General features: G+C 71.6%; 199 protein-coding genes and 3 pseudogenes (2 of these 202 running past the window's edge). 97 read left to right on the plus strand and 105 right to left on the minus strand.

The features are described 5' to 3' along the window. Positions 1-276, minus strand: partial view of a MarR family winged helix-turn-helix transcriptional regulator gene (locus tag DI272_RS10080; protein ID WP_109495016.1) — the 5' portion only. Its footprint begins 231 nt before the window's first position; the window shows 276 of its 507 coding nt (coding positions 1-276); its start codon is at positions 274-276; its stop codon lies beyond the left edge, outside the window. 168 nt (positions 277-444) lie between these two features. Between DI272_RS10080 and lgt the strand changes: the two genes are divergently transcribed. Together lgt and DI272_RS10090 are read left to right on the plus strand one after the other, a co-directional pair. Beyond that, the gene (gene lgt / locus DI272_RS10085; RefSeq protein ID WP_109495017.1) at positions 445-1335 is read left to right on the plus strand and encodes a prolipoprotein diacylglyceryl transferase; all 891 of its coding nucleotides are present in this window, start codon (positions 445-447) and stop codon (positions 1333-1335) included. Further along, on the plus strand, positions 1332-2165 hold the full coding sequence (locus tag DI272_RS10090; RefSeq protein WP_109495018.1) for a phosphatase PAP2 family protein: 834 nt from the start codon (positions 1332-1334) through the stop codon (positions 2163-2165). The genes lgt and DI272_RS10090 overlap by 4 nt, the downstream gene beginning before the upstream one ends. A gap of 316 nt (positions 2166-2481) precedes the next feature. Here DI272_RS10090 and DI272_RS45205 read toward each other — a convergent pair whose 3' ends face one another. From DI272_RS45205 to DI272_RS10105, 3 genes are all read right to left on the minus strand, one after another. Continuing rightward, on the minus strand, positions 2482-2607 hold the full coding sequence (locus tag DI272_RS45205) for a hypothetical protein (protein WP_258314507.1): 126 nt from the start codon (positions 2605-2607) through the stop codon (positions 2482-2484). Positions 2608-2778: 171 nt separating this feature from the next. Then, on the minus strand, positions 2779-3222 hold the full coding sequence (locus tag DI272_RS10100; RefSeq protein WP_109495019.1) for a hypothetical protein: 444 nt from the start codon (positions 3220-3222) through the stop codon (positions 2779-2781). A gap of 194 nt (positions 3223-3416) precedes the next feature. Beyond that, positions 3417-3860, minus strand: coding sequence for a hypothetical protein (locus DI272_RS10105; RefSeq protein WP_146238319.1), 444 nt, complete (start codon positions 3858-3860; stop codon positions 3417-3419). Positions 3861-4233: 373 nt separating this feature from the next. On the opposite strand from DI272_RS10105, the gene DI272_RS45210 reads away from it, so the two are divergent. Continuing rightward, positions 4234-5070 carry a hypothetical protein gene (locus DI272_RS45210; RefSeq protein ID WP_258314508.1) on the plus strand — a complete coding sequence of 279 codons (837 nt, stop codon included), beginning with the start codon at positions 4234-4236 and terminating at the stop codon, positions 5068-5070. Positions 5071-5343: 273 nt separating this feature from the next. On the opposite strand, the gene DI272_RS10115 is transcribed toward DI272_RS45210, so the two are convergent. After that, positions 5344-5976, minus strand: a complete 633-nt coding sequence (locus DI272_RS10115) for a uracil-DNA glycosylase (RefSeq protein WP_181387141.1) — start codon at positions 5974-5976, stop codon at positions 5344-5346. 452 nt (positions 5977-6428) lie between these two features. On the opposite strand from DI272_RS10115, the gene DI272_RS45215 reads away from it, so the two are divergent. Beyond that, complete coding sequence (locus DI272_RS45215) at positions 6429-6677, plus strand: hypothetical protein (protein ID WP_258314509.1); 249 nt, start codon at positions 6429-6431, stop codon at positions 6675-6677. Positions 6678-6788: 111 nt separating this feature from the next. On the opposite strand, the gene DI272_RS10125 is transcribed toward DI272_RS45215, so the two are convergent. The 13 genes and pseudogenes from DI272_RS10125 to DI272_RS45220 form a co-directional block, all read right to left on the minus strand. Next, on the minus strand, positions 6789-7388 hold the full coding sequence (locus DI272_RS10125; RefSeq protein WP_109495022.1) for an SMI1/KNR4 family protein: 600 nt from the start codon (positions 7386-7388) through the stop codon (positions 6789-6791). A gap of 64 nt (positions 7389-7452) precedes the next feature. Continuing rightward, on the minus strand, positions 7453-7677 hold the full coding sequence (locus DI272_RS46190; protein ID WP_375138036.1) for a hypothetical protein: 225 nt from the start codon (positions 7675-7677) through the stop codon (positions 7453-7455). 54 nt (positions 7678-7731) lie between these two features. Then, the gene (locus tag DI272_RS10135; RefSeq protein WP_109495023.1) at positions 7732-8004 is read right to left on the minus strand and encodes a glutaredoxin domain-containing protein; all 273 of its coding nucleotides are present in this window, start codon (positions 8002-8004) and stop codon (positions 7732-7734) included. Between the two features lie 124 nt (positions 8005-8128). Then, complete coding sequence (locus DI272_RS10140) at positions 8129-9439, minus strand: hypothetical protein (protein WP_146238320.1); 1311 nt, start codon at positions 9437-9439, stop codon at positions 8129-8131. A gap of 332 nt (positions 9440-9771) precedes the next feature. After that, positions 9772-10119: a hypothetical protein gene (locus DI272_RS10145; RefSeq protein ID WP_109495025.1), complete on the minus strand. Its 348-nt coding sequence runs from the start codon at positions 10117-10119 to the stop codon at positions 9772-9774. A 475-nt stretch (positions 10120-10594) separates the two neighbouring features. Further along, on the minus strand, positions 10595-11185 hold the full coding sequence (locus DI272_RS10150; protein ID WP_109495026.1) for an SMI1/KNR4 family protein: 591 nt from the start codon (positions 11183-11185) through the stop codon (positions 10595-10597). A gap of 414 nt (positions 11186-11599) precedes the next feature. Continuing rightward, complete coding sequence (locus DI272_RS10155; RefSeq protein ID WP_109495027.1) at positions 11600-12124, minus strand: SMI1/KNR4 family protein; 525 nt, start codon at positions 12122-12124, stop codon at positions 11600-11602. Between the two features lie 806 nt (positions 12125-12930). Further along, the gene (locus tag DI272_RS10160; protein WP_109495028.1) at positions 12931-13545 is read right to left on the minus strand and encodes a hypothetical protein; all 615 of its coding nucleotides are present in this window, start codon (positions 13543-13545) and stop codon (positions 12931-12933) included. 17 nt (positions 13546-13562) lie between these two features. Next, positions 13563-14306: a DNA/RNA non-specific endonuclease gene (locus tag DI272_RS10165; RefSeq protein WP_109495029.1), complete on the minus strand. Its 744-nt coding sequence runs from the start codon at positions 14304-14306 to the stop codon at positions 13563-13565. 75 nt (positions 14307-14381) lie between these two features. Beyond that, on the minus strand, positions 14382-15146 hold the full coding sequence (locus tag DI272_RS10170) for an IS5 family transposase (protein WP_109495030.1): 765 nt from the start codon (positions 15144-15146) through the stop codon (positions 14382-14384). A 464-nt stretch (positions 15147-15610) separates the two neighbouring features. Continuing rightward, positions 15611-16138, minus strand: a complete 528-nt coding sequence (locus DI272_RS10175) for an SMI1/KNR4 family protein (protein WP_181387143.1) — start codon at positions 16136-16138, stop codon at positions 15611-15613. Further along, entirely contained in the window at positions 16116-17180 is a 1065-nt protein-coding gene (locus tag DI272_RS10180; protein ID WP_181387144.1) for a DNA/RNA non-specific endonuclease, read from the minus strand. Before DI272_RS10180 ends, DI272_RS10175 begins: the two co-directional genes overlap by 23 nt. 509 nt (positions 17181-17689) lie before the next feature. Beyond that, a pseudogene (locus DI272_RS45220) lies at positions 17690-17788 on the minus strand (3-oxoadipate enol-lactone hydrolase); the annotation flags it as partial. A gap of 338 nt (positions 17789-18126) precedes the next feature. Between DI272_RS45220 and DI272_RS10190 the strand changes: the two are divergent. Both DI272_RS10190 and DI272_RS10195 read left to right on the plus strand, forming a co-directional pair. Beyond that, positions 18127-18963: an alpha/beta fold hydrolase gene (locus tag DI272_RS10190; protein WP_109495033.1), complete on the plus strand. Its 837-nt coding sequence runs from the start codon at positions 18127-18129 to the stop codon at positions 18961-18963. A gap of 41 nt (positions 18964-19004) precedes the next feature. Further along, positions 19005-19856 (plus strand): NmrA/HSCARG family protein, encoded by an 852-nt coding sequence (locus DI272_RS10195; protein ID WP_109495034.1) that lies wholly within the window; start codon positions 19005-19007, stop codon positions 19854-19856. Between the two features lie 87 nt (positions 19857-19943). On the opposite strand, the gene DI272_RS10200 is transcribed toward DI272_RS10195, so the two are convergent. Together DI272_RS10200 and DI272_RS10205 are read right to left on the minus strand one after the other, a co-directional pair. Then, positions 19944-20393 carry a DUF5709 domain-containing protein gene (locus DI272_RS10200; RefSeq protein ID WP_109500771.1) on the minus strand — a complete coding sequence of 150 codons (450 nt, stop codon included), beginning with the start codon at positions 20391-20393 and terminating at the stop codon, positions 19944-19946. A 157-nt stretch (positions 20394-20550) separates the two neighbouring features. Then, positions 20551-22293 (minus strand): pyruvate dehydrogenase, encoded by a 1743-nt coding sequence (locus DI272_RS10205; protein WP_109495035.1) that lies wholly within the window; start codon positions 22291-22293, stop codon positions 20551-20553. Between the two features lie 281 nt (positions 22294-22574). Between DI272_RS10205 and DI272_RS10210 the strand changes: the two genes are divergently transcribed. The 6 genes and pseudogenes from DI272_RS10210 to DI272_RS45225 all read left to right on the plus strand — a co-directional run. Beyond that, positions 22575-23006, plus strand: a complete 432-nt coding sequence (locus DI272_RS10210) for an SsgA family sporulation/cell division regulator (protein WP_109495036.1) — start codon at positions 22575-22577, stop codon at positions 23004-23006. Positions 23007-23083: 77 nt separating this feature from the next. Beyond that, on the plus strand, positions 23084-24181 hold the full coding sequence (locus tag DI272_RS10215) for an LLM class flavin-dependent oxidoreductase (protein WP_109495037.1): 1098 nt from the start codon (positions 23084-23086) through the stop codon (positions 24179-24181). Then, positions 24178-24957, plus strand: a complete 780-nt coding sequence (locus DI272_RS10220) for a CE1759 family FMN reductase (protein ID WP_109495038.1) — start codon at positions 24178-24180, stop codon at positions 24955-24957. The genes DI272_RS10215 and DI272_RS10220 overlap by 4 nt, the downstream gene beginning before the upstream one ends. A gap of 41 nt (positions 24958-24998) precedes the next feature. Continuing rightward, positions 24999-25268, plus strand: a complete 270-nt coding sequence (locus tag DI272_RS10225) for a WhiB family transcriptional regulator (RefSeq protein WP_109495039.1) — start codon at positions 24999-25001, stop codon at positions 25266-25268. Positions 25269-25499: 231 nt separating this feature from the next. Continuing rightward, positions 25500-26294: a helix-turn-helix domain-containing protein gene (locus DI272_RS10230; RefSeq protein WP_109495040.1), complete on the plus strand. Its 795-nt coding sequence runs from the start codon at positions 25500-25502 to the stop codon at positions 26292-26294. Positions 26295-26308: 14 nt separating this feature from the next. After that, positions 26309-26648 (plus strand): annotated as a pseudogene (locus DI272_RS45225) (esterase); the annotation flags it as partial. 268 nt (positions 26649-26916) lie between these two features. On the opposite strand, the gene DI272_RS10235 reads toward DI272_RS45225, so the two are convergent. Continuing rightward, the gene (locus DI272_RS10235; RefSeq protein WP_109495041.1) at positions 26917-27495 is read right to left on the minus strand and encodes a Dps family protein; all 579 of its coding nucleotides are present in this window, start codon (positions 27493-27495) and stop codon (positions 26917-26919) included. A gap of 347 nt (positions 27496-27842) precedes the next feature. On the opposite strand from DI272_RS10235, the gene DI272_RS10240 reads away from it, so the two are divergent. From DI272_RS10240 to DI272_RS10260, 5 genes are all read left to right on the plus strand, one after another. After that, positions 27843-28973 carry a low temperature requirement protein A gene (locus DI272_RS10240; protein WP_181387145.1) on the plus strand — a complete coding sequence of 377 codons (1131 nt, stop codon included), beginning with the start codon at positions 27843-27845 and terminating at the stop codon, positions 28971-28973. A 376-nt stretch (positions 28974-29349) separates the two neighbouring features. Next, positions 29350-31230 (plus strand): amidohydrolase, encoded by a 1881-nt coding sequence (locus DI272_RS10245; RefSeq protein WP_258314877.1) that lies wholly within the window; start codon positions 29350-29352, stop codon positions 31228-31230. A gap of 101 nt (positions 31231-31331) precedes the next feature. Continuing rightward, positions 31332-31994 carry a hydrolase gene (locus DI272_RS10250; protein ID WP_109495044.1) on the plus strand — a complete coding sequence of 221 codons (663 nt, stop codon included), beginning with the start codon at positions 31332-31334 and terminating at the stop codon, positions 31992-31994. 48 nt (positions 31995-32042) lie between these two features. Beyond that, positions 32043-32576, plus strand: coding sequence for a DoxX family protein (locus DI272_RS10255; protein ID WP_109500772.1), 534 nt, complete (start codon positions 32043-32045; stop codon positions 32574-32576). Next, a complete protein-coding gene (locus tag DI272_RS10260; RefSeq protein ID WP_109495045.1) occupies positions 32557-33294 on the plus strand; it encodes a YoaK family protein in 738 nt (245 codons plus the stop codon). The genes DI272_RS10255 and DI272_RS10260 overlap by 20 nt, the downstream gene beginning before the upstream one ends. 129 nt (positions 33295-33423) lie before the next feature. Here DI272_RS10260 and DI272_RS10265 read toward each other — a convergent pair whose 3' ends face one another. The 8 genes from DI272_RS10265 to DI272_RS10300 form a co-directional block, all read right to left on the minus strand. Continuing rightward, positions 33424-34497, minus strand: a complete 1074-nt coding sequence (locus DI272_RS10265; RefSeq protein ID WP_109495046.1) for a helix-turn-helix domain-containing protein — start codon at positions 34495-34497, stop codon at positions 33424-33426. 104 nt (positions 34498-34601) lie between these two features. Then, entirely contained in the window at positions 34602-37424 is a 2823-nt protein-coding gene (locus tag DI272_RS10270) for an AAA family ATPase (protein WP_258314511.1), read from the minus strand. 233 nt (positions 37425-37657) lie between these two features. Beyond that, the gene (locus DI272_RS10275) at positions 37658-38683 is read right to left on the minus strand and encodes a hypothetical protein (protein WP_109495047.1); all 1026 of its coding nucleotides are present in this window, start codon (positions 38681-38683) and stop codon (positions 37658-37660) included. Between the two features lie 201 nt (positions 38684-38884). After that, the gene (locus DI272_RS10280) at positions 38885-40885 is read right to left on the minus strand and encodes an SWIM zinc finger family protein (protein WP_109495048.1); all 2001 of its coding nucleotides are present in this window, start codon (positions 40883-40885) and stop codon (positions 38885-38887) included. Next, entirely contained in the window at positions 40882-43707 is a 2826-nt protein-coding gene (locus DI272_RS10285; RefSeq protein ID WP_109495049.1) for a DEAD/DEAH box helicase, read from the minus strand. The genes DI272_RS10280 and DI272_RS10285 overlap by 4 nt, the downstream gene beginning before the upstream one ends. 166 nt (positions 43708-43873) lie before the next feature. Next, positions 43874-44461 carry a sugar kinase gene (locus DI272_RS10290; protein WP_109495050.1) on the minus strand — a complete coding sequence of 196 codons (588 nt, stop codon included), beginning with the start codon at positions 44459-44461 and terminating at the stop codon, positions 43874-43876. After that, on the minus strand, positions 44458-45606 hold the full coding sequence (locus DI272_RS10295; RefSeq protein WP_109495051.1) for an ROK family glucokinase: 1149 nt from the start codon (positions 45604-45606) through the stop codon (positions 44458-44460). The genes DI272_RS10290 and DI272_RS10295 overlap by 4 nt, the downstream gene beginning before the upstream one ends. Before the next feature lie 150 nt (positions 45607-45756). Next, positions 45757-46494: a GntR family transcriptional regulator gene (locus tag DI272_RS10300; protein WP_181387522.1), complete on the minus strand. Its 738-nt coding sequence runs from the start codon at positions 46492-46494 to the stop codon at positions 45757-45759. A 129-nt stretch (positions 46495-46623) separates the two neighbouring features. On the opposite strand from DI272_RS10300, the gene DI272_RS10305 reads away from it, so the two are divergent. Continuing rightward, the gene (locus DI272_RS10305) at positions 46624-47625 is read left to right on the plus strand and encodes a Gfo/Idh/MocA family oxidoreductase (protein ID WP_109495053.1); all 1002 of its coding nucleotides are present in this window, start codon (positions 46624-46626) and stop codon (positions 47623-47625) included. A gap of 263 nt (positions 47626-47888) precedes the next feature. Here the strand turns inward: DI272_RS10305 and DI272_RS10310 are convergent, their stop codons facing one another. The 3 genes from DI272_RS10310 to DI272_RS10320 all read right to left on the minus strand — a co-directional run bounded on the left by DI272_RS10310 (position 47889) and on the right by DI272_RS10320 (position 51357). After that, positions 47889-49073, minus strand: coding sequence for a cytochrome P450 (locus tag DI272_RS10310; RefSeq protein WP_109495054.1), 1185 nt, complete (start codon positions 49071-49073; stop codon positions 47889-47891). A 182-nt stretch (positions 49074-49255) separates the two neighbouring features. Beyond that, complete coding sequence (locus tag DI272_RS10315) at positions 49256-49936, minus strand: response regulator transcription factor (RefSeq protein ID WP_109495055.1); 681 nt, start codon at positions 49934-49936, stop codon at positions 49256-49258. Between the two features lie 170 nt (positions 49937-50106). Next, entirely contained in the window at positions 50107-51357 is a 1251-nt protein-coding gene (locus DI272_RS10320) for a sensor histidine kinase (RefSeq protein WP_109495056.1), read from the minus strand. 179 nt (positions 51358-51536) lie between these two features. Here DI272_RS10320 and DI272_RS10325 point away from each other — a divergent pair, with 179 nt between their 5' ends. Beyond that, positions 51537-51737: a hypothetical protein gene (locus tag DI272_RS10325; RefSeq protein WP_109495057.1), complete on the plus strand. Its 201-nt coding sequence runs from the start codon at positions 51537-51539 to the stop codon at positions 51735-51737. Positions 51738-51743: 6 nt separating this feature from the next. Here the strand turns inward: DI272_RS10325 and DI272_RS10330 are convergent, their stop codons facing one another. From DI272_RS10330 to DI272_RS10340, 3 genes are all read right to left on the minus strand, one after another. Continuing rightward, positions 51744-52133: a ribonuclease domain-containing protein gene (locus DI272_RS10330; RefSeq protein WP_109495058.1), complete on the minus strand. Its 390-nt coding sequence runs from the start codon at positions 52131-52133 to the stop codon at positions 51744-51746. Between the two features lie 85 nt (positions 52134-52218). Beyond that, a complete protein-coding gene (locus DI272_RS10335; protein ID WP_109495059.1) occupies positions 52219-53124 on the minus strand; it encodes a DMT family transporter in 906 nt (301 codons plus the stop codon). Between the two features lie 198 nt (positions 53125-53322). Next, a complete protein-coding gene (locus DI272_RS10340) occupies positions 53323-54141 on the minus strand; it encodes an AIM24 family protein (protein ID WP_109495060.1) in 819 nt (272 codons plus the stop codon). A 100-nt stretch (positions 54142-54241) separates the two neighbouring features. On the opposite strand from DI272_RS10340, the gene DI272_RS10345 reads away from it, so the two are divergent. Then, on the plus strand, positions 54242-54988 hold the full coding sequence (locus DI272_RS10345) for an SDR family oxidoreductase (RefSeq protein ID WP_109495061.1): 747 nt from the start codon (positions 54242-54244) through the stop codon (positions 54986-54988). Between the two features lie 159 nt (positions 54989-55147). Here the strand turns inward: DI272_RS10345 and alc are convergent, their stop codons facing one another. After that, entirely contained in the window at positions 55148-56263 is a 1116-nt protein-coding gene (gene alc / locus DI272_RS10355; protein WP_109495063.1) for an allantoicase, read from the minus strand. A gap of 45 nt (positions 56264-56308) precedes the next feature. Further along, positions 56309-57646 carry an allantoinase AllB gene (allB, locus tag DI272_RS10360; RefSeq protein WP_109495064.1) on the minus strand — a complete coding sequence of 446 codons (1338 nt, stop codon included), beginning with the start codon at positions 57644-57646 and terminating at the stop codon, positions 56309-56311. Between the two features lie 252 nt (positions 57647-57898). Here allB and DI272_RS10365 point away from each other — a divergent pair, with 252 nt between their 5' ends. Then, positions 57899-58693, plus strand: a complete 795-nt coding sequence (locus DI272_RS10365) for an IclR family transcriptional regulator (RefSeq protein WP_109495065.1) — start codon at positions 57899-57901, stop codon at positions 58691-58693. Positions 58694-59133: 440 nt separating this feature from the next. On the opposite strand, the gene DI272_RS10370 is transcribed toward DI272_RS10365, so the two are convergent. Continuing rightward, a complete protein-coding gene (locus tag DI272_RS10370) occupies positions 59134-59451 on the minus strand; it encodes a DUF5955 family protein (protein ID WP_109495066.1) in 318 nt (105 codons plus the stop codon). A 191-nt stretch (positions 59452-59642) separates the two neighbouring features. Here DI272_RS10370 and DI272_RS10375 point away from each other — a divergent pair, with 191 nt between their 5' ends. Then, positions 59643-60242, plus strand: a complete 600-nt coding sequence (locus DI272_RS10375) for an NTP transferase domain-containing protein (protein ID WP_109495067.1) — start codon at positions 59643-59645, stop codon at positions 60240-60242. A gap of 187 nt (positions 60243-60429) precedes the next feature. Beyond that, positions 60430-62055 (plus strand): malate synthase A, encoded by a 1626-nt coding sequence (gene aceB / locus DI272_RS10380; protein WP_109495068.1) that lies wholly within the window; start codon positions 60430-60432, stop codon positions 62053-62055. 1 nt (position 62056) lies between these two features. On the opposite strand, the gene DI272_RS10385 is transcribed toward aceB, so the two are convergent. The 3 genes from DI272_RS10385 to DI272_RS10395 are packed head-to-tail and all read right to left on the minus strand — an operon-like array spanning position 62057 to position 64897. Continuing rightward, a complete protein-coding gene (locus DI272_RS10385) occupies positions 62057-62338 on the minus strand; it encodes a SelT/SelW/SelH family protein (protein ID WP_109495069.1) in 282 nt (93 codons plus the stop codon). Beyond that, complete coding sequence (locus DI272_RS10390; RefSeq protein ID WP_109495070.1) at positions 62335-63240, minus strand: HipA family kinase; 906 nt, start codon at positions 63238-63240, stop codon at positions 62335-62337. The genes DI272_RS10385 and DI272_RS10390 overlap by 4 nt, the downstream gene beginning before the upstream one ends. Positions 63241-63262: 22 nt before the next feature. Beyond that, the gene (locus DI272_RS10395; protein WP_258314512.1) at positions 63263-64897 is read right to left on the minus strand and encodes an IucA/IucC family protein; all 1635 of its coding nucleotides are present in this window, start codon (positions 64895-64897) and stop codon (positions 63263-63265) included. A gap of 97 nt (positions 64898-64994) precedes the next feature. Here DI272_RS10395 and DI272_RS10400 point away from each other — a divergent pair, with 97 nt between their 5' ends. From DI272_RS10400 to DI272_RS10410, 3 genes are read left to right on the plus strand one after another with little or no spacing between them, the layout of a single operon-like run. Then, complete coding sequence (locus DI272_RS10400) at positions 64995-66494, plus strand: IucA/IucC family protein (protein ID WP_109495071.1); 1500 nt, start codon at positions 64995-64997, stop codon at positions 66492-66494. A 45-nt stretch (positions 66495-66539) separates the two neighbouring features. Continuing rightward, positions 66540-67805 (plus strand): VWA domain-containing protein, encoded by a 1266-nt coding sequence (locus DI272_RS10405; protein WP_109495072.1) that lies wholly within the window; start codon positions 66540-66542, stop codon positions 67803-67805. Then, complete coding sequence (locus DI272_RS10410) at positions 67805-68614, plus strand: hypothetical protein (RefSeq protein WP_109495073.1); 810 nt, start codon at positions 67805-67807, stop codon at positions 68612-68614. Before DI272_RS10405 ends, DI272_RS10410 begins: the two co-directional genes overlap by 1 nt. 44 nt (positions 68615-68658) lie before the next feature. On the opposite strand, the gene DI272_RS10415 is transcribed toward DI272_RS10410, so the two are convergent. Further along, complete coding sequence (locus DI272_RS10415) at positions 68659-69285, minus strand: winged helix-turn-helix transcriptional regulator (protein WP_109495074.1); 627 nt, start codon at positions 69283-69285, stop codon at positions 68659-68661. An 87-nt stretch (positions 69286-69372) separates the two neighbouring features. On the opposite strand from DI272_RS10415, the gene DI272_RS10420 reads away from it, so the two are divergent. The 4 genes from DI272_RS10420 to DI272_RS10435 all read left to right on the plus strand — a co-directional run bounded on the left by DI272_RS10420 (position 69373) and on the right by DI272_RS10435 (position 72519). Next, positions 69373-70581 carry a pyridoxal phosphate-dependent aminotransferase gene (locus DI272_RS10420; RefSeq protein ID WP_109495075.1) on the plus strand — a complete coding sequence of 403 codons (1209 nt, stop codon included), beginning with the start codon at positions 69373-69375 and terminating at the stop codon, positions 70579-70581. A gap of 184 nt (positions 70582-70765) precedes the next feature. Continuing rightward, complete coding sequence (locus tag DI272_RS10425; protein WP_109495076.1) at positions 70766-71365, plus strand: histidine phosphatase family protein; 600 nt, start codon at positions 70766-70768, stop codon at positions 71363-71365. Positions 71366-71414: 49 nt separating this feature from the next. After that, positions 71415-72041 carry a hypothetical protein gene (locus DI272_RS10430; RefSeq protein WP_109495077.1) on the plus strand — a complete coding sequence of 209 codons (627 nt, stop codon included), beginning with the start codon at positions 71415-71417 and terminating at the stop codon, positions 72039-72041. Positions 72042-72096: 55 nt separating this feature from the next. Next, positions 72097-72519, plus strand: coding sequence for a thioesterase family protein (locus DI272_RS10435; protein ID WP_109495078.1), 423 nt, complete (start codon positions 72097-72099; stop codon positions 72517-72519). Here DI272_RS10435 and DI272_RS10440 read toward each other — a convergent pair. After that, positions 72479-72775: pseudogene (locus DI272_RS10440) on the minus strand (winged helix-turn-helix transcriptional regulator); the annotation flags it as partial. The gene DI272_RS10435 and the pseudogene DI272_RS10440 overlap by 41 nt on opposite strands. Positions 72776-72946: 171 nt before the next feature. Further along, positions 72947-73801 carry an SDR family oxidoreductase gene (locus DI272_RS10445; protein ID WP_109495080.1) on the minus strand — a complete coding sequence of 285 codons (855 nt, stop codon included), beginning with the start codon at positions 73799-73801 and terminating at the stop codon, positions 72947-72949. A 97-nt stretch (positions 73802-73898) separates the two neighbouring features. Here DI272_RS10445 and DI272_RS10450 point away from each other — a divergent pair, with 97 nt between their 5' ends. Next, positions 73899-74699, plus strand: a complete 801-nt coding sequence (locus DI272_RS10450; protein WP_181387147.1) for an AraC family transcriptional regulator — start codon at positions 73899-73901, stop codon at positions 74697-74699. A gap of 78 nt (positions 74700-74777) precedes the next feature. Here DI272_RS10450 and DI272_RS10455 read toward each other — a convergent pair whose 3' ends face one another. The 7 genes from DI272_RS10455 to DI272_RS10485 all read right to left on the minus strand — a co-directional run bounded on the left by DI272_RS10455 (position 74778) and on the right by DI272_RS10485 (position 80580). Continuing rightward, positions 74778-76178, minus strand: coding sequence for a nucleobase:cation symporter-2 family protein (locus tag DI272_RS10455; RefSeq protein ID WP_258314513.1), 1401 nt, complete (start codon positions 76176-76178; stop codon positions 74778-74780). A gap of 246 nt (positions 76179-76424) precedes the next feature. Continuing rightward, the gene (locus DI272_RS10460; RefSeq protein ID WP_109495083.1) at positions 76425-77801 is read right to left on the minus strand and encodes an 8-oxoguanine deaminase; all 1377 of its coding nucleotides are present in this window, start codon (positions 77799-77801) and stop codon (positions 76425-76427) included. 113 nt (positions 77802-77914) lie between these two features. Beyond that, a complete protein-coding gene (gene pucL / locus DI272_RS10465; RefSeq protein WP_109495084.1) occupies positions 77915-78847 on the minus strand; it encodes a factor-independent urate hydroxylase in 933 nt (310 codons plus the stop codon). A 7-nt stretch (positions 78848-78854) separates the two neighbouring features. Then, on the minus strand, positions 78855-79250 hold the full coding sequence (uraH, locus tag DI272_RS10470; protein ID WP_109495085.1) for a hydroxyisourate hydrolase: 396 nt from the start codon (positions 79248-79250) through the stop codon (positions 78855-78857). A 7-nt stretch (positions 79251-79257) separates the two neighbouring features. After that, positions 79258-79767 (minus strand): 2-oxo-4-hydroxy-4-carboxy-5-ureidoimidazoline decarboxylase, encoded by a 510-nt coding sequence (gene uraD / locus DI272_RS10475; protein ID WP_109495086.1) that lies wholly within the window; start codon positions 79765-79767, stop codon positions 79258-79260. Positions 79768-79966: 199 nt separating this feature from the next. Then, positions 79967-80332 (minus strand): helix-turn-helix domain-containing protein, encoded by a 366-nt coding sequence (locus tag DI272_RS10480; RefSeq protein ID WP_109495087.1) that lies wholly within the window; start codon positions 80330-80332, stop codon positions 79967-79969. Continuing rightward, complete coding sequence (locus DI272_RS10485; protein WP_109500775.1) at positions 80329-80580, minus strand: hypothetical protein; 252 nt, start codon at positions 80578-80580, stop codon at positions 80329-80331. The genes DI272_RS10480 and DI272_RS10485 overlap by 4 nt, the downstream gene beginning before the upstream one ends. Positions 80581-81024: 444 nt before the next feature. Here DI272_RS10485 and DI272_RS10490 point away from each other — a divergent pair, with 444 nt between their 5' ends. The 4 genes from DI272_RS10490 (at position 81025) to DI272_RS10505 (ending at position 84969) form a co-directional block, all read left to right on the plus strand. Next, complete coding sequence (locus DI272_RS10490; protein WP_109495088.1) at positions 81025-81864, plus strand: TIM barrel protein; 840 nt, start codon at positions 81025-81027, stop codon at positions 81862-81864. Positions 81865-81893: 29 nt separating this feature from the next. Beyond that, positions 81894-82787 (plus strand): 2-hydroxy-3-oxopropionate reductase, encoded by an 894-nt coding sequence (locus tag DI272_RS10495; protein WP_109495089.1) that lies wholly within the window; start codon positions 81894-81896, stop codon positions 82785-82787. Between the two features lie 172 nt (positions 82788-82959). Beyond that, positions 82960-84417, plus strand: a complete 1458-nt coding sequence (locus tag DI272_RS10500; RefSeq protein WP_109495090.1) for a catalase — start codon at positions 82960-82962, stop codon at positions 84415-84417. Between the two features lie 312 nt (positions 84418-84729). Further along, complete coding sequence (locus DI272_RS10505; protein WP_109495091.1) at positions 84730-84969, plus strand: hypothetical protein; 240 nt, start codon at positions 84730-84732, stop codon at positions 84967-84969. A gap of 211 nt (positions 84970-85180) precedes the next feature. Here DI272_RS10505 and gcl read toward each other — a convergent pair whose 3' ends face one another. Continuing rightward, positions 85181-86968, minus strand: a complete 1788-nt coding sequence (gene gcl / locus DI272_RS10510) for a glyoxylate carboligase (protein ID WP_109495092.1) — start codon at positions 86966-86968, stop codon at positions 85181-85183. Positions 86969-87207: 239 nt separating this feature from the next. On the opposite strand from gcl, the gene DI272_RS10515 reads away from it, so the two are divergent. Further along, positions 87208-87906 carry a hypothetical protein gene (locus DI272_RS10515; protein WP_181387148.1) on the plus strand — a complete coding sequence of 233 codons (699 nt, stop codon included), beginning with the start codon at positions 87208-87210 and terminating at the stop codon, positions 87904-87906. Positions 87907-88347: 441 nt separating this feature from the next. Here the strand turns inward: DI272_RS10515 and DI272_RS10520 are convergent, their stop codons facing one another. Together DI272_RS10520 and DI272_RS10525 are read right to left on the minus strand one after the other, a co-directional pair. Beyond that, positions 88348-89931: an AMP-binding protein gene (locus DI272_RS10520; protein WP_109495093.1), complete on the minus strand. Its 1584-nt coding sequence runs from the start codon at positions 89929-89931 to the stop codon at positions 88348-88350. Beyond that, entirely contained in the window at positions 89928-91598 is a 1671-nt protein-coding gene (locus DI272_RS10525; protein ID WP_219933895.1) for an AMP-binding protein, read from the minus strand. The genes DI272_RS10520 and DI272_RS10525 overlap by 4 nt, the downstream gene beginning before the upstream one ends. Positions 91599-91656: 58 nt before the next feature. Between DI272_RS10525 and DI272_RS10530 the strand changes: the two genes are divergently transcribed. The 3 genes from DI272_RS10530 to DI272_RS10540 all read left to right on the plus strand — a co-directional run bounded on the left by DI272_RS10530 (position 91657) and on the right by DI272_RS10540 (position 96493). Then, positions 91657-92526 carry a response regulator transcription factor gene (locus DI272_RS10530; RefSeq protein ID WP_109500777.1) on the plus strand — a complete coding sequence of 290 codons (870 nt, stop codon included), beginning with the start codon at positions 91657-91659 and terminating at the stop codon, positions 92524-92526. Positions 92527-92671: 145 nt separating this feature from the next. Continuing rightward, positions 92672-95476, plus strand: a complete 2805-nt coding sequence (locus DI272_RS10535; protein WP_109495095.1) for an AAA family ATPase — start codon at positions 92672-92674, stop codon at positions 95474-95476. 225 nt (positions 95477-95701) lie between these two features. Further along, positions 95702-96493, plus strand: a complete 792-nt coding sequence (locus DI272_RS10540) for a trypsin-like serine protease (protein WP_109495096.1) — start codon at positions 95702-95704, stop codon at positions 96491-96493. A gap of 186 nt (positions 96494-96679) precedes the next feature. Here the strand turns inward: DI272_RS10540 and DI272_RS10545 are convergent, their stop codons facing one another. After that, positions 96680-97780 (minus strand): winged helix DNA-binding domain-containing protein, encoded by a 1101-nt coding sequence (locus DI272_RS10545; RefSeq protein WP_109495097.1) that lies wholly within the window; start codon positions 97778-97780, stop codon positions 96680-96682. Positions 97781-97926: 146 nt separating this feature from the next. Here DI272_RS10545 and DI272_RS10550 point away from each other — a divergent pair, with 146 nt between their 5' ends. Further along, entirely contained in the window at positions 97927-99090 is a 1164-nt protein-coding gene (locus tag DI272_RS10550; RefSeq protein ID WP_109495098.1) for a magnesium and cobalt transport protein CorA, read from the plus strand. A gap of 19 nt (positions 99091-99109) precedes the next feature. Here DI272_RS10550 and DI272_RS10555 read toward each other — a convergent pair whose 3' ends face one another. Next, positions 99110-99805 carry an SDR family NAD(P)-dependent oxidoreductase gene (locus DI272_RS10555; RefSeq protein WP_109495099.1) on the minus strand — a complete coding sequence of 232 codons (696 nt, stop codon included), beginning with the start codon at positions 99803-99805 and terminating at the stop codon, positions 99110-99112. Between the two features lie 102 nt (positions 99806-99907). On the opposite strand from DI272_RS10555, the gene DI272_RS10560 reads away from it, so the two are divergent. Both DI272_RS10560 and lpdA read left to right on the plus strand, forming a co-directional pair. After that, positions 99908-100786 (plus strand): helix-turn-helix transcriptional regulator, encoded by an 879-nt coding sequence (locus DI272_RS10560; protein WP_109495100.1) that lies wholly within the window; start codon positions 99908-99910, stop codon positions 100784-100786. A gap of 107 nt (positions 100787-100893) precedes the next feature. Continuing rightward, on the plus strand, positions 100894-102306 hold the full coding sequence (gene lpdA / locus DI272_RS10565) for a dihydrolipoyl dehydrogenase (protein WP_109495101.1): 1413 nt from the start codon (positions 100894-100896) through the stop codon (positions 102304-102306). A gap of 24 nt (positions 102307-102330) precedes the next feature. Here the strand turns inward: lpdA and DI272_RS10570 are convergent, their stop codons facing one another. Both DI272_RS10570 and DI272_RS10575 read right to left on the minus strand, forming a co-directional pair. Beyond that, positions 102331-103353, minus strand: a complete 1023-nt coding sequence (locus DI272_RS10570) for a hemolysin family protein (RefSeq protein WP_109495102.1) — start codon at positions 103351-103353, stop codon at positions 102331-102333. Next, positions 103350-104687: a hemolysin family protein gene (locus tag DI272_RS10575; RefSeq protein WP_109495103.1), complete on the minus strand. Its 1338-nt coding sequence runs from the start codon at positions 104685-104687 to the stop codon at positions 103350-103352. The genes DI272_RS10570 and DI272_RS10575 overlap by 4 nt, the downstream gene beginning before the upstream one ends. A gap of 226 nt (positions 104688-104913) precedes the next feature. Between DI272_RS10575 and DI272_RS10580 the strand changes: the two genes are divergently transcribed. The 5 genes from DI272_RS10580 to meaB all read left to right on the plus strand — a co-directional run bounded on the left by DI272_RS10580 (position 104914) and on the right by meaB (position 111444). Beyond that, positions 104914-105999, plus strand: a complete 1086-nt coding sequence (locus DI272_RS10580; protein WP_109495104.1) for an acyltransferase family protein — start codon at positions 104914-104916, stop codon at positions 105997-105999. A gap of 106 nt (positions 106000-106105) precedes the next feature. After that, positions 106106-106369: a GlsB/YeaQ/YmgE family stress response membrane protein gene (locus tag DI272_RS10585; protein ID WP_109495105.1), complete on the plus strand. Its 264-nt coding sequence runs from the start codon at positions 106106-106108 to the stop codon at positions 106367-106369. 112 nt (positions 106370-106481) lie between these two features. Then, the gene (locus tag DI272_RS10590; RefSeq protein ID WP_109495106.1) at positions 106482-108284 is read left to right on the plus strand and encodes a methylmalonyl-CoA mutase family protein; all 1803 of its coding nucleotides are present in this window, start codon (positions 106482-106484) and stop codon (positions 108282-108284) included. Continuing rightward, a complete protein-coding gene (gene scpA, locus DI272_RS10595; protein ID WP_109495107.1) occupies positions 108281-110455 on the plus strand; it encodes a methylmalonyl-CoA mutase in 2175 nt (724 codons plus the stop codon). The genes DI272_RS10590 and scpA overlap by 4 nt, the downstream gene beginning before the upstream one ends. Continuing rightward, complete coding sequence (meaB, locus tag DI272_RS10600; protein ID WP_109495108.1) at positions 110452-111444, plus strand: methylmalonyl Co-A mutase-associated GTPase MeaB; 993 nt, start codon at positions 110452-110454, stop codon at positions 111442-111444. The genes scpA and meaB overlap by 4 nt, the downstream gene beginning before the upstream one ends. Positions 111445-111511: 67 nt before the next feature. Here meaB and DI272_RS10605 read toward each other — a convergent pair whose 3' ends face one another. Next, entirely contained in the window at positions 111512-112291 is a 780-nt protein-coding gene (locus DI272_RS10605; protein ID WP_109495109.1) for an IclR family transcriptional regulator, read from the minus strand. Positions 112292-112345: 54 nt separating this feature from the next. On the opposite strand from DI272_RS10605, the gene DI272_RS10610 reads away from it, so the two are divergent. The 3 genes from DI272_RS10610 to DI272_RS10620 are packed head-to-tail and all read left to right on the plus strand — an operon-like array spanning position 112346 to position 115330. Then, positions 112346-113116: an SDR family oxidoreductase gene (locus DI272_RS10610; RefSeq protein WP_109495110.1), complete on the plus strand. Its 771-nt coding sequence runs from the start codon at positions 112346-112348 to the stop codon at positions 113114-113116. Between the two features lie 16 nt (positions 113117-113132). After that, complete coding sequence (locus tag DI272_RS10615) at positions 113133-114161, plus strand: L-idonate 5-dehydrogenase (protein ID WP_109495111.1); 1029 nt, start codon at positions 113133-113135, stop codon at positions 114159-114161. A 53-nt stretch (positions 114162-114214) separates the two neighbouring features. Then, positions 114215-115330: an FAD-dependent monooxygenase gene (locus DI272_RS10620; protein ID WP_109500778.1), complete on the plus strand. Its 1116-nt coding sequence runs from the start codon at positions 114215-114217 to the stop codon at positions 115328-115330. A gap of 9 nt (positions 115331-115339) precedes the next feature. Here DI272_RS10620 and DI272_RS10625 read toward each other — a convergent pair whose 3' ends face one another. Continuing rightward, a complete protein-coding gene (locus DI272_RS10625; RefSeq protein WP_109495112.1) occupies positions 115340-116032 on the minus strand; it encodes an alpha/beta fold hydrolase in 693 nt (230 codons plus the stop codon). A gap of 118 nt (positions 116033-116150) precedes the next feature. Continuing rightward, positions 116151-116570 carry a hypothetical protein gene (locus DI272_RS10630; RefSeq protein ID WP_109495113.1) on the minus strand — a complete coding sequence of 140 codons (420 nt, stop codon included), beginning with the start codon at positions 116568-116570 and terminating at the stop codon, positions 116151-116153. 246 nt (positions 116571-116816) lie between these two features. On the opposite strand from DI272_RS10630, the gene DI272_RS10635 reads away from it, so the two are divergent. Both DI272_RS10635 and DI272_RS10640 read left to right on the plus strand, forming a co-directional pair. Further along, entirely contained in the window at positions 116817-118259 is a 1443-nt protein-coding gene (locus tag DI272_RS10635; RefSeq protein ID WP_258314516.1) for a family 43 glycosylhydrolase, read from the plus strand. 84 nt (positions 118260-118343) lie between these two features. Beyond that, a complete protein-coding gene (locus tag DI272_RS10640; RefSeq protein WP_258314517.1) occupies positions 118344-119132 on the plus strand; it encodes a polysaccharide deacetylase family protein in 789 nt (262 codons plus the stop codon). A 64-nt stretch (positions 119133-119196) separates the two neighbouring features. On the opposite strand, the gene DI272_RS10645 is transcribed toward DI272_RS10640, so the two are convergent. Further along, positions 119197-120207, minus strand: a complete 1011-nt coding sequence (locus tag DI272_RS10645; RefSeq protein WP_109495116.1) for a DUF2278 family protein — start codon at positions 120205-120207, stop codon at positions 119197-119199. A gap of 185 nt (positions 120208-120392) precedes the next feature. Here DI272_RS10645 and DI272_RS10650 point away from each other — a divergent pair, with 185 nt between their 5' ends. Then, the gene (locus DI272_RS10650) at positions 120393-120833 is read left to right on the plus strand and encodes an Immediate-early protein 2 (RefSeq protein ID WP_109495117.1); all 441 of its coding nucleotides are present in this window, start codon (positions 120393-120395) and stop codon (positions 120831-120833) included. A 15-nt stretch (positions 120834-120848) separates the two neighbouring features. On the opposite strand, the gene DI272_RS10655 is transcribed toward DI272_RS10650, so the two are convergent. Further along, positions 120849-125732 carry a DNA/RNA helicase domain-containing protein gene (locus DI272_RS10655; RefSeq protein WP_109495118.1) on the minus strand — a complete coding sequence of 1628 codons (4884 nt, stop codon included), beginning with the start codon at positions 125730-125732 and terminating at the stop codon, positions 120849-120851. Between the two features lie 87 nt (positions 125733-125819). On the opposite strand from DI272_RS10655, the gene DI272_RS10660 reads away from it, so the two are divergent. The 3 genes from DI272_RS10660 to DI272_RS10670 are packed head-to-tail and all read left to right on the plus strand — an operon-like array spanning position 125820 to position 129039. After that, positions 125820-127103, plus strand: coding sequence for a toll/interleukin-1 receptor domain-containing protein (locus DI272_RS10660; RefSeq protein ID WP_181387149.1), 1284 nt, complete (start codon positions 125820-125822; stop codon positions 127101-127103). Beyond that, the gene (locus DI272_RS10665) at positions 127100-128062 is read left to right on the plus strand and encodes a MoxR family ATPase (protein ID WP_109495119.1); all 963 of its coding nucleotides are present in this window, start codon (positions 127100-127102) and stop codon (positions 128060-128062) included. Before DI272_RS10660 ends, DI272_RS10665 begins: the two co-directional genes overlap by 4 nt. Further along, positions 128059-129039 carry a hypothetical protein gene (locus tag DI272_RS10670; RefSeq protein ID WP_109495120.1) on the plus strand — a complete coding sequence of 327 codons (981 nt, stop codon included), beginning with the start codon at positions 128059-128061 and terminating at the stop codon, positions 129037-129039. The genes DI272_RS10665 and DI272_RS10670 overlap by 4 nt, the downstream gene beginning before the upstream one ends. Positions 129040-129056: 17 nt before the next feature. On the opposite strand, the gene DI272_RS10675 is transcribed toward DI272_RS10670, so the two are convergent. The 5 genes from DI272_RS10675 to DI272_RS10695 all read right to left on the minus strand — a co-directional run bounded on the left by DI272_RS10675 (position 129057) and on the right by DI272_RS10695 (position 135800). Beyond that, positions 129057-130214: an XdhC family protein gene (locus tag DI272_RS10675; protein WP_109495121.1), complete on the minus strand. Its 1158-nt coding sequence runs from the start codon at positions 130212-130214 to the stop codon at positions 129057-129059. Positions 130215-130251: 37 nt separating this feature from the next. After that, a complete protein-coding gene (locus DI272_RS10680; RefSeq protein WP_109495122.1) occupies positions 130252-131709 on the minus strand; it encodes an NCS2 family permease in 1458 nt (485 codons plus the stop codon). Positions 131710-131938: 229 nt separating this feature from the next. After that, positions 131939-134323 (minus strand): xanthine dehydrogenase family protein molybdopterin-binding subunit, encoded by a 2385-nt coding sequence (locus DI272_RS10685; protein ID WP_109495123.1) that lies wholly within the window; start codon positions 134321-134323, stop codon positions 131939-131941. Positions 134324-134325: 2 nt separating this feature from the next. Further along, entirely contained in the window at positions 134326-134910 is a 585-nt protein-coding gene (locus tag DI272_RS10690) for a (2Fe-2S)-binding protein (protein ID WP_109495124.1), read from the minus strand. Continuing rightward, positions 134910-135800 carry a xanthine dehydrogenase family protein subunit M gene (locus DI272_RS10695; protein ID WP_109495125.1) on the minus strand — a complete coding sequence of 297 codons (891 nt, stop codon included), beginning with the start codon at positions 135798-135800 and terminating at the stop codon, positions 134910-134912. Before DI272_RS10695 ends, DI272_RS10690 begins: the two co-directional genes overlap by 1 nt. A 366-nt stretch (positions 135801-136166) precedes the next feature. Here DI272_RS10695 and DI272_RS10700 point away from each other — a divergent pair, with 366 nt between their 5' ends. Together DI272_RS10700 and DI272_RS10705 are read left to right on the plus strand one after the other, a co-directional pair. Next, positions 136167-137840, plus strand: a complete 1674-nt coding sequence (locus tag DI272_RS10700) for a PucR family transcriptional regulator ligand-binding domain-containing protein (protein ID WP_109495126.1) — start codon at positions 136167-136169, stop codon at positions 137838-137840. 127 nt (positions 137841-137967) lie between these two features. After that, complete coding sequence (locus DI272_RS10705) at positions 137968-138744, plus strand: hypothetical protein (RefSeq protein WP_109495127.1); 777 nt, start codon at positions 137968-137970, stop codon at positions 138742-138744. Between the two features lie 96 nt (positions 138745-138840). On the opposite strand, the gene DI272_RS10710 is transcribed toward DI272_RS10705, so the two are convergent. Beyond that, a complete protein-coding gene (locus DI272_RS10710) occupies positions 138841-139737 on the minus strand; it encodes a GntR family transcriptional regulator (RefSeq protein WP_109495128.1) in 897 nt (298 codons plus the stop codon). Positions 139738-139919: 182 nt separating this feature from the next. Between DI272_RS10710 and DI272_RS10715 the strand changes: the two genes are divergently transcribed. Then, positions 139920-140765: a (2Fe-2S)-binding protein gene (locus tag DI272_RS10715; protein ID WP_109495129.1), complete on the plus strand. Its 846-nt coding sequence runs from the start codon at positions 139920-139922 to the stop codon at positions 140763-140765. Between the two features lie 302 nt (positions 140766-141067). After that, on the plus strand, positions 141068-142105 hold the full coding sequence (locus tag DI272_RS10720; RefSeq protein WP_109495130.1) for a DUF2637 domain-containing protein: 1038 nt from the start codon (positions 141068-141070) through the stop codon (positions 142103-142105). A 63-nt stretch (positions 142106-142168) separates the two neighbouring features. Here DI272_RS10720 and DI272_RS10725 read toward each other — a convergent pair whose 3' ends face one another. Both DI272_RS10725 and DI272_RS10730 read right to left on the minus strand, forming a co-directional pair. Beyond that, complete coding sequence (locus DI272_RS10725) at positions 142169-142621, minus strand: ATP-binding protein (RefSeq protein WP_258314518.1); 453 nt, start codon at positions 142619-142621, stop codon at positions 142169-142171. Between the two features lie 865 nt (positions 142622-143486). Beyond that, entirely contained in the window at positions 143487-144113 is a 627-nt protein-coding gene (locus tag DI272_RS10730) for a hypothetical protein (protein ID WP_109495131.1), read from the minus strand. A 215-nt stretch (positions 144114-144328) separates the two neighbouring features. Between DI272_RS10730 and DI272_RS10735 the strand changes: the two genes are divergently transcribed. Then, on the plus strand, positions 144329-145771 hold the full coding sequence (locus tag DI272_RS10735) for a helix-turn-helix transcriptional regulator (protein WP_109495132.1): 1443 nt from the start codon (positions 144329-144331) through the stop codon (positions 145769-145771). On the opposite strand, the gene DI272_RS10740 is transcribed toward DI272_RS10735, so the two are convergent. The 4 genes from DI272_RS10740 to DI272_RS44455 form a co-directional block, all read right to left on the minus strand. After that, entirely contained in the window at positions 145772-147514 is a 1743-nt protein-coding gene (locus DI272_RS10740) for a pyruvate dehydrogenase (RefSeq protein WP_109495133.1), read from the minus strand. Between the two features lie 27 nt (positions 147515-147541). Then, a complete protein-coding gene (locus DI272_RS10745) occupies positions 147542-149158 on the minus strand; it encodes a protein phosphatase 2C domain-containing protein (protein WP_109495134.1) in 1617 nt (538 codons plus the stop codon). 151 nt (positions 149159-149309) lie between these two features. Further along, positions 149310-150050, minus strand: a complete 741-nt coding sequence (locus tag DI272_RS44450) for a hypothetical protein (RefSeq protein ID WP_181387150.1) — start codon at positions 150048-150050, stop codon at positions 149310-149312. Further along, on the minus strand, positions 150047-150547 hold the full coding sequence (locus tag DI272_RS44455) for a hypothetical protein (RefSeq protein WP_181387151.1): 501 nt from the start codon (positions 150545-150547) through the stop codon (positions 150047-150049). The genes DI272_RS44450 and DI272_RS44455 overlap by 4 nt, the downstream gene beginning before the upstream one ends. Before the next feature lie 202 nt (positions 150548-150749). Here DI272_RS44455 and DI272_RS10755 point away from each other — a divergent pair, with 202 nt between their 5' ends. The 3 genes from DI272_RS10755 (at position 150750) to DI272_RS10765 (ending at position 152734) form a co-directional block, all read left to right on the plus strand. After that, positions 150750-151730: a LuxR family transcriptional regulator gene (locus tag DI272_RS10755; protein ID WP_109495135.1), complete on the plus strand. Its 981-nt coding sequence runs from the start codon at positions 150750-150752 to the stop codon at positions 151728-151730. 55 nt (positions 151731-151785) lie between these two features. After that, entirely contained in the window at positions 151786-152268 is a 483-nt protein-coding gene (locus DI272_RS10760; RefSeq protein ID WP_109495136.1) for a DUF456 domain-containing protein, read from the plus strand. A gap of 85 nt (positions 152269-152353) precedes the next feature. Then, positions 152354-152734, plus strand: coding sequence for a PPOX class F420-dependent oxidoreductase (locus DI272_RS10765; protein ID WP_109495137.1), 381 nt, complete (start codon positions 152354-152356; stop codon positions 152732-152734). Here the strand turns inward: DI272_RS10765 and DI272_RS10770 are convergent. The 7 genes from DI272_RS10770 to DI272_RS10800 all read right to left on the minus strand — a co-directional run bounded on the left by DI272_RS10770 (position 152731) and on the right by DI272_RS10800 (position 160970). Continuing rightward, on the minus strand, positions 152731-153213 hold the full coding sequence (locus tag DI272_RS10770) for a methylated-DNA--[protein]-cysteine S-methyltransferase (RefSeq protein ID WP_109495138.1): 483 nt from the start codon (positions 153211-153213) through the stop codon (positions 152731-152733). The two genes, DI272_RS10765 and DI272_RS10770, sit on opposite strands and share 4 nt — an antisense overlap. After that, entirely contained in the window at positions 153210-154568 is a 1359-nt protein-coding gene (locus DI272_RS10775; RefSeq protein WP_109495139.1) for a DNA-3-methyladenine glycosylase 2 family protein, read from the minus strand. Before DI272_RS10775 ends, DI272_RS10770 begins: the two co-directional genes overlap by 4 nt. Positions 154569-154719: 151 nt before the next feature. Next, positions 154720-155835 (minus strand): ribosome small subunit-dependent GTPase A, encoded by a 1116-nt coding sequence (rsgA, locus tag DI272_RS10780; protein WP_109495140.1) that lies wholly within the window; start codon positions 155833-155835, stop codon positions 154720-154722. A 215-nt stretch (positions 155836-156050) separates the two neighbouring features. Continuing rightward, entirely contained in the window at positions 156051-157535 is a 1485-nt protein-coding gene (locus DI272_RS10785; protein WP_109495141.1) for a cellulose binding domain-containing protein, read from the minus strand. 264 nt (positions 157536-157799) lie between these two features. Next, positions 157800-159119 (minus strand): radical SAM protein, encoded by a 1320-nt coding sequence (locus tag DI272_RS10790; RefSeq protein WP_109495142.1) that lies wholly within the window; start codon positions 159117-159119, stop codon positions 157800-157802. Between the two features lie 58 nt (positions 159120-159177). Continuing rightward, positions 159178-159870 carry a pyridoxamine 5'-phosphate oxidase family protein gene (locus DI272_RS10795; protein WP_109495143.1) on the minus strand — a complete coding sequence of 231 codons (693 nt, stop codon included), beginning with the start codon at positions 159868-159870 and terminating at the stop codon, positions 159178-159180. 92 nt (positions 159871-159962) lie between these two features. Then, a complete protein-coding gene (locus tag DI272_RS10800; protein ID WP_109495144.1) occupies positions 159963-160970 on the minus strand; it encodes a hydroxyacid dehydrogenase in 1008 nt (335 codons plus the stop codon). A gap of 107 nt (positions 160971-161077) precedes the next feature. Between DI272_RS10800 and DI272_RS10805 the strand changes: the two genes are divergently transcribed. The 7 genes from DI272_RS10805 to DI272_RS10835 all read left to right on the plus strand — a co-directional run bounded on the left by DI272_RS10805 (position 161078) and on the right by DI272_RS10835 (position 170548). Next, on the plus strand, positions 161078-162331 hold the full coding sequence (locus DI272_RS10805) for a D-arabinono-1,4-lactone oxidase (protein WP_109495145.1): 1254 nt from the start codon (positions 161078-161080) through the stop codon (positions 162329-162331). A 111-nt stretch (positions 162332-162442) separates the two neighbouring features. Beyond that, positions 162443-163687 carry an ROK family transcriptional regulator gene (locus DI272_RS10810; RefSeq protein WP_109495146.1) on the plus strand — a complete coding sequence of 415 codons (1245 nt, stop codon included), beginning with the start codon at positions 162443-162445 and terminating at the stop codon, positions 163685-163687. A gap of 207 nt (positions 163688-163894) precedes the next feature. Beyond that, positions 163895-165157: an ABC transporter substrate-binding protein gene (locus DI272_RS10815; protein ID WP_109495147.1), complete on the plus strand. Its 1263-nt coding sequence runs from the start codon at positions 163895-163897 to the stop codon at positions 165155-165157. A gap of 20 nt (positions 165158-165177) precedes the next feature. After that, entirely contained in the window at positions 165178-166143 is a 966-nt protein-coding gene (locus DI272_RS10820) for a carbohydrate ABC transporter permease (RefSeq protein ID WP_109495148.1), read from the plus strand. Next, positions 166140-167027 (plus strand): carbohydrate ABC transporter permease, encoded by an 888-nt coding sequence (locus tag DI272_RS10825; RefSeq protein ID WP_109495149.1) that lies wholly within the window; start codon positions 166140-166142, stop codon positions 167025-167027. Before DI272_RS10820 ends, DI272_RS10825 begins: the two co-directional genes overlap by 4 nt. A gap of 28 nt (positions 167028-167055) precedes the next feature. Then, on the plus strand, positions 167056-169920 hold the full coding sequence (locus DI272_RS10830) for a glycoside hydrolase family 2 TIM barrel-domain containing protein (protein WP_109495150.1): 2865 nt from the start codon (positions 167056-167058) through the stop codon (positions 169918-169920). 52 nt (positions 169921-169972) lie between these two features. Beyond that, complete coding sequence (locus DI272_RS10835) at positions 169973-170548, plus strand: hypothetical protein (RefSeq protein ID WP_109495151.1); 576 nt, start codon at positions 169973-169975, stop codon at positions 170546-170548. On the opposite strand, the gene DI272_RS10840 is transcribed toward DI272_RS10835, so the two are convergent. Both DI272_RS10840 and DI272_RS10845 read right to left on the minus strand, forming a co-directional pair. Further along, on the minus strand, positions 170493-171464 hold the full coding sequence (locus tag DI272_RS10840) for a helix-turn-helix domain-containing protein (RefSeq protein WP_181387152.1): 972 nt from the start codon (positions 171462-171464) through the stop codon (positions 170493-170495). The two genes, DI272_RS10835 and DI272_RS10840, sit on opposite strands and share 56 nt — an antisense overlap. Positions 171465-171614: 150 nt before the next feature. Further along, positions 171615-172706 carry a serine hydrolase domain-containing protein gene (locus tag DI272_RS10845; protein WP_375138111.1) on the minus strand — a complete coding sequence of 364 codons (1092 nt, stop codon included), beginning with the start codon at positions 172704-172706 and terminating at the stop codon, positions 171615-171617. Between the two features lie 247 nt (positions 172707-172953). Between DI272_RS10845 and DI272_RS10850 the strand changes: the two genes are divergently transcribed. Continuing rightward, the gene (locus DI272_RS10850; protein ID WP_109495154.1) at positions 172954-173613 is read left to right on the plus strand and encodes a TetR/AcrR family transcriptional regulator; all 660 of its coding nucleotides are present in this window, start codon (positions 172954-172956) and stop codon (positions 173611-173613) included. 294 nt (positions 173614-173907) lie between these two features. Here DI272_RS10850 and DI272_RS10855 read toward each other — a convergent pair whose 3' ends face one another. Further along, positions 173908-175197: an MFS transporter gene (locus DI272_RS10855; RefSeq protein WP_219933844.1), complete on the minus strand. Its 1290-nt coding sequence runs from the start codon at positions 175195-175197 to the stop codon at positions 173908-173910. 53 nt (positions 175198-175250) lie between these two features. Continuing rightward, positions 175251-175859 (minus strand): helix-turn-helix transcriptional regulator, encoded by a 609-nt coding sequence (locus tag DI272_RS44895; protein ID WP_109495156.1) that lies wholly within the window; start codon positions 175857-175859, stop codon positions 175251-175253. Between the two features lie 182 nt (positions 175860-176041). Between DI272_RS44895 and DI272_RS10865 the strand changes: the two genes are divergently transcribed. The 3 genes from DI272_RS10865 to DI272_RS10875 all read left to right on the plus strand — a co-directional run bounded on the left by DI272_RS10865 (position 176042) and on the right by DI272_RS10875 (position 179041). Further along, positions 176042-177583, plus strand: coding sequence for a hypothetical protein (locus DI272_RS10865; RefSeq protein ID WP_109495157.1), 1542 nt, complete (start codon positions 176042-176044; stop codon positions 177581-177583). A gap of 98 nt (positions 177584-177681) precedes the next feature. Beyond that, complete coding sequence (locus DI272_RS10870) at positions 177682-178266, plus strand: TetR/AcrR family transcriptional regulator (RefSeq protein ID WP_109495158.1); 585 nt, start codon at positions 177682-177684, stop codon at positions 178264-178266. Continuing rightward, positions 178259-179041 (plus strand): alpha/beta fold hydrolase, encoded by a 783-nt coding sequence (locus DI272_RS10875; protein WP_109495159.1) that lies wholly within the window; start codon positions 178259-178261, stop codon positions 179039-179041. The genes DI272_RS10870 and DI272_RS10875 overlap by 8 nt, the downstream gene beginning before the upstream one ends. On the opposite strand, the gene DI272_RS10880 is transcribed toward DI272_RS10875, so the two are convergent. Both DI272_RS10880 and DI272_RS10885 read right to left on the minus strand, forming a co-directional pair. Further along, complete coding sequence (locus DI272_RS10880; protein WP_258314519.1) at positions 179016-179777, minus strand: isocitrate lyase/phosphoenolpyruvate mutase family protein; 762 nt, start codon at positions 179775-179777, stop codon at positions 179016-179018. The genes DI272_RS10875 and DI272_RS10880 overlap by 26 nt on opposite strands. Next, entirely contained in the window at positions 179774-180232 is a 459-nt protein-coding gene (locus DI272_RS10885; RefSeq protein ID WP_109495161.1) for a hypothetical protein, read from the minus strand. Before DI272_RS10885 ends, DI272_RS10880 begins: the two co-directional genes overlap by 4 nt. An 83-nt stretch (positions 180233-180315) precedes the next feature. Between DI272_RS10885 and DI272_RS10890 the strand changes: the two genes are divergently transcribed. Beyond that, complete coding sequence (locus DI272_RS10890) at positions 180316-180639, plus strand: antibiotic biosynthesis monooxygenase (RefSeq protein WP_109495162.1); 324 nt, start codon at positions 180316-180318, stop codon at positions 180637-180639. Between the two features lie 70 nt (positions 180640-180709). Here the strand turns inward: DI272_RS10890 and DI272_RS10895 are convergent, their stop codons facing one another. Continuing rightward, positions 180710-181078 carry a VOC family protein gene (locus DI272_RS10895; RefSeq protein WP_109495163.1) on the minus strand — a complete coding sequence of 123 codons (369 nt, stop codon included), beginning with the start codon at positions 181076-181078 and terminating at the stop codon, positions 180710-180712. A gap of 79 nt (positions 181079-181157) precedes the next feature. On the opposite strand from DI272_RS10895, the gene DI272_RS10900 reads away from it, so the two are divergent. After that, a complete protein-coding gene (locus tag DI272_RS10900) occupies positions 181158-181469 on the plus strand; it encodes a hypothetical protein (RefSeq protein WP_109495164.1) in 312 nt (103 codons plus the stop codon). Positions 181470-181651: 182 nt separating this feature from the next. Here DI272_RS10900 and DI272_RS10905 read toward each other — a convergent pair whose 3' ends face one another. From DI272_RS10905 to DI272_RS10915, 3 genes are all read right to left on the minus strand, one after another. After that, complete coding sequence (locus DI272_RS10905) at positions 181652-183643, minus strand: PE-PGRS family protein (protein ID WP_109500781.1); 1992 nt, start codon at positions 183641-183643, stop codon at positions 181652-181654. Between the two features lie 24 nt (positions 183644-183667). Next, complete coding sequence (locus DI272_RS10910) at positions 183668-185359, minus strand: DUF2264 domain-containing protein (RefSeq protein ID WP_109495165.1); 1692 nt, start codon at positions 185357-185359, stop codon at positions 183668-183670. A 147-nt stretch (positions 185360-185506) separates the two neighbouring features. Beyond that, a complete protein-coding gene (locus DI272_RS10915; protein ID WP_109495166.1) occupies positions 185507-186550 on the minus strand; it encodes a rhamnogalacturonan acetylesterase in 1044 nt (347 codons plus the stop codon). Positions 186551-186743: 193 nt separating this feature from the next. On the opposite strand from DI272_RS10915, the gene DI272_RS10920 reads away from it, so the two are divergent. After that, positions 186744-188426 (plus strand): rhamnogalacturonan lyase B N-terminal domain-containing protein, encoded by a 1683-nt coding sequence (locus DI272_RS10920; protein ID WP_109495167.1) that lies wholly within the window; start codon positions 186744-186746, stop codon positions 188424-188426. A 7-nt stretch (positions 188427-188433) separates the two neighbouring features. Here the strand turns inward: DI272_RS10920 and DI272_RS10925 are convergent, their stop codons facing one another. Next, the gene (locus tag DI272_RS10925) at positions 188434-189846 is read right to left on the minus strand and encodes an RICIN domain-containing protein (protein ID WP_109495168.1); all 1413 of its coding nucleotides are present in this window, start codon (positions 189844-189846) and stop codon (positions 188434-188436) included. Next, complete coding sequence (locus DI272_RS10930) at positions 189843-190952, minus strand: family 43 glycosylhydrolase (RefSeq protein ID WP_109495169.1); 1110 nt, start codon at positions 190950-190952, stop codon at positions 189843-189845. The genes DI272_RS10925 and DI272_RS10930 overlap by 4 nt, the downstream gene beginning before the upstream one ends. Before the next feature lie 705 nt (positions 190953-191657). Here DI272_RS10930 and mmuM point away from each other — a divergent pair. The 3 genes from mmuM (at position 191658) to DI272_RS10950 (ending at position 195698) form a co-directional block, all read left to right on the plus strand. After that, positions 191658-192581, plus strand: a complete 924-nt coding sequence (mmuM, locus tag DI272_RS10940; RefSeq protein WP_109495171.1) for a homocysteine S-methyltransferase — start codon at positions 191658-191660, stop codon at positions 192579-192581. A 119-nt stretch (positions 192582-192700) separates the two neighbouring features. Continuing rightward, on the plus strand, positions 192701-193753 hold the full coding sequence (locus DI272_RS10945; protein WP_109495172.1) for a LacI family DNA-binding transcriptional regulator: 1053 nt from the start codon (positions 192701-192703) through the stop codon (positions 193751-193753). An 88-nt stretch (positions 193754-193841) separates the two neighbouring features. Next, the gene (locus DI272_RS10950; protein ID WP_146238322.1) at positions 193842-195698 is read left to right on the plus strand and encodes a glycoside hydrolase family 127 protein; all 1857 of its coding nucleotides are present in this window, start codon (positions 193842-193844) and stop codon (positions 195696-195698) included. Here the strand turns inward: DI272_RS10950 and DI272_RS10955 are convergent. The 7 genes from DI272_RS10955 to DI272_RS10985 all read right to left on the minus strand — a co-directional run bounded on the left by DI272_RS10955 (position 195580) and on the right by DI272_RS10985 (position 206975). Next, positions 195580-197160 (minus strand): carboxylesterase/lipase family protein, encoded by a 1581-nt coding sequence (locus DI272_RS10955; RefSeq protein WP_109495173.1) that lies wholly within the window; start codon positions 197158-197160, stop codon positions 195580-195582. The genes DI272_RS10950 and DI272_RS10955 overlap by 119 nt on opposite strands. Positions 197161-197252: 92 nt before the next feature. Next, complete coding sequence (locus DI272_RS10960; RefSeq protein ID WP_109495174.1) at positions 197253-198497, minus strand: alginate lyase family protein; 1245 nt, start codon at positions 198495-198497, stop codon at positions 197253-197255. Between the two features lie 30 nt (positions 198498-198527). Then, entirely contained in the window at positions 198528-201857 is a 3330-nt protein-coding gene (locus DI272_RS10965) for an alginate lyase family protein (protein ID WP_375138037.1), read from the minus strand. 39 nt (positions 201858-201896) lie between these two features. Continuing rightward, on the minus strand, positions 201897-203684 hold the full coding sequence (locus tag DI272_RS10970; RefSeq protein WP_109495176.1) for an Ig domain-containing protein: 1788 nt from the start codon (positions 203682-203684) through the stop codon (positions 201897-201899). Positions 203685-203728: 44 nt separating this feature from the next. After that, positions 203729-204619, minus strand: coding sequence for a carbohydrate ABC transporter permease (locus DI272_RS10975; protein WP_109495177.1), 891 nt, complete (start codon positions 204617-204619; stop codon positions 203729-203731). Next, positions 204616-205620 carry a carbohydrate ABC transporter permease gene (locus DI272_RS10980; RefSeq protein WP_109495178.1) on the minus strand — a complete coding sequence of 335 codons (1005 nt, stop codon included), beginning with the start codon at positions 205618-205620 and terminating at the stop codon, positions 204616-204618. The genes DI272_RS10975 and DI272_RS10980 overlap by 4 nt, the downstream gene beginning before the upstream one ends. Further along, entirely contained in the window at positions 205617-206975 is a 1359-nt protein-coding gene (locus tag DI272_RS10985; RefSeq protein ID WP_109495179.1) for an extracellular solute-binding protein, read from the minus strand. Before DI272_RS10985 ends, DI272_RS10980 begins: the two co-directional genes overlap by 4 nt. 547 nt (positions 206976-207522) lie before the next feature. Here DI272_RS10985 and DI272_RS10990 point away from each other — a divergent pair. From DI272_RS10990 to DI272_RS11020, 7 genes are all read left to right on the plus strand, one after another. After that, a complete protein-coding gene (locus DI272_RS10990; protein ID WP_181387153.1) occupies positions 207523-208536 on the plus strand; it encodes a hydroxyacid dehydrogenase in 1014 nt (337 codons plus the stop codon). A 242-nt stretch (positions 208537-208778) separates the two neighbouring features. Then, positions 208779-209867, plus strand: a complete 1089-nt coding sequence (locus tag DI272_RS10995) for a LacI family DNA-binding transcriptional regulator (RefSeq protein WP_109495180.1) — start codon at positions 208779-208781, stop codon at positions 209865-209867. A 382-nt stretch (positions 209868-210249) separates the two neighbouring features. Continuing rightward, a complete protein-coding gene (locus tag DI272_RS11000; protein ID WP_109495181.1) occupies positions 210250-211590 on the plus strand; it encodes an ABC transporter substrate-binding protein in 1341 nt (446 codons plus the stop codon). Positions 211591-211601: 11 nt separating this feature from the next. Next, complete coding sequence (locus DI272_RS11005; RefSeq protein ID WP_109495182.1) at positions 211602-212486, plus strand: carbohydrate ABC transporter permease; 885 nt, start codon at positions 211602-211604, stop codon at positions 212484-212486. Next, positions 212486-213397: a carbohydrate ABC transporter permease gene (locus DI272_RS11010; RefSeq protein ID WP_109495183.1), complete on the plus strand. Its 912-nt coding sequence runs from the start codon at positions 212486-212488 to the stop codon at positions 213395-213397. The genes DI272_RS11005 and DI272_RS11010 overlap by 1 nt, the downstream gene beginning before the upstream one ends. Next, positions 213394-215184 carry a glycoside hydrolase family 43 protein gene (locus DI272_RS11015; protein ID WP_109495184.1) on the plus strand — a complete coding sequence of 597 codons (1791 nt, stop codon included), beginning with the start codon at positions 213394-213396 and terminating at the stop codon, positions 215182-215184. Before DI272_RS11010 ends, DI272_RS11015 begins: the two co-directional genes overlap by 4 nt. Positions 215185-215342: 158 nt before the next feature. Next, on the plus strand, positions 215343-216386 hold the full coding sequence (locus DI272_RS11020; protein WP_109495185.1) for a LacI family DNA-binding transcriptional regulator: 1044 nt from the start codon (positions 215343-215345) through the stop codon (positions 216384-216386). A gap of 116 nt (positions 216387-216502) precedes the next feature. Here the strand turns inward: DI272_RS11020 and DI272_RS11025 are convergent, their stop codons facing one another. Continuing rightward, a complete protein-coding gene (locus tag DI272_RS11025) occupies positions 216503-218170 on the minus strand; it encodes a serine/threonine-protein kinase (RefSeq protein ID WP_181387154.1) in 1668 nt (555 codons plus the stop codon). 259 nt (positions 218171-218429) lie between these two features. Between DI272_RS11025 and DI272_RS11030 the strand changes: the two genes are divergently transcribed. Together DI272_RS11030 and DI272_RS11035 are read left to right on the plus strand one after the other, a co-directional pair. Next, entirely contained in the window at positions 218430-219062 is a 633-nt protein-coding gene (locus DI272_RS11030) for a VOC family protein (RefSeq protein ID WP_109495186.1), read from the plus strand. A gap of 152 nt (positions 219063-219214) precedes the next feature. Next, complete coding sequence (locus DI272_RS11035; protein WP_258314520.1) at positions 219215-219619, plus strand: VOC family protein; 405 nt, start codon at positions 219215-219217, stop codon at positions 219617-219619. Here the strand turns inward: DI272_RS11035 and DI272_RS11040 are convergent. Together DI272_RS11040 and DI272_RS11045 are read right to left on the minus strand one after the other, a co-directional pair. Continuing rightward, positions 219602-220288: a helix-turn-helix transcriptional regulator gene (locus tag DI272_RS11040; protein ID WP_109495187.1), complete on the minus strand. Its 687-nt coding sequence runs from the start codon at positions 220286-220288 to the stop codon at positions 219602-219604. The two genes, DI272_RS11035 and DI272_RS11040, sit on opposite strands and share 18 nt — an antisense overlap. A 5-nt stretch (positions 220289-220293) precedes the next feature. Then, on the minus strand, positions 220294-221268 hold the full coding sequence (locus tag DI272_RS11045) for an AraC family transcriptional regulator (RefSeq protein ID WP_109495188.1): 975 nt from the start codon (positions 221266-221268) through the stop codon (positions 220294-220296). Between the two features lie 23 nt (positions 221269-221291). Here DI272_RS11045 and DI272_RS46195 point away from each other — a divergent pair, with 23 nt between their 5' ends. Next, positions 221292-221486, plus strand: coding sequence for a hypothetical protein (locus DI272_RS46195; RefSeq protein ID WP_181387155.1), 195 nt, complete (start codon positions 221292-221294; stop codon positions 221484-221486). 81 nt (positions 221487-221567) lie between these two features. Here the strand turns inward: DI272_RS46195 and DI272_RS11055 are convergent, their stop codons facing one another. After that, positions 221568-222719: a YihY/virulence factor BrkB family protein gene (locus DI272_RS11055; RefSeq protein ID WP_109495189.1), complete on the minus strand. Its 1152-nt coding sequence runs from the start codon at positions 222717-222719 to the stop codon at positions 221568-221570. 386 nt (positions 222720-223105) lie between these two features. Between DI272_RS11055 and DI272_RS11060 the strand changes: the two genes are divergently transcribed. From DI272_RS11060 to DI272_RS46200, 6 genes are all read left to right on the plus strand, one after another. Beyond that, entirely contained in the window at positions 223106-224968 is a 1863-nt protein-coding gene (locus DI272_RS11060; RefSeq protein ID WP_109495190.1) for an amino acid adenylation domain-containing protein, read from the plus strand. A 151-nt stretch (positions 224969-225119) separates the two neighbouring features. Beyond that, on the plus strand, positions 225120-226754 hold the full coding sequence (locus DI272_RS11065) for an acyl-CoA dehydrogenase family protein (protein WP_109495191.1): 1635 nt from the start codon (positions 225120-225122) through the stop codon (positions 226752-226754). A 378-nt stretch (positions 226755-227132) separates the two neighbouring features. After that, entirely contained in the window at positions 227133-228422 is a 1290-nt protein-coding gene (locus tag DI272_RS11070; protein WP_109495192.1) for a GAF domain-containing protein, read from the plus strand. A gap of 170 nt (positions 228423-228592) precedes the next feature. Then, positions 228593-229849: a hypothetical protein gene (locus DI272_RS11075; RefSeq protein WP_109495193.1), complete on the plus strand. Its 1257-nt coding sequence runs from the start codon at positions 228593-228595 to the stop codon at positions 229847-229849. Between the two features lie 98 nt (positions 229850-229947). Next, positions 229948-230520 (plus strand): GNAT family N-acetyltransferase, encoded by a 573-nt coding sequence (locus DI272_RS11080; RefSeq protein WP_109495194.1) that lies wholly within the window; start codon positions 229948-229950, stop codon positions 230518-230520. A 127-nt stretch (positions 230521-230647) separates the two neighbouring features. Beyond that, positions 230648-230686 carry the 5' portion of a putative leader peptide gene (locus tag DI272_RS46200; RefSeq protein ID WP_310591794.1) on the plus strand. 45 nt of this gene lie beyond the right edge of the window, so only the first 39 of its 84 coding nucleotides appear in the window; the start codon lies at positions 230648-230650; its stop codon lies off the right edge, out of view.

The raw sequence follows: 230686 nt of genomic DNA on the forward strand, positions 1-230686 counted from the left end.
CCCGGCGTTGATCATCTGGCCGATCAGGCCGCTGACCGTACTCGGGGCCAGCCGACGGCGGGCGGCGAGGTCGCTGATCCGGGTGGGAGAGTGCTGGCCGAGTACCTGAAGCAGCTCGACCTGGGCCATGGGCAGGGTCTCCCATGGATAGTCGGTACGGATCGAGGAGCGCAGCGCGCGACGCAGCCGGGTGACGGCCTCGGCGAGGAGGGCGGCGTCCGGCGCCTCGCCGGTGGGTCGCGGCAGGGAGACCTCGGAGCGGGGCTGCGCAGACATGGAGCAAGGGTAGCCGCGCCACGCACCGGTCCGACCGCGCGCCCGTCGGGCGAGTGCCCGCCAACCCGGTCGACATCCGATTCCGAAAACTTCGGTGTCCGATGTATTGTCGGGCGGATCGTTCCGGCCCGCAGGCCGGATCCCGTGCACGTGAGAACGGTCGATCCGATGAACCTGGCTTACCTGCCCAGCCCCTCCCAGGGCGTGTGGCACCTCGGGCCGCTGCCGATCCGCGCGTACGCGCTGTGCATCCTGGCCGGCATCTTCACCGCCGTATGGCTGACCGGACGCCGCTGGGAGGCCCGGGGCGGACGGCGTGAGGACATCGCCGACATCGCGATCTGGGCGGTGCCGTTCGGTGTTCTCGGCGGCCGCCTCTACCACGTGATCACCGACCCCGAGCTGTACTTCGCCGCCGGCAAGCAGCCCCTGCACGCCCTGTTCATCTGGGACGGCGGCCTGGGCATCCCCGGCGCGGTCGCCCTCGGCGCGGTCGGCGCCTGGCTCGGCTGCCGCCGCCGCGGCATCAGGCTGGCCGACTTCGCCGACGCCGTCGCGCCGGGACTGGTGCTCGCCCAGGCGATCGGCCGCTGGGGCAACTACTTCAACCAGGAGCTGTACGGCAGCCCCACCCATCTGCCCTGGGCGCTGTACATCGACCCGGCCAACCGCCCCGCCGACAGCCCCAGCGTCGCCCTGTACCACCCGACCTTCCTGTACGAGTGCCTGTGGGACCTCGGCGTCATGGCGCTGCTGCTCTGGCTGGACGCCCGCCACCACCAACGCCTGCGCCGCGGGCGTCTGTTCGCCTGCTACGTGCTGGCCTACACCACCGGCCGGGCCTGGATCGAGGCGCTGCGCATCGACCACGCCAACCACTTCCTCGGCCTGCGCCTGAACGACTACGTCTCCCTCGTCCTGTTCACCGGCGCGCTGGCGTACCTGATCACCACTCGGCACTCACGCCCGGGCGACGACGCCCCGTACCCCAGCGCGAAGAACGGAGAGGAAGCACGGGCATCGGTTCCGGCCGGCGCTTCCGGCCAGGAGGGGGCGTGACGGCGGCTCCCGACACCGAAGCCTCGCAAGGCGCAGCCGCCCCCACGTCCCGGATCCGCCGCCTCGGCCCGCTACTGCCCGCCAGGCTGCGCCCCCTGCACCGGCCCCGGCTGTGGGCGGAGCTGCTCTGCACCGGCCTGCTCTACTGGGCCTACACCCTCACCCGCAACGCCGTCCCCGCCCACCGCGCCGCCGCCCTGCACCGCGCGCACGCCATCTGGCACGCCGAGCGGCTCCTGCACGTGGACATCGAACTCACCGTCAACCACGCGGCCGACCGGATCGGCTGGCTGATCGTGGGGATGAACTACTACTACGCCACCCTGCACTTCATCGTCACCATCGGCGTCCTGATCTGGCTGTACGTCCGCCACCCCGACCGCTATCGCGCGGTGCGCACCGCCCTGTACACGGCCACCCTGCTCGCCCTGATCGGCTTTGCGTTCTGCGCCACCGCCCCGCCCCGCTTCCTGTCCGGGCAGGGATTCATCGACACCGTCGTCGTGCACCACACGTGGGGATCCTGGGCCTCGGGCGATGTGGCGTCCCTGTCCAATCAGTACGCCGCCATGCCGTCGGTGCACATCATCTGGTCCGCCTGGTCCGGGCTGACCCTGGCTTTCCTGGCCCGCCGCACCTGGGTACGCGTCCTGGGCGTCTGCTATCCGGTGGCGACGTTCACCGTCATCCTGGCCACCGCCAACCACTTCGTCACCGACGCCGCCGCCGGGGCCGTCACTCTCGCGATAGCGTTTCTGCTGCAGGAGTCGTTCACCGGACGCGGGGCCTATCCAGGGCTGCGGCGGCCACAGGGCGTGGCCACGCGTTGACCGTCCCCGAGGTTCACTGCACCGTGTGTCCGGGCTCCGGTCCACATCTCAGGCACACCCAGCCAACGGAGGGCGCCAAGTAGTCCGGTGGCCGGCACAGCGTCCCGCATCCACCGCGCTGCGCTTCCGGGACCGGATCACCCCCTCATCACGGTCGCCGCCGTGCCGGGGCCCTGTCGGCTCTCCGACCGAACCGGCCGCCGCGGCGCCGACGGCCACGAGCACCCAGGGCAGCAGGACGGCAACGGCCCACCGCCAGCCAGGTGGAGGACGAGAGTGACGAGGGCGACGCCCAGCGCGGTGACCAGGCCGCAAATCATGTTGACCAGGCCAACGCCGGTCCCCGAAGTGCCGCCGGGACGGCACGCATGATGACCGCGTTGTTCACCGGGAGGAAGGTGCCCAGCCCCAGGGCGACCAGCAGGGGAACGAACGCGGTCACGGTGAGCGGCAGAGCACCATGATGCACAGGCCGCAGATCCCGCGCCGATAGCGCCTGGCTTCCTGCTCGTCGAAGCGCAGTGGTTTCGTGGTCGTGTGTCCCCCGGTGGGTGCCGGCCCGCTCAAGGGGCGGCCCCCGCGAGGAATGCTCCGGGAGGAACCGGAAGGGGCATCAGATCGCGAACTCGTGCGTGATCCCGACGCAGATGTCGCCTTCGAAGAGGAGCGCTACGTGGTAAACGTCGCTCTGCCATTGCAGAAGCACTTGGTTGGGCCCCGTCACGCTGAAGCTGGAGTGGGGGCCGACCACGGCGGTGATCTCGGCCTTGCTACGGCCGGCGAGATTGCCGAGGTTCGCAAATCCCTGAGCCAGCTTTCGCCCGCCGGGCAACACACCCGAATCCTCGCTCATGATGCCAGCGAACAGTCCCTCCTCGAAGAGGATCCCGATGTGGTAGCTGCCGCTCTGCCACTGGACCAAGACCTGGCCTGGTCCTGCCATGCTCTGACTGACTGGGCCGCCGACGGCGGCGACAATCTCGTCCAGCGTGCGGTTGGTGAGATCCCCCAGCTCTGCGAAGCCCTGCTGCAGCCTGTGTCCCGACAGCCCGAACATGTTGCCCCTCCCTCGTGCGACGACCGCCCGCACTCTACGTGCCCGGGAGCTGAGGATGCCGACAAGGGGAATCGCCAAGGTAAGCCCAAATGGGGTCTGCCACTGGCGACCTCGCGTAATCGGGAGTCGGACAACGACAAGATCGGACCCGTAACCCGAGCGGCGCCGCGATCACCCGGTCGGGTTCTGGTCGATCAGTTCCCCCGGTGGTCAGCATCCGGCCGCACCTCAGCGCGCGCCGCCTCAAGGAATCGATGCCGGACGCCACCGAGGTGCTGCCAAGGCTTACTGCCGTCCGGCGTTCCGTGCCAGTACGTATCGCCCAGAGCGTTAGCGAGGTCAGACGCCGCGTCGTGAAGCTCTTCGGAGGCGACCAGCATCAGATTGTTGCGCAGCGACCACATGCGATGGATCAGCTCACTCGGCCGATCACCGCCGTCGCTGATGACACGCTCGATCCTCTGATAGACCTCGACGAAATCCTGAATCGCAGCCTTCCGCTCAGCTCGGACCTGCTCAGCGCGCGCTCGGCGTGCGCTTCGTTCAACGGTACGGTTGGTCACGTACTGAGTGGTGATCGTTCCAGCCGAGCCGATCAACGTGCCAAGTAGAGTCCCCGCAACGGGCAGCCAGTCCATCTCGACAGCGTCCACCCGTTGGCACGACAGCAGCGGTGACATTGATCAGATCGTTAACTGCTGATCTGCGACGTCCCGCTACCCGCCCGGCCAACGCGGCGCAAGGTGACGCCAGTTCGCATCAGATGCGATTCGCGCCGGTTGCGAGATACGGGCCAAACAGGCAATGAGTTGATCTTGAAGGTCTGACGCGGCGGCCGTTGCCGGTATGCTGCCGGGGCAGGCGGCCGCGACCGCCGACCGCTGAAGGGGCCTTTCGCCACGCAGGAGTCCTCGTTGGTAGGCCAAGCCGTCCTTCGACGCATCGTGCACCTCAATCTGCCTGCCTTCAGAGCGGCGTCCGCGTGGGGTGCGCCGCTGTATGGAGTCAGACATGCCTACGAGCCGACCCCGGAAGTCGCGGAAGCGCACGCGGGAGATCCGTGAGCAGAGCCGCGCCACCGGTACGCGGTACACCGAGGCGATGCGGACGAACGACCGGGCCCGAGTCGGCGGCGAGCAGTCGGCGCCGCGCCTCACTCCCACCCGCACCTTGCTGTTGCCCCTCGTCCAGGATGGCCTGCCCGGCCTGTACGAACTGGCCGGCCTGCTCCTGAGGCTCCGAATGGAGATGGTCTTGGACCATGAGGGGGTGCTGGTGGGTTACCGGGACAGCGGAGGCGTGCCCATCCCGGGCGCGCCGATCGAGGACGTCGAAGAGGCGTACTACCGGGTGCGCGACGCGCTGCCCGAGGGGACGGAGGAGTTCGCGGACGGGGTGGTGGATGAGATCCTCCCGCCCACGCCCAACGTCCTGCTGCTGATCGGACCCGACGGTGGGAACGTGGTGCACCTGACCACCATCGAGGTGGCCGAAGCGGACCTCGCGCTGCTCACCGAGTTCGCCGACGCACTCGACCGCGCGGCCGGCCCGCGTCCCGGCCCGGAGTTCGAAGCGCTCAAGGAGGCGCTGGGCGAAATCGGGCGAGTGCCCTACTACTCGTGGACGCCCAAGGGGGACGAGGCCACCGTCGCCCGCTGGGTGCGGCAGGCGCTGTCAACGGTCCTGCACTCTCCCTTCGAGGGCCCGGGTGGCGGCGCCGACCGCGAGACGCTGTCCAACGTGCTGCGGTACGCCGAGGGCTGGGAGAGCGTCGAGGTGGACCAGGACGAGGAGGAGGCGGCCGAGCGCGCGTTGGTGAGCATGATGCGCGCGGCAGGGTGGACCTGACGGGTCGCCCGGGCCGGGGCAGCCGTGAGGTCTTCCCACAGAAGAACTGCTCAGCACCGCTGAGCTGCGGCTACGCCGGGCGCCGCCCGCTCGGCGTGATCCGGGAGTTGAGCCGGGCCCTGCCGGCCATCCCCATCAGCGGGCGGCGGGGCCCGGCTGCGCGACGTGCCGGGCGACTCCAAAGACGCCGGAGCAGAGGATACGGATGATCAACTCCTGCTGGCTTTGGCGCCCATCCCGGCGTCCCCTCGCCCGTCGGCAAACGGCCGAGCCCTACAGCTGCCCACCCAACCCACGGAGCATGTCACCGACGGTTTGGCAGGAGTCGACTCTGTGCTGTGCGCGGCGCGCACGTTCATCCGGGTCTCGTACGAAGAGAGCCTGCCGTCCCGGGTGGTAGGTGCTGACCACCTTCAGACTCCGGTCACGGACAACTCCGGGGTGCGTCTTGAGCAGGCGGCGCCAGGCGTCCTGGGCTTCGCCGCCCTGGAGAAGCACGACCTCGACCTTCGGCATCAGCCCCAACAACTGCTGCAGGACCTCGACACCGGCCTGAAGCTCGGCCGTCTTCGGCGAGCGGTTGATGTACCAGGGGTAGGCGTTCCACGGAGTGACGTCTCGCGGCGCGATCCCCGCCCCCTCGAAGAGCTGGACCTGAAGCTCTGCTGTCGGATCGTCGTTCTCCACGCACAGAAATCCGGAGCCGACACCCTCCTGCGTCTTGGGGCCCGGGTCCCGCAGGATCGACAGGGCGCGCGCATCAACTCCCCCATGCCAGGGGGCGACGTGCGGCATCCAGCCACGCCCGTCCTGATCGCGCAAGGAGTCGACCATCTCATTGATCGGACGTACGTGGGGGGCGTAGCGCCCCTGCTCCTGCTCTATCCGGAACGCCTCGTCACGCATTCGTCTCGCCATAGTTCCTCCAACACGGATCACACCATCTCGGGGACCCCACCGGGAACGTCTGACACTGCGGACTGCTCGATCGACCCTGCCCACAGATGCCGGAGGACGAGGAGCGAAGGACGCTGCGGGCAGTGTTGCTGTCGATGGGAAGTCCCGAACTTCACGGAGCCACACGCCACCTGGTCGTTAGCTATACGAGGGGGCCGAGGACTGTCAGATGCGCCCGGCACCTGAGCTGACGCAGAGGACCCTGATCGCACGCGGATTCCGCGGTTCGCGCCGTTCCTGCCCGACAGCAACGTCCCCACCGGACACGGAATCCACGTGGTGGTCCGCACGGACACCTCGCCCCGTCGTTCGTCCCCGCCATCCCTGCCGGACACCTCAAAGGTCGCGACCCATTCGTGAGCGCCGACAAGCTCGGCGATGCTTAGGGGGACGGGGCGAGGATGGTGCACATCGGCAAGGCCGCAGGGCAGGACGGACTCGATCAGCGGCTTGCCGATTACCGCCGCCACGGCACCCGTCTGTTGGCCGGCCATTGGGGCGGTCGCTCCATCTGGCAGCTGGTCGGCTCGGACGCAATGCTCGTCGCCTGGCGGCCGTTGACCGAAGACGACGCGGGTGAGGCCGAGCAGAACCTGAACGACAAGTTCAAAGAACTCCACGGAGGGGCTCTGCACTTCGCCAACCTCTGAAACAACCCTCCAAGGGCTCCGGAGGCGGCACTGACATCGTCTAAGAGATCGTCTCGCTTGGTTCTCCGGACAGCTTGGAGGGTGCCTGCGGCTGCCGTGGCTGATGCGGGGTTACATACCGCGGTCCGGCCCGCTCCACGGCTCTGGCCGTTCGTCAGCGGTCATCGGCAGTCGGCACAGCTGTACCGGGCCGGGGTAGAAGGCGGAGGTGTTGGGGCCGGCCATGTCTTCGCCGATGAGATAGCGGTAGAGCCATTCTGCGAAGCTCATTTCGAACCGAGCCCAGCCGCCTTCTCCGTCTTCAACCAGGAGCTCAGGGGACGCAGCGTCCACAGCCATGAGGAACAACGTCTCGCCTCGGTCGGTGCTCGCGATCGGCCACAGCCCGTTGCGGGTGCCGAAACTCAACTCCGTGAGGCCGAACAGCAGGCGAGGGTCCTCGTCCGGGTCGAGGTCTTCCCAGGACACCGCGGACCAAGCGCGGATCGCGTCCCGTATGTCCCGGCCCAGATTCCAGCGTTCGGTCGCGGGATGGTGCAGATACAGGTGGCCGTTGAGCTGGACGGGAGCGTATGCGTCCACGATAGTCCGGTAGTCGGTCGGCAGTCGGATGCCGAGTTCTGCGTGGAGCCGGTCCCAGGCGGCGGGGTCCGCGTAGCGGTTCTGGGCCGGGCCGAGCATCGCCATGGCGGCGGCCAGGTAGTCGGTCATGGCGGTCCTCGCTGGCTTGTGTCGTCTTTGCAGCAGGATCATCCCAGCTCGGAGGTCTCGCCGGTCACGCCGTCAGCCTGAGGTAGCAGATCAGGGCGGCGGCGATGCCGACGAAGGCCGGAAAGCGCTCGGCCTTGCGCTCGTAGCGACGCTGCAGACGGCGGCACGCGGACAGCCACTCAGAGGGATACGGCGAGTCGCCACCGCCACCGACACCTTCGGTGCGAACAACGACGCGAACGCCGGTTTCCTGGGGACCGAGGAGTACTGAACGCGGCGCTGCGCGCATGGCTCGGGGCCGTCCAGGGGCCATCGGTTCCGGCCCTCAGCTCTCAGTGCCAGGTCAGGACGCCAACAGATGCGGCGCGTACTCGCGGACCGCGTCCAGCAGTTGTCGCTTGGAGGGGTTGACCATGGCGTGCCCGGCGACGGTGACGGTCGGCACCGTCTCGTTCCCGTCCGCGACGGAGCGGACGAACGCCGCTGCGTCCTTGTCGTGCCGGATGTTCCGCTTGGTGTAGCGCAGGCGGCTGAAGAGCAGGCTCAACCGCAGGTTCATACAGAACGCGCAGCCGGGTCGCCAGTACATCACGACGCTGTCGTCTTCCTCGGACATGCCCTTCCCTCGTACGGAGTTGGCGTACCTGTGGCGGCTGGAACTTCCAGCGTAGTAGCACAGCAATTACAGAGTCTGGCCGATCTCGCGGGTCCTGTGATCGACCGCCTACCGCGGGAAGAGATCAAGAACCGTGGCCGCGCCCCGGCCCCGGGGTTCGAGAGAGCCAGAGGTCCCGGTTGCCCGCGATCAGCACGCGCCCGTCCGCGAGGGTGACCGCCGTGCTCGGGGGGTCCTCGCTGCAGCCGAGGCCGCCACGTTTCCAGCCCGTGGTCGTCCCGTTGCCGACCCAGACGGAACCGCACAGCACTGTGCGGGTGTTCGGCTTGGACTTGGGCCGTGGGGCCGAGCCGACCAGGACCGGGTGGCCCGCGGAATCGACGGTCGCTGCGGTGATCTCGCCGGTGCCCATGGCCGAGGTGTCCATTCGGGTCCAGTGGGTGCCGTCCTGGCTGGTGAGAACCAGCGGGAGGGAGTTGTAGAAGGCTCCGGACTTCGCATAGCCACCCAGGGCGAGCCAGTGGCCCGACGCGTACAGGACGCTGTGCACCTGTGTACCCGGCGGCATCCCGGTGATGTTGCCGGACGTCCAGTGCGCGCCGCCGTCCGCGCTGCGCCAGAACGGGATCGTGCCCGAGGAGTGGAAGTTGTAAGCGTTCGTCGCCGCCGCACCGAAGGCAACGACCTCTGTGCCGTGGACGCCGAAGTCGCCCACGGGTGTGGACGGTTGCCAGCCGTCGATCGTCGGCAGCGGCACGCGACGTATGGTCTTGCCCGCGTCGTCGGACGCGAACACGTACGGAGACTCCACCTGGTCGACGGTCTGGCCGCCGCCGATCAGCAGGACCGAGCCAACCTTTACCGCGGTGTTCACCGAAGCATCGTCCGCGGTCTCCTGTTCGGGGCGGGTGTTGAACGTCAGCGGCAGCGTGGCGAGCCGGAACTGCTCGCCGTTCGACGCCCGGCGGGTCAATGTGGCGCCGACACCGATCAGCGAACCGTCGTCCCACGGCACCACCACGTCGCCCGGCAGCCCGCCACCGGGCCAGCCGCTGCGCATGGAGTACGGCACGTCGGCTTCGTCGGCAGTGCCCGGCTTCGGAGTGATCGAGAACTTCGTACAGCCTTCGGAACCGGCCCAGTTGACGTTCACATAGCGGTACCCGTTGGCGAACGTTCCCTCTCCCAGGGCGCAGTTGCCCAGCGGCACGAGTTGGCGCAGACCCTCGCGGGGCGCCACGTACCCCTTGTTGTGCGGGCCGGTCACCGACGGGTAGTCCACGGCGCCCGCGTACTTCTTGAACCCGAGTTCTGCCGCACTCGCGCCGCCCGTGCCGGTGTCCCCTGCTCTGATCGTGCCGCAGCCGCCCATTACGAGGGCCGCACTGGCTGCCAGGCTCGCGACGACTGCGAGCCTCCCCCCGTGTGTTCTCATCCCCTCACGCTACTGAAATCGAACGCGTGATGCCGGGAGTTGGCGTGGTGGATGCTGCATGCGAGCCCCGACCTTTTCGCAGGGGCCGAGCGTAGCGGCGAGTGTGGTGATCGCCGGACAAGGCAGGGCCATAGACGTGTGTCGCCGCGGCGGGTCGGTGCCGAGGAGGCGGCACGGCACCGACTTGCCGCGCAGACGGCAGTCGGCCCGGCCTGGCCCGTGCCACTTCAGGCGACAGAATCCCGGGGCGAATAGGAATCAAAATCGATGAGGTACATGAGCAGCTCGGTGAAAGCGCTGAAGAACATGCTGCCCCCTTCGCCCACCCACCATTACCTCTCGGGGACAGATCCGGGGAGGTGAAACATGAAGATTCCCTGCAATGCATCCCCATCGATAGCAACGGGAAATAGTTCGACGTCTGCGGGCAGCTCGACATCCACCGGAGTTCCTGACTCCCGAAGGATCTCGAGGAACTGTTGCGACGCCGCTATCGACCCGTCGTGCACCCAGTCCCTGCACCCCAGGATCCGCATTCCGGGGAAACAGTCTTCCATTCCGTCCGCCAGGAGCAGGAAATCCCCGTATCCCTGCTCCAGTTCTTGCTCGGCCTGCCGACCGAGCTCGGCCACCTGCTGCTCAGATGCGGGCAGGTAGAGCCGTGGGACGACGCCGGACACCGAAGGCTCGGAAAGGTAATCGCGAATTCTTCGGCACGCAAGCTCGGCGAGTAGATTATGGACTTCCAAGACCCTCTTCGATCCCTAACCTAGACTCAACTCAGACGTGCATGACGGCACCGCGTCAGCCGAAGAGGGGCCTCGGAGGACGAGAGGTCGAATCCGTCACGTAAGCAATCAGGTCAAGACGGTGCAGCTGACCAGCAAGACTCTCCAGAGCCACAAGCTCGACAGAGTCTACCGGGGGACCTGAGCCCGGGCTTGTAATCTGATTCCAGTGGAGAAGTAGCGAGGTGCTCGCGCGTCCTCGCATGCATCAGCTCACCGATGAGCATCCGAAATTCCATGCCCGTCTTCCCGCCCCAATCACAGCAGCTGGTCCCTCAGATTCCGTACTGCCCGCACAATGCCGACCCAGGTGACCTTCTCAGTCGTGTACGTGCTGGGGTCATGAATCGCCACTGGATCATCGGCATCATTCCTTAGGGTCTGCTCCACCCTCACGCGCACGGCGACGCTCTGCGGAATTGGCGTACGACGCATGCCTGTCGCCCCACAGGGGAGTGTCAATCATGACCTCGAAGCCTGGTTGACCGCGGAGCACACGGACCAAGAACTCCGTCATGCCGACGTCGTACCGCGTCCAGGTGTCCTCGCCATGGCTGAAGACCACCACAGGCCACTCATCCGGTTCACCCCGGGCAAGCCAGCAGAAGAGATCGGCGCTGCTCGCGGCTCCCCACACCACCAAGTCCTGCGCTTCGGTCTCGACCCCCGTCGGCGCGGTGACCATCCATGTGTCGCGGGCGTCCGCCGTGATGAAACCCATGCCACCGCGAGGTGCACCGGGCTCGTCGCAGGTGTCCGGCGTGACAGTGCTCGGAGCAAGCACCTGAAGATAGTCCCCGAAGAGAACGTCACCGTAATGGGCGATGACCTGCTTGTAGTCCGAAGGGAACTCCAGCCCCCAGGCTTCCTCGACCGCCGCCCAGTCCATCCGCATGCCGCGGCCGGGACGCGGAGGCAACATCGCCGTCAGCGCCGCAGCACTGTGCGACGTCGACAAGATCGTTCTCCGTTCCAGTCGTTCATACGTGCGTCTCTGTCCCAGCTAGCGGACAGGTACGGGGGTTCCATTCTCGTCGTTCTGCAAGCCGAGATTTATGCCGGCGAGTGCGTTGTGCACCACACCGTTGCTGAACAGACGTGCTCATCCCTGCTCACATCGGACAGACCGAAGTTGTCGCCGAGCGGTCCGGGCCTCCCGGGTCGGCAGTGCCGACATCGCCAGCGCCCAAGCACCTGACCATACACAGAGCAATAGCCAGAGCCTTGGTCGACTCATCCGCAACCGCCCACTGGGCAACGACAACTCGTCCTTCAACGCCACTTCCGCAGAAGTCCCGCACCCACCAGGTCACCCGGCCGCTAGGCCATTGAGCCAGACGCGCTCGACAACGGCGTGAATGAATGCCCCGATTCAGCCGAAGAGACGCCTCGGAGTGCAGGAGGTCGAATCGGTGACGTAGGAAATCAGGTCACCGAAGGTACGGAAGAACATGTCGTCCCCCTCACTGCTCCACCAGAACCGTTCGGCGGCCTCGTCATGTGCGTGGACCATCAGGACACCCGAGGCTCCATCACTGTCGACGAACACCGGAAAAACATGCGCCTCCTCAGGCAAGCCGTACTCCGCCAAAGGACCCGTCTCCAGGACCGTGTCGCGGAACATGAAGGCCAACTCGCTCCGTGGTGAGTCGTTCCAGTCGCGGCACCCCAGCAGCGGCATCGTGGATTGAAATCCGTCCATCCCGTCCGTCAAGGTCAGAAATTTCCGGTAGTCCCGATCCAGTGGCTGACCAGCAAGGATCTCCAGAGCCTCCAACTGGGCGGAGTCCGCCGGGGGCCTGAGCCCAGGCATATGGTCCGGCTCCAGGGGTGAAGTAGCGAGGTACTCGCGCGTCCTCACACGCATCAGCTCGCCGATAAACATCCGCATTTCCATGCCCGTCTCCCCACTCCCGTCAAGGGCCACTGATCTCGCAGATTCGATATTGACCGCGCGATAGCGACCCCGTGACCTTCTCAGTCGTGACTGAGACGCCGTCGTAACGTTCTCTGAGTCCAGGCATCGTCACCGTGGCTGAAGTTCAGGCCAGGATGCGATCACAAGATCGCTCGAGGCGTCTTTGCCATGAGCGGCACGATGACGAGCGATAGCGGGGTCACTCACGGTCACAGCAAGGGACGAAGAGCCGGTGCCGGATCCCGCGGTGTCCTTCTGCGCTTCGGCCAGACTGTCGCCGGGACATGCGGCAGCAGGTGGAACGACAACCTCGACTTCCAAGGACGTAGCGTCAGCCGCCAACAGCTCCCCGCCCGCCCCGGAAACGATCTTCACGGGGAGTCCGTAGGCCGCGACCTCCACTCCGTCCGGCCCTTCAATCTCCACACTCGGCCCTTCGACCCCAAGAGGCGCGGACAGCGTCAGCGGCTGTTCGCTGCCAGCGGCGATGGACACGTGGATGGTGATCCGCCCGGGGTCAGAAGCCCCCGAACTGAAATAGCGAAAGCTCCTGATCACCATCTGTGGTGTCGACGAATCCGCGGGCGGACGGGGGCCGGAGAAATGACGCCCGTCGCGCTGACCACACAGGCTCAACGCGGCTGTGCCCCCTCCACTCAACGGGGCGTCCTGCGGAGTACCGCTCGCACCGGCCCCTACGGCTCCTGTCGTACGACCGCATCCGACGGCCGTGGCCAACAGCACGACCGAAAGCACCGCCAGTCCGACCCGCCGGACCTCCGGCCTCACAGGTCCGCAAAGGGGTCCGTGGACTCGCCGGTCCAGGGATCCACACCTGCACCGAGGAGCCTCACCTCGTCCCGGAAATTCAGGAAGCGGGCCGTCCTGGCACGCCACAAGGACTCATCGCTCACGGGGCATTCGCTAAAATCGCCCCGCAACAACCTCACGAGGAACTCCACCGCTCCGCAGTCGTAAGTCTTCCAACCTCCGCCCTGACGTTGCCACACCGCCACCGGCCAGCGCTGCGGATCCACGTCCGAAGTGATCCAGCACAGCGCGTCGGCGGCGTTGGTCTGCCCCCACACGAGCATGTCCGTGAGGGAGTGCCGGGAGCGGAGAGTGGGTTCCTGCCACTCACTCATGGACGTCACGGCGTCGTCGGGCAGTCGCCCCACCGTCAGTGGCGCACTCGGGCTCCCGGGGCGCGGAATCGAAATGAAGAGCGCGTCCTCGAACGATCCCGCGCCGTAGGCGTCGACGAGCCGCACATAATCCTCCGGGAACGACGCTACGCCCAGTTCGGCGGCCGCGGCCGGCCAATCGACCTCGTCCCCGGCAGCTCCCCCTTCGCGGAGAAGGGAGACGGCCGTTCTCAGCTGCGCCAGAGCATCGTTCACCCTGTGATCCTTCGTGCTTACCGTGTGTTCCCGGTCGGAAGGGGCTTCCCCTGGTGGGTGACCGTCCCGATGTTCGACCAGTTGCTGTCCTTGTTGCTGTACATCATGTTCGGCACGACGTCGTCCAACATCAGGCCGGGCTGACCGTTGAGCGTTCCGGTCGCCGACATCTCATAGGCAACCGGGACGGTCCTCGGCCCCATGCAGACGGGCTTCACCTGGTAGTGCACAACCTGCCCCTGGTCGACCGCAGCCTTCACCTGCTTCTCGTAGTAGTACATGTGCTCAGTGATGCCCGAGTCCGTCGGGGCGATCTGGTTGGCATTCGTCGAACGTGCACACGTGGACAGGTTCTCCAGCTTCTGACCATCGCCACCCAGGTCCTTGCCCAGAAGGTGGCAGGCATCGACCCACTGCCCCAAGGGGCCGTTGCCGAGATAGGCCGCGTACCGGCGAGCCCACTGGTACCCGGGGGGAGCCACCTTCTTGACGTTCGTGTCCGAACCCGGGTGAGCCTTGATGTAGGCGCTGTCCAAGCAGGCTTCCACACCGGTGGCTCGGTCACCATTGGCGCTGTCCAGGTCACCGTAGTCCAACCAGCCTTCGCCGCCGCGACGGCAGTCCTCGGCCGTCCGCCCGCGCGCGCCGCCCGGCTTGGAGACAAGCGACGTAACGTGCCCAACCCCCCTCCCTGCCTGCGACCTTGCAGGACTACGCCTCGATGACGGTAAGAAGATGTTCACCGTCCGACGGCTCGACACGCAGCCCTGTGTCGACGCGCCGTTCCATGGCCGCGTGTCCGTCGTGTCCGTGGTGGCAGTGAGCCTTTTCCATCCTCACTCTGATCTGGTCAGATGAAGGGTCAGGACGGCCTGGACGAGTTTGGTGGTCCGGGTGGTCGAGCACCGGAGTTTGCGGAGGAGCCGCCAGGACTTGAGGGTGGCGACGGCCTGTTCGACGAGGGCCCGGATCTTCGCGTGGGACCGGTTCACCGCCTTCCGGTCTGCGGAGAGGGTCTCCCACCGTCCCCGGCGCGGGGTGCGGACCGTGCCGCCGGCACCTCGGTAACCCTTGTCTGCCCAGCATGGGAAGTCGGCCTGGGCGAGGGCGTCGACGATGCCGTGTTCGCGGGCCGCGCGGATGTCGTGGACGGCGCCGGGCAGGGCCGGTGAGGCCCACAGCAGTCGGCCGAAAGGGGCGGCGATGACCTGCACGTTCATCCCGTGCTTCTTGTGTTTGCCGGAGTAGAACGGCCGGTCTGCAGCAATGCGGTCGATCGGCAGGAGTGTGCCGTCCAGGATCAGATACGCCTTCACCGAAGCGGTCCTCACCGCGTCGGCCAGGCCGGGGACGAGAGCGGCCAGGAGCTCGACAGCCTCGGTGACATAGCGGTAGGCCGTCGCGGTGCCGACGCCGAGCCCGGCCGCAAGCTGGGCATACGTGTGCCCTGTCCGCAGGTGGGCGAGTGTGAGCAGAGCCTGGCGGCCAGCGCTCAGGCGCTGCCAGCGGGAGCCGATCGTACGGCGATGTTGCCGCAACTGCTGCGTGAGGAAGCGGAGGGCGGAGCTGGACACGTCGACGACCGACGGGTAGACAAGCACGTGAAGCCTCTGGTGGCGACGGTTCTCTTGGTCGAAAACCCATCTACCAGGGGCTTCGCCACGTTGTCAGCCCAACAACCGGACCGGGGGTCAGGTTGGAAAGGGCTCAATGCCTGCAGTCGCCCTCCCGGCGAACGGGGCTCCTGCGGGTGGCGCCGAACCGTCAAGCTCCGACTGGGGGCCACCATCGGAGCGGCCGTATTGACCGGGTCCCCGGCTGCCAACGCCCGGAACTCCAATCCGGTGTGCGCGACGGCCGGTCAGGTGCCGGTGGTGGTGTCGAACCGCGATGGGGATTTCTGCGGCATGGTGTCGGAGTTGTCGCCACCCCGCCGTCGTCGTACCAATGCCGCTGGAACCAGCGCTCCACCGGTACCGCTTCGCAGTGCACGCCTTGTCCGTCCCGTACTTCGTCGGTAATTCGATTCTCGATCGTACTCATGGCGGGAACGTGCGCCGCCCGGTCATGGCTCGAGCGCGCCGACGGGCTCGAACGACGGCTCGCCTTCGATGATCGGGATCTCCAGGTCCTCCTGGAGCGCCGCCCAAAGGAAGTCCGTGAAGGACAAGGGCAATTCGCCCCAGCCACCCATGTCGATAACGACGGACCAGTCCTTTCCTTCGGCATTCGGAGGAGACAGGAAAACGTAGTTTCCAGATGACGAGCGCGCGATCGGGAGGCACCCGTCCGCCGCCGTCGGGTAGACGGCGTACGGATACATGTCCGGGGCGTTCCGAGAGAGCTCCGCGTACGCGTATCCCGCCTGCGTCCAGAGGGATTCGAGGCGCAACCCGTCGTCTCCTGCCACCCCTCTCGGGTGGAACAGGTAGAGCTGGTCGTTCACGCAACCGGAACCGTACGCCGAGACGAATCCCTTGTAGTCATCGGGGAATTCGATCCCGACACGGTCCTCCAGCGTTCGCCAATCGCGTTCAACGTCACCGTTCACCGAGGGCTCACCGAGGAGCTCACGGAACCGAGAGAGTTCCACCGGAAGACCTTTCGCTGCAGGAGTAGCCGCCGGACGCCCGATTGTAGACCGTGCAGTTCAGGCGGTATCCGCCGTCTCCGACCGCGTACATCTTGATCTCCGTCGGGATCGCCGGATCAGTGCCGTTGTACACGGGGAGCACACCGAGCGCGACACGCTGGCCTGACTTAACCGTGCTGGTGAGCTCGTCCTCCAGTGAGCGCATGTGCGGCGAGTTCGCGGGGTTCTGGTAACCGGCCACGAAGTTCCGCAGGGTGTCGTTTGCACCGCCCATCTGGTTGCCGATTAGGTGCAGGGCGGCCCGGTTACCGACCGGCAGCCTCTCGTACCCGGCGGGCTTCCACTTCGGGTCGAGACGCCAGGCCCGCAGATCGTAGGAGTCGATGTAGGCAACCGCTCCGGTAGCCCGGCAGTCGTCGGGGCCGGCGCCGAACCGGGTCATGGGGGCGTAGTAGAAGGCCGGGGCGCTGGAGGGGAAGTCCCGGGAGCACCGGTTCCTCGTCCGCTGGGCGCTTGGGTCCACGCCAGACTTGCCGAAGCCAAGGTCCGGGTCGATGTCCTGGTCCGGGAACAGGCTCTGGAGCATATCGAGGCTTGCAAGGTCCGCAGGCGTGTACTCCCCATCATCCAGGAGACCGCGCATGGTATCCGGATCGACCGTGGCGTCGACGCCCTTCTTGACGTTCCAGGTCCCGTCGGCCAACTCCGCCTTGGGCTGCGTACGGGTAGGCGCGGGCTCGGGGTTGGGCCCGTTGTTGGGGTTCTGGTCGATGGGCGGGGCGGGCGGGATGATCACGCAGTTGTACGAGCAGCTGCCGGAGCCGGCTCCCGCGCCGGTGCCGGCACCTGTCCTGGTTCCGGTGTAGACGAGCGCCGAAGAGCCGGGTGATTGGCTCGGGCCGGTGTAGACGAGTGCAGAGGAGCCCTGCGGCTGGGACGCCGCGGGGAAGGTGGTGAAGCCGTCGTTGTAGCGGGGGCTGTTCCAACCCCACACGTTCAGGAAGACCTCCGCCGCGAGACCGTAGCCGCGCCCGGTGAACATCCTGGCGTACCTGAAGAGGTTGCCGATGTTCCGGTCGAGCCAGTCGCTCTTGGGCTGGTACGGGAGGGTCGGCGCCCGCGCACAGCCGCGTGGACAGCGCTGAAGGCCGCTTCGCCAGGGGGCATTTGAAACGCCGTGCGAGCTGGTCGTGGCGACGACGGCATCCCCTGGATGAGCCCTGGGCAGTTCAGCCGTTGAGTTCAGCGCGGCACACCGCGCAGTACATGGCCGCATGGCGTCCGTGTCGGCACATCAGCTGATCGCACCCTGACTTCACCGTCCAGAACAGCAAGCCGGAGCCGAGCAAGGCTCTCCCGCCCCCTCCCACCGGGGTCGTACACCGAACGCGCAGGCCCCCGCCGACACCTGCCCGGCGGGGGCCTCACCTCTCACCACGTATCACACGCGTGTCACCAACAGCGTTGACGCACCTGGATCACGAGGAGCTGACCTGCGGAAAAGCCCCTCCATTGGACTGCCTGGACGCCACAGGACGGTTCCTACAACCTGTGCCAGGTGGTGCCCAGTGAGGGACCGAGGATCAGGACCGGTGCGTCTTCCGGCCCGTCGAAGCGGTATTGCAAGGTGTTCATCGGTGTCTCACTCACCCGCCCGACCCTCTCATCCGTCACGCGGTGTCACACCGCCGGGGTGCGCGTCGCAGCATCGAGTGTGCGGGGAGGGACAGCGGCAGGCGTGATCCGCCCGGGAAACCTTCCGGAACCCCGCCCAACAGCAGCGTGAACCCCCCACACGGTGAACGCCCGGTGGAGGTCCGGGCGGTGTCGGACGCGCTCCGCGCGCGGCTTCGGGGCGACGCGGCGGTGCGGGTCCGTTGCCTGGGCGCCGACGGACAAGACACGGTGCGTTCACGGACAAAAAGGGGCGGGATCCGCGCCCTAGCCTGCTGGTGGACGTCACTCGTTCACTACTTGAGGAGCACACCATGCCGTACATCACCGTTGGTCAGGAGAACTCCACCGACATCGATCTCTACTACGAGGACCACGGTTCCGGGCAGGCCGTCGTGCTCATCCACGGCTTTCCGCTGGACGGGCACTCCTGGGAGCGGCAGAGCGCCGCTCTGCTGGACGCCGGTTACCGGGTCATCACCTACGACCGTCGCGGTTTCGGGCAGTCGTCCCAGCCGACGAGCGGGTACGACTACGACACCTTCGCCGCCGACCTGAACACCGTCATGGAGACGCTCGACCTGCACGACGCCGTCCTGGTCGGGTTCTCGATGGGTACCGGTGAAGTCGCCCGCTACCTCTCCGCCTACGGTTCCGGCCGGGTGGCCAAGGCCGCCTTCCTCGCCTCGCTCGAGCCCTGCCTGCTCCAGACCGACGACAACCCGGAGGGCGTCGCTCCGCAGGAGTTCTTCGACGGTGTGGTCGCGGCGGTGAAGGCGGACCGCTACGCCTACTACACGGCCTTCTACAAGGACTTCTACAACCTGGACGAGAACCTGGGCACGCGCATCAGCGAAGAGGCGGTCCGTCACAGCTGGGACGTCGCCGCGGGCGGGGGCTTCTACGCCGCCGCAGCCGCGCCGCTCACGTGGGCGACCGACTTCAGGGCGGACATCCCCGCCATCGACGTACCGACCCTGATCCTGCACGGCACGGGCGACCGGATCCTGCCGGTCGAGGGAACGGCGAGGCTCTTCCACAAGGCGCTGCCGTCCGCGGACTACGTGGAGATCGAGGGCGCCCCGCACGGGCTGCTGTGGACCCACGCCGAGGAAGTGAACGCCGCGCTCGTCGCTTTCCTGAGCAAGTGAAGGACGTTGTCGAAGGGGTTCCCGAAGGGGGTTCTCCCGCCATGACCGACGCACCGATCCTGGTCCTGGCGGCGACAGGGGGCCAGGGCAGGGCCGTGACAGGTGCCCTGCTCGGGCGTCAGGCGCCCGTGCGCGTGCTGGTCCGTGCTCCACACCGGTGGGCCGCACGCGAACTCGCCGAGCAGGGAGTGGAGGTGGCGGCGGGGTCGTTGAGCGACGTCCGCTCGCTCTCCGCCGCCATGCACGGCGTGGCGGGCGTCTTCGCGTACACCACGCCCTTCGAGGCAGGCCCCGCGGCCGAGGTCGCACAGGGCCGGGCCATCGTCTCCGCCGCGGCCCGGCAGCGGGTGCCGCACCTGGTGTTCAGCTCCGTGGCGGGCGCCGACCGGAACAGTGGCGTACCGCATTTCGAGAGCAAGGCGCGCATCGAGGCCGACCTGGCCTCCGGTGACGTGCCGTACACGATCCTGGGGCCGGCCTACTTCTTCGACAACGTGCTCGGCGGGCACGAGCGGGTGCTCCGCGGTGTTCTGGACCTGCCGCTGCCCGCCGACCGGCCGCTGCAGCAGCTGGCGCGCGCCGACCTCGGCGCGTTCGCCGCGGAGGTGTTGCTCGACCCGGGTCCCTTCCTGGGACAGCGCATCGAGCTGGCCGGCGACGCTCCCACGCCGGTGGAGATGGCGGCGGCCTTGAGCAAGGTCCTGGGGCGGGACGTCCGCCATGAGCAGGTCCCCCTCGGTGCGATCGGCGATCCCGACATGCACGCGATGTGGGCCTTTCTCAACGGACCCGGCTACCGCGTCGACATCCGGGCCCTGCACGAAGCGCATCCGGAGGTTGCCTGGACCCGCTTCGGGGACTGGGCCGGCCGGGCCTGGGCCGGCGTGCGCTGACGCACCGCCCGGCGCCCGGTACCGAGTGCGGGTCTCCGTCCGTTCCGGAGACGGAAACCCGGACCCCACTCGGTACCGGGAACGGCGTCAGAGGAAATCGGACTGGGGGATCACGTGCATCGCGGCCTCCTCCGCCGACGCGCCCGCTCCGTCCAGTCCCGCGTCGGAGGCGAACAGAGCCGATTCGTCGGTCTCGTGACTGCCTTCGTCCAGTGCGACGAGCCGTCCCGCCCGGCTGTCGCCGACCTGGTCGTCGATCAGTTCCCCATCCGTGTCGCACACATCGCCGAGCCCGTCGTCGTCCGCGACCGTGAGGTCCGGCACCTCCTCCGCGAGGCGCTCGTCCAGGCTCTCGCCCCGCCACCGCTCCCCTGCCGTGACCCCGCTGTGTTCGGCACCCCACGGTCGCTCGGGGGGTGAGTAGCCCTCGTCCAGGGCTTCGTCGCCGGCCCGGTGGTCCAGGGTGTCCGCGGCGTCCAGGAGGCCGGTGCCGTCCGGCACCTCCGTCCCGTCCGGCTGGTAGACATCGTCGCCCATCTCGGCGTTCACGCTTGCTCCTTGTGCTTGTCGGTCCGTACGACTGCGAGGTTCGAACGGTCGGACCCGTACGTACGCTCGACTCCCACGGCTGCCCCGAGCCGCGAGGCGGGACGGCGACGGCCGTTCGCGGGCGTCGGTTCGGGACGGCCGCCGTTCACGGGTGAGGGACGTTGCGCAGGTTCGCGCGCGCCAGGTGGACCATGCGTCCGACGCCGCCGGTGAGGACCGTGCGGCTCGCGGACAGCGCGAATCCGGTGACCTGTTCGGCCGTGATCTTCGGTGGGATCGCGAGGGCGTCGGGGTCCGTGACCACGTCGACCAGTACGGGGCCGTCGTGGGCGAAGGCCTCGCGCAGGGCGTCGCGCACCTCGGCGGGCTTCTCCACACGGATACCCCGTGCACCGGCCGCGCGGGCGATGGCCGCGAAGTCGGTGTGCGGGTAGGCGGTGCCGTGCGGTGGCAGGCCGTCGACCATCATCTCCAGATCGACCATGCCCAGCGAGGAGTTGTTGAAGACCACGACCTTGACCGGCAGGCCGTGCTGGACCAGCGTCAGGAAGTCCCCCATCAGCATGGAGAAGCCCCCGTCGCCGGACAGGGAGACCACCTGGCGCGAACGGTCGAGGAACTGGGCCCCGATGGCCTGCGGCAGGGCGTTGGCCATGGAGCCGTGCACGAAGGAACCGAGAATGCGGCGGCGCCCGTTGGGCGTCAGGTAGCGGGCCGCCCATACGCAGCACATCCCGGTGTCCACGGTGAACACGGCGTCGTCGGCGGCCTCCTCGTCGAGGACGGACGCGACGTACTCGGGGTGGATCGGTGTGTGCCGGTCCACCTTCCGGGTGTAGGCACCGACAGCACCCTCCAAGGCGTGGACGTGGCGGCGCAGCATGCGGTCGAGGAAGCGGCGGGACGTCTTCTCCCGCACGGCCGGCGTCAGGCACCGGAGCGTCTCGCGGACGTCTCCCCACACCGCCAGGTCGAGCTGTGCGCGCCGCCCCAACCGTTCGGGCTGGACGTCGACTTGGACCGTTCGTACGTGGCGAGGCAGAAAGTCCGCGTACGGGAAGTCCGTGCCGAGGAGCAGCAGCAGATCGCACTCGTGCATGGCCTCGTGGGCCGCTCCGTACCCCAACAGGCCGGACATGCCCACGTCGTAGGGGTTGTCGTACTGGATGTGCTCCTTGCCCCGCAGCGCGTGGCCGACGGGGGCCTTGGTCTTCTCCGCGAACGCCATCACCTCGGCGTGGGCGCCGGCCACGCCCCGTCCGCAGAAGACCATGACCTTCTCGGCCGCGTCCACCAGCTCGACCAGGCGCGCCAGTTCGCCGTCGGCCGGACGGATCGCGGGCCGGTCCAGCGGCATCGCGAGCTCGGCGCCACCGGCCGGGGCGGCTTCGGCGGCCACGTCTCCGGGCAGCGCCACCACGGAGACGCCGCGCCGGCCGACCGCGTGCTGCATGGCGGTCTGCACGACCCGCGGCATCTGCCGGGGCGACGAGATGAGTTCCGAGTAGTGGCTGCACTCCGCGAACAGCCGGTCCGGATGCGTCTCCTGGAAGTATCCGGTGCCGATCTCGCCGCTGGGGATCTGCGCCGCCAGGGCCAGCACCGGAGCCATCGAACGATGTGCGTCGTACAGGCCGTTGACGAGGTGCAGGTTGCCCGGCCCGCACGATCCCGCGCAGGCGGCGAGACGGCCGGTCAGCTGGGCCTCGGCGCCGGCCGCGAAGGCCGCGGCCTCTTCGTGCCGGACCTGCACCCATTCCAGCGCGCCGTGGCGTCGGACCGCGTCGACAACGGGGTTGAGACTGTCGCCCACCACGCCGTACAGGCGTCGTACGCCGGCGCGCGCCAGGAGGGCGACGTACTGCTCGGCCACGGATTGTCCGGCCATGGTGCTCCTCAGGGTGGTCGCTCACGAGGTCGTGGCCAGGCTAGGGACGCGGCGGGCGAGCCGTTTGCCCCAGCGCGCACCGTGCGCAGCCCGTCAGTGCACCAGCCGCGTCGCCTCGACGCGGCCAGGGCGGCGAACACCGTGCGCCGGACCGGCACGGCATACGGCGACCGAAGTGCTTTCCCAGGCAACGGCTCGTGCGTTCCAGGACAAACCACCCGCGCGGCCCGCGCCTAGGGTGCCCGTGAAGCAATTGTTCTTCTCAGTTTTCGAGGGCCTCAATGGAACCGCATTTCGGCACGGTCACCCGCGTTGTCACGGCGCACGTCAGATCTCTCAACAGGCCGCCGCTTCCACTGCCCACGGAACTGCGGTACCGCGTCACCGATCCCTACGCCGTCCGTATGTCCCTCGGCCCCCTGATCGGCCCGCGGATTCCCTGGGTGTTCGCCCGCGACCTCCTGGCCGAGGGGCTGCGGCGCCCCACGGGCTCCGGCGATGTCCTGGTGCTGCCCGCGCACGGCCACCATCCGAACACCCTCCGCGTCATCCTCAAGAACGGGTCCGGTACGGCCCTGGCAGAGCTGCTGGCGACGGAGGTGGCGGAATTCCTCCAGCAGACGTTTTCTCTGGTGGCCGCCGGCTCGGAAAGCACGCATTTGGATCTGGACGGCGCCCTCACTTCGCTCCTGGGGAGAAGTGCCCGTCCCTGAATTCCGCCCCCGCACCCGTTGTTCGACAACCAGTAACGCATCCCAAGTACCCAGTACGTCATCGAAAGGACTCAGCAATGCAGTTCGGGATCTTCAGCGTCGGTGATGTCACCGTCGACCCGACGACCGGGCGTGCGCCCAGTGAGCACGAGCGCATCAAGGCCATGCTCGCCATCGCGCTCAAGGCCGAGGAGGTCGGCCTCGACGTCTTCGCGACCGGCGAGCACCACAACCCGCCGTTCGTGCCGTCCTCCCCGACGACGATGCTCGGCTACATCGCGGCCCGCACCGAGAACCTGATCCTGTCCACCTCGACGACGCTGATCACGACGAACGACCCCGTGAAGATCGCCGAGGACTTCGCAATGCTCCAGCACGTCGCGGACGGCCGCATGGACGTGATGATGGGCCGCGGCAACACCGGCCCGGTCTACCCGTGGTTCGGCAAGGACATCCGGGACGGCATCGACCTCGCCATCGAGAACTACGCACTGCTGCGCCGGCTGTGGGACGAGGACGTGGTGACCTGGGAGGGCAAGTTCCGTACGCCGCTGCAGTCGTTCACCTCCACCCCGCGCCCGCTCGACGGTGTCGCGCCGTTCGTCTGGCACGGCTCCATCCGCTCCCCGGAGATCGCCGAGCAGGCCGCGTACTACGGCGACGGCTTCTTCCACAACAACATCTTCTGGCCCGCCGACCACACCAAGCAGATGGTGAACCTCTACCGCAGGCGCTTCGCCCACTACGGGCACGGCACCCCCGAGGAGGCCGTCGTCGGCCTCGGCGGTCAGGTGTTCATGCGCAGGAACTCCCAGGACGCGGTCCGCGAGTTCCGCCCCTACTTCGACAACGCGCCGGTCTACGGGCACGGCCCGTCGCTGGAGGAGTTCACCCGCGACACCCCCCTGACCGTCGGTTCCCCGCAGCAGGTCATCGAGCGGACCCTGTCGTTCCGTGACTACGTGGGCGACTACCAGCGCCAGCTGTTCCTCATGGACCACGCCGGACTGCCGCTCAAGACCGTCCTGGAGCAGCTCGACATCCTCGGCGAGGAGGTCGTCCCGGTGCTGCGCAAGGAGTTCGCCGGTCTCAAGCCCGCCACCGTCCCCGACGCGCCCACCCACGCCGGCCGCGTCGCCGCCAAGACGGCCGCCCCCGAGGGGAGTTCCCGGTGAAGCTCGTCGTCGTCGCGGCGGGGCTTAGCTCTCCGTCGTCCACCCGGCTTCTGGCCGACCGCCTCGCCGCGGCCACGCTGGATCACGTGGACGCCGAGGCAGAAGTGTTCGAACTGCGCGACCTCGCCATCGAGATCGCCCAGCACTTCGTCACCGGCTTCCCGCCCACCCGGCTCGCCGCCGCGCTCGACGCGGTGGCCGCCGCGGACGGGCTGATCGCCGTCACGCCGGTCTTCTCCGCGTCCTGCAGCGGCCTGTTCAAGTCGTTCTTCGACCTCATCGACAAGGACGCCCTGACCGGCAAGCCCGTGCTCGCCGGCGCGACCGGCGGCACCGCGCGCCACTCCCTGGTCACCGAACACGCCCTGCGCCCCCTGTTCACCTACCTGCGCGCGCTCGTCGTGCCGACCGCGGTGTACGCGGCGTCCGAGGACTGGGGCGAGGAGGGCCTCGCCCATCGCGTCGCCCGCGCGGGCACCGAACTGGCCCGCTTCATGACCTCCACCGGAACCACCACCGGCGCCACGGACTCCGCCACGACCAGCCCCGGCGCCAGCTCCAGCCCCGTCCCCGTCCCCGGAACCGCGGCCGCCACCTCCACGGTCCCCGACGTCGACACCACCGCGGCGATCGCCCCCCGCTCCCTGCACGGCGCGATCACCTCGGTCGACCCCGCCGACGGCTTCGGCGCCGGCCTGATCCCGTTCGAACAGCGGCTCGCCGCGCTGAGCCGGTCCGCGGACGGTGCGCGGACGCGCCCGGCGGCAGACTCGTGAGTCCCCGTGGCCGGAACCGGAGCAGCAGCCGGACGGGTCGGATGAGGGCGCTGACGAAGCCCTTGCTGCACGTGTGGGAATGGCAGAGTGAGGCCGCGTGCCGAGGCATGGACAGCGCGGTCTTCTTCTCTCCCAGCGGTGAGCGGGGCGAGGCGCGCAGGCGTCGGGAGGAGGCGGCGCGCGCGATCTGCCGCGCCTGCCCGGTTAGCGGCCCGTGCGCCCGCTTCGCTGCGGCCTCGCGGCAGCAGTACGGCGTCTGGGGCGGGATCACCGAGGCCGAACGCCGCTCGGGGGACGCGGTCGCGGGCTGACGGTGCCCGACCTGCGCACGGCACAGTCACCACGACAGTCGACTGACGCATGTCCGCAGGACAGACGCTCGGCAGAGTAGAGGACATGAGGCCGCCCTCGGCGGCACGACCTCGCCCCTGGACGCGGCGCGGGAGACACCGGCGCGACACCTGCCACGGTGTGCGTACGTCGTCCCCGAGCACGGGCCGCGACGCGACAGGGCCGCTATCGCATCGAGCGGAGAACTCCTCATGTCCACACTGCCCGGGCGGACCCATACCCTCTCGCCACTGCCGCACGGTGGAGACGGCCAGTTCTTCCGGTTGGGACTGGCCGAGAAGGATTCCGTCGCGACGACCCAGGACGGTGGCCGTACCGTCATGAGACCGGGCGACCTCATCTTCTGCGATCCGGGACGACAACGCTCGCCGAGGCTTCCGGACGCCGGCGGTATGACGGTCTTCCGGCTGCCCCGCAGCTATCTGCAACTCTCGGAAGCGGACTGGGACCGGCTCACCGGGACGAAGGTCGCCGGCGATGCGGGACTGGGCGGCCTGGTCTCTAACTTTCTGTCGGCACTGTCCGCCGGGGCCGACGCGCACACCCCGCAGGTGATTCACCAGCTGACCCGCAACGCCGTCGATCTCCTGGTCGTCCTCGTCATGGAACTCCTGCAAGGGAGCCAGGGGAACGTTCCTGCACTGCCGCAGGCCCGGGACGAGATGCTCTCCCAGGTCCGCGCCCACATCGAGCAGCATCTGCCGGACCCCGGTATGACTCCGCAGTCGATCGCACGCGCCAACCACATTTCGGTGCGCTACCTGCACAAGCTCTTCCAGGGCGACGGCACCACGGTGGGGCAATGGGTGCGGCAGCGTCGGCTGGAGTGCTGCCGGCGTGATCTGAGCAGGGCGCCGCACCGCAGGATCACCGTGGCCGCGGTGGCGCACCGCTGGGGGTTCACCAGCGCGGCCCACTTCAGCCGCGTCTTCCGGGCCGCCTACGGCATGAGTCCGACCGACTGGCAGACGCTGGCCTCCTCATAGGTGCAGTCCGGGGGATCGACCTGTCGGCTGTGGACGAGGAGTGGGTGCCGGTGCCGGGCGGGCCCACGGGAACCGTCCGGGCGCGTGTCGCCCGGCCCGCCGGGGCCGCGGGCGCGCTGCCGGTGGCCCTCCGCGTCCACGGTGCGGGCCGGGTCTTCTGCAACGGTCACACGCATGACCACCGGCGGCGGCCGGTGACTCGGCGGCGCGAACACGCGTGCCGCGCAGACGCTGACGGCCTGGGAACGCGGGGATGTCCGCCTGGTGCAGCCGGTGTTGCTCCACCCGGCCACCGATGCCTTCTTCGACACCGGTTCCCACCATCAGTTGGCCACCGGTGATTGCCTGCGCCGGGGCGCCGTTCCGGAACGCGCCGCCGGGGCCGCAGCCGGCGACCGTGGCTCAGCCTCAACTGCGCCCGGCGGCATGGCCAGTTGACCAGCCGCCTGTCATCATCCATGGCCTGCCGGGACAGGTGTGCCGCCGCCTCCGGGATGACGAGCGGGCCCGTACGGACGGCCGCCTCGGGGGCGGTGCGGGGGCGTGGCGCAGTGGGGTCCTGTCACCACGCCCCCGCATGATCCGGACGACCGACGTGCGACGGTGGCCGATCCGTCGTGGGTCAGGAACGGACCAGCGGGGTGTCCACCAGGTGCTCCGCCAGGAACCAGGACTGGAGTTCACCGGTCCTGATCACCTGGGACACGAAGAGGTCGTTCGTGCCGTCGTCGCCCAGCTCTGCGGTGCGCTTGGCGGCGTCGTGGGCGTCGACGAGGATCGTCTCGTGGGCCTCCAGCAGGCGGGAGAGCATCGCGGGGACCTCTTCCACCCCGTCCGGGGGACGCGGGACGGAGGTGATCTCGGCGACGTGCCGGGGGTCGCCCACCGCGACTCCGCCGAGTGACTGGACGCGCTCGGCGAGGGTGTCGATGAGCTCCAGCTGTTCCCCCGCGTGCTTGTCCAGCACCAGGTGCAGCTGGTAGAAGGTCGCGCCGCGCATCAGCCAGTGGTGCTTCTTGTAGAGGCCGTAGAGGATCTGCGTGTCGGCCAGGGCCCTGTTCAGACGCTGGCACGAATACATCCGGGCCTCGTACGACAGGCCGAGCGGAAACTGCTTGACCGACCCGAACTCCTGGATGACCTCGCCCTTCTGGTGCAGCCACGGCTGGCTTCCACTGCCGGGGTGAGAGCTGGTGGTCATGATCCGCCTCCTGCGGTCCGTGCGATGTGTACGGCCGTGACGGTAGGCGGGGGCGACCGCGTGCGATTGCCCCTGAGCGCATGCCCCGGTGCCCGTCAGCGCACGGCATCGAGGGGGCCCGGAACCGTTCGCTGCCGGACAAGAGCCCGTGCGCCCGCGGACTCCTGTCGCGCTGCTGCCCGCCTAGCGTCGGCGGGCGGCTGCACCTGGCGACGAGGAAGGGGAGTGCGGATGAACGAGCAGGCGGATGTGGGGGGCTTCGGGGTCGGGGCCGCGCCGGGGAGCCTCCGCTGAGCCGCGTGCGGGCCCTCGGCCGGACGGTGCCCGTACCCCGCCGACGGCATGCCATGACGGGGCGCGACCCGGGCGAGGCCCACCGGACCGTCACGCCGCTGGAACTCTTCGTCGACCTGTGTTTCGTCGTCGCCGTGGCCCAGGCCTCGCACTACCTGCGCGACGCCCTGATCCACGGGCACGGCGCCACGGGCGTGCTGCGCTTCGCGCTGGTCTTCTTCACCGTCTGGTGGGCGTGGATGAACTTCACCTGGTTCGCCTCCGCCTACGACCCCGACGACACGCTCTACCGTCTGACCGTGCTGGTGCAGATCACGGGCTCTCTCGTGCTGGCCGCCGGCGTGGGGCGTGCCTTCGAGCACGGGGATCTGCTCGTCATCACGCTCGGGTACGTGGTGCTGCGCACGGCACTGGCCGCGCTGTGGCTGCGCGCCGGTCTCGCCGATCGCCCGCGGCGGGCGACCACGCTCCGCTTCGCCATCGGCGTGACGGCCTGTCAACTCGGTTGGGTGGGGCTGCTGTTCCTGCCCGCCGCGGGTCGGCTTCCCGGCATCGCCGTGATGATCCTCGCGGAGGTGCTGGTCCCCGTGTGGGCACAGTCCGCCGGTATGACCCCGTGGCATCCAGGTCATATCGCGGAACGCTACGAGCTGTTCACGCTCATCGTGCTGGGCGAGTCCGTGGCGGCCGCCACGATCGCCGTACAGGGCGCCTTCGAGCGGCAGCAGAACATCGCCGCCCTGTGTGCCCTGGCCGGGGGCGGGCTGCTGATGGCGTTCGCGATGTGGTGGCTGTACTTCACCCGGCCCGCGCACACGCTGCTCGCCACGACGCACCAGGCGCACGGCAGACGGTTCGCCTGGGCCTACGGGCACTACTTCGTGTTCGCGTCGGCCACCGCCGAGGGGGCGGGCCTGGCTGCCTACGCCGACCACCTCACGCGTCCCGACGGAACGACCGGGGCCCTGCCCGCCGCGCTGGGGGTCACGGTTCCGGCCGCCGTCTTCGTGTTCGCCGTCTGGGCGGTGCACCTTCGCCCGCACCGGCGCCGCAAGGCCGATGACGTGCCGTGCGCCGTCACCGTCGTCGCCCTGCTGCTCGCGACGTGGCTCCCGGCGCCCGCGCTGGTCGCCGGCGCGCTGCTGAGCGGGGTCGTCGTCGCGGTCACCCGGCAGGACCCCTGAGGCGGTGCCGCGCGGCCGGCGACCACCACCGCGCGCGAAGCACCCCGGCACACCCGGACCATCCGTGCGGCCAAGCGCCCCGGCACCCCCGCACCACCCGCCCGGCCAAACGCCCCGGCACCCCCGCACCACCCACCCGGCCAAACGCCCCGGCACCCCGCACTTCTCGTGCACTACGGGGCAACCAGCAGTGCACTGACCGGACATCGGGCCCGGCGGTTCCCCCGTAGCGTGCTCGGCGAAGCAGCCGCCGCACGGTCGTCCGTGCACCTCGCCGACGTGTCGTCGGCTAGAGCGCGCGGCCTGTCGCACATCCCACCCCGTACGCCCCGTACGCCCCGTACGCCCTTCAGGAGGTTGTCGAAAGGTGTCCACGATGCCGGTCGGCGGGCTGATTCCCCGCGCCACCGACGACGCGGCGGACCTCGTCGTCCGCAACGCCAAGATCCACACCGGTGATTCCCGGCTGCCCCGGGCCGAGGCGATCGCCATCCGCGACGGAGTCATCACGACCGTCGGCGGGGACAAGGACGTGGCCGGGCAGGTCGGCCCCGCGACCCGGGTGGTCGACGCGCTGGGCCGCCGGATGATCCCCGGCCTCAACGACTCTCACCTGCACGTCATCCGCGGCGGACTCAACTACGTGCTGGAGCTGCGCTGGGACGGCGTACGCTCCCTGCGCCAGGGCCTGGCCATGCTCCGGGAACAGGCCGCCCGCACCCCCAGAGGCCAGTGGGTACGGGTGGTCGGCGGCTGGTCCGCCGAGCAGTTCGCCGAACGGCGGCTGCCCACGGTCGCGGAACTCAACGCCGCCGCGCCGGACACCCCCGTCTTCGTCCTGCACCTGTACCAGTCCGCGATCCTCAACCGCGCGGCCGTCAAGGCCGCCGGCTACACCAAGGACACCCCGGACCCGCGGGGCGGGCAGATCATGCGGGGACGCGACGGCGCCCCCACGGGCATGCTGCTCGCGGCCCCGAGCGCGCTGATCCTCTACTCGACGCTGGCCAAGGCACCGGTGCTGGACGAGGAGCACCGCAAGACGTCCACCCGGCACTTCCTGCGTGAACTCAACCGGTTCGGTCTCACCTCCGCGATCGACGCGGCGGGCGGCTTCCAGAACTTCCCGGACAACTACGAGACCGTCACGGAGCTGGCCAGGGAAGGCGCGCTGTCCCTGCGGATCGCCTACCACCTCTTCCCGCAGACCGCGGGGCAGGAGATCGACGACCTCACCCGCTGGATCGGCATGGTCCGCCCCGAGGACGGCGACGAGTGGCTGCGCCTCAACGGCGCCGGCGAGAACCTCACCTGGGCGGCGGCGGACTTCGAGAACTTCGCCGAGCCGCGCCCCGAACACGCCCCCGACTACGAGGTGGAGTTCGAGAGAGCGGTGCGCCTCCTCATGGAGAACGGCTGGGGTTTCCGCCTGCACGCCACCTACGACGAGACCATCCGCCGTGACCTGGCCGTCTTCGAGAAGCTGGCCGCCGAGGGGTTGTTCCCCGGCGGCAACCGGTGGCTGTTCGACCACGCGGAGACGGTGTCCGCCGACAGCCTCGACCGTATCGTCGCGCTCGGCGGCGCCATGTCCGTGCAGAACCGGCTCTCCTTCCAGGGCGAGGCCTTCGTCCGCCGGTACGGGATCGGTGCCGCCGCGGACGCCCCGCCGGTCCGGGCGATGCTGGGCCGGGGGCTGACCGTGGGCGCCGGTACCGACGCCACGCGCGTCTCCTCGTACAACCCCTGGGTCGCCCTGCACTGGCTGGTCACCGGCCGGACCGTGGGCGATCTGACCATCCACCCGCCGCACAACCGGGTCGACCGGGAGACGGCGCTGGAGATGTTCACCACGGCCGGTGCCGCACTGACCGGTGAACAGGACCTCAAGGGCGTACTGCGCCCGGGGTTCCTCGGTGACCTGACCGTGCTGTCGGAGGACTACTTCACGGTGCCGGACCCGGAGATCGCCCACATCGAAGCCCTCCTGACGGTCGTCGGCGGCCGGATCGTGTACGCGGCCGGCGAGTACGAGGGCATCGACGAGGAGATGCCCGCCGTGACGCCCGAGTGGAGCCCGGTGGCCCACTTCGGCGGCTACCAGGCGACGTCCGCGCAGGCCCGGCCGGGAGTCCGTCAGGCGGAACTGCTGGGCGAGGCCGCCGCCGAGTCGGAGCTGCACCGCCAGTGGCGCGCCCGCCGCGGACTGGTCCCCGAGACCGACACCCCGGTCTTCGACCCCTGCTTCTCCCTGTGACCGGAGGTGCGCCCGCGCGCCTTCCGTCTCCCCACACCTCCCTTCCCGGATCGCGGACGACCGTCCGTGATCGTCATCTCTCGTCACCGAAAGGCACAATCATGGTCGACATCGCCGAGGTCACCGCTGCTCCCAGCCCCGACCTGCTGACCCCCGACAACTGCGCGGTCCTGTTCGTGGACCACCAGCCGCAGATGTTCTTCGGCACGGGCAGCGGCGACCGCACCGCGATCATCAACGCGACCGTGGGCCTGGCGAAGGCCGCCAAGGTCTTCGACGTGCCCACCGTGCTGAGCACCGTGGCCGCCGAGTCGTTCTCGGGCCCGCTGATGCCGCAGCTCGCGGACGTCTTCCCCGGTCAGAAGATCGTCGACCGCACCACGATGAACGCCTGGGAGGACGAGGCCTTCGTCGACGCGGTCAAGGCGACCGGGCGCAAGAAGCTCGTCATCGCGGGCCTGTGGACCGAGGTCTGTGTCGTGCTGCCCGCGCTGTCGGCGCTCGCCCAGGGCTACGAGGTCTACGTCGTCACCGACGCGTCGGGCGGCGTCAGCCCCCAGGCCCACGAGCACGCCGTGCAGCGGATGGTCCAGGCCGGTGTGGTGCCGGTGACGTGGGTGCAGGTGCTCCTGGAGCTCCAGCGTGACTGGGCGCGGGCGGAGACGTACCTGCCGGTCATGGACGTCGTGAAGGCGCACGGCGGTACCTACGGTCTCGGCGTCGTCTACGCCCAGGCGGTCATCGGCGAGCACGCCGCCGGCTGACCCTCCCCCACGGTTGCGACGGACGTCAGGAACAGGCAGACACACGCGATGGACAGCGGATTGCTGGTGCTCCGGCTGGTGGTGGGACTCCTCATCGCCGGGCACGGAGTGCAGAAGGTCAGTTTCCGGCTGGGCGGCAGCGGGCTGGCCGGAGGGACCGAGGAGTTCCGCCGGGACGGCTTCCGCGGCGGGCGACTCACCGCCCTCGCCGCGGGCGGCAGCCAGATCGGGGCCGGACTGTTCCTGGCGGCCGGCCTCCTCACTCCGCTGGCGGCGACGGCCGCCATGGGGGTGATGACGGTGGCCGGCACCGTCAAGTGGCACAACGGGCTGTGGGTCCAGCACGACGGCTACGAGTACCCGTCGGTCCTCGTGGCCGTCGCCGCGGCCCTCGCCCTCACCGGCCCGGGAAAGTGGTCGCTCGACCACGCCCTCGGGCCGGTCACCTGGCCCTTGTGGGTCTCCCTCGCGGCAATCGTGATCGGCCCTGGAACCGGGCTGGCCACCCGGGCGGTGCTGCGGCGGCCGACGGCCGGCGACCCGACGAACGGAAGGACACGGCATGCGCAAGCTGCTGACTGACACCGCGTGGACCCTCGTCCCGCCCCGGGGCGACCGGCACGGGCCGCTGCCGCCCCTGCTGCTCGTGCTGACGGTGGTGACGGGACTCATCGACGCCGTGAGTTATCTGGCGCTCGGCCGGGTGTTCGTCGCCAACATGACGGGCAACGTGGTCTTCCTGGGCTTCGCCCTGGCCGGCGCGCCGGGCCTGTCGGTGGCGGCCGCCGTCGTCTCACTGCTGTCGTTCCTCGCCGGCGCCCTGGCGGGCGGGCGGTTCGGCACCCGGCTCGCGGCCCATCGCGGGCGGCTGCTGAGCGCGACGACCGCTCTGCAGGCCCTGCTCGTCGCCGGGACGGTGATCGCGGTCGCGGTGGCGCACGGCGAGGTGTCCAGCCCGGTGCGCTACACCCTGATCGTGCTGCTCGGCCTCGCCATGGGGATGCAGAACGCGGTCGCGCGGCGTCTCGGGGTCCCGGATCTGACGACCACCGTCCTGACGCTCACCCTGACCGGTCTGGCGGCGGACTCCCCCTTGGCCGGCGGTGCGGCACCGCGGCCGGGTCGGCGGGTGCTCTCCGTGCTCGCCATGTTCCTGGGCGCGCTCGTCGGTGCGCTGTTGCTGGCACACGCCGAACTCGTGCACATCCTGCTGCTGGCGCTGGTGCTGCTCGTGGTGACGTCGGTGACCGCGTGGCGGCTGTCGGCCGGCGCACCCGCGTGGACCAGGCCGCCCGCGTGAGGGCCGCGGACGCACCGGCGTGGGCGCACCCCTCGCGGGGCGGCTCTTCCGCGACCTGTGGATCGCGCAGCCGGTGTCCGGCACCGCGCCGGCAGGGCCTGCCCGGCCCGCGGTGCGGGCCGGGCGGCGTCACGGCCGGCCCGCCTCGGCGTCCGCCGATCCCTGCGGCGGACGACCCTGTTCATCCGCGCAGTCACCCCGGCCTGGCCTTGACGACAGGGCCTGGGCCTGCGTGGCGCGCCATTCGCTGGGGGACACGCCGTAGAAGGCCCGGAACGACCTGCTGAAGTGCGCGGCGCTGGCGAATCCGTGCAGGTGTGCCACGGCGGCGATCGTCAGCCCCCGGTTCTGGCGGTGCAGCAGGTCGCGTCGGCAGGCTTCGAGCCGCCGGCGCAGGACCCATCGGCCGACCGTCGTGCCCTCGGCCTGGAAGAGCTTGTGCAGATACCGCAGCGAGATGTGGTGGGCGTGGGCGATGCGCGCGGGCGAGAGCTCGGGATCGGATAGTTGTTCGTCGATGAACCCCTGGATGCGCAGCAGGAGGGCCCGATTGGTGTCGGCCGCCTCGTCCCGGCCACGCCGCAGCCATTCGTCGGCCAGCACCCCCAGCAGGTCCACCGCGTTGCGGGCCATCAACTCGCCGGTGTACGCCGAGAACAGCTCCGCGTCGTCCACGAGTCGCGTGACCAGAGGGGGCAGCAGGGCACCGATGGACGTCTCGGGCCCGAACGGCACAGCCGTGATCCGGCACACGTCGTCCTCGTGCAGGCGCAGCGCCTCACGGGGCAGCACCAGGGACTTCACGCGGAACGGGCGCGTGAGGTCCAGACGGACGGGCCGGAACGTGTCGTAGAGGAAGACGTCGTGCGTCTCCAGGGACGCCGTCCGCCCGTCCTGCTCGATCCGGCCGGCCCCGGACTCCAGAAGACTGACGACCAGGCGGTCCCCGCGGTCGGTGTCCTCGGGCCGGGCGGAGCGCCGGACGGTCATTCCGTCGGCCTCCGCCCGCACCACCCGCAGCACGCCGAGCGCGGCGGTGCTGACGGAGCCCGAGGAAGAGGGGCCCTGCGAGGAGATGCCGACTCCCCCCAACGCGTGCGACAACGTGTGGCGCCAGTCCGTTCGCTGTTCGCGGGCGGACACCAGTGGTCCGGCGTGGATGGTGGTGCGGGAGCTGCCCCGGGCAGTGGTTCCAGTAGTCATTGAGAATGCGTCCCCTTCCTTCCTCACGAGCCTGTCGCGCTCCGCGCGCCCGCGCGTCGCACGTCCGCAGTGGATCTTGAGGAAGGGTGTGGGATACGGAGCGACTACTCTCCGTGCCGGCGTGCGGCTGCCAGTTCCGCCAGCTCGACGCGTGAGGTGATGCCGAGCTTGGTGAAGGCGCGCCGCAGGTGCGAGCTCACCGTGTGCGGCGAGAGCCCCAGGCGCTGAGCGGTCGCCCGGTTGGTCAGCCCCTGCACGACCAGGCGGATGACCGCCACCTCCGACTCCGTCAGTTCGGGCCAGACCGTGGAGGTCCGCTGCGCGGAGGTGCGGCGCCGCGGGGCGCCCAGGGCCCGCAGCCGGCGCCGGACACGGGCGGCGTCACGTTCCGCGCCCGCCTGCGTGTAGAGGTCCAGCGCGCGGTCGAGACGGGGCACGGCGTCGGCGGCGCTGCGCGTGGCCAGCCGGAGGCCGACGTCCTCGTGCGCGGAGGCCCTGGGGAGCAGCCGGGGGATGCCGTCGTACAGCTCGGCCGCCCTCAGCAGTTGTCCGAGATCGTTGTCGAGCAGGCCCCGGGCGTGCGCGGCGACGGCCGCGAGGACCGGGAAGCCGGGGTTGCGCTCCGCCCGTCGCTCCGCGATGGCGACGGCCGCGGCGGCCCGCTCCACCGCTCCCGCCCGCAGCGCCATGCGGACGAAGACGACCGCATCGGCCGGATCGTCCGGGCTGGCGAGGGACGGGCCGTCCAGGGCGAAGGTGCCGAAGGACTCGTCGAGGAGGGCCATGGCACGGTCCGGTCTGCCTGCGTCGTCCGCGACCAGGGCGAGGAGCCAGGAGCCCACGTTGCGGATGAGGATGGCGGGATCGCCGACCATGCGTTCGACCTGGGCGGCGCAGGCCGTGACCGCTTCCCGGTCGTTCGTGTGCAGGGCGACGCGCAGGAGCGTGTACAGGGCCGTCGCCTCGGCGAAGTTGCCCATGCCCATCTCGTCCGCCAGCGCCGTGGTGGCTTCGGCCTCCGCGCGTGCGTCGCCCAGGAGGCCGGCGTCGAAGAGCACCCGGGACCGGTTGCTCATCCACAGGCCCATGGCCGCGGCCTGCCCCTGCTTCTGGGTCTCCTGGATGCCCGCCTCGGACTCGGCGAGCGCTCGGTCGGTCCGGCCCTCGGCGTTGAGCAGAAATGCCTGCCACAGCGCCTCCGGCACCCACAGCGAGTGGATGAAACCGACGTCGGCCGCGAGGGAAGCCGCCTCGTCGGCCAGCTCGAACGCCTGCTGCCAGTCCATCCGGTAGAAGCGGACGACGGAGTCGACCGCGATCGCGGTGGCCCGGGCGGCGTCGTCATCGGCCTCGGCAGCCGCCGCGAGAGCTTCGGCGACGGCCCGAGAGGTGGCCTCGAAGTCACCGATCATCGACAGGTTGAGGCAGCGCAGCGCCAGCAACTGGGCCCGCACGCCCGCGGAGATGCCGGGGAGCGACGCCCCGAGCCGGGCCTGCTCGGCTGCCTCGGTGAAGTCGAACTGGCTGGAGACGCGGGCCAGCCCGAGCCGCAGCTGGGCCTCGGCCTCCGGCTGCATGCTCCCCGGCAGGACCGCGGCGGCCAGCGCCCGGGCCTGTGCCGTCTGTCCCGTCTGCCACAGCAGCAGCATTGTCTCCGCGACGATCGCGGGATGCTCCGGCGCGGTGTCACCGGTCAGCTCCAGCGCGCGCCGGCTGAGCTGTTCGGCCGATGACGGAGCCGACGCGGACAGCTCCGCGGCGGCGGCCCTCAGCAGCTCCACGGCTCGCTGGTCCCCGGCCTCGGCGGTGTCCACGAGCAGGGCGGCCGCTTCGGTCACCGGGGCTCCGCGTTCCAGCAGCGCGTCGGCGGCGTGCCGGCGCAGGGCTCGGTGCACGGCCACGGGGATGCTGCTCTCGACGGCCTCTCGGAACAGGTCGTGGCGGAACAGCAACCGCTCGTCGCGCTCTACGAACAGATGGGCGTCCAAGGCCTCCTGCACCGGCGCTATCAGCGAGGCCGTGGGCCGTCCCAGCAGTTCGGCGAGGAGCCCGATGGTGACGGTGCGGCCGACCGCCGACGCCGTCTGCACGACCTCCCGCGTCGCCGGGGCCAGGCGGTCGAGACCGAGCCGCACGGAGGCCTGGAAACGGGCCGGCACCTCTTCGCCGGCCAGTCGCGCGACATCGCCCTCGACGACCACGGAGTGCTCTTCGCGCATGCTGCGCAGCAGTTCGACCAGCAACAGCGGCATGCCTTCGGCCCGTCCCACCGCCTTCAGCGTCCCGGCGTCGGGTGTGGCCCCCAGGACGTCCTCGGTGATCGCGGCGACCGCCTCGTCGGTGAGGGGACCGAGCTGCAGGCGGTGTGCGCCGAGTTGCCCGAGGCGGTCCAGCGTCGCGCGGACGCCCGGCGCGGCGGCGTTGGTGCGGACCGCCAGCAGCCACAGGATGGCGTGCGACGAGAGTCGTGCGGACAGCGTGCGCAGGGCGAGGAGGGTGACGTCGTCGAGCCACTGGACGTCGTCCAGGACGATGATCAGCGGGGTGTCGAGCGCCGCCTGCTCCAAGCGGTCCTGCAACTCCTGGAGCAGCCAGAAGCGTTGCTCGGGGGCGCTCGCCAGGTCGCGCAGGCGGTCGACGTCGAACAGCGTGCCGCTGCCGGTGAGCAGTCCGTCCAGCAGCGGCCCCAGGGGCACGAACTGCCCGTCAGGGTCCGCGCCGCCCTGGAACACCCGCAGCTTGCGGCGCATCGCTTGGCCCTGCGCTTCCGCGAGCAGGCGGCTCTTGCCACTGCCGGGAGCCCCCTCGAGGCACACGATGCCGCCGCGGCCCCGCTCCAGCTCGGCAAAGCGCTTGTCCAGCAGGGCCAACTCCGCGTCCCGTCCCCGTACGGGCGGCTGGCTGCCACCGATCCGAGGTGATGTCACGGGCTGCCGAAAAACCTTCAACGTATTCCTCTGTGGCGCGATGAGCAATGATCGTGAGTGCACACTTGCACAGCCACAGCATGTCATGTCCAGAAAATCGCGATACAGCGGAATCCGCGATCGGGCATCAATCCTCGCGGGAACGAGCGGGCCTGCCCTGGCCTCCCCCTCCCCGCCCGGGGTCCCCGGCCTGCCGCGCTCGCGCCGGAGAAGGTCAGAACGTCACGGCCGTCCTACACCAGCGGCGTGGGGGCGGTGGCGGTGCCGCGAACGCTCACCCCGTAGCGGGTCCGCATGCGCCGCAGTTCCCACAGCGCGACGGCGGTCACCGAGACCGGGCCACCGAGCAGGGAGCAGAGCTGGACGGCGGGCGGGCCCTGGGCCGGCATACCGCTGTCGATCAGGTTGAAGAGCGCGAACACCCACACGAACACCATCGTCACCACGGGCGGCAGCATCGGATGGACGTGGCCGGTGTTGAAGGCGCTGCGGGCGGAGTAGAGCGAGGCCAGAACGAAGAAGGGAAGACCCCAGGCCAGCGCGACCAGTCCCGCCAGCCCCACGACGAACCCCTGCCAGCCGTGCAGATCGGTCTTGGCCAACTGTGCGATCCCGAAGAGGGTTCCGCCGAGGACGACCACGGTCGCCACGTACCAGCCGACCGCCTTCAACGGCACCCGGAGCCGGGAGCGGAGGTGGGGCCGCAGGTGCGGGGGCGCGTAGTAGATGAAGGCGAGGATGATCAGGGGGCCGCCGACGATCAGCAGGACCGGGGCGATGAGCGCCTGGGCGGCGCTGCCGGCCGCCGCGTCCTGCCAGCCGCCCCTGTCCGTGCCGTAGACGAGGAACAGGACGACGGTGGCGGCGGCGCCGAGGACGGTGCGGGCCACCTGGACGCGGTCCACCGTGCGGTCCTGGATGCGGTCCTCGCCCGCCTGCACGAAGAGCCGGGTGGCGACCCGGTGCGCGGAGCGGATGACGCCGCCGGTGAGGTAGGGCAGGGAGAAGAACCACAGCCGGCTGCGGCGGCGCGGCGCCCGGCCGGGCGTGGGCGCGGGCGGCACATAGGGGTACGGGTTCTGCGGCGGGTACGGGTGTGGCGGCGGCGGTCCGTAGGGGCCGCCCTGGGGCGGGAGCCCGTAGGGGTTGTTCGCCGGGGGGCCGGGCGGTGGGCCCCAGCCCTGGCCGCCGGTGGTGTTGCCGGGATGACCGGTCTGCCCGCCCGGGCCCGCGCCAGGGCCCCATCCGCCCGTTGCCATGTCTGTCCCCCGAGGTGCTGATCTGTCAGTTGGCTGTGCCGCGCGGCGACATCGCGGCAGTGTAACGACTCGTGGGTCGACGGCCGTCACGTGGTTCGTGGCGACATGGTGCAGAAATGTCTGTGGTCACCTCGTGCGGAGAAGTGGTCACCTCGTGCGGAGAAAGGGGCACCTCGTGCGGAGAAAGGGGCGTCGACCCTCTCAACTGTCCGGCGAGGCACCCAGACCCGTCAGGGCTCCGACCGGGTCGAGGTCGGGAGTGCCGCGGGGCCACCAGTCGTCGGCGCCGGGGTCGGACTCGTACGCGTACCACAACCCGTCGCGCCCCAGGCGGAGTTGGACATGGCCGCGGGGATGGGTGAGGCGGTTGCGCCAGGGGCGGAACGCCGGGAGGTCGGCGGCGAGAAGGAGCGGGCGGGCCCGGTCGAAGCGGCCGGCCGGCGGATCCCAGGGTTCCTCCAGTACGGCGAGCCCCTCGTACCCGCCCTGCCGCCAGGCGGCGACCGCGCGCGCCAGATCGGACGGGGTGCGGTCGGCGGCGGAGGCGAGCGAGGCGTACAGCGAGCGGGTGGCGGCGGTGAGGCCGGAGCCGGGGCGGGCCGCGGCGAGCCGCACCGCGTCCTGCCACAGCGTCAGATCGGCGACCGGGTCGCGGCCGGTGGTGAGCAGCGCGTGGGCGCGGGCGGCGGCGTCGGTCGCCAACTGGTCCAGCGCGAAGGGGTCCGGGCCGCCCGGCGCCGCCGGGTAGACCGGGGGCTGCTCGGGATGCGCGGGCGCGGGCAACGGTGCCGGGAGGGGCGGGAGTTGCCGGGGCGCGAGGGCCTCGGTGGCGCGTACGCCGGGCAGGGGCGCCGGTCCTTTCTCCTGGGCGGCGCGGGCCGCGCGGGCGGCGCTCAGCCGGGAGAGGGTGTCGAGCAGCTCGCGCTCGCCCCGGCCGCGCAGCAGGAGCAGGACGAAGGGGTCGGCGTCGAGCAGACGGGCGGTCTGGTAGCAGAGCGCGGCGGCGTGCTTGCAGGGGTGACCGCGGTCCGGGCAGCTGCAGTGCGGGGCGAGTTCACCGGGGCCGGGAAGCAGCCGCACCCCGCCCTCGGCGAGCGAATGCGGCATCTCCTTGTCCAGCAGCGCGGCGATGTGCCCGGGCCGCTCGGCCGCGGCGTCCAGGAACCACTGCCACTCCGTGTCGTCGAGCGTCCGCAGCCGCACCTGGACCCGGTAGGGGCGGGGGCGGCTCCCCTGCACGTAGGCGAGAACGAGGCCGGGCGTCACGGTGATGGCGTCGACATTCCCCTGCTCGGCATAACTGCGCCCACGCGCCAGCCGCTTGGCGTCCAGGGCGCCCTCTTCCAACGCCCTGACCCACGCGTTGCCCCACCACGTCTCGGCGAAGCCGTGCTCACCGTCCGCGGCACGGGGCGCGAACGCCGGGAAGGTGCGGCGAAGTTCACCGTCCCGGCCGGGGGCGGCCATGGAGCGGGGGTGGCGGGGGGCGGTGGCGTGAGGGGTGGTGGTGTGCGGGGCAGCGGTGAGCGGGGTGGTGGTGTGCGGGATAGCGGTGAGCGGGGTGGTGGTGAGCGGGATAGCGGCGTGCGGAGCAGCGGCGTGCGGGGTGGTGGTGAGCGGGGCAGCGGTGAGCGGGTGTGGTGGTGGGGTGGTCGCGGAGCTCGGGCAGTTGGTGCCGCTGGATGACGGGGGTGGGGTGGTGGATGGCGGCGCGGGGGATGCCGGCACGCCGGGCGGGGTGCCGCGCTCGGAACGGTCGCCCCCTTCCTCGTCGGGTGCACCCTGGCGGCAGCCCTCCCGTCCCCCGGGCTCCGTACCGCCCCCCGTAGCCGGGCCGTGGGGGGCCGCGCCCCGGCGCTCCGACATCGCACGCCGCAGCGCCGCCCGCGCGGCGTCACCCGGCCGGGCCCTCGGCCGCTCGTCCTGTTCCGCCGTGGGCTTCTCCGCCGCCCCGGCACCTTCCGCGGCTCCTCCAACCGCTCCGGACGCCGCTTCGTCGTCCACCGAGACACCCGGCGCGACCGACTCGCCCCGCGGACGAGAGCCTCCCGGAGCGATCCCGCGCCCCTCAGGTCCCTCGGGTCCGGGTGCCGCCTCCCCCACGGCCTTCCGCTCCTGAGCGCCCTGGGCCGCCTGAGCCTGCCGGGCTTCCCGCGCTTCCCGCAGCGCCCGCCGTGCCTCGTCCGCCGGGCCGGGGCTCATGACGTCCTCCGCAGCGAGACCAGGTCGGTCAGTTCGCGGTCCGTGAGTTCCGTCAGGGCCGATTCGCCGGAGCCCAGGATCGCGTCGGCCAGGGCCCGCTTCGCCTCCAGCATCTCGGCGATGCGGTCCTCCACGGTGCCCTCGGTGATGAGGCGGTGGACCTGGACCGGCTGGGTCTGGCCGATGCGGTAGGCGCGGTCGGTGGCCTGTTCCTCGACGGCCGGGTTCCACCAGCGGTCGAAGTGGACGACATGGCCCGCGCGGGTGAGGTTCAGACCGGTGCCCGCCGCCTTCAGGGACAGGACCAGGACCGGGGTCGAGCCGGCCTGGAAGCGGTCCACCATGCGCTCGCGTTCCGGCACCGGGGTGCCGCCGTGCAACAGGTCCACCGGGACCGCCCGGGCGGCGAGGTGGGCGGTGATCAGACGGGCCATCCCGACGTACTGCGTGAAGACGAGCGCCGAGCCGTCCTCCGCGAGGACGGTGTCCAACAGCTCGTCGAGCAGGGCGAGTTTGCCGGAGCGGAGCACCAGCCGCTCGGCGGCACCGGCCTCCTCCTTCAAGTACAGCGCCGGGTGGTCGCAGATCTGCTTCAGCGCGCCCAGCAGCTTGAGCACCAGGCCCCTGCGGGCGATGCCGTCCGCGGTCTCGATGGCGTACAGCGACTCGCGCACCACCGCCTCGTAGAGGGAGGCCTGTTCGCGGGTGAGCGGGACCGGGTGGTCCGTCTCCGTCTTGGGCGGCAGCTCGGGGACGATGCCGGGGTCGGACTTCTTGCGGCGCAGGAGGAACGGTCGGACGAGGCGGGCCAGCCGCTCCACCGCCTCGGTGTCCTCGCCGTTCTCCACGGCGCGCGCGTGGCGGGCGCGGAAGGACTTGAGGGGGCCGAGGAGTCCCGGTGTCGTCCAGTCGAGCAGGGCCCAGAGTTCGGAGAGGTTGTTCTCCACGGGCGTGCCGGTGAGGGCCACGCGCGCGGGCGACGGGATCGTGCGCAGGGCCTTCGCCGTCGCCGAGTACGGGTTCTTCACGTGCTGGGCCTCGTCCGCGACGACCATGCCCCAGTGCTGCTCGGCCAGCGCCGGCGCCGTCGACCGCATGGTGCCGTAGGTGGTCAGGACGAAGCCGCCGGCGAGGCCGTCCAGGGTGCGGTCGGGGCCGTGGAAGCGGCGGACGGGGACGCCGGGCGCGAAGCGGGCGATCTCCCGCTGCCAGTTGCCGAGGAGCGAGGCCGGGCAGACCACCAGGGTCGGTGCGGTGCGGGCGCGCTTGAGATGCAGCGCGATCACGGTGATCGTCTTGCCGAGGCCCATGTCGTCGGCGAGGCAGCCGCCGAGGCCGAGAGAGGTCATGAGGTCCAGCCAGGCCAGGCCCCGGAGTTGGTAGTCGCGCAGGGTGGCGTGCAGGCCCGGGGGCGGCTCCGCGGGCCGGACTCCCGTCGTCAGCCGGTCGCGCAGTGCGGCCAGCGCGCCGACCGGTACCGCCTCGACCGTCTCGCCGTCGATCTCCGCGCTGCCGGTGAGGGCGACGGAGAGCGCGTCGACCGGGTCGAGCAGGCCCAGTTCGCGCTTGCGGGCCTTGCGGACGAGCGCCGGGTCGACCAGCACCCACTGATCACGCAGCCGGACGACGGGCCGGTGGGCCTCGGCGAGCGCGTCCATCTCGGCCTCGGTCAGCGGGTCACCGCCGAGCGCCAACTGCCAGCGGAACTGGAGGAGTTCCTCGCTCTCGAAGAAGCCGGTGCCGTCGGTCGCGGAGCCCGGGGCGGGGCGTACGACGGCGGCGGCGCTGAGGTCCTGCGCCAGGTCCCGGGGCCAGTGCACGGCGACCCCGGCCGCCGCGAGCCGGGTGGCGCCGACGCCGAGCAGCTCGCCCAACTCGTGCTTGGACAGGGCCAGTACGTCGGGGACGTCCTGCTCGGTGAGCCGGTCCAGGGGCGGCCAGACCCGGGCCGCGCGCCGCACGGCGAGGGCCGCGTCCACGCGCGCGCGTGGCCCGAACACCGCGTCCGTCTCGCCCGCCCACAGGGCCGCCGCGTCGGCGACGAGGGTGGGGTCGGCGAGGCTGTGCACCTGGACGATCGCGGCGCCGGCGCTGCGGACCCGGTCGCCGGCGTCGAACACTTCGTAGGCGGACAGGTCCAGGCGGAGCGAGATCCGCACCCCCGCGTCCATGCCCGCGGCGACCTCCGCGGCCCAGTCGTGCGCCCCGGGCAGATGCTGGGGGCGGCGGTCGGCGAAGGGCCTGCCGGAGGCGTGGGGCGCGGCCGGGGTGCGCGGCAGGGTGTCGGCTACGGCGTCCAGGAAGGAGCGCATGAGTGCTTCCGGCTCGGGCAGCCGCAGCGGGCCGGGGCCCGGCAGCGGGACGGCATGGCCCTCGTACGGCAGGGCGGCGGCGATCGCGCGCAGGTGTGCGATGTCGTCGGGGTCGAGGGGGCCGGCCCGCCAGGCGTCGTGGCCCGCGGCGGTCAGGCCGGGCAGGAGCCGGCCGCGGGCGGCGAGCCGCAGCGCGTGCAGGGCGGCGGCGCCCCAGCAGGCGGTGGCGGGATGGGCGGCGGGGTCGCGGCGGGCGCGCGCGAGGAGGGGCAGGGCCTCGGCCAGGGGCAGGGTGAGCGCGGGGGTCGTACGACGGCGTGCCCCCGCGCCGTGGCGTCGTACGACGGTGAGGTCCGTCAGCCCGTCCGCATCCTCGGGCAGGGAGCTGTCCTCGGGGTCCCAGAAGGCCATGCGGCCCTCGCGCGGGAGGGGGGCGGGGAGGAAGACGGCGGCGAGCCGCGCGGAGGGCACGCCCTTCGCCCGGTCGGCCACCGCGAGCGTGTCACTCATACGTCCTGCCACCTCCCCACCCGCGTGTCGGATCAGACGTCTACGACTCTACGGGCGGGGTCTGACAATCGGCTCCGACGACGGGCCGCGCCCCGGTTGCGGGACGGCGGCCACGGCCCCACTGCTGGGGCTGCCACCGCTGCTGCCGCTGCCGCTGCCGCTGCCGCTAGGGGACCGTGCGGGAGACGACGTACACCATCGGGTTGGCCGGGTCTGCGGTGTTCACGACGATGTCCTGGGTCGGCGCCGGGTTCTTCTGCCGGTGCACCAGGCCCGACCAGGGGCCGGGGCCCGTGAAGGACCAGCCGGTGATCTTCTGGTCGCGGGCGCCGATGGTGATGTCGCCCGGTTTCAGGTCGTCGCGGCCGACGCCGACGCCCGCCAGGAAGGTGTCCAGGCCCGCGTTGGACGTGCGGAACTGGACGTAGAGGCGGCTGGTCTTCCAGTTGTTGGTCTCGTAGTAGGCGATCTGGTCCGCGGGGTGCGGGACCGGGACCTGGTACAGCCGGCGCTGGACCTTCGACGGGTACCCGGCCGTGAGGCCGGTCGCCGAGTACTTCGCCTCCTTGTCCTTGCCGCTGTTGCGGCTCTGGTTGGCGGAGATCACCAGATAGCCGGCCGGGACGCCGATGAGCAGCACGATGATGAGCAGCGTGAGCGCGCGGCGGCGGTTGCGGTGGCGCCGGTCCTCGGGCGGCCGGGGTGCCGGCTCGTCCGGGGACGCGGACGCCTGGCGTGGCAGCGAGGCCGTCACAGGGACTCCCGGGTGGTGCGGCGGGCCTCCGTGTACCGCGCGTAGCGCTCGTACCGCTCGACGCGGCGCCGGTTGGCGCGCCGGAAGCGGCGGGCGACCAGCCGGGCGAGGTCGGCGGCGCCGACCATGCCGGCCTCGGGGCCGAGCTGGGCGCGGACGATGCGGGCCTCGGGGCGGTAGCCGCGGCCGGTGAGCTGGCGCTTGAAGGCGTCCCGCGCGGGGCCGATCAGCAGTTCGTCGGCGGCCGAGACACCGCCGCCGATCACGAAGCAGGACGGGTCGAGGGCGGCGGCGAGGTTGGCGATGCCGACGCCGAGCCACTGGCCGATGTCCTGGAGCAGCTCGATGCACATCGCGTCGCCCTCGCGGGCCAGCTCCGTGATCATCGGGCCGGTGATGTCGCCGATCTGACCCTTGACGTGCTCGATGATCCCGTAGGCCACCGGCGAGTCGGCGGCGGCCAGCTCCTTGGCCTCGCGGACCAGCGCGTTGCCGGAGCTGTACTGCTCCCAGCAGCCGCGGTTGCCGCACGGGCAGCGGTGTCCGCCGGGGACGACCTGCATGTGTCCGAACTCGCCCGCGACGCCGAACTTGCCGCGCTTGACCTGGCCGTCCTCCAGGATCGCGCCGCCGATGCCGGTGCCCAGCGTGATCATGACCAGGTGGTCCTCGCCGCGACCCGCGCCGAAGCGCCACTCGGCCCACGCGGCGGCGTTGGCGTCGTTGTCGACCAGGACGGGCACCGCGAGGCGGCCCGCGAGGCGGTCGCGCAGCGGCTCGTTGCGCCAGGACAGGTGCGGGGCGAACAGGATGCGGTTGCGGTCGGCGTCGACCCAGCCGGCCGCGCCGATGCCGACCGCGTGCACGTCGTGCCGGTCGGAGAGGTCCAGGACCAGCTCGCAGATGGTGTCCTCGACCACCTTCGGGCTCTTGGACTTGTCCGGGGTCTCGGTGCGGACCTTCTCCAGGATGTTGCCGTCGGCGTCGACGACTCCCGCCATCACCTTGGTGCCGCCGATGTCGATGCCCACGGTGGGCACCCGGGGTGCGGTGAGGTGGGAGCGGCGCTCGCGGGTGCCGACCGTGCGCAGGGCCGGGGCGCGGCGGGAGCCGATCGGGGCGCTGAAGTTGCCGTAGGTGCTCATCGGCCTCGATTCTGCCTCACCGCCGGTATGGGTGCCGTACGGGGAAACACCAAGGCGGTTCAGGTCGGCCGCAATGTCCTGACATTGCGACCAAGTCGCCCGTCTTGGAGCGGATCTCCAGCGTCCCGCCGGGCCCGCTCGGGCGTTTCCCTACGGCCGCACGAGCAACTGGAACTCGAAGGAGTAGCGGCTCGGCCGGTACGTGTGCGTGCCGAACTCGACCGCGCGGCCGGTGTCGTCGAAGGTCACGCGCTGCATGGTGAGCAGCGGGGCGCCCGGCTCCTCGGCGAGCCGCTCGGCCTCGGGGGCGGTGGCGGCGCGGGCCCCGATGGACTGGCGGGCGCTGTGCAGGGTGATCCCGGCGGAGCGCATCAGCCGGTACAGGCCGGTGGCCTCCAGCTGGGCGGTGTCCAGGTCGAGCAGGCCCGGCGGGATGAAGTTGCACAGGTACGCCATCGGCTCGCCGTGCGCGAGGCGCAGCCGCTCGATGCGGTGCACGTCACTGTCCTCGGCCACGCCCAGGGCGGCGGCGACCTCGGCGGAGGCCGGGACCACGGTGTTGACGACGACCTTGGTGGCCGGACGCTGACCGGCCGTCTCCAGGTCGTCGTAGAGGCTGCTGAGTTCCAGCGGGCGCTTGACCTGGCTGTGCACGACCTGGGTGCCGACACCGCGGCGGCGCACCAGCAGGCCCTTGTCGACGAGCGACTGGATGGCCTGGCGGACGGTCGGCCGGGACAGTCCGAGGCGTGCGGCGAGCTCGATCTCGTTGCCCAGCAGGCTGCCGGGGGTGAGCGTTCCGTGCTCGATCGCGGCCTCCAGCTGCTGGGACAGCTGGAAGTACAACGGCACCGGGCTGCTCCGGTCCACGCTGAGGTCGAGTGTCACGGTCGGGTCCACATCTGGTTTCGGCACGGGCCGAGCGTAGCTCCGTGCCCGGTTGACGGGAAGTTGTGTAGTCCGATTGTCCGGACATATGCATTGACAGCGCGGGGTGTGCGACCACATTTTGTTCACATGCGCATCGGGGTCATCGGGACGGGCCGGATCGGCACCATTCACGCGAACACACTCAGCCGGCATCGCGATGTCGGATCCCTGATCCTGACGGACGCGGACGGCACGCGGGCGCAGGAGCTGGCGCTCCGGCTGGGTGAGACGGCCGCGCCCGGAGTGGACGAGATCTTCCGGTGGGGCGTGGACGCGGTGGTGATCACCACGGCCACCTCGGCGCACGCCGACCTCATCGGCCGGGCGGCGCGCTCCGGGCTCCCGGTGTTCTGCGAGAAGCCGATCGCCCTCGACCTGCCCGGCACCCTGCACGCGATCGGCGAGGTCGAGACGGCCGGGACGGTCCTTCAGATGGGCTTCCAGCGCCGGTTCGACGCGGGCTACGCGGGCGCGCGGGAGGCGGTGCGCGCGGGGCGGCTCGGGCGGCTGCACACCGTACGGGCGCTCACCTCCGACCAGGAGCCGCCGCCCGCCGCCTGGCTGCCGCTGTCGGGCGGGCTGTACCGGGACACGCTGATCCACGACTTCGACGCGCTGCGCTGGGTGACCGGGCACGAGGTGGTGGACGTGTACGCGGCCGGGTCCGACGCCGGGCCCGCGATGTTCCGCGAGGCGGGCGACGTCGACACCGCCGCGGCGGTCCTCACCCTCGACGACGGGACGCTGGCCACGGCGACGGCGACCCGGCTGAACGGGGCGGGCTACGACGTCCGCATGGAGCTCGCCGGGGAGCTGGACCAGATCGCGGTCGGCCTCGACGACCGCACCCCGATCGCGTCCACGGAGCCGACCGGCCCACCGGCCGCGGACAAGCCGTGGTCGGGCTTCCTGGAACGCTTCGGACCGGCCTACGAGGCCGAACTGAACGCGTTCGTCGAGGTGGTACGAGGTGAGCGCGCCAACCCCTGCGACGGGCGCGAGGCGTTGCAGGCGCTGCGGATCGCCGAGGCGTGCGAGGTGTCACGACGGGAGCGGCGTCCGGTGCGGTTGGCGGAGATCCCGGGTTGAGAGCCGCGGGGCGATCCTGCGCGTGAAAGACGCGCGGCGATCTTGGACTCAGGGGCACGCAGCAGTCCTGCGCCAAGAGACATGCGGCAATCCCGAGCTGGGAAGCGCGTCAATCCCGGACCGAGAGACATGCGGCAATGCCGGGCTGGGAACGCGCGTCAATCCCGGGCCGAGGGACGTGCGGCCATCCCAGGCGGCGAAACGCGCGTCGATCCCGGGCCGGGGGACGCCTGCCATCCTCGGCGGAGAGGCGTGCGGCCGGGTCACCACCGCAGCGGCAGGCTCCGCATCCCCCGCATCAGCATCCCCGGCAGCCACTCCCCGGCGGGGCCGTCGAGGGCCAGCCCGGGGGCTCGCTCCAGCAGCGTCCGGATGGCCGTCCGGCCCTCCAGGCGGGCCAGCGGTGCGCCCAGGCAGTAATGGATGCCGTGGCCGAAGGCGAGGTGGCCGCGGGCGTCGCGGTGGATGTCGAAGCGGTCGGGGGCCGGGTAGCGCACTCCGTCGCGGTCGGCCGCGGTGAGGCCGACCATCACCGCCTCGCCCCGCGCTATTCGCGTACCGCCGATCTCCAGAGGCTCGGCGGCGAATCGGAACGTGGCGTTCTCCACTGGACCCTCCCAGCGCAGCGTCTCCTCGATCGCCCCGTCGAGCAGGCTCATGTCGGCGCGCAGGGCGGCGAGTTGGTCCGGGTGGGTGAGCAGGGCGTGCACCCCGCTGGTGATGAGGTTGACGGTGGTCTCGTGGCCCGCGATCAGCAGGACGAAGGCCATGCCGCGCAGTTCCTGCGGCGAGAGGCGGTCGCCGTCCTCGGCGGTGGTGCGGATGAGATCGCCGAGGAGGTCGCCGCTCGGCCCGGCGGCCCTCTTGTCCTCGATGAGACCGGTGAGGTACTCGGCGAGCCGGACGAAGGCGTCGTACTCGCTCTCGGCGCTGGTGGGGGCGACGGCCTCGCCGGAGATCTTGCGGAACTCCGTGCGGTCCATCTCGGGGACGCCGAGGAGTTCGCAGATGACGGTCAGGGGCAGCGGGTAGGCGAGGGACTCCACCAGGTCGGCGCGGCCCTGCGGGAGCATCGCGTCGAGCAGGTCGTCGGTGATCTGCTGGATTCTGGGCCGGAGTTCCTCCACTCGGCGCATGGTGAAGGCGCGCGCGACCAGGGAGCGCAGCCGGGTGTGCTGCGGCGGATCGGCGACCAGGAGGTACCTGCCGATCAGCCCCTCGTCGAGGAACGTCATGCCGATCTTGCGGCCGTCCTTGCACAGGCGCGGGTCGCTGAGGGCCGCGCGCGCCTCCTCGTACCCCACGATCAGCCAGGTCTCGTGGTGGGCGTCGGGCGTCGGCAGCCGGACCCGGTGCACCGGGCCGCGGGCGCGCAGTCGCGCGTACACCGGATGCGGATCGGTGCGGAACGCGGCGCCGCACTCGCCCAGGTCGACCACTTCGCTCATCTCGGTCCCCTCCCCCTCGCACCGTCAACGCGCGGGGCCCCTCGACAGTGCCCGCCGACGGCACCCGAGCCCGAGGTTCCCGTCTCCGGTACCCGAGCCCCAAGCGCCCGTCACCGGTACCCAAGCCCCAAGTGCCCATCCCCGGTAGCCGAGCCCCAAGTGCCCGCCGCCGATGGACCTCGCTAGTGCCCGTCCTCCCCCGCTTCCTCCAGAAGCCCCGCGTCGTACGCCAGGAGGGCGATCTGCACACGGTTGTTGAGGTCGAGCTTGGCGAGGACGCGGGAGACATGCGTCTTGACCGTGGCGACGCTCATGTACAGCTCCGCGGCGATCTCGGCGTTGGACAGGCCGCGGCCGACGGCCACCGCCACCTCGCGCTCACGGTCGTTGAGGGCGGCGATGCGCGCACGCGCGCGTGCACGGCGTGTGTCGGCGGCCGCGCCGGCCGCGTGCTCCATCAACTGCCGGGTGACGCTGGGCGACAGGACGGGGTCGCCGGCCGCGACGCGGCGCACCGCGTCGACGATCTCGGCGGGCGGGGTGTCCTTGAGGACGAACCCGGCGGCGCCCGCGCGCAGGGCGCGCAGCACCTGGTCGTCGGCGTGGAAGGTGGTGAGGAGCACGACCTGCGGGGCGTCGGGCCGGGCGCGCAACCGCTCGGTGGCGGTGAGCCCGTCCACGGCCGGCATCCGGATGTCCATGAGGACCACGTCCGGGCGGGTGCGGTCGACGAGCGCCTCGACATCGCTTCCGTCGGCGGCCTCCCCGACGATCTCGATGCCGTCGGCACCACCGATCATCAGGGACAGGCCGGCCCGCACCAGCGGATCGTCGTCGACGAGGAGCAGTCTGATCGCGGTCATGTGGCTTACGTAATCACGGTTTCGGAGGATGCAGGGGCCATGCCGTCAGCCTCGCAGCACGGCTTCGTGCCGACCCGCAGCGGCCCGCTCTCCCGGCACGCGACGGGCGGCGCCGCTGTGGTCTCAAGTGCCGCGCCTCCCCGGAGGGAACCGGCTCCGGTCACCCATGCTCACCCCCACGGCAGCCACGCCCGCACCCCGAAGCCCCCGTCCGCCTCCGGCCCGTGCTCGAGGCGGCCGCCGGCCAGGGCCGCGCGCTCGGTGAGGCCGATCAGCCCCTGTCCGGACCCGGGTACGGGCGTCACCTCGCCGTCGGGTGCCGGGTTGCGGACGCTGATGGTGAGGCCCTCTCCGAGGGCGCCCTCGACCGAGACGGTGACCTCTGCGCCGGGGGCGTGTTTGCGGGCGTTGGTGAGGCCCTCCTGGGCGATGCGGTAGGCGGTGCGGCCGACGGAGGCGGGAACGGCGGCGGGGTCGGTGACGCGGGTGTCGAGGGCGACCTTCATGCCGGCCTCGCGGGACTCGGCGACCAGCGCGTCGAGGGCGGCGAGGGTGGGCTGCGGGCGGCCCGTGTCGTCCTGGTCGCCCGTCCGCAGGACGCCGATGATCTCCCGCAGGTCCTGCAACGCCTCGTGGGCGCTCTCCCGGATGACGCCAGCCGCTCGGGCGACCTCCTCCTGCGGGGCGTCGGGCCGGAACTCCAGCGCTCCCGCGTGGACGCTGAGCAGGGTCAGCCGGTGGGCGAGGACGTCGTGCATCTCGCGGGCGATGGCCTCGCGGGCCAGCCGCTGCGCCTGTTCCGCGCGGAGCCGGGCCTCGGTCTCGGCGCGCCGCGCGCGGTCCCTGAGGCTCAGCATGAGCTGCCGCTTGGAGCGCACGACCATGCCGCAGGCGACGACCACGGCGGTCAGCAGCACGACGATGATCACCACGGCGAGGTAGGGCAGATCCGGGTCGGGGCGCATCCAGAAGTAGAGCGGTACGAGCGCGAGATTGGCTCCGCCCACCCAGGCGACGTACCGGAAGGGCCGGTGCACGGCGAGGGTGAACAGGGCGATCAGACAGGCGCCGCCCGCGGTGTCGGAGACCAGCCCCACGGGGACCGTCGCGACGGCCAGCCCCAGCGGCCAGCGGCGGCGCAGCCAGACCGCGCCGCAGGCGACCGCGCCGATCAGCTGGTCGAGGTGGGCGAGGTTGTCCGGGACATCGGGGTTGTCGGCGAGGGACTCCGCGGCGAGCAGGCCGACGATCACGGCCAGCGCGAAGCAGCTGAAGTCGACGAGCCAATCGCGCGCGGTGCGCCGGGGCCGCCGGCCGGGGCGCCCGGCGTCCGGGTCGAGCTCGTTCAGGACGGCCGAGGGCAGCAGCCAGCGCCGCCCCGCGAAGAACCGGGGTACCGCCGGCTGTTTGTCACCGCTCACGGTCGACCAATCTACGCACGGAGGCCCGGCGTCACCTCCGCGCGGACGGGATCGCCTACCAAAGTCGCGGCAGGGGCGACTTTCGGCGCGGCGGGACCGAGCGGACCCGCTACTTCCGTCGGATGTGCCCCGCCCCGCGGCCGATGACTGTGGGGGGACCGCGGGGCGAGGGTCGTGCCATGAAGCAATTGCTGGAGCTGATCGGTTTTCTCGCCCTGGTGCAGGGCGTCGCCGGCCTCGTGAACGAGTTCACCGACTGGCACTGGGGTCTCGTGCAGAAGCTCGGCTTCCTCGACGGCTACGAGCTCTACGCGAGCATCGCGCTGGTCGTGCTGGCGATCGCGCTGTTCGCCGCCGCGGAGAGCCGCAAGGCCGGCTGAACGGGCTCAGCAGCCGTAGTTGATCAGGTCGAACGTGGCGTAGTGGTCCGCGGTGTAGTAGTCCTCCCGGTACTCCTCACCCGTCACGATGCGGCGCGCGCCGCGCGTGGAGGAGCCGGGCGTGATGACCGTGTACTCGTGGTAGTAGCCGGTCGACTGGCTGGGCAGGACGCCTTCCCGGTTCTGGAAGACGGTGCCGTCCTGGGAGTACGGGTAGGGGCCGCCCTGCTCGATCAGCTTCAGGGTGTCGTACGCCTGGGACGGCAGGTCGCTGTAACAGATGCTGCCGACGGCGGCGGCCGCCGGGGAGGCGGTGGCGACGGTGCCGCCGACGAGGAGGGCGGACAGGACGGCGGCTGCGGCGCCGATGCGGGTGATGCGTGGGGGGAATCTCATGCCCTCATGATGACGCGCGTAGACAGTGGCATGTCAATGACAACTCCGGAGATTTTCCCGTCAAGTCCGATGAGTTTTCCCGGAGTTAACCTGCCGACCGGCGCCCCCACGCGGTCCCCGCAAGCACCAGCGCCCCGCCCGCGAGACCGAGCGCGCCGAGGCGTTCGCCGCCGAGCGCGATGCCCGCCAGGGCGGCCCACAGCGGCTCGGTGCCGAGCAGCAGGCTGACCCGGGACGGGGAGGTCCGGCGCACCGCCCACATCTGCACGAAGAACGCGAAGAGCGTGCAGAACGCGGACAGGAACAGCAGCCCGGCCCACTCCCGCGCCCCGAAGTCCGCGGCCGTCCCCCACGGCGTGGCCTCGGCGCCGGTCGACAGCAGCGCGAACACCGCGACGGAGGCGCCGAGTTGGACGGTGGTCAGGGACAGCGCGTCGGCGCCTCGCACCGACTTGAGCCGGGACATGGCGAGGACGTGGACGGTACGGGCCAGGGCGGCGAGCAGCATCAGCAGGTCGCCGAGGGAGGGCCGGGTGAAGCCGCCGCCCTGGGTGAGCAGGACGACGCCGAGCACGGAGAGGGCGGCGGCGCCGAGGAAGGACCGCGAGGGGCGGGTGCGGGTGACGGCGGCCTCGGCGAGCGGCGTGAAGATCATGGTGAGGCTGATGATGAGGCCCGCGTTGGTGGCCGAGGTGTGGACGACGCCGTACGTCTCCAGGAGGAAGATCCCGCTGAGGATCAGGCCGAGCAGTCCGGCCCCGCGCCACTGGGCGGCGCTCAGGGTGCGCAGTGCGCGCCGTCCGGCGGTGACCAGGACCGGCAGGACGATCGCGAAGCGCAGCACCAGGACCGCGAGCACGGTCCGCGCGGTGGTGATGTCCTTGGCGGCGAGATAGCTCGCCCCCCACACGACCGCCACCAGCAGGACGGGCAGATCGGTCAGCCAGGTGCGGCGGGGCGCGAGGGCGCCCGGTACGGCGATCGAGGACATCGGTGCGGCTCTCCCGGTCTCCATCAACGGTGTGGAGACGTCGGTGGCTCGCACGTGGAGCGATCACCGTACCCGTGCGGCCGACCTGTGACCAGGCGTTTCCCGGGGGGTGAACTGGCCGTGCCCGGGGCGTGCCGGAGGTGCTGAGCCCGCTCCGGTGCCGGGAGGCGGCCGGCCTGCAGGCCGGCCTCGGCGGACTCAGCCCGCGTGTGTGGAGAACAGGCCTCCCGTCGGGCCCTGCTTGTCGCCGCCCTGGGCCTTCTTCAGGGCGTTGGCGAGGCTCTCGATGGTGAGGGACTGGAGGATGACGCGGCCGTTGCCCTCCAGGGTGGCCAGGGAGAGGCCCTCGCCGCCGAAGACCGCGTTCATCAGGCCCTGCCGGTTGAGGCCGCCGACGCGCTGGACGCCGTACTGGATGCCCTCCTCGAAGGCGACCACGCAGCCGGTGTCGACCTCGATGCGGCCGCCGAAGTCGGCGGGGTTGAGGTCGATGAAGTTTCCGGCGCCGGCGATGATCACGGTGCCGCGGCCGGTGAACTTCTCCAGGATGAAGCCCTCGCCGCCGCTGCGGCCGGTGCGACCGCCCTGGAAGGCGATGCCGAAGTCGACGGTGGACTCGGCGGCGACGAACGCGTCCTTCTCCGCGAACCACGCGCGCGTGCCGTCCAGCTCCAGGGCGCGCATCTCGCCCGGCAGGACGCCCGCGAAGCCGACGGTGCCCTCGCCGCCGGTGGACGTGAAGTACTGGAACGCCAGCGACTCGCCCGCGAGGGCGCGCTGGCCGACCTGCATGGCGGTGCCCATGGCCTGGCGGAGCATGCCGCCCATGCCGCCCGCGCCGCCTTGGGGCTGCTGGGCACCGCCGCTGCCGGACGGGCCGCTGAGCCGGGTCTCCATGGTCACGTTCGTGGTCTTGAACAGGAACTTTCCGGCCTCGCAGTACACGGTCTGGCCGGGCTGGAGGTTGACGACCGCCATCTGCATGGCGTTGCCGACGATTTCTTGCTGAAGGGTCACGTGGGGAGAACGCGGGAAACGGAGGAAAGAGTTCCAGGCCTGCGATCGTGATGTCCGTTCGCCGCCAGCACGCGCGTGTGCGGGCCGCTGGGATTGACCCATGACAACGACTCAGACAACTCTGCACGGCAAGATCGCTCTGGTCACCGGCGGCAGCCGCGGCATCGGTGCGGCGACCGTCCTGAAGCTCGCCCGGGAGGGCGCGGACGTGGCGCTGACGTATGTGAACGGCAAGGAGGCGGCCGAGGACGTCGTACGGCGCGTCGAGGCACTGGGGCGCCGTGCGGTGGCGCTGCGCGCGGACTCCGCGGACGCCGAGGAGGCGGCGGGGGCGGTGACCCGCACGGCGGAGGCGCTCGGCGGGCTCGACGTGCTGGTGAACAACGCGGGCGTGGGGGTGCTGGGTCCGATCGAGGGGCTGCCGGTCGCGGAGGTGGACCGGGTGCTGGCGGTGAACGTGCGCGGGGTGTTCCTGGCCTCGCAGGCGGCGGCAGCGCGGATGGGGGCGGGCGGGCGCATCATCACGATCGGCACCTGTATGACCCAGCGGGTCCCCGGGCCCGGCGGCACTCTCTACGCGATGAGCAAGGCGGCGCTGGTGGGGCTGACGAAGGCGCTGGCCAGGGAGCTGGGTGGGCGGGGGATCACGGCGAACATCGTGCATCCCGGCCCGACGGACACCGACATGAACCCGGCCGACGGGCCGTATGCGGCGGGGCAGGCCGCGATGACGGCGCTGGGGCGGTTCGGGACGGCCGAGGAGGTGGCGGGGACGGTCGCGTATCTGGCGGGGGCGGAGTATGTGACGGGGGCGGAGTTCTCGGTGGACGGGGGGCATGCGGCGTGAGGCAGGGCTTTTCCCGCCCCCGCCGCCCCCACCCGTCCCCTCACTGGAGGCCGCCGCCCCCCAGACCCCTGCTTCGGCCCTGAACGGGCCTCGTCCTCGAACGCCGGACGGGCTGAGTGCGTCAGACCGTCCGGCGTTCGCACAGGGACGAGCAGTGGGTCAGCCGCCCAGCTCCTGGTGCCTCGCCCTCAGCGTCGCCGCGCCCGTCTCCGTCAGCGAACCGAACAGTCGCAGCCGCGAGATGCCGCCGTCCGGGTAGATGTCCACGCGCGCGTGCGTCCCGATCGCCGGGGCCGGGAGGACGAAGCGGTGGTTGGTGTCGGGCTGGAGGCGGGTGCGCGGGAGGATCTCCTGCCAGTCGCCGGTCTCGCCGTCCTGGACCGACACCGACGCCCAGCCCGCGCTGTTGCCCTTCAGATACGCCGTGTCGATCTCGATCGCGCGGATCCGGGACTGGGACACCAGGCGGTAGCGGATCCAGTCGTTGCCCTGGTCGCGGCGGCGCCGGGTCTCCCAGCCGTCGTCCATCTTGCGGGAGCGGCCCGGCTGGATGGTGTTGGTGGCCGGGGAGTAGAAGAGGTTGGAGGCGTCCTCGGCCCGGCCGCCGTTCTCCAGGGCGACCACGTCGAAGGTGCCCAGGACCGACAGCCACTCGGGGTCGGGTACGACCTCGCCGTACACGCGCAGGCGGGCGATGCCGCCGTCGGGGTGCTGGTTGACCCGGAGGTGGGTGAAGCGCTGCTCCACCGAGACCTCGAAGCCGTTGGCCGCATGGCCGCCCACCGGGGTGCGCGGGACCAGCGTCGTCCACTTCACGTCGTCGCCGAGGAGTTCCTCGGGGGACGGGGCGCCCGCCACCGACGTGCCCTCGACCGACACCGCCTGCGGGTAGTTGCCGCGGAAGTGGGCCGTGTCGACGACGATCCCGCGGATCACGCCGGGCGCGCCGAGGCGGACCAGCGCCCAGTCGTGGTCCTCGGCCGTCGGCCACGGGTGCTCGGCGGAGACACCGCGGCGGCGGCGCGTCTCCCAGCCGTCCATGATCTTGCCCTTGTGCCCGAAGTGCTCGGGGTCGAACTCGGCGCGCTCGGGCAGCAGGAGGTTCTCGCGCTGGGCGAAGAACTCGTCGTTGGCGGCGATGACTCCGGCACCGAGCTGCCTCGCGGCGAGGTCGGCGTAGTGGGTGAAGGGGAAGTCGGCGGTGCGGTAGTCGGCGTACGGGTCACCGCCGCCGTACGGGTTCGCGTCGCCGGTGAAGCTCGAAATCGCCGTCAAAGGTCTGCCTTTCAGGAGTCGGCCGATGCGGGTGCGGTGGTGGGATCAGGGGGTGCGGGTGAGGAGACGGCCCTTCGGCTCGGTGAACTCGCCGTCCGCGACGATGCGTTCGCCGCGCAGCCAGGTCGACTTCACCACGCCGTACAGGGTCTTGCCCGCGTAGGCCGTCACGCGGTTGCGGTGCTGGAGCTCGGCCGGGTCGACGGTGAAGGTCTCGTCGGGGGCGAGGACCGCGAAGTCGGCGTCGCGGCCGGCCTCGACGGCGCCCTTCTGGCCGAGGCCGACCAACTCCGAGGTGCGCGTGGACATCCAGCGGACGACGTCCTCGAGCGAGTGGCCCCGCTTCCGCGCCTCCGTCCACACCGCCGCCAGGCTCAGCTGGAGGCCGGAGATGCCGCCCCATGCCGTGGCGAAGTCGTCGGTCTTCAGGTCGGCCGTGGACGGCGAGTGGTCGGTGACCACGCAGTCGATGGTGCCGTCGGCCAGCGCCTGCCAGAGCAGGTCCTGGTTGGCGGACTCGCGGATGGGCGGGCAGCACTTGAACTCGCTGGCGCCGTCCGGGACTTCCTCGGCGGTGAGCGTCAGGTAGTGGGGGCAGGTCTCGACCGTGATGCGGACGCCCTCGGCCCGGGCGGCGGCGATGAGCGGCAGGGCGTCGCTCGACGACAGGTGCAGGACGTGCACGCGCGCGTCCAGCCGCTTCGCCTGGGCGATGAGCTGGGCGATCGCGGTGTCCTCGGCGTCGCGCGGCCGGGAGGCCAGGAAGTCGGCGTACCTGGGGCCGCCCTGCTGGGGGGCCGCCGCCAGGTGGTGCGGGTCCTCGGCGTGCACGATCAGCAGGCCGCCGAAGGAGGCGATCTCGGCCAGGGACTGGGCGAGCCGGTCCTGGTCCAGGTGCGGGAACTCGTCGACGCCGGAGGGCGACAGGAAGGCCTTGAAGCCGAAGACGCCGGCCTCGTGCAGCGGGCGCAGGTCCTTGACGTTGTCGGGCAGGGCGCCGCCCCAGAAGCCGACGTCGATGTGGGCCTTGTCGGCGGCGACGTCCTTCTTGACGCGGAGGTTGTCGACGGTGGTGGTCGGCGGGAGGGAGTTGAGGGGCATGTCGACGAGGGTCGTGATGCCGCCGGCCGCCGCCGCGCGCGTGGCGGTCCAGAAGCCCTCCCACTCGGTGCGGCCGGGGTCGTTGACGTGCACGTGGGTGTCGACCAGGCCGGGCAGGACGACGTGGTCGCCGACGTCCTCCAGGCGGGCGCCGGAGGGGACTTCGGCGTCGTACGGCAGTACGGCCGTGATCTTTCCGGCGGCGACCGCGACCGAGGCGGCGCGCGTCCCTTCCGGAGTGATGACGCGCGTCGAGCGCAGCACCAGTTCAGCGTCGGACACCCGGACCCCTCTCTGTCACCGGTTTACTTCCACGTAACGGAATTCAACTTTCTGTTGAAGGAGTCTTCACTCCCGTTCTCACGCCGTCAAGGGCACACTGCCCTACGAGGGCGGTCGCGCCCACACTCTGGACGTTTCCATAAAGCGGAATTAGAATTCCGACAGGCAGAACGTAGCTACGCACAACAAGGGAGTCAACCGACTGCCGGGTAGGCTTCTGCCCTTCCTGCCAGGTCCCGAAAGGAACGCGCCGTGCCGACGTCCAGCGCCAGCACCACCGACTCCGCCAAGTCCGCCGGTGGCGGGGTCCAGTCCCTCGAGCGCGCCTTCGATCTGCTGGAGCGGATGGCGGACGCGGGCGGCGAGGTCGGCCTCAGCGAGCTCTCCGCGACCAGCGGGCTGCCGCTGCCCACCATCCACCGCCTCATGCGGACGCTGGTGGCCTGCGGTTACGTCCGCCAGCAGCCCAACCGCCGCTATGCGCTGGGCCCCCGCCTGATCCGCCTCGGCGAGTCCGCCTCCCGCCTGCTCGGCACCTGGGCCCGCCCCTACCTCGCCCGCCTGGTCGAGGAGACCGGCGAGACGGCGAACATGGCGCTGCTCGACGGCGACGAGATCGTCTACGTCGCCCAGGTGCCCTCCAAGCACTCGATGCGCATGTTCACCGAGGTCGGCCGTCGCGTCCTGCCGCACTCCACCGGTGTCGGCAAGGCCCTCCTCGCCGATGTCCCGGACGCCGAGGTGCGCGCGCTGCTCTCCCGTACCGGCATGCCGGCCGCCACGGAGAAGACGATCACCACGCCGGACGGCTTCCTCGCGGCCCTGGCCGACGTACGGCAGCTCGGGTACGCCGTCGACGACAACGAGCAGGAGATCGGCGTCCGGTGCCTCGCGGTGTCGGTGCCCAACTCCCCCACCGCCGCCGCCATTTCCATCTCCGGCCCGGCGGGACGGGTCACCGAGGCGGCGACGGACAAGATCGTGCCGGTGCTGCAGCAGGTGGCGACGGAACTCTCGGAGGCACTGGCCAGCCAGAGCCCCGCGTGAGAACCGTCCGACGGCCCTGAAGACGGCGCCGCCGGAGAGCCTGGCCGACCCCGGCCATCAGGTGCAGCCGGGGGCGGGACGGGGGTGGCGGCTGCCGGAGCCGTACTTGTTCGCGCTCGCCGAGTACGGGCTCCCGGAGGACATCCTCACAACGCCGTCGCTCCGGACCGCGGCCGAGCCGACGTGCGTACCCCGCCTGACGGGGCCGCGCGAGCGCGAACCGGCCACCGCGGACGACCGGTTCCACGACCTGGGGCTGTGGGGCAGCGACGGACTGACGCCGAGGATCGAGTCGGTACGGGACGACGGCGACGCCCCACTCGGCCGGTGCGACGGCTGTGAACGGATCGTGCTGCGGGGGGGGCGAGCGCATCAGCCTCCGCGGCGGCGGCCCGCGGAGTCCGTGGGGCGGGTCGGTCACGGACCGCGGGTGCCGACGCTCAGCCGCGTCCCGGCTCCCCGAACAGGTCCACCGCGTCCCGCACGTCCGACAACCCCCGCGACAGGGCGCTGACCGACCCGATCGCGCCCGCGATCAGCAGCAGCGAGCGGCGCAGCCGCGGGATCTCCGGAGCCCCGTCGCTCGTCATCGCGGCCAGCGCGGCGAGTTCGTCCTCGGCGATCACGCGGTCGGGGAACTCGGCCGGGTGCGCGGCGAGTTCGCGGCGCAGCCGGGACACCGCGGTCCGCAGTTCCGCCACCCTCGGATCGTCCTCGTCGCTGCCGGTCACTGGCCTCTGTCCCAAGCTCCGCAACACAGCTCTCCCCCCGCCGCACTCCGTCGTGCGCCGCACCTCGTGATCCCGCCCGAAACAGCCCCGTGGCGCTGGTCGGGCGCCGGGGGACGCGGGTCAGTAAACGCCACCCCGGGCGCGCCGCGCCACTCCACGGACCGAAATTCAGCCCCTCGAAACCGGCCACTTGCCCGGACGTCAGGTATGCAGGACGCATGACGGACAACGAGGACCAGGTGGCCGGGCTGCTGCTGGCCGCCGGCGGCGGACGGCGGCTCGGCGGGCGGCCCAAGGCGCTGCTGGATCATCGCGGCAGGCCACTGGTGGAGCACGCGGTGGGCGTCCTGCGCGCGGCGGGCTGCACGCGCGTGCACGTGGTGCTGGGGGCGGCCGCCGACGGCGTACGGCAGCGGGCCGCTCTCGACGGCTGTGTGGTCGTCGAGAACCCGGAGTGGGCCGACGGCATGGGCTCCTCGCTTCGAGCCGGTCTCGAGTCGCTCTCCGGGACGGGCGCGCGGGCGGCGCTGGTGTCACTCGTCGACCAGCCCGGCATCGGGGCGGAGGCGGTCGCGCGCGTGCGCGGTGCGTACGCGTCCCCGGACTCCCTGGCCGCCGCCGCCTATGACGGCGTGCGCGGGCATCCCGTGCTGTTCGGGTCGGCGCACTGGGCGGGGATCGCTGCCGCCGCCACCGGGGACCAGGGGGCCCGCGCCTACCTGAAGGAGCACGCCGCGCAGGTCGCGCTCATCGAGTGCGGCGACATCGCCCGGCCCTACGACATCGACACCGTCGCCGACCTGCACCACCTTGAGTGAACGAGGTGGCACCGAGCGCCACCTTTCCTCGACCCGGAGAATCTCGACATCAACAAACCATTGAACTTCCACGATGAGGAAACTAGTATCCACTGATCAGAAGCGCCCTACCGCTCCGGGGGCGTTGCCCGCCGTACCCGGTTCGACTGGCACCCGGTGCCACGCTCGCTGAAGGAAGTGACAGCTCATGTCCGCACCAGCGCCGTCCCCGCTGGCCATCGTCGACGCCGAGCCCCTGCCCCGGCAGGAAGAGGTCCTCACCGACGCGGCCCTCGCCTTCGTGGCCGAGCTGCACCGCCGGTTCACGCCCCGTCGTGACGAGCTCCTCGCCCGCCGTGCCGAGCGCCGCGCCGAGATCGCCCGCACCTCCACCCTCGACTTCCTCCCGGAGACCGCCGCGATCCGCGCGGACGACTCCTGGAAGGTCGCCCCCTCCCCCGCCGCCCTGAACGACCGCCGGGTCGAGATCACCGGCCCCACCGACCGCAAGATGACCATCAACGCCCTCAACTCGGGCGCCAAGGTCTGGCTCGCGGACTTCGAGGACGCCTCCGCACCCACCTGGGAGAACGTCGTCCTCGGCCAGGTCAACCTCGCCGACGCCTACACCCGGAACATCGACTTCACCGACGAGAAGTCCGGCAAGTCGTACGCCCTGCGCCCGAACGACGAGCTCGCGACGGTCGTCATGCGCCCGCGCGGCTGGCACCTCGACGAGCGCCACCTCGTCGACGCCGACGGCAAGCAGGTCCCCGGCGCCTTCGTCGACTTCGGCCTCTACTTCTTCCACAACGCCCAGCGCCTGCTCGACCTCGGCAAGGGCCCTTACTTCTACCTCCCGAAGACCGAGTCGCACCTCGAAGCCCGCCTGTGGAACGACGTGTTCGTCTTCGCGCAGGACTACGTCGGCATCCCGCAGGGCACCATCCGCGCCACCGTCCTGATCGAGACGATCACGGCGGCGTACGAGATGGAGGAGATCCTCTACGAACTCCGCGATCACGCCTCCGGGTTGAACGCCGGCCGCTGGGACTACCTGTTCTCCATCGTGAAGAACTTCCGTGACGGCGGCGCCAAGTTCGTCCTCCCGGACCGCAACGCGGTCACGATGACGGCCCCGTTCATGCGGGCGTACACCGAACTCCTCGTCCGCACCTGCCACAAGCGCGGCGCGCACGCGATCGGCGGCATGGCGGCGTTCATCCCGTCCCGCCGGGACGCCGAGGTCAACAAGGTGGCCTTCGAGAAGGTCCGCGCCGACAAGGACCGCGAGGCCGGCGACGGTTTCGACGGCTCCTGGGTCGCCCACCCCGACCTGGTCCCGATCGCCATGGAGTCCTTCGACAAGGTCCTCGGCGACAGGCCCAACCAGAAGGACCGCCTCCGCGAGGACGTCCACGTCGAGGCCGCCGACCTCATCGCGATCGACTCGCTGGAGGCCAGGCCGACGTACAACGGCCTCGTCAACGCCGTCCAGGTGGGCATCCGTTACATCGAGGCGTGGCTGCGCGGGCTCGGTGCGGTCGCCATCTTCAACCTCATGGAGGACGCGGCCACCGCCGAGATCTCCCGCTCGCAGATCTGGCAGTGGATCAACGCGGGCGTCGAGTTCGAGAACGGTGAGAAGGCCACCCCGGAGCTGGCCCGCAAGGTCGCCGCCGAGGAACTCGCCAGCATCCGCGCCGAGTCGGGCGAGGAGGCGTTCGCCGCCGGGCACTGGCAGCAGGCTCACGACCTGCTGCTGGAGGTGTCCCTCGACGACGACTACGCGGACTTCCTCACCCTGCCCGCGTATCAGCAGCTCAAGGGCTGACCTACTCCCGCACGGCCTTGTCCGAGTGGCCCAGGGACTTTCCCGGGGCCACTCGGTCGCGTACGGCCTGCTTCACGGCCGTCGGCTCCGGGAAGCCCTGTTCGCGCCGGTCCCAGACGACCTCGCCGTCGACCCGGACGACGAAGACGCCGCCGGTGCCGGGCTTGAGGGAGAGTTCGCCCAGCTCCTGCTCGAAGGTGGTGAGCAGCTCCTGGGCCAGCCAGGCCGCGCGGGGCAGCCAGCGGCACTGGGTGCAGTACTCGATCTGCACGACGGGACTCATCCGAGGTGTACCGACCAATCCTGTTCCGCGGCCGGCTTGCCGTGCAGGTCGGGCACCCGCTTCAGCCAGTCCGGCCTGCCCTGCTGTGTCCTGGCCGCCCGGAGGGCCTCCTCCGCGGCGAGTTCCTCCAGGGAGGGGAAGTCGGTGGGGAGCCAGGCCCCGGAGGCCCGCACGCGCGCGTACAGGTACTCGACGTAGGCCTCGCGTGCCTCGTCCGGCGTCGTGAAGTCGGTCAGCCAGGCGTCGGGGACCTCGGCGACGATCCGGCGCAGCAGTTCCTCGGTCACCTTCGGCGCCAGCTCCGCGTCGGCGGCCCGGACGTCGGGGGCGTAGTGGCCGAGGGCGTGGTGCCGGAAGTCGTAGCGCTTGGCGGGGTCCGAGCCGTCCCAGCGGTGGTGGAAGACGAGCGCCGCCCCGTGGTCGATCAGCCACAGGCGCGGCGGCGCGACGCCGAGCGTGGGCCACACCATGAGGTTGGAGCTGTGGACGGTGCGGTCCACGTTGACGGTCAGCGCGTCCAGCCAGACGATCCGGCCCGCCTCCAGCGGGTCGACCGGGAAGACCTTGGCGACCTCCGGGGTGAAGTCCCGGGCACCCGGCAGATGGTCCATGCCGAGGTTGAGACCCGCGCTGGCGCTGTGCAGCTCCCGCACCTCCTGGTGGGGCTCGCTGTCCGCGATCGCCGGGTCGAAGTGAACCAGGACCAGCTCCGGGAAGCGCAGCCCGAGGGCCCGTGCCAGCTCGCCGACGATCACCTCGGCGACCAGCGCCTTGCGGCCCTGCGCGGAACCGGTGAACTTCACGACGTACGTCCCCAGGTCGTCGGCCTCGACGACTCCGGGAACGGAGCCGCCGGACCGCAGCGGGGTCACGTATCGAACAGCAGTCACATCGCGCAGCACACCCGCCAGGGTATGTCAGCGCTCACCGGGACAGCGGGTTGGGCAGCGGCAGGTAGCGGGCGTCGGCGCCGTCCGCCTCGGTCCACCGCAGCAGCAGGTTCGTCTTGCCGGGGAGGGTGGGCGAGGCGAGCAGGGTCGCGATCTCCGGGAGGTCGTGACGGGCCAGCTCGCGGCGCAGTGCGGGCCAGGGGTCCAGGCCGGGGTGGCGTTCGGCGAGGACGGCGGCGACCTCGCACAGGTGGTTCACGACGAGGGTGTACACCAGCCGCTCCCACCCGGCCGCCCGTTCCACGTCCGCCAGCAGCTTCACGCCCTCGGCGTCCCGGAACAGCGCCTGCACGGGCAGCCCGTCGGCGTCCACGGCGACCAGCGTGTTCTGCAGGTGCGCCTCGAGTACGACGCCGTGGTCGGCGAAGGCCGTGAGGGCGGGCGGCACGACGGTGCGCAGGTACGCCTCCCACCAGGCCGCACCACCGGAAGGGCAGCCGGACGGGCTGCTGGACGGGCCTCCGGGCAGGCCGCCGGACGGACTGCCGGACGGGCAGCCCGCGAAGCCCTCCACCAGGCCCGCGGCGAGCAGCGGGGTGGTGCCGGGCCGGAGGTGGCCGTGGAAGCCGTCGCGGACCAGGACCGCCAGCTCCTCGAAGGCGAAGCCGGCGGTGCGGTAGCCGCGGTCGGAGAGCCAGGCCGCCGGGCCGCCGGCGAACGCCACTGCCGCCGCCCGGTCGGTCCTGCGGAGCTTGCGCAGGTCGTGGCGCCACAGGCGGCGGATGTCGTTGGTGATGCGCACGTCCAGACTGAACTTCAGGAACAGGTCGCGCTCGGGGGCGTACAGCGTGCGGATCGCGGCCGTGGGCCAGGCGTCGAAACCGGTGGTGCCCAGGCGGATCAGCCGGCCGTCGGCGAAGGCGTCCGTGAGGTCGACGAGGCCGAGCTGCCAGGGGTGGGCGGGCAGCAGCCGGTAGCCGGGCGGGGCCTCGCCGAGTGCGTCCAGCGCGGCGGTGTCGCCCTCTTCGACGACCGCGTCCTCGCGCACGCCGAGCAGGGTCAGCGGGAAGCGGGCGTACGCCTCGGGCGCGTAGGGCAGCCAGCCGGCGGCCGGACCGCCGCCGCGCGCCTTCGGGGCGGGGTGGTACGGATGGCCGGTGAGCAGGGATTGTTCGGAGAGCAGGTACGGGTCCGTGGGTGGCGTCGCACGCGCGCGTGCCGCCAGCAGGGCGGCCACCGCGTCCCGGCTGTCGATCATCTCGGCGGGCAGTTCGTGGTTGGACCGGCCGGTGTGGAGGGTCAGTTCCTCGGCGACGAGCTTGACGAGCTCGGTGTGGCCGATGTGGCGCCAATGGCCGTCGACCTCCACCTCGGGTTCCGCGGGCCGCCGCTCGCCCCGCACCCGCAGCAACCGGCCACTGGGCAGCCGGTGCACACGCGCCTCACCGGGGCCCGAAAGCCCCGCGCCGGAGCCCTGCAGCCCCGGGCCGGAGCCCTCAAGCCCCGCGCCGGAGTCCGGAAGCGCCCCGCCCGAGCCCGGAGACATCGCATCGGCGCCAGGAGGCGTCGCGCCGGCGCCCGGGAGTGCCTCGGCGACCTCGCGCAGCAGGCAGTTGAGCAGCGGCGCGGCAGCATAGGTGTCGGCGGCGGCCGGGGGGATGAGGTCCACGCGTTTCACTCGTTCTCTACGTGCGGGCGGAGACGATCAGTATCGCTGTCGCCGACGCCCCGCCGTGCCCCCGATCCGTACCCCGAGGAGCTCCTCCGTGCACCGTTCCCCCGCCGCCGAGGCCGAGGTCGCCCAGGACCTGGCCGCAGTGCGCCCCGACCTGGTGTCGCGGTACGCCGCCGAGCTGCCGGGCGCCCGGGCCGCCGTGCTGACCCGGCTGTGGCGGGCGCTGGCGTCCGAGCCGCTGCCCTGGATCGCCGGTCGCGGCAGCGGCGGCGACGGCCTCGCCCTGCGTCTTCGGGACGGGCGCCGCCTCGACGGCCCGGCGGCCGACCCGTACGCCACCGCCGCGTACGTCACCGTCGTACGGCTCGACGGCACGGCGTACGACGATCCGGCCCGGCTCGTGACCGACCTCGGCGTACCGCACGGCGACGGACTGGCGGCCGAACTCGGCCACAGTGTCGCCTCGTTGGCGCTGTCGCGGGCCGGGCAGCCGGCGGTCCCCCCGAAGGAGTGGCCCGCCACCGACTGGGAGTGGGAGCAGCGGGTCGTGGACGGGCATCCGTTCCACCCCAACTGCCGTTCCCGGCCCGGCTTCTCGGTGGCGGAGCAACTGGCGTACGGGCCCGAGCACCGGCCGCTGGTCGGGTTGCGGCTGCTGCCGGTACGGGCGGACGAGTGCCTGGTGAGCGGTGCGTGGCCGGACGGACTGCGGGACGGGGCGCGGCTGTTGATCCCGGTGCATCCGTGGCAGGCGGCCCATGTGCTGAAGCGGGCGGGCGAGCAGGGCCCCGACGCGCATCCGCTGATGTCGCTGCGCACCCTGGCCCTGGCCGGCGATGGCCCGCATGTGAAGACCGCGTTGAGCGCCCGGCTGACGTCGTCGGTGCGGGACATCTCGGTGTACTCGATCGGCATGTCGGCGACCCTCTCCGCCTTCGCGGAGTCGCTCGCCGCCCGCACGGACGGCCTCCTGCACTTCACCCGCACCCTGGGCGCGGCCACCGCCGGCTCGCCCGACCTGGCCGCGGTGGTGCGTGAGTCGCCGCAGGGGTACGCGGGGAGCGGCGAGCGGGTCGTGCCGGTGGCCGCGCTCGCCACCACCGGCCTGCCGTCGAACCCGGCCTGGCTCGCGGACTTCACGCGGCTGGCGCTCACCGTCGGGCTGAAGCTGCTGGATTTCGGGGTGGCGTTGGAGGCACACGGCCAGAACCTCCTCGTCGTGCTGTCGGCGACGGGAGCGCCGCTGCGGCTCGTCTACCGCGACCTCGCCGACATCCGGGTCAGCCCGGCACGGCTGGCCCGGCACGGCATCCCGGTACCGGAGTTGACCGGGCGGGTGGTCACCGACGACCCAACCGCCCTGCGGCGCAAGCTGTTCGGGGCGCTGGTGGCGGGTGCGCTGGCGGGAACGGCGGGTTCGGGGGCGGCGTTGGGCGCGGCGCTGGACACCGTCGTACGAGATCTTCCGCGCACGCCGGATCTCGTGGCGCTCCGTGAGGACCCGCTGCCCACGAAGGCGTTGACGTCGATGCGGCTGTCGCCGGGGGTGCCGGGGGACCAGTGGGCCGAGCTGCCCAACCCCCTGTCGTGACGCCTCGTTTTGGAGCGCGGCACCCCTGGTCAATAAGATCCGCCGATGATCACACGTAAACGGCTGGCGGTGGGAGTGTGCGCCCTGCTCGCCGCCCTCACGGCCGGGATCGCCCTCCCGACCGGGGCGGCCGCCGGCGAACCCACGGGCGAGGCCACGCCCCAGGTCGACCTCGTCCTCGACGTGAGCGGCTCCATGCGGACGGCGGACATCGACGGCGGCTCCCGCATGGCGGCGGCGAAGCGGGCCTTCAACGAGGTGCTGGACGCGACGCCGGAGGAGGTCCAGCTCGGCATCCGGACCCTCGGCGCCAACTACGCGGGCGACGACCAGAAGACGGGCTGCAAGGACACCGCGCAGCTCTACCCGGTCAGTACGCTGGACCGCACCGAGGCCAAGACGCAGGTGGCGACCCTCTCGCCCACCGGCTGGACGCCGATCGGCCCGGCGCTGCTGAAGGCCGCCGACGACTTCACCGACAGCGCCTCCTCCAAGCGGATCGTGCTGATCAGTGACGGCGAGGACACCTGCGCCCCGCTCGACCCGTGCGAGGTGGCCCGGGAGATCGCGGCCAAGGGCATCGGTCTGACCATCGACACCCTGGGCCTGGTCCCGAACACCAAGATGCGGCAGCAGCTGAGCTGCATCGCGGAGGCGACCGGCGGTACCTACACCTCGGTCGAGCACAGCGACGAACTCTCCGACAAGGTCAACCAGTTGGTGGACCGCGCGGCCGATCCGGTGGTGACGCCGGTGGCCACGGAGGGCGCCGCGCAGTGCGCGAAGGCGCCCACGCTGAAGTCCGGGCTGTTCACCGACCGCGAGGAGTTCGGGCAGCAGCGCTGGTACCGGGTGGACGTCGAGCCCGGCCAGGAGCTGCGCGCCTCGGTGAGCGTGGCGGCCGACCGGGCCGTGAACCCCTCCTACGGGGTGCTGCTGCGGGCGGTGACCGTGCACGGCCGCGAGATCGTGCGCGGTGAGGCGTCGGGCGACGGCCGTACGGATGTGATCTCGACGGGGCTGCGCTATCCGAAGGCGGACAGCGACGAGGACGACGCGGCAGCCGAGGCCGTGTGCCTCCAGGTGACCAACTCCTTCTCGGCCGCCTCCGGGGTGAAGACCACGCCGGGTCTGCCGCTGGAGCTGACCGTGGACGTCGTGGACGCGCCGTCCTCGTCCAGTGACGTGGCCTCGTTCGGTCTCGGGCGCGGCTGGTGGCTGCTGGGCGCGCTGATCCTCGCCGGCTTCCTCGCCGGTCTCGTCTGGGGCTGGCTGTCGCGCTGGCGGGTCGCGGTCTGGAGGACCAACTGATGCGGATCACACGAGTGCTGGGTGCGGCGCTGCTGATGCTGGGGCTCGCCGCGACACCCGCGGCGGCCGACGCGTCGCCTTCCCCGTCGGCCTCTTCCGACGGGGACGCCCCCACGACGGCCGGTACGTCGTTCCGTACCGCGACCGAGTTCGAGCAGGGGCAGCAGGCCACCGCGAGCGGCTCCACCGGTGACTACCTGTACTGGTCGTTCCCGGCGGACGCCGGGCAGCGCCCCACCGTCGAGGCGACGGTGAAGCTGCCCGAGACGCATGCCGGGCAGACCTGGCAGGTCGACGTGTACGACGGGCTGCGGCGCCGCCAGGCCTGCCAGTACGGGGCGCAGACGCGCACGGCCGCGGCCGACGCGACGACCGTGGAGCTGGCGTGCGTGCTGCGCACGGTCCGCGCCTGGTCGGAGCCGTGGGCGAACGACCCGCTGCCGGGCACGTACTACGTCCGCCTGACGGCGGTCGGCCTCACGACCGCCGACCTCGGTCAGCCGGTCCAGGCCTCGGTCGAGGTGCACTCCAAGGACATCGGCGGCGCGGCGGCGGTGGACGGCTCGCTGGCGAAGCCGCTGGTGCCGGGCATCGCGATGACGGCGCAGGACGAGTCCGCCGAGGACGACTCGTCGGCGTCCGCCGTGCTCTCCAGCATCGAGCCGGAGGACGGCTGGTCGGGCGGCTGGTGGTCCGACCGCTGGGTGTGGACCGCGGTGGGCGGCGTGCTGGCCGCGCTCGCGGGCGTCGGCGGGTACTCGCTGACGCGCGGGGCCGGGCGGCCTTCGCGGGTGCCGCCGAGCGCCTGACGTCCAGTCGAGGGGCCCGCTGCGCAACGGCAGCGGGCCCTTTTTCATGCGCTTCTGAGCCCCTTGGCCAGCGTCCCGTCGCCGTCCACCTCGATGCGGCCGGCCCGTACCGCGTCGGTGACGCTCACCTCCCCGCGTCCGATGGCCGTACAGGTGTCGCCGTCCATGGTGAGGCGGGCGTCCGGCTCGCCGGGGGTGCGGCCGTGGCCGTAGACCGGGCCGTCCTCGGCGCCGACGTACAGATGGAAGTCCCCTTCCTCCAGGCGGACTTCGACGATCCCTTCGCCCTCCAGGGCGCGCAGCAGCGGCAGCGCGAACCAGTGCGCCCGTACCGCGTCGGTGGGCCGCCGCTCCCGCAGTTCCGCCTCGCCCCACGCACCCAGCGCCTGGATGACGGGCAGCAACTCCCGCCCTCTGACGGTGAGTTCGTAGACGTAGGCGGCGCCGGGCGGGGGCAGCCTGCGCCGGGTGGCGAGCCCGTCCCGCTCCATGTCCTTGAGCCGGGAGGCGAGTACGTCGGTGCTGACTCCCGGCAGGTCGGCGTGCAGGTCCGTGTAGCGGCGCGGACCGCTGAGCAGCTCGCGGACGATCAGCAGGGTCCAGCGGTCACCGACGGTGTCCAGCGCACGGGCGGCGGAGCAGTACTGGTCGTAGCTTCGGCGAGGTGACATGCGACGCAGTCTAGACATGTCGTTGGACTTTCCAAGCCGCCACTTGGTAAAACCAAGCAACACACGAAACCGGAGAGGCAGCAGCGCATGGAGTTCCGGCAGTCCAGCAAGCTCAGCGACGTCTGTTACGAGATCCGCGGCCCGGTGATCGAGCACGCCAACGCGCTGGAGGAGGCGGGCCACAGCGTGCTGCGCCTGAACACCGGCAACCCGGCACTCTTCGGCTTCGAGGCGCCCGAGGAGATCGTCCAGGACATGATCCGGATGCTCCCGCAGGCCCACGGCTACACGGACTCCAAGGGCATCCTCTCCGCCCGCCGAGCCGTCGCCCAGCGCTACCAGACCCTCGGCCTGGAGGTCGGCGTCGACGACGTCTTCCTTGGCAACGGCGTCTCCGAACTGATCTCGATGGCCGTGCAGGCACTGATCGAGGACGGCGACGAGATCCTCATCCCCGCCCCCGACTTCCCGCTGTGGACGGCGGTGACAACCCTCGCGGGCGGCAAGGCCGTTCACTACGTCTGCGACGAACAGGCCGACTGGAACCCGGACCTGGCCGACATGGAGTCGAAGATCACGGACCGCACGAAGGCCGTCGTGATCATCAACCCCAACAACCCCACCGGCGCGGTCTACCCGAAGGAGATCGTCGAGGGCATCCTCGACCTCGCCCGCCGGCACGGCCTGATGGTCCTCGCCGACGAGATCTACGACCAGATCCTCTACGACGACGCCGTGCACCACTCGGCCGCCGCGCTCGGCCAGGACCTGGTCGTGCTGACCTTCTGCGGGCTGTCGAAGACGTACCGCGTGGCCGGCTTCCGCTCGGGCTGGATGGTGGTCACGGGTCCGAAGCAGCACGCCAAGGACTACCTGGAGGGCCTGACCATGCTGGCCTCCATGCGGCTGTGCGCCAACGCCCCCGCCCAGTACGCCATCCAGGCCGCGCTCGGCGGCCGCCAGTCCATCCGCGAACTGACCCTGCCGGGCGGCAGGCTGCACGAGCAGCGCAACGTGGCCTGGGAGAAGCTCAACGAGATCCCCGGCGTGTCGTGCGTGAAGCCCAAGGGCTCGCTGTACGCGTTCCCGCGCCTGGACCCGAAGGTCTACAAGATCCACGACGACGAGAAGTTCGTGCTGGACCTGCTGCTGCGGGAGAAGATCCAGGTCGTCCAGGGCACCGGCTTCAACTGGCCGACCCCCGACCACTTCCGCATCCTCACCCTCCCCCACGCCGACGACCTGGAGGCGGCGATCGGGCGCATCGGGCGGTTCCTGAGCGGATACCGGCAGTAGCGCGGCACCGCGTCGGCAGCCCGAGGGCGCGCGCCGGGAGCGCCGGGCTCTTAGACGCCGTTTCTTTTGGTACCTGCGGGTCGTTGAATGCTTCGTGGGAGACCTGGTCACTGCGGGATGGGCCGACGCATAGCCCCGGTAGCCCCAATCACACCAAAAGAAACGGCGTCTTAGCCTGTGAGCCATGGGTGATCTCTTCCTCGTCCGGCACGGTGAGACCGAGTGGTCCCGTTCCGGGCGGCACACCGGGCGGACCGACGTACCGCTGACCGAGCACGGGCGGGAGGAGGCGCGGCGGCTGGTGCCGCTGATCCGCTCGCACCGGATCGGCGCCGCCTTCGTCAGTCCGCTGCAACGCGCACGGGAGACCGCCGAGCTGATCGGGGTCCCGGACGCCCGGGTCGACATGGATCTGATGGAGTGGGACTACGGCGGCTACGAGGGGATCACCACCGTCGAGATCCAGCGCACCCGGCCCGGCTGGTTCCTGTTCACGGACGGCGTCGCGCCGGGGCCGCCGGACCGTCCCGGGGAGACCGCGGACGAGGTCGGCGAGCGGGCCGACCGGGTCCTCGCCAAGGTCGACGCGGCGCTCTGCAACACCGAAGGGGTCGTGCTGCTCGTCGCCCACGGCCACTTCCTGCGGGTGCTCACGGCACGGCGCCTGGGACTGCCCGCCGCGCGGGGCGCCCTGTTCCAACTGGCGACGGGGACGGTGTGCCGGCTGGGGACGGAGCACGGTCGGCCGGTGATCGCCGGGTGGAATGTCAGACCTCCGGCTTAGTCTTCGAATGAGCCGGAGCGGAGTGCCGTGAGCCGAAGGGGGGAACGCCGTGACTCGTCCGCCCACCGCCGCGCAGCGCCGCGTCATCGACGCCGCCGATCCCGTCACCGGGCGGCTGAAAGGCACGGAGGCCCAGCTCGCGTCCCTGGTCAGGCATGGTCTGGCGTTCCGGCACGCGCGCCCGCCGCACGACCACTTCCTCACCCCGGCCGGGCATCGGCTGCGGGAGGCCACGCCGGTGGCGCCCGCGCCGGAGACCCCCCGGGCGTCCGGCGTCTTCGCCGCGCGCATCGGTGGTGAGGAGAACCCGCCGACCGCGGATGCGACCCGGGTGCGCGAGGTGCACAGTGCCTGGCAGGGGCTGCTGGAGCTGCGCCGGATGACGAATCCGGACGGGGCCACGGACCGCCCGTGCGGCTGGGAGCGGGCGCATCTGGTGCAGGCCGCCGCGCTCGCCCTGGAGGCGGCCGGGCACCGGCCGGCGGAGGCCGGCGCGGAGGGCGGCTACCGGGTGCGTGCGACCCCGCAGCCCGAGGCGGTCGCCGTGCGCGAACCGGACGCCGCCGCACTCACGGCCTGCGCGGTCACGCTCCAGGCGGCGGGCTGGCAGGTCGGCGAGTACACCGAGCCGCGGACCAGAGCCCGCTACCTGCTGGCCTCACCGAGACGGGTGTAGGGCGCACGTGTCAGGATCTGGACCAGCAACTGCCGTGACACGAGAGGTGATTGACGTGACCGAGCCGTTCTCCGTTCCGGTGACCGTCCGCGGGTACGAGACGGACGTCCAGGGCCACCTGAACCAGAGCGTCTACATCAACTACGCGGAGCACGCCCGCTGGTCGCTGCTGCGGGCGGCCGGGATCACCCAGGCCGGTCTCATCGGCAGCGGCGTGGGCCCGGTGGCCCTGGAGACCACCATCCGGTACCGGCGGGAGCTGCTGGCCGGTGACGAGGTCGAGGTGAGCTGCGGCTTCGAGTGGGGTGAGGGGAAGACCTTCCGCATCCAGCAGACCATCCGCAAGAAGGACGGCACGGTCGCGGCGGAGGTCACGGCCGTCGGCGGCCTGATGGACCTCAAGGAGCGCCGACTGGTCCCGGAGCCGCAGAAGTACTTCAAGGAACTGGCCACCGACCCCGGCCTGTTCGGGTTCTGAGGCGCCCGCGAGCCAGGGGCCGGGCGTCGACCGGCTCCGGCCGGTGGTCGGTGTCGTAGGCCGCGCGTGACGCGGTGATGTGGACCCTGTTGCGCTCGGCCCAGTCGGTCCGGCGTCGCGGGGTCGCGTGCAACTCCATGGCGGGCGGGGTGAGTTCGTACTCGACCTTCGGCGGGACCGTCGGGTGGACCGTGCAGGTGACCGGACCGTCACGCTCCAGGTTGCGCAGGGTCAGGGTGAGCATGCGGCGGCTGAGCTGACCGGGCTGGCCATGTCGGGGGGCGCGGGGCTGTCGACTGGCGTTCCGGGCGGGCACCGGGACCGCGCTCGCGGCGCCGGCCCGGGCGGCGGCGGTCCTGCGGCCCCGCGGCAGGTGAGACGGCGGCACGGCGGCGGGACCCCGGTACCCGCCGCCGCGGCCGTGTGTTCACGCCCCGCCGAACACCCCCTTGTGGTCCTCGGCCCACTGCCGATAGGACCGCGCCGGACGTCCCAGCGCCTCCCGTACGTCGTCCGTGACGGTGGTGTTGCCGTCCCCTCGGGCGATCTCCAGGCCGCCCAGGACCCCTTCCACGGCCTGTTCGCTCAGTCCGGACGCGGACAACTGCTCCCGTAGCCGATCCCGGGACGGAGTGACCGTCCGCACCGGCCGGCCGAGCACCTCGGCGAGGACCGCGGCCTGGTCGGGGACGCTGATCGCCTCCGGTCCGGTCAGGGTGTACGTCCGTCCCGCGTGCCGGGTGCCGGTGAGGGCCGCCACCGCCACCTCGGCCACGTCACGCGGGTCGACCACCCCTTGCCGTCCGTCCCCCGTCATGTTCGGCACGGGCTCCCCCGCCGCCAACGCGTGCGCCCAGCCGAGGGTGTTGGAGGCGAACGACGAGGGCCGCAGGATCGTCCACTCCGGCCCGCCCGCCCGCAGGGCCTGTTCACCGGGCAGGTGCCAGGTGCCGAACGGGCCGAACCGGGGCTCACCGGTGCCGATGGCGGAGAGCTTCACGAGCCGCCGCACCCCCGTGGCCCGCGCCAGCTCGATCAGCCGCACGTCCCGCCCGCCGTCCTCCGGCCCGAGCACGCCCACGAGGAACGCGGCGTCGACGCCCGCCAACGCCGCCTCCAGGGACGGCTGGTCGAGGAAGTCCCCGCGCACCGCCTCCACGCCGCCGGGCAGCACCGCCCGCTCGGGGGCGCGGGTCAGGGCGCGGACCTTCTCGCCGCGCGCCGCGAGCTGTCGTACGACTTCGCTTCCGATGGTGCCGGTGGCACCCGTCACTAGGATCATGACCGCAACGCTGGCGTACCCACCGGCGGCGGCTCTTGGAAATTCCGGCACGGTTGGCGCCCCCCGCTAGGCCGTGCCGCCCGTTTACGGTGGACAGGTGACGACCACGACCGCAGCACCCGTCCCTCTTCCCGCCGTGTCCGTGCCCGATGACCTGCGCCCGTGGGTCGCCGAGATCGGCACGGTGACCGGGGGCGAGTCGGTGGCGCACGCTCCCGACACCGCGACGAAGCTGGTCGTGCGGGTGGAGGCGGGCGGCCGGCGCGACGCCCTGGTCGTCGGCCCGCGGACCCGTGCCTCGTACCACCGGGCGGACGGCGGGCAACTGGCGTCCTGTGTGCAACTGCACCTGAAGCCGGGAACGGCACGTCCGTTGCTCGGGGTGGCCGCGGCCGACCTGGTCGGCCGGGTCGTGCCGCTGCGGGAGCTTCCGGCCCGCTCGGCCCGGCAACTGGCGAACTCGATGGCGGACTTGGAGCTCGACGACCTGATCGCCCGGCTGGCACGGCTGTTTCCTCAGCTGCCGCCCCCGGAGTCCCGGAGCGAGCTGCTGCGGGCCGCCGTGGCCGCCCTGTCGCTCCGCGACGGACAGGTACCGGGGCAGGTGAAGGACGTGGCGCGGGAACTCGCCGTCAGCGAGCGGCAGTTGCGGAACCTCTTCGCGGAGGGGGTCGGCCTCTCCCCCAAGCACTACGCGCGCATCGACCGCGTCCGCGCGGTGCTGGCGCAGGCGCCGACCGCGAAGTGGGCCGACCTCGCCGCCAGGTCCGGCTACTACGACCAGGCGCACATGACGTCCGACTTCCGCAGCCTGATGGGCGTGCCGCCCCGCTCCTTCTTCACCGGCCGCCTCCCCGAGGCCCGGCCGTGCCAGGCCTTCGCGCGCACAGCGGCGTGAGCCGGGCCGGGACCGGCAGTCCCGACCTGGTGCACGCCGCTCAAGCGGGAGGCGTACGGGGGCCGGTCACCCCCGCGGTCAGTGCACGGCCGCGATCTCCTCGCCCGCCTCCATCGGGTGCGTCACGTCGTGGGCGTCGCGCTGCCTGCCGAGGTGGTTGAAGACCAGGTTCAGCACGACGGCCGCCACGCAGCCCGTCGAGATCCCGGAGTCGAGCACGATCTTCGCGGTCTCGGGGAAGGCGTGGTAGAACTCCGGTGCCGTGATGGGGATGATCCCGACGGCCAGTGACACGGCCACGATCAGGACGTTGTTGTCCTTGTCCAGGCCGGCCCGGACCAGGGTCTGGATGCCGCTCGCCGCGACCGAGCCGAAGAGGACGACTCCGGCGCCGCCGAGTACCGGGCGCGGTACGACGGCGATGAGCGAGGCGGCCATCGGGCACAGGCCCATCAGCACCAGGAAGGCGCCGCCGGTGGCGACGACGTACCGGCTGCGGATCTTCGTCATCGCGACCAGGCCGATGTTCTGGGCGAAGGCGCTGCACATGAAGCCGTTGAAGAGGGGGCTGATCGCGGAGCCGAGGGTGTCGGCGCGCAGTCCCGCCGCGATGGTCCTCTCGTCCGCCGGGCGTTCCACGATCTCGCCCAACGCCAGCATGTCCGCGGTCGATTCGGTCATCGAGACCACCATCACCACGACCATCGACACGATCGCGGCGACCTGGAACTGCGGGGCACCGAAGTGGAACGGCGTCGGGAAGCCCACCACGTCCGCGTCCGCGACCGGCCCGAAGTCGGTGACGCCGAAGGGGATCGCGACGAGCGTGCCGATGACCAGGCCGAGGAGGACGGCGATCTGCTTGACGAAGCCGCGGGTGAACCGGCGCAGCAGGAGCACGATCACGAGCGTCGTGCCCGCCAGGCCGAGATAGGTCGTCGAACCGTAGTCGTCCGCCGCGGGGTTGGGCCCTTGCGCCCAGCCGAAGGCGACCGGCAGCAGGGAGACGCCGATGAGGGTGATCACCGTGCCGGTGACGACCGGCGGGAAGAAGCGGACCGCCTTGCTGAAGAAGGGGGCGGCGAGGAAGCCGAGCAGGCCCGCGACGATGACCGCGCCGAAGATGATCGGCAGCGCGTCGGACTTGTCGTCGGTGGAGGCGACGATGGCGGTCATCGGGGCCACGCCCGCGAAGGTGACGCCGTTGACGAAGGGGAGCCGGGCGCCGATCTTCCAGACGCCGAGGGTCTGGAGGAAGGTGGCGAGGCCCGCGGTGAACAGGCAGGCGCCGGTCAGGAAGGTCAGTTCGGTGCCGGAGAGGCCGACGGCCGCCCCGACTATCAGGGGCGGGGCGACGACTCCCGCGTACATGGCGGCCACGTGTTGGAGGCCCGTGGTGGCCATTTTCAGTGCGGGGAGTTTTTCGTCGACGGGGTGGGGGTCGACGCGGTGTATGTCGTCGGCTGGTTGGGCGGTCACGGCGGTTTCCTCCGGGTCAGCTAACACGTCGGCTCTGACGTGGGTTTCTTGGAGGTGGTGCGCGGTCGTGCGGGACCGGAGGACGGGTGGGGTGCATGTGGGGGGCATGCACGGTGACCGTTCCGGGGCGCACGCGTGTGACGTACGCCCCGGAGACGGCCGCCATGGACCCCGCTCGGGTCCACGGCTGCCGGCCGGGAGCCGTCCCTCTCGGCCGGAGATCAGGTGCCGTGCAGGGACGACGAGTTACTGCGCGGCGATCTGGGCCAGCCGCTGCGCCTGTTCCCGCGTCGAGCGCGCGATCGCGTCCTCGTCCACGTGCAGCAGGCGGTTGTCCTCGACGATCTGACGGCCGTTCACGAAGGAGGCCGTGACCGGGGCCGCCGCGCCGAAGACCAGGGCGGTGACCGGGTCGGCGATGGAGGCGTGGGCGAGCGTGTCCAGCTTCCACAACACCAGGTCAGCGAGCTTGCCGGCCTCCAAGGAGCCGATCTCGGCGGCGCGGCCGAGGACTTGGGCGCCGCCGTAGGTGCCGAGGCGCAGCGCCTGGCGGGCGTTGAGCGCCGCTTCCCGGTGCGCGCCGAGGCGGTTGATGAGGAGCGCGTTGCGCAGTTCGGTGTGCAGTTCGCCGGACTCGTTGGAGGCGGTGCCGTCGACACCGAGGCCGACCGGGACGCCGGCGGCGAGCATGTCGGGGACGCGGGCGATGCCGGCGGCGAGGCGGGCGTTCGACGAGGGGCAGTGGGCGACACCGGTCTTCGTGCGGGCGAAGGCGGCGATGTCGGAGTCGTTCATGTGGACGCAGTGCGCCATCCAGACGTCCTCGCCCAGCCAGCCGGTGGACTCGAAGTAGTCGGTCGGGCCCATGCCGAACAGTTCCTTGCAGAACTGCTCCTCCTCGACGGTCTCCGAGCCGTGGGTGTGCAGCCGTACGCCCAGGCTGCGGGCCAACTCGGCTCCCTGTCGCAGGAGTTCGGTGGAGACGGAGAAGGGCGAGCAGGGGGCGACGGCCACCTGGGTCATGGCGTCGAAGGAGGCGTCGTGGTGCTCCTTGACGGTCGCCTCGGTCGCGGCGAGGGCGCCGTCGAGGGTCTCGACGGCGAAGTCCGGGGGCAGGCCGCCGTCCTTCTCGCTGCGGTCCATGGAGCCGCGGGCGAGGGTGAAGCGGACGCCCGTCTCGCGGGCCGCGCGGATGATCGAGCCGGACAGGTCGCCGGAGTTCCGCGGGAAGACGTAGTGGTGGTCCATGGCGGTGGTGACACCGCCGCGGGCCATCATGGCCAGCGAGCCCTGCGCGGCCGAGTAGGTCATCTGCTCGTCGATGCGCGCCCAGGTCGGGTACAGCGCGACGAGCCAGTTGAAGAGGTTGTGGTCGGTGGCCAGGCCCCGGGTGATCCACTGGTAGAAGTGGTGATGGGTGTTGACCAGGCCGGGGGTCACGAGGTGGCCGCCGGCGTCGATCCGGCGTACGACGTTCTCCAGGCCCTCGGGGGCCTTGCCCGGGCCGAGCGACTCGATGCGGTTGCCGGCGATGACGACGTGGCCGCTCGCGTACTCGGTGTCGTTGGCGTCGACGGTCGCGATCGCACAGTTCTCGATGACGATGCGCTGGGCTGCTGCCATGGTTTCGTCCTTTGCGCTTCGGTGGAGAGGGCACGGCAGGACCCCGGGGGATTTGAGTGCCGCGGCCGGTTCGGAGACCTCACCGGCCGCGGGTGCCGCAGAAGATGCAGTTGTCAGAGGTTGGTGAGGTCCACCGGGATCTTCGGCTCGCAGCCGTCCCGCAGGATGGTCGCCTCGATCAGGCCGTAGGGCCGGTCGGCGGCGAAGTACACCGCGCCTTCTTCGGTGGCGTTCTTCAGACCGAAGGGCTCCAGGTCCACCAGGAAGTGGTGCTTGTTCGGGAGGGAGAAGCGGACCTCGTCGATCTCACTGCGGTTGTTGATGATCCGCGAACCCATCTGGTAGAGGGTCTGCTGGAGCGAGAGCGAGTAGGTCTCGGCGAAGGCCTGGAGCATGTGCTTCCGGGTCTGCTCGTAGGACTTCTCCCAGTTGGGCATCCGCTGCTCGTCGTCGGTCCAGTTGAACCGCCAGCGGCCGGAGACCTGGGTGGCCAGGATGCGGTCGTACGCCTCCTGGAGCGTCGTGTACTTGTCCTTGACGTAGCCCCAGAACTCGGAGTTGGTCGAGTTCATCACGACGAGGTCCTTGAGACCGGAGATGACCTCCCACTTCTCTCCGTCGTAGGTGATCTGGGTGACCCGGGTCTCCTGGCCCTTGCGGACGAAGGAGTGCTTGACCTCGTCGGCGCCGATGAACTGGGAGTTGGCGTCGGAGGCGGCTATGCGCTCCCACGCGTACTCCTCGATCCGGATGCGGGCCGTCGTGATCGGCTCCTGCGAGGTCACGAAGTGCCGGGCGAGGTGGATGCCGAACTGCTCGGCCGACTCGATGCCGTGTTCCTTGGCGAACGCGTACACCGTGTTCTTGGTGGTGTCGGTCGGCAGGACGTTGGCGTTGGAGCCGGAGTAGTGGACCTCGTCCATGTCGCCGCTCAGCGCCACGGACACGTTCAGGTCCTTGATGTGGTGGGTGGCGCCGTCCCGCGTGATCTTTACGACTCGGTTCTCGGCCTTGCCGTACTGGTTCTGTCCCAGGATCGTGGGCATGTGTCTGCTAGCTCCCTCGGTAAACGGAGTAGCCGAACGGGTTGAGCAGCAACGGCACGTGGTAGTGCTCGCCCGGCACGACGGCGAACGTGATCGCCACCTCCGGGAAGAACACACCGGTACCGCTGTCCCGATTCGCGGGGGCGTCCTGCTGCGCATCGGCTTGCTTCTTCTCGAAGTACGGCTCGACGGCGAAGTCGAGCCGTACGTGTGTGGTGCCCTCCGGCAGCGCCGGCAGGTCCTTGCACCGCCCGTCCGCGTCGGTCGCGCTGCCGCCGAGCGCCTGCCAGTCCGCGTCCGCGCCGGCGCGGGCGGACAGGTGGACGGCGACTGCCTCGGCGGGACGGCCGACGCTGGTGTCCAGGATGTGGGTGGACACCGAGGCGGTGGTGCTGGTGCTCATGCTGGTCTCAGTCCTCTTCGACGAGTCGGGCGAGCCGGATACGGTTGATCTTGCCCAGCTCGGTGCGGACGATCTCCCGCTCCTGCTCCGGCGCGTTCCCGATCCGCTCCTTGACCGCGTCGCGCATCTGCTCGCCGGTCCGGCCGGTGGCGCAGATGAGGAAGACATGGCCGAACTTCTCCTGGTAAGCGAGGTTCAGCTCGAGCATCTCCGCCTTGAGCTCCTCCGTCGCGCCGGCCATGCCGCGCTGCTCGCGGGCGGAGGTCGGGTCGCCGGGCTTGGGGCGGCCGATGGGCGGGTGTCCTGCCATGGCCTCGGCGAGGTCCTCGGCGGTCAGCCCGGCCATGGCGGCGTCGCTCTCGGCGTAGAGGGCCTCGGCGTCCGGGTAGGGCCGGGCGGCGAGCAGTCGCTTCGCCCAGGCCGTGGAGGCGCACGCCTCGTGGAGCGCGGCGAAGGCCGCGTGCTCCTCCAAGGCGTTGAACCGGGCCAGGCCCGGGGACGTGGAAGTCGAAGTCACGGGAGCCTCCGTGGCCGCGAACGGCCGTCGTACGTGAGCGGGCTGCCGCTAGCTAACGCCCTCCGAAACACAACGTCAACACTTTGTTGAAAATTCGGGGTTACGAAACCGGGTGACGAAATCCGGCGCCGGAACCGGGTGGGGCGACCCCGGCGAACCCGTCCCGGTCAGGCCTTGTCCCGGTCGGGCCTTGCCCCGGTCAGGCCTTGTCCCGGTTGAGGTAGTTGTAGACCGTGAAGCGGCTGACGCCGAGCGCGCTCGCCACGGTCTCCACGCCGTGCCGCACGGAGAAGGCGCCGCGCGCCTCCAGTATGCGCACGACCTCCTGCTTGGCCTTGCGGTCCAGGTCGGCCAGCGGCTTGCCCTGCTTGCGCTCCATGGCGGCCAGGATGTGATCGAGGGAGTCCGCGAGCTGCGGCAGCCGTACGGCGACGACGTCGGCGCCCGCCCAGGCCAGCACGACGTCGTCGGGCCCGGCCTCGTCCGGCGGGACCATCTCCCCGCCCATGGCGTCGACCAGCGGCTTCACCGCCGTGATGAAGGGCTCGTCCCCGGTTCCGGTCACTTCTCGCCCTCCCCGATCACGTTGACCTGGAGCGAGATGCGGGTGGCACCGGCCTTGAGCGACTCGCGCAGCAGCGCGTTCACGGCGGTGAGCACGGCGTCGGCGCCCCCCTCGGCGGTGTTGCCGAACGGGCCGACGTCCACCGCGTCCAGCGCCGCCGCCTCGACCACCTCACGGGCCGCGACCGCGTGCGCGGGCGCCTCGTCGAGGTCGAAGGGTTCGGTGGTGAACTCCACTCTCAAACGCATCGCGCCCATGCCTCCCTGACCTGCGCGTTCCTGGGCCACCCTCCGCCGGGGAGGGCTCGTCCGGGGCACATCATGCCGTCGCGGACGGACCCGGACCCCGACCTTAACGGACCGTGAGGGGTTTCAGCGGGGCTCCGGCGTTCCCGCTTCCACCGGCAGCAGCAGCTCGCGCGGCGGTTCCTCTCCGCGGGAGAGGTGGGCTACCGGCACCGGAGCACCACCTGCCGGGCGGGGGTGGTCCCGGCGCGGGTGGGATCAGCCGCCGCTCCCGTCGGGAGACAGGACACCGTACGGCCCGGTGCACCGGCTCCCACCAGCGCGGCGTCCGGCTCTCGCGTTTCGGGCCCCTTGACAAGCCGCACCCGCCGACGGCAATCTTCCATTAAGCAGAAAGCAACTTCCGCAATACGGAATCACTCGACACGGAAGGGAGCGCGGCGGCCCATGGGATTCGCAGACCAGCGCTTCAACGTCAACCTGTCGATCCTCTTCACGGAACTCCCGCTCCTGGAGCGCCCCGCGGCCGCCGCCGCGGCGGGCTTCACCGCGGTCGAGCTGTGGTGGCCCTGGGTCGACTCCCCCACCCCCGAGCGGTCCGAGCTCGACGCCCTGAAGAAGGCGATCGAGGACGCGGGCGTCCAGCTCACCGGGCTGAACTTCTACGCCGGCCGGCTGCCCGGCCCCGACCGCGGCGCCCTGTCGATCCCGGGCGCGGAGTCGGAGAAGTTCCGCGCCAACATCGACGTGGCCGCGGACTTCGCGCAGTCGCTGGGCTGCAAGGCCCTCAACGCCCTTTACGGCAACCGCGTCGACGGCGTCGACCCGGCCGAGCAGGACGCGCTCGCGCTGGAGAACCTGGTCCTCGCGGCCCGGGCGGCCGACCGGATCGGCGCGATCCTCCTCGTGGAGACGCTGAACAGGCCCGAGTCGCCGCGGTACCCGCTGGTGACCGCCCCGGCCGGGGCCGGGATCGTCGACAAGGTCAACGAGGCGACGGGGCTCGGCAACGCGCGCTTCCTCATGGACCTCTACCACCTGTCCATGAACGGCGAGGACCTGCCGGCGGTGATCGAGGAGTACGCCGCACGGACCGGCCACGTGCAGATCGCCGACAACCCGGGCCGTGGCGCCCCGGGCACCGGTTCGCTGCCCCTCGAAGACCTCCTCGACCAGCTGAGGAAGGCGGGTTACGACGGCTGGGTCGGCCTCGAGTACAAGCCGGGCGACCGCCCGAGCGCCGAGGCCTTCGACTGGCTCCCGCGCGAAGCGCGCGCCGCCCGCTGACCCCTTCTCACGCGAAAGGCACCCCCATCATGAGCAACACGCTTCCGAAGATCGCCTGGATCGGCCTCGGCATCATGGGCTCCCCCATGTCCGAGAACCTGATCAAGGCGGGTTACGACGTCACCGGCTTCACGCTGGAGCAGGACAAGCTGGACCGCCTCGCCGCCGCCGGCGGCAAGGCCGCCGCCTCGATCGCCGAGGCCGTCGGGGACGCCGACGTGGTCATCACGATGGTGCCCGCCTCCCCGCAGGTCGAGGCCATCTCGTACGGCCCCGACGGCATCCTGGAGAACGCCAGGCCCGGCGCCCTGCTGATCGACATGTCCTCGATCACCCCGCAGACCTCCGTCGACCTCGCGAAGGCCGCCGCGGACAAGGGCATCCGCGTCCTGGACGCCCCGGTGTCCGGCGGCGAGGCCGGCGCGATCGAGGCCGTGCTGTCCATCATGGTCGGCGGCGAGCAGGCCGACTTCGACGCCGCCAAGCCGATCCTGGAGGCGCTCGGCAAGACCATCGTGCTGTGCGGTCCGCACGGCTCGGGCCAGACCGTGAAGGCCGCCAACCAGCTGATCGTCGCCGTGAACATCCAGGCGTGCGCCGAGGCCGTGGTCTTCCTGGAGAAGTCCGGCGTGGACCTGAAGGCCGCGCTCGACGTCCTCAACGGCGGCCTCGCGGGCTCCACCGTGCTGACCCGGAAGAAGGACAACTTCCTCCAGCGCGACTTCAAGCCGGGCTTCCGCATCGACCTCCACCACAAGGACATGGGCATCGTCACCGACGCCGCCCGCAACGTCGGCGCGGCCCTGCCCGTCGGTGCCGTGGTGGCCCAGCTGGTCGCGTCGCTGCGCGCCCAGGGCGACGGCGGCCTCGACCACTCCGCGCTGCTGCGGGCCGTGGAGCGCCTCTCCGGCGCCCAGGTCTGACGCCTCGCCCCCAGACTCCGGGCGGTGCCGCCGCTGACACCTGTCCTGTCGCGCCCAGGCGGCGGCACCGCCCGGAATCCACTTCAACAAAGTGTTGACGCCCAGATGGCCCACTTCTAGGCTCCACAAAGCGGAAACAGGTTTCCGCTGTCACCCGCACGGAAGGTCCCCGATGTCGAAGCGCGTGCTCACGACCGAGTCCGGCGCCCCGGTCGCCGACAACCAGAATTCCGCCTCCGCCGGTGTCGGCGGCCCGCTCCTCCTCCAGGACCAGCACCTGCTGGAGAAGCTCGCCCGCTTCAACCGCGAGCGCATCCCGGAGCGCGTGGTGCACGCCCGCGGCAGCGGCGCCTACGGCTACTTCGAGGTGACCGACGACGTCACCGGGTTCACGCACGCCGACTTCCTGGACTCGGTCGGCAAGCGCACCGAGGTCTTCCTGCGCTTCTCCACCGTGGCGGACTCGCTCGGCGGCGCCGACGCGGTGCGCGACCCGCGCGGCTTCGCCGTGAAGTTCTACACCGAGGAGGGCAACTACGACCTCGTCGGCAACAACACCCCGGTGTTCTTCATCAAGGACCCGATCAAGTTCCCCGACTTCATCCACTCGCAGAAGCGCGACCCCTTCACGGGCCGTCAGGAGCCGGACAACGTCTGGGACTTCTGGGCGCACGCCCCCGAGGCCACGCACCAGGTGACCTGGCTGATGGGCGACCGCGGCATCCCGGCGTCGTACCGCCACATGAACGGCTACGGCTCGCACACCTACCAGTGGACGAACGCCGAGGGCGAGGCCTTCTTCGTCAAGTACCACTTCAAGACCAACCAGGGCATCCGCTGCCTGTCCGCCGAGCAGGGCGCCGAGCTCGCGGGCAAGGACCCCAACTCGCACCAGACGGACCTGCTCCAGGCCATCGAGCGAGGGGTGAACCCCTCCTGGACCCTCTACGTCCAGGTCATGCCGGCGGGCGAGGCCGCGGACTACCGCTTCAACCCGTTCGACCTCACCAAGGTGTGGCCGCACAAGGACTACCCGCTGCGGCGCGTCGGCCGGCTGGTCCTCGACCGCAACCCGGACAACGTCTTCGCCGAGGTCGAGCAGGCCGCGTTCTCCCCGAACAACTTCGTGCCGGGCATCGGTCCCTCGCCGGACAAGATGCTCCAGGGCCGCCTGTTCGCCTACGCGGACGCGCACCGCTACCGCCTGGGCGTCAACCACACCCAGCTCGCGGTGAACGCCCCGAAGGCCACGGTCGCGAACAACTACGGGCGGGACGGCCTGATGGCCACCAACTCCCAGGGCCGCGGCGCGAAGAACTACGAGCCGAACTCCTACGACGGCCCGGTGGAGACCGGCCGCCCGCTCTCCGCCCCGCTGGCGGTCAGCGGCTGGACCGGCACCCACGAGGCCGCGCAGCACACCAAGGACGACGACTTCTTCCAGGCCGGCGAGCTGTACCGGCTGATGTCCGAGGACGAGAAGGCGCGGCTGGTCGCGAACATCGCCGGCGGCCTGTCCCAGGTCTCCCGCGACGACGTGATCGAGAAGAACCTCGCCCACTTCCACGCCGCCGACCCGGAGTACGGCAAGCGCGTGGAGGAGGCGGTCCGCGCCCTGCGCGAGGACTGAGCCGAGCAGCCGGCTTCCGGCGAAGACTCCCTGTTCGCGCCCGGACACTGAGCGACCCGGATGAGGGGTGGTCCCTCGGTACGGGGCACGGGCAGGGTGATGGACCGCGGCGGCGTGCGAGCCAGTGCGGTGGTGAAGGACCGGAGACCCCCTTCTCGACCTGAGGGAAGGCGTCTCGGGCTCCGTCGCCGCCGCCGCGGTCCCAGCAGGACGGCAAGAACACGAAGAGCACCGGATACGGACGGTCCCGTATCCGGTGCTCTTCGCCGTGCCCGGGGTGCGCGGACGGCTGCCGCGCAGGACGCTGAAGGCATGGCACACGCACCGCATCACCACCCGCATGTCGTGGTCCACTCGCCCGGCCTGGACGGTTCTCGGCGGGTCACCGCGGACGACCACGCACTCGGCGTCGCCTCCCACCTGGACGACGTCGTGGAACTGCTGCGCCTCGCCGACCTCGACCGGATCGAGGTGGAGGACGAGGACATCGTCGAATGGCAGGGCGGCGGCCCGGACGACTGGCCGGGCCTGTCCGAGCACCATCAGGGCTGAGCCGCCTACACCGGGTGACGTAGACGGACTACGGAACCCTCAAATCAACCTCTGAACCCGCCCCCAAAGGCTTCAACCGCCCCCGTAGGCGGGCACATTGTCGTCACGCGGTGCCCGCCGACACGGGGGCGGCGGGCACCGCGTGACGGGGGGCATGCCGAAGGGGCGGCCCATCCACCCGGATGGACCGCCCCTCGGCAGTGCGGCCGCGTCAGACCTTCAGCGTCCTGATCGCCGTCGGGGCGTGGCCCGGCTCGGTCGCGAGTTCCTCGAACTCGGTGACGTCGCTGATGTCGGCGGTCTTGCTCATCGCGATGTTGGTGACCCGCTCCAGGATCGCCTCGACCACGACCGGCACCCGGTACTCGGCGGCCAGCTTCTTGGCCTCCTCGAAGGCGGGCAGCAGCTGGTCGGGCTCGGTGACCCGGATGGCCTTGCAGCCGAGGCCCTCGACGACCTTGACGTGGTCGACGCCGTAGACACCCAGCTCCGGCGAGTTGATGTTCTCGAACTCCAGGTTGACCTGGAAGTTGATGTCGAGACCGATCTGCGCCTGCCGGATCAGGCCCAGGTAGGCGTTGTTGACGAGGACATGGACGTACGGGATCTTGTGCTGCGCGCCGACGGCCAGCTCCTCCAGCATGAACTGGAAGTCGTAGTCGCCGGAGAGCGCGACGACCTGGGCCTCCGGGTCGGCCTTGGAGACGCCGAGCGCGGCCGGGATGGTCCAGCCGAGGGGGCCGGCCTGACCGCAGTTGATCCAGTGCCGCGGCTTGTAGACGTGCAGCATCTGGGCGCCCGCGATCTGCGAGAGGCCGATCGTGGTGACGTACCGGGTCTCGGGGCCGAAGGCCTTGTTCATCTCCTCGTAGACGCGCTGCGGTTTCATGGGCACGTTGTCGAAGTGCGTACGGCGCAGCAGTGTGGACTTGCGCTCCAGGTGGGAGGCGATCCACGCGGAGCGGTCGGGCAGCCGGCCCGCGGCCTTCAGCTCCTTCGCCACCTCGACGAACAGCTCCAGGGCGGCCTTGGCGTCGGAGGTGATGCCGTAGTCCGGCGGGAAGATCTTGCCGATCTGGGTGGGCTCGATGTCGACGTGGACGAACGTGCGGCCCCGGCGGTAGACGTCGAGCTTGTAGCCGGTGTGCCGGTTGGCCCAGCGGTTGCCGATACCGAGGACGAAGTCGGACTCCAGGAAGGTCGCGTTGCCGTAGCGGTGCGAGGTCTGGAGGCCGACCATGCCGGCGTTCAGCTCGTGGTCGTCGGGGATGGCGCCCCAGCCCATCAGGGTCGGGACGACCGGGGTGCCGGTCAGCTCGGCGAACTCCACGAGGAGGTCGGAGGCGTCGGCGTTGATGATGCCGCCGCCCGCGACGATCAGCGGACGCTCGGAGGCGAGCAGGAACTCGATCGCCTTCTCGATCTGGGCGCGGGTCGCGGCCGGCTTGTAGACCGGGAGCGGCTCGTAGGTCTCCGGGTCGAACTCGATCTCGGTGAGCTGGACGTCGATGGGCAGGTCGATGAGGACCGGGCCGGGACGGCCGGAGCGCATCAGGTGGAACGCCTGCTGGAAGACGCCGGGGACCTGGGCCGCCTCCAGGACGGTGGTCGCCGCCTTGGTGACGGGTTTGGCGATGGACGCGATGTCGACCGCCTGGAAGTCCTCCTTGTGGATCACGCTGACCGGCGCCTGGCCGGTGATGCACAGGATCGGGATCGAGTCGCCGATCGCCGAGTACAGGCCGGTGATCATGTCGGTGCCGGCCGGGCCCGAGGTGCCGATGCAGACGCCGATGTTGCCCGGGTGGGCGCGGGTGTAGCCCTCGGCCATGTGGGAGGCGCCCTCGACGTGCCGGGCGAGCGTGTGGTCGATGCCGCCGCCCTCCTTGAGGGCGCGGTAGAAGGGGTTGATCGCCGCGCCGGGCACCCCGAACGCGTTGGTGACGCCCTCGCGCTTGAGGATCTCAACTGCCGCGCGGGCAGCGGTCATACGTGCCATCGAGTACTCCCTGCTTCGGCTGCCGGATTCGCACTCCCGTCGCGCCCCGCGGTGAGCACTTCCGTACTGGCTTCCGTCTGATGTGTTCCGAGCCTGCAATATTCCGCATTACGGAAACTAACTTCTACTATCTGGAATCAATGTAAGTGGAGGGGTGAAGGCCGTCAAGAGACGGACAAGTGGGGGTCGGCTGGAGGACGATGGGAGCGCTGTCCCGACGTGACGTCCTGGGGTGGGCCATGTCCGAGAACGTGTCGGTGCGCTGCCCGGTCTGCCGGCGTGAGCACTTCTATGCGGCACCGTCCTATCCGTGCGCCTGCGGAGCGCCCGTCGCCCCGCGGCTGGACCGGCGCGCGCGGGCGACGGCGGTCACCCACCGCTCCTGGGAGGACGACTGGGTGACGGTCCCGTGCGCCCGCTGCGGTCGCACCGGCGAGTGGCCGCACCCCGAGGTGGGCTGCCCGTGCGGGACGGTGCTGCGGGTGCCGGTCGCCCCGGAAGGGGTCGGCGTCGCCTCCGCGCAGTGCGCCGAGCCGTCCCGGCGGCGCGTCTTCCAGCCGGTGACGATCCGCACCGCGCGCGACGCGGTCACGGCCGCGGCCCTGTATCTGCGCTGGCTCGGCTACCAGGACATCCGCCGCGCCGACCAACGCCCCCCGAACGGCATCGGCCTCGCCGCCCGTGGCCTGCTGGCCCAGGTCGACCCGACGGTCCGCCCCGCGTCGCTGCGGGACGTCGAATGCCTGTGGCTGACGGCGATGACGGAGTCGGCGGACTGCGTCTACTTCTCCCTGGCCGGCTACGCCACGGAGGCCCGCACGGTCGCCGACTCACTGGCGGTCCCCTTGTTCGTCCTCGACCTGACGGGCACCCCGCAACCGGTCAACAGCAGAGCAGACAAACTGAACACGACCGGCGCGCAGGCCTCCGGCGGTTGAGCGGGGCGGGGCTCTGCGGGTGGAGGCCTCCGAGCGGGTCTCCCTGGGGGGATTCAGGGTGGGGCTCTCCGGGTGGGCCTTCCCCAGGTGGGGGGCGCAGGGTGGAGGCGGGTGGGTCGGCTCGGGACGGGCCCGGCGGGTTGTCGGGACGGGGGGCAGGGCAGAGCCGCTCAAGGCGAGGGCCACCTCGACCCGTGGTCGGGCGGGTGCATGCGCCGCGGCTGGGCGGCTCGCCCTGGGGGGCTGTCCGGCGGATCATGCCGCGGACGTGGGGTCCGGCGTGCCGGTCTGCGGCGTTGTCGTCGTATCCGATGCTCCGCGTCGCCGCGCTCGTCCGCCTCGCAGCCCGGCGCCCCGGGCCCCGCCCCCGGCACCGCATCAGAGCCGCGGTCTTCCGCGACCCGATGCGCCGGACTCCGGGCGCCGGACGCCGGACGTGTGCTAATCCGCCGCGTACGTCTCCCTCAGCTCCACCTTCCGCACCTTTCCCGACACCGTCATCGGGAACGACTCCAGCACCTGGAGCCTGCTCGGCACCTTGTAGTGGGCCAGCCTCCCCTCGCAGAAGGCGCGCACCTCCTCCAGGGTCGGCGGGTCGGCCGGGTCGCGGGCGATGACGCAGGCGAGGACCTCCTCGCCGTACCGCTCGTGGGGGACACCGACGACCTGGACGTCCGCGATCTTCGGATGGGCGTAGAGGAACTCCTCGATCTCGCGCGGGTAGATGTTCTCGCCACCCCGGATGATCATGTCCTTGATGCGGCCGACGATCTCGACGTAACCGTCCTCGCGCATCACGGCCAGGTCACCGGTGTGCATCCAGCGGCCGGCGTCGATGGCCTCGGCGGTCTTCTCCGGCTCGTTCCAGTAGCCGAGCATCACGCTGTAGCCGCGGGTGCACAACTCCCCCGCCGTTCCCCGGGGTTGCGTCACCCCGGTGGCCGGGTCGACGACCTTGACCTCGATGTGCGGCAGGACCCGGCCGACCGTGCCGGTGCGGTGTTCCAGGTCGTCGTCGCGCCGCGTCTGCAAGGACACCGGGGACGTCTCCGTCATGCCGTAGCAGATGGAGACCTCCGCCATGTGCATCTCGGCGACCACCCGCTTCATGACCTCCACCGGACAGGGCGAGCCCGCCATGATGCCGGTGCGGAGGGAGGACAGGTCGAACGTCGCGAAGTCCGGGAGGTTCAACTCCGCGATGAACATGGTCGGTACGCCGTACAGCGAGGTGCAGTGCTCCTGCTGCACCGCCTCCAGGGTGGCCCTCGGGTCGAAGGACGGGGCCGGGATCACCATGCAGGCACCGTGCGAGGTGGCTGCCAGGTTCCCCATCACCATGCCGAAGCAGTGGTAGAAGGGCACCGGGATGCAGATCCGGTCCTGTTCGGTGTAGGCGATCATCTCCCCGACGAAATAACCGTTGTTGAGGATGTTGTGGTGGGAGAGGGTCGCCCCCTTGGGGAAGCCCGTGGTGCCCGACGTGTACTGGATGTTGATCGGGTCGTCGCAGGACAGCTCCGGGTACGGCGCCGGGGTCGCGCGGTCGAGCAGCGCGTCCCAGCTCGGGTCGCCGATGTAGACCGTCTGCCGCAACTGCGGGCATTTCCCCCGCACTTCGTCGACCATCGCCCGGTAGTCGCTCGTCTTGTGGCTGAGGGAGGCGAACAACAGCGAGATCCCGGCCTGCTTGAGGACGTACTCGACCTCGTGGGTGCGGTAGGCGGGGTTGATGTTCACCATGATCGCGCCGATGCGGGCGGTGGCGTACTGGACCAGCACCCACTCGGGGCAGTTGACCGCCCAGATGCCCACCCGGTCGCCCTTGGCGACCCCGCTCGCGAGCAGCGCGTACGCCAACTCGTCGACGTCCGCGGCGAACTGCGCGTACGTCCAGCGCCGCCCCGAGGGCACGTCGACCAGTGCCTCACGGTCCGGCCAGTTCGCCACCGCCCGGTCCAGGTCGGCGCCGATCGTGTCGCCGAGCAGCGGGGTGTCGCTCACCCCGTGGCTGTAGGAGCTCATCGGAAGTCCTCCTCGCGGTACTCGGCGTCCGAGCCCTGGGCCGTGGCCTCGCGCAGCTCGATCCGGCGGATCTTGCCGGAGACGGTCTTGGGCAGCGGCGCGAACTCCAGGCGGCGGATGCGCTTGTAGGGCGCCAGCACGTCCCGCGAGTGCTCGAAGAGGACCTTCGCGGTGTCGGGTCCCGGCTCCCAGCCCTCCGCGAGCACCACGTACGCCTTCGGCACCGCGAGCCGCAGCTCGTCCGGCGCGGGCACGACGGCCGCCTCGGCCACCGCCTCGTGCTCCAGCAGGGCGCTCTCCAGCTCGAAGGGGCTGATCTTGTAGTCGCTGGCCTTGAAGACGTCGTCGGCCCGGCCGACGTACGTGATGTACCCGTCCGCGTCCCGCGATCCGATGTCGCCCGTGCGGTAGTAGCCGCCGGCCATCGCCTCCGCCGTGCGGTCCGCGTCGCCGTGGTAGCCGGTCATCAGGCCGGCCGGCCGGGCGGACAGGTCGAGCGCGATCTCGCCCTCCGCCGCGCCCGGCGCTCCCGTCACCGGATCGAGCAGCTCCACCCGGTAGCCGGGGCTCGGCCGTCCCATGGAGCCGGTCTTCAGGGGCTGGCCGGGGCTGTTGGAGACCTGCACGGCGGTCTCCGTCTGCCCGAAGCCGTCCCGGATGGTGACGCCCCAGGCCCGCCGCACCTGCTCGATGACCTCGGGGTTCAGCGGCTCGCCGGCCGCCACCACCTCCCTGGGCGGGGTCCGCAGCTGGGTCAGGTCGGCCTGGATGAGCATCCGCCACACGGTCGGCGGGGCGCAGAAGGTCGTCACCCGCGCACGGTCCATCTCGGCCATCAGACGGGCCGGGTCGAAGCGCGTGTAGTTGTGGATGAAGACGGTGGCTTCCGCGTTCCAGGGCGCGAACAGGTTCGACCAGGCGTGCTTGGCCCAGCCGGGCGAGGAGATGTTGAGGTGCACGTCACCGGGTTTGAGGCCGATCCAGTACATGGTCGCCAGGTGCCCGATCGGGTACGACGTGTGGGTGTGCTCGACCAGCTTGGGGCGGGCGGTGGTGCCGGAGGTGAAGTAGAGCATCAGCGGGTCGTCGGCGCGGGTGGGGCCGTCGGGTGTGAACGTGGCGTCGGCCTCGTACAGGTCGTCCAGCGCCAGCCAGCCCTCGACCGGGTCGCCCGCCGCGATCCGCGTGTACCGGCCGGGCACCTCCGCGAACTTGCCGGTGTCCTCGGAGCGCGTGATGACATGCCGTACGCGTCCGCGGTCGACGCGGTCCCGCAGGTCCGCCGGGCCGAGCAGCGGGGTGGCCGGGATGACGACGGCACGCAGCTTCATCGCGGCCAGCGCCGTGATCCACAGTTCGGCCTGGTTGCCCAGCATCACCAGGATGCGGTCCTCGGCGGTCACCCCCTGGGCCCGCAGCCAGTTGGCGGCCTGGCCGGAACGGACCGAGAGCTCCGCGAAGGACAGCCTGGTCTCCCGGCCGTCCTCCTCGACGATGTGCAGCGCGGTCGCCGCGTTGCCGTGGGCGATGACGTCGAACCAGTCGAGCGCCCAGTTGAAGCGCTCCGGACGGGGCCAGGCGAATCCCTCGTAGGCCGTCGCGTAGTCCTCGCGGTGGGCGAGCAGGAAGTCCCGCGCTCCGCGGAACAGCTCCGTCGTCATCTCTATCCGTCCTCCTCGTGACCGGACCATTGCCGGGCGGCTCTCTGTCATCGTTTACTCCGTGATGCAGGTCTCACTACCCCCGAACGGGGGTGTGCGCCGGCGAAAGGACGAACAGGTGGCAGCGGACGCGGCGGAGATCCGGAACGCGCTGGTGCGGCTGCGACGCACGACCGGGCTGCCGGTCGCCTTCGGCGGGCTCGTGGAGTCGGGCCGCCCGCAGATGCGCATCAGCGAACTGAGCGGCACGTCGACCGTCGCGCTGCGCGCGCTCGCGGTGACCTCGGGCAGCGGTCTGGGCGGCAAGGCCGTCGCCCTCGCCCGCCCCTGCGCGGTGGCGGACTACTCCTCCTCACGGCAGATCAGCCACGAGTACGACGCCCCGGTCGCCGCCGAGGGCCTGCGCTCGATCGTGGCGGTGCCCGTCGTCGTACGGCGCCGGGTGCGGGGCGTGCTGTACGGCGCGCTGCGCACCGTGCAGCCGCTCGGGGACCGGGTGCTGAGCGCGGCGGTGGAGGCGGCGCGGGACGTGGAGCAGGCGCTGGTGGTGCGGGAGGAGGCGCGGGAGCTGGTGGCGGCGGCCGGGCCGGTCGGGGCGGACCCCGACCCCGTCTCCCGGGAACAGGTGCGGGAGGCGCACGCGGCCCTGCGCGCGCTGGCGCCCCGGATCGCCGACGCGGCACTGCGGGCGGAACTCCTCGACGCGTGCGGTCTGCTCACGCCTCGGCAGCCGGCCCGGGTGACGCTCGCCCCGCGTGAGCTGGACGTCCTGGCCTGCGTGGCCGCGGGGGCGACGAACGCGGCGACCGCCGATCGGCTCGGGCTGCGGCCGGAGACGGTCAAGGGTTACCTGCGCTCGGCCATGCGCAGGCTCGGCGCGCACACCCGCGGGGAGGCGGTGGCGGCGGCCCGCCGGGCGGGTCTGCTGCCGTAGCACGTTGTCCAATCATTCATTCAGCCGTGCTTTGAATTTCCCTATGCTGTGAGGTTGTTATTTGCCTCACCACGTCCGCCCTCCGGATTTCAAAGAATCGTTGCCTAGAATTTGGCCCGGACACGACACGAGGGGAGCGGCGACCGTGCGACGGGACTTCCAGGAGCCTGCGAGATGCCGCCCCGACCTGGTCATCGGCCGGGATGAGGTGTTCGGCCAGGCCCGCGAGCAGCTCGCCCGGGGCGGCAGTGTGCTGCTGCACGGCCCCGCCGGAATAGGAAAGTCCACCGTGCTGCGGGCATTGGCCGCGGATAACGCCGGGACGGCCCGCACGGTGTTGCGCTGCTCCGCCACCGAGTCCGAATCCCACCTCCCCTTCCTCGCCCTCGCCGACCTGCTCGGCCTGGTCCTCGACGACGTCGCCGGCAAGCTGCCCGCCGCCCAGCGCACCGCCCTGGAGTCGGCGCTCACCGGCCGCGGCGAGTCGACCCTCCAGCGCGACGGCCTCGCCCTGCGCCTCGCGGTGCTCTCGGCGCTGCGCGCGCTCGCCGCCGAGGGGCCGGTGCTGGTCGTCGCCGACGACGTGCAATGGCTGGACTCGGCCAGCGCCGAACTCCTCGGCTTCGCCGCCCGCCGCCTCGGCGACACCCCGGTGCGGATGCTGTGCGCGGTGCGGACCGAGGGCCAGGAGTACGACCGCCATCTGCGCGTGTCCCCGCCGGACACCCTCGCCCTGCGCGTCAACCCGCTCTCCCGCGCCCAGGTCTCCGACCTGCTCGGCCACCGCGGCTACACCGGCCTGCCCCGCTCCACGGTCCGGGACATCCACCGCACCAGCGGCGGCAACCCGCTCTTCGCCCTGGAACTCGGCCGCGCCCTCGACGAGAACCCCACCCCGCCCCGCCCCGGCGAGCCGCTCCCGGTGCCCACCTCGCTGCGCACCCTCGTGCTGAACCGCCTGGAGATGCTCTCCGACGAGGCCCGCCGCACCCTCCTGGTGGCGAGTGCCGGCGCCCGCCCCACCCTCGCCCTGCTGCGCGCGGCCGGCCGGGAGAACGCCGAGGCGGAGACCGCTCAGGCCGCGGCGCTGGGTCTGCTGGCCACCGAGCCCGAGGGGCCCGCCGTACGGTTCGCGCATCCGCTGATCTCGGCCGCGCTGTACGCGGAGGCACCCGCGCACGAGCGGCGGGCCGCGCACGCCGCGCTGTCGAAGGCCGCCTCCGACCCCATCGAACGGGCCCGGCACCTGGCGCTGGCCACCACCGGCACCGACCCGGACACCGCGGACAGCCTCGCCGAGGCGGCCGCGCTCGCCCGGGACCGCGGGGCCCCCTCGGTCGCCGCCGCCCTCGGCCTGCTCGCCGCCCGCCACACCCCCGCGGAGGGCAACCCCGACGCACGGCGTCTCCAGGCCGCCGAGGATGCGATCACCGCCGGTGAGCTGGATCTCGCCCGGGACGTCGCCCGGGACGTGCTGACCCGGGCGACCGTGCCCGCGGACCGGGTGCGAGCCTGGATCATGGTGATCGACACCGCGGGCCACGCCATGTCGGAGGTCGACTCGGTCTTCCCGCAGGCCCTGGCCGACGCGGGCGACGACCCCCAGCTGCTCGCCCTGATCCACTACCAGCTGACCTGGCGCGCCGTGCTGGTGGACGGCGACTTCGACCGGGCCCGGGAGGAGGCCGCGCACTCGGCGGCGCTCGCCGCCCGGGCCGGCGACCGCTACAACGAGCTGATGGCCCTGGCCTTCCAGGCCCAGATCGAGACCCTCATGGGCCACCCGGACGCCCCCGCGACCATCAAGCGCGCCCTGAAGGAGCCCCAGGACCCGAGGGTGTCGTGCCATCACAACGGCGCCGGGTACTCCCGGTTCCGCTGGCTGATCATGAGCGACCAGCTGGCCGAGGCGCGGGCGACGGTCACCGCGCTGCTGCGCGAGGTCCAGCGCACCGGGGCGGTGGAGAGCGAGGTGCACTTCCTGCGCGGGGTGGCCGAGACCGAACTGCGCTCCGGGCACTGCGGACGCGCCCTCGACCTCGCCCGGGAGAGCCTGATGATGGCCCGGGACACCGGCATCGGCGAGGTCGCCTCCGCGGTCCTCACCTCGCTCGGGGAGGCCTCGGGCGGCGATGTGGAGCGGGCCCTGGAGCTGGCCCGGGAAGCGGTCGGGCACGCCGAGGAGGACGGCGACCAGATGTACGTCTCCCGCGCGCTGACCGCCCTCGGCTACGCCCAGCTGGTCGCCGGGGACGCCGAGGGAGCCGTCCGTTCGCTGCGCCGGGTGCGCGAGCTGGAGCACGGGCTCGGCATCACCGACCCCGCCCGTGGCCGCTGGCAGGGCGATCTCGCCGAGGCACTGGTCAGGACCGGCGAGCTCGGCGAGGCCCAGGCCGTCATCGACGGCACCCGGGAGCAGGCGCTGCGGCTCGGCCGGGAGAGCGTGCTGGCGGTGCTGGACCGTGCCGAGGGCCTGCTGCGGGCCGCGCGCGGTGAACACGAGGCCGCGCTCGCCCAGTTGACCTCGGTGCAGGACCGGCTCGCCAAACTGGGCTACGGCCTGGAGGAGGCCCGCACCGCCTTCGCGCTGGCCCAGCTGCGCACCCGGCGGCCGGGCCCGACGTCGTACGACGAGGCGGCACGCCTCTTCCGGCGCTGCCGGGCGCTGCCCTGGCTGCGGCAGGTCGACGCGGCCGGCGCCGCTCCGGCGGCCGAGCCGGCGCCGCAGGCCGCCCCCGCTCCGGCCGCGGACGCGCTGGAGGGGCTCGCGGCGATGGAGCGTCAGGTGGCCGCGCTGGTCATGGAGGGCGCCACCAACCGGGAGATCGCCGCCCGGCTCTTCATCAGCGTCAAGACGGTCGAGGCGACCCTGACCCGGGTCTACCGCAAGCTCGGCATCCGCTCGCGGGTGGACATCGTCCGGCTGGCGGCGGGGCGCCGTACGAAGTGAGGCCCCGCGGGCTTTACTGACCGGCGTGGTGTCTGTCCGCGGCCGACCGAGGGTTTTCCCTGCCCAACTCCCCTAGGGGGTTCCCTCATTGGGAAGGGGAACTTCCGGGTTCTAGGTTGTGAACGTGCCGCTCGCCCGGGCATACGGGGGTCGGTCCCGCGGCCCCCGTGCTCAACCCCCCACACCCGCGCGTCCCCCCACCGGCAACCCCCACTGAGGAGACTCATGTTCGGGCTCCACCGCGCCAAGAGAACCGCGGCCGTCGTCGCGGCCACCGCTGCCGCCGCAGCGACCGCCCTGCTCGGCGCCCCCTCCGCCGCAGCCGCTCCCCAGCCCATCGTCGGCGGTACGACCACCACGACGACCGCGTACCCGTTCATGATGCAGATCACGGACGCCTCCCAGAACCAGTTCTGCGGCGGCACCCTGGTCTCCTCGACCAAGGTCGTGACGGCGGCGCACTGCATGGTCGGCGAGACCACGAGCAGCGTGCGGGTCGTCGGCGGGCGCACCTACCTCAACGGCACCAACGGCACGGTCAGCCGGGTCAGCAAGATCTGGATCAACCCGGACTACACGGACGCCACCAACGGCGACGACGTGGCCGTCCTCACCCTCTCGACGGCGATGTCGTACACCCCGGCGTCGTACGTCTCCTCGTCCCAGACCGGTGTGTACGCGGCCGGCACCACGGCCCGCGTCCTCGGCTGGGGCACCACCTCGGAGAACGGCAGCTCCTCCAACCAGCTGCGGACGGCGACCGTGCCGATCGTGTCCGACTCCAGCTGTGCGAGCTCCTACGGTTCGGACTTCGTCCAGTCCGACATGGTGTGCGCCGGATACACCTCCGGCGGCGTAGACACCTGCCAGGGCGACAGCGGCGGTCCCCTGCTCATCGGGGGCGTCCTGGCAGGGATCACTTCTTGGGGCGAGGGCTGCGCGGAGGCCGGTTACCCGGGTGTCTACACCCGGCTGACCACCTTCTCCAGCCTGGTGACCGCACAGGTCAACTCGTAGATCCCAGAAGTTCTCCTGAGCACCCCTCAGGTGAAGTACCAGGGGGCGTTGCGGGCCTCCACGAGCGGCCCGCAGCGCCCCCTATCCACGTGGCGGAAGGGGCCGGCGGTCGTTCTCGTGATCGCCGCAGTTCCCCGCAGTTCCCCGCAGTTCTCCGCAGTTCTCCGCGGTTCCACGAGGCGGACCCTAGGACGGTCGTACGACGGTCCCGAACCGGATGTCGTACGACGTCCCGGGGTGCATGGCGGTGAGCATGCGCGCGCCCTCCGTCCGGACCTCGTCCCGCTGCGCCCCGGTGAGCCTGCCGAAGGGCTCGATGACGAGCGCGTCCTCCTCCAGCTTCCACACGCCCGCGAGGAAGCCGTCGACGAGGAAGGTGCAGTGGACCAGGTTGCCGACCCAGCTGCGGCCCCAGTACTCGGGCGGGATCACGCGGGTGCGGTCGGCGTGGGAGAGGAGGAGGTTGTCGAACTCGGGCAGGAAGCGGGGCGGGGCCGGGGTGTCGGCGGCGGGGCGCGGGGCGTCGGGGAGGTCGAAGAGTTCGACGCCCCGCTCGTCGCGGAAGGTCAGGAGCTGCGGCCGCAGGCGTTCGAAGACTTCGCGCAGGCGGGTCAGACCGGCCCAGGTCTGCATGTCCTTGACGGAGGCGGGGCCGAAGGCGGCGAGGTAGCGCAGCACGGTGGCGTCCGGCGCGGGGGCGGGTTCGGCGGGGCGGCCGAGCCAGTGCTCGGCGGTGGTGAGGGCGACCTGGCCGCTGCGCCCCCACAGCCCGCGCGGGGTGACCTGGACGAGGGGCAGGCGGCAGCGGGCGGCGATCGCCAGGGACTGCGGGTCGGCGTCCGGCCACTCGGCGAGCAGCGCCTCGCGCAGCTGCTTCATGGTGCGCGGCTCGGTCTCGACGAGGTCGCGGGCCAGGGCGGCCAGGCGGTCCAGGTCGACGCCGGCAAGTCCCTTGCGGAAGTTGGCGAGTTCGCGGTCGCGGGCGGCCTGGACGAGCGGGCGCAGGGTGAGGGCGTCGGCGGCGGTGTGGGTGTGGATGGTCGAGCGCATGGTGACGATCCGGACGGTCTCCCGGTCGGCCATCAGCCCGGACAGCTCCTCGGGGCGGAAGCCGTCGAGGCGGGCGGCGAGCGCGTAGTACGGCGGTTTGACGTTCTGCGCCTGGAGGCCGAGCAGATGCTCCACGGCCGCCTTCGCCGGCAGGGGCGAGCGCCTGAGCAGCAGCTGCCGGTCGAGGGTGGCGCGGTTGAGGGCGCGGGTGCCGAGCACGGGGGCCGTCTTCGTCATGCTTCGCACGCTAGCGGCCGTTGCGGACACCTTCTGTCCGCAACGCTCACCGATGCCGTCACCGCCCGGCCCGGCCGCGGTCGTGTGCCGCGTATATCCTGCTCGGTGATCACGCAGCCGGAAACTCCACCCGAGAGGCAGCCGTGATGTCCGAGCGACGCGCCCGTCCGACCGCGCAGGGCCGACGGAAGGCGGCCTGGCTCCGCGCCCTGGCCCCGGCCACCACTCCCCCGCCCGCCGGTAGGCAACCCGCGCGGCGGACCGAACCGGCGCCGCCGGAAGCGGAGCCGCCGAGCATCGTCCAGGCGGCCCTGTACCGCGAGGGCGTCCGCGTCTCCGCCCCGGCGACCCTCGCCGAGACCTTCCGTGAGCTGCGCGAGCAGCCGTCCGGCATGGCGTGGATCGGTCTGGCCCGCCCGACCGAGGCGGAACTCCTGTCCCTGGCAGCCGAGTTCGACCTGCACCCGCTGGCGGTCGAGGACGCGATGGAGGCCCACCAGCGGCCCAAGCTGGAGCGCTACGGCGAGACGCTCTTCGTCGTCCTGCGGGCGGCCCGCTATCTGGACGCCCCCGAGGAGGTCGACTTCGGCGAGCTGCACGTCTTCGTCGGCCCCGACTTCGTGATCACGGTCCGGCACGGCGCCGCCCCCGACCTGTCGGCGGTCCGCAGCCGCATGGAGGCGACGCCGGACCTGCTGAAACTGGGCCCGGAGGCGGTGCTGTACGCGATCCTGGACGCGGTGGTCGACGGCTACGCGCCGGTCGTGGCGGGCGTGCAGAACGACATCGACGAGATCGAGACGGAGGTCTTCCGCGGCGACCCCGCGGTGTCCCGCCGTATCTACGAACTCTCCCGCGAGATGGTCGAGTTCCAGCGCGCCACCCGCCCCCTGGTCGGCATGCTGCACGGCCTGATGGCCGGCTTCTCCAAGTACGGCACGGACGAGGAGTTGCAGCGGTACCTGCGGGACGTCGCCGACCACGTCACCCACACCAGCGAGCGCGTCGACGGCTTCCGCCAGGCCCTCACCGAGATCCTCACGGTGAACGCGACGCTGGTCACCCAGCAACAGAACGCGGAGATGCGGGCGCTGGCGGAAGCCGGGTTCGAGCAGAACGAGGAGATCAAGAAGATCTCGTCGTGGGCGGCGATCCTGTTCGCGCCCACGCTGGTCGGGACGATCTACGGGATGAACTTCAGGCACATGCCGGAGCTGAGCTGGAGGTTCGGATACCCGTTCGCGATCGGCCTGATGGGGGTCGTCTGCGTCAGTCTGTACCTGATCTTCAAGCGGCGGGACTGGCTCTGAGCCCCGCCTCCGGGGCGGTTCACCAGGGCATCTCGCCGTGCCGGTCGCGGAAGGTTCCGGTCGGTCCGTCCGGGCCGATGGTGGCGAGTGCGACGATCGCGTCGGTGCCCTCGGTGACGGTCTGCGGGCCGCTGTGCCCGTTGAAGTCGGTCGCGGTGTAGCCCGGGTCGGCCGCGTTGACCTTCACGTCCGGCAGGGCCTTCGCGTACTGCGTGGTCAGCATGGTCACGGCGGCCTTCGACGCCGTGTAGAGCGGCGCGAGGTACCGGCCTTCGACGCGCTCGGGGTCGTGGGTCAGTGCGAACGACCCCATGCCGCTGGAGACGTTGACGACGACCGGGTGCTCGGACTTGCGCAGCAGGGGCAGGAACGCGTGCGTCACCCGGACGATTCCCACCACGTTGACGTCGAACACCGCGGCGGCGTCGGCGGCCGTGAGCTGGTCGGCGGGGTTGTGCGAGCCGAGGACGCCGGCGTTGTTGATCAGGACGTCGATGCCGCCCTCGTGAGCGGCGACGTCCGCGGCGGCAGCGGCCACCGACGCGTCGTCGGTCACGTCGATCCGGACGAAGCGGGCGCCGAGCGCGTCGGCGGCGGCCCGACCTCGTTCCGGGTCGCGCGCGCCGAGGAGGACGGTGTGGCCGGCCTCGATCAGGCGGCGGGCGGTCTCGTGGCCGAGGGACCGGTTGGCCCCGGTGATGAAGGTGGTGGTCATGCGTTCACCCTCGCCCGGTGGCGAGCGGACAACCAGTGCCCTCCGCGACGGTAGGACCGCCAGTACCAGGCACACCGGCCGCCCGCCGGACACAATGGCCCGGTGGACGAGACCCTTGGCACCGCACTGCGCCGCTGGCGCGACCGGCTCTCCCCCCTGGACGTCGGACGGCCCGCGCACCAGGGACGGCGTGCGGTGGGGCTGCGGCGCGAGGAACTGGCCGAGCTCGCGGGGCTGTCGGTCGACTATGTCGTGCGGCTGGAGCAGGGCCGCGCCACCAGCCCTTCGGCGCAGGTCGTGGCGAGCCTGGCCAGGGCCCTGCAGCTGCAACCCGTGGAACGCGACCACGCCTACCGGCTGGCCGGTCTCCTCCCGCCCCAGGAGGGGACCGTCTCCACGCACGTCCCGGCGGGGGTCCAGCGGATGCTGGCCCGGCTCGGGGAGTTCCCCGTGGGTGTGTTCAGCGCCGACTGGACCTTGCTGTCCTGGACCCCGGCATGGACGGTCCTGCTGGGCGACCCCGGCGGACGCACCCCCGCCGAGCGGAGCCTGCTGCGGGCGGTCTTCACCAAGGGGCCGTCGGGTCTCGCGTCCTGGCCGGTGCTCCCGGACGGCGACGCTCTGGGCCCCGCCCTCGTCGCCGATCTGCGCACGGCTCTCGTCAACTACCCCGGTGACCCCGCACTGGCCGACCTCGTCGAGGAGCTGCGCAGCACCAGCGCGGAGTTCGCGCGGCTGTGGAACGAGGGCGCGGTCGGACCGCACGTCTCGGCCCGCAAGACCGTCCTGCACCCCCAGGTCGGCGAGGTGACCTGCGACTGCGACGTGCTCACCGTCCCGGGCTGCGACCTCCGCCTCGTCGTCTACACGGTGGCCGCGGGGTCCGCCGACGCGGAGAAGCTGGAGTTCCTGCGGGTCACGGGTGGCGTCCGTGCCGACGGCCCCGCGGCCTCGGGGCCCGGCCTGTTCTCCACGCCCTGACCGTCCGGGGTCGCCTCTCCGCTGCCAGACCGCTGTGGCGCCCGCCGGGGCGGGGCCGCAGAATCTGTCGGGGAACGGCAGTTGATGAGAGGGAAGAGGGACGACCCATGGTCGAGCAGGACGAGCGATTCGACGTTGTCGTACTCGGCGCCGGGCCCGGGGGCTATGTCGCCGCCGTGCGCGCCGCCCAGCTGGGCAAGCGTGTCGCGGTCGTGGAGGAGAAGTACTGGGGCGGCGTCTGCCTGAACGTCGGCTGCATCCCCACCAAGGCCCTGCTGCGCAACGCCGAGCTGGCGCACATCTTCACGCATGAGGCGAAGACCTTCGGCATCAAGGTCGACGGCCAGGTCTCCTTCGACTACGGCGAGGCCTTCCGCCGCAGCCGCAAGGTCGCCGACGGCCGGGTCAAGGGCGTCCACTACCTGATGAAGAAGAACAAGATCACCGAGATCGACGGCCGCGGCACCTTCCTCGACCCGCACACCCTCCAGGTCACCGACTACGACGGCAACACCCGCACCGTCGGCTTCGAGCACTGCATCATCGCCACCGGCGCCACCCCGAGGCTGCTGCCCGGCACCAAGCGCAGCGCCCGGGTGGTCACCTACGAGGAGCAGATCCTCGCCGACGACCTCCCGCAGTCGATCGTCATCGCGGGCGCCGGCGCCATCGGCATCGAGTTCGCCTACGTGCTCCACCACTACGGCGTGAAGGTCACCATCGTCGAGTTCCTCGACCGCATGGCGCCCCTGGAGGACGCCGAGGTCTCCGCCGAACTCGCCCGGCAGTACCGCAAGCTGGGCATCGACGTCCTCACCTCCACCCGTGTCGACGCCATCGACGAGTCCGGCCCCCAGGTCCGCGTCACCGTCACCGCCAAGGACGGCTCGCAGAAGGTCCTGGAGGCCGACAAGGTCCTCCAGGCCATCGGCTTCGCCCCGAACGTGACCGGATACGGCCTGGAGAACACCGGCGTGCGGGTCACCGAGCGCGGCGCGATCGACGTCGACGGCCGCTGCCGCACCTCGGTGCCGCATCTTTACGCCATCGGCGACGTGACCGCGAAGCTGATGCTCGCGCACGCCGCCGAGTCCATGGGGATCATCGCCGCCGAGACCCTCGCGGACGCCGAGACGATGGAGCTCGACTACGCGATGATCCCGCGGGCCACCTTCTGCCAGCCCCAGATCGCCAGCTTCGGCTACACCGAGGCCCAGGCCCGCGAGCTCGGGTACGACGTGAAGGTCGCCAAGTTCCCGTTCACCGCGAACGGCAAGTCCCACGGCCTCGGTGACACCACCGGCTTCGTGAAGCTGATCAGCGACGCCAAGTACGGCGAGCTCATCGGCGGCCACCTCATCGGTCCGGACGTCACCGAGCTGCTGCCGGAGCTGACGCTCGCCCAGCAGTGGGACCTCACCGTCCATGAGGTGGCCCGCAATGTGCACGCCCACCCGACCCTGAGCGAGGCCGTCAAGGAGGCCGTGCACGGCCTGGCCGGCCACATGATCAACATGTGACACGGGTGACGGCCGGGCCGGGCGTCACAGGGCGGCCGGCGCCGGCCCCACCAGCTCGGACAGCACGTCCTCCATGGTCACGAACCCCAGGACGGCACCCGCCTGCCCCGTCACCGCCGCCAGATGGCTGCCGTCGGCGCGCAGGGCGGTGAGGGTGTCGTCCAGCGGGGTGTCGATGCGGACCCGGGTCACCGGGTGCAGGGCGGTGCGCGGGAAGGGCCGGTCGCGGTCGGCGACGCCGAGGGTGTCCTTGATGTGCAGATAGCCCAGGAGCGCGCCCTGCGGGCCGGTGACCGGGAAGCGGGAGTAGCCCGCCTCGGCCGCCACCCGCTCCAGCCGCGCCGGGGTGACGGAGGCGTCGACGGTGCGCATCCGCCGGGTCGGGACGAGGATCTCGCCGACCGGGCGGGTGCCCAGCTCCAGGGCGTCCCGGAGCCGTTCGCCGTCGGCGGGCGAGAGCAGCCCGGCCTCGCTCGCGTCGAGGACCATCCGGGCCAGCTGGTCGTCGGTGAAGACCGACTCCACCTCGTCCTTCGGCTCGACGCGCAGCAGCCTCAGCAGGGTGTTGGCGAAGGCGTTGATGCCGAACACGAGCGGCCGCAGCAGCCGGGTGAGCGCCACCAGCGGCGGCCCGAGCAGCAGCGCGGTCGGCACGGGGGCCGCGAGCGCGATGTTCTTCGGGACCATCTCGCCGATCAGCATGTGCAGATAGGTCGCCACGGCGAGGGCGATGACGAAGGCGATCGGGTGCACCAGGCCGTGCGGGATGTGCGCCGCCTCGAAGCCGGGCTCCAGCAGATGCGCGATGGCCGGTTCGGCGACCGCGCCGAGCACCAGCGAGGAGACGGTGATGCCGAGCTGGGCGGTCGCCATCATCGCGGAGAGGTGTTCCAGGCCCCACAGGGTCATCCGGGCCCGCTTGTCGCCCTCCTTGGCGCGCGGTTCGATCTGGCTGCGGCGCACGGAGATCAGGGCGAACTCGCCGCCCACGAAGAACGCGTTGGTCAGCAGCGTCAGGGCGCCGATGACGAGTTGCAGGACGGTCACCGGGACTCCTCCCCCGCCTGGACCGGCACCTTGACCCGGGTCGGTTCCGGTGCCGGTGCGGTGATGCGGACACGGTCGGCGCGATGGTGCTCGACCTCCAGGACGTCGAGCTCCCAGCCGTCGAGTGCGACGACGTCGCCCTTGGCGGGGATACGCGCGAGGCGGGTGGCGACCAGCCCGGCGACGGTCTCGTAGGGGCCGTCCGGGGCCGCGAGTCCTATCCCCTCCAGTTCGTCGAGGCGGACGGAGCCCTCCGCCTCCCACGCTCCGGGGCCGACGGGTGCCAGGTCGGGGGCCTCGACGGGGTCGTGCTCGTCACGGACCTCGCCGACGACCTCCTCGACGATGTCCTCCATCGTGGCCACTCCGGCCGTACCGCCGTACTCGTCGATGATCACGGCCATCGTGCGGGTCGTGCGCAGCCGCTCCAGCAGCCGGTCCGCCGGGAGGCTGTCCGGCACCAGCAGGGGTTCGGTGGCCAGTGCGGTGACCGGGGTGACGGCCCGCTCCGCCGGCTCCAGGGCCAGTACGTCGCGGATGTGGACGGTGCCGACGACCTCGTCCAGGCTGTCGCGGTAGACCGGGAAGCGGGACAGGCCGGTGGCGTACGTCAGGTTGGCCGCGTCGGCGGCCGTGGCGTGCGCCTCCAGGGCCTGGACGTCGACGCGCGGGGTCATCACGTTCTGCGCGGTCAGCTCGCCCAGGTGCAGGGTGCGCACGAACAGCTCGGCGGAGTCCGCCTCCAGGGCGCCCTCGGCCGCCGAGTGCTCGGCCAGCGCGACCAGTTCCTCGGGTCCGCGCGCGGAGGCCAGCTCCTCGGCGGGCTCCAGGCCGAAGCGTCGTACGGCGCGGTTCGCGGTGTCGTTGAGGTGGCGGATGAACGGGCCGAAGGCGGCCGTGAAGCCGCGCTGCGGTCCGGCCACCACCTTCGCGACCGCCAGCGGCCGGGAGATCGCCCAGTTCTTCGGGACCAGTTCGCCGATCACCATCAGCACGACCGTGGACAGGGCCACGCCCAGCACGGTCGCCACCGTCGGGGCGGCGCCGCCCAGGCCGGCGGCCTCCAGCGGGCCCCGCAGCAGCGCGGCCAGCGACGGCTCGGCGAGCATGCCGATCACCAGGGAGGTGACGGTGATGCCGAGCTGGGCACCGGAGAGCTGGACGGTCAGCCGGCGTACGGCCTCCAGGGCACCCTGCGCCCCGCGCTCGCCGGCCTCGGCGGCGCGCTCCAGCTCACCGCGCTCGACGGTGGTCAGGGAGAACTCGGCCGCGACGAACACCGCGCAGGCCAGGGTCAGCAGGAGGGCCGCCAGGAGCAGCAGGACCTCGGTCACCGCGCCACCCCCGTTCCCTCGCAGGGGCGGGTGTCGGCACGGCTGGTACTGGGAGGCTCACCCATGGCGGGTTCATGTCTCCTTCACGGATCGGCGGATCGGGCTGCTGCACACCCCATGGTAAAGGGCGCGCAAAGCAGGCTGGTCAAGAGCACAACGCCCGGGACTCCGCGGTTGTTCCGCCGATGGGGGGTTTACGTCGCCCGGAGTCGGCAAGGCGGACAGGATGCCGCGCTTCGCCACCACACCTGCAACTCCCGTAAGACGCGCCCCGCACTCCGCGGGTTCCACAGCGGTGGCGGCAGAGCGGCCCCCGCGGCGGGACGCCTTCTTCGACAACGCCAAGTACCTGGCGATCGTGCTCGTCGCGATGGGACACGCCTGGGAGCCGCTGCGCTCCGACAGCCGCGCGGTCACCGCGCTCTACACGATCGTCTACGCCTTCCACATGCCGGCGTTCATCATCATCTCCGGCTACTTCTCCCGGACCTTCGACGCGAGTCCGGCGAAGATCAGGCGCCTGGTCACCGGGGTCGTCGTCCCCTACATCGTGTTCGAGACGGCGTACACCCTGTTCACCCGCTGGTCCGACGGGGAACCGGACCGCGCGATCAGCCTGCTCGACCCGCTGTATCTGACCTGGTTCCTGGCCGCGCTGTTCATCTGGCGGCTGACCACGCCGATCTGGCGGACCGTGCGGTGGCCGCTGCCCGTCGCCCTCGCCGTCGCGGCCCTCGCCACCCTCACCCCGTCCATCGGCAAGGACCTCGACCTCCAGCGCACCCTCCAGTTCCTGCCGTACTTCGTGCTCGGTCTGTGCCTGCGGCCGAAGCACTTCAGCCTGGTGCGCCAGTGGCGGGTGCGGCTCGCCGCCGCGCCGGTCTTCCTGGCCGCGCTCGCCTTCGCCTACTGGTCCGTGCCGCGGATGGACTACGCGTGGTTCTTCCACAAGGACGCCGCCGCGGACTTCGCCGTGCCCGACTGGTACGGGCCGCTGATGACGTTCGCCCTGTTCGGCTGCTCCCTCGTGCTGGTCACCTGCTTCCTGTCCTGGGTGCCCGGGCGCCGGACCTGGTTCACCGCCCTGGGCGCGGGCACGCTCTACGGCTATCTGCTGCACGGGTTCGTCATCCAGGCCGCCAACCACTGGCACTGGTCCCACGTCGACTTCTTCCACCGGCCGCTCGGCAAGATCGCCGTCTCGCTCGTCGCCGGAGCGCTGGTGACCGCGCTGTGCACGGCGCCGGTGCGGCGGGTCTTCCGGTGCGTGATGGAGCCGAGGATGAACTGGGCCTTCCGCAGGGAGGCCTGAGCGGGCGGCGGCACCCGGCCTTCACCGTTCGGGCACAACGGCGGACTGACATGTGGGCGAGCGGGCACCTGTATGTCACCAACGAGTGAGGGGTGACAGACCGCCCATGGAGATTTCAGGCGTCATCAGCGCGATCGTCATCGGCATCGTGATCGGTGTTCTCGGCCGGCTCGTCGTCCCGGGCCGCCAGCGCATCGGCATCCTGTGGACGATCGCGATCGGCATCGTCGCCGCGTTCATCGGAACCGGCATCGCCTCCGGCCTGGACGTCGCCGACACCAAGGGTGTCGACTGGGTCGAGTGGCTCATCCAGATCGCCCTCGCCGCCCTCGGCGTCGCCGCGATCAGCAAGGTGAAGGTGCGTCACTGAGCGGCCGGGCCCGTCGCGGGCGGACCAGTGCGCCAGGTCACATTCCGAGCGAGAACAAGGTCACAGCCTTGCGCTCTGCTGGAACTTCAGTGATCTGCCCTAGCATCCGAGCATGACGGTCCTGCCTGACGACGGGCTCGCGCTGGCCGCCGAGTTCCCTGACGCGACACACGAACAATGGCAACACCTGGTGGCCGGGGTGCTGCGCAAGTCGGGCAAGGAGGTCTCGGACGGCGCGGCGGAGGATGCCCTGGCCACCGCGCTGGAGGACGGACTCGGCGCCCGCCCCCTGTACACCGCCCGCGATGCCGCACCCGACCCCGGCCTGCCCGGCTTCGCCCCGTTCGTACGCGGCGGACGGGCGCAGGGCAACACGGTCGGCGGCTGGGACGTACGGCAGCGCCACGCGGCGGCGGACAACCAGGCCGTCCTGACCGACCTGGAGAACGGCGTCACCTCCGTGTGGCTGCCGATCGGCGAGGGCAGCGGCATCCAGGTGTCCGGCCTCGGCCGGGTGCTCGACGGCGTCTACCTCGATCTCGCGCCCGTCGTCCTGGACGCGGGTGCCGAGACCGAGGCCGCCGCCCAGGAGCTGCTGAAGCTGTACGAGGAGCGCGGCATCGCCCCCGACGCGGCCCGCGGCAACCTCGGCGCCGACCCGCTGGGGTACGAGGCGCGCACCGGACGGTCCTACGACCTCGCCCCCGTGCTGAAGCTCGCCCGGCGGTACCCCGGGGTGCGCGCGCTCACGGTGGACGCGCTGCCGTACCACGAGGCCGGCGGCTCGGCGGCGCAGGAGCTGGGGGCCTCGCTGGCGACCGGCGTGGCCTATCTGCGGGCCCTGACCGAGGCCGGGCTGAGCGCCGAACAGGCCTGCGCCCAGCTGGAGTTCCGGTACGCGGCGACCGCCGACCAGTTCCTGACCATCGCCAAGCTGCGGGCCGCGCGCCGGCTGTGGGCGCGGGTGGCCGAGGTGTGCGGGGTGCCGAAGGCGGGCGCCCAGGTGCAGCACGCGGTGACGTCGCCGGTGATGATGACCCGCCGCGACCCGTGGGTGAACATGCTGCGCACGACCATCGCGACGCTGGCCGCCGGGGCCGGTGGCGCCGACGCCGTGACCGTGCTCCCCTTCGACCAGGAGCTGGGGCTGCCGGACGCGTTCGCGCGCCGTATCGCCCGCAACACCTCCACGATCCTCATCGAGGAGTCGCATCTGTCCCGGGTGATCGACCCGGCGGGCGGCTCCTGGTACGTGGAGCGGCTGACCGACGAACTCGCCCACGCGGGCTGGGAGTTCTTCCGGACCATCGAGCGGGACGGCGGGCAGGCGGCCGTGCTGCGCTCGGGCCGCCTGCGTACCGACCTGGCGACGACCTGGGCGGCGCGCTCCAAGAAGCTCGCCAAGCGGCGCGAACCGGTCACCGGCGTCAGCGAGTTCCCGCACCTGGCCGAGAAGCCGGTCGTCCGTGAGCCCGCCCCGGAGCCGCTGTCCGGCGGTCTGCCGCGGGTCCGCCGCGACGAGGCCTTCGAGGAACTGCGCGCCCGCTCCGACGCCCACCTGGCCGCCACCGGGACCCGCCCCCGCGTCCACCTGGCCGCGCTCGGCCCGGCCGCCGCGCACACCGCGCGGCTGACCTTCGCCGCGAACCTCTTCCAGGCGGGCGGCATCGAAGCCGTCACCGAGGGCACGTTCGAGGAGAGCGGTGCCACCGAGGTGTGCCTGTGCTCCAGCGACGCGCTGTACGCGGAACAGGCCGAGGACACCGCCCGTGAACTGCGCGAGGCGGGTGCCACGCACGTCTTCCTCGCCGGCCGTCCGGCGGAGTACGCGGGCGTGGACTCCTACGTCTTCGCCGGATGCGACGCCGTCTCCGTACTGTCCGCCGCTCTCGACCGCTTGGGGGTCGCCCGATGACCGTCCCCGACTTCTCCGGGATCGATCTCGGAACTCCGGCCGCCACCGGCCACGCCGACGACTGGCAGGCGGCCGTCAAGAAGGCCGCCGACGGCGCCGACCTGCTCTGGGAGACCCCGGAGGGCATCCCGGTCAAGCCGCTCTACACCGGGCAGGACCTGGAGGGCCTGGACTTCCTGGACACCCGCCCGGGTGTGGCGCCGTATCTGCGCGGCCCGTACCCGACGATGTACGTCAACCAGCCCTGGACCATCCGCCAGTACGCGGGGTTCTCCACGGCCGAGGAGTCCAACGCCTTCTACCGCCGCAATCTCGCGGCCGGCCAGAAGGGCCTGTCGGTCGCCTTCGACCTGCCCACGCACCGGGGTTACGACAGCGACCACCCGCGCGTGACCGGTGACGTCGGCATGGCCGGCGTGGCCATCGACTCCCTCTACGACATGCGGCAGCTCTTCGACGGCATCCCGCTGGACCGGATGACCGTGTCGATGACGATGAACGGCGCCGTCCTGCCGGTGCTGGCGCTGTACATCGTCGCCGCCGAGGAACAGGGCGTGCCGCCCGAGAAGTTGGCCGGGACCATCCAGAACGACATCCTCAAGGAGTTCATGGTCCGCAACACCTACATCTATCCGCCGAAGCCGTCGATGCGGATCATCTCCGACATCTTCGCCTTCACCTCGCAGCGGATGCCGCGGTACAACTCCATCTCCATCTCCGGCTATCACATCCAGGAGGCCGGTGCGACGGCCGACCTGGAGCTGGCGTACACGCTCGCCGACGGTGTGGAGTACATCCGCGCGGGGCGGGAAGCGGGCCTGGACGTCGACGCGTTCGCGCCGCGGCTGTCGTTCTTCTGGGCGATCGGCATGAACTTCTTCATGGAGGTCGCCAAGCTGCGCGCGGCGCGCCTGCTGTGGGCGAAGCTGGTCAGGCAGTTCGACCCGAAGAACACCAAGTCCCTTTCCCTGCGCACCCATTCGCAGACCTCCGGCTGGTCGCTGACCGCGCAGGACGTCTTCAACAACGTCACGCGCACCTGCGTGGAGGCGATGGCGGCGACGCAGGGCCACACGCAGTCACTGCACACCAACGCCCTCGACGAGGCGCTCGCGCTGCCCACCGACTTCTCGGCGCGCATCGCCCGCAACACCCAGCTGCTGCTCCAGCAGGAGTCGGGCACCACCAGGGTCATCGACCCGTGGGGCGGCAGCGCGTACGTGGAGAAGCTGACGTACGACCTCGCGCGCAAGGCCTGGCAGCACATCCAGGAGGTCGAGGCGGCGGGCGGCATGGCCAAGGCCATCGACGCCGGCATCCCGAAGCTGCGCATCGAGGAGGCCGCGGCCCGCACCCAGGCCCGCATCGACTCCGGCCGGCAGCCGGTGATCGGCGTCAACAAGTACCGGGTGGAGAGCGACGAGGCGATCGAGGTCCTCAAGGTCGACAACTCCTCGGTGCGCGCCCAGCAGATCGAGAAGCTGCGCCGGCTGCGCGCCGAGCGGGACGAGCGGGCCTGCCAGGACGCGCTCGACGCACTGACCCGGGCCGCGGGCGGCGAGGGCAACTTGCTGGAGCTGGCCGTGCACGCGGCCCGCGCCAAGGCGACCGTCGGTGAGATCTCCGACGCCCTGGAGAAGGTGTACGGCCGGCACGCGAGCCAGATCCGTACGATCTCCGGCGTGTACCGCAACGAAGCAGGGGAGTCCCCGTCCGTGGACCGCACCCGCGCCCTGGTCGACGCCTTCGAGGAGGCGGAGGGCCGGCGCCCGCGCATCCTGGTCGCCAAGATGGGCCAGGACGGCCACGACCGCGGCCAGAAGGTCATCGCGACCGCCTTCGCCGACCTCGGCTTCGACGTCGACGTCGGCCCGCTGTTCCAGACCCCGGCCGAGGTGGCCCGGCAGGCCGTCGAGGCGGACGTGCACATCGTCGGGGTGTCGTCGCTGGCGGCCGGTCACCTCACCCTCGTACCGGCGCTCAAGGAGCAGCTGGCCGAGGAGGGGCGCGAGGACATCATGATCGTGGTCGGCGGGGTGATCCCGCCGCAGGACGTGCCGACGCTCCTCGAGATGGGCGCCGCGGCCGTGTTCCCGCCCGGGACGGTGATCCCGGACGCGGCCCACGATCTGGTGCAGCGGCTGTCGTCGGACCTCGGGCACGACCTGTGATCGATGTCGACGCGTATGTGAAGGGCGTGCTCGACGGGAAGCGGGCGATCATCGCGCGCGCCATCACGCTCGTCGAGTCCACCCGGCCGCAACACCGGGTGCTGGCGCAGGAGTTGCTCACCGCGCTGCTCCCGCACAGCGGCCGGTCGCGGCGGATCGGGATCAGCGGGGTGCCCGGCGTCGGCAAGTCCACCTTCATCGACGCCTTCGGCACCCTGCTCACCGGCCTCGGTCACCGGGTGGCGGTGCTGGCGGTGGACCCGTCCTCCACCCGCACCGGCGGTTCGATCCTCGGCGACAAGACCCGCATGGAGCGCCTGGCCGTCGACCCGGCGGCCTTCGTGCGCCCCTCCCCCACCGCGGGCACGCTGGGCGGGGTGGCCAAGGCGACGCGTGAGTCGATCGTGGTGATGGAGGCCGCGGGCTACGACGTGATCCTGGTGGAGACCGTCGGCGTCGGCCAGTCCGAGACCACGGTCGCGAACATGGTCGACACGTTCCTGCTGCTGACCCTGGCCCGCACCGGCGACCAGCTCCAGGGCATCAAGAAGGGCGTCCTGGAGCTGGCCGACGTGATCGCCGTGAACAAGGCGGACGGCCCGCACGAACGCGACGCCAGGGCCGCGGCCCGTGAACTGGCGGGCGCGCTGAGGCTGATGCACGGGCCGGACCCGGCCTGGACCCCGCCCGTGCTGAGTTGCAGCGCCCGGGAGTCCACCGGCCTGGACACGGTCTGGGAGCGGATCGAACAGCACCGCACCCTGCTGGACTCCACCGGCCGCCTCACCGCCAAGCGCCGCGACCAGCAGATCGACTGGACCTGGAGCATGGTCCGCGACGAACTCCTGGACCGGCTGCACGCCGACCCGGCGGTACGCGCGCTCGCCCCCGAGCTCGAACAGCAGGTCAGGGAAGGCGAGTTGACGGCCACGCTGGCGGCCGAGCGCATCCTGAAGGCGTTCGGGGCGTCCGGCACCGAGGGCCGCTGAGGGCCCTCGCTCATGGGAGTTCCGCTGCACACCGGGGCTCTGTCGCACCTGGCGGAGCGGTCCGCCGTCACCGCGCCGGCAGCCTGACCCCCAGTTCGTCGGCCGCCGCCCGCAGCACCGGCACCATCGCGACCATGTCGGCCATGCTGCGGCGGAAGGCCGGCGCGGCGGTGGACAGGGCGGCGAAGACGGTGCCGTCGGGGCGCAGGACGGGCACGGCGACGGCGCGCAGGCCCGCGTGGTGCTCCTCGTCGGCGGTGGCCCAGCCGCGTCCGGCGGCGCGGGCGACCTCCTCGCGCAGGACGTCCCGGTCGGTGATGCTGCGCGGGCCGTGCGGGGTGAGCTCGACGCGGTCGAGGAGATCCTCGCGGACGTCGTCGGGCGCGAAGGCCATCAGGACCTTGCCCATGGAGGTGCAGTGCAGCGGCCCGTGGTGACCGGGGTCGCTGCGGACGCCGACCGGCAGGGGGCCGTCCACGTAGTGCACGTACAGATGGCGGGTGCCGTCGAGGACGGACATCAGGGTGGCTTCCTCGGTCTGCCGCGTCACGCGCTGCATGACGGGGAGGGCGGTGCCGGCGAAGCCGTAGACCTGGCCCGCCTGCTGGCCGAGCCGGAACAGCCGGAGCCCCGGCTTGTAGCGCTTGCCCGCGGTCTCGAACTCCACCAGGCCCTCCCGGCACAGGGAGTTGACCAGTCGGTGCGCGGTGCTGACGGCGACCCCGCTGGCCCGGGCCAGCTCGGACAGCGTGATGCCGTGCGGGTGTTCGCCGACCAGGACGAGCAGTCGGATGGCCCGGCCCACGACGTCGGACGGGACCTCACGCACCTCACTGGTGTCACTCATGGCCCACAGATTACCATTGAGTGGATAGGTTTTCCACTGAATGGAAAAACAGCGATGAGTCATCCTCTCTTCGACGTCACCGGCAAGGTGGCCCTGGTCACCGGCTCCAGCCGCGGGATCGGCCGGGCGCTGGCCACCGGGCTGCTGGAGGCGGGCTGCACGGTCGTCCTGAACGGCCGTGACGCCGACGCCCTGGAGACCGCCCGCGAGGAACTGGCCGGCGCCTTCGGCGACCGGGTCCGCGCCGAGGCCTTCGACGTCACCGACTCCGCCGCGGTCGCGGAAGCCGTCGCCCGCGTCGAGGACCGCGCCGGACCGATCGGCATCCTGGTGAACAACACCGGCGCCCAACGTCGCGCCCCACTCCTGGACTTCACCGACGAGGACTGGCACGGCCTGCTGGACACCAACCTCACCAGCGCCTTCCTCGTGGGCCGCGAGGTGGCCCGGCGCATGGTGCCGCGCGGCCACGGCAAGATCGTCAACATCTGCTCGCTGCAGAGCGAGGCCGTCCGCCCCGGCATCGCGCCCTACTCCGCCACCAAGGGCGGCCTGAAGATGCTCACCAAGGGCATGTGCGCCGACCTCGGCCCGCACGGCATCCAGGTCAACGGCATCGGCCCCGGCTACTTCGACACCGAACTGACCTCCGCCCTGGTCGCCGACGAGGAGTTCAGCGCCTGGGTGCGCGGGCGGACCCCGGCGGGCCGCTGGGGCAGGGTCGAGGACCTGGTCGGCGCCCTGCTCTTCCTGTCCTCCCCCGCCTCCGACTTCGTCAACGGCCAACTGCTGTACGTCGACGGCGGCATGCTCTCCGTCCTGTAGCCCTCAAGGAGCCTTCATGCACGCGTGTGTCGTCCACGGAGCCGGTGATCTCCGGGTCGAGGAGCGGCCGTACGACGGCCCCGGCGCCGGTGAGATCGCCGTCACCGTCGCCCTCGGCGGGATCTGCGGCAGCGACCTGCACTACTACCACCGGGGCCGGGTGGGGGACTTCGCCCTGCGCGAGCCCATGGTGCTGGGCCACGAGGTGGTCGGCCACGTCGCCGCCCTCGGCCCCGGCGCCGACGGCCCGGCGCCCGGCACGGCCGTCGCGGTCCACCCCGCCACGCCCTGCGGCAGCTGTTCCGAGTGCACCGGCGGGCGCCGCAACATCTGCGCCCGAACCCGCTATCTGGGCAGCGCCGCCCACACCCCGCACGTCCAGGGCGGGTTCGCCCGGACCATCACCGTGCCCGCCGAGCAGATCCGGGCGCTGCCCCCGGGCCTCGCACTGCGGCGCGCGGTCCTCGCCGAGCCGCTGTCGGTGGCGCTGCACGCCGTCGGCCGGGCGGGCGAGGTGCGCGGCAGGCGGGTCCTCGTGACCGGCGCCGGGCCGATCGGCTGCCTGGTCGTCGCCGCGCTGCGGCGACGGGGTGCCGCCGAGGTCGTCGTCAGCGACCTCTTCGACGAGCCGCTGCGGATCGCGACCGCCGTCGGCGCCACGGCGACCGCGCGGGCGGACCGCCCCGAAGACCCCGCCTGGACGCGCGAGTTCGACCTCGCGATCGAGGCGTCGGGCGCCCCGGCGGGCCTGCGCACCTGTGTGGAACGGGTCCGCCGCGGCGGCACCGTCGTCCTCCTCGGCCTGCTCCCGCCGGGCGAGATCGGGCTGTTGGGCAATGCCGTGGTCACCCGTGAGCTCGAACTGCGCGGCGCCTTCCGCTTCGACACCGAGTTCGACGAGGCGCTCGCGCTGCTCGCGGAGGGCCTGCCCGTGGACCCGGTCGTGACGCACACCTTCCCGCTGGAGCAGTCCGTCGCCGCGTTCACCGCGGCCCAGGACCGCACGGTGGCCTCCAAGGTGCTGCTGGACCTGTCGGGCGCCTGACCGTCCGAACATCTGCTCACCGCCAGGCAGTTGTGGCGGGTACGTTCGATCACATGCGCATACGGACGATGGTCATCGGCGGCGGAATCGGCGGTACGGCAACGGCGTTGGCCCTGCACAAGGCGGGCGCCGACGTCGTGGTGTGCGAGGCGCATCCCGACTCGGCCGAGGATCTGGGCGCGTTCCTCACGCTGGCGAGCAACGGCATGCGGGCCCTCGCCCAGATCGACGCCGGTGCCGCCGTCCGCGCGGTCGGGTTCCCGCTGCGGGAGATGCGGGTGCTCGGCGCGAGGGGCGAGGAGCTGGGGCGGGGGCCGTTGGGCGAGGCCGACGATCCGCGGCTGCGGTTCCGGTGCCTGCGCCGCGGCGACCTCAACGCGGCGCTCCAGGCGGAGGCGGTGCGCCGGGGCATCGACATCCGGCACGGGGTGCGGCTCACCGCCGTCGAGGAGGGCCCGGGCGGCGTCACCGCCCGCTTCTCGGACGGCGGCGGCATCACGGCCGACCTGCTCGTCGGCGCCGACGGCCTGAACTCCACCGTCCGGCGCACGATCGCCCCGCAGGTCCGTCCGCGCTACGCCGGGCAGCGTGTCTTCTACGGCTACACCCGCACCGCCCGCCCGTCCGGCGCCGCCGAGCAGATCACCATGGTGCGCGGCAGCAGGACCGCGTTCGGGTACGCGGTGTCACCCGACGGGGAGACGTACTGGTTCGCGCGGGTGGCGGACGTACCGCCGAAGTCGCCCGGCGGCTGGCGGGAGCCGCTGGTGGAGCTGCTGAGCGAGGACGCCGGGCCCGCCGCGGACATCGTCGCCGCCACCCGCGACGACGTCCTGGTCACCGACGCCGCCGAGATACCCGTCGGCACCCCGTGGCGCTCCGCGCGGACCGTGCTCGTCGGCGACGCGGCCCACGCGGCGTCCCCCGCGACCGGCCAGGGCGCCTCGATGGCGCTGGAGGACGCGGTCGTCCTCGCCAAGTCGCTGCGGGACGCGCCGGACACCGGCGCGGCGCTCGCCCGCTACGAGGCGCTGCGCCGCCCGCGCGTGGAGCACAACGTCACCGTCAGCGGGGCCATCTCCCGCGGCGACCGCCCCACCGGCGCGCCCCGCCCCGGTGAGGACGACCTCGTCCAAGTGCTGGACTGGGAGAGCAGGTTGGCCGCCTGAGCGGGCCGGTCAGATCCAGCCGTCCAGTGACTTCATGAACCCCGCGAAGTCGTCGCGGTGGATGGTGTGCCCCGCCCCGGTGACCGAGCGCACCTCGAACCCGCTCGCCCGCAGCCGCTCCACCTCGGCGGCGTACTCCAGGAGGCTGGACTCGGCGAGCTGCACCAGGGAGGGAACGGACGGGCGGTCGGGGACGAAGGCGAGCGGCCGGCCGTCGAGGAAGTACGAGGTGTCCGCGTCCCAGTCGGCCAGTGTGGCCACCTCGACGTCGACGTCCTGGTCCTCCCAGAGCGGGTTGGACTGCGCTATGTGCTCGCGGGTGATGTTCTTGGCGGACGCGAACGCCTCGGGGTCCAGGGGCGATTCGTCGTCGCCGGACGACCAGGCCGGCTCCGAGTAGACCGCCCGCAGCGGGCGCAGCCGTTCCACGGCCAGGGACAGGGCGAGTCCGCCGAGGGAGTGCCCGACGGCCACGTCGGCGCCGGCCGGCAGGGTGTCGACGAGGTCGTCGGCGAAGTGCCGCGGGGTGTACTCGCCGCGCGGGGACCGGCCGTGGCCGCGCAGGTCGACCGCGATCACCCGGTAGCCGCGCTCCGCGAGGGCCGGTCCGACGCGGCGCCAGGTGCGGGAGTCGGACATGATGCCGTGGACGAGCAGGGCCGTCCGGTCACCGGTACCCCATTCACGGGTGTGGAGTTGCACGGAATTCCTTTCGCTCCGGTGGGTGTGCTGCAGTCAGTGTGCGGGGTGCCTCCCGGACGGGGACATGGCGGGCGCCGCAGTGGGTGACGGGCTTCCGGGCCGGCGGTCCGCGGCACGTTCAGCGGCGGGCGCGGCGCAGCTCCGGGCGGGGCGGGCGGATGAACTGGAGGGTGAGGGTGGCCGGGGGTTCGGCCAGGCCGGGGCCGCCGGCCGCCACCCACTCCAGCACGTCGTCCGTGCAGGCGTCGTCGCCGGACCAGCCCACCCAGGTCGCCCGGCCGCCGCGCCGCCGGCCCTCGCCGGAGGGCTGCACGACCAGCACGTTCGCCTGGTCGCAGGGGCCGAGACAGTCGGTCGTACGGACCGCGAGACGCCCCGCGGACTCCGCGGCGGCGGCCCGCAGCCGGTCCAGCTGCCACTGGTGGTCGACGCCGGGGTGCTTGCGCGCGTCGCCGCAGCAGCAGCCCCGGCACAGCACGAGGGTGCACGGCCGGGCTCCGGCGGCCCCGAACACGACCCGGCTTCTCGGCACGCTCACGCCGTTCCCTCCCCGCGACACCATCGACTTCCAAGATCGTACGTACTTGTACGGCACACCCGGAGCTCGGTCGGCCAAACCGTTGACGGGAACATGCCCCATCCCTATCTTCTGACCGGCATCACGAACTGTGTTCGACATTACGGACAGGGGTGGTCTCGTATGCCTCGGACATGCCTCGGGAAGCACCGCCCCGTGATGCCCGCACTCCGACCTCCGCGCCCCGATCCCCTCTGGAGAACTCCCTTGAGACGCACCGCCGTTCGGCTGCTGCTGGCTCTGCTGGTGGCACTCACCGCAAGCCTGGGCACCGCCCCCGCCCAGGCCGCCGTGCCCGACTCCCCCGCGGTCACGTACACCAACCCGATCGCCGAGAAGCGGGCCGACCCGCACATCTTCAAACACACCGACGGCTACTACTACTTCACCGCCACCGTCCCCGAGTACGACCGCATCGTGCTGCGCCGGGCGACCACCGTCCAGGGGCTGTCCACGGCCTCCGAGGTCACCATCTGGACCAAGCACAGCAGCGGCGTGATGGGCGCGCACATCTGGGCGCCGGAGATCCACTACATCGACGGCAAGTGGTACGTCTACTTCGCCGCGGGCTCGACCAGTGACGTGTGGGCGATCCGCATGTACGTCCTCGAAGGCACCGGCGCCAACCCGCTGACGGCGGCCTGGACCGAGAAGGGCCAGATCACCACCACGTGGGAGAGCTTCTCGCTGGACGCGACGACGTTCACGGTGAACGGGGTGCGGTATCTGGCGTGGGCGCAGCGCAACCCTGCGGAGAACAACAACACCAGCCTCTTCATCGCGAGGATGGCCAACCCCTGGACGATTCAGGGGACTCCGGCCGAGCTGTCGCAGCCGACACTGTCCTGGGAGACGGTCGGCTACAAGGTCAACGAGGGCCCGGCCGTGATCCAGCACGGCGGCAAGGTCTTCATGACCTACTCGGCCTCGGCGACCGACGCCAACTACTGCCTGGGGATGCTGACCGCGTCGGCGACGGCCGACCTCACCAACCCGGCCTCCTGGACGAAGAGTTCGACGCCGGTGTTCCAGAGCAACGCCTCGACCTCGCAGTACGGTCCGGGCCACAACTCCTTCACCACGTCCGAGGACGGCAAGTCGGACATCCTCGTCTACCACGACCGCAGCTACAAGGACATCAGCGGCGACCCGCTGAACGACCCCAACCGCCGCACCCGCGTGCAGAAGGTGTACTGGAAGGCGGACGGCACCCCGGACTTCGGCATCCCGGTCGCCGACGGCGTCACCCCGCAGCGCCTCTCCTCCTACAACTACGCGGACCGTTTCATCCGGCACTGGGAGTACCGGGCGAAGATCGAGGCGAACGTCTCGCCGCTCGCCGACTCGCAGTTCCGGGTGGTCACCGGCCTCGCGGGCACCGGCACGGTCTCCCTGGAGTCGGCCAACTTCCCCGGCTACTACCTGCGGCACAAGAACTTCGAGGTGTGGGTGGAGAAGAACGACGGCACGACGGCCTTCGCCGCCGACGCGAGCTTCTACCGGCGGTCCGGGCTGGCCGACTCGGCGGGCGTCTCGTACGAGTCCTACAACTACGCGGGGCGCTACATACGGCACTACGACTACCTGCTGTACGTACAGACGCCCGGCACGGCGACGGACCGGGGGGACGCCACGTTCTACGCCCAGTGAGCAGCCCGGAGGCAGCAGGACAGGCGTGAGGGCATGGCCAGTGGACTATAAACCGCGAGTATAATCGCTGTGTATAGTCCCGGCATGCCATCTCTGACCAACCAGATGCACAAAACGGGGGCCGGGTTCCGAGCGGCGCTGATGTCGGCGGCGGCAGCGTGTCTCGCGCTGTCGCTGACCGGCTGCGCGAAGGTCGACACGACCGCGCCCAGCGCCGCCCGGGCCCAGGCCGCGTCGGCCACCGCCCAGGCCCGCTTCGGGACCGTCGACTGCCGCCACGCCAAGTGCATCGCCCTCACCTTCGACGCCGGGCCCAGCGAGCACTCCGCGCGGCTCCTCGACATCCTCAAGGAGAAGCAGGTCCCGGCGACCTTCTTCCTCCTCGGCAAGCGGCACATCGAGAAGTACCCGGAGCTCGTCAAGCGCATGGCGGACGAGGGCCACGAAGTGGCCAGCCACACCTGGGACCACAAGATCCTGACCCAGCTGAAGCCGGACGAGATACGCGAGGAGCTGGAGCGCCCGAACAGGGAGATAGAGCGCCTCACCGGCAAGCGCCCGACGCTCATGCGTCCGCCGCAGGGCCGCACGGACACCGACGTCCACGACATCTGCGAGGAGCTGGGGATGTCGGAGGTGCTGTGGACGGTGACCGCCAAGGACTACAAGACGAACGACTCGGCCCTCATCCAGAAGCGCGTCCTCGCGCAGGCGTCCCGCGACGGGATCATCCTGCTGCACGACCTCTACGACGGGACGGTGCCGGCCGTGCCCGGAATCATCGACGCGCTCAAGGCCCGCGGGTACGTGTTCGTGACGGTGCCGCAGTTGCTGGCTCCGGGGAAGGCGGAGCCGGGGAAGGTGTACCGCTGAGGCGTGCGGCGGCCGACCGGCCGATCGGCCGCCGTTCGGGTGCGGGGCGCTGGTGCGAGAGGGGTCAGAAGACCACGGTCCATCCCTCCCGCGCGGCCTGCTCCCCGGTGTACGAAACCCCGTGCGCCTTCAGCCCCTTGGCGTCGAAGAGGGTGATCTCGCCGCCGTGGTTGCCGAGTTGGGCGCCACCGGCGAGCGGGACGAGCCGACAGGCCCCGGCGGCGAGCGTTCCGGCGGGCACCGGGGACTTCTGCCCGAGGCGGTCCCCGATGCGCCACCCGGTGAGGTCGACGGGGTCCGGTGAGGCGTTGAGCAGCGTGACGGTCTCGGCCTCGGGGGCCGGTCCGGGCGGGTTGACGAGCGCGGCGACGATCCGCACCGGGAGGGCGCCCGGCTCGGGGCGGCTCCCGTCGACGTCCTCCAGGGCGTGCCCGGTGACGTCGTCGGTGTGCCAGGACTGGCTCTGGAAGGCGAGGAAGATCCCGACCCAGCGGTCCTGGCCCGGGAAGCGGATGAGGATGCCCCCGTCCTGCCACACTCCGTCGTCACCGCGAAAGCGGCGGCCGTTGCCCTGGTTCATGTGGATGTCGTGGATGCCGTTGCCGGGGAGGAAGCCGAACACCTTGTCCCTGACGCCTGGTTCGGGCCCGAAGCGCTCGCCGAAGAGGTACAGCCGGGCGTCGGGATCGGCGACGGCCCGGCGTACGTAGTGGTCGAGGATGTCGGCGAGGTCGTTGCCGTCGCCCGGGAGGTCCGGGGGCAGGGTGCGCAGCTTCGCCGGGTCGAAGAGGTTGCCCCGCACGAAGTCGAGGTTGGGCCCGCCGGGGCCGGGCGGCAGGGTGTTCCACCCGCCGGCCAGTCCCGCCAGCCGGGCGGTGACCGGGTGCCGGAAGTCCTCATCGACGAGGTAGAGCAGCTCGGAAGGGCGCTCCTGGGACAGCACGTTGACAGCGGCGCGGTAGTGGACGCCCTGGTCGTCGGTCAGATGGATCTGGTAGTGCGGGGTGTCGACGGCGCCCTCGCGCCGGGTGTCGACCGCCCGGGTGATCAGTACGCCGTAGGCCTTCAGTGGCATGACGATCAACTCCCCCCGTTGATGGGCGGAATGCCCATCCGTGGGGGAAATCGTAGGGCGCGCGTGCGGTACCGGGTGGCGCGATCCGACCGGCGTACGCCGGTCGGCCGACGGGCGGGTGGACCAACTCTGTGAGCCGACCGTGAATACGCCGCTGAACAGCCTGGATTACCTAAGATCGTCGCGTGGTCACCTTCCTCCTCGAACGCACGGCCCCGCTCCCCCTGGCCGAGACCTGGCGCCGCCTCACGGACTGGCCCCGCCACGGGGACGTGGTGCCGCTGACCCGGGTCACCGTCGAGACGCCGGGCCCGACGGCCGTGGGCACCGTGTTCGTGGCGCGTACGGGCGTCGGGCCGCTGGCCTTCGACGACCGTATGGAGGTCACGGTGTGGCGTCCGCCGGTGGACGGGGCGCCCGGATTCTGCCGACTGGAGAAGCGCGGGCGGGTCGTCACCGGGTGGGCGGAGATCGAGGTGACGCCGGGGCCGGGCGGGCGCAGCCGGGTGGTGTGGCAGGAGCAGCTGGGGATCCGGCTTCTGCCGGGGGTGGTGGATCCGGTGGTGCGGGGAGCTTCTCGGTATGTGTTCGGGCGGGCGGTGAACGGACTGCTCAGGAAGGCGTGAGGGGGCCTCCCCGCGTCACCGGTGGTCGGAGACGCGCCCCGGCACGAGGCGGCGCAGGGCCTCCTGGGTTTCCGGATCGGTGGAGAAGAGGACCACGCCGGTCGCGGCTCGGGTGAGCAGGACACGGTAGGCGTTCCTGATCGACGGGTCGGCGCTCTCGTCGGTCAGCCCGATCGCCCGGAGCCTGGGTTCGGCGTTCGCCCGCGGCACGGTGATCCACCGCCCGTCGCGGTGCAGCAGGTCCGGGCCCAGGATCACTCCGCACCAGTCGTACTCGTAGCCCTGTACGGTCTGCGGGCTGCCGATCCGGTCGAGCCTCGCGGTCGGGTGCGCCGGCGCCTGCCAGGGGCGGTGCCACTCCCCCACGCGTACGCCCGAGTCCTCGCCGCCTCCCGGTTGCCAGCACACCCCGGCCGTCATCCGTACCGTGGAGCCCTCCTCTCCGCGGGCCTTCAGAAACGCCTCCATCTCGGCGGGGCCGTCGGCCGTGAGGACGGTGTGACGGTCGTCGGGGATCCAGGGCGCGGCGTCCTCGCCGGGGGCGAGCAAGGTCGAGACCCAGCGCGGGTAGGCGGTGCTTCCGCCGAACCGCAGTGGTTCGTCCAGAGTCACCGTTTCGAAGGGCAGGCCACGCTCCTCCACGGCCGCGAGGATCACGTCGGCGCTCGGCGTCCCCTCGGGGCGCAGGGTCGCGCGCTCGTCCACGAGGAAGACGCACACATCGGCGGCGTCGAGCAGTTCGTCGACCTGCCGGTCCGCGGACCATGGGGCGCCCCAGACGTTCTTCGTGGTCTGCCCGACCTGTCCGCCGTCGAAGACCAGCAGGTCGAACCGATGGCTCGGGGGCGGGCCGATCGTCGCGCCGCCCAGGCCGTTGTCCGCGGGCGCGCCCCTGTGGCCGGTCACCCGCAGGGCGATGCCGTTCAGCGCGTCCCGCACGCTCTCCCGGAAGGGGGACCAGGCGGAGACGTAGACCGCGGATCCGCCCATCTGCCACACCTCCAGGAAGAGCCTCAGCGCCGCGCTCGTCTTTCCCGTGCCCGCGGCGCCGTCCACCACGACGACCCGTTTCTCCCGCCTGCGCAGCGCGGCCATGGCCAGGCCCACCACGAGTGTCTGGCCGCCGCGGGGAGGGAAGGGCAGGGTCGGCCCGTAGCTGCTGCCGAGGGCCGTCAGCACGTTCGGCAGGGGCCGTTGGGTTGCCGCCAGGAGCAGGTCGGCCGCGTCCGTGCCGGGCCTGACGGCGACGCGGTCGCGCAGCCAGTTCACGAGCAGTGCCCGCTCGTCGGCGAGGAAGATCCGCTCGGAGGCCCCCCGGCTCCTGCCGGCTGCCCTCCACAGGAAGGCCGCCACGTCGACCGTCGTGGAGCGGCGCCGGAACGGCACGTTCATGGCGTGCAGGTGGTCCCGGCGGGCGCGCGCTCGCTCCAAGGGGTGGACCACAAAGCCTTCGTCCGCCGAGAACCGGACCAGACGGGGCTCGTCAGGGTCCTCGATGAGCTGCGGCCAGCCTCTCAACTCGACGCACACATAGGCCGGTTCGCCGTTGGCGGGGTCCCAGCCCGCCAGCGTCACGTCCGCGGGCCCGTCGGCCGGGCCGCCGAGTTCGCCCACCAGCACCGTCACCGCTTCGAGTCCGGCATCGCGGAGGACCGAGGCCAGCACGGCGAAGTCGTCGCGCAGCTCTTCCAGCCGGGTGGTGTCGGGCACGGCCCACTCACGTTTCCGGACCTCCGCCCGCCACACGTCCGACGCGACCTCGGCCACGGTCGCGCCCAGGGCTCGGGCGGAAGTGCGCAGCAGGAAGGAGCCGTTGCGCGGATGCCGCGCTCCAGGCTCTTCCGGGTCCGGCCCACCGGACTGTCCCGGCCCACCGGACTGTCCCGTGTCACCCGGCTGCCCCGTTCCACCGGGCGCGCCCGGCCCACCGGAGCCGCGGGTCGCCGCCCCTGCCGCCGGTCCCACCTCGTAGACGTCCCCCCGAGGTGTCCGCAGGCGTACCGGCCCGTCTCCCACCGGCACGGACCGGGTTTCGCCCGGCGGGATCGTCACCGTGCGGAACGCGGCCCCGTCACCCAGCACTTCCACGACCCGGGGATGCGTGTCCGGCACGAGGATCGCCGTGTCGTGGGCGGTGGCCGGCTCGGCTCCCAGAACGAGCGAGCCGGCGGGCCGGGACACCGTCAGCAAGGCGTCGCCCACCGCGTCCACGATGACGGCCACGTCGTCCGCGGTGACCCCGGGCGGGCCGGGACGGCGGTCCAGGGCGACGTCCGGTACGCGGTGCACAGCCGCCGTGACCAACTGCCAGGCGCCGGTGCTCGCGCGCACCGCCTCGGGGAGCCGGGGCCAGGCACCGGCCAGCCAGTCGGCGATGCCCTCACGGTCCTCCTCCACCAGCGCGCGGAGGGCGGGGAGCAGCAGGGCGTCGACGGTCGCCGCACCGTTCTCGGCGCTCAACGCCCCGGTCACATCCAGCCAGTTGAGTCGTTCCTCGACGCGCAGCGCGGGTGAGATGTGGGCGTGGACGCGTTCCACGACGGAGCCGAGCCGCCAGAGCGGGTCGTCCGGGGGGCTCGTCGCCAGCAGGCCGGCCAGTTCGGCCCGCAGCATCGGCAGCAGTCCGGTGCGCAGCGCCATCGCCTGCGGCGTTCGGGTCGCCGTCCAGGCGCTGAACCAGAGGTCCGCCTCGTCGCCCGCGTCCAGAAGGGGAAACACCCGCAGCCGGACGGCCCGGATCAACTCCGGTTCGATACGGGTGGCGACGCTGAGGGCGACGGCCAGGGCGCGGGCGCCGGGAGCGGGTGGGGGCAGGCCCCTGAGCGCCGTCGGGAGGGCGGCCCGGCCGGACGGCGGTGTGAGGCGGCGTGCGGCCGCCTCGGCTGCCGGTCCCGGGATGCGACGGAGCAGGTCCAGGAGGGCACCGGTCTCCTCCGGGGGGACCTGCGCCGGGTGCGGGAGCGCTTCGAGGACCGTCGTGCCGAGCAGGGCGAACGCGGTCGCCTCCGCGTCGGTCCGGGGTGGCAGGTGGCTCGCGATGCGCTCCCTGACGGCTCGGGCCAGCCGCGGTTCGAGCACCGGGGCCTCCGCGAGGCCGAGGGCGGCCAGGTGATGGAGGTGCAGGGCGGAGTCCCGTCGGCCCGCCGCGTCACCGCGGTCGAGGACGAGTTGCAGCAGCATCACGCGTTCGCCGGGCCTCGCCAGCCCTACGGCACAGAGGAAGATGTCCCGCCACTGGTCGTCGTGCGCACGCTCGGCCAGCAGCCCGAAGTCACCGCTCTCGACCAGGGAACGGGCCGTCAGGTAGTCGCGGAACGGGCGGTGGAGGAAGTCGATGTCTCCGTCGGGCAGCGACCGCAGCACACCCGAGCGGTTGAGGAGATGGGCCAGGGCCTCCTCCGCGGCGGGCACGTCGGCCATGCGTGCCCTGCTGTCGTCGATCACGAGGCAGGCCCGGCGGTACGACACGGCGTTCTGCCAGTTGCGCACCATCCAGTACGCGAGGTCGCCGAGCAGCGTCACCTGCACTGCCTCCGGGAGCGGGCCCCGGACGTCCGGGGCGATGCCCCGCTCGGCGTCCCGCCTGCCCAGCAGCATTCCGAGAAGGCCCGCGTACAGGTCGGCGCGTGTCATCGGCAGCTGTCCGCCGTGCTCGTCGTGCAGGGCGCACAGGACGGTGCACATCAAGGGCGTGGTGGCGATCTCCGCCAGGTCGGCACGCTCGCGCAGCAGCGTCAGAAGCCCCTCCGCCCGTGCGTCGGCCACCGTCCGTCCACGCCGCGCCCCGTACCAGCGCCGTACGGCACGGCGCACATCGGCCGCGGAGAAGGGGGCGAGCTGCACGTCGACGAAGTGGAGGCCGGAGAGCCAGCTCGTTCCCACGCCCCTGGTACGGCAGCTGACGACCCAGCGGTTCAGCGGGTAGGCCTCGCACATCTCTCCCACCCACTGGCGCACGTGGGCACGCTCGGCCTCCGGGACCTCGTCCACGCCGTCGACCAGGAGGACGCCGCGGCCCTCTGCCAGCACCCGCCGTGCCCAGGCCGGGGGCGGGGAGAACGGGCAGCCCGCCGCCGACAGGAGGTCGGAGGCCCCCGGCAGGAGGCCCTGCCGCACCATGGCGCGCACCGGCAGGAAGAACGGCACGAGGGCAGGCTGGTGGGGCGGTCTCGCTCCGCCGTCCCTCGCGGTCCGTAGCGCGATCCACTGCAGCACCGTCGTCTTGCCCGCGCCCGCCGTGCCGCGCAGCACGAGCCGGGAGTTCTCGGCGAGGACCTCGTCGAACGACTGCGGCCGCGCCTCGCGGTCCGAGGCGCGGCGGACCACGACCGGCGAGACGTAGGTCGCGTCGAGTCCGACCGCGGAGCCGGCACCGGCGGGTGCGCCGAAGAGGCGTGTGCTGCCGTACTCCGCGGTGACGTACTCCAGGTACCGGCGTTCGAACCCGGCGTCGAGGGCGTCGCCGCTCCGTACGAAGTCGAGCACGAGACGGCAGGCGTCCGTCAGCAGGCGCCGCGCCTCCTGTTTCTGCCGCGCGGACAGCCCTTGATGCTGCACTTCGGCCAACAACCGCTCGGCCAGGCCGACATGTGCCGCCGCCCAGTCCCGGATGTCGGCAGGTGCCCAGCGGGCCAGGGCGCGCACGGCCCCGTCCACCACGTCGAGCACGGCGGGCACCTGCTCGTCGGACAGGGCGACGGCGCCGGGGTGCCCCGCCGTTCGCCGCCTCACCAGACGCACGAACTCCTGTGCTACGGAAGCCAGTTCCTCGCTGCCGACAGGCATCGGCTCGTTTTCGAACAGCCGCCCCAGCAGCGGCAGCGCGGCCTCGAAGAGCCCGGGTTCGACGAAATCCCCCTCCACGGTGCCGAGTATCTCCGACTCCTTGGCCCACGACACGGGCGTCCGTCAGAATCGGCGTGTGAACACGCTCGGGGGACGCACGCCGATACGCCGCCACAGGGGCGACACGGGTGCCGGACGCCCATGACCAACGTGTTCGTCAGCCACAGCTTCGGGGGCGATCCACTGGCCGAGGAGATCACCCTGCGCGTCTTCGAGGGCCTCAGGACCGCGACCCGGAACTACGACGTGAAGCTGGACAAGGCCAGACTGCGGCCCGGTCGTGAGTGGTACCCGCAGTTGATGCAGTGGATCGCCGAGTGCGATGTCGCCGTCGTGTTCCTCAACGCAGCCGCTCTGGAGTCGACTTGGGTGCGCCGCGAGGTCAACGTCCTGATGTGGCGGCGGTCCCTGTGCCCCTCGTTGCGCGTCCTGCCGGTGCTGATCGGTGAGGTGACCGCGGAACAGGTGGAGAAGAGCGGCTTCGAAGAGCTTCTGCCCGTGCAGTACGAGCGGGTCCCCTACGACCCGGCCGACGGCTCGTACGCCGACCGCCTCGTCGAGGAGGTCCTCCGCCAGTTCGCCGAGTTGCCCGACGTACGGCACGAGACCGATCACATGCGGTGCTGGATCGAGGACGTGGCACGGCTGCTGAACACGGTCCACGACACCAAGGCGTTGATGGACACGGGCCGTGCGCTCGGCATCCGGGAGGAGGACCTGCCGCAGACCGCGGCGTTCGCCGGTGGCGGTGAGTTCCTCGCTCATCACATGCTCGCGGCGGCGACGCCCGAGGAGGTCAGGGACGCCGTCCACGAGGTCGCGCGGAGCATGGGCGGCAGCTCGCTGGCGGACCTCATCGCCCTGCTCACCCCGGTCTGGGTCGATGCGGTGGCGGCCCGCCGGGTGCTCCCGCCGGAGGGGCTCGTCGCGAAGCGCCTCGTGGCCCTGCACGCCCGGGAGACCAAGACCGCCGGACAGTACGTGGACCGTGCCATGTGCCGACGGATCAGGTTCTACCGGTACGAGATGGCGGGCGGGCTCCCGGCGGGAGAGGACCTGCTCGACGACGCCGTGGAGCAATGCGTGGAGGCGGTGCGCAGGCTGCTGTACCTCCCGCCCCGGAAGCAGGCCCGGGACTTCCGTCCGCGCAAGGACTATCTGCACTGCCTGATCCTCGACATCTACCGCATCAGGCCCCGGCTGGTCCACCGGATCGTGACCCGGGTGCACGAGCTGTTCCCGTGGCTGCTCATCGTGCTCGTCGCCGACGAGTCCGACCCGGCGCACCTGCGGCTGTCGCCCCCGCTGGCGGACCTCGTGATCCTGCCGGCCCTCACCGAGGAGGACGAGGACCTCGGCTACCAGTTCACCCATGAACTCAGGGACCTGCCCCGCCAACGCAACGGCCAGGAGGTAAGCGCATGACCGGTGAAGGTCTTCCCGAGCCGGCCCCGGCGCTGTCGCACTGGGACGCCCCGGACCGCCGCGACGGTCGCGGCTACCTCATGCATCCGCGGATCGAACTGGCCGTCGACGTCGCTCTCGCCACCGGCCGTCCCCTGCTGCTGCGCGGCGAGCCGGGTTCGGGCAAGTCGTCGCTCGCCGCTCACATCGCCCTCACCAAGGAGTGGCGGTACTACGAGCAGGTGGTGACCTCGCGCACCCAGGGCAGGGACCTGCTGTGGACGTACGACCATGTGCGCCGCCTCGGTGACGCGCAGGTGCGCCGGCCCGGTTCCGAACTCGACGACGACCTGTACGTGACTCCTGGGCCCTTGTGGTGGGCGTTCGACCCGGTATCGGCGGCGGGCAGGAGCGGGCAGCCGAGGGTCGACCCCTGGGCCGAGGTGAACGAGACCCGCAGACAGCACAGTGCCGTGGTGCTCATCGACGAGATCGACAAGGCCGACCCCGACATGCCCAACAGCCTGCTGGTACCGCTGGGTTCGAACCGGTTCACGGTGCAGGAGACGGGCGAGGAGGTCACCCGGCAGGTGTCGGCCGGCGGTGCGGAGCCCGGCCGGCATCTGGTGATCATCACGACCAACGAGGAACGGGAGCTGCCGCAGGCGTTCCTGCGCCGCTGTGTCGTGCTGAAGCTGGACGATCCGGGCCGGGACCGTCTGGTCGAGATCGCGGCGAAGCACTTCACGACCGCCGTCGGCACCTTCACCTCCGCCGACCGGGCGCTGGCCGAGGAACTGGCCGACGCCCTCCTCGAAACCCGGACGCACGCCAGGGAGAAGGGGCTGCGGCCGCCGAGCACCGCGGAGTTCCTCGACGCGCTGCGCGCCTGCAAGGAGCTGGCGATCGACACCGGGCATCCCGACTGGGCCGAGTTGAAGAAGCTCACCCTGCTCAAGCCGCAGCAGCCGGAGGCGTGATCGTGAAGTCGTCCGGCGTCTGGCTCGGCGATGTGGCCCGCGCCGTCGCCGCCCTGGGCAGGAGCGACCCGGAAACCGTGCGGACGGTCATGGAGTTGCTCGGGGTCGAGTCGAGCGCGGGCACCGCCGCCGTACGCCCTCCGGCGGCATCGGACGATGGCCTTCTCGCCCACATCGTCCCTCCCGCGACGGAGTTCCGCGAGAGGGACGACGACCTGGAGCCGCCCCCGCCGCGGCCCGTGCCCATGCCCATGGCCGCCCCTGCTCCGCTCCCCGGCGAGGGACCGACCCTGCTCACGCCCGTCGTCCGGGCGAGCCGGCCGCCCGTCGCCTGGACGGCCCCCGCTCTGGCCCCGGCGTCACGCACGACCCGTCCCCCGCTGCGCGAGCCCCTGCTCGCCCCCAGGTCGGCGTCCGCCATCGTCCAGGCCGCGGTCTCGCGCCGGGAACCCGACGGCGAGGTGGACATCCCCGGCGCGGTCGGCCGACTGGCGCAGGGGCTGCCGCTGGGCACGCTGCCGCGCCGCCCCTCACCGACCCTGCGGTTCGGCGTCCAGGTACTGGTGGACCGGGGCACGGGCATGCAGCCCTTCCACCGGGATCAGGACGAACTGGTCGCGCGCATCCGCAGGACGGTCGGTCAGGAAACGACCGAGGTGCTCTACTTCGAGGACGCCCCCCTCCACGGGACGGGCACGGCGGAGCAATGGCCGTGGCACCCCTACGCGCCGCCCGCTCCCGGTACCCGGGTGCTCCTCCTCACCGACCTGGGTCTCGGCGGGCCGCCGCGCGCCCGGCAGTCGGGACGAACCGACTGGGAACGCTTCTTCGACCGGCTCGCACACTCCGGTTGCACACCGGTCGTCTTCCTCCCCTACCCCCGCCACCGCTGGCCCGCCTGGGCCCGCGACCGCGTCCGCATGGTCCCCTGGGACCGCAGGACCACGGTCGGCTGGGTCCGTATGCACCAGGGCTGAGGCCCGGGGGCGGGCCCTCAGGCCACCGAGCCGATCCGCCCGGACGGCACGGAGCGCGACGCCACGTCATGGTGGATGGGCGTGTGCGCCCCGGTGAGTGACACCCCGCTCCCGCCCCGCCGGTTCGCCACGATCTCCGCCCCGATCGACAGCGCCGTCTCCTCCGGCGTACGCGCCCCGAGGTCCAGGCCGATCGGTGACCGCAGCCGCGCCAACTCCAGCTCGGTCACGCCGACTTCGCGCAGACGCTCGTTCCGGTCCAGGTGGGTGCGGCGCGACCCCATCGCGCCCACGTACGCCACCGGGAGCCGCAGCGCCAGCCGCAGCAGCGGTATGTCGAACTTCGCGTCGTGGGTCAGGACGCACAGGACCGTGCGGGCGTCCACCGACGTCCGCTCCAGGTACTTGTGCGGCCACTCCACGACGATCTCGTCCGCCTCCGGGAAGCGGGCCCTCGTCGCGAACACCGGCCGCGCGTCGCACACCGTGACGTGGTGGCCGAGGAACTTGCCGACCCGTACCAGCGCCGACGCGAAGTCGATCGCGCCGAAGACGATCATCCGGGGAGCCGGGACCGATGATTCCACCAGGACCGTGAGCGGTGCTCCGCAACGTGAGCCCTGCTCTCCGATCTCCAGGGTGCCCGTGCGGCCGGCGTCCAGGAACGCGCCCGCCTCCGCCGCGACCGTGCGGTCCAGCTCGGGGTGGGCGCCGTAGCCGCCGTCGCAGGAGCCGTCGGGGCGGACCAGCAACGCGCGGCCCATCAGGTCCGTCGGGCCCGACACCACGCGGGCCAGCGCCGCCGCCCCGCCGGTTGCCGCGATGGCGAGGGCCGCGACGGCCACCTCCCGTACGGGGTCGCCCACGCGTACCGGCGTCACCAGGATGTCGATGATGCCGCCGCAGGTCAGGCCGACCGCGAAGGCGTCGTCGTCGCTGTAGCCGAAGCGTTCCAGGACCGTCTCGCCGTCCTGCAGCGCCTGTTGGCACAGCTCGTACACCGCGCCCTCCACACAACCGCCGGAGACCGAGCCGATCGCCGTGCCGTCGGCGTCGACCGCAAGGGCGGCGCCGGGCCGGCGAGGGGCGCTGCCGCCGACGGCCACCACGGTGGCCACGGCGAAGTCGCGTCCCTGCTCGACCCACCGGTGCAGTTCTTCGGCGATGTCCAGCATCTCTCGGTCTCCTGACGGAAGTCGTGGGGAGGGGCTGCTAGTGCACGCCCATCCAGCTCTCGATGGGATTGAGGGCGAAATAGACGAAGAAGATCACTGTCAGGGCCCACATGAACGCCCCGATCTCCCGCGCCTTGCCCTGGGCGGTCTTGATCGCCACGTACGAGATGACGCCGGCCGCGACTCCCGCCGTGATCGAGTACGTGAACGGCATGATCACGACCGTGAGGAACACCGGGATCGCCGTCGCGCGGTCCGCCCAGTCCACGTGCCTCGCGTTCATCATCATCATCGCGCCGATCACGATCAGGGCAGCCGCTGCCACCTCGCCCGGGACGATCGCCGTCAGCGGGGTGAAGAACAGGCACGCCGCGAAGAACAGGCCGGTGACGACGGAGGACAGGCCCGTGCGGGCTCCCTCGCCCACGCCCGTCGCCGACTCCACGAACACCGTCTGGCCCGAGGCTCCCGCCACGCCGCCGATCGCGCCGCCCGCGCCGTCGATGAAGAGGGCCTTCGACAGGCCCGGCATCCGGCCCTGCTCGTCGGCCAGCTCGGCCTCCGTGCCGACGCCGATGATCGTCGCCATCGCGTCGAAGAAGCCTGCCAGGACGAGCGTGAAGACGATCATTCCCACCGTCATCGCGCCCACCTCGCCCCAGCCGCCGAACTCCACGTCGCCGAAGATCGAGAAGTCCGGCATCGAGACGGCGCTGCCGTGGAGTTCGGGGGCGCCGCTCGCCCACTGCTTCGGGTCGATGACGTCGAGGGCGTTCAGGACGACGGCCAGTACGGTGCCGCCGACGATGCCGATCAGGATCGCGCCGGGGACGCCGCGGGCCTGGAGCATGAAGATGGCCAGGAGGGTCGCGGCGAAGAGCAGGACCGGCCAGCCGGCCAGTTCGCCCGCCGGGCCCAGGGTCACCGGGGTCGCCTTGCCCTGGTGGACGAAACCGGCCTTGTAGAACCCGATCAGGGCGACGAAGAGGCCGATGCCCATGGTGATCGCGTGCTTCAGGGCCAGCGGGATCGCGTTCATGATCATCTCACGCAGGCCGGTGACGACCAGCAGCATGATGACCACGCCGTACATCACACACATGCCCATGGCCTGCGGCCAGGTCATCTGCGGGGCGACCTGCGAGGACAGCACGCCGGAGACGGAGAGGCCGGCGGCGAGGGCGAGGGGGACCTTGCCCACGAAACCCATCAGCAGCGTGGTGAAGGCCGCCGCGAACGCGGTCGCGGTGATGAGGGCCTTCTGGCCGAGCGTGTCCCCCGCCGCGTCCTTGCCGGACAGGATCAGGGGGTTGAGCAGAAGGATGTACGCCATCGCCATGAAGGTGGTGACGCCGCCGCGCACCTCTCGCGCGACCGTCGATCCTCGCTTGGATATGTGAAAGTACCGGTCGAGCCAGGACCTGCCGGCGGGGACGCGGGTTCCGTCTCCCGCGTCGTCGGCGGTGGTCCTCGGCTCCAGTGACTGCTGGGTCATGTGGGCCTACTCCCAAGGTTCACAGGGGCACCCGTGTCAACCGCCTTGGCGGCAACGGGATTTGGGAAGGTGCTTCGGCCGCACGACCCGGGGGACGGCCCGAGACGAACGAACGGATCGGGTACTGAAGGTGCTGCACAACTGCTTCAAGTGCCGCGAGCGGTGCGGTACTCGATACTCCGGGCGGCGCGGCGAAGTGTGACGTTCCGTGCGCCGCCCGGAGGGTCTGTCACGCGGTTCCGGTGAGGTGTTCCGGCCGGACCGGCGTCCTGTTCAGCTCCAGACCCGTGGCGTTGCGGATCGCCGCGAGCACGGCCGGAGTCGAGGACAGGGTGGGCGCCTCACCGATGCCACGGAGCCCGTACGGGGCGTGGTCGTCGGCGAGTTCGAGCACGTCGACGGGGATGGTCGGCGTGTCGAGGATGGTGGGGATCAGGTAGTCCGTGAAGGAGGGGTTCCTGACCTTGGCCGTCTTGGGGTCGACGATGATCTCTTCCATCACCGCGACGCCGAGACCCTGGGTGGTGCCGCCCTGGATCTGGCCGACGACCGACAGCGGGTTGAGCGCCTTGCCGACGTCCTGGGCGCAGGCCAGCTCGATGACCTTCACCAGGCCGAGTTCGGTGTCCACCTCGACGACCGCTCGGTGCGCGGCGAAGGAGTACTGGACATGGCCGAAGCCCTGGCCGGTGCGGAGGTCGAAGGCCTCGGTCGGGCGGTGCCGCCACTCGGCCTCCACCTCGACGGTCTCGCCCTCCAGCACGTCGGCCAGGTCCGCGAGGACCTCGCCGCCGTCGGTGACGACCTTGCCGCCCTCCAGCAGCAACTCGGCGGTGGCCCAAGCCGGGTGGTACGAGCCGAACTTGCGGCGGCCGATCTCCAGGACCTTCTCCCGGACCAGCTCGCAGGAGTTCTTGACCGCGCCGCCGGTGACGTACGTCTGCCGGGAGGCCGAGGTCGAACCCGCCGAGCCCACCTGCGTGTCCGCCGGGTGGATGGTCACCTGCGTGACGCCCAGCTCGGTGCGGGCGATCTGCGCGTGGACGGTGACGCCGCCCTGGCCGACCTCCGCCATGGCGGTGTGCACGGTGGCCACCGGCTGGCCGCCGACGACCTCCATGCGGACCTTGGCGGTGGAGTAGTCGTCGAACCCCTCGGAGAAGCCGACGTTCTTGATGCCGACCGCGTAGCCGACGCCGCGGACGACGCCTTCGCCGTGCGTGGTGTTGGACAGACCGCCGGGCAGCTGGCGTACGTCCGCGCCCTCGCTGGACTCCCACTGGCGCTCCGGCGGCATGGGCATCGCCTTGACGCGGCGCAGGAGTTCGGCGACCGGGGCCGGCGAGTCGACCGGCTGGCCGGTCGGCATGATCGTGCCCTGCTCCATCGCGTTGAGCTGGCGGAAGGCGACCCGGTCCATGCCCACCTCGTCGGCGAGCTTGTCCATCTGGGCCTCGTAGGCGAAGCACGCCTGGACCGCGCCGAAGCCGCGCATCGCGCCGCAGGGCGGGTTGTTGGTGTAGAGGGCGATGGCCTCGATGTCGACGTCGTCGACCACGTACGGGCCGATCGAGAGGGAGGAGGCGTTGCCGACGACCGCGGGGGACGCGGAGGCGTACGCGCCGCCGTCCAGGACGATCCGGCACTTGACGTGCGTCAACTTGCCCTCGGCAGTGGCCCCGTGCTCGTAGTAGAGCTTCGCCGGGTGGCGGTGGACGTGGCCGAAGAAGGACTCGAAGCGGTTGTAGACGATCTTGACCGGCTTGCCGGTGCGCAGCGCCAGCAGGCAGGCGTGGATCTGCATCGAGATGTCCTCGCGACCGCCGAAGGCACCGCCGACGCCGGACAGCGTCATACGGACCTTGCTCTCGGGCAGGCCGAGGACCGGGGCGATCTGCTTGAGGTCGCTGTGCAGCCACTGGGTGGCGATGTAGAGGTGGACGCCGCCGTCCTCGTCCGGCACCGCGAGGCCCGACTCGGGGCCGAGGAAGGCCTGGTCCTGCATGCCGAAGGTGTACTCGCCCTTGACGACGAAGTCGGCCTTCTTGGCGGCCTCTTCGGCGTTGCCGCGGGTGATCGGCTGGCGGTGCACGATGTTGGGGTGCGGGACGTGGCCGATGTGGTGGTCGTCGCGGTTCTCGTGGACGAGGATCGCATCGGGGGCGGTCGCGCTCGCCTCGTCGGTGATGACGGGCAGTTCGCGGTAGTCGACCTTGATCTTGGCGGCGGCGCGGCGGGCGGTCTCCGGGTGGTCGGCGGCGACGATGGCGACCGGTTCACCGTGGTGGCGGACCTTGCCGTGGGCCAGGACCGGGGTGTCCTGGATCTCCAGGCCGTAGTTCTTCACGTCCGTGGGCAGGTCGTCGTACGTCATGACGGCATAGACGCCCGGCATGGCGAGGGCTTCGCTGGTGTCGATGGACACGATCTCGGCGTGTGCGACCGTGGAGCGCAGGATCTGGCCCCAGAGCATGTCCTCGTGCCACATGTCGGACGAGTACGCGAACTCGCCGGTGACCTTCAGGGTGCCGTCGGGGCGGAGCGTGGACTCGCCGATGCCGCCCTTGGTCTGGGAACCCTGGGTGATTTTGGTGGGAGCGCCGGTGGTGGGCATGCTCAGACCCCCTCGGACTGCCGGGCGGCCGCGAGGCGGACCGCGTCCATGATCTTCTCGTAGCCGGTGCAGCGGCACAGGTTGCCCGACAGCGCCTCGCGGATGTCCGCGTCGGTCGGGTTGGGGTTGCGCTCCAGCATCTCGTCGGCGGCGACCAGCAGACCGGGGGTGCAGAAGCCGCACTGAACGGCGCCGGCGTCGATGAACGCCTGCTGGATCGGGGAGAGTTCGGTGCCCTCGCCGGTCTGCGAGTCCTGGCCCTTGGCCGCCCACTGCTGAGCGTCCTGGAGCGAGGTACCGCAGGCTCCGGAGGCGCAACCGCCGTGCTCCGCACGCTGCTTGGCGAAGTCCGCGAGGCCCTCGACGGTCACGACGTCCCGGCCTTCCACCTGGCCCGCCGCGACCAGACACGAGCACACCGGCACGCCGTCCAGGCGGACCGTGCAGGAGCCGCACTCGCCCTGCTCGCAGGCGTTCTTGGAGCCGGGCAGGCCCAGGCGCTCACGCAGCACGTACAGAAGGCTCTCGCCCTCCCAGACGTCGTCGGCCTCCTGCGGGCGGCCGTTGACCGTGAAATTGACGCGCATTACGCGACTCCCTCCGTGCGGGCGGCGGTGCCGCGGTACGACTCCCAGGTCCAGGTCAGCGTGCGGCGGGCCATGATGCCGACCGCGTGGCGGCGGTAGCTCGCCGTGCCCCGGACGTCGTCGATCGGGTTGCAGGCGGCGGAGCACAGGTCCGCGAACTGCTTGGCGACCGACGGGGTGATGATCTTCCCGTTGTCCCAGAAGCCGCCCTCTTCGAGCGCCGCGTTCAGGAACTCCTCCGCGGCCTTCGCCCGCACCGGGGTGGGGGCGGCCGAGCCGATGCCGGTGCGGACCGTGCGGGTCTCCGGGTGCAGGGCCAGGCCGAAGGCGCAGACCGCGATGACCATCGCGTTGCGCGTACCGACCTTGGAGTACTGCTGCGGGCCGTCGGCCTTCTTGATGTGGACGGCGCGGATCAGCTCGTCGGGCGCGAGCGCGTTGCGCTTCACGCCGGTGTAGAACTCGTCGATGGGGATCAGGCGCGAGCCGCGCACCGACTCGGCCTCGACCTCGGCGCCGGCCGCGAGCAGCGCGGGGTGGGCGTCGCCGGCCGGGGAGGCGGTGCCGAGGTTGCCGCCGACGCCGCCGCGGTTGCGGATCTGCGGGGAGGCGACCGTGTGCGAGGCCAGAGCGAGGCCCGGCAGCTCGGCACGGAGGTTCTCCATGATCCGGGTGTACGGGACGGAGGCGCCGAGCCGCACCGAGTCCTGGCCGGCCTCCCACTCCGTGAGGTCGATGATGCGGTTGAGGTCGAGCAGGTACTCGGGCCGCCGGTGGTCGAAGTTGATCTCGACCATCACATCGGTGCCGCCCGCAATGGGCACAGCGGTGGGGTGCTCAGCCTTGGCGGCGAGCGCCTCCTCCCAGCTGGCGGGGCGAAGGAAGTCCATGACCGGCTCTCTTCTTCGTCTCGTGGGTGGTACGGATTGAGCCAGATACGGTGCGGCGGGCCCGGCTCGTTCATGTGTTGTTCACGCGGAGTGGGGCCAGTACACAGCGACGTGCTCCGACGGGGTCAGTCACGGAAACTCTGAAGGAGTTGGCTGGTCGGCGCGGGCATCTTGTAGATTCGTATGAACGGAGGTTCTCAGTAACCTCCATGTTTTCCTGTGGAAACGCGCGACACACCGGGCGTGACCTGGGACACAGCCGGCAGGCGGTGAGCGGAGCGCACCAGGCCCACCGGACGGGCGCCTCCCGCACAGGGGCCTCACAGTTCATCGTAGATTTCGAGACAAAGATCGGCGGCGACGAGAATGCGGCTGCGCGCACTGCTGGACACCGACGCGCTGGGCCTGCGGCTGCTCGGCGGCGAGGACGAGCTGGACCGCACCGTGCGCGGTGTGATGACCACGGACCTGCGGGACCCGAGCCGCTATCTGTCGGGCGGGGAACTGGTGCTCACCGGGCTGGCGTGGCGCCGGGACGCCGCGGACTCCGACGCTTTCGTGCGCATTCTGGTGCAGGCCGGGGTGGCGGCGCTGGCGGCGGGTGAGGCGGAGCTCGGCGATGTCCCGGACGACCTGGTGCTGGCCTGCGCGCGCAACCGGCTGCCGCTGTTCGCGGTGCACGAGTCGGTGGCGTTCGCGACGATCACCGAGCATGTCGTGCGTCAGGTCAGCGGCGAACGGGCCGGGGACCTGGCGGCCGTGGTGGACCGGCACCGCCGCATGATGACCTCGGGCCCGGCGGGCGGCGGACCGGACGTGGTCCTGGATCTGCTCGGCTCCGACCTGGACCTGCGCGCCTGGGTGCTGTCGCCGACCGGACGGCTGATCGCGGGCTCGAAGACCTCGGGACCGGCGCTGCCCGCCGACGTGTGCGCGAAGCTCGCGGCGGAGCACCTGGCGGCGGCCCGCACGGGCCGGCGCGGGCCGCACCGGCTGACGCTCGGCTCGGCGACGTACTCCCTGTTCCCGGTGCGCAGCAGCGGGCGCTCCCCGCAGGCCTCGCGGGACGTGCGGGAGACGGTGCTGTCGGACTGGCTGCTGGCGGTGGAGGCGGACGCCGGGGACTGGCCGGAGGAGCGCCTGGACCTGCTCCAGGGCGTCACCCAGCTGATCGCGGTCGAGCGGGACCGCAGAGACGCGGCCCGCACGGTGCGGCGGCGGCTGGCCCAGGAGGTCCTGGAGCTGGTGCAGACGGGCGCCGCACCCGCCGAGATCGCCGCGCGCCTCAGGGTCGCCGCGCCCGTGCTGCTGCCCGGCCTCGGGGCGGCGCCGCACTGGCAGGTCGTCGTGGCCCGCGTCGAGTGGGACGGCGGGGACGTCGAGGGCGGCCCGGTCGCCCAGTCGCTGCTGGAGGAGATCCTCGTCGACCCGCTGTCCACCGGCCCCGAGCCGTCCGACCGGATCGCCGTGGCCCACACCGGCGACGAGGCGATCGCACTCGTACCGCTGCCCGCGGTGTCGACCGAGCACGACGGTTCCGAGGCCGGCGTCCTCGCCGACGTCCTGCTGGAGTCCGTACGGGACCCCCTCGCCGCCGGTCTCGACGACGACGGGCGGGTCACGCTGGGCGTCAGCGCGGCCGTGCACTCGGCGGAGGGGCTGCGCGGCGCGCTGGAGGAGGCGCGGCACGCCCGCCGGGTGGCCGCGGCGCGGCCGGGCCGGGTGTGCGCGGCGGGCCACCAGGAGCTGGCCTCGCACGTCCTGCTGCTGCCGTTCGTCCCGGACGACGTGCGCCGGGCGTTCACGGCCCGCCTGCTGGACCCGCTGCGCGACTACGACCGCCGGCACCGCGCGGAGCTGATCCCGACGCTGGAGGCGTTCCTCGACTGCGACGGCTCGTGGACCCGCTGCGCGACCCGGCTCCACCTGCACGTCAACACGCTGCGCTACCGGGTGGGGCGAATCGAGCAGTTGACGAGTCGTGACCTCTCCCGGCTGGAGGACAAGCTGGATTTCTTCCTGGCGCTGCGGATGAGCTGAGACGCCGGGCGTCCGAAGATCCCACGACTTTGTGAAATCCTTCACCCACCCTCTTGGCCGGGCCCCGGAATTCGTGCTGAGATGCGGCCACCACTCAACAGCTCAATGGTGTGCCGGGGAGGGCGAGGTGGCGTATACCGCCATGTCTGGTAACGGAACGACCCCTGACGATCCACTCCAGACCGCGGTATGGCGGCTGCGCTCACGCGCCTGCTGGGCCGACGCCGCGGCCCTGCTCCGACCGGACGGCGCGGACGCGGCGTTGCAGCGGGCCGCGCTGCTGGTCGAGCGGTGTCTCTACACCGAGCAGGGCTGGGAGGAGGCCGAGGACGCGCTGCGCACGGCCGAGGCGCTGGCCCACACCGACGACGAGCGGGGGGCCGCCGCTTGTGAAAGAGGGCAACTTGCGTACGCGGCCACGCTGCACCAGGTGCGGGACCGCGCCGACGAGGCGCGGGCCGCGCTCGGGAGGGCGGCGGCGCTGATCCATCCGGGGGCGCCGGGGCGGGCGTTGCTGGACTTCCGGCGCGGACTGCTCGCGGAGAACCTGACACGGTCGCCGCAGGCCGCGCGGGCGGCGTACCGGCGGGCGCACGCGGGTGCGGTGGCCCACGCCGATCCCCTGCTGCTGTCCTTCACCTGGCGCCACCTCGCCGGACTGGCCCTGCGGGAAGGGGAGTTGGCGGAGGCACGGCACGGGTTCAGCGAGTCGCTGCGCATCCGGGAGGAGTTGGGCTATCTCGTCGGAACGGCTCCGGCGCTGGCCTCGCTGGCCGACGCGGAGGCGGAGCCGGAGGCGTCGCGGCTGCGGGAGGAGGCGCGGCGGCTGTTCCGGCTGCTGGGGGGCGTACCGACGTGGCTGTCACGGCAGTTGACGCCGTCGCCGCCGGCGGCCACGGCTTAGGGCCTGTCGTGAAGGTCGCGTCGTCCGCCCGAAGGGCGGGGCAGGCGGGACTTTCACCGCCGGCCCCAGGACCACGCGGCCGGTCGCTCGTGCGCCTCAGCTCGTGCCGGTGAAGTGCTCTCCCACCAGTGTCCGCACCACGTCCAGGTCCCCGGTGATCAACGCGTCCAGCAGCGCGGTGTGTTCGGCCGCGTCCGCGACCAGATCCGCCCGGCCGCGCGCGGCCGGGCCGCCGGTCAGGGGCCACTGGGCCCGGCGGTGGAGGTCGTCGGCGACCTGGACCAGCTGTTCATTGCCGGCGAGGGTGAGGACGGCGCGGTGGAAGGTGCGGTCCGACTCGGCGTACGTCGCGCGGCAGCCGGTGGACGCCGCCCGCACCGTCGCCTCGGCGACCGGCCGCAGCTCCGCCCATCGCTCGGCCGGCACCGTGCGCGCCAGCCGCAGCATCACCGGCACCTCGATCAGGGCCCGGACCTCGGCGAGCTCCGCGAGCTCCCGCGCACCCCGCTCCACGACCCGGAAGCCCCGGTTGGGGACGACCTCGACGGCGCCCTCCAGCGCCAGCTGCTGCATCGCCTCGCGGACGGGCGTCGCGGAGACTCCGAAGCGCTCCCCGAGGACGGGCGCCGAATAGACCTCGCCGGGCGTCAGCTCGCCGGTGACCAGCGCGGTGCGCAGCGCGTCGAGGATCTGACCGCGCACAGAGGCCCGCTGGACGACGGGCCGGGCGCGGTGCCCGGCGGGAGGCGCGGGCAACGGCTGCTCGGCGGGCGGGCGTCCGCCCCGCGCCTTGGGCACGGCGTCGGCGGCGCGGGTGCGCTCGACCTGGGGCTCGGGCAGCCCCAGCGGGGCGGGCGCGTGCTCACCCCTGGCGGCTCCGGTACCCGGGGCCGTGTTCCGTCCCCGGTCCGCGTCCGCCGCCCGCACCTGCGGCGGCACCCGCACCGGCCCGGTGGTCCCCGTCCCGGCGGTGCCCTGTGTGCCTTGTTTCACAAGGAGCCTCCTCCGGACGTGTCAGTACTTGGGGTCATTACGGCGGGTTGTTACTCGCCCGTCAAGCACCTTAGGCGCAGAAGCCGATGGTTCAAAGCGCGATGATCTTGGGTAAGGTTAGCCTTACCTTTAGAACGTCCGTGCAGCGCGGTCGCACAACTGTCCTGGATTGGTGGCCCCGTATGCCCGCTCCCGCCTCGGCCCTCACGGACGCCTACAGCCGTCTGACCGAGGTCCTTCCGGCGATGGCCGTGCGGGAACTGGGACCCGGCGAGACCCCGCCCCGGGGCGGCGGCTGGGTCGGCGCCCAGGCCCTCGCGGCGGGCGGGGACGGCCTCGACGCCTTCCTGATGTGGGACGACGCACAGGTCCGGCGCGACCACGGACGCCCCGGCCGGCCGGACGTCATAGCGAGCTTCGGACTGCACCGGTACGCCTGGCCCGCCTGCCTCCTGATCACGCTGCCCTGGTTCCTCCAGCGCCGGGTGCCGCGCTTCCCCGTGGCGCAGGTGTCGTACGACCGGAGCCGGGGCCCGATGGACTTCGCCGTACGGACCGGCGCCTTCGCCTGCCTGCCGGGCGATCCGGCCGCGGCACTGCCCGGTGCCCGGGTGGTCCCGGACGAGGAGGCGCTGCGCGCCGAGGTGCGGGAGGCCGTCGCCGAGCACATGGAACCGCTGCTGGCCGGGTTCGGGCCGCGGATGCGGCGGCGCGGGCGGGCCCTGTGGGGCATGGTGACCGACGAGATCGTCGAGGGGCTCTGGTACGTCGCGGGGCTGCTCGGCGAGCACGAGCAGCGGCGGGCCGCGCGGGAGCTGGAGCTGCTGCTGCCGGGCACCACCAAGCCGTACGTCGGCTCCGCGGCGTTCCGCGAGCTGACCGGGCCGGGCGGCGAGGCGCTGCCCACCCGGGACCGGGTCAGCTGCTGCATGTACTACACGCTGGAACCGCAGGACACCTGCGCTACCTGCCCGCGCACCTGCGACGCCGACCGGGTCGCCAAGCTGCTGGCGCAAGCGGCCAGTTGAGACCCCCGCGGAACGATCCCGTCCGTCGGTCCCGTAAGATCATCCGCGAACAGGACTCCCGTTCGGTCACAGGCGATTCACAATTTCCTCACCTGCCGCAGGAACTTTCCGAGGAACCACCCGTACGGGTAGTCTTATTCGAACTCAACTCCCGCCCCTCACGCGGCAGTTCGAGCAGAACGCCGCCCTGGGCAATCCCTTGCACCTCCTTGGCGGCCTCTTGCCCCGAAACCCCCTGAGGGCCGGTGGGATTGGGCCACTATGGCGGGCGTTACGCCCTATCCCAATGCAAGGGACCCCAGATGAGACTGACCGACATATCGCTGAACTGGTTGCTTCCGGGCGCCGTACTGCTCCTGGGCATGCTGGCGGCGGTGGCGGTGCTGGCGCGGAGCAAGCGGTCCAGCGGGGAGCACGCTAAGGACGACTCGTGGGAGCGCAGTGAGGAGCGCCGCAGGCGCAAGGAGGCCATATACGGCACCGCCTCCTATGTTCTGCTGTTCTGCTGTGCGGCGGTCGCCGCCGCCCTCTCCTTCCACGGTCTGGTCGGCTTCGGCCAGCAGAACCTGAACCTGTCCGGCGGCTGGGAGTACCTGGTTCCGTTCGGCCTGGACGGCGCGGCGATGTTCTGCTCGGTGCTCGCGGTGCGTGAGGCAAGCCACGGTGACGCGGCGCTCGGCTCCCGGATACTCGTGTGGACGTTCGCGGGTGCCGCGGCCTGGTTCAACTGGGTGCACGCGCCCAGGGGTCTGAACCACGCGGGCGCCCCGCACTTCTTCGCGGGCATGTCCCTGTCGGCGGCCGTCCTGTTCGACCGCGCACTGAAGCAGACCCGCCGGGCGGCGCTGCGCGAGCAGGGCCTGGTGCCCCGCCCGCTGCCGCAGATCCGCGTGGTGCGCTGGCTGCGGGCGCCCCGGGAGACCTACAAGGCCTGGTCGCTCATGCTGCTGGAGAACGTCCGCAGCCTGGACGAGGCGGTCGAGGAGGTCCGCGAGGACAAGCGGCAGAAGGAGGACAACCGGCTGCGCCGCCGCGAGGCGGACCGCCTGGAGCGCGCCCAGCTCAAGGCCATCAGCCGGGGCCACCGCGGGTTCATCGGCCGCGGCGGCGGCCGGCAGGTCGAGGCCCTGGAGCGGGGCGACGACCGAGCCACCGCGGAGCCTGCCATATCGACGACGCCGGAACAGCTGCCCGTGCGCTCGCGTCCGTCCCTCCAGCCGGTTCGTCAAGGTACTGACCCGATCACCGTCGACCTCACCGCGGAGGACGACACCATGGCCCTGCCGCGGCTCGACTCCCTGGAGCGCAAGCTCAAGGACCTGGAGCAGCAGTTCGGTTAGGTCCTACGAGGACCGTGCGAGGGGGGTACGGCCGGTCGGCCGTACCCCCCTCGCGTGCGCCGATCACGCGGCGCCGGCGTCGAGTTCGAACCAGACCGCCTTCCCCACACCGTGCGCCCGTACGCCCCACGCGTCGGCCAGGGACTGTACGAGGAACAGGCCCCGGCCGTGCGTACCGTCGTCGGCGTTCGGTACGCGCAGTCTGGGCCTGCGGGCCACGAAGTCCCTTACCTCCACCCGCAGTCCACGAGGTCCGACGGTGGCCGTCAGGACCGCGTCGTGGTCGGTGTGGACGAGCGCGTTGGTGACGAGCTCGCTGGTGAGCAGTTCGGCTATCTCCGATCGTCCGGGCCTCCCCCAGTGCCGCAGCAACTCGCGCAGTGCGCGGCGTACTTCGGGCACCGCCCGCAGGTCCGCCCGTCCGAGTCTGCGCCGTAGCGATACGGCCGGTGCCGGTTCCCCGGCGTGCGCGGCCCTGTCCTCCACTGTCTCCGCCGAGAAGGCCCCGATCGCCATGGGACCGCCTCCTCGTGCCTGCCTCTTCATGACCCCCGCCCGCGTGCCGATGTCGGTTCCCCTCCTGCTCGAACACGTTCACGGGAATCCATGCCCCATCGCACCCGCCGCAGTCATGTCGAATCGTCAACGACCAGGTGTTCGGCCACGTTTCGGGGGTGTCGGGCCGGGAGCGCACAGCCCGCTCCACCGCTCTCCGAGCGCTCGTCGAGGCGCCGTGGAGCGCGGCCGGACCGCGGGGACGACGAGGCCCGGGCACTCTCCGGGACGGGCCGTCCGGGCGGTCCGGGGCGGAGCGGGCGTGCCCCTGGTGCCGTCGATCGGCATGTGCCAAGCGGACGGCGGGCCGGGGCGAAGGCCGTCGCGGTCGGCGGGAGGCACGGAAAGCGCTGGTCGACGGGGGCGTTCCGGTTGACGGCGGCACGGGCCGCGGCGACCGCCGCGCGCTGCGGCAGGCAGCGGGCCGGCCCGGGTCACGAGCCGGGAGATCGTTCCACGACACCATGGGCGCCCGCCTCGCCGGCGGGTCCGTGGGCATCGCCTCCCGGCGGCGAGCGGAGCCGGAGGCCTGCGTCCGGCCCTCGCCGAGGGGGGCGGCCCGACGGTCCGGCAGGGGCCGCGGGCCCGTCCGCCCGGCAGACACCCTGACCGACGGGCATGGGACGAACTGTCTAGGCGCGTCTGTCCGGACAGCCGTATCCGACCGCCGGACGCGGCGGTCGGCCGGGCACGTCACAGCGCGTCGACCGGGTGTGCACACACTGTCGAAAGTGGCCTGAAATCGCCTGCCCGGTACCGCGTTTGCGGTGGGAGCCGCCCTCCCGACCCCCGTGGCGGGAGGGCGGCTCCGCTTCTTCGGCCGGCCTCAGTAGAGCTTGTCGACGGCGATGGCCGTCGTCTTGCGGAACGCCTTCACCGGCGCATCGTCGAAGTCGCCCATCTGCCCCCACTCCACGAGCGTGACGGTGCCGCCGTCCCGGCCGACGGAGAGCAGCCGGATGTCGGTGGCACCCCACGCCGTCCCGATGTGCAGGCCGTGGACACGGGCCCCCTCCTCGACCGGCAGCCTGCCGTAGTCCCGGTGCTCGGCGTCGACCTCCGGGTCGGCCTGCTCCAGCCGGGTCGCGCAGGTCCGGATGTCCTTGTTCAGGCGGGTGGCCAGGGCCTTGGCCTTGCTGGTGTCACCTACGACGACGGTGAGCTGGTGGGCGCCGGTCTCCAGCTCGGTGCGGAACTCGCGGTACCGGGAGTCGTACCCGGGCAGCGTGTCCCGTAGACAGGACAGCAGACCGTCCGGGACGCCGTCGGTGACCTTGCCGGCCGTCCAGGCGGACGAGGGGTGCGGCGGCAGTTCGGCGGCCGACAGGAACTTCGGCGCGGTCCGGGCGGCCGGCTCCGGGGCGGCGTCCGCGGGTGCGGCGAGCGTCGCGCCGAGGGCGAGTCCGGTGACCGCGACGGCGAGGAGCGCGCCTGCTCGGGTGCGCATGGGCATGGGTGTCCCCCGTGTACGAGTGAGTGCGAGAACGTAGCCTGTCGCCCGGGGTGGTTGGTCGGTCCGGCCCGCTCGGTGCGACACCAAGAGAATCAGCGGTCACAGGCTTCCGGCGCAACAACTGAAGGCCGTTGCGTGCCGGTGGAACCATCCCAGGCCATGTGACGTGCAGGTATGTGAGTGCCTGGGATACGCGGCGGGGGGACGGGACAACGGTGTCGGAACGGGATGACGCGAACCAGGTGGCGGAGTTCGCGGCGCTGCTCACGCGGCTGAAGGGGCAGACGGACCGCAGCTACGGCCAGCTGGCCCGCCGCCTGAACATGAACACCTCGACCCTGCACCGCTACTGCGCCGGGGAGACGGTCCCCGTGGACTTCGCCCCCGTGGAACGGTTCGCGGCGCTGTGCGGGGCGACACCGGAGGAACGGCACGAACTCCACCGGGTCTGGCTGCGAGCGGTGGCGGCACGCCGGCGGTCACGCCCGCAGGAGCCCACGGCGGCCGGACCGACCCTCTCGCCGACATCCGCCACCCAGCCGTCGCCGCCCCCGGCACCTGGACCTGAACCTGCACCTGCACCGGAGCCCTCGCCGTCACCGACGCCGGAGCGCACGGCGACCTCCACACCTGAGCCCGGGCCGGCGCCCGCACCGGCCCCGGTCGAGGAGGGCGAGACCGACCCGGTCACCGAACTGTCGGTGGCGCCCGGTGGTCCCCGTCCCTGGTACCGGCGTCGCCGGGCCCTGGTGGGGTCGGCCGTCGCCGTCGCGCTGGTCGCCACGCTCGGCAGCCTGTCCGCCCTGTCGGACGAGGGCTCGTCGTCCGCCGATTCCGTACGCCCCACCGATCCGCCGCTCACCACCCCGGCCGCCCCCGCCTCACCGGGCCCCACCTCGTCGAAGAGACCGCCGGGTTCCTCCGCCTCCCCCGACCGGACCGCGTCCCCGTCCGCCTCCGGATCGGGCCGGTCGCGCCCCGCCCCCTCCGCCGAGGGCGACGGCAGCCCCACCGGCGGAGCCGCGCCGGGTGCCGCCGTACCCCTCTCCTGGACGGTCGACTCCCACGTCTGGAACGCCGGCTGCGGTCACCACTACGTCATCGACAAGCCACCGGCGCAGGTCCCGCCGCCCCCGGTCGCCCAGGACGCGGCGACGTGGGCCGGGGCGCAGGGTGCGCTGCACGGCGGCGACACCATGGTGCAGATCTCCGTGCAGGGGCGGAGCTCCACGGCCGTGGTGCTGGAGGCGCTGCGCGTGCGGGTCGCCCGGCGGGCCGCTCCGGCCGACGGCAACTCGTACGCCATGGACAACGGTTGCGGCGGCGCGCTCACGCCGCGCAGCTTCTCCGTCGACCTCGACGCGGACCGGCCGATCGCCCGCTCGGAGGCCGGCTACGACGGGGTGACGGAGAAAGAGATCCCCGCGATGCGGATGCCCTACCGCGTGTCCGCCACGGACCCGGAGATCCTGCTGGTGACCGCGCGCACCGTCACCTGCGACTGCGACTGGTACCTCGAACTGGACTGGTCCTCGCAGGGCCGCACCGGCACCGCCCGCATCGACGACCACGGCACCCCGTTCCGCACGACCGGCGACAAGAAGCTGCCGCAGTACGCTTACGACACGTCCGGCCGGAAGTGGGTGTCCGGGAGTTAGTCACGGCCGCGGCACGTTCCGCAGGTTCGAGCGGGCCATCTGGAGCATGCGGCCCACGCCTCCGTCGAGAACCATCTTCGAGGCGGAGAGGGCGAAACCGGTCACCATCTCGGTGCGGATCTTCGGTGGGATGGACAGGGCGTTGGGGTCGGTGACGACGTCGACGAGCGCGGGGCCCTTGTGCCTGAAGGCGTCCTTCAACGCCCCGGCGAGCTGCTTGGGCTTCTCGACACGGACACCGTGGGCGCCGCAGGCGCGGGCGACGGCGGCGAAGTCGGGGTTCTTGTTCGTGGTGCCGTACGACGGGAGTCCGGCGACCAGCATCTCCAACTCGACCATGGACAGGGCGGAGTTGTTGAAGAGGACGACCTTCACGGGGAGGTCGTACTGCACCAGGGTCAGGAAGTCGCCCATCAGCATGGAGAATCCGCCGTCGCCGGACATCGACACGACCTGGCGCCTGCGGTCGGTGAACTGGGCGCCGATCGCCATCGGCAGCGCGTTGGCCATCGAGCCGTGCGAGAAGGAGCCGATGACGCGACGGCGGCCGTTGGGCGAGATGTAGCGGGCGGCCCAGACGTTGCACATGCCGGTGTCGACCGTGAACACGGCGTCGTCATCGGCGAGTTCGTCGAGGACGGAGGCCACGTACTCGGGGTGGATCGGGACGTGCCTGTCGACCTTGCGGGTGTAGGCCTTCACCACGCCTTCCAGGGCGTCGGCGTGCTTCTTGAGCATCTTGTCGAGGAAGCGCCGGTTCTGCTTCTCCCGCACCCGCGGGGTCAGACACCGCAGGGTCTCCTTCACATCACCCCACACCGCGAGGTCGAGTCTCGAGCGGCGGCCCAGGTTCTCGGGGCGGACGTCGACCTGGGCGATCTTGACGTTGTCGGGCAGGAACGCGTTGTACGGGAAGTCGGTGCCGAGCAGGATCAGCAGGTCGCACTCGTGGGTGGCCTCGTAGGCGGCGCCGTAGCCGAGGAGTCCGCTCATGCCGACGTCGTAGGGGTTGTCGTACTGGATCCATTCCTTGCCCCGGAGCGCGTGTCCGACCGGGGACTTGATCTTTCCGGCGAACTCCATGACCTCGGCGTGCGCGCCGGCCGTGCCGCTGCCGCAGAAGAGGGTGACCTTGTCCGCCTTGTCGATCAGCCGGACGAGGGCGTCGATCTCGGCGTCGCCGGGGCGGACGGTGGGCCGGGTGGTGACGAGGGCGGTCTCCAGCGGCTTGTCCGGCGCGGGGTCGTCGGCGATGTCGCCGGGGAGGGAGACGACCGCGACGCCGGAGCGGCCGACCGCGTGCTGGATCGCGGTCTGCAGCAGCCTCGGCATCTGCTTCGGGCTGGAGATCAGCTCGCTGTAGTGGCTGCACTCGCGGAACAGCTGGTCGGGGTGGGTCTCCTGGAAGTAGCCCAGGCCGATCTCGCTGGACGGGATGTGCGAGGCGAGGGCGAGGACCGGCGCCATGGAGCGGTGGGCGTCGTAGAGGCCGTTGATGAGGTGCAGGTTGCCGGGGCCGCAGGAGCCGGCGCAGGCGGTCAGCTTGCCGGTGATCTGCGCCTCGGCGCCCGCGGCGAAGGCGGCGGTCTCCTCGTGCCGTACGTGCACCCAGTCGATGGCGCTGTTGCGGCGTACGGCGTCGACGACCGGGTTGAGGCTGTCGCCGACGACGCCGTAGAGGCGCTCGACGCCGGCGCGGACGAGGATGTCGACGAACTGTTCGGCGACGTTCTGCTTGGCCATGAGTCCATCAATCCACAACCCCCGCCGTCACGCCTCCCACACGGCGGCCGCCGTACGGTCGTCGGCGTAGCCCTTCACCCGGACCTGGGTGTCGGCGAGGAACGCGGCGAGGCCCGGTGGGGTGGGGCCGGACCAGCGTCCGGTGAGGTACTCGCACAGCTCCGGCTCACCGCGCAGCGGCTCCGCGAGACCGCCGCTGCACATCAGGAGCGTGTCACCCGGGCGGGCTACCGAGGCGCGGAAGCGGAAGGGTTCGCGGGGTGGCTCGGGGGCGGGTTCGTAGGGGCTCGGCGGGGTGGGGATGCCGAGGTCCATGGTGAGCCGGTCGCCCTCGGGGGTCTCGGCGGGGAGCGAGCCGAAGCCGACGACCGGTTCGCCGGTGGTGTCGGTGACGCGGGGCTCGATGTCCTGCCACTCGCCGTCGCGGAGACGGAACAGGCCGCCGGCGCCGACGCCGAAGAAGACGCGGGTACGGCAGTCGGTGTCGGCGGGCAGAAGCAGGCAGCGCAGGGTGGCGGAGTACTCCTCCGGATCGATGCCCTGTTCGGCGGCGCTGGCGCGGAGTTTGCCGAGGCTGCGGTCGGTGAGGCGGTGCAGGCCGGACTTGAGGTCGCCGCGGCGGGCGGCCCTTATGTCCTCGGCGAGGCGGGCGTGACTGCGGCCGACCGCGCGGCCGATCCAGTGACAGGCCTCGGCGGCGGCGCGGTGGGCGCCGGGGGTGGCGCGGGCGCCGGTGGCCATCGCGACGAGGACCAGGGCGTGGTCGCCGGTGCCGAAGCGGGCGGTGAGGAGGGAGTCGCGGCGGGGTTCGCCGCGGAAGCGGGCGGAGTCGCCGCGGACGGAGGCGGCGCGGAGGGTGCAGGAGCCGTAGTGGGCGCCGTCGAGGACGGTGTCGGCGACGAGGTCGTCGAGGTCGTCGGGGTCGGCGGGCGGGAGGGCGGTGGGTTCGGCCTCGTAGGTGGGCGGGCCGGAGCCTACGTAGGTGACGGGGGGTGGGGGGAGGGTGGGGAGGTCGAGGCGGGTCGCGGTGCGGGTGGGTTGCGGTGGTGCGGGGGGCGTTTCGGTGGGCGGGGGTTCGGGGTCGGCCGGGGCCGCTGCCGGGGGGTGGGTTTCGCTTGCCCGCGCTTGCGGGGTGCCGCCGCGCCCACCCGTGCCGCCCTGCGGCACGACTGCCCGCAGCGACGGCGGTGGCGGCGGGGACGGTGGTGATGGCGGCGGGGACGGCAACGGCGGCGACGAGGATGCGGTCGCGTCCGCACGCGGCGACGGAGGCGAGGGCGCCGTCTCGTCTGCCCGCGGCGACGACGGGTACGCAGTCTCGCCTGCCCGCGGCGACGGCGAGGACGCCGTTGCGTCCGCCCGCGACGGAGAGGAGGCCGTCTCGCCCGCCCGCAGCGGCGGCGACGGGAATGCGGTCTCGTCTGCCCGCCGCGGTGGCGAGGTGTCCTCGTTGCCCTCCCTCGGTGCCGGAACGCCCGTGTCACGGGGTTCCGTGGGCCCGTTCACCGCTCCCGCCGCCGACTCGTAACGGTCGTCCAGCGTGTCGGGGGCCGAGGTCGGGCCCGCGTCCTCGGTCTTGTCGTCGTACAGCTGTCCCCACCAGTCGTCCTCGCGGCCGGTGGGCCTTCCCCCCTGATGGCTCATGCCCCTAATTGTCCACCGCGCGGGCCGGATGAAAACGGGGCAACCGGAAAATCAGCAGGTCGTGCGAAACAGGCCGCCGGGCGGTCCCACCCCCCACGGGAGAACCGCCCGGCGACGTCCGGGTGACCCGGGCCCGCGATCCCCTGGTGTGCTAGCGCACGTCGTAGGCCCGGGTCACGATCTGGGTGACCGCATTGCCGTCGGCGTCGGTCAGGTCGGCCCTGAGTGTGACCTGCCTCCCTGTCGCGGAGCTGTGGTCGACGACCGCCTGCCAGCCGCCGTTCCGCTGTTCCGTGCGCGCCTCGGTCCAGGTCCGGCCGCCGTCGTAGGACCAGGCGAGCTTCACCGCGGTCAACGGGCCCGGGTGGTAGCCCGCGTGGCCCGTCGCCGTGAGTGTGATGCGCTGGCCGTCCTGCGCCGGGAGGGTCTTGCGGCCGTCCTCGGGGAGGGCGTAGTGCGGGAAGAGCAGCGGGATGCCCTGGGAGTGGGCGTTCTCGTCGAGGGCGGAGCGGAACGGCCAGGTGGTGGTCGTCTGCGTCGTCCTGTTCCAGAAGCGGGCCGGCTGCCCGAACTTCGCGGTGTTCAGGGTGAGTTCGTACGACGCCTCCGCCGCCGGGACCGTGAACACCCCGAACGGGTACGGGCTGTCGCCGATGGTCTCGCCGTTCCGCTTCAGGATCATGTTGCCGAGGTCGCCGAACCCGCCCTGGACACCCATGTGCTGTCCGTCGCCGTAGAAGGCCGGGGCGACGCCGATGAGGTTGCCCTGGCGCTCGGCGGCCGGCGCCTCCGTGCCGGTGTCGTCGAGGGGGCCGGTCGGCGCGAGGACACCGCCGTACCACTCCTCCTGACGGCGCTCGCCCTTCTCGTACGTCCGGACGGGGTCGGTCATGAACTCGCCCCACGGGAAGCTGCTGGACACCTGGTGGCCCAGCCGGTCGTGCCCGGCGTGAGGTACTCGGTGCGCTCGAAGGGCGCGGGCACGGTCTCGATGTCGCCGAAGTAGCCGATGAGTCCGTTCGGCCGGGTCATCGACGGGAGGTCGACGTGGTCGGTGGCAGCGCCCGACATCGACGTGTACGTCGCCGCCGTAGCCGCCAGTTCCTTGTCGCGGGCGCGGTAGACGCGGTCGCTGCGGATCTGGCCCGCCTCCGGATAGGCGAGCTGGTAGACGTACGCGCTGCCGCTGTCCGGCAGCTCGACGAGCGCGATCTTGCCCGCGGCCCTCGAAAGGTCGGCCTCGGTACCGGACTTGGCGTCGTAGAGCGGGGCCTGTCCCTTGCCGTCGAGGTTGACCGAGCTGGTGGACGCGGTCACCGGGTGGAGCTTCTGCCCGCCCACCACGGCGGTCGCCGCCCCCATGGCCGTACGGCGTATCGCTCTCGCCAAGATCGCTCTCCTGCCGTGTCGTTGCCTGCCCGCGTACGCGAGACGCGCAGGCCGAAGAGGCCCGGTACGGGCATGGCGGACGGTGGGTGGTGCTGCGGTGGCGTCACCATGGCAGAGCGGCGGGTGGTGCGGCGATGATGTGCCGAGGCGGGTTTGCGCCGTGGCCGATTCCCGCCACGGGGCCACTGGGGAGGGGGCGTTGATGCTGGGTGTGCTGGGGCTGGACGAGACGCACGAGTCGGCGTACCGGACGCTGGTGTCCGTGGGTGCGGCCGATGTGCCCGAGCTGGCACGGCGGTTGACACTCGGTGAGCACGACACCGAGCGTGCCCTGCGCCGCCTGGAACGGCACGGGCTCGCGGCCCAGTCCTCCGCCCGGCCCGGCCGCTGGGTCGCCGCGCCTCCGGGGGTGGCGCTGGGCGCCCTGCTCACCCAGCAGCGGCACGAGCTGGAGAAGGCGGAGCTGGCGGCGGCGCTGCTCGCCGAGGAGTACCGGGCGGCGGCGGCCGAACCGGCCGTGCACGACCTGGTCGAGGTGGTGATCGGCGCGGCGGCGGTGGCGCAGCGGTTCCTCCAGTTGCAGCTGGGGGCGACCGACGAGGTGTGCGCGCTGGTCACCGGCAACCCCGCCGTGGTCTCCGGGGGCGACAACGATGCCGAGGAGCAGGCGGCCGGGCGCGGGGTGCGCTACCGGGTGGTGGTCGAGCGGTCGGTCCTGGATCTGCCGGACGGCATCACCGAGCTGTCGGCCGCGCTGGGCCGGGACGAGGAGGTGCGGGTGGTGGACCGGGTGCCGACCAAGCTGGTCGTCGCCGACCGCGCCCAGGCCCTCGTACCGCTGACCTCGCGCTCGGCGGAACCGGCCGCGCTGGTCGTGCACGCGAGCGGGCTGCTGGAGCTGCTGACGGGACTGTTCGAGTCGGTGTGGCGGGAGGCGCTGCCGCTGCGCCTCGGGGAGTCGGGGGTCAGCGAGGAGTCGGCGGACGGTCCCGACGCCGCCGATCTGGAGGTGCTGTCCCTGCTGCTGGCCGGGCTGACCGACGCGAGCGTGGCCAAACAGCTGGACCTGGGGCTGCGGACCGTGCAGCGCCGGGTGAAGCGGCTGATGGAGCTGGCGGGGGTGACGACACGGCTGCAACTGGGGTGGCATGCGCGCGAACGGGGCTGGGTGGCCCGTAAGTGACCGGAGTGAACCTTTCTGACCTGCGGTTTCTCCCGCCGTCGGGCACTCTGGAGCCATGGGAGTGTGGGACCTCCTGCTGGTCGGCCTGGTCCTCCTGCTCGGCCTGTGCGGAGTGCTGGTGCCCGGAGTGCCGGGATCGTGGCTCGTGTGGGCCGCGGTCTTGTGGTGGGCGCTGAAGGATCCGCGCCCCGTCGCGTGGTGGGTGCTGGTCGGGGCCACCGTCGTGCTGTTCCTGTCCCAGGTGGTGCGCTGGGCGCTGCCCCCGCGCCGGCTGCGCACGAGCGGCGCGACTCCCCGGATGGGCGTGTACGCCGGTGTCGGCGCGTTCCTCGGCTTCCTCCTGGTTCCCGTGCTGGGCGCGATCCCCGGCTTCATGGGCGGCGTCTACCTGCATGAACGCCTCCGCCTCGGCCGGCACGGGGAGGCGGTCGCGGCCCTGCGCACGGTGATGCGCGCGGGCGGCTCCAGCGTGCTGGCGGAGCTGTTCACCTGCCTGCTGATCGCGGGGGTGTGGCTGGGGGCGGTGATCTGGGGGTGACGGGGCGTGTGCCGTCCCGGGGGGACCGAGGCCCTGGGTCGAGGGGCCGATGTGCGGGCCGGGTGGGCTGTGTTCGAGTGGGCGTATGACCGAATTCAGCGAGGCCGAACGCGCGTGTCTGAAGTCGCAGCGGCTGGGGAGGTTCGCCACGGTGGACCCCCAGGGGCAGCCGCAGGCGAATCCGGTCGGCTTCTTCCCGCAGGACGACGGCACGATCCTGATCGGCGGCTACCAGATGGGCCGCAGCAACAAGTGGCGCAACCTCCAGAAGAACCCGAAGGTCGCTCTGGTCGTCGATGACGTCGTCAGTCTCCGGCCCTGGAAGGTGCGGGGCATCGACATCCGCGGGGAGGCTGAGCTGCTGGTGGGTCCGCACGGACTGGGGCCGCACCTCAGCGAGGAGGTCATCCGTATCCGTCCGCGGCGGATTCGCAGCTGGGGCCTGGCGGAGGCGCCCGAGGGCTAGAGGGCCCCCTCCAGGGTCAGCAGCGCGGTCTTGCGCTGCAGCCCGCCCGCGTACCCGGTCATCGCCCCGTCCGCGCCGATCACCCGGTGGCAGGGCCGGAGGATCAGCAGGGGGTTGGCGCCGATCGCGCCGCCGACGGCTTGGACGGCGGCCCTCGCGGCCCCGATACGGGCCGCGATCTCTCCGTAGGTGACCGTCGCCCCGTAGGGGACGTCGTCGAGGGCGGCCCAGACCCGCTCCCGGAAGGCGGTGCCCTCGGCCCGCAACTCCAGCCGGAACTCCTTGAGTTCTCCGGCGAAGTAGGCGGCGAGCTGCTCCTCGGCGTCCCGGAAGGGGCCGGGGTCGTGCTGCCAGCCCTCCTGCACGACGCGCCCGTTCTTCTGTCCGGGCACGGACAGGGACGTCAGGGCGCCGTTCGGGTCGGCGGTGAGGAGGAGAGGACCGACGGGGCTTTCGACGGTCGTCCAGCGGGTGCTCATCGGTACTCCAACTCCCCTGCGGTGCGCAGGTGTTGCAGGGCGTACGAGCGCCAGGGGCGCCAGCTGTCGGGGAGATCGGGGCCGGGAGGGGCCACGTCCGGGTCGCCCAGGGCGCGGGTGCGGATGACGGCGACCGTGCGGGCGTCCATGCCGGGCAGGGCGAGCAGCGCGGCCTGCGCTTCGTCGCGGTCGGCGCCCGGGTCGAGAGGTACGGCGCCGTCGGCGAGGGCGGCGGCGAGTGTGCCCACCGGGCCGTCGGCCTGGGCGAGGGCGGCGGCCTCGGGGAAAAGGTGTGTGAGGCTGCCGCAGGGCGCGTCGAGGGCCTTGCCGTACCGCCGGACCAGGTGCCCGGCCGCTTCCGTGCCGACCAGTGCCCGCACCGCGAGCTCCTCGGGGTCGACCGCCCCGGGTGACCGCAGTCCCGGCCGGGCGGCGACCAGCGGGGCGAGCCTCGGGTCTGCGCCGAGCCGCTCGTCGACGGCGTACGGATCGGCGTCGAGGTCGAACAGCCGCCGCAGCCGGCCGACGGCGGTCGTCAGATCGCGCAGGTCGGTGAGGTGGAGCCGGGCGTCGAGCCAGCCCCGGGGCCGCTCGTCGACGGCGACGATGGCGGTGCCGTGGGGCAGCCGGAGGGTCCGCCGGTAGACGCGTCTCCCGGGAGGCCCGCCGACCTCCTCGACGCCCGGTACGGCCTCGGCGGCCAGGACGTCGAAGAGCGCGGAGGACTGGTGGACGCCCCGGTAGGCGAGCCGCAGCGGGACGCCGGCCGCCGGGGTGGCCGTCCGCCGGGAGCGGGGGCCGGGGGCGGCGGCGCGCAGCTCGCTCGGGGTGGTGGCGTACACGGTCCGGATGGTGTCGTTGAACTGCCGCACGCTGGCGAAACCGGCGGCGAACGCGATCTGGGTGACCGGCAGCTCGGTGGTCTGGAGCAGGACGCGTGCGGTGTGCGAGCGCTGCGCCCGGGCGAGGGCCACGGGGCCGGCCCCCAGCTCGGCGGTGAGCTGCCGCTGGACCTGCCGGGCGCTGTACCCGAGCCGCCCGGCGAGCCCCGCGACGCCCTCCCGGTCGACGACCCCGTCGCCGATCAGGCGCATCGCCCGCCCCACCACGTCGGCCCGCGTGTTCCACTCCGCCGACCCCGGTACCGCGTCCGGCCGGCAGCGCCGGCAGGCCCGGAACCCCGAGCCCTGAGCGGCGGCGGCGGTCGCGAAGAACCGCACGTTCCGCCGCTTCGGCGTGACGGCCGGACAGCTGGGCCGGCAGTAGATGCCGGTGGTGGAGACGGCGAAGAAGAACTCTCCGTCGAACCGCGCATCCCGGCTGCGTACGGCTTCGTACCTGGTGTCCTCGTCCATCACGCTGTCCAGTGTGCGTCCTGGACGGCGAGCCGGCTGGCGGATTTCGGACACGGCATCGACCACGCCCTGGAGGGGTGCGGGGAACCGCGCGGCCGGCCACAACGTGCCCGCGGCCGCCACCGGGCGCGCCCCGGCACCCCCACGAGGGCTACTGCCACCTACCGCCCCGCTTCGCCTCCATCGCCGCCTTCCCCTCGGCGCCCCGCTTCTTCCACTCCCGGCGCAGCTCCGCGCGGACCCGGGCATCGGTCTTGGCGACGATCCGCTGGTTCTCCCGGATCAGCTTGCGGTAGCTCTCCAGCCGCCGCTCGGGCAGCCGCCCGTCCTCGATGGCGTCGAGCACCGCGCACCCCGGCTCGCTCTCGTGGGCGCAGTCATGGAACCGGCACTCCCCGGCGAGTTCCTCGATCTCGGAGAACACCTGCCCGACCCCGGTCTCGGCGTCGAATAGCCCGACGCCTCGCAGCCCGGGTGTGTCGATGAGGACACCGCCGCCCGGCAGCGCGAGCAGATTGCGGGTGGTGGTCGTGTGCCGTCCCTTGCCGTCGACGTCGCGCGCGGCCTGGACCTCCATGACCTCCGCGCCGACCAGAGCGTTGGCCAGGGTCGACTTGCCCGCGCCGGACTGCCCGAGCAGCACGGACGTGCCGCCGGACACCACCGCGGTGAGGACGTCGAGCCCGTCCCCGTCGAGCGCGCTGACGGTCAGCACCGGCACGCCCGGCGCCGTCGTCTCCACGTCCTGGACGAGGTGCCCGAGCGTCGCGTCGTCCGGGACGAGGTCGGCCTTGGTGAGGACGACGACGGGCTGCGCCCCGCTCTCCCAGGCGAGGGCGAGGAACCGCTCGATGCGGCCGAGGTCGAGTTCGACGGCCAGCGAGACGGCGACGATCGCGTGGTCGACGTTGGCGGCGAGGATCTGCCCCTCGGACCGCTTGGAGGAGGTGGAGCGCACGAAGGCGGTGCGGCGCGGCAGATACGTGCGTACGTAGCGCGGGGTGCCGCCGGGTTCGACGGCGACCCAGTCGCCGGTGCAGACGACGCGCAGCGGGTCGTGCGGGGTGACGAAGGCGGTGTCGGCGCGCAGCATCCCGGCGGCGGTGACGACGTCGCACTGCCCGCGGTCGACACGGACGACCCGCCCGGCGAGCAGTCCTTCGGCGTCATAGGAGGCGAACGCGTCCGCCCATGCCTCGTCCCAGCCGTAGGGAGCGAGTGCGGAGAAAACAGAAGAGGTGGAGCTGGTAGAGCTGGAGGAAGTCAAGGGTGACCCTTCACAAGGGCGGCCCCGGCGCGGTTTCTCTGCTGGTGGTCAGCCGGCGGCCACGGAGGTGGACGTGATGATCTGGATGCGGGCAACGCTCATCGCAATGACAGCCATCGGTCGACACCTCCTTCGCACAGCTCACGCGGCCGGTCCGTCCGGCTGCGACATGCACACCGTAGCCGGAGCCCCCTCGGCCCCGTCAACCGAATTAATCAGGCCTTGGCGCAGCTCTCCCCGTTGAGTGTGAAGGCGTATCCCGGCCCGTTCGCCCCCTGCCAGGAGGCGAGGAAGCCGAATGCGAGGCTGTCGCCGGCCGCGACGGTCCTGTTGTAGTCGGCGGCGGAGGCGGTGACGCGGGAGCCGTTCTGGGAGAAGTCCGCGTCCCACATCTGCCCGACCTCCTGGCCGTCCTTGAAGGACCAGGCGACCCGCCAGTCGTCGAGGGCCTGTGTGGTGGTCACGGTGACGGTGGCCTGGAAGCCGTCGGGCCACTGGTTGACGAGGCTGTAGTCGTAGGTGCAGGCGGCCGGGCGGGGTGTGCCGGGGGCCGGTCCGCCGTCGTCCTGTGCGGCGGAGGAGGTCGTGCCCTGGGGTTCGGGGTCGGGGTTCTCCCGGGTCGGCGAGGCGTGGGTGGCGCTCGCGGTGGGGGTCGGGGAGCCCGGCGGGCGGGTGCTCGCGGAGGGCCCGGTGGTGCCGGGGTCGGCCGCGACCGGCTGGCGGTCGGCGGAGTCGCCGGGGCTCGCGGAGCCGTCGTCCATGGTGCCGCTGCCGAACGGCATCATCGAGACGCCGAGCGCCAGCAGCGAGACGAGTACGGCGGTGACGAGGAGGCCGTTGCGCACGACCCGCGCCTTGTGCGCGCCGGGGTTGGGCGGGCCGGTCTCGGCCGGTTCCGGGCGTCCGGCGCCCAGCCGCACCTCGGCGGCCCGGCGCCTGCGCTCCAGGTAGGCGAGGCCGCCCCAGCCGATGACGCCGCCCGCGAGCGCGGCGGGCAGGCCGCCGCCGTGCAGCCGCAGACAGGCGGCGGCCTCGGCGCACTGCACGCAGGTGGCGAGGTGCCGGGAGAGGTCCTCGGGGGTGTCGGCGCCGGCGGACCGCGTGACCGCGTCGAGGAGGCGGGCGTAGCTGCGGCACTGCGCGTCCATCGGGGTGTCGAGGTGGTTGCGATGGCTGCGGTCCCTGAACAGGCCGCGCACCTGGGCGAGTTCCTCGGACACCTGCGCCAGGTCGAGGCCGAGCCGGCGGGCCACCACGGGCAGCGGCAGCGCCTCGACCTCGGCCAGCCAGAGCAGATCGGCGTCGTGTTCCTGCATGTCGCGCAACCCGCGCAGGGCGAGCGGGCGTTGCAGGGGCGGGCCGGTGTAGCGGTCGGCCTTCTCCGAGTTGAGCCACAGCCGCAGGTCGGGGTCGAGCTTGTGCCCCTGACCGCCGTTCTCCCAGGCGGCCGCCGTGGTGCGTACGGCGGTCAGCAGCAGCGGGAGCATGGGCAGCCGCGGCGCACGCCGGCCGGCGCTGCGGGCCGGGCCGGTGCCGGCGGCCCGGGCCTCGCGCATACCGAGGGTGAACGCCTCCGTGGCCAGTTGGTGGGCGGCGGTGGACCCGGACGTGCACAGGTCGGCATAGGAGAGCACCGCGTCCCAGCACTCCGAGAACAACGCGGCCTCGGTGGCGTCCTGAGGGGTCGGCAGGTCGGGCATCGGACTCCTGCATCCAGAGCGAGGTCAACTCACCTTATTGGCAACGGAGTTGTGGGGAACCTCGCGACAGTGCACGAGCTTTTCACGGGTCCCACACAACTGACAAGCGGGCTATTCATATCCGGTTACCGGGAGTTGGGGAGTTCCCACGTCGCGTTGCCCCTGTTACGCCTGTTGCGTCTGCTACTTCTGGTGCTGCTTCTGGATACATACGCGAAGAAGGCCCGGACGTCTCGATCCGGGCCTTCTCTCTCTGGAATGGGGCTACACCTGCGCCGGCTCCTCCGCCGGCAGGCTGTCCATGAAGGAGCTGACGGAGAAGACCGCGCGGCCGGGGCCGGGCTCGCCGTAACCGGGGGGCGAGGAGAGGCCGAACTCCTCCATCGTCTGCCGGTAGGCCTGGAGCAGCCGGATGTGGTACTCCAGCGGCGCGCCCTGCGGGTTGGCCTTGCCGAGCGGGGTGGTCGGCTCCGGGCACCAGGTGGTGAAGCGGGGGGTGATGCCCTGCGACATGAAGAAGCGCAGCCCCTCCGTGGTCGACGCGATCGCCTCGTCGACCGTCTTGAAGCCGAAGGGCTCGGCCATCTCCACACCGGCCACGAAGTTGGGGATCACGTTGCGCGCGCCGAAGATCTCCGCCGAGTCCAGGATGCGCTTGTGCCACTCGTCGCGGCCGACGTAGCGCTCCTTGCCCGGGCAGTACATCTTGAACAGGTACTCGTCCCACACCTCGTAGTTGGGGTGGTAGATCTGCACGCCGTAGTCCTTGAACCGCTGCACGTCGTCCTTGGGCAGCGCCTGGGCGACGACCTTGCCGATCCAGCGGCCCGGGAAGCGCTCCTCGATGGCCTTGGCGTAGTGGCCGTAGAAGTCGGCCTCGTCGCGCCCGGAGACGGTCTTGGTGATCGCGCCGCCGGTCAGCGTGTACGCGGTCGACGCCTTCTGGGTGTCGTACCGGTCGATGATCTCCAGGGCTTCGAGGACCTCCTCGACGTCCTTCACGCCCGTGTACGGCCGGCCCGCCGCCTTGTGCTGGCGCCAGTTGTGGTTGATGTCGCAGTACTGGCACTCCTCCTTGGCGCCGAAGTACTGGCAGACCCGGAAGACGGTCAGATAGATGAGGTAGCCCCACTGGATGGTCGGGGCGACCTCCATCACGGACTTCCCGTTGGCGAGCTTGTGCCGGTAGTACTCCGGCATCGGGGGCACGCCGACGTCGGCGATCCGCTTGCCGTCGAGGTAGAGGCCGAGCATCCCCTCGTCGTCGGCGGCGACGCGGTACGGCGAGGCCGGGTTCACGCGCACGGAGACGACGGTGCGGCGCAGGTCGTACGGTCCGCCGGTGAGGATGATCTCCTCCGGCGGGCGGCGCAGCGCCGCTTCGCCGAGCTCGGGGAGGGTGCCGTGGTCGAAGGAGAAGATGAAGTACGACTTCGGCTTGACCTCACCGCCCTCGTTGTCGCTGAGCGCGGACGGGTCGAAGGCCACCCCGCCGCGGAGCAGATCCTCCTTGAAGACGGCTTCCCGCGGCACGTGCGGGAACCTCTCCATCAGATCTTCGACCAGCGCGGTACGGCTGCCCATCCGTCATCTCCTCCCGGCTAAGGCGTTCGACTCCTCACGGTATGCCCCCGCCCGTCCGTCACGCGTACCGGGTCCCCTCGCGGCGAGCGATATGTTCCGGTACGAGGGTTTCGGCGGCCAGCGTGGGGTCGGCGACCGGCGCTCCCCAGAGCGGAGTGAGCGGGAGCACACCGGCCCACAGGCCCAGCGCGGCGTCGGGACCGTCGCCGTCCTCGGGCGGGCCGGTGCGGATCTTGACGGACGCCTCGTCGAGGGGAAGGGCGAGGAGGGTGGTGGCGGCGAGTTCCTTGCGGTTGGGCTGCCGGGCGTACGACCACTGCCCCGGCGTCGCGTGTTCGGTGAGCCGGCGCAGGCCTTCGAGCTTCTCCTCGGGGTCGGTGACCTTGCGGGCCTCGCCGTGGATCATCGCGCTGCGGTAGTTCACGCCGTGCTCGAAGACGGACCGGGCGAGGACCAGGCCGTCCACGTGCGTGACGGTGACACAGACCGGCGCCCCGCCGGCGAGGCTGCGGCTCGCCACGGACCCGTGGACGTAGAGCTGCCGCTCGTCACACCCGTAGACGGTCGGGACGACCAGGGGCCGCCCCTCGATCACGACACCCAGGTGACAGACGAACCCGGCGTCGAGGATCGCGTTCAGGTCGGCCCGGTCCAGGCTGCCCTGCCCGCGCAGGCGGCGGTGCCGGGTGAGGTCGGTCTCGGGGAGCGGGCCGAGGGGGGCGGGATCGACGAGGGCCGGATCAAGGGTCATGACGCCAGAAGCTACTGATATCGCGGCACAATCACCAGACCTTCATGGATATCAACAGTCGGACACTGAATCGCCGACGAAAACCGCAAGCGTCATGCCTCGTGCTCCAGCGCCGCCGGGTCCACCGGGTACGCCGCCCCCTCCCCCGCCCCCAGCCGCGCCGCCTCTTCCGCCACGGTCGCGCCCAGCCTGGCCAGCTCGTTGCCCTGGGAGCCCGCGAGGTGCGGGGTGACGAACGCGTTGGGCAGGTCGTACAGCGGGGAGTCCGCCGGGAGCGGCTCGGGGTCGGTGACGTCGAGGATCGCGTTCAGGCGGCCGGCGCGCAGTTCGGCGATCAGGGCGTCGTGGTCGACCAGGCCGCCGCGCGCGGTGTTGATCAGGGTCGCGCCGTCGGGCATCAGGGCCAGCTCGCGGCGGCCGAGGAGGCGGTGGGTCTCCGGCGTGTCGGGGGCGTGGACCGTGACGATGTCCGAGCCGCGCAGGAGATCGTCCAGCTCCAGCAGGGGGACGCCGAGTTCGGCCGCCCGGGCCGCGTCGACGTACGGGTCGGTGAGGGCGGGCCGCAGCTCGAAGGGGCGCAGCAGCTCGATGACCCGGCGGCCGATGCGGGAGGCGCCGATGATCCCGACGCGGCGGCCCAGGTTGCCGATGCCGGGGACGACGCCCCAGCCGGGGTGGGCGCGGGTGCCGCGCAGCCGTTCGCGGGCGCCGACGACGTCCTTCCCGGCGAGCAGGATCATGGCGAGGGTGTACTCGGCGACCGGCAGCGCGTTGGCGGCGGCGGCCGAGGAGACGGTGATGCCGCGCCGCCAGACCTCCGGGGTCGCGAAGCCCTTCACCGAGCCGGCGGAGTGCAGCACGGCCCGGAGCTTCGGGGCGGCGTCGAGGACGGCCGCGTCCAGTCGGGGGCAGCCCCAGCCGGTGACGAGGATCTCGGTGCGGGCGAGGGCCTGCCGGACGCGCGGGTCGCTGAAGTCCTCCGCCACCAGACCCGCGTCGATGTCCACCGACTCCCGCAGGCGCGCCAGCACCTCGGGCGGGAAGACCAGCGGAGCGTTGGCGGCGGTCATGGCGAACAGGGCCTGGGGTCGCTCGGGCAACAAAGGGGCCTTCCCGCTGGGCGTCTTGGACAGCAAACGGTTTCCAACGTAGGCGGCGGCGGATGAGAGGGTCAATGCACACGCACTCATGTGGAGGGACGACAGGCATGACGGAGACGGTCACCAACTGGGCGGGCAACATCACCTACACCGCGAAGGAGCTGCACCGGCCGTACTCGGTGGACGCGCTCGCCGCGCTCGTGGCCGGGAGCGCGAAGGTGCGGGTGCTGGGCAGCGGGCACTCCTTCAACGAGATCGCGGAGCCGGGCGCCGAGGGGGTGCTGCTGTCGATCGCGGGGTTCCCGCCGGCGATCGACGTGGACTCGGCGGCGCGGACCGTGCGGGTGGGGGGCGGGGTGCGGTACGCGGAACTGGCGCGCACGGTCGACGCCCACGGGCTCGCGCTGCCCAACATGGCGTCCCTGCCGCACATTTCGGTGGCCGGGTCGGTCGCGACCGGGACGCACGGTTCGGGGGTGGGCAACGGGCCGCTGGCGAGCGCGGTGCGGGAGGTGGAGCTGGTGGTCGCCGACGGGTCGGCGGTCACGATCGGGCGGGGCGACCCGCGGTTCGGCGGTGCGGTCACCTCGCTCGGCGCGCTCGGGGTCGTCACCGCGCTCACCCTGGACCTGGAGCCGTCGTACGACGTCGAACAGCGTGTGTTCACCGAACTGCCGCTGGCCGGGCTGGACTTCGAGGGCTTCTCGGAGATCATGTCAGCGGCGTACAGCGTCAGCCTGTTCACCGACTGGCGGGAGCCGGGGTTCCGGCAGGTGTGGCTCAAGCGGCGGGTGGACCAGCCGCTCGCGGGCTTCCCCTGGGCCGCTCCCGCCACCGAGAAGCTGCACCCGGTGCCGGGCATGCCCGCGGTCAACTGCACCGAGCAGTTCGGGGTGCCGGGGCCCTGGCACGAGCGACTGCCGCATTTCCGCGCCGAGTTCACGCCGAGCAGCGGGGCGGAGCTCCAGTCGGAGTACCTGCTGCCGCGCGGGCACGCCGTCGAGGCGCTGCACGCGGTCGACGGCATCCGGGAGACGGTCGCCGGGGTGCTCCAGACCTGCGAGGTGCGCACGGTCGCCGCGGACGAGCAGTGGCTGAGTCCGGCGTACGGGCGGGACAGCGTGGCCCTGCACTTCACCTGGATCGAGGACACCGCGGCCGTCATGCCCGTCGTGCGGCGGCTGGAGGAGGTGCTCGACGGGCTCGGGGCCCGGCCGCACTGGGGGAAGGTGTTCACCACGCCGGGCGCGGCGCTGCGTGAGCGGTACCCGCGGCTCGACGACTTCCGGGCGCTGGCACGCGACCTCGACCCGAGCGGTAAATTCGTCAACGGATTCGTTCGGGACGTACTGGCCGCCTGACTTTATAAAGCCCCTTTCCTAACCCCTTGTAGAAAGGTCCCGGCGGTCATAGCCTTGCGGCGCGCCGGTGCCGACGTCGCCCCGGCAGGAGCGAAGGGACGGAGCTACCCGGTGAAGCGCACCTCACGTGACATCCGCACCGCGAACCGCTACGAGGTACTGCGCCAGATCATCGCCGAGTCGCCCACGTCCCGGCAGGAGCTGGCGGCCGCGACCGGGCTGAGTCTCGCCACGGTCGCCACGCTCGTCGGTGAGCTGCTCGACCTGCGGATGATCACCGAGGTCGGGTTCGAGGACTCGGCGGGCGGCCGTCCCCGGGGGCTCGTGGCGGTCAACGCGTCGGGGGGCGCGTTGATCGGTGTCGACATCGCGGAGACGTACGTCCATGCCGAGCTGTTCGACCTGGGGTTGAACGTGCTGGCCCGCGCCGAGGAGGACGTCCGGTCCAGCGAGAGCCGGCCCGAGCAGGTGGTCGGGCACGTGGCCGCGGCCGTCGGTTCGGTGGTCGCGCAGGCCGGTGTCGAGGGGGCCCGGGTGCTCGGCGTCGGGGTGAGCGTGCCCGGCCAGGTGGACCGGGCCACCGGCATCTCTGAGTACGCGCCCAACTGGGACTGGCACGACGTGCCGTTGCTCGATCTGCTGACCGAGCACATCGCCTACCCCCTGTATCTGGACAACCCGTTGCGCGCCTCGGCGGTCGCCGAGCTGTGGTTCGGGGCGGCGCGCGGGCACGGGGACGCCGTGGTAGTCAACCTCGGGACCGGTGTGGGTGCCGGGCTCATTCTCGGCGGCGGGCTGCACCGGGGGGTCAGCAACAGCGCAGGCGAGTGGGGCCACACCACGATCGTGCTGGACGGCCGGCTGTGCCGGTGCGGCAAGAACGGGTGCGTGGAGGCGTACGTCGGGGCGTCCGGGATCATGCTGACGCTGCGCGAGACCAGCGCCGGCAGTCCGCTGCTGCACCCGGAGGACCAGACGGCGACGATCGCCGCGCTGGCCCGGGGGCTGGCCGAGCGGGACCCGGTGGCGGTCAAGGTGGTCCGCGACACCGTCCGCTACCTCGGTGCCGGTGTGGCCGACCTGGTCAATCTGTTCAACCCCGAGGTGGTCGTGCTCAGCAGCTGGGTCGCGGCCGCCCTCGGCGAGCCCCTGGTCGCGGAGGTGCGCGAGGCCGTCGCCCGGCACGCGCTGCCGCGCCCGAACGCCGCCACCGAGATCGTCCTCTCCCCGATTCCCACCGACCCGGTGTGCCTGGGCGCGGCGACGTTCGCGCTCGAAGGGGCCCTGCAGTCGGTCGGGCAGAGGCAGCCCAAACGCACCACGCCGACCCGGCCGAAGGCCCGCCACCCGCAGTAACTCCCGCCCCGCGCAAGGGGGTTGCGGGCCGCCCGACCGGCGGTCCGCACCCCGTGACGTCCGGTATCCCGAACGCTACGCAACGCTTCGAACAGACTTCGTCCAACCCCTTGCCGAAGCCTTAGCCGAAGGTTAACGTCCCGCACCGCAACTCCTTTTGAGCCATGGGCGCTGAGCCGCAGCCGTACTCGAGACAAGGACGTCAGCATGTCGGCATCGAGCAACAACAACTGGTCCCGCCGATCCCTCTTCCGGGCCGCAGCCGGCATGGCCGCCGCCGGCACGCTGGCGGCCTGCGGCAGCAACAACGGCCGCAGCGGCGGGGGTTCGGGCGACAGCCTCACCCAGTACTTCCACGCGTACGGCGAGGCGGGCACCGAGCAGGCCATCAAGCGCTACGCCAAGGCCTACAAGGGTGCCGACGTCACCACCCAGTGGATCACCGGCAGCAACTTCGAGAACAAGCTGTTCCCGGCCCTGCTCACCAAGAACGCGCCCGACGTCTTCGAGTTCCACCCGCAGCTTCAGCTGGTCACGAGCGGGCAGGTGGCCGACCTGTCCGACATCATCAACCCGGTCAAGGACGACTTCAACCCGGCCGACATCGCCTCGCACACGGTCGACGGGAAGATATACGGCGTCCGGATGATCGACGACCCGCAGTTCTTCTACTACCGGCCCTCGCTCTTCGAGAAGGCCAAGGTCGAGGTCCCCCAGACGCTGGAGGAGCTGATCGAGGCCGTCGACAAGCTCACCACCGACAAGGTCAAGGGCGCCTTCCTCGGCAACGACATCACCCCCGTCCAGAACCCGCTGATCTGGTCGGCCGGCGCGGACACCCTGAACGAGAAGAACGAGATCGCGTACCACACGGACGCCGTGGCCGACGGCCTCGGCCAGCTCCGCAAGCTGTTCACCAGCGGCAACCTGCTGCTCGACGCCCCCGCCGACTGGTGGGACCCCTCCGCCTTCACGCAGGGCCTGACCGCGATCCAGTGGTGCGGCATGTGGGCCATGCCGGTCATCCAGAAGGCGCTCGGCGACGACGTCGGCATCTTCCCCTTCCCGAAGGTGGGCTCCGCCGGCAGGTTCTCGGTCACCAACGGCGGCTGGTCGATGTTCGTCAACGCCAAGGGCGACAACGTCGACGCGGCCAAGGAATACGTCAAGTGGCTGTGGATCGACCAGAAGGAGTACCAGGAGGACTGGGCGCTCTCCTACGGCTTCCACATCCCGCCGCGCACCTCCATCGCGCAGTCCGCCACCAAGCTGAAGTCGGGTCTGCCGGCCGAGGGCGTCAAGCTCTTCACCGACTACGGCCACTTCGACAACATCGGCTGGACGCAGGCCATGATCGCCGCGATCAACGACGTGATCGCCAACTCCGTGCGCAAGGGCGGCAGCCCGGACGCCGCGCTCAGCGCCGCCGACAAGAAGATCAACGCCGAGCTCAAGAAGCTCTTCGGATAGGCCGGCGGACGGACCCCGACATGTCGACCACCACCGAGATCGACCTCGCGAACCCCGCCCCGGCCACGCCTGCCAAGGCCCGGCCGCGGCGGGGCCTGCGGGCCAACGCCACGCTCAACTTCTGGCTGTTCACCGGCCCCTTCCTCATCGGCCTGATCGTCTTCGTGTTCGTGCCGATGGGCTGGAGCATCTACCTCAGCTTCTTCGAGGCCCGCTTCACCGTCTCGCCGAGCCAGTTCATCGGCTTCGACAACTACCGGGCGATCCTCGACAACCCCGACTTCACCGGGGCGCTGGTCACCTTCACCGTCTTCGCCGCGTTCATCGTGCCCACCACCTGGGCGCTGTCGCTGGGGCTGGCGCTGCTGGTGCACCGCATCCGGTTCATGAAGGCGTTCTTCCGGTCGGTGTTCTTCCTGCCGACCGCGGTGTCGTACGTCGCCGCCGCGCTGATCTGGAAGATGTCCATCTTCAACGGTGTGCGCTTCGGCATGGCGAACACCATCCTGAGCTGGTTCGGCGTCGACAACGTCGCCTGGCTCGCCAACCCCGACCCGCCCTGGTACTGGCTGGTCATCGTGACGCTGCGGCTGTGGCTCCAGGCCGGCTTCTACATGATCCTGTTCCTGGCGGCGCTCCAGAACATCCCCGCCGAGCTGTACGAGGCCGCCGCGATCGACGGCGCCAAGCCGGGCTGGCAGACCTTCCGCCACATCACGCTCCCCCAGCTGCGGGCCACCTCCACCGCGGTGATCCTGCTCCTGCTGATCGCCGCCTACCAGGCATTCGACGAGTTCTGGAACCTGCTCAGCAAGGCCACCTGGGGCCAGCCGCCGCTCGTCGAGCTGTACAAGACGGCGCTCGGCGAGAACCAGGACTACGGCCAGGGCAGCGCGGGCGCGGTCATCCTGACCCTGCTCATCCTGGTCATCACGCTCTTCCAGGGCAGGATCATGGGCTTCGGAAGGGGTGAGGAGTCCAAGTGACCACCACCGCACCTGACCTCGGGAAGACTCCGGCGAAGAACGCCAAGAAGAAGCGCGGCGGCGGAGTCATCGGCAACACCGGCCTCTACATCGCCACCGGCGTCGCCGCCCTGCTCTTCCTGATCCCCTTCTATCTGATCGTCCGCAACGCCCTGATGACGGACCCGGAGATCACGGGCGAGAACTGGAAGTGGTTCCCCACCGACATCCAGTGGGGCAACATCACCGAGCCGTTCCAGGACGAGACCGTCGACTTCGGCCGGGCCCTGTGGAACTCCTGGGTCGTGGCGATCCTGCACACCAGCGGCATCCTGCTGATCTGCTCGCTGGCCGGTTACGGCCTGGCCCGCATCCCGTACAAACACGCCAACAAGGTCTTCTACGGCGTCCTGGTCACCCTGATGATCCCGACCGCCGTGACCTTCGTGCCCAGCTTCGTGCTGGTGTCCTCGCTCGGCTGGGTGGACACCTACCGCGGTCTGATCATCCCGGGCCTGTTCAGTGGTTTCACCTGCTTCCTGTTCCGGCAGTACTTCCTGGGGTTCCCCAAGGAGCTGGAGGAGGCGGCGCGCGTGGACGGACTCTCGTACTGGGGGGCGTACTGGCGGGTCGTGGTGCCCAACTCGCTGAACTTCTTCGCGGCGATGGCCACCATCACGTTCATCAGCGGCTGGAACTCCTTCCTGTGGCCGCTGGTCATCGGCCAGGACCCCAGCGCCTGGACCATCCAGGTGGCGCTGTCCGCCTACATGACCAACCAGACCGTGAACTACCACCTGATCTTCATGTCCACGGCCATCTCCATCCTGCCCCTGGTGCTCGTCTTCCTCTTCCTCCAGCGCTGGCTGGTGCAGGGGATCGCGCAGACCGGCATCAAGGGCTGACACCCCGACCCGAACGACCTGGAGACCGATGTCTTTGCGCACCACCGTCGACTACGTCGAGGACGTCTCGCCGGGCAGCGGGGCCCTGCCGCCCCGTGCCTGGTACGCGTCCTCGGACGCCAAGTCGCTTTCCCTGAACGGCAGCTGGCGCCTCAGGGTGTCCCCGGCCGCCGATGCCGAGGACGACTCGTTCGCCGCGGAGGGCCACGACGCCGGGGACTGGGCCGAGGTCACGGTCCCCGGGCACTGGGTCCTCCAGGGCGACGGCGCTTTCGGCAAGCCCGTCTACACCAACCACCTCTATCCCTTCCCGGTGGACCCGCCGCACGTCCCGACGGAGAACCCGACCGGCGACCACCTGCGGTACTTCGACCTGCCGTCCGACTGGCCCGCGGACGGCGGGGCCGTGCTGCGGTTCGACGGCGTGGAGTCCTGCGCCCGCGTCTGGCTCAACGGCACGGACCTCGGCGAGTTCAAGGGCTCGCGGCTGGCGCACGAGTTCGCGGTCGGCCCTCTGCTGAAGCCGGCCGGCAACGTCCTCGCGGTCCGCGTCCACCAGTGGTCGGCCGGCTCCTACCTGGAGGACCAGGACCAGTGGTGGCTGCCCGGCATCTTCCGTGACGTCACCCTGCTGCACCGGCCCGCGGGCAGCGTCCTCGACTTCTTCGTGCACGCCGGCTACGACCACGTCACGGGCGAGGGCACCCTGCGCGTCGACTCCGACGTCGACGGGCGGGTGCTCGTGCCCGCCCTGGACATCGATGTCACGACCGGCGAGCCGGTGACGGTGCCGGTCGAGCCGTGGAGCGCCGAGGCGCCGAGGCTGTACGACGGTGAACTGGTCACCGCGGGCGAGCGGGTCCCCCTGCGGATCGGCTTCCGCACGGTCGTCCTGGAGGACGGCCTCGTCAAGGTCAACGGCAGGCCGATCCTCTTCAAGGGCGTCAACCGCCACGAGTGGCACCCGAGAACGGGCCGCGCGCTGGACCTGGAGACCATGCGCGAGGACGTGCTGCTGATGAAGCGGCACAACCTCAACGCCGTGCGCACCTCCCACTATCCGCCGCACCCGGCCTTCCTGGACCTGTGCGACGAGTACGGCCTGTGGGTCATCGACGAGTGCGACCTGGAGACCCACGGCTTCACCGAGCAGGACTGGCGGGACAACCCCGTCGACGACGACCGCTGGACCCCGGCCCTCCTGGACCGCGCGGCCCGCATGGTGGAGCGCGACAAGAACCACCCCTCGATCGTCTTCTGGTCCCTCGGCAACGAGGCCGGCACCGGCCGCGGCCTCACCGCCATGGCCGAATGGATCCACGGCCGGGACACCTCGCGCCTGGTGCACTACGAGGGCGACTGGAACTGCCGCGACACAGACGTCTATTCACGGATGTACGCCGACCACGCCGAGGTCGAGACCATCGGCAAGGAGCTCGACGGCGGCACCCTCAAGCGGCGGCAACTCCCCTTCATCCAGTGCGAGTACGGGCACGCCATGGGCAACGGCCCGGGCGGCATCGCCGACTACCAGGAGCTGTTCGAGAAGTACGACCGCATCCAGGGCGGCTTCATCTGGGAGTGGATCGACCACGGCATCGAGCATGCCGAGCTCGGCTACGCCTACGGCGGCGACTTCGGCGAGGAGCTGCACGACGGCAACTTCGTCTGCGACGGCCTGGTCTTCCCGGACCGCACGCCGTCCCCCGGGCTCGCCGAGTACAAGAAGGTCATCGAGCCGGTCCGCATCGAGGGCGACGGCACCGACGGCACCGTACGGGTGACGAACAAGTACGACTTCGCCGACCTGTCGGCGCTCGCCTTCGCGTGGTCGTACCAGGTGGACGGCGAGACGGTGGACTCCGGCCCCCTGTCGGTGCCGGCGCTGCGGCCCGGCGAGTCCGCCGACGTGAAGCTGCCGGAGCCGCCCGCCCACGAAGGCTCCTCGGAGACCGGGTGGACGGTGCGGGCGACGCTCGCCGCCGACACCGCGTGGGCTGAGCGCGGGCACGAGGTGGCATGGGGTCAGATCGCGGGCGCCGCACGGGTGTTGCCGTCCGTGACGGCCACCGACGGGCCCGTGCGCGACGGCAAGGTGGTCACGCTCGGCCCGGCCGCCTTCGACGCCCGCACCGGCGCACTGAAGTCGGTCGGCGGGGTGGCCGTCGAGGGGCTGCGCCTGGACGTGTGGCGGGCACCCACCGACAACGACGAGGGCACCGTGTGGCAGTCCGGCATCCAGTACTCGGCGCTGTGGCGCACGCTGGGCCTGCACCGGATGCAGCACCGGCTGGACGCGGTGGAGCTGTCCGACGACGCGCTGACGGTGCGCACCCGGGTGGCGCCGGCCGCCCGTGAGGTGGGCCTCGCGACGGTGTACCGGTGGACCTCCGACGGCAGCCGGGTGAAGCTGGCCGTGTCGGTGCGGCCCGAGGGCGACTGGAAGGTCCCGCTGCCGCGCCTCGGCATCCGGCTCGGGCTCGCCGAGGCCGACGCGGTGACGTGGTTCGGCGGCGGGCCCGGCGAGGCGTACCCCGACACCCGGGCGGCGTCGCGGACCGGCCGGTGGACGTCGACCGTGGACGGGCTCCAGACGCCGTACCTGCGTCCGCAGGAGAACGGCGCCCGGGCCGACGTGCGTTGGGCCGAGCTCGGCGGTCTGCGCGTCGAGGGCGACCCGGAGTTCTTCCTCAGCGCCCGCCGCTGGACGAACGAGCAGCTGGAGGCGGCCTCGCACCTGACCGACCTCACGGCCGGCGACACCGTGTGGGTCAACCTCGACCACGGCCAGAACGGCGTCGGCTCGCAGTCGTGCGGGCCGGGTCCGCTGCCGCAGTACCTGCTGACGGCCGCTCCCGCCGAGTTCTCGTTCGTGTTCTCGGCCACCCGGTGAGCACGATCAACGGCTGACCCGTCGGCCGCCCCGTTCAGTACGCTCGGGCGCGATGGACGAGCGAGGAGAACGGGAGCGGGCGTACGCCGCCGAGGGGGTCGTCTGGTCCCGGCTCGCCGGGCTGCTGCCGGGCGCCGAGGACGTGGCCGAGATCCAGGCGTGCTGGGACATCGGCGAGCAGGAGGGTGGCCTTTTCCGCCTGGTGGACCGGCTGTTCGCACGGGAGCTGTCCGTGGCCGACCGGACGCGGGCCGAACTCGCGGCGATGGCCGAGCAGTGGGGGGTGTGGGACCAGCTGGCCACGGATGTCGTCGATCTGCCCGGTTTCGAGGGAGAGCTGCGGGTGGTCGAAGGGCTGGAGCCGGTCGACCGGGCCGGCGGGACGACGCTGGTGGCGTGGATGCGGTGCGAGCCGTGCGGCCGCATCCTCGCCCGGGAACACCGGCGCGAGGCGTGGGGCGGCCTGTCGTTCTCGCCCGTGTCGTACGTCGTGTCAGTGCCGGACGGCTCGGGCACCCAGATCGTGGTCGACGCCGAGGGAGCGGGCGCGGTGTGGCGGGCACTGGACCTGCTCACGGCGAGCTGCCGGGAGGCGGCGGCCTGCCCGGGGTTCGGTCCGACGGGCTGAGCGCCCGCAGTTCGCGCGCGCTCAGCCCGTACTGCTCCTTGAGCCCGCGGCCGACGTGGCGCGGGTCGTGGACGCCCCAGCGGGCCGCCACGGCCGCGACCGTGCGGTGGCCGTGGGACGGGTCCCGCAGGTCGCGGTGGATACGGGCGAACCGTTCGTGGCGCAGCCAGGCCCAGAACGGGGTGCCGGAGCGCTGGAACAGCCGGTGCAGCTGGCGGGCGGAGATGCCGTGGGCCGCTGCCACCGAGGCGACGCACAAGGAGGGGTCGGAGATGTTGGCCAGGGCGTAGACCCGGATGCGGTCGACGAGTTCCGTCGCGGTGTCCATGCGGCCCGGGGCCCGTTCGGTGAACGCCGCGACCAGCAGGGACACCAGGGCGTCCGCCAGATGGGCGTCGGCGGGCCCCGCCAGCTCGTGGAGATGCCGGCCGAGGCCGTCCAGGAACGCGGCGAGGACCGCCTGGGCGCCGGTGTCCGCGGGCAGCCTGCGGGCGGTCTGCCGGGCCACGGTGTCGGCGTGGCGGCCCAGCTCCCCGCGAGGGACGCCGACCGCCAGGACGTCACAGCCGTCGACGACCTCCAGCCGGTAGGGCCGGTTCATGTCGAACACCACGAAGTCGCCGCTCTCCGCCCGGCTCTGGCGGCCGCCCTGGTCCGCGACCGCGGGCCGCGCGCGGTGCAGCGTCAGTTTCAGCAGCTCCGGGTCGGTGGAGGTGATCGCCCGCGTCGTGCGGGTGACCAGGTGACCGGAGCCGCGGACCCGGGCCACCGCGACCCGGCCCAGCGCCGCCGCGTCGATGGACGCCTGGAAGGGGGCCCGCACGGCGTCCGTCCCCGGCGCCGTCACGACGAGCGGGGCGAGGACCGTGGAGGCCGCGCTCTGCAACTCCCCCACCCCGACACCGTGGGCCCGCATCGTCCGTGCCTCCCCCGCGCCGCCCCCGCGGTCCTGTAACGCGCCCTCGCTCATGAATGCGTCCCCCTCACCGGCCGGGCACCGACGCCATTCCGTCCGTCTGCCCTGACGCAACGAGAATGCACCCCGTCGCGGCACCGGGGCGGCCGTTCAGCCGTACATCGCCGTACGGAAGAAGGCCGCGAGCGCGTCGTCGATGGGGTGGGGCTGCGGCCGGCCCGCGGAGTCGAGCCGGTTCCAGCGCTGAAGGTTCACCGCGACCGCCATCCGCCGCCGCCCGTCGGCACGGATCACGGCCAGCGTGCCGCCGCCCCACACCGTGCCCCCGTGGCCCCAGAAGGTGTCCTGGCCCGGGGCCTCCGTCGGGTGCAGGCCGAGCCCGTAGTCGATGATCTTTCCCTCCTGCGAGACGACGGGGACGGTGCGCTGCATCTCCGCGAGCGACGCCGGGCTGACGATCTCGCCGGCCAGCAGCAGACCGAAGAAGCGGTTGAGGTCGCTCACCGTCGAGATCAGCGCGGCCGCCGGTCCCACCCACGACATGTCGAAGACGCTGTAGTCGCGCGGCGGGTCGATCATGCCGAACCACGCCTCGTACAAACGCGCGTGCGGGCCGTCGACATGCGGTCCGGTGGGGAACGCGGTGTCACGCAGCCCGGCGCGTTCGATGACGTCGCGGGTGATGCACTGCTCGGCCGTGGTGCCGCTGACCCGCCCCAGGAGTGCGCCGAGGAGCAGGTAGTTGGTGTTGGAGTACACGCCGGGTGTGCCGCCCGGGGTGCCGACCGCGGGCGCGCCGACCCCCATCGCGATCAGTTCCTCGGCGTGGAACCGCGTGAGCCGGTGCTCGTCCAGGCTGTCGGGCCGGGTGTCCGCGAGGACGGGGTACGGCTTGAGGGAGGGGTAGGCGTACGGCAGGTACTCGGCGAGTCCGCTGGTGTGGTCGAGCAGCATCCGGACGGTGATCGCGGCACCGCGTCCGCCGGGCACCAGCTCGGGGAGGTAGCGGCCGATCGGCGCGTCGAGCTCGATCCGGCCCGCCTCGACCTGTCGCAGCACCGCCGCGGCGGTGAAGGTCTTGGTGACACTGCCGATCCGGTGCCGCAGGCCGGCGGTGACCGGGCGGCCGGTGGTGACGTCGGCGACCCCGGCCGCGCCGCGCCAGACCTGGTCGCCGTCGCACACCTCGGCGAAGACGCCCGGTACTCCGGCGTGGTGGACGGCTTCCACAGCGGTTTCCAGCGCGGTCACCAGCGTGGGCTCCAGCGCGGCTTCCGGTGCGTCCCGCGGGCCTTCCGGTGCGTCTTCCAGTGGCGCTTCCAGTGGGTTCCTCACAGCAATGCGTCCTCTCGTCACCATGGCGGCCCGAGGGCCCGGCCCCTTGTCCTCATTATGCACGCACCGCGTGCAACGCCAAGTGCAATAGTGGGTGCAATGGCGAGTGCATGGGTTAGGGTGGGAGCCGTCGAAAGTCGGCAGGAGGAGCGAAATGGCAGGTCGAAGGCGCTGGTCGACCGACGAGATCCTGGACGCGGCGGCGGAGCTGCTGCGCACGAGCGACGCCGAGTCGTTCAGCGTGCGCAAGCTCGCCGCGGCCCTCGGCACCGACTCCTCCAGCCTCTACCGGCACTTCCGCAGCAAGACGGAGCTGCTGCGGGCGGTCGCCGACCGGATTCTCGTGGCCGCCGTGGACGGCTACCGCCCCGAGGGCGACTGGAAGCAGCGCATCACCGAGCTGGCGCTGCGCGTGCGGGAGGCCTTCGGCCGGCAGCCGCAGCTCGCCGCGGTCTGGGGACGCTACGCGTCGGGGGGCACGGGCTCCCGGATGGTGATGGAGGAAGTCCTCCAGGCCCTGCGGGAGTCGGGGCTGCCCGACGAGGAGGTCCCGGCGCGCTATCACCGGATCGCGGTCCTGCTCGCCGCGTTGATCGCCTCCGAGGCCGGGGTCAGCACCATCAGCCCGGAGGAACACGCGCAGGGAATGGAGCTCTTCCGCGTCGCGGTCCTGGGCGCCGACCCCGAACGCTTCCCCGCCCTGGCGCACTTCGCCCGTGAGGTGCGCCCGCTGGGGGCGGACCGCGGCGCCGTGTTCGAAGAGCTGCTGGCGGTCCAACTCGCCCACATCGAGGCCTCGATCCACCCGAGCTGACCTGACAGGCGTCGGCTCGGGCGCCGATCGGCGACATCCCGGGCGGATTTCGGCGACTCGCGGCGCTGCGGCGTCCGTAGCGTGTGCCGAGGGGAGCAAAGCCGGCCGAAGCCCTCACCACAGCTCCGGCCGGCTCACCCTCGTACGCCGACTCCGGCCGCCTCACGCTCGTCCGTCAGCTCCAGCCGCCTCAGGCTCGTACGCTCCGGCCGCCTCACCCACGTCCGTCAGCTCCACCAGGTTCCTCCCCCGCACGCCAACTCCGCCCGGCTCACCCTCGTCCGTCGCGGCGGCTCAGGCGTCGGCGGGTTCGTACCGCTCCATGGAGTCCAGGGTGCGGATGCCCGGTATCGGCGACGGCAGCAGCCACAGCAGCGACAGCATCCCGCCGACGGCCGCCACGACGAAGGTCGTCCGGAGCCCCGCGCCGCCCGCGAGCGCCCCGCCCACGACGGCGCCGAGCGGCCGCACCCCGTAGTTGACGGTGCTGTAGGCGCCGGTGACCCGACTGCGCACCTCCACCGGGATCGCCGCGGCCATCAGCGAGTTGAGGCTGACGTCGAACAGCATGACGCCGAGGCCGATGAGGAACTGGGCGGCGCCCAGCACCCCGGCGCGCGCCCAGAGGGGGCCGTCGGCCACGACCGCGAGGGCGAAGGGCGCCGGGAACAGCACGGTTCCCACGGCGACGGCGCGGCCGATGCCGATCCGCCGGGACACCCGGGGCGCGACCAGCGCGCCGACGAGGGAGCCGGTCGCGCCGATACCGAGGGTCAATCCGATGACACCTGGCGGGAGTCCGAGTTCCCGGTCGGCGAACAGCACGACCAGCCCGCTGCCCGTCAGGAAGGTGAAGAAGTTGATGGTCGTCGTACAGCCGAGGCTCGCCCGCAGCACCGGATGACGCAGGACGAGCGCCAGCCCTTCCCGGGCGCCCTGCCACACCCCCTGCCCCTGCCGACGCTCCGGCACCGCCTCCGCCACCCGCACCCGGCGCAGCAGCAGCGCCGAGGCCAGGAAGGACACGGCGTCCACGACGACCGCGACCGGTGCGGTGAGCGCCTGCACGAGCCCCCCGCCCAGCGCCGGACCGGCGATGAAGGAGGCCGAACGGGCGGCGCTGAACTTGCTGTTGGCGTCGACGTAGGACGATGCCGGCAGCAGCCACGTGAAGAACGGCGTGAACGCGCAACCGGCCAGCACGCCCGCGGCACCGCACAGCAGGACGACGGCGTAGAGGTGTGCCGTCGTGAGCGTGCCCCACAGCCAGGCGGCGGGCAGCGAGAGCAGCGCCACCGCCCGGAACACGTCACACCCGATGATCAGTCGCCGCTTCCCCGGGCGGCCGTCGACCCACGCCCCCAGCAGCATCCCGAGCAGGTTGGGTGCCCAGGCCAGCGCGGTCAGCCAGGCCACCTGCCCGGCGGAGGCGTCCAGCGCGGTGACGGCGATCAACGGCACCGCCACCTCGGAGACCCGGTCGCCGGCCTGCGAGATCGCACTGCTGGTCCAGGTGAGGAGGAAGGGCCGGTGCCGCCACAGGGAGGTCGCGGTCCCGGAGGCGTCTCGCGGCCCGGAGACCACGTGCCGGGAGCTTGCATCGGAGGCCGCTCGCCGGGAGGCCGCTCGCCACGGGGTCACTCGGCCTCGCCCGCCTCCGGCAGGGCGTACCGCAGCAGTCGTACGCCGCGTGTGCCCGGCGGGCGGTCCGCCGCGTCGCGCGTCACATAGGGCGCGAGCACGGCCTCCACGGCGTCCTCGATCGCGGCGAGTTCCTCGGCGGAGACGACGACCCGGGTGTTGGCCAGCCGGGAGACGCGGCGCCACTCGGGCTCCAGTTCCGGCTCGGTCTCCGCCGCCCATCGTTCGATCTGCTCGGCGCCGCGGGCGAACATCTCCATGCCCAGCGCCCGTGCGGCCGAGAGCCCGTCCTCGTCGTCCGGCATCTCGAACCGGAATCCCCGGGCCACCGCCTCCCACCGCCGTTCGCGCCGGTCGACGCTCCCCTCGGCGTCCCGCACCAGTCCGAAGCCGGCCAGATGACGCAGATGCCAGCTGGTCACGGACGGAGTCGCGCCGACATGCGGGGACAACTGCGTGGCCGTGGCGGGCCCGTGGCGCTGGAGGCGCTCCAGGACGGCCAGCCGTACGGGATGCGCGAGCGCCCGCATGGTCTTCGGATCGGTGATCTCGATGTCGCCGAGACGGTTCCCGGACGTGCCCTCGGGACGAACTTCGGAATCCATGACGTGAGAGTGTCCTCTCACAAAGTATGAGAGTCAACTCTCACGTCGTCTGTGAACGGTGAACGGCCCCGCGCGTGGCGTGCGCGCCGATCGGCCGAACGGGTCTGGGGACGCTCCGAGTTGGAGTTTCCGGCCACCGGCCTGTACGTAAGGGGTGATCAGTACACGCTGGAGGGGGACCGGTGACACCGGAGGCTCTTGGACCGTTCAACCGCCGGGTCCGTCTGGTCGTCGAGGTCCGCGACGACCAGGACGAACGGGACCTGGCGACCCACCTGTTCGAGGCCCAGGGGTGGGGGGTGCGGCCGGTCCGCGACGGTGACGCGGTCACCGCCGAGGACGGCTACACGGCGCTCGTCGTCGAGATACCCGTGCACGGCTCACGCTGGACGGCGCGCGGAGCGGCCGCCGAGCGGCTGACCTCCCTCGCCGACCGGCGGAAGATCGACGTGTGGGTGCGGGAGACCAAGCTGGTCCCGCTCAAGTCGCCGGTCCCGCACACCACTTACCACGTGCATCACAAGGTGCCGGAGGGCGCTGGGCCCGTCCTGCGCAGACTCGCCGAGCAGTGGATCGCCGTGGGCGGGTGGGACGTTCGGCACACCCTGCACCTGCGCGGGGAGCCCACCGAGGAGCAACGCGAGCGGGCACTGGCCGAGTTGGCGGCGCGCAACATCGGCGGCCGGCCGTTCGACCGCGAGGTGCATGACGTCCGGGTGGCGCTGGGGCCGCGGAGCGACGGCACTCCGGAGCGTCCGCGCCGTCAGGCGCTCACGGTCGCGGCGGTGCTCGCCGTCGCCCTGGTCTGCCTGGCGTGCGGCGGCGTCGCGGGCGGCGCCGCGACCGGGTGGCGGTGGGCGGCACTGCTCGCCCCGGCCGGCCTCTCCTGGCCGGTGGGTGCCTGGCTGACCTCCAACGCGCCGCGGCCGTGGCTGGTCCGGCTGGCGTGTGGGGCCGCGTTCATGGCGGCCCTGACCTGCGTCGGATACCTGTGGGGGCACTCCCAGGAAGCAAGCCTCTCCCAGCAGTTCGTCTGGCTCGTCGTGACCCTCGGCATCGGCTTCGTCGCCTTCGGCCTCTGGTACGCGCTCAGCGCGTCGTGGTTCAGCCGCAACGTGCAGTGGTTCCTGCCGGTGCTGGCGGCGCCGCTGCCCTTCGTCATCCCCTGGGTGGGGACGTTTCTGCATGCCGTCTACCTGGAGGACATGTTCGGGATCCCGGCCGACGCCGTGCACGTGCCGTTCTTCTGGCAGTACGCGGTGGCGCTCAAGCCGCTGGCGGTGGCCGTGATCTGCGTGCTGACCGCCATCGCGACAGGGGGCTGGGCGCGGCACTTCAACGTGGCGGCGTCCGTCGCCGGCTTCTTCCGCCTGATGCTGGTGCTGGCCGGCATCGTCGCCGTGCTCACCACCGTGACCCTCTCCCTCGGCACGGTCGAGAGGGCGGCCGACCGGGCCATGGACGCGGCGGCCGAGGGCCGGCGTCCCGCCGCCTACTACGGCCTGCGGCCCGAACTGGTCTGCGTGCACCCCCTCGCCAAGAGCATCCCGGTCATCAACGGCCCCGTCCCCACGACCCGCCCCGTCATCTCCTTCCAGGCGAGCGGCGACACCCTCTGGCTCTGGGACCCGTCCCCGTCCCGGGGCGCCGACACCCCGCGCCATGCGCTGCGGCTGAGAGCGGAGGACGTGACCCTGACCGCCGCGCACGGCACGCACTGCTGAGGAACCGAGGCTCACCCTGCATGCACTAGCATGCAACCTAGACCCCCTAGGATCACCCTCTTGGGATCTCCCCAGGACAGAGAGCCGGAGACGTCCCCATGGCCCGCGCAGGAATCACCGCCGACCGCCTCACCGAGGCCGCCGCCGACCTCGCCGACGAGGTCGGGTTCGAGAAGGTCACCCTGTCCGCGCTCGCCCGGCACTTCGGGGTCAAGGACGCGAGTCTGTACTCGCACGTCAAGAACCTCCAGGAGCTGCGCACCCGGGTCGCGCTGCTCGCCGGGGCGGAGATGATCGACCGGATCGCCGTCGCGGTGGCGGGCCGGGCCGGCAAGGACGCGCTCGCCGCGTTCGCGGGGGCGTACCGGGAGTACGCCCTGGAGCGGCCGGGCCGTTACGCGGCCACCCAGATCCGCATCGACCAGGCCCTCATCGCCGACTCCCCCGGCTTCCGCCGCACCGCCGAGATCACCTACGGCATGCTCCGCGCCTACGGCCTGGAGGAGCCCGACCTCACCGACGCCGTCCGCCTGCTGCGCAGCACCTTCCACGGCTACTGCGCCCTGGAGTCCACCGGCGGCTTCGGCGCCGCCCGCGACGTACGTACGTCCTGGGACCGCGCGATCGACGCGCTGCACGTCCTGCTGGAGCACTGGCCCCGCGAGGAGTCCGCCGATGACTGAGCCGTACCACGACGTCCGGGGCGCCGGCCCCGTCCTGCTGATCATGCCCGGCGGCGCGGGCCACCCCATGGGGCTGGAACCGCTCGTCGAAGCCCTCGCCGCCCGCTGCACCGTCGTCACGTACGACCCCCTCGGCCTCGCGCACGGCCGACTCGGCCTCCCCGTCGCCGACCAGCGGGCCGAGGAGTGGAGCGACGGCGCGCGGCGGGTTCTCGACGAGGTGCTCGCCGAGGGGGAGACCGCTCATGTCCTCGGCACCAGTTCGGGCGGCATCGCCGCCCTCGACCTGCTCGCTCGCCACCCGGAGCGGCTGCGGCACGTGATCGCCCACGAGCCGCCGTGTGTGAGCGTGCTGCCGGACGGGGCGGAGCTCCAGGCCAAGTTCCGTGAGGTGTACGGCACTTACCGCGCCGCCGGGCTCCAGGCCGCGGGCGCGCACCTGGGTGCCGTCCTGGCGGAGCGGACGCCGGAGGCGTCCCCGCAGGGCCGGCCGCTGTCCCGGGAGGAGGAGCTGACCCACCCCATGGCGCTCTTCCTCGGCCATGTGCTGAGGCAGTTCACCTCCCACCCCCTCGACCTCACCGCCCTCCCCGCCGCCCGGCTCACCCTCGCCGCCGGAAGCGAGTCACGCGGTCAACTCCTCTACCGCACGGCGGAGTTCGTCGCCGACCGGACGGGGAGCGACTTCGTGGAGTTCCCGGGCGGGCATGTGGGTGCGGTGCAGCATCCCGCCGCCTTCGCGGCGGCGCTCATGAAGGCGTTCCGGCTCGGCTGAGGGCCACGACCTCACCGTACGAGGGAGTCGCGCCCTGCGGCGAACGGCCCTCCGTGACGTCCGAGACCGCCTCCAGCAGGGCGCCCAGCGCCCGCCGGTACAGCAGCGAGCCGAGGCTGACGCGGCGGACACCGAGGTCGGCCAGTCGGTCGACGGTGGGGCCGGTCGGCGAATAGAGGATGTTGAGGGGGACGTCCAGCCGGCCGACGAGGGGTCCGATGATCTCCGGGTCGGCGAGACCGGGCACGAACACCCCGTCGGCACCGGCCCGTTGGTAGGCGTCGAGGCGCTGGAGGGTTCCCTCGCCGTCGCCGAGCCAGTACGTGTCGGTGCGGGCGTTCACGAAGAGGTCCGGTGCCGCCGACTTGACCGCGGTGATCTTCGCGGCGTGCAGCTCGACCGGTCCGAGCCCGTCCTCCAGGTTGATCCCGACGGCGCCGACGGCCGCCAACTCCTGTGCAAACTGCGCGACTTCCTCGGGATCGTCGCTGAACCCGCCCTCCGCGTCCACCGACACCAGAAACGGCTCCGTCCCCAGCGTCAACGCCAGCCGCAGGGTCTCGTCCCGGGTGGCCGAGGCCCCGTCGGGCAGCCCGGCCGCGGCGGCGACGGCCAGGCTGGTGGTGCCGACGGCCGGGAAGCCCCGGCCGGCCAGCAGCACGGCCGAGGCGTGGTCCCAGGCGTTGGGCAGCAGGAGGGGGCCGTCGCCGTGGTGAAGTGCGGCGAAGGGGGTCACGACAACTCCCCCACCGCGTCGGCGTAGTACGTGGATCCCGCGAGGTGACGGGCGAGCTCGCGGAAGCTCCATCCCTCCCCGGGGGAGGCGTCGAGCTGGTCGTCGTCCAGCGCGTCCAGACGGTTCGCCCAGATCCGGGCGAGCCGGGTGAGCCTGCTGCGGGCCTCGTCGAGGTCCTCCTGCGTGAAGGGCGCGAGGTCCGCCCCGGTGGTCGTCGTGGACGCGTGCCACCGGTCCGGCTGCGGCTTCTCGCCGGCCAACCGGGCCTCCAGCTCGGCCAGATGGTCGACCAGGTGATCGGCGACCCGCCGGATGGCCTTGTGCGGGGTGTAGACACGGTCGTCGATCTCGAAGAGCCTGCCGTCCCAGCGCGTCCAGGTCGCGGCCAGGGCGAGTACGTGAGCGACCATGCCGGTGACGGCCTGGGCGGGGGTGTCGTGGGGATGCTCGGTCATGGACGGCACGCTAGAGCCGTGTTCCTTCGGCGCCCGCCGAAACGTCCCGCCCCGCACCGCGGCCCCGGGACTAGGATCGGCCCATGATCTGTCGTGTGTGGCGGGGCTGGACCACGAAGGACAACGCCGACGCCTACGAAGGCATCGTGCGCGGACAGGTGATCCCGGGCATCGAGGAGCGGCACATCCCGGGGTTCCTCTCGATCGATCTGGTCCGGCGCGAGCGGGACGACGACGTGGAGTTCATGACCCTGATGTGGTTCGAGTCCCTGTCGTCGGTCCAGGCGTTCATGGGCGAGGACTACGAGACGGCCCATGTGCCGGAGGCCGCACAGGCCGTACTCGCGGACTACGACAGGCGCTCGGCCCACTACGAGGTCCTGGACCGCCGGGAGCAGGCGGGCTGAGCGGCCGGGTCACCCGCTGCGGCGAGCGGTCGGGCCGGGCGCGCGGCGCGGGCGCGCAGTGGTCCGCCGGTCATTCGCCCCGCTCCGCCGCGCTGCGCTCCACACAGAACTCGTTGCCCTCCGGATCGGCCATCACCACCCACCCGGTGCCGTCCGGCCTGCGCTGGTCGTCGGCGACGGTCGCGCCGAGTGCGAGGAGCCGTTCGACCTCCTCGTCGCGGGTGCGGTCCTGGGGCTGGAGGTCGACATGGACGCGGTTCTTGGCGGTCTTGGTGTCGGGGACGGTGACGAAGAGCAGGCCCGCGGCCTCGATCAGGGCCATGGGATCGCCGGGCTGGTCCTCCTCGTGGAGGGGCTGGTCGAGGACCTGGGACCAGAAGGTGGCGAGGCCGTAGGCGTCGGCGCAGTCGATCGTCACGTGGCGGATCACGGAAGTCATGTGATCGATCTTTGTGCACTGCTGTGAAACCAGGCAACCAGTGGGGCAACCTTCCGGCGGCCGGCGGCGACCTGTAGGCATGACTTCGGCACTGCACAGCGCCTCCCACCGCCGCGTCCACGGTGTCCGCAAGCCCCTCGTCGCGGGGCTCGCCGCCACCGCGGCCTGCGGGCCGGCCGCCTCCGCCGCTTCGGGGGCGCTGTCGGCCAAGTTCCCCTGCCGGCCGACCGGTTGCACCAACGTCCGGGAGTGGCCGCCGACGGCGACGGCGACCACCCCGAGCGGCACCCTGCCCTGGGCCTCCGTCCCGGTCACCTCGTCGTACGCGACCGCCCTGACCGGCGCGTCCCCGACCACGGCAACCCTGAAGAACACCCGCCTGACGCCCTGACGAACCGGGCCGGTCAGCCCCGAGACACCGCCTCCCCCGTCCTGCACGACGCATGCGGCCGGGGGAGGCGGGCCAAGCCCGGGCCACCCGCACCTCCGGCACCCCTCACCCGGCTCGCGTACCCCGGACACAGCTCACACGCCCCACCCGGCTCCCGCATCACGGGCACGGCAACGCACCCTTCACCCGGCTCCCGCGACCGCCCCGGCCACCACCGCGTCGACCATCCGCCGCACGACGTCGACCGGCAGTCCCGGGTTCCGTGCCGCCGTCTCCGCCCCGCCCCCGCGCAGCAGTCCGACCAGCAGCCGGGCCGGCATCCGCGGGTGCAGGGCCGCGGCCTGGCGTACGTGCTCGTGCGGGTCCTCCAGCAGGCGTGCCGCCGCGGTGGCCGACAGGCGCGGGTCGGTGGCGGCGCGGTACCGCACCTCCTCGCTCATGTCCCGGCTGAGCCGCTCGACCAGTTCGGGGGTCGACTCGGGGTCGTCCAGGGCCAGTCGACGCATCCGCGGGCTCGGGTCGTCGGCGTATCGGAGGAGGTCGTGGCGGGGGAAGTTCGGATGTCCGCGCGGCCGGTCGGGGGTGCTGAGGCTGCCGTCCCACCAGCGCCACACCCGCAGCAGCAGGTCGGCGGGCGCGTCGTCGCAGGACTCGGCGAGGAAGAGCTGGACGATCCGGTCCTCGTCACGGGCGAGGCGTTCGACGACGTCCGGCGGGAGGTGCCGGGCCCTGGCGACGCCCCGGCGCACCAGGAAGTGGGAGGAGGCGGCCAGGCGGCGCATGGCGTCCTCGTCGTGGTGCAGGGCCTTGACCCAGTCCAGTTCGAAGTGGCGGGTGCCCGGATCGGGCTCGACCGGGATGCCGGACCGCTGCTCCTCCGTGAGGTCGGGCCGCTTGGACACCTCGAAGCGGACCCCGTCGTCGTGGTCCTCGGCGAGGAGGGCGACCAGGTCGGGGTCCAGGCGCGGGTTGGCGGCGAGCGACCGGCGCTGCGCCCGCTCCCCGTGGCGGGCCAGGTGCTCGGCGAGGTCGCGCTCCAGGAGGCAGGTCTCCAGGGCCCGGCCGTCGGCTCCCTCGACGTCCTCGGCGTCGAACACCGCCCGGGGCATCGGCCGGTCCTGGTGGTACAGCACGCGCGACCTGGCGCGCACGATGGCGTGGGAGTCGGCGAGGAGCGCTTCCCGGCCCGCCGCGTCGAGATGGGGCCAGGCGGTCCGGCAGGCCACGGCGCGCACGCCGTCGGCCGGGTCGGCGGCCAGCTGGACCGCTACGGAGGCGGGCAGGCCCCGGAGCCGCGCGGCCTCGGAACGTACGCGCGCGGACGGGTCCGCGGCGAGGGCGCGGCAGGCGTCCTCGGCGACGCGGGCCTGGCGTTCCGCCGCCGTCATGGCGAGGAGCCACCGCTGCCGCTCGTCCTGCTCGGCGAGGAGCACCCGGGCCCACTGCCCCGGAGTGATGTCCGGCTGGGCTGCGGCGGCCCGGGACCGGACCTCCCAGTCGGGGTCGGCCAGCAGCGCGTCGACCGCCTCGGCCGGCAGCGCGCCGTACAGGGCGTAGGAGGTCCGCGCCGGGAGCAGCGGCCGCAGCTGTGCCGGTGTGGCCGGGTTGAGCGAGAGTCCGCTCGCCCACGCGTCGAGCACCCGCTGCGGACACCTGGGCCCCCGGAACAGCGTCTCCCAGGCAGCCTCCCGCTCCTCCGGGCTCTCCAGGCCCGCCATCCGGGCGGCTTCCTCCCGGCGCTGCCGCACCCGGTCGACGGCGACGAGCCACACCGCGTACTCCTCGGTCGTGGCCCCCACCAGGACGTCCCCGTCCAACGACATGGTGACGAACTCCGGTTGCCCGGACCGCTCGCCGAGCACGCCCGCGAGATCCCACCGGTCGCACAGCCGCACCCTCACCCACCCGTCCGTCCCACTGCCGGGGAAGTCGACGAGGAACACCCCGTCCGCACCGAAGATCCCGGCGTCGGACGCCAACCGGTGCCACTCGGCGTTGAGGTCACCGACCAGGTCGGGCCGGTCCGAGGCGACCGTCACACTCGGCTCGGCCTGCCACGCGGTCACGTACCGCCAGGCGAACGGGGCCGGCAGCACCTCCTCGACCCGCCGCTCGCCCACCATCTCGAGCCCGGCCCGCCCCAGCAGTTCTACGAGTTCCGCTCCCCCACGCATGATCCCCATACTGCCCGAACCGGCTCAGCGGCCGGCGGTGACTTCCACCCCGGTGCCGTCCATCCGGGCCTCGGCCTCCCGGCCGTCGCTCCACCGCACGTGCAGCACACCGGAGTCGTCGAGACGTACGCTCACCGCGTCCGCCAGCGGCCGGGGCTCCGCCTCACCGGTGAGCCGGGCGAGGGCGACGAACAGGGTGTCCCCGTCGCCGGTCACACCGGTCAGCTCGGCGCCCAGTGCTACGGCCGGCAGGATCTCCGCCCGCAGCCCCTGCGCCGCGGCCCACCCCGTGACGCGCACCGGCGTCCCCGGCGCCGCCCCCGCCACCAGATGGGCCCGCACCTCCACCGCCCCGTGCGCCAGCACCAGACTGGTCACCCGCGCTCCCCCGCCGGCGGCATGCCGCGAGGCCGCCCAGCCGTCACCGGCGCCCAGCGGTTCGATGTCCGTACGGCTCGGATCGCCCCCGACGAGCACGCTGTTGTCGTACGACGGGGAGGGCACCGTGGCCGTCGAGTAGGCGAGGCGCGTGTAGTACGGGTCGTAGCGGACGTCCTCGCTGCCGTGGTTGTGGAGGCGCACCAGGCCGTCCGAACGCGTCGACTGGAGGAGCCAGTTGGGGGCGGCGATCGGGCGGGTCGCATCCGTCCGCTCGGCCGGGGCCGGTTCCTCGGGCGCCGTCCACGCCTCGTGCTCCGGCGGCAGCAGCAGGCCGAGGAACGCCTTGCTCGCCCAGTACGGGGAGGCGGGGCCCGAGTAGCCCTGGAGGACGGCCTCGTCGGGGCCGAGCCAGCCCAGGGTCAGCACACCGTCGGCGTTCACCGCACCCCGGTCCAGGAAGTACTTCAGGGCACCGGAGGCCAGCCGTCGTGTCGCACCCGGCGTGAGGGGTGTCCGGCCGGTGAGGGCGCCGAGCCAGAGGGGGGCCGCGGTCGCGAAGCGGTAGGTGAGGGAGCGACCCTGGTGCATCGGGGCGCCGTCGCCGCCGAACAGGTGGGCGTAGTCGGCGAGATGGGCTTCGAGGCGGTCGCCGTAGCGGCTGAGCAGGCGGGTGTCGCCGGCCAGGTAAGCGTGCAGCACCGGGTACAGGTGCATCGCCCAGCCGTTGTAGTAGTCGTACTTGCGGCCGTCGCCGTCGGTGTACCAGCCGCCGCCGACGTACCACCCCTCGATACGCTCCAGGCCGCGGTCGACGGCCTTGCCGGACGCCTCGGTCTCGTACCCGATCTCCTTCAGGAAGCCGCCGACGGTGACCGGGAAGAGCTCCCAGTTGCAGGGCCAGGCCTCGGCGGTGAGTGCGTCGCCGAGCCACGCCGCCGCGCGCTGCCGTACGGCGTCGTCCAGCCGGTCCCACAGCAGGGGGCGGGTCAGGCGCAGCGCGAGGGCGATCGACGCCGCCTCGACCAGGGGCTGGCTGCGGTCCTCGATGCGGGGCCAGACACCGCAGACGCCGGCGGCGAGGCCGTCCGCGTACCGCTGGAGCGCGGTCTCGTCGCGGCGGAAGGCCGCCAGCAGCAGCGTGCGGGCGTAGCCCTCCAGGCCGTCGGAGAGCCGGCCGGACCAGCTCGTGTGCGCGCCGGGGAAGTGGTAGAGGGCGCGGTCCTCGGTGGCGTACGGCTCGGTCGCGGCGAGCAGGGCGTCGGCGGCGGCTTCCCAGTGGGCGCGGGTGTAGCCGGTGCAAGGACTCAGGGCACGGTCTTCGGACGGAAGGTGCATGGGCTCGCTTTCGATCTTGGCGAAGTATGACGCCCTGAAGGGGCGCGGGGAGCTGCGCGGCCTGCCTCCACCGTCCCGCAGAGGAGCGACCGCCCCCCGGCCGGCAGGCCTGAGGCGCCCCGGTTCCGGTCGGGGCGCCTCAGGGGCTCAGTCCGCCCGCACCAGGCCTTCCGGGACCAGGTGCTGGGCGAGCAGTTCGTCGCGGACGAGTCCGGCGTACACCGTGGCTCCGTGCACGGACGTGTGCGTGTTGTCGCGCTTCTCGTTGTACAGGTACAGCGCCTTGGAACCCTCGGGGCCGAGGGACTCCACGAGCGACTTGGTCCTCGCGGTCAGGTCGATCAGCGGGACGCCGTTGTCTGCCGCGACCGAGCGGATGACGGCGGGGTGGTCGACGCCGAGGCCGTTGACCAGGAGTGCGGTGTTGTTGTTCAGGGTGCCGTCCGAGTTGAACCAGCGTCGCACGATCGGCGTCACGAGGACAGGCTCACCGCCCTTTTCGCGGATCCCGGCGACCAGAGTCTCCAGGTTCGCCCGGTAGGTCGCCTCGTCGGTGGTCTTGTCGTTGTGGGCGAGCTGGACCAGGACGAGGTCCCCGGGTCGGATCAACGGCTGGACGGTGCCCCAGAGTTGGGCGCTCGCGAGGTAAGTGACCGTGGACTCGCCGGAGTCGGCGTAGTTGGCGACGGAGAGATTCCTGCGCAGGTACTGCGGCAGCTGCTGCCCCCAGCCGGAGTACGGGTCGCCGGGCTGGTCGCAGACCGTGGAGTCGCCGACCAGGAAGATCTGGCGGGCCCGGTGGGCCGGGGTGACCTTGATGTCGGCGAGGGCGGGCGCCGCGCCGCCGATGACCAGATCGAGGCCGGGGGTGCCCGCGGCGCCGGTGGGCTCGCCCTCGGGGGTGCGGACGTTCACGGTGAAGCTGCGGGCGATCCGCTCACCGGCGGGCGCGGCCGTCTCCGGCAGCAGGGAGCGCCGCGTCTCGCCGCTGATCGCGGTGCTCGACGCGGTGTCGCCGCCGAGGAGGACCTTCACGTCGTAGGTGCCCGCCGGGACGTCGAAGTGGCAGGCGCCGGCGGTGCAGTTGTCGATGCCGAGGGGGGCGGACCCCGCAGCGGCGTGGGCGGGTACGGCGGTCAGTCCGGCACCCAGGGTGAGCGCCGCCAGCACGGCGAGGTTGAAACGTCTCATTCGCTGCTCCTCCGACACATGGCTAGACCTGGCGGCTGGACGGTACCGCCATCGGCAAGCGCTTTCTAGACCTTGAATCGATTTCACAAGATTGCCAACCTCCCGCGAGCGAAAGCCCTTTCGCGAAATCGATTCAACTGTCACTCTGCGAGTCACCCGCACCTCCCCCGCATGTCTCGAAGGAGGCACCCCCATGTCCGGAGCCGCACCCAACGGAGGCGTCGGCCGCCGCGCCTTCGTGCTCGGCAGCGCCGCCGCGGCCGGTACGGCCGCACTCGCCGGGCCGCTCGCCCAGACGGCGTCCGCCGCGACCTTCGGCTGGACCGACGACGGCTCGAACTACGTCGTCGACACCGGCGCCAACCTCGTCTTCAAGGTCAGCAAGACCAATGGCGACCTGACCTCACTGGTCTACAAGGGCACCGAGTACCAGGGCTACGGCGGCAAGAACTCGCACATCGAATCCGGCCTCGGCACCTCGACGGTGACGATCCGTCAGTCCGGGTCGACGATCCTGGTCTCGGTCGCGTACGGCACGCTCCGCCACTACTACGCGGCCCGCAGCGGCGAGAACAACATCTACCTGTGGACCAACCGCGCCGACACCTCGGTGGCCTCCACCCGCTTCATCCTGCGCGTCAAGGCGGGCCTGTTCCTCAACGACGAACCCGATTCCTACACTTACGCGCCCACCACCATCGAGGCCTCCGACGTCTTCGCCAAGTCCGACGGCCAGACCCGCTCCAAGCACTACTCGAAGCTGCGGGTCATGGACTACAACTACATCGGCTGGACGACGGGCAGCGTCGGCCTGTGGATCGTCCGCTCCAACCACGAGAAGGCCTCCGGCGGTCCCTTCTACCGCTCCCTCCTGCGCCACCAGAGCGCCGACGGCGGCGGACTGTACGAGATCCTGCACTACGCCCAGAACCAGACCGAGGACGAGCGCTTCGGCCTCCAGGGCCCGTACGTCATCGCCCTCACCGACGGCGGCGCCCCCTCCTCCTCGCTCTACCCGGGCACGCTGGCCACCTCCTGGGCCGACTCCCTCGGCATCTCCGGCTACGTGGCCGCGAGCGGCCGGGGCCGGGTCGCGGGCGTCGGGATCACCGGCCGCAACACGGCCTACCCGTACACGGTCGGGCTCGCCAACTCGGCCGCCCAGTACTGGGGTTCGGCCCGCTCGTCCGACGGCTGGTTCTCGATCACCGGGGTGCTGCCGGGGACGTACACGCTCACCGTCTACAAGGGCGAACTCGGCGTCCACACCACGTCGGTGACGGTGACCGCGGGCGGCACGACCACCCTCAACACCATCGCGATCCCGTCCTCGAACGATCCGAGCAACGCGAGCGCGATCTGGCGCATCAACGACTGGAACGGCACGCCGAGCGGTTTCAAGAACGCCGACCTGATGACGTACGCCCACCCCTCCGACGTCCGCGCCGCCGCCTGGACCGGCAATGTGGTCATCGGCAGCGGCACCGAGACCTCCGCGTTCCCCTGCTACCTCTGGAAGGACGTCAACAGCGGTCTGCTGGTGTACTTCAAGCTGACCGCGGCCCAGGCCGCCGCCGCGCACACCCTGCGCATCGGCGTGACGACGGCCTACGCCAACGGACGGCCGCAGGTCGTCGTCAACGACACCTGGACGTCGGCGATCCCCTCCCCGCCCACCCAGCCGAGCACCCGGTCGCTGACCAACGGCTCCTACCGGGGCAACAACTACACGTTCGCCTACAGCGTCCCGGCGAGCGCCTGGCTCACGGACACCAGCCAGTACAACATCCTGAAGATCAACGTGGTGAGCGGTTCGGGGACGACGGCCTATCTCAGCGCCGGCACGTCGATCGACGCGATCGACCTGCTGGCCTGATGTGACGTCATGTTCCGCGCGTCCACTGCTGGTTCGTCGCTCCGCTGCAGGTGTAGGTGATGATCGCCGCGGAGTTGGCGGTGGACGCGCCGTTCACGTCGAGGCACTCGCCGGTGGCGCGGGCCTTGATGGTGACGTACGAGCCCGAGGTGACCACCGACCACTGCTGGGTGGTCGTGCCGGAGCTGCAGTTCTCCTGGGTGACGTTGGTGGCGTTCTCCTGGAGGCACAACGAGCTGCCGCGGCCGACCAGCTGGTAGTAGCCGGTACCGAGGTCCTTGAACCACCACTTCTGGTTGCCGCCGCCGTTGCAGGTGTACTGGCTGATCGCGATGCCCTGCCACAGCGACTGGTCGGGCACGTCGGCGCACTTGGAACTGTGGCGCGCGATCAGCGTGTTGTACGTGGCGCTCGTCCCGCCGATCGTGCCGGCGGCCGTGTCCACCGTGACCTCGGGGTACCAGGACATGGACATCTTGGTGGAACTCGGGAAGGTCAGCGGCAGCCACACGTACCGGGAGTCGTTGACCGTGCCGCCGAAGGAGTTGCCCCAGCGGTCGCCCATGTAGAGGTACGAGGTGCCCGAGGTCCCGGTGACCGGGAGGACGTACGCGGTCTGGGAGTTGTACGTCGTGGAGTCGCCGACGTTCGCCATCGCGCTCCACGGCCCGGCGAGGGAGGTGGCGGTGGCGTACTGCTGCTGGTTGGCGCTCCAGCCGGTGGCGCCGGAGGTCAGCATGAAGTAGACGCTGCCCCGTTTGAACAGCGCCGGTGCCTCGCGGTGGCCGCCCGGCCAGGGGTTGGCGACCAGGCTGTCGATGCCGGTGTAGGAGGCGTTCAGCTTGTAGATGTGCAGGTCGTAGTTCTCGTTGGCGGCCGAGACCATGTAGCCGGTGCCGTCGGTGTCGACGTACGTGGTGATGTCCCGGGACATGTACTGGCCGAGCGGGCGGAAGCTGCCCTGGTAGGTGTAGGTGCCGTCGACGGTGTCGGAGACGGCGACGGCCGCGCGGGCCTCGCTGTAGTCCGTGCCGTTCTCCTTGTGCATCCACATGACGAACTTGCCGGTGGAGGCGTTGTACATGACCTTGGGCCGCTCGATGTAGGCGGTGCCCAGCTCGGTGGCGGAGGACTGGGTCAGGACGTTGTTCCTGAACTCCCAGTTCTTCAGGTCGGTGGAGCGGTAGACGGAGACGGCCTTGAAGGTGTTGTCGGCGTTGCGGTTCTCGCCGAACCAGTAGTAGTACGAGCCGACCTTGATGACCCCGCCGCCGTGGGCGTGCAGGGCGTTGCCCGAACTGTCCGTGAACTGCACCCCGTTGGGGATCGTCAGGGCCGCGGCCTGGGCGGGACCCGCGGTGACGAGGGCGCCGGCGAGGGCCAGGCAGAGGGCGAGCAGTACCGCGTACGCACGTCTCATGACGCGACCTCCAGGTCCGTGACGGTGGTGTCCGCCACCGGGATGCCGAAATCGGGGGTGCCGTCCGCGTGCCAGCCCAGCTTCTGGACGCGGGTGTGCCGGTTGGGGTCGTTCAGCGGGTCGCCGACGATCTCCTTGTACTGGCGGGCGTGGTAGACGAGGACGTCGCTGCGGCCGTCCTCGGCGACGGTGAAGCAGTTGTGGCCGGGGCCGTACTGCCGGGTGGTGTCGTTGCTGGTGAAGACCGGGGCCGGCGACTTGGACCAGCTGGCCGGGTCCATGAGGTCGGCGTCCGCGTCGACGGTCAGCAGGCCCATGCAGTAGTGGAAGTCGGTGGCGCTGGCCGAGTAGGACATGAAGAGCCGGCCGTTGCGGGCGATGACGGACGGCCCCTCGTTGACCTTGTACCCGACGCACTCCCAGTCGTACTCGGGTGTCGACAGCCGCACCTGAGGCCCCGTCAGAGTCCAGGGGTTCGCCATCTTCGACAGCCACAGGGCGGTGTTGTTGGCCATGCCGGGTTCGTGCTGGGCCCAGGCGAGGTAGCGGGTGCCGCGGTGGGTGAAGGTGGTGGCGTCGAGGGAGAAGGTCTCCCAGGCCGTCCTGATCTGGCCCCGCTCGGCCCAAGTGCCCTTGAAAGGATCGGGGTTGGCGTTCTCCAAGACCCAGATCCGGATGTCCCACACGCTCTCGGCGGGCGCGGAGGCGAAGTAGATGTACCACTTGCCGCCGATGCGGTGGATCTCCGGAGCCCAGATGTGCGCGCCCATCGGGCCGGTGGCGTGCTTGGTCCAGATGACCGACTCGGCGGCGGTCGCCAGGCCGTTCAGGGTGCGGGAACGGCGCAGGATGATCCGGTCGTACTCGGGGGCGGTGGCGGTGAAGTAGTAGGTGCCGTCGGAGTGGCGGTGGATGTGCGGGTCGGCGCGGTGGCGGACGAGCGGGTTCACGAACGGGGGTGCCTTCTTCGGGCTCGATGCGGTCGGGCTCGGGGCGGTCGGGCTCGGGGCGGCTGCGGCAGCGGTGGGGGTCGTGGCCAGGGCGCCCGCGGCCAGGGCGCCCTTCAGCAGCAGCCGGCGGTCGGGGACGGGGGGAACGCGGCTCATACGGACTGCCTCTCGGGTGGGGGTGTCCTGAGAGCGATGTTCGATATTGAGAACATCTGTTGTTATTGCGAACAGCCGAAAGGTACGGCCGGCAACAAGGGAGGTCAACGGGTCGGACGCGACAAGAGAAGGCGCTTTCTGCGAGCGCTCTCCGGGCGGGTGACCTCGACCTGGCGGCGGCCGGGGCCAACCTCGCGAAGAAGATCACCGTGCTGGACCACCAGGGGACCCCGAGGACCACGGGCACCTTCACCGGGCTGAAGGGAGGGCGCGCAGATCAAGCTCGCGGACACCGCCCACTGGATCACCGACAAGGGCGGCGACGGCAACGACGTCGTCCTCACCGCCCGCCACAGGCGAGACCTCCGAACCGGAGGGAATCCCGGCCTCCACAGCCGACGTGACCCGCATCGCGGGCGCCGCGCAGGACGACGAGCTCGCCTGTGGCCGTACGCCCTGTACCTCGGCCTGCTGGGCGGCCTGGCGGTCCCGGCGGCCAGGCACCGGCCCGCACGCCACGGCGGCGGACGACATGCGGTGCGCTGAGAGACGGTCCGAGTTCTGCCGGGCTCCCCAGACCCCCTGGGGCACGGGGCTGTGCCGATGCGCGGTTCCGCCGCGTGGGCGCGACCGGCCACAACCAGCCGCACCCGGCCCCCGACAGCAAGAGGCACCCCCGTGGCCGCAACGACTACTGTCAACACCATGACCAGCTCCTCCACCCTCGCCCAGGCGCTAGCCACCCGCACCGTCGTCCTCGACGGCGGCATGTCCAACCAGCTCGAGTCCGCCGGCCACGACCTGAGCGACGAGCTGTGGTCGGCCCGGCTGCTCGCCGAGCGCCCCGAGGCGATCACCGAGGCGCACCTGGCCTACTACGAGGCCGGCGCGGACGTCGCGATCACCTCCAGCTACCAGGCGACTTTCGAGGGCTTCGAGAAGCGCGGCATCAGTCACGACCGCGCCACCGAGCTGCTGTCCCTCAGCGTGGAGCTGGCCCGCGAGGCGGCCCGGCAGGCGCAGGCGAAGGGCGTCACCCGACCGCTGTACGTCGCCGCCTCCGTCGGCCCCTACGGGGCGATGCTCGCGGACGGCTCCGAATACCGCGGCCGGTACGGGCTGAGCGTGGCGGAGCTGGAGGCGTTCCACCGCCCGCGCCTGGAGGTGCTGGCCGCGACCGGGCCTGACGTCCTGGCCCTCGAAACCGTGCCGGACGCCGACGAGGCGCAGGCGCTGCTGCGGGCGCTGCGCGGGCTGGACACGCCCGCCTGGCTGTCGTACTCGGTCGCGGGCGACCGCACCCGTGCCGGGCAGCCGCTGGAGGAGGCCTTCGCCCCGGCCGCCGACGCGGACGAGGTCGTCGCGGTCGGCGTGAACTGCTGTGCGCCGGAGGACGTGGAGAGGGCGGTCGAGATCGCGGCCCGGGTCACCGGCAAGCCGGTCGTGGTCTACCCCAACAGCGGCGAGGCCTGGGACGCCGAGGCCCGCGCCTGGAGCGGCCGGTCCAGCTTCGCGCCGGGCGAGGTACTGGCCTGGCAGGGGGCCGGGGCGCGGCTGATCGGCGGCTGCTGCCGGGTGGGTCCGGCGGCGATCGCGTCGATCGCGGGGACCCTGTCGTCGCACGCGTAGTCCGCGCCCTCCCCCTCCTCCCCGCCCGCTGCTAGCCTCCGTTTCGGGAACCGGTTGCTGACGCGTTGCCGCAGTTCCCGAGGGGTGGCGGGAGCACGGGGAGAGGGGCGTGGCCGGGGATGACCAGAAAGAGCGAGGACGCGAGCCGGAGCACCATCCGGGACGTGGCGGCCCGCGCGGGGGTGTCCGCGTCGACCGTGTCGCGGGTGCTCGGCGGGGTCTATCCGGTGAGCACGACGACCCGGACGCGCGTGCTGCGGGCCGTGCGCGAGCTGGACTACGTCGCCGACGCGCGCGCCAAGGCCGTCGCGGGTGCCGGCACGCCCACGCTGGCGTTCGTGCTGGAGGACATCACCGGACCGTCGTTCGCGCTGATGGCGCACGGCGTGGAGCGCGAGGCTACCCGGCTGGGGCATCTGTGCCTGGTGTGCAGCACCGAGGGCGACGCCCGGCACGAGGTCGAGTTCGTGGAGATGATGCGCGCCCAGCGGGCCGCGGCCGTGATCCTGGTCGGTGGCGGCGCCGACACCGCCGAGTACCGCGAGCGCACCCGGCGCATGGCCGACTCGCTCGCCTCGGCCGGCTCCCGACTGGTGCTGTGCGGGCGCCCGCCGCTCGGGCCCGGGGCGCCGGTGACGGTCATCGAGTACGACAACGAGGGCGGCGCCTACGCCCTGGTCGCCCACGTCCTCGCGCAGGGCCACCGCCGGGTGCTGTTCCTCGGCGGCGGGCCGGACCACACCACGGCCCAGGGCCGGGAGCGCGGCTATCTCGCCGCCCACCGGGCCCGTGGCCTGGAACCCGACCCGGAGCTGGTGCTGCACGGCGACTTCACCCGCGACTCGGGCCACCGGCTGATGCGCCAAGTCCTGGAGCGGCGGCTGGAGTTCACGGCCGTGGTGGCCGCCACCGACATGGTCGCCGCGGGGGCGCTCACCGCCCTGCACGAGGCGGGCCTGAGCGTGCCGGACGACGTGTCGCTGGCCGGGTACGACGACATCCCGTTCGCCCGGGATCTGCATCCGGCGCTGACGACCGTGCATGTTCCCTACGAGGAGCTGGGCAGGCTCGCGGTACGGACCGCGCTGGGGCGCGAGCCGAACGCACCGGACGAGCATCTGCTGCTGGGGACGCATGTGGTGGTGCGGAACTCGGTGGCGGCAGCGCGGTAACGGCACCGCGGCGCCCCCTTGTCGCCGCACCGGTCGTTTCCTATGCTCACGGCTACAGCAACCGGTTTCCATCCGGGGAGTACCGCCCATGTCCACCGGCCCGATCCGTCTCACCGACCGCGCGTCGAGCGCCCTGCGCCCGGCGACCGGCGCCCGCATCACCGGCGGCTTCTGGGCCGAGCGGCGCAGAATCAACGCCGAGGTGAGCATCCCGCAGGGCCCGGCCCGGCTGGAGTCAGCCGGGAATCTGGCCAACCTCCGGGCCGCCGCCGACGGCAAGGGCGTCTTCACCGGCGACTTCCCGTTCCAGGACTCGGACGTCCACAAGTGGCTGGAGGCGGCGTCCTGGCAGCTGGCCGACACCCCCGACGACCACGAACTGACCGCCCGAGTGGCCGGGTTGACGCGTCTGCTCGCCGACGCGCAGGAGGCCGACGGCTATCTCCAGACGTACTACCAGGTCGCCCACCCCGAGAAGCGCTGGCAGGACCTGGGCTGGGGCCATGAGCTGTACTGCGCGGGTCATCTGATCCAGGCCGCGGTCGCCCACCACCGGGCCACGGGTCGCCGCGAACTCCTGGACGTGGCCGAGCGGTTCGCCGTACTCGTCGACTCGGTGTTCGGCATGGACAAGGAGATCGACGGGGTGTGCGGGCATCCCGAGATCGAGACCGCGCTGGTGGAGCTGTACCGGGAGACCGGGGAGCGGCGCTGGCTCGACCTCGCCGGGTACTTCGTGGACCGGCGCGGGCACGGGTTGCTCGACGGCGGCGTCAACCCCCATCTGGGCCGCACCTACTGGCAGGACCACACACCGGTACGCGAGGCCGCGTCCGTCACCGGGCACGCCGTACGGCAGCTGTATCTGCTGGCGGCCGTGGCGGACCTGGCCGCCGAGACCGGCGACGCCGGACTGCGGGCCGCGGCCGAGCGGTTGTGGGACGCGATGGTGGCGGCGAAGACCTATCTGACGGGCGGGCTCGGGGCCCGGCACGAGGGCGAGGCGTTCGGGGAGCCGTACGAACTGCCGCCGGACCGCGCCTACGCGGAGACCTGCGCGGCGATCGCGTCGATCCAGTGGTCGTGGCGGATGGCGCTGCTGACCGGCGAGGCGAAGTACTCCGACCTCGTCGAGCGCACCCTCTACAACGGTTTCCTGGCCGGGGTCGGTCTGGACGGGGACAGCTGGCTGTACGTCAACCCGCTCCAGGTCCGCGAGGCGTACGAGGGCGCCTTCGAGCCGGACAAGGCGGCCCGCCGCACCCCCTGGTTCCGGTGCGCCTGCTGCCCGCCGAACGTCATGCGGCTGCTGGCGTCCCTCCCCCACTACCTGGTGAGCGGTGATGCCGAAGGACTCCAGCTGCACCAGTACGCCACGGGGCAGTACGAGGCCGGTGGCGGCCGGGTCCGGGTGGAGACCGAATATCCGTGGCAGGGGCGGATCTCGGTGACCGTCGAGGAGGCTCCGGCCGACGCGGACTGGACGCTGTCGCTGCGCATCCCGTCCTGGTGCACGGACTTCACCGCGTCGGCCCCCGACGGGGCGGCGCCCACCGAGACCCACCCGGGCTGGCTGCGGCTGCGCCGCCGCTGGTCCCCCGGCGACACCCTCACCCTGGACCTGGAGCTGACGCCCCGGCTGACCCGCCCCGACCCCTACGTGGACGCCGTACGGGGCTGTGCGGCCATCGAGCGCGGCCCGCTGGTGCACTGCCTGGAGGCCGCCGACCAGCGGCCCGGCGTCCCCTTCGAGGACCTCGTCCTGCCCGCCGGCGCCCGCCTGGCGGCCCACCACGATCCCGGGCTGCTCGGCGGGGTCACCGTGGTCACGGCCGACGGACGGAGCCGGGGAGGCGAAGGCGTCGTACCACTGACCGCAGTTCCGTACCACGTGTGGGCGAACCGGCGGCCGGGGGCGATGCGGGTGTGGATTCCTCAGGAGTGAGGTCGCGGGCCCACAGGGCCAGCGCGGCGTCGAGCGGCCCGTACGCGGTGTGCGGCGCGCCGTCCCCGAAGATCCGCACCGGGTGCGTGGCGTCCCACGCCTGCCACCCCGGGTTGCCGTGCTCCGCGAACCGCACCCACGCCCCGTGCATGGCGTCACTCAGCTCCTGCGGAGCGCCCTCGCCCGCCAGTTTGGCCGACTCGGGGCTCTCCCCGGTGTCGAAGACGAAGCCGAGCTCCAGCGCGTGGCAGGAGCCGAGGCCGGGGAGGTTCGAGGGCCAGGCGAACTCGTAGACGTACGCCCTGCCGGGGCGGGCGTCGGCCAGCCGGTGCAGCGGAAGGCGCAGCAGGTGGTCGGTGACCATCTGGCCGACGATCTCGGCGGTCCCGGCACCGGGGTGCAGGGCGCGGTAGCCGCGCGGCACCTCGTGTCCGGTGTGGCAGCGTGCCATGGCACCGGCGAGGGCGACCGGGCCGAGCCGGTCGACGCGCTCCAGCAGGCCGCCGGGGACCAGCCAGAGCCGGTACTCGTCCCGGGTCCAGCCCGTCATCAGCTCGACGCCACGGGCCGCGTCCCCCTCGACGAGGGCGTCCAGGGGGTCGCGCGGGACGAGGTCGCCGTCGACGACGATCCCGAAGGCGGGGCCGCCGAGCACCGGGCTGCTGAGCTTGCCCACCTCGGCCTGGGTGCGCAGCAGCAGCTCGCGGTCGACCTCGGCGAAGGCGGCGGCGGTGGCCGGGATCTTCAGCCGGGCCGCCATCCGGCGCACCATCCGCCGCACCTTGTCCCGGTCGGCGGCCTCCGGCGGGCCGCTCTGCAGGATCGCCCGCCGGACCAGGCCCTGGGCCTGCGGCGCGGCGAGCAGGGCGCCGGTGCTGATCGCGCCGGCCGACTGACCCGCCAGGGTGACCCGGGCGGGGTCGCCGCCGAACGCCTCGACCGACCGCTGCACCCACTCCAGGGCGGCGAGCTGGTCGCGCAGGCCGGGGTTGGCGGGGGCGTCCGGGAACAGCCCGTAGCCCTCGACCCCCAGCCGGTAGTTCACGGAGACGAACACCACGCCGTCGCGGGCGAAGGCGTGCCCGTCGTAGACCGGCACGGCCGAGGAACCCCTGGTCAGAGCGCCGCCGTGCAGCCAGACCAGAACCGGGAGCCGGGCCCCGCGGCCCGGCTCCGGTGTCCACACGTTGAGATTGAGGCAGTCGTCCCCGGGCACCGCCGGGTCGGACAGGTACTGCGCGAAGGCCTCGGAGTACGGCGGTTTCGGCGCCGTCGGCCCGAATGCGGCGGCGTCCCGCACCCCGTCCCAGGGCTCGGGCGGCAGGGGCGGCCGGAACCGGCGCGGCCCGAACGGCGGGGCCGCGTAGGGGATGCCCCGGAACACCGCCACACCCCGCTCGTACCGGCCGCGGACGGCCCCGTAGGGCGTCCTGACCACGGGGTTCGCCTGGTCTGCCGTCATGCGCCCACCAGCCCTTCGCCGCGCTCGTGCACCGGTAATACCAGAGCATCACAGTCCCTGCTCGTATTCCGGTGCACGGGCACTTGCCAGGGCTATTTGGCGTACATGAGGGTGCCGAAGCCGAGCTGGTCGAAGCCTCCGCTGGTGGTGCCGTAGTCACCGCCGCCGCCCTCGGGCGCGACGAGGTCGTAGTACATCTGCGAGATGTACTTGTCGTCGAGGTGGAGACGGCGGTTGTAGTGGAAGTGGAGCATGGCCCAGACCGGGCGGATCTGGCCGCGGCTGCCGGAGCCGATCACGGTCTGCGACTGCTGGGCGCAGTTCTGGCCACTGCCCCAGGTGTAGGTGGTGTAGGGGACGTCGTTGCCCAGGTTGTACTTGGCCACGTACTGGGCGGCCTTCATGAAGCGGCGGTTGTCGTACGAGTAGAGGTCCTCGCCCTGGTTCCAGGCCATCTCGCAGATCGCGCCCATCTGGCCCATGCCCATGACGGTGTGCCCCTGGTCGCGGCCGGACTCCTGCCACTGGCCGAGCGCGTAGCCGTCGGAGTCGGTGTACAGGTACGGCACCGCGTGGGTGAGGGAGCCGTTTCCGGCGCCGGACTTGAAGTAGGTGACGGCCTGGTCGTACTTGGCGGCGTCCTCGTTGAGGATGCCGATGGCCAGGACGGAGGCCATGTTGCACAGGTCCCAGTTGGCCCAGTAGTTGGTGATGCAGGCGTCGTTGTGGCCGGTGAGGAACTGGTTGTTGAGCGGGTAGAAGACTTCGGCCAACATCTCCTGGGCCGCGGCGAGATCGAATCCGCCGTAGCCGCGCATGAGTTCGCAGGCGTTGGCGAACTGCCAGCCGTAGATGCCGGCGGCGAGGAAGCGGTCCGCGTTGCCGGTGACCGTGGTGAGCGTGCGTGACCAGGCGTTGAGGATGTCCGCCGCGCAGACGGCGTTGGCCTCGGTGCCGCCGACCAGCCAGCGCAGGGCGTTCTGGTAGGCGGCGGCGATGTCGTTGTAGAGCAGTCCGTAGTTCTCGCCGGTGCCGCCGCGGATGACGGTGGCGGTGGCCCGGTTCGTCCAGGTGGACTGGGAGTGGGAGTTGGCGGTCAGGCGGTTCCAGCCGGACAGCCAGGGGTCGGTGCCCGCGGCGACCCTGACCTTGGCGCGGTTGATGTCCCCGGCGTTGTGCAGCATGCCGGGGTGGGTCCAGGTCGACGGGGCGGCGTCCGCGGTGCCGGCCGTGCCCGCGACGGCGAGTCCTGCGGCGAGACCGCCGGCGGCCCTGAGCAGGCCGCGGCGGCTCAACTCGCTTTCTTCGGAGTGCTGGTGGGGGGAGGTGCGGCTCATGACAGCGGGTCTCCAATCCGTGGGGGGGATCTAGGGAGAGGTGACGATCACCTCTTCGAACTGCGTGGTGCAGCGGACCAGCGGGCTGCGGGAGCAGACCACGAGGCCCACGTGGAAGGAGGCGTCACCGAAGCCGGGGATCTCGCCGGTGCCGAGGTCGGTCCAGGTGGCGCCGTCATCGGTGGACACCGCTGCGGTGAAGGCGGTCCCGGTGCGCCTCAGCCGCAGCAGCAGGGGCAGTCGGACGGTGGTGGTGCCGGTGAATGCGGAGGCTCCGGCGACGGTCCTGCGCAGCATGAGCTGTGCGGTGGTGCCGCCGGTGACGATCGCTCCGGCGGCCTGGTCGAACGGGGACAGCGACTTGGCCATCAGCAGTCCGACCCGGTCGGCGGTGGCGCCGGTACGGGAGCCGAGCCGCGCGGTGATCTCGCAGTCGCCGGTGACGGGCCGCCGTACGAACTGGCCGGTCATGCCCTGGTTGTTGACGGTGAGGTCGGTGCCCGCACCGCGGACCGTGAACGTCCCGTCGGTGCAGGAGGTGCTGCCGGGTGTCACGACCGCCGCCACCCCGAGGGTGCCGAAGGCGCGGTCGTCGAGGACCGGGTCGCCCAGGTCGCCGTATGTCCAGGGGGCGGGCGGGGGTGTGCCGACGGTGAGGGCGAGGGTGCCGGTGCCGTCGCCGGCGGCGTTGCCGGCGGTGGTGGCGACGGTGAACTCCCCGGTCTCCGTGGGGGTTCCGTGGATCAGCCCGGTGCGCCGGTCGAGGCGCAGGCCGTCCGGGAGTCCGTCGGCGGTGAAGCGCACGGGCTCGTGCGAGCCGCGCAGGAGGTGGCGGAAGGCATCCCCCTTGTTGGCGAATGCGGTGGCGGGCGAGGCGAGTTGGGGGACGGACGGGGTGGGCATCACGGCGCCGGCTGCCTGCGACAGGGGACCGCGGCCCGCGCTGTTCGTCTTCGCGACGACATAGTGGTACGTCGTGCCGGGGGTGCCGGTGGCGTCCGCGTACCGGATGCGGGTGCCGAAGCCGACCGGGCCGACGCAGGTCGCGATGGTCTCGAACGGGCCGTCGGCCGCGGTGCCGCGCAGCACCTTGTAGCGGGCGGAGAGGTCCGGGTCGGTCCAGGTCAGCCGGACGGCGTCGGCGCCGGTGACGGCCCTCAGGTCAGGGGCGGCGCGGGTCGGGCGGGGCACCGACCACAGGGCGCCGGCCGTCCGCGAGGTCACGCTCACGTTGTCGAAGGCACCGGCGCCGGTCCCGGCGTACTCCGCCGCGACGCCGAGACAGGAGGTGAGGGCGAGGCCCGCGTACGCGGTGCGCCCCAACTCGACCTCGGTGGCGCCGACTTCGGTCCAGCGGATGCCGTCCGGAGAGATCGCCCCGGTGCACAGCCGGCCCTTGCGGGTCACGCGCACCCAGTAGGGCGCCCGCAGCCGGTAGCCGTCGCCCGCGCCCTCGACGTACGGCGCCTCCAGGGGAGTCGCCGACTCCGGGAGGCTGCCCAGGCTGGAGATCGGGAAGGACGCGTTGACGGTGAGGGCATCCTGCTGGGAGGGCGGCACGGGGGTGCTGCCGGTCGCGGAGACCGCCGCCCCCGCCTCCGGCCGTACGCTCCACACGCCGCTCCAGGTGTGCAGCGGCAACCCCTGGATCAGCATCGAGGCGTGCGCGGCGTCCGGGTCGAGGGAGGCGCGCAGGGTCACGCCGATCTGGGAGTACTGGGAGCTGAGCGGGAACACGATCCGCGCGCTGATCGTGCCGTCCCCCGGCAGCGGTAGGTGGACGAGCCGGTGGCTGTCGGCCGTGCCGGACGCCTCCAGGACGAACCGCTCGCCGTCGAACGCGGCGGAGCCGGGGACCCTCACCTCGCCGACGTCCTGCGTGGACCACGGGTCGGGCAGTGCGGCGGAGGCCGCGGCGACACCCGAACCCTGGCTGTCGCCAAGGGAGTTGGCGGCGGTGACGGTGTAGTGGTGGGTGCGCCCGCCGCGCGCGCCGGTGTCGGTGTACGTCGTGCCGTCGACGCCTGCCGCGATCTCCTCGTACGGCCCCTCGGGGCGGGTCGCCCGGCGGACGGTGTACGTCGTCGCCCATGCGGAGGGCAGCCAGGACACCACGACGCTCTTGCCGTCGCCGACCGCGGTGACGCCCGCCGGTGCCGTCGGCACGGCCGGCGACGGGGCCCGGGCGCCGGCGTAGGCGAAGGTGCCGAAGCCGGGCAGGTCGTCGTTGCTCCCCTCGACGACGCGGGCGCCGCCGGTGCCGCGGAAGACGGCCGCCTCGGTGTACGGGGTGTCGAGGCCGCGCACGCCGGCGTAGTGGGCGTGGTACATCTCGTAGATCGGCGGCAGGGTGCCGCGGACCTTCTCGGAGACGGCCGTCTTGATGTACTTGCCGGTGCGGTCGAGATCGGGGGTGAAGGGGACGTCGCCGCCGAGGTTGTACTTCGCCGCGTACTCGGCGTTGGCGAGGATGCGGTGGTCGTCGTAACCCCACAGGTCGACGCCCTGGTTCCAGGCGACCTGTGCGGCGTCGCCCATCAGGCCGACGGCGAGCTGCTCGTGGCCCTGGTCGCGGCCGGACTCCTGCCCCTGGCCCGCGTCGGTGACCACGCGGTTGCGGACGCTGCCGTTGCCCGCGCCGGCCGCGACGAACCGCAGCGCGTCCTCGAAGAGCGCGGGCTCCTCGCAGAACACCCCGATGGCCAGCACGGACTGAATGGCCGTCAGGTCCCAGTTGCCATTGGCGTAGAGCATGTAGCCGGAGATCGCCGGATACCAGACGTCGAGGAAGGACGCCTCGCAGCGTGCGATGCCCGCCGCGCTCCAGCCGTCGTAGCCGGTGTGGCGCAGCAGTTCGGCCGCGTTGACGAACTTGAAGGCCTGGAGTCCCGCGCCGAGCGGACCGTCGGCGCCGGTGATCATGGTCAGCGAGGCCGACCAGGCGTCGAGGATGTCGCGGGCCTTGTCCGCGTTCGCCCGGTTGCCGGTGACCGCCCACATCAGGGCGTTCTGGTAGGCGGCGGCCGAGTCGGCGACCGCCTGGTTCATGAAGTTGGTCGGGCCGCGGCCCCAGGAGGTGATCTGGCCGGTGTTCTGGATCGTGTACGTCGGCTTCGAGCGGGCGTGGGCGGCGAACGCCAGGTAACCGTCGTGGATCGGCGGTTCCTGGGCGGCGACCGCGGCCTTCATCCGGGCGAGGTCGGCGGCGCTGTGCAGCAGTCCGGGGTGGGTGAAGGCACGGGACGACAGGTCGGCGTCCTGGGCCCGGGCCGCCGCGGCGGAGACGGACAGCAGTCCACCGCCGGCCGCGGCCGCGAGGCCCGCCGCGCCGAGGAAGTTCCGTCGGCTGAGAGGAAGCACGGGTGACTCCATGGGGGTACGGGTTCTACGGGTGCGGGGTCACGCGTGCTCGACGGTGAACGTGACGGTCTGCGTGGCGGTGCCGACGCTGTTGGTGGCCGAGACGGTGGCGGTGAAGCTGCCGACGCGGTCGCGGACTCGACCGGAGACGAGGCCGGTGGCGGTGTCGATGTCCAGGCCCTTCGGCAGGCCCTCGGCCGCGAACGAGGTGGGCAGCGCGCTGGCCGTGATCAGGTAGTGGAAGACCTGGTTCTTGGTGGCCGTGGCCTGCTCCGGGCTGGTGATCGTCGGCTTGTCGGTGGCGGTGGCCTCGGTGGAGTTCAGGAACCGGGTGTTCAGCACGTGCTCGTTGGCGTACGCCGGCATCATGTCCTCGAACCGGTACCAGCCCGGCTTCTTCATGCCGTTGGCGATGGCCTTGCCGTTGATGACCAGGTTCTGGAAGGTGACGTTCTTGATGGCGTGGTCCGCGTCGTAGCCCACCATGACCGACGGGTTGGCGTGGGTGCCGTTGTAGGACAGATTCCTGATGAACACGCCGTCGATGCCGCGGCCGATCGAGGTGTTGTACTTCGTGTTGTACATGACCCGCATGTTGATCAGCTGGCCCCAGCGGAAGTCCTCCACCCGGATGTCCTGGAAGCGGGCGTTCTTCAGCAGGTTGCTGTCGCCGGGGTTGAGCGCGATGCAGCCCTGGTAGTCCATCTGCGGTTCACGGTGGTCGAGGATGTCGATGTTGCTGAAGACGAGGTTCTCGATCGTCTCCGGGTGGTCGGTGTTGCCGTGTGTGCCGACGTTGACCGGGTGCGCGACGTCCGCCCAGAGGGTGGAGTCGCGGACGGTGATGTTGCGGACGTCGCCGTAGTAGTCCCAGCGGTGGGTGTAGATCGCGATGCAGTCGTCGGAGTTGCGCATCCACACGCCCTCGATGAGGACGTCCTCGCTGGAGAAGATGTCGATGCCGTCGCCCCACTGGCCGGCGCTGTAGGAGTGCAGGTTGCGGATGGTGACCTGCATGGACTGGCCGACGGTGACCGAGTAGCCGCTGCTGGGGTTGAGGACGAGGATGCCGTCGATCTCGATGTTCTTCGAGTACTGGAGGAGCACACCGCTGGGCGAGTTGTAGAGCACGCCGCGGCCGATGAGCCGGGAGTTCTCGACGTTGACGAACTCCACCCGGGAGGTGAGCACGGCGCCGCCGGCCAGGTAGACCGTCTTGCCGCTGGGCACCTTCAGCACGTTGTCGGTGGTGGTGTGCAGACCGGGGCCGAAGTAGAGGACGTCCGGGTCGTCGGGGTCGGGGGCGTTCTCCTCCAGCGGGTTGGCGTGCAGCTGGAGGTTGTCGAAGATCTCGCCGTTGATCTCGATGGAGAGGTTGCGCGGTTCGGTGAGGGTGAAGGTGACCGTGTCGCCGGACACCGTGTACTTGATGTCGTACGACAGCGGGCGGACCTTCGCGGAGGCGATGGTGCCCTTGGCGGAGGTGACGGCGACCTCGACCGTGCCCCGGAAGTCGAAGGTGGCTACGGAGGAGTTGTAGACCGGGCCGCTGCCCGTGTCCGCGTTGATCCACTTCGCGCGGGCGCGGTAGACGGGGATCGTCTGCCAGTCGCCGCCCGCCGTACGGGCCTTGACCGTGAAGCTCGCCTGGGTGGGGACCCCGCTCGGGATGGGGTACGTCACCAGCTTGTCGGCGGCGGCCGGCGTCGTGTCGTCCGCTCTCGCCGTGCCGGCCGTGCCGCCTATGAGGGAGTACGCGGCGGCGGTGGCGCCGGCCGCCTGGAGGACGGTGCGCCGGGACAGACCGGTGCTCTGGATTTCGTTCATGAGGAAGGTCCTTACGTACAAGGGGAGATGAGAGATGCGGAAGGTCACTTGAGGCCGCTGGTGGACATTCCGGCGACGAAGCCGCGCTGGGCGACGAGGAAGATCAGCAGGATCGGCACGACGTACATCACGGAGGCCGCGGCCTGGAGCTGCGGGACGGGCGTACCGCCCTCGTTGACATAGGCGGTCATGACCGCGACGGCGAGCGTGGTGCGGTCGGTCGACAGCAACAGCTGCGGGGCGATGTAGTCGCCCCAGGTCCAGGTGAAGGCGATGATGAAGCTCGCGGACAGCACGGGCCACGACTGCGGCAGGAAGATCCGCCAGAAGACCGAGGTGTAGCCGCAGCCGTCGACGATCGCCGCCTCCTCCAGTTCGCGCGGCATGCCGGCGAAGAACTGCCGGAAGAGGAAGACCAGGTAGGGCGCGGCCGACAGGCCCCACAGCACCCACGGCCAGTAGGTGTTCACCATGCCGAGCTTGGCGAAGATCAGGTAGGTGGGCAGCAGGGTGACCATCTGCGGCAGCATCATCGAGCCGAGCAGCACCCCGAACAGCACCTTCTTGCCGGGCGCCTCGAGACGGGCGAAGCCGAAGCCGACCCAGGCCGAGCTGAGCGTGACGAGGGTCGCGTAGATCAGCGCGATGGCCATGGAGTTGCGGGCGTAGCCGAGGAAGTCGATCTCGTTGAAGGCGTCGGCGAAGTTGTGCCACTGGAAGGCGTCGGGCAGCCAGTGCACGGGCGAGGCGGCCAACTCCCCCTGTGTCTTGAGTCCGGAGAGGACCAGCCAGCCGAAGGGGCCGAGGAAGAGCCCGGTGACGGAGACGAGGACCGTGTAGAGCGCGAGCCGCCTGGCGCGCACCCGGACCCGGACGGGCGGCGGCGCGGACTGGGCCGGCACGGAGGACGTGGTCGGCAGGATGGTGGCGGTCACTTCTTCTTCGCCTCCGGGTCGACGTTGTAGAACACGGCGCCGGACGTGAACTTGAAGATGAGTCCGGTCACGACGAGGATCAGGACGAAGAGCACCCACAGCAGTGCGGAGGCGTAGCCGTACCGGCCGAGCGCAAAGTACTGCGCGAACACGTGCATCATGTACAGGTAGTTGGACTGCGGGACCGTGGTGATACCGCTCGTGTCGCCGAGCGGCGCCAGCAGCAGCGGCATGATGGTCTGCACCGAGGCGATCATCCCGGTCACGGTCTGGAAGAGCAGGACCGGCGACAGCAGCGGAACGGTGATGCTGCGGAAGGTGCGCCAGGCGCTCGCCCCGTCGATGCGGGCGGCCTCGTGGAGCTCCCTGGGTACGTCCTGGAGCCCGGCCAGCGAGATGATCATGACGTTTCCGGCGGCCCAGAGGACTGTCATCAGCAGCACGTACCGGGCGTAGGGGTCGGCGAGCCAGGGCACGGCGTCGACGCCGAAGAAGGTCAGCACGCCGTTGGAGGCACCGGAGTTCTGGTCGAAGAGCAGCTTGAAGGCGAGGCCCGCGCCGACCGGCGGCACCACGGCGGGCAGATAGAGCAGGGTGCGGAACACACCGCGCGCCTTGAGCGGCCGGTTGACCAGGACCGCGAGACCGAGGCCCGCCATGATCGACAGCGGTACCGAGGTCACCGCGAACAGACCGGCACGGCCCAGGGAGTCCCAGGTGACCGGATCGTTCAACAACTCGCGGTAGTTGCCGAGTCCGACGTACTTCCAGTCGGGCGAGATGCCGTCGAACGTGGTGAAGCTCAACCACAGCGCGTAACCCATCGGCGCCACGGTCAGCAGCAGGAAACCGGTGATCCACGGCGAGGTGAACAGGTAGAAGGCGCGATGGCGACGGGCGGTCATGGAGGTCCGTGGGCGGCCCGCGGCCCGTGCGCGCCCGGCGGTCGCGGGGGCGCCGGACCGGCCCGCGACGGAGGAGATCTGATCGGCAGCCGTCATCCCACCTGCTCCTTACCGCGCTTCAGCTGTTCGTTGATGGCCGAGTTCAGCCGCCCGGCGAGGGTGTCGACGGAGATCTGGCCGTTCATCGCGGCCGGAGCTATCTGGTTGAAGAGGGCGTCGATCGCGTCCGCCCGGGAGTAGGGGGTGAAGGACACCACCGAGAAATGCCTCAGTTCGTTCTGCTGCACCTTCAGCACCCGCCTCTGGTATGCCTCCTGAGCGGGCATCAGCCCCCGGAGGGAGGTGAGTGTGGGGATGCCCCAGCCCCCGGAGGCGCGCGCCCTGGCCGGCTCCTCGCCGAAGAACCATTCGAAGACCCGCCAGGCGGCGTCCTTGTTCTTCGCGCCGCGCGGCATCCACAGACCGGTACCGCCCTGACAGGCGCTGATACGGCGGCCACCCGCGAACATCGGGGCGGGCGCCAGCCGGGACACGTCCGCCAGCTTCCTGTCCGGGTAGATCATGCCGCCCAGCCAGTAGCCGGAGTTGGACATGGCCATCCGCCCGGCCTGATAGGTGGGCCCGTCCCAGCCGTTGGGGTCGGGCTGGACGAGGCTGGGCCCGACCTTGGTCCGGCAGTAGTCGATGTACCAGGCCAGCGACTTGCGGGCCTCGGGGGTGGTGAAATCGACCCGGGAGAAGTCGTCACTGAAGAGACTGCCGCCGGCGGAGGCGGTCAGGGTCGCGAAGAGCGTGGCCCGGGTCAGCCCGCTGTAGCTGCCGCCGAAGACGGTGGTCTGCCCCCTCTTGCGCTGCACGAGACGCTTCGCCGTCTCCAGCCACTCCTCGTAGGTGACCGGCTCGGTCTCGGACGGCAGGTCGACCCCGCCCTTGTCGAAGGCCGCGGTGTTGTACCAGTACATGGAGTCCTGGGAGAAGTCCTTCGCCATGCCGTAGCGCGGGCCCTTGCCCTGGGTCCGGCCGTCGTACCGCCACAGGTCGTTGACGGGATCCAGGTCGGACGCCTTGAGGACGGTGCTCCGGGCGAAGTACGGATCGAGGTTCTCGGCCACGTCCCGTGCCGCGAAGAACGGCAGGTCCACGGCGCCGACACCGCGCACCAGGTCCGGTGGGCTGCCGCTGGTGAGCATCGCGATCAGCTTGGTGATGTCGTACTTGACCAGGGCGATCCTGATGCCGAGTTCCTGCTTCGCCTGCTGGACCTGCTCCGGGAGGATGTCACCGGAGTTGACCATCACGGTGACGGTCTCGCCCGAGCCACTGACGCCGCTCGACACCTGCATCGCGCAGCCGCTCAACGCCGCCGCGCCGGCCGTGGCACCGCCCGCCGACAGCGCCAGGAAACGACGGCGACCCAACGGAACACCGGCCCGGGTGGCATCGGTGTGCATGAACTACCCACTCTCTTCATCGAGGGGACGGGGAGGGGGGAACGGGGGGAGGACAACGAGGGGACGGGGAAGGTGCGCACACTCGGGGCGGGGTGGGAGGCGGCGTGCGAAGTTTCGGCAACCGGTTTCTACGGCGGTGGTGGGAGCTTCGGCCCGAACGCACGGCACGTCAAGAGGCGTGACCAACTTTCGAAAACCGTGCGGCGCCCGAGCGGGGACGGGCTGCGGGGCCCGCGATCCGGACGGATCTGGGCAACCGGTTGTCCCGATGCCGAAGGGCGCGAGGCGCCTACCAGGGCTTTCCGGCTGGGCGCGTTCCGGCGGGGGACCGACGGAAACGGATTCCGGGGCCGGCCCCGCGCCCGGCGACGGATCGGGTGTCGCGTCGGACGTGACGGACGCATCGACCCGGCCGGGGATCGAGCCGGACACCAGCGTCTCCACCTCGGTGATTGACCACCGCTTCTCGACAGATCTACGGTAGAAGGCGCTTTCTGAAACAGTTTCCGCTCAGCATGTCCTCACCCCTCAGCGCGTCAGGAGACCCATGCCCAGCCCCCAGCCGCCGCGGGCCGTGTTCGCGATGGATCCGGTACACCTCCCCCTGCTGTTCCCCGCGCCGCTCATGGCCCGGCTGCGCCGGGCGGCCGACCTCGACCCCGCCCTGGTCCTCCAGGACTTCACCGACCCGAGGGCCGCCGACGCGCTGGCCCGGGCCGAGATCCTCATCACCGGCTGGGGCTGCCCGCCCCTCGACGCCGACGTCCTCGCCGCCACTCCCCGCCTGCGCACCGTCCTGCACGCCGCCGGCTCCGTGCGCTCCCTAGTCGGCGAGGCACTGTGGGAACGCGGGATCACGGTGTCCAGCGCGGTCACCGGCAACGCCCTGCCCGTCGCCGAGTACACCCTTGCGATGATCCTGCTCGCCGGGAAGGACACCTTCGTCCACCGCGAACGGTTCAGAAGCACCCACGCCTATCCGACACCGGCCGACACCGCCCGCACCGGGAACGTGGGGCGGCGGGTCGGCGTCATCGGCGCCTCGCGGGTGGGGCGGCGGCTCCTGGAGCTGCTGCGGCCGTTCGACCTCGAGGTGCTGCTGCACGACCCGTATGTGAGCACCGGGGAGGCGGCCGGGCTGGGCGCTCGACTCGTCTCCCTCGAGGACCTGTTGCGGCACAGCGACATCGTGAGTCTGCACGCGCCGGACATCCCGGAGACCTATCGGATGCTGGATGCGGGGCGGCTGGCGCTGATCAGGGACGGCGGGGTGCTGATCAACACGTCCCGGGGGGCACTGGTGGACCCGGAGGCGCTGACGGAGGAGCTGGTGTCGGGGCGGCTGCACGCGGTGCTCGACGTGACCGAGCCCGAGCCGCTGCCGGCCGGATCGCCGCTGTACCGGCTGCCCAACGTCTTCCTCACACCCCATATCGCCGGGTCGCTCGGCAACGAGCTGGAGCGGCTGGGGCGGATCGTGGTGGAGGAGCTGGAGCGGCTGGGGGCGGGGGTGGGCGTGGTGCACGAGGTGCGGCGGGCGGATCTGGCCCGGGTCGCCTGAGGGGGAGCCGGCGCCCCGCGGACAGTGCGCGCTGGTGGGCCCGTACCCGGGAGAGGAGAAGTGCGCCCTGGTGGACCCGCGCCCGGGAGCGGAGACGTGCGCCCTGATGGGCCGATACCCGGGAGGGGCGAGCTGGGCGCACTGTTGGGAAACGGCCGGAAACCATGGGATACGGTTTCCGGGCCGGAGCGAGACGGGTGCCGGCCGGCCAGGCTTTACGGGAACGACGAAGGAGCCGCAGGGTGAGTCAGCGCAAGGCGTCCGGGGACGCCGGACGGGCCACCATCCGTGACGTGGCGGAGCGCGCGGGTGTCTCCGTCGCCAGCGTGTCGCGTGTGCTGTCGGGCAACTATCCGGTGTCGGAGGACCTGCGGCGCCGGGTGATGAAGGTGGTCCGGGACCTGGACTACGTCACCAATGCCCATGCCCGCTCACTGGCGGGCGGGGGAACGCCCACGGTGGCCATCCTCATCAACAACATCACCGGTGCCGCCTTCGCCCACGTGGCCAAGGGCGTGGAGGGCGCGGCCACCCTGCGGGGCTGGCTGTCGCTGGTGGGGACCACCGGGGACGATCCCGAGCGGGAGCTGGCGCTGGTCAACCTCATGCGGCAGCAGGGGGTCGCGGCTGTCGTGCTGCTCGGTGGCGCCTATGACTACGACGAGTACCAGCTGCGCATGGCCCGGTTCGCGCGGTCGCTGGACGCGGCGGGCTCGCATCTGGTGCTGGTGGGGCGTCCGCCGCTGGAGGGGGACGTGCCGGCCACGACCGTGGACTACGACAACGAGGGCGGCGCCTATGCCATGGCCAGCCATCTGCTGTCCGCCGGTCACCGGAGGGTGCTGGTCCTGCCGGGACATGCCGAACTGACCACCGCCCAGGGGCGGTTGGCGGGTGCGCGGCGGGCGTTCGAGGCGTACGGGGTGGAGTTCGATCCGGGCCTCGTCCGGCACGGGCCGTACGACTACGAGCACGGGTACGAGGCCGTCGAGACCGCGCTGCACGAGACGCCGGACTTCACCGCCGTCCTCGCGGGCACGGACGTGGTCGCCGCCGGCGCCATGCAGGCGTTGCGCGCGGCGGGGCTGCGGGTGCCGGACGACGTGTCCATCGTGGGGTACGACGACATTCCGCTGGCCTCCCAGCTGACCCCGCAGCTCACCACTGTCCATGTGCCGTACGAGGAGATGGGGCGGGTGGCGCTGCGGGCCGTCGCCGATCGGCGGGAGGGTGGTTCCGGGCGCCGCAAGGGCGCCGACGGCGATCACCTGGTGCTGGGCACCCATGTCGTCGTACGCAACTCCGTCCGGCCGCCCACGCCCCGGACGTGACAGGGAAGCGATCCCTGAGCGATCGTTTCGTAAGCGTTTTCTCAATGTTTTTCAGGACTGCGTCAGGCCGCCGCACAGGGCGGCCTGACGCCGTTCGGCCCCCTTCTCCAGGGCTTTGACCTGCCCATATGGTGACCGCCGCCGTTCCCAGGGCGCCATGGTCCCGGCTTACGCGACAGACAGACCGGCGTAACAAATCTCCGCGCACCTCTTGCTCTGGACAGACGCCTCGTCCTACCGTCCCAGCAACCGCTTACTACATCTTCCGCTTGGCCGACCCCCCGCAACCGCGAGCCGACGGATTTCCGGCCGCCGTTCCCGGCCCGCACCGAGCCGCCGTCCTCGTTCCGAGACGCCCTACTTTCCGAAGGAACACGGTCAGATGAACTTCACCAGCCCCCGGAGAAGGTTCGCCCATGCAGCCGTCGCGGGTATCGCGCTGACGGGTCTGCTCGCCGCCTGCGGCGGTTCGGACTCCGGCGACGACGGGTCCTCAGGGGCGTCGGGTCCGGTCACCCTCCCCTTCTGGGGATGGGCCAACGGCCAGGACGCGGTCGTCAAGGCGTTCAACGCCTCGCACAAGGACATCAAGCTCAAGTACACGAAGGTCACCGACCAGCTGACCATGCAGAAGCAGCTGACCAACGCGGTGAAGGCGGGCAACGCCCCGTGCCTGGTGCAGAACACCGCCGAGTACGTGACCAGCTGGGTCTCGCAGGACGCGCTCGCGGACATCTCGCAGTACGTCGGGTCCAGCGCGGGCAAGTTCAACGCCGGGGCGTGGGCCGGTGCGCAGGTGCAGGGCAAGTCGTACGGGGTGCCGACCAGCTCCGCGCCGAACTTCACGATCTACCGCACCGACATCTTCCACAAGTACGGACTGAAGGCGCCCACGACGTGGGACGAGTTCATCGCCGCGGGCAAGGTGCTGAAGAAGCACGGTGTGAAGATCACCAACTACGCGGGGGAAGACCCCAGCACTCTCGAGGTGCTGGCCATGCAGGCGGGGGCGCACTGGTACGCCATCGACGGCAGCTCCTGGAAGGTGGACTTCCAGGACGCGGGGACACTGAAGGCCGCCGAGGTCATCCAGGAGATCATCGACGACGACCTGAACTCGAAGCTGTCGTTCGCGGACTACGCCGCCGTGCAGCGGAACTACGACAACGGCGGTACGGCGACCCGGCAGATCTCCACCTGGCAGCAGGCGGGCATGGTGCAGAACTTCACCAAGTCGTTCGGGAAGTGGGCGCTCGCGCCGTGGCCGTCCTTCGACGGGGAGGCCGCCAAGACGCCCGCCGGCACCAACCTGACCGGCAGCGTGACGCTGGTGACCAAGCAGTGCGAGCACCGGAAGCAGGCCGCGGAGGCGGCGCTGTGGATGTCCACCGACCCCGGGGCCGTGAAGACCATGGCCAGCCCGGAGACCGGAAACGGAGTGTTCCCGGCGCTCAAGGACAGTGACTCCTATGTCCCCGAGGCGACCTCCGAGAAGCTGCTCGGGAAGAACTACGCCGCCGCGCAGACCGTCGTGAAGGACAGCCTGTCCACCGTCACCGACGACTGGACCTTCGGACCGAACTGGACCGCCATGTTCACCGAGATGCAGGCGGGCTGGGCGAAGGTGGTCAGCAAGGAGCAGACCGTGACCGAGCTGCTGGCGCACATGCAGGAGTGGACGGTCAAGGACCTGAAGTCCCGCGGCATCAGCGTCAAGGGCTGAGGCACCGATCCATGATTCGCTCACAGCGCTGGAAGGGTGCCGCGTTCACGGTGCCCTTCCAGCTCGGGTTCGTCTTCCTGTACCTGCTCCCCATCGGGTACGCCGTCCATCAGTCGCTCTATCACGAGCAGCAGTCCGGGCTCGGGCTCGGCGGCGCCACCGAGAAGTTCGTCGGCCTCGACAACTACCGGGACGGGCTGACCGATTCGGCGTTCATGGGGTCCGTGCTGCGGGTGGTGCTCTTCGCCTGCGTGCAGATTCCGCTGATGCTGCTGGTCAGCCTGGTGCTGGCGTTGTTCCTGGACGCGCTGGCGTCGAAAGCCGCGAGCCGGTTCCGGATCGTGCTGCTGGTGCCGTACATGATCCCCGGCGTGGTCGCCGCGCTCGTGTGGATCAACCTCTACAGCCCCGATGTCGGCCCGCTCACGCCGCTCGGCGACTTCTTCGGATTCCACTGGAACTTCTTCTCGCCGTCCATGGTGTGGCCGTCCATCGGCAACCTGCTGACCTGGCACGGCATCGGCTACAACATGGTGATCATCTACTCCGCGCTGCAGGGCGTGCCGCGTGAACTCTTCGAGGCGGCGCGGCTGGACGGCGCCTCCGAGCGGCGGATCGCGCTGAGCATCAAGGTCCCTTTCGTACGTGGCGCGTTGGTGCTGACCGGCATGCTGTCGATCATCCAGATGCTGCAGATCTTCAATGAGCCGGCGCTGTTCCGGAACATCACGCCCCAGACGGTCGACGACAGCTTCACCCCCATCATGATCATCTACAACCAGGCGTTCAACGCCGGCAACTACCACTACGCCGCGACCCTGTCGGTGCTGCTCGCCCTGATCCTCGGTGCCGCCTCCTTCCTCTTCTACCGGCTCACTTCGAGGGAGGCCGACTGATGACCATGACCGAAGAGCGCACTGCGGCCGTCGGCAAGGTGCGCCGCCTCAACCGGCCCGATCCCGCCGCCCGTTCGCGGGGCGGGCAGCGGTTCCTGCTGGTCGGGCTGGTGCTCGCGAGCATGTACAGCTTGTTCCCGGTGTGGTGGCTGATCGTCGCCTCGACGAAGGACCGCACCGGGCTGTACCAGAGCAACGGACTGTGGTTCTCGGGCGGTTGGCACCTGTGGGACAACCTGCACCAGCTGTTCACGTACGACGACGGGATCTTCCTGCGCTGGACCGCCAACTCGTTCCTGTACGCAGGGGTCGGCTCGCTGGGCGGGACGCTGCTGGCGCTGGCGACGGGGTACGGACTCGCCCGCTTCCAGTTCCCCGGCCGCAGCCTGGTGTTCGCGTGCGTGGTCGGCTCGTTCCTGATCCCGATCGCGCTGCTCACGCTGCCGCTGTATCTGCTGTTCTCGGAGATCGGGCTGGTCGACACGCCCTGGGCAATGCTCGTCCCCTGTCTGATCAACCCGTTCAGCGTCTATCTGGCCAAGGTCTACACCGAGGCGACCGTCCCGTACGAACTGCTGGAGGCCGCCCGCATCGACGGCGCCGGTGAGCTGCGGATCTTCTTCAGCATCGTGCTGCGGATGATGACGACGGGGGGCGCGACGGTCTTCCTGCTGGCCTTCGTCAACACCTGGAACGCCTTCTTCCTGCCGCTGACCGTGCTGCGCGGCGAGGAGAACTGGACGCTCAACCTGGGCCTGTACAACTGGTCCGGCAAGCGTCTGGAGTCCGGCGTCGACCTGACCAGCCTGGTACTGACCGGGGCGCTGCTGTCCATCGTCCCGATGGCGATCATGATGGTGGCGATGCGCCGCTACTGGCGGACGGGCGTGACGCTGGGAGCGCTGAAGTGACCGTGCTGCGCAACCCGGTCCTCCGGGGGTTCGCCCCGGACCCCTCGCTGGTGCGGGCCGGTGACTGGTACTACGTGGCGACCAGTTCCTTCGAGTGGTTCCCGACCGTGCCGATCCACCGTTCACGGGATCTCGCGCACTGGGAGTACGCCGGTCACGTCCGGGGCGCGGCGCCGGGTGACTCGCTGGCCGGGGTGCCCGACTCCGGCGGCGTCTGGGCACCCTCGCTGAGCTGGGACGGGGAGCGGTTCTGGGTCGTGTACTCCGTGGTGCGTTCGGTCGGGACGCCGTACTTCGACCTGGACACGTACGTGAGTACGGCGGTGGTGCCGGACGGGCCCTGGACGGCACCGCGGCGGGTCGCGAGCCACGGCTTCGACCCCGCCCTCTGCCACGGCGAGGACGGCCGGCTGTGGCTGCTGAACATGCAGAGCGACCATCGGCCGGGCGGGCGGCGGTTCGCCGGGATCGTGCTGACGGAGCTGGACCGCGAGACGCTGGTCCCGGTGGGTGAGACGCAGCTGCTGCTCCAGCACGAGCGGCTCGTGGAGGGGCCGAAGCTGCTGAGGCGCGGGGACTGGTACTACCTCGTCCTCGCGGAGGGCGGAACCGGGTTCGAGCACGGGGTGCTCGTCGCGCGCAGCCGTGCCCGCACCGGGCCGTACGAGCTCGACGACCGGCCGCTGCTGACGGCACGCGACGATCCGCAGGTGCCGCTCCAGAAAGCCGGGCACGCCGAGCTGGTGGAGACGCCGAACGGTGAGTGGGTCCTGAGCCACCTGGCCGCCCGGCCGCTCCGGACGCCCGGTGGGCCACGCTGCCCGCTGGGCCGGGAGACGGCCGTCCAGGCGGTGGTGTGGGACGAGGACGGATGGCCGAGGCTGCGGCACGGTGGGCATCACCCGGCGGTCGAGGTCGAGATCGACGTACCGGCCAACGGACGCCCCGCCGAGACGCCGCCCGTGGAGGGAGAGTTGGGCCGGACCGGGAGGAGGAAGGGGCATCTCGCCGAAACGCCGCCCGCAGAAGGAGAGCCGGGCCGGCCCGGGAGGAGCAAAGGCAAAGGACTTCCCGCCGAAACGCCGCCCACAGACGGCGAGTTGGGCTGGCCCACAAAAAGCAAGGGCAAAGGGCCACTCGCCGAAACGCCGCCCGCAGAAGGAGCGTTGGGCTGGCCCTGGAGCACGCTGCGCGGTCCCGTCGACCCGTCCTGGGCGGACACCGAGGCCCGGCCGGGGTGGATACGGCTGCGAGGCCGGCACGGTCCGGAGTCGCGGTGGGCGCACAGTCTCCTCGCGCAGCGGATCACCGAGCACCGCGCGGAGGCCGAGGTCACCGTCGAGGCCCGGCCGCGCAGCTTCACCGAGGCCGCGGGGCTGGTGCTCTGGTACAACACCGAGGCGTATCTCGCGCTGGATCTGACCTGGGCGGAGCCGGAAGGCGAGGGGCAGCGCGGTCAGCAGTGGCGGGGTGCGGGGCGTACGGTGCTCAGCCTGGTGGAGCGGGACGAGGGCGGCATCCGGCAGGTGGCCGTGGCCGGGGTCGACGCCGAGGGGCCCGTCACGCTGGGCGTCAGCGTCGAGGACGGGACCGCGCGCTTCTGGTATGCGGCGGCCGGGATCAGGACGCGGGTCGGGCCGCCGCTGGACTTCACCAAGCTCTCCGACGACCACGGATCGAAACTGCGCTTCACCGGCGCGCTGGCCGGCATCCATGCCGTGGACCTGGTGCACGGGGCGTTCACGGCGGACTTCGGCGGGTTCCGGCTCATCTGCCGGGAGCAGTAAGCGCGTTCGGAGTTTCGAAAGTCACGGACCTTATGGGCCTGGGAAGTCCGACCTCTTCCGGTCTCCACGGGGTGAACCTAGGGTAGGAAGCGCTTACTGTTTCCTGCGCTGGTCGAAACTTTCCAGGGCCCACGGACGGGCCGGAGAGGCGGTTCCCGATGGTCCGTACGGGAGGTGCGAGTGTGGCGGCCGGGCCGACCCTCGCGGTCGTGGCCCGGGAGGCGGGGGTGTCCGTGCCCACCGCCTCCAAGGTCGTCAACGGTCGTGAGGACGTCGCGCCCGAGACGCGACGCCGGGTCACCGAGGCCTTGGACCGGCTGGGATATGTGCGCAGACCCCGGTTCGACGCGGCGAAGCCGCCGGCGCTGGTCGACCTCGTCGTGCACTCGCTGAACAGTTCCTGGTCGGGGGCGGTGCTGCAGGGAGTGGAGGAGGCCGCGCACGACGCGGGCTTCGAGGTCGTCGTGTCCGCCGGGCTGACCCGCAAGCGGTGCGGCACTCCGGAACGGGGCTGGCTGGACAAGCTGATCGCCCGGGGTTCGTCCGGAGTGCTGTTCAACCTGGCCGAGTTGACGCCCTCCCAGTACGCCTGGCTGGAGCAGCACCGCATTCCGTTCGTGATGATCGACCCCGTGGTCGAGCCGCCGGCGGGAGTGGTGTCGGTGGGGGCGGCGAACTGGCAGGGCGGGGTGAGCGCGACGGAGCACCTGCTGGCGCTGGGCCATGAGCGGATCGCGGTGATCGCCGGGCACCGGCGCAGGATGTGCAGTACCGCGCGGGTGGCGGGCTACCGTTCGGCGCTGGCGTCGGCGGGCGTGCGACAGCGCCCGGAGTTCGTGCGGCACGCCGGTTTCGACAAGGCCGTCGCGCGGCAGCGGATGCTGGACCTCCTCGACCTGCCCGAGCCGCCCACGGCGGTCTTCGTGTGCTCGGACCGGATGGCGCTCGGCGTCTACGAGGCCCTGGCGGAGCGGGGGTTGAGCATCCCCGACGACATCAGCGTCGTCGGCTTCGACGATCTGCCGGAGGCCCGCTGGGCGACCCCGGCCCTCACCACGGTCCGCCAGCCGCTGTCCGAGATGGCGGCGACGGCCATGCGGCTGCTGGTGCGGATGATGGACGGCACGCGGCCGGAGGGGACGCGGACGGAGTTGTCGACGCGGTTGGTGGAGCGGGGCAGTACGGGGCGGGCACGGGGGTGAGGCCGCGTGGGCCGGCGCGTACCGGCCGCGGTGCTAGGGCCTGTCGTCAAATTCCCGCCTGCCCGGCGACGCCTGGCACGCCCTCCGGGCGGACGACGGGAACTTGACGACAGGCCCTAGGCCGCCGGCCAGACCGTCATGTCCACGTACAAAGAGCTCATCCCGGGGGTGTCCCACATGGCGGTCGACTTCAGTTGGATCACGAGCAGTGCGATGTCCCCGGAGGGATGCTTGACGCAGTACTCGGTTCCGGCGGCGGCCGAGGTCAAGGTCCAGTCACGGAACTCGTCACCCTTGGCGCCGCCGAGCAAAAGCCTGCACTCGTCGAAGGTGGTGCCCGGATCGCCGAACATCTGGACCATGTGGCTGCTGTCGCTCTCCAACGCACAGCCGATTTCCTTGCAGGTCAGACGGATGTCCCCCTTGCGGTCGTCGCGTGTGCCCGGCTTGTCGGCATGGATGTACAGGGAGTTGTCCTCGTCCAGCCGCTGCTGAGGGTAGGCGTGTGCGCGCGGCGGCCCGGACTCGGTCGGCGAGGGACTCGCCCCCTCTTCCGTCGAGTTCCCGGCCGCCGCGTCCGCCGCGTCCGCGCCTTTCGCCGAGGAGCCCGCCGACCGGCCGGACCTCGTCGGATCCGGCGTCGAGGACGAGGCGGTGTCCCGGTCCCGGGTGTCGTCGGTGTTCTGCCGGGCCTGCCAGACCAATCCGGTGATCAGCAGTACGCCCGCGGTCACCCCGGCTGCCGTTCTCACGGCGATACGGCGCCGTCGGCTCCCCCGCGGCTCCAACGCGGCCGGGACCGTCGCCCGTACAGGCGCGATCAACGGCTCCGTGCGTGCCGGTGTGTTCAGCGGTCTCGTGAGCGCCGTCCCGGGGTCGGGGACGGGCTCCGGGATCGTCGCCTGGGGCCCCGTGATGTCCCGCCAGACCGCCGGGCCGCCGCCCGCGTCGGCCTGTGGGCCGAGTTCTCGACGGCACCATTCGACGACCTCGGTCAGGGTGGCCCGGTGCGCCGGATCGGCGGCGAGGCAGCGGGCCAGCAGGGGCCGCAGGGGTTCGGGCAGGCGGGAGAGGTCGGGCTCGGAGTGGACGATGCGGTAGAGGACGGTGGCGGAGGGGCCATTGCCGTACAGGGGTTCGCCCAGGGCCGCGAACGCCGCCGTCTGGCCGAGCGCGAAGATGTCGGTGGCCGGGGTGATCTCCCCGGCGACGGCCTGTTCGGGCGCCATGAACTGGGGCGTGCCGACGGCGGCGCCGGTCGCCGTGTACGCGGTGAGGTCGGCGGCCAGCGAGATGCCGAAGTCGATGACGCGGGGCCCGTCGGCGGCCAGCAGGACGTTGGACGGCTTCAGGTCACGGTGCACGATCCCGGCGGCGTGGATGGCCGCCAGCGCCTCGGCCACGCCCGCCATCAGCCACAGCACGGCCGGGGCCGGCAGCGGTCCGCGCCTGTGCACGGCCTCCGCCAGTGAGGGTCCGGGGACGTAGAGCGTGGCCAGCCAGGGCGGGGTGCCGTCGGCGTCGGCGTCGATCAGCTCGGCGGTGTAGGCGCCCCGCACCCGCCGGGCGGCCTTGATCTCGCGGCCGAAGCGCCGCCGGAAGTCCGGGTCGTCGGCGAGTTCGGGGCGTACGACCTTGATCGCCACCGGTCGGCCGCCCGCGGTGTGGGAGAGGTAGACCCGGCCCATGCCACCCGCGCCGAGCCGGGCGGCGAGACGGTAGCCGGCGACCACCGGCGGATCGTCCGCCTGGAGTGGCTGGAACACGTCAGCCGCGTCGTTCACCGGTCCCCCTGATCCCCTGGTTCTCTGCTCCCCTGTCGCGCCGGTCCGATCATCCGTGCGACAGCAGCAGCCTAAAGGGTCTTCTGTGACCGCCGACCGGGGCGGGGACCCGAGGTGCCGCTTCCGGGGGCATGCCCCAGCGCTGATCAGATCCGGCCCGGCGGGCGAGCGGCACCGCGGTGTCGAAGCCGGTGGCGCCCCGCCCTCTTGCCGCACAGGTGTTCCATCGCGGAGCCGCCCCTGCGTAGCCTCGACCGCGATGAACACGATTCCCGCACGTCTTGACCACCTCGTCCTCGCAACTCCCGACCTGGCGGCGACGGTCGCCGACTTCACCCGGCGTACGGGGGTGGCGCCCGCTCCCGGCGGGGTGCACGTCGGCCGGGGAACCCGCAACTTCCTGGTGTCGCTGGGCGGAACCGGTTATCTGGAGATCATCGGCCCGGACCCGGAGCAGCCGGAGCCCGAGGGACCGCGCCCCTTCGATGTCGACGCGGTCAGCCGTGCGCGCACGGTCACCTGGGCGATCAGCCCGCCCGACCTGGACGCGGCGGTCGCGACCGCCCGGACCCGCGGTTACGACCCCGGCGACATCCGCCCCATGAGCCGCCGCACCCCCGACGGCACCCTGCTGGCGTGGCGGCTGACGGACGGCGACACCCAACACCCCTCCGGGCTGGTGCCGTTCCTCATCGACTGGGGCGGCACCCGCCATCCGTCGGCCTCCGGCCTGCCCGTGACTCCCCTGGTGTCGCTGTCCGCGACGGCTCCCGACCCCGCCGAGATCCACCGTCTGCTCGCCGCCCTGGACACCGAACTCACCGTCGCCGAAGGGCCGGTGGGGCTGACCTTCACGGTGGACACGCCGCTGGGCCCGGTCACCTTCGACTGACCGCGCAGGACCGGGGCGGCGGGCGGCTCGGAGTGTCGTACGCGGGCCCTTCAGGGGAGGGACGGTACGGCTCGGGCAACGGCTATTCCGGCGCCCGGGTGATGTCCGATTCCTTCAAGACCGCGATGCCCGAGGCTGCCTACGGTGGCCGTATGACTCCACGATTCGACGCCATCGGCCTGATCGTCTCCGACATGGCCGCCTCCGTCGCCTTCTACCACCGGCTGGGGTTCGCCTTCCCCGAGGGATCGGCGGACCAGCCGCACGTCGAGGCCGAACTGCCGGGCGGGCTGCGCCTGTTGCTCGACACCGAGGCGACGGTCCGCTCCTTCCACCCGGACTGGCGGCCGCCGGCCGGGGGCGGCAGCCGCACCGGCCTCGCCCTGCGCTGTGACAGCCCCGCCGAGGTGGACGCGGTGTACGAGGAGATGGTGAACGCCGGCCACCACGGCGAGCTCAAGCCGTGGGACGCCTTCTGGGGCCAGCGGTACGCGACCCTGCACGACCCGGACGGCAACGGCGTCGACCTGTTCGCCCCGCTACCGTCGGCCGAGTAGCCGCCCCAGCGGCACCCCCGCCAACTCCCTCACGTCCCGCGCGAGATGGGCCTGGTCGGCGTATCCGGCCCGGACCGCCGTCTCGCCGTAGGGCACCCCGTGCCGGGCGAGCCGCAGCGCCCGCTGGAGACGCAGCACCCGCGCCAGCGTCTTGGGGCCGTAGCCGAACGCGGCGAGGCTCCTGCGGTGCAACTGCCGGGCACCGAGCCCCAGATGATCGGCGGTGGCGGCGACGGGCCGGCCCGCGTCGAGAGCGTCGACGACCTGTCGCAGCAACGGGTCGGGAGCGTCGGCGTCGGCTGCCAGTCCCAGCGCCGCCTCTTCGAGCCCGCTCACGGGGTCGGCCGCGGCGTTCACGCGTGCGGTGAGCCGCCGTACGCGAGCGGCGGGCCAGAGATCGGCGAGCTCGACCCGCCGGTTGAGCACCTCGGGGGCGGGGACGCCGAGCACCGTGGGTGCGGTGCCGGGGAAGAAGCGGACACCGGCCCAGGCACTCCGTTCGCTCCCGGTGACGAAGGCACGGGTGTCGGGCCCCGCGACGAGCAGCCGCCCGTCGTGCCAGAGCAGATCCATGCAGCCGTCGGGCAGGACCCGCCCGGGCCCGGTCTCGCCGGGGGTGCTGGTCCAGACGACGGCACCCGGGAGCCGGGACGCCCTCTCCTCGTACACCGCGCCTACACCCCCCTCCCCCGGTGCTCCTGAGGACTCACCCCGTAGACCCTTTTGAACGCGCTCGACAGAGCGAACGCACTGCCGTACCCCACCTGCCGGGCGATCGCCTCCAGCGTCGCGTCGCCGTCCCGCAACCGGTCCGCCGCCAGTGCCAGCCGCCACCCGGTCAGATACGTCATCGGCGGCTCCCCCACCAGTTCCGTGAACCGGCGCCCCAGTGCCGCGCGGGAGACCCCCGCCTTCATCGCGAGCGACGCCACCGTCCACGGGTGGGCCGGATCGTCCTGGACGAGCCTGAGCACCCGGCCCACCACCGGGTCGGCGAGCGCCCGGTACCAGCCGGGAGCCGCCGCGTCCGGGCGGGAGAACCAGGCGCGCAGCGCGGCGATGACGAGCAGGTCGAGGAGGCGGTCCAGGACGACCTCCTGGCCGGGTTCCTCGCGGACGACCTCCGCCATGAGCAGCGGCGTGAGCGGGCAGTCCCACACCTCGGGGGTGAGCGTCAGCAGCGGGGGCAGGGCGTCCAGCAGGCGCCCGCTGACCTCGCCCGGCCAGAGGTAGGTGCCGATGAGCAGCACGGCCGACCCGTCGAGCCGGTCGCCCCAGGTGCGGACGCCGAGGTCCATGACTCCGTTGAGGGAGCGGCCGTCGGGGTAGCGGCACTCCCCGCCCGGCAGGATCAGTGCCTGCGGCTCGGTGCCGGGATCGTCGGCGCAGGTGTACGGGTCGGGGCCGCGGGCGATGGCGAGGTCGCCGGCGCGCAGCCGGACCCTCCCCCGGCCTTCGGCCGGGGGGACCCCCGTCTCGCTTCGCTCGCCCGCGTCCGGCGTGATCCATGCCTCGCCGCGGACCATGAGCATGACGGTGAGCGGGGCGCGGTCCTCGACGCGCACGCTCCAGGGCGGTTCGAAGCACGCCCGGATCATGAAGGCGCCCCGCGCGCGGGGTCCTTCGAGGAGGCCTGCGAGAGCGTCCATGGCGTCAGCGTAGACGTCCGCGCATGGGAATGAGCCGTTCGGCGATGGGGTCCCGGCGGGACCGGGCGTCGACTCGGAGGCAGGACGCGGAACGCGAAGGACATGACGGTGGTGACGGGCGGAGCGAGCGGGTGACGGACGGGGTGCGCCGGGTGCTGGGGCGGGCGCCCCGGGACGTCGCGGAGTTCGTCCGGGAGTCCGCCGCGGCCTGGGCGTAGGGCCTGTTGTGAAAGTCGCGTCGTCCGTCCGGAGGCCGGGCGTCGCGGGGCGGGCGGGACTTTCGCAACCGGCCCTGACGGCTACGAGCCGTCGGCCGACTTGTGCGGCGGGTGGGTGCTCTTCACATGGGTGCGCAGCCTCGACGTCACGTCCTCCGGCGGCAGGAAGCGGGACCAGCGCTCCGGGAACTCGGAGGGCATGTCCGGGTCGTCGGGGTCGTCCGGGTCGCTCTCCCGGTGGGCGGCGGCCCGGGCCACGTACTCGGCGACCTGCGCCTCGCGGACCCGCTCGTTCGCCGCGCGGGCCGCCGCCGTGGCCGCGGCCGGCCAGACGCGGTCGATGGCGGCGTTGACGGCGGCGCCCACGAGGACGGCGAAGGCGGAGACGCCGATCCAGAGCATGACCGCGACGGCGGCGGCGAGCGAGCCGTAGATCGAGGCGCCCTCGATGGTGTTGGTGAGGTAGATGCGCAGCAGGAAGCTGCCCAGCACCCACATGGCGAGGGCGACGAGGGAGCCGGGGACGTCCTCGATCCAGGGGGACCGGACGGGCACCGAGACGTGGTAGAGCGTGGTCAGGAAGGCGATGGACAGCACGATCACCACGGGCCAGTACAGCACCTGGACCACCGTGGCCGACCAGGGCACGATGCGGACGACCGCGTCGGGGCCCGCGACCATCAGGGGCAGCGCGATCGAGCCGATGACCAGGGCGGCGAGGAAGAGCAGGAACGCCACCACGCGGGTCTTGACGATGCCGCGGACGCCGTCGAGGCCGTACATGACGGTGATGGTGTCGATGAAGACGTTCACCGCACGGGAGCCGGACCACAGGGCGAAGAGGAAGCCGATGGAGATGACGTCGGGGCGGCCGCCCTTCATGACGTCGTCGAGGATCGGCTGGGCGATCTGCCGGACGCCCTTGTCGGACAGGACGGTGCGGGACGCCTCCAGGAGGTTGGCCTCCAGGCTGCTGATGGAGTCGGTGCCGGTCCAGTCGTCGACGTAGCCGAGCAGGCCGATCATGCTGAGCAGCAGCGGCGGCACGGACAGCAGGGTGAAGAAGGCTGCCTCGGCGGCGAGGCCGAGGATGCGGTACTCCATGCAGGAGTTGACGGTGTCCTTGAGCAGCAGCCAGGCAGTCCTGCGCTTGGAGACGTTCCGGTAGAGGGCACGCGCCCGGTGGAGACGGCCGGAGGGGGGCCGCTGGGGGGATTCACTTGCTGGCTGCACGACCTAAAGGTATCCGCCGTACGAGGCTGCACTCATCCTGCGCGGGTCCGCCGTCGCGGCGATTCGAGGGATTTTCCTGTCATGTTCCCGTTGGCCGGATTATTCGGTCACTCACCTGAACTGCCTGTTCGGAATTTCCGCGGGGCCCGAAAAGCGCCAATGTCCTTAATTGCCTTGAATCATTCATGATTTTCCGGAAAGAATAGGGATCACCTGTGTTGCGCATGCCGAGGGCTCCTCGGGCGCAGCCGTCACGGGGGATTTCGCACGGGGGACTCGCACGGGGAAACTCACACGCCGCTGACCACGGACCGCCCGCTCCCGCCGCGTCGCCTCACGCGCTTCTCACCGCCCCCGGGATCCGCACCCTTCACCGAGGTGAGGCCATGAACTCGATCCCGCAGTGGACCCGCGACCCCAGGCCCGGCAGCGCCGAGTACGAGCTCCCGCTCCCCCGCCGCCTGCCCGCGGAACCGGCCGCGGTCCGGGCCGCGCACGCCAAGGTGCTGGCCGCTCTGTCCGCCGAGCCCGACGAGTCGGTCCTCCGCGTGGACGTCACGGACGGCACCCTGCGGCTGCGCTACCGCACCGACGTCCTCGACCGCGAGGCAGCCGCCCGGATCGCCGGCTACCACCTCGCCGCCCTCGCCGTCCCGGACCGGCCCAGCCTGCTGTCGGAGGCCGAGCTCCGCCGCCAGCTGGAGGAGCTGGCGGGCCCGGCCCGGGAGCTGCCGGGGCACCGCGCGCACGAGCTGTTCGAGGAGCGGGCGGCCCTGCACCCGGACGCCGTGGCCGTCGTCTCGGCGGACGGGCAGCACACCTACGGCGAGCTCAACTCCAGGGCCAACCGCGTCGCGCGGGCGCTGCTCGCCCACGGGCTGAGGGCCGAGGGCGTCGTCGCGGTGCTCATGGAGCGCAACCTCGACTGGCCGGCCGCGGTGCTCGGGCTCCTCAAGGCGGGCGGGGTGTGTCTGCCGATCGAGCCGCAGCTCCCGGTCGGGCCGATGCGGACGATGCTCAACCGCGCGGACTACAGCCTCATCCTCAGCAAGGACTCCCTGGCCACGGCCTATGCCGGAGACTACGCGGACACCGACCTCGGGCTGCCCGTGGCCGCCGACCGGCTCGCCCACATCCGCTTCACGTCCGGCTCCCCGGGCGAGCAGGCCACGGGCGTGATGTACGAGCACGCCGGTCTCCTCAACCACCTCCTCGCCAAGATCGACGACCTCGGCATCGGCCCCGGGGACGTGGTCGCGCAGACCGCTGCGCAGCGCTCGGGCGCCGCCCTGTGGCAGTTGCTGTCCGCGCTGCTGGTGGGCGGGCGGACGCTGCTGGTCGGGCAGGAGGCGATCCGGGACGTACCGCGCTTCGCCGACACGATCGAGCGTGCCGGGGTGACCGTGCTGGAGGTCGAGCCGTGGTGTCTGGCGCCCCTGCTGGACGAATTGGAGCGGCGACCGCGCGAACTCCCGGCGCTGCGGCGGGTGTCGGTGACCGGCGGGGCGGTACCCCAGGAGCAGGCGCGCCGCTGGTTCGCGGCCCTGCCCGGCGTACCGCTGGTCAACACCTATGGCGTGGACGGCACTTCGGGCGACATCCAGCACGGCGTCCTGCACGGCGTGCCGTCCGGACCCCGGGCGCCACTGGGACGGCCGATCGCCAACGTACGGATGTACGTCGTCGACGAGCGGCTGGTGCCCGTGCCGCTGGGCGCGCCCGGCGAGATCGTGGTCTCCGGGGTGTGCGTGGGCCGCGGGTACGTGGGCGATCCCGAGCGGAGCCGGACGGCGTTCGCCGAGGACCCGTACCGGCCGGGCGAGCGGCTGTACCGCAGCGGCGACCTGGGGCGCCGGCTGCCGGACGGGGGGCTGGAGATCCTGGGGCGCCGGGACGGACGGGCGGAGTTCCGCGGTTCCCGTGTCGACATCGGCGAGATCGAGAGCGCGCTGCTGCGGGTGCCCGGCGTCCGCGACGCCGCCGTGGTGGTCGTACGGGACACCCGGCCGGTCGCCTTCTGCGCGGGCCCGGAACCGGTCGAACCGGCCGCCGTCCGGAGCGAGCTGGCCGCCTCGCTGCCGCCGCACATGGTCCCGCCCGTCGTCCACTGGCGCGAGCGGCTGCCGGTGACCGCCGACGGCGGGACGGACCGGCGGACCCTCACCGCGCGCGCCGCGAACCTGGACGCGCCCGGTGTTCCCGGCGGCTCGCGGCCCTGGTCCTCGAGAACGTCGCCTGGCGTCCCCTGATCGCGCACCGCACGGGCCCGCTCGACCGGCCCGCCCGAGGGCACCGCCCCGCCCCGCCGCCCCGGCAGGAGTGAGAGCACGGGGCCGGACGCGCAGGCCGCGGGGCCGCGGGCCGCGCCTCCGGTCGGGGCGGGGCGGTAAGTTCGCGGGTATGGCAGGCAGCACCCACAGCGTGACCAACCAGCCCCCGCCCCTGACCGGCCACGACGTCTTCACCGCCGACAAAGCACTGGTCGCGGCGGTGGAACGGCACGTGGCACCCGACACCCTGGACGACGTGCGCGGTGAGCTGGAGGCCCTGGGCCGGGCCTCCGGTTCGGCGCAGCTCCAGGAATGGGCCGTCCAGGCCGACCAGAACCCGCCCCGCCTCAGGACCCACGACCGCTACGGCCACCGCGTCGACGAGGTCGACTTCCACCCCGCCTGGCACCGCCTCCTCGGCAAGGGCGTCGCGGCCGGCCTCACCGCCGCCTGGAACCGCCCCGCGGGCCATGTGCGGCGCGCGGCGGCGTTCCTGGTCTGGACGCAGGTGGACGCCGGCAACCTCTGCCCCCTGTCGATGACGCACGCCGCCGTACCGGCCCTGCGCGCCGAGCCCGCCCTCGCCGAGGCGTGGGAACCACGGCTGACGTCGATGGTCTACGACCGTGAGGCGCGTCCCGCGCACCGGAAGGCCGGCGCCCTGTTCGGGATGGCCATGACGGAGAAGCAGGGCGGCAGCGACGTACGGGCGAACACGACGACCGCGACGCCGCTCGCGGAGGAGGGGGCGTACGAGCTGACGGGACACAAATGGTTCTGCTCGGCGCCCCTGTCCGACGGCTTCCTCGTCCTGGCCCGGGCTCCGGAAGGCCTCACCTGTTTCCTCCTCCCCCGCGTCCTGGACGACGGCACCCGCAACCCGTTCCGCATCCAGCGGCTGAAGGACAAGCTGGGCAACCGTTCCAACGCCTCGGCGGAGGTGGAGTTCGAGGGGACGTGGGCCCGCCGGGTGGGCGAGGAGGGGCGCGGGGTGCGGACCATCATCGAGATGGTCGCGGCGACCCGGCTCGACTGTGTCCTCGGCTCCGCGGGCCTGATGCGGCAGGCCGTGTCGCAGGCGGTCCACCACTGCACGCACCGCGCGGCGTTCGGCGCGAAGCTGGTCGACCAGCCGCTGATGCGCAATGTCCTGGCCGACCTCGCGGTGGAGTCGGAGGCGGCGACCACCCTCGCGCTCCGGCTGGCGGCCGCGTACGACGACGGCGGCGAGCAGGAGCGGGCGTTCCTGCGGATCGCGGTACCGGCCGCCAAGTACTGGGTGACCAAGCGCTGCCCGCCGCTGGTCGTCGAGGCCGCGGAGTGCCTGGGCGGCAACGGCTACGTCGAGGACTCCGGCCTGCCCCGCCTGGTACGGGAGTCCCCGCTCAACTCGATCTGGGAGGGCGCGGGGAACATCCAGGCCCTGGACGTCCTGCGGGCCCTGCAACGCGAGCCGGTCGCCTTCAACGCGTACCTCCAGGAGGTCGGGAAGTCCCGCGGTGCCGACCACCGCCTCGACGCGGCGATCAAGGACCTGCTGACGGACCTCGCCGACCTGGACGGCGTCGAGGCGCGGGCACGGCGCCTGACGGAGCGGCTGGCGCTGGTCCTCCAGGGGTCACTGCTGGTCCGCTTCGCACCACCGGAGGTGGCGGACGCGTTCTGCGCGTCCCGGCTGGGCGGAGACGCGGGCGCCTCCTTCGGAACCCTGCCGTCGACGCTGGACTTGACGTCGGTGGTGAACAGGTCCCGCCCAGTGGAGTAGCCGAGGGGCGCGGGGAACCGCGCGACCCACCAGGATCAAGCCCGCAGCCGCCATCCGGCGTCAAGAGGCGGCCCGGACCGCGAGAAACCGCCAAACCGACGGACGGCAGGGGGTGGTGCTGCGCCGACACGGCACCACCCCCGCCTTGGCCCGTTCGAGGCCGGGAACGCCGCTCGGGACGGCGTCGCTCAAGTTTCAACCAGCTACGCCGCGTTCACCAGGGTTGCAGGGGGTTGCAACTTGCTGCTGTCTGTGGCCGGACTGTATCCCTCCGCGACGGACGAACGGCACTATGAGACGAACAGTCAGGACGGACACCCCGGCCGTGGCCGAAAGGCGGCGGGGAACCGGTTGTCAGCAGTACCCCCGGGAGGACCAGTGGCGCTCTCGCCGACGGACGTCACGCAGTTGGCCGCCGTGGACGCGGCACGGGCGGCACGGGTGCTGAGCGGCGTCCGCTCCGCCGCGCTCTCCGGCCGGCGGGCGCCGGTGGCGCCCCGCCCGGTGATCGAGCAGTCGTGGGACCGGATGCTGCGCGGCGGCGTCGACCCCGAGCACGACTTCCGCACCGGGCTGCTGCCCCGGGAGGAGGTGCAGCGGCGCCGGGAGAGCTCGGAGCTCAGACATGTCCTGCCGGTGCTGCGCGAGGGGCTGCTGTCGGTCGCGGACACCGCCCACCACATCATGGTGGTCGCCGACGAGGAGGGCCGGGTGCTGTGGCGGGAGGGCAGCTCCCCGGTGCTGCGCAAGGCCGACGGGACCGGGTTCGAGGTCGGCGCCGACTGGCGGGAGGGTGTCGTCGGCACCAACGGCATCGGCACCCCGGTGGTGGCACGCCGGCCGGTGCAGGTCTTCGCCTCGGAGCACTTCGTGCGTTCGCAGACCTCCTGGACCTGCACCGGGGCGCCGATCACCGATCCGCGGGACGGCCGGCTGATCGGCGTCGTGGATGTGAGCGGACCGCTGGAGACGATGCACCCGGCCACGCTCGCCTGGGTCGAGTCGGTGGCCAAGCTCGCCGAGGCGCGGCTGCGTGAGCGGCATCTGTCCTCGCTGGAGCAACTGCGGGCGGTGGCGGCGCCGGTGCTGGCGCGGCTCGGCGGCCGGGCGGTGGTGGTGGACCGGGACGGCTGGACGGCGGCGGTGGCCGGAATGCCGTACCAGAGCCGGGTCGCGTTGCCCAAGTCGCTGTCGGCGGGCCAGCAATGGCTGCCGACGCTGGGGCTGTGCGCGGTGGAGCCGCTGGCCGGGGGCTGGTTGGTGCGGCCGTCCGACGAGCCGCTGCCGCGAGGCACCAGCCGGATCGTGCTGGATCTGTCGCAGCCGCGCCGCTGGTCGATGACGGTGTCCGGGGGCGCCGGGACCTGGAGTCATGAACTGAGCCCCCGGCACGCCGAGTTGCTGTATCTGCTGGCGCTGCACCGCAGCGGGCGCAGTGCGGCGGGCCTGGCCGCGGACCTGTTCGGCGATCCGGGCCGCACGGTGACGGTGCGGGCGGAGATGTCGCGGGTGCGCCGCTATCTCGGGGGGTTTCTGGAGCATCGGCCGTATCGTTTCTGCGAGGGTGCCGAGGTCGAGGTGCTGCTTCCCGACGACCCGCGCGACCTGCTGCCGCACTCCACGGCCCCGGCGGTGGCCGGGAATCGGCTGGCACACCGGACCCCCTGAACGCCCGGACCCCCCGAACGCCTCGAACAGCGGCATCTTCCGCATATTTGCGGGGTCTTCGTCCCCGGCACGCCCGGACTGCCGTAGCATCCCTCTACGGGCCACCCCACCTGTGCCATGGTCAACGCACGGATCACCAGGCGCAGTTGGCTCGCCTCGGGAGGTACGACATGATGCACCGCGGAAGACACCGCAGGCGGAAGCGGGGCAAGGCGCTGCGCGCGTTCCTGGCCGGGACCGCCCTCGCGCTCACCGCCGCGGCCACCATGATCAGCGCCTCGCAGGCCACCGTCGCCGCCGATCCGGGCGCCCTGAAGCCGCTCGCCACCGCTGCCGAGACCGATGCGCTGCGGCTGCGCGAGCAGTTGGAGCCGCGGTCCGCCCTCGACCGGCTCGCCTCCGCGATGGGGAAGCCGGAGGGGGTCGGTGCCGTCCTCGCCGACGCCGACCACACCCTGCGCGCCGCGGCCGACTGCGGCCCGGCCGAGCGCCGGGCCCTGCCCGTCGAGCCCGCGGCCACCCGCGCCTACTGCTGGGACGCCGCCGACACCCGCTCCTGGCACCCCGGCGCGGTCACCACCTCGGGCGACGCCGACGACGACGGCCTGTGGGGGCAGAACCGGGTGATCCTCTCCGCCTGGAGCCAGGGCGCCCGCGGCCCGGCCCGGGTCGCGTTCATCGACGCCAACGACCTCGACCGCCTCGCCTACGCCTGGGTGCTGCTCGCCGTCCCGGTCGACGGCGGTCGCGACTACCGCGCGCTCGACTCGCAGGTCTCCGGCATGGTCTGGTACCAGGACAAGCTGCTGGTCACCGCCGCCGGCGGGCTGTACGTCTACGACATGAACCGCGTCCAGCGCGCCACGACGGACGCCTCCGCCGTCGGCCGGGTGGACGGCGGCTGGGCGGCGCACGGCGAGCGCTGGGTCCTGCCCGCCGTCGGCGCCTACCGCGCCGGCGCCACGCGTCCCGACTACCTCTCCCTGGACCGCAGCACCTCCCCCGACAGCCTGGTCGCGAGCGACTGGGTCTCCAAGGACAGCGACCGCAGCGTCCGGCTGTGGCGGTACGGCCTCAGCTCGTCCTCCGATCGCACCGGACTGCTCACCACGGACCCCGCCGGGTACACGCCCGTCAACGAGGCGTACGAGACGCGGACACCCGGTGTCGGGGCCGTGCTGTCGTACCGGTCCGAGTGGTACCTGGGCCGCACCGCGGCGGATGACCGGGACGGCCGCGGGACGCTGTGGCGGCAGGACGCGACCGGCGCCCGTGCGATCCGCTGCGGCACCGACGAGACCACCCGCTGCTGGAGCGGCGCGGCGGAGTCCCTGTCGTACTGGGAGGCGACCGGCGAGGTCTGGTCCCAGTCGGGACGGATGCTGTTCGCGCTGCCGCTGAGCACGATCGACAGTTCCCTGGGCTGAATCGACAGATCTCCGGGGCGATCGGCTGATCCCTGGACTGATCGACAAATCCTTGGGCTGATCGACAGATCCCCGGGCCGGATGATTGCCTGGGGGGCATGCCCAACATCCCCGTGACCACCTGGTCCCTCGAACAGACCTCCCCGACCGACCTCCTCCCGGCCGCCGCGCCGGAGGGCGATGTGCGGGTCGTCCGCTCCGAGGTGCCCTCGCCCGAGTTCAGCCGTTTCCTCTACGCATCCGTCGGCGGCGACATCCGCTGGATCGACCGGCTGGGCTGGTCGTACGCCCAGTGGGAGGAGCACCTCAACCGGGCGGGCGTGGAGACGTGGGTGGCGTACGACCGGGGCACGCCCGCGGGCTACGTGGAGCTGGAGCCGCAGGACGACGGTGTCGTGCAGATCGTCTACTTCGGGCTGATCCCGGGCTTCCGCGGTCGGCGGATCGGCGGTCATCTGCTGTCGTACGGGGCCGCGCGCGCGTGGGATCTCGCGGACCGCTGGCCGGGCCTGACGGACACCAAGCGGGTGTGGCTGCACACGTGCAGCCTGGACGGCGAGCACGCGATGGCGAACTACCAGCGCCGGGGCTTCACCCTCTTCGACACCAAGGTCGAGGAGCAGCCGGAGGTCACCGAGCCCGGTCCCTGGCCGGGGGCCTACCGCGTCTGACCTGCGTGGACAAGACCTCCCGCAGCGCATGTGATCGACGCCACCATTGTCTCGCGCATCGAGACAAGGGTGTCCGCATAATGGACGAAGCTGGACTGTGTCCAGATCGCCGTGACACGCTTCCGTCATGTCTGGAACTGGAATTGCCTTGGTGAGTCGGCGGCAC

The sequence above is a fragment of the Streptomyces sp. Act143 genome (genome assembly GCF_003143935.1).
GTDB lineage: Bacteria > Actinomycetota > Actinomycetes > Streptomycetales > Streptomycetaceae > Streptomyces.

Coding starts and splice junctions, on each gene's coding strand:
- DI272_RS10255 (WP_109500772.1), top strand. CDS start 32,043: ATGGACAGCGGATTGCTGGTGCTCCGGCTGGTGGTGGGACTCCTCATC.
- DI272_RS10900 (WP_109495164.1), top strand. CDS start 181,158: ATGACTTCGGCACTGCACAGCGCCTCCCACCGCCGCGTCCACGGTGTC.
- aceB (WP_109495068.1), top strand. CDS start 60,430: ATGTCCGCACCAGCGCCGTCCCCGCTGGCCATCGTCGACGCCGAGCCC.
- DI272_RS10945 (WP_109495172.1), top strand. CDS start 192,701: ATGACCAGAAAGAGCGAGGACGCGAGCCGGAGCACCATCCGGGACGTG.
- DI272_RS10770 (WP_109495138.1), bottom strand. CDS start 153,213: ATGAGCACCCGCTGGACGACCGTCGAAAGCCCCGTCGGTCCTCTCCTC.
- DI272_RS11020 (WP_109495185.1), top strand. CDS start 215,343: ATGGTCCGTACGGGAGGTGCGAGTGTGGCGGCCGGGCCGACCCTCGCG.
- DI272_RS11005 (WP_109495182.1), top strand. CDS start 211,602: ATGATTCGCTCACAGCGCTGGAAGGGTGCCGCGTTCACGGTGCCCTTC.
- DI272_RS10660 (WP_181387149.1), top strand. CDS start 125,820: ATGACCAACGTGTTCGTCAGCCACAGCTTCGGGGGCGATCCACTGGCC.
- DI272_RS11010 (WP_109495183.1), top strand. CDS start 212,486: ATGACCATGACCGAAGAGCGCACTGCGGCCGTCGGCAAGGTGCGCCGC.
- DI272_RS10970 (WP_109495176.1), bottom strand. CDS start 203,684: ATGAACGAAATCCAGAGCACCGGTCTGTCCCGGCGCACCGTCCTCCAG.
- DI272_RS10685 (WP_109495123.1), bottom strand. CDS start 134,323: ATGCCCACCACCGGCGCTCCCACCAAAATCACCCAGGGTTCCCAGACC.
- DI272_RS10205 (WP_109495035.1), bottom strand. CDS start 22,293: ATGGCCGGACAATCCGTGGCCGAGCAGTACGTCGCCCTCCTGGCGCGC.
- scpA (WP_109495107.1), top strand. CDS start 108,281: ATGACCGTCCCCGACTTCTCCGGGATCGATCTCGGAACTCCGGCCGCC.
- DI272_RS10775 (WP_109495139.1), bottom strand. CDS start 154,568: ATGGACGAGGACACCAGGTACGAAGCCGTACGCAGCCGGGATGCGCGG.
- uraH (WP_109495085.1), bottom strand. CDS start 79,250: ATGAGCACCAGCACCACCGCCTCGGTGTCCACCCACATCCTGGACACC.
- DI272_RS10740 (WP_109495133.1), bottom strand. CDS start 147,514: ATGGCCAAGCAGAACGTCGCCGAACAGTTCGTCGACATCCTCGTCCGC.
- DI272_RS10105 (WP_146238319.1), bottom strand. CDS start 3,860: ATGGACTGGCTGCCCGTTGCGGGGACTCTACTTGGCACGTTGATCGGC.
- DI272_RS10915 (WP_109495166.1), bottom strand. CDS start 186,550: ATGAGACGTTTCAACCTCGCCGTGCTGGCGGCGCTCACCCTGGGTGCC.
- DI272_RS10840 (WP_181387152.1), bottom strand. CDS start 171,464: ATGCGGGCCCACGGTGTCGGGGTGGGGGAGTTGCAGAGCGCGGCCTCC.
- DI272_RS10690 (WP_109495124.1), bottom strand. CDS start 134,910: ATGCGCGTCAATTTCACGGTCAACGGCCGCCCGCAGGAGGCCGACGAC.
- DI272_RS10415 (WP_109495074.1), bottom strand. CDS start 69,285: ATGTCACCTCGCCGAAGCTACGACCAGTACTGCTCCGCCGCCCGTGCG.
- DI272_RS10910 (WP_109495165.1), bottom strand. CDS start 185,359: ATGCACCTTCCGTCCGAAGACCGTGCCCTGAGTCCTTGCACCGGCTAC.
- DI272_RS10980 (WP_109495178.1), bottom strand. CDS start 205,620: ATGACGGCTGCCGATCAGATCTCCTCCGTCGCGGGCCGGTCCGGCGCC.
- DI272_RS11035 (WP_258314520.1), top strand. CDS start 219,215: ATGACTCCACGATTCGACGCCATCGGCCTGATCGTCTCCGACATGGCC.
- DI272_RS46190 (WP_375138036.1), bottom strand. CDS start 7,677: ATGCGCGCAGCGCCGCGTTCAGTACTCCTCGGTCCCCAGGAAACCGGC.
- DI272_RS10645 (WP_109495116.1), bottom strand. CDS start 120,207: ATGCCACTGAAGGCCTACGGCGTACTGATCACCCGGGCGGTCGACACC.
- DI272_RS10555 (WP_109495099.1), bottom strand. CDS start 99,805: ATGACCACCACCTTCATCACCGGGGCCAACCGGTCCCTCGGCCACGAG.
- DI272_RS10905 (WP_109500781.1), bottom strand. CDS start 183,643: ATGCGTGGGGGAGCGGAACTCGTAGAACTGCTGGGGCGGGCCGGGCTC.
- DI272_RS10310 (WP_109495054.1), bottom strand. CDS start 49,073: ATGAGCGAAGTGGTCGACCTGGGCGAGTGCGGCGCCGCGTTCCGCACC.
- DI272_RS10540 (WP_109495096.1), top strand. CDS start 95,702: ATGTTCGGGCTCCACCGCGCCAAGAGAACCGCGGCCGTCGTCGCGGCC.
- DI272_RS10495 (WP_109495089.1), top strand. CDS start 81,894: ATGAGCAACACGCTTCCGAAGATCGCCTGGATCGGCCTCGGCATCATG.
- DI272_RS10960 (WP_109495174.1), bottom strand. CDS start 198,497: ATGAGCCGCACCTCCCCCCACCAGCACTCCGAAGAAAGCGAGTTGAGC.
- DI272_RS10520 (WP_109495093.1), bottom strand. CDS start 89,931: ATGAGCTCCTACAGCCACGGGGTGAGCGACACCCCGCTGCTCGGCGAC.
- DI272_RS10730 (WP_109495131.1), bottom strand. CDS start 144,113: ATGCCCATGCGCACCCGAGCAGGCGCGCTCCTCGCCGTCGCGGTCACC.
- DI272_RS10225 (WP_109495039.1), top strand. CDS start 24,999: ATGAGGGCGCTGACGAAGCCCTTGCTGCACGTGTGGGAATGGCAGAGT.
- DI272_RS10285 (WP_109495049.1), bottom strand. CDS start 43,707: ATGAGTGACACGCTCGCGGTGGCCGACCGGGCGAAGGGCGTGCCCTCC.
- DI272_RS10850 (WP_109495154.1), top strand. CDS start 172,954: ATGGCAGGTCGAAGGCGCTGGTCGACCGACGAGATCCTGGACGCGGCG.
- DI272_RS10245 (WP_258314877.1), top strand. CDS start 29,350: ATGCCGGTCGGCGGGCTGATTCCCCGCGCCACCGACGACGCGGCGGAC.
- DI272_RS10820 (WP_109495148.1), top strand. CDS start 165,178: ATGTCGACCACCACCGAGATCGACCTCGCGAACCCCGCCCCGGCCACG.
- DI272_RS10100 (WP_109495019.1), bottom strand. CDS start 3,222: ATGTTCGGGCTGTCGGGACACAGGCTGCAGCAGGGCTTCGCAGAGCTG.
- DI272_RS45210 (WP_258314508.1), top strand. CDS start 4,234: ATGCCTACGAGCCGACCCCGGAAGTCGCGGAAGCGCACGCGGGAGATC.
- DI272_RS10755 (WP_109495135.1), top strand. CDS start 150,750: ATGCTGGGTGTGCTGGGGCTGGACGAGACGCACGAGTCGGCGTACCGG.
- DI272_RS10725 (WP_258314518.1), bottom strand. CDS start 142,621: ATGGCGATCGGGGCCTTCTCGGCGGAGACAGTGGAGGACAGGGCCGCG.
- DI272_RS10155 (WP_109495027.1), bottom strand. CDS start 12,124: ATGGAAATGCGGATGTTTATCGGCGAGCTGATGCGTGTGAGGACGCGC.
- DI272_RS10385 (WP_109495069.1), bottom strand. CDS start 62,338: ATGAGTCCCGTCGTGCAGATCGAGTACTGCACCCAGTGCCGCTGGCTG.
- DI272_RS44895 (WP_109495156.1), bottom strand. CDS start 175,859: ATGGATTCCGAAGTTCGTCCCGAGGGCACGTCCGGGAACCGTCTCGGC.
- DI272_RS10640 (WP_258314517.1), top strand. CDS start 118,344: ATGCCATCTCTGACCAACCAGATGCACAAAACGGGGGCCGGGTTCCGA.
- DI272_RS10715 (WP_109495129.1), top strand. CDS start 139,920: ATGCCCGCTCCCGCCTCGGCCCTCACGGACGCCTACAGCCGTCTGACC.
- DI272_RS10545 (WP_109495097.1), bottom strand. CDS start 97,780: ATGACGAAGACGGCCCCCGTGCTCGGCACCCGCGCCCTCAACCGCGCC.
- DI272_RS10490 (WP_109495088.1), top strand. CDS start 81,025: ATGGGATTCGCAGACCAGCGCTTCAACGTCAACCTGTCGATCCTCTTC.
- DI272_RS10760 (WP_109495136.1), top strand. CDS start 151,786: ATGGGAGTGTGGGACCTCCTGCTGGTCGGCCTGGTCCTCCTGCTCGGC.
- DI272_RS11045 (WP_109495188.1), bottom strand. CDS start 221,268: ATGGACGCTCTCGCAGGCCTCCTCGAAGGACCCCGCGCGCGGGGCGCC.
- DI272_RS10345 (WP_109495061.1), top strand. CDS start 54,242: ATGACAACGACTCAGACAACTCTGCACGGCAAGATCGCTCTGGTCACC.
- DI272_RS11075 (WP_109495193.1), top strand. CDS start 228,593: ATGATGCACCGCGGAAGACACCGCAGGCGGAAGCGGGGCAAGGCGCTG.
- DI272_RS10410 (WP_109495073.1), top strand. CDS start 67,805: ATGCGGATCACACGAGTGCTGGGTGCGGCGCTGCTGATGCTGGGGCTC.
- DI272_RS10990 (WP_181387153.1), top strand. CDS start 207,523: ATGCCCAGCCCCCAGCCGCCGCGGGCCGTGTTCGCGATGGATCCGGTA.
- DI272_RS10830 (WP_109495150.1), top strand. CDS start 167,056: ATGTCTTTGCGCACCACCGTCGACTACGTCGAGGACGTCTCGCCGGGC.
- DI272_RS10895 (WP_109495163.1), bottom strand. CDS start 181,078: ATGACTTCCGTGATCCGCCACGTGACGATCGACTGCGCCGACGCCTAC.
- DI272_RS10215 (WP_109495037.1), top strand. CDS start 23,084: ATGCAGTTCGGGATCTTCAGCGTCGGTGATGTCACCGTCGACCCGACG.
- DI272_RS10190 (WP_109495033.1), top strand. CDS start 18,127: ATGCCGTACATCACCGTTGGTCAGGAGAACTCCACCGACATCGATCTC.
- DI272_RS10240 (WP_181387145.1), top strand. CDS start 27,843: ATGACGGGGCGCGACCCGGGCGAGGCCCACCGGACCGTCACGCCGCTG.
- DI272_RS10920 (WP_109495167.1), top strand. CDS start 186,744: ATGTCCGGAGCCGCACCCAACGGAGGCGTCGGCCGCCGCGCCTTCGTG.
- DI272_RS10180 (WP_181387144.1), bottom strand. CDS start 17,180: ATGTTCACCGGGCGCGGCTACGGTCTCGCGGCGGAGGTCTTCCTGAAC.
- DI272_RS10785 (WP_109495141.1), bottom strand. CDS start 157,535: ATGCCCGACCTGCCGACCCCTCAGGACGCCACCGAGGCCGCGTTGTTC.
- DI272_RS10280 (WP_109495048.1), bottom strand. CDS start 40,885: ATGAGCCCCGGCCCGGCGGACGAGGCACGGCGGGCGCTGCGGGAAGCG.
- DI272_RS10235 (WP_109495041.1), bottom strand. CDS start 27,495: ATGACCACCAGCTCTCACCCCGGCAGTGGAAGCCAGCCGTGGCTGCAC.
- DI272_RS10580 (WP_109495104.1), top strand. CDS start 104,914: ATGCCGCGCTTCGCCACCACACCTGCAACTCCCGTAAGACGCGCCCCG.
- gcl (WP_109495092.1), bottom strand. CDS start 86,968: ATGGCACGTATGACCGCTGCCCGCGCGGCAGTTGAGATCCTCAAGCGC.
- DI272_RS10590 (WP_109495106.1), top strand. CDS start 106,482: ATGACGGTCCTGCCTGACGACGGGCTCGCGCTGGCCGCCGAGTTCCCT.
- DI272_RS10765 (WP_109495137.1), top strand. CDS start 152,354: ATGACCGAATTCAGCGAGGCCGAACGCGCGTGTCTGAAGTCGCAGCGG.
- DI272_RS44450 (WP_181387150.1), bottom strand. CDS start 150,050: ATGACCGACCCCGTCCGGACGTACGAGAAGGGCGAGCGCCGTCAGGAG.
- DI272_RS10700 (WP_109495126.1), top strand. CDS start 136,167: ATGCGGCTGCGCGCACTGCTGGACACCGACGCGCTGGGCCTGCGGCTG.
- DI272_RS10610 (WP_109495110.1), top strand. CDS start 112,346: ATGAGTCATCCTCTCTTCGACGTCACCGGCAAGGTGGCCCTGGTCACC.
- mmuM (WP_109495171.1), top strand. CDS start 191,658: ATGACCAGCTCCTCCACCCTCGCCCAGGCGCTAGCCACCCGCACCGTC.
- DI272_RS10325 (WP_109495057.1), top strand. CDS start 51,537: ATGAAGCAATTGCTGGAGCTGATCGGTTTTCTCGCCCTGGTGCAGGGC.
- DI272_RS10140 (WP_146238320.1), bottom strand. CDS start 9,439: ATGAGAACACACGGGGGGAGGCTCGCAGTCGTCGCGAGCCTGGCAGCC.
- DI272_RS11065 (WP_109495191.1), top strand. CDS start 225,120: ATGGCAGGCAGCACCCACAGCGTGACCAACCAGCCCCCGCCCCTGACC.
- DI272_RS10405 (WP_109495072.1), top strand. CDS start 66,540: ATGATCACACGTAAACGGCTGGCGGTGGGAGTGTGCGCCCTGCTCGCC.
- DI272_RS10500 (WP_109495090.1), top strand. CDS start 82,960: ATGTCGAAGCGCGTGCTCACGACCGAGTCCGGCGCCCCGGTCGCCGAC.
- DI272_RS10620 (WP_109500778.1), top strand. CDS start 114,215: ATGCGCATACGGACGATGGTCATCGGCGGCGGAATCGGCGGTACGGCA.
- DI272_RS10375 (WP_109495067.1), top strand. CDS start 59,643: ATGACGGACAACGAGGACCAGGTGGCCGGGCTGCTGCTGGCCGCCGGC.
- DI272_RS10265 (WP_109495046.1), bottom strand. CDS start 34,497: ATGACTACTGGAACCACTGCCCGGGGCAGCTCCCGCACCACCATCCAC.
- DI272_RS10605 (WP_109495109.1), bottom strand. CDS start 112,291: ATGAGTGACACCAGTGAGGTGCGTGAGGTCCCGTCCGACGTCGTGGGC.
- DI272_RS10930 (WP_109495169.1), bottom strand. CDS start 190,952: ATGAGCCGCGTTCCCCCCGTCCCCGACCGCCGGCTGCTGCTGAAGGGC.
- lpdA (WP_109495101.1), top strand. CDS start 100,894: ATGGTCGAGCAGGACGAGCGATTCGACGTTGTCGTACTCGGCGCCGGG.
- DI272_RS46195 (WP_181387155.1), top strand. CDS start 221,292: ATGGGAATGAGCCGTTCGGCGATGGGGTCCCGGCGGGACCGGGCGTCG.
- DI272_RS10200 (WP_109500771.1), bottom strand. CDS start 20,393: ATGGGCGACGATGTCTACCAGCCGGACGGGACGGAGGTGCCGGACGGC.
- DI272_RS10985 (WP_109495179.1), bottom strand. CDS start 206,975: ATGCACACCGATGCCACCCGGGCCGGTGTTCCGTTGGGTCGCCGTCGT.
- DI272_RS10295 (WP_109495051.1), bottom strand. CDS start 45,606: ATGAGCACCTACGGCAACTTCAGCGCCCCGATCGGCTCCCGCCGCGCC.
- DI272_RS10870 (WP_109495158.1), top strand. CDS start 177,682: ATGGCCCGCGCAGGAATCACCGCCGACCGCCTCACCGAGGCCGCCGCC.
- DI272_RS10875 (WP_109495159.1), top strand. CDS start 178,259: ATGACTGAGCCGTACCACGACGTCCGGGGCGCCGGCCCCGTCCTGCTG.
- DI272_RS10790 (WP_109495142.1), bottom strand. CDS start 159,119: ATGGGCAGCCGTACCGCGCTGGTCGAAGATCTGATGGAGAGGTTCCCG.
- DI272_RS10745 (WP_109495134.1), bottom strand. CDS start 149,158: ATGAGCCATCAGGGGGGAAGGCCCACCGGCCGCGAGGACGACTGGTGG.
- DI272_RS10505 (WP_109495091.1), top strand. CDS start 84,730: ATGGCACACGCACCGCATCACCACCCGCATGTCGTGGTCCACTCGCCC.
- DI272_RS11060 (WP_109495190.1), top strand. CDS start 223,106: ATGAACTCGATCCCGCAGTGGACCCGCGACCCCAGGCCCGGCAGCGCC.
- DI272_RS10885 (WP_109495161.1), bottom strand. CDS start 180,232: ATGACCGAGCATCCCCACGACACCCCCGCCCAGGCCGTCACCGGCATG.
- DI272_RS10250 (WP_109495044.1), top strand. CDS start 31,332: ATGGTCGACATCGCCGAGGTCACCGCTGCTCCCAGCCCCGACCTGCTG.
- DI272_RS10665 (WP_109495119.1), top strand. CDS start 127,100: ATGACCGGTGAAGGTCTTCCCGAGCCGGCCCCGGCGCTGTCGCACTGG.
- DI272_RS10515 (WP_181387148.1), top strand. CDS start 87,208: ATGTCCGAGAACGTGTCGGTGCGCTGCCCGGTCTGCCGGCGTGAGCAC.
- DI272_RS10795 (WP_109495143.1), bottom strand. CDS start 159,870: ATGACCCTTGATCCGGCCCTCGTCGATCCCGCCCCCCTCGGCCCGCTC.
- DI272_RS11080 (WP_109495194.1), top strand. CDS start 229,948: ATGCCCAACATCCCCGTGACCACCTGGTCCCTCGAACAGACCTCCCCG.
- DI272_RS10305 (WP_109495053.1), top strand. CDS start 46,624: ATGCGCATCGGGGTCATCGGGACGGGCCGGATCGGCACCATTCACGCG.
- DI272_RS10230 (WP_109495040.1), top strand. CDS start 25,500: ATGTCCACACTGCCCGGGCGGACCCATACCCTCTCGCCACTGCCGCAC.
- DI272_RS45215 (WP_258314509.1), top strand. CDS start 6,429: ATGGTGCACATCGGCAAGGCCGCAGGGCAGGACGGACTCGATCAGCGG.
- DI272_RS10125 (WP_109495022.1), bottom strand. CDS start 7,388: ATGACCGACTACCTGGCCGCCGCCATGGCGATGCTCGGCCCGGCCCAG.
- DI272_RS10675 (WP_109495121.1), bottom strand. CDS start 130,214: ATGCTGGACATCGCCGAAGAACTGCACCGGTGGGTCGAGCAGGGACGC.
- DI272_RS10680 (WP_109495122.1), bottom strand. CDS start 131,709: ATGACCCAGCAGTCACTGGAGCCGAGGACCACCGCCGACGACGCGGGA.
- DI272_RS10425 (WP_109495076.1), top strand. CDS start 70,766: ATGGGTGATCTCTTCCTCGTCCGGCACGGTGAGACCGAGTGGTCCCGT.
- DI272_RS10720 (WP_109495130.1), top strand. CDS start 141,068: ATGAGACTGACCGACATATCGCTGAACTGGTTGCTTCCGGGCGCCGTA.
- DI272_RS10835 (WP_109495151.1), top strand. CDS start 169,973: ATGGACGAGCGAGGAGAACGGGAGCGGGCGTACGCCGCCGAGGGGGTC.
- DI272_RS10955 (WP_109495173.1), bottom strand. CDS start 197,160: ATGACGGCAGACCAGGCGAACCCCGTGGTCAGGACGCCCTACGGGGCC.
- DI272_RS10585 (WP_109495105.1), top strand. CDS start 106,106: ATGGAGATTTCAGGCGTCATCAGCGCGATCGTCATCGGCATCGTGATC.
- DI272_RS10460 (WP_109495083.1), bottom strand. CDS start 77,801: ATGGCAGCAGCCCAGCGCATCGTCATCGAGAACTGTGCGATCGCGACC.
- DI272_RS10335 (WP_109495059.1), bottom strand. CDS start 53,124: ATGTCCTCGATCGCCGTACCGGGCGCCCTCGCGCCCCGCCGCACCTGG.
- DI272_RS10275 (WP_109495047.1), bottom strand. CDS start 38,683: ATGGCAACGGGCGGATGGGGCCCTGGCGCGGGCCCGGGCGGGCAGACC.
- DI272_RS10135 (WP_109495023.1), bottom strand. CDS start 8,004: ATGTCCGAGGAAGACGACAGCGTCGTGATGTACTGGCGACCCGGCTGC.
- DI272_RS10115 (WP_181387141.1), bottom strand. CDS start 5,976: ATGCGTGACGAGGCGTTCCGGATAGAGCAGGAGCAGGGGCGCTACGCC.
- DI272_RS10485 (WP_109500775.1), bottom strand. CDS start 80,580: ATGCGTTTGAGAGTGGAGTTCACCACCGAACCCTTCGACCTCGACGAG.
- DI272_RS10445 (WP_109495080.1), bottom strand. CDS start 73,801: ATGATCCTAGTGACGGGTGCCACCGGCACCATCGGAAGCGAAGTCGTA.
- pucL (WP_109495084.1), bottom strand. CDS start 78,847: ATGCCCACGATCCTGGGACAGAACCAGTACGGCAAGGCCGAGAACCGA.
- DI272_RS10890 (WP_109495162.1), top strand. CDS start 180,316: ATGATCTGTCGTGTGTGGCGGGGCTGGACCACGAAGGACAACGCCGAC.
- DI272_RS10315 (WP_109495055.1), bottom strand. CDS start 49,936: ATGACCGCGATCAGACTGCTCCTCGTCGACGACGATCCGCTGGTGCGG.
- DI272_RS10950 (WP_146238322.1), top strand. CDS start 193,842: ATGTCCACCGGCCCGATCCGTCTCACCGACCGCGCGTCGAGCGCCCTG.
- DI272_RS11030 (WP_109495186.1), top strand. CDS start 218,430: ATGAACACGATTCCCGCACGTCTTGACCACCTCGTCCTCGCAACTCCC.
- DI272_RS10420 (WP_109495075.1), top strand. CDS start 69,373: ATGGAGTTCCGGCAGTCCAGCAAGCTCAGCGACGTCTGTTACGAGATC.
- DI272_RS10330 (WP_109495058.1), bottom strand. CDS start 52,133: ATGAGATTCCCCCCACGCATCACCCGCATCGGCGCCGCAGCCGCCGTC.
- DI272_RS11000 (WP_109495181.1), top strand. CDS start 210,250: ATGAACTTCACCAGCCCCCGGAGAAGGTTCGCCCATGCAGCCGTCGCG.
- DI272_RS10615 (WP_109495111.1), top strand. CDS start 113,133: ATGCACGCGTGTGTCGTCCACGGAGCCGGTGATCTCCGGGTCGAGGAG.
- lgt (WP_109495017.1), top strand. CDS start 445: ATGAACCTGGCTTACCTGCCCAGCCCCTCCCAGGGCGTGTGGCACCTC.
- DI272_RS10260 (WP_109495045.1), top strand. CDS start 32,557: ATGCGCAAGCTGCTGACTGACACCGCGTGGACCCTCGTCCCGCCCCGG.
- DI272_RS10550 (WP_109495098.1), top strand. CDS start 97,927: ATGTCCGAGCGACGCGCCCGTCCGACCGCGCAGGGCCGACGGAAGGCG.
- DI272_RS10805 (WP_109495145.1), top strand. CDS start 161,078: ATGACGGAGACGGTCACCAACTGGGCGGGCAACATCACCTACACCGCG.
- DI272_RS10530 (WP_109500777.1), top strand. CDS start 91,657: ATGCAGGTCTCACTACCCCCGAACGGGGGTGTGCGCCGGCGAAAGGAC.
- DI272_RS10210 (WP_109495036.1), top strand. CDS start 22,575: ATGGAACCGCATTTCGGCACGGTCACCCGCGTTGTCACGGCGCACGTC.
- DI272_RS10925 (WP_109495168.1), bottom strand. CDS start 189,846: ATGAGACGTGCGTACGCGGTACTGCTCGCCCTCTGCCTGGCCCTCGCC.
- DI272_RS10695 (WP_109495125.1), bottom strand. CDS start 135,800: ATGGACTTCCTTCGCCCCGCCAGCTGGGAGGAGGCGCTCGCCGCCAAG.
- DI272_RS10195 (WP_109495034.1), top strand. CDS start 19,005: ATGACCGACGCACCGATCCTGGTCCTGGCGGCGACAGGGGGCCAGGGC.
- DI272_RS10815 (WP_109495147.1), top strand. CDS start 163,895: ATGTCGGCATCGAGCAACAACAACTGGTCCCGCCGATCCCTCTTCCGG.